Source organism: Borreliella afzelii, from assembly GCF_014202295.1.
Lineage (GTDB): Bacteria > Spirochaetota > Spirochaetia > Borreliales > Borreliaceae > Borreliella > Borreliella afzelii.
Window position 1 is genome coordinate 1 of record NZ_JACHGM010000002.1, and the last position, 222,940, is coordinate 222,940.

At 28.6% G+C, this 222,940-nt stretch carries 206 protein-coding genes, 4 tRNA genes, 1 rRNA gene and 1 pseudogene; 144 read left to right on the plus strand and 68 right to left on the minus strand.

Annotation, left to right across the window (positions count from 1 at the left end):
- Window positions 1-96 precede the first annotated feature (96 nt).
- The 3 genes from rrf to HNP63_RS02195 all read left to right on the plus strand — a co-directional run bounded on the left by rrf (window position 97) and on the right by HNP63_RS02195 (window position 5,712).
- Window positions 97-207 (plus strand): 5S ribosomal RNA (gene rrf, locus HNP63_RS02185).
- 97 nt (window positions 208-304) lie between these two features.
- Complete coding sequence (locus tag HNP63_RS02190) at window positions 305-4,786, plus strand: ATP-binding protein (protein WP_183227102.1); 4,482 nt, start codon at window positions 305-307, stop codon at window positions 4,784-4,786.
- Window positions 4,787-4,788: 2 nt separating this feature from the next.
- A complete protein-coding gene (locus HNP63_RS02195; RefSeq protein ID WP_011601014.1) occupies window positions 4,789-5,712 on the plus strand; it encodes a response regulator in 924 nt (307 codons plus the stop codon).
- Window positions 5,713-5,750: 38 nt separating this feature from the next.
- Here HNP63_RS02195 and HNP63_RS02200 read toward each other — a convergent pair whose 3' ends face one another.
- The 5 genes from HNP63_RS02200 to HNP63_RS02220 are packed head-to-tail and all read right to left on the minus strand — an operon-like array spanning window position 5,751 to window position 10,737.
- The gene (locus HNP63_RS02200; protein WP_183227292.1) at window positions 5,751-6,779 is read right to left on the minus strand and encodes a hypothetical protein; all 1,029 of its coding nucleotides are present in this window, start codon (window positions 6,777-6,779) and stop codon (window positions 5,751-5,753) included.
- A 24-nt stretch (window positions 6,780-6,803) separates the two neighbouring features.
- Complete coding sequence (locus HNP63_RS02205; protein ID WP_183227104.1) at window positions 6,804-7,439, minus strand: adenylate kinase; 636 nt, start codon at window positions 7,437-7,439, stop codon at window positions 6,804-6,806.
- 40 nt (window positions 7,440-7,479) lie between these two features.
- On the minus strand, window positions 7,480-8,694 hold the full coding sequence (locus tag HNP63_RS02210; protein ID WP_011601012.1) for a TraB family protein: 1,215 nt from the start codon (window positions 8,692-8,694) through the stop codon (window positions 7,480-7,482).
- Window positions 8,695-8,719: 25 nt separating this feature from the next.
- Window positions 8,720-9,847 carry a chemotaxis-specific protein-glutamate methyltransferase CheB gene (gene cheB, locus HNP63_RS02215; RefSeq protein ID WP_183227107.1) on the minus strand — a complete coding sequence of 376 codons (1,128 nt, stop codon included), beginning with the start codon at window positions 9,845-9,847 and terminating at the stop codon, window positions 8,720-8,722.
- Between the two features lie 32 nt (window positions 9,848-9,879).
- Window positions 9,880-10,737, minus strand: coding sequence for a protein-glutamate O-methyltransferase (locus tag HNP63_RS02220; protein ID WP_011601010.1), 858 nt, complete (start codon window positions 10,735-10,737; stop codon window positions 9,880-9,882).
- Between the two features lie 246 nt (window positions 10,738-10,983).
- On the opposite strand from HNP63_RS02220, the gene HNP63_RS02225 reads away from it, so the two are divergent.
- Complete coding sequence (locus tag HNP63_RS02225) at window positions 10,984-11,604, plus strand: diacylglycerol/polyprenol kinase family protein (protein WP_183227109.1); 621 nt, start codon at window positions 10,984-10,986, stop codon at window positions 11,602-11,604.
- On the opposite strand, the gene HNP63_RS02230 is transcribed toward HNP63_RS02225, so the two are convergent.
- From HNP63_RS02230 to HNP63_RS02240, 3 genes are read right to left on the minus strand one after another with little or no spacing between them, the layout of a single operon-like run.
- Window positions 11,592-12,371 (minus strand): hypothetical protein, encoded by a 780-nt coding sequence (locus HNP63_RS02230; RefSeq protein ID WP_004790414.1) that lies wholly within the window; start codon window positions 12,369-12,371, stop codon window positions 11,592-11,594. The two genes, HNP63_RS02225 and HNP63_RS02230, sit on opposite strands and share 13 nt — an antisense overlap.
- Window positions 12,368-13,249 (minus strand): DNA/RNA non-specific endonuclease, encoded by an 882-nt coding sequence (locus HNP63_RS02235; protein ID WP_183227111.1) that lies wholly within the window; start codon window positions 13,247-13,249, stop codon window positions 12,368-12,370. Before HNP63_RS02235 ends, HNP63_RS02230 begins: the two co-directional genes overlap by 4 nt.
- Complete coding sequence (locus HNP63_RS02240; protein ID WP_004790690.1) at window positions 13,246-13,875, minus strand: hypothetical protein; 630 nt, start codon at window positions 13,873-13,875, stop codon at window positions 13,246-13,248. Before HNP63_RS02240 ends, HNP63_RS02235 begins: the two co-directional genes overlap by 4 nt.
- 171 nt (window positions 13,876-14,046) lie before the next feature.
- Between HNP63_RS02240 and HNP63_RS02245 the strand changes: the two genes are divergently transcribed.
- Entirely contained in the window at window positions 14,047-15,924 is a 1,878-nt protein-coding gene (locus tag HNP63_RS02245) for a fructose-specific PTS transporter subunit EIIC (RefSeq protein WP_183227113.1), read from the plus strand.
- Complete coding sequence (manA, locus tag HNP63_RS02250; RefSeq protein WP_183227115.1) at window positions 15,925-17,040, plus strand: mannose-6-phosphate isomerase, class I; 1,116 nt, start codon at window positions 15,925-15,927, stop codon at window positions 17,038-17,040.
- A 52-nt stretch (window positions 17,041-17,092) separates the two neighbouring features.
- On the opposite strand, the gene HNP63_RS02255 is transcribed toward manA, so the two are convergent.
- The 3 genes from HNP63_RS02255 to HNP63_RS02265 are packed head-to-tail and all read right to left on the minus strand — an operon-like array spanning window position 17,093 to window position 18,733.
- On the minus strand, window positions 17,093-17,704 hold the full coding sequence (locus tag HNP63_RS02255; protein ID WP_004790418.1) for a DUF3996 domain-containing protein: 612 nt from the start codon (window positions 17,702-17,704) through the stop codon (window positions 17,093-17,095).
- Between the two features lie 10 nt (window positions 17,705-17,714).
- Window positions 17,715-18,320, minus strand: a complete 606-nt coding sequence (locus HNP63_RS02260) for a DUF3996 domain-containing protein (RefSeq protein ID WP_004790339.1) — start codon at window positions 18,318-18,320, stop codon at window positions 17,715-17,717.
- Entirely contained in the window at window positions 18,317-18,733 is a 417-nt protein-coding gene (locus HNP63_RS02265; protein WP_183227117.1) for a hypothetical protein, read from the minus strand. The genes HNP63_RS02260 and HNP63_RS02265 overlap by 4 nt, the downstream gene beginning before the upstream one ends.
- Before the next feature lie 163 nt (window positions 18,734-18,896).
- On the opposite strand from HNP63_RS02265, the gene HNP63_RS02270 reads away from it, so the two are divergent.
- Together HNP63_RS02270 and proS are read left to right on the plus strand one after the other, a co-directional pair.
- Window positions 18,897-19,574 carry a DUF2259 domain-containing protein gene (locus HNP63_RS02270; protein ID WP_011601004.1) on the plus strand — a complete coding sequence of 226 codons (678 nt, stop codon included), beginning with the start codon at window positions 18,897-18,899 and terminating at the stop codon, window positions 19,572-19,574.
- Window positions 19,575-19,626: 52 nt separating this feature from the next.
- Complete coding sequence (gene proS / locus HNP63_RS02275) at window positions 19,627-21,093, plus strand: proline--tRNA ligase (protein WP_011601003.1); 1,467 nt, start codon at window positions 19,627-19,629, stop codon at window positions 21,091-21,093.
- Window positions 21,094-21,104: 11 nt separating this feature from the next.
- Here the strand turns inward: proS and HNP63_RS02280 are convergent, their stop codons facing one another.
- Complete coding sequence (locus tag HNP63_RS02280) at window positions 21,105-22,307, minus strand: dicarboxylate/amino acid:cation symporter (protein WP_048830590.1); 1,203 nt, start codon at window positions 22,305-22,307, stop codon at window positions 21,105-21,107.
- A gap of 102 nt (window positions 22,308-22,409) precedes the next feature.
- Between HNP63_RS02280 and HNP63_RS02285 the strand changes: the two genes are divergently transcribed.
- Entirely contained in the window at window positions 22,410-23,963 is a 1,554-nt protein-coding gene (locus HNP63_RS02285) for a DUF8510 domain-containing protein (RefSeq protein WP_015055539.1), read from the plus strand.
- Between the two features lie 56 nt (window positions 23,964-24,019).
- On the opposite strand, the gene HNP63_RS02290 is transcribed toward HNP63_RS02285, so the two are convergent.
- The gene (locus HNP63_RS02290) at window positions 24,020-24,631 is read right to left on the minus strand and encodes an ankyrin repeat domain-containing protein (RefSeq protein ID WP_183227120.1); all 612 of its coding nucleotides are present in this window, start codon (window positions 24,629-24,631) and stop codon (window positions 24,020-24,022) included.
- Between the two features lie 337 nt (window positions 24,632-24,968).
- Between HNP63_RS02290 and HNP63_RS02295 the strand changes: the two genes are divergently transcribed.
- The 26 genes and pseudogenes from HNP63_RS02295 (at window position 24,969) to HNP63_RS02420 (ending at window position 49,285) form a co-directional block, all read left to right on the plus strand.
- Window positions 24,969-26,000: a hypothetical protein gene (locus HNP63_RS02295; protein ID WP_014486379.1), complete on the plus strand. Its 1,032-nt coding sequence runs from the start codon at window positions 24,969-24,971 to the stop codon at window positions 25,998-26,000.
- Window positions 26,001-26,013: 13 nt separating this feature from the next.
- On the plus strand, window positions 26,014-26,862 hold the full coding sequence (locus HNP63_RS02300) for a TP0624 family protein (protein WP_044052196.1): 849 nt from the start codon (window positions 26,014-26,016) through the stop codon (window positions 26,860-26,862).
- A gap of 73 nt (window positions 26,863-26,935) precedes the next feature.
- A tRNA-Thr gene (locus tag HNP63_RS02305) sits at window positions 26,936-27,008 on the plus strand.
- Window positions 27,009-27,035: 27 nt separating this feature from the next.
- Window positions 27,036-27,215: a 50S ribosomal protein L33 gene (gene rpmG / locus HNP63_RS02310; RefSeq protein WP_002556991.1), complete on the plus strand. Its 180-nt coding sequence runs from the start codon at window positions 27,036-27,038 to the stop codon at window positions 27,213-27,215.
- Window positions 27,216-27,223: 8 nt separating this feature from the next.
- Window positions 27,224-27,296: transfer RNA gene (locus HNP63_RS02315), tRNA-Trp, on the plus strand.
- Window positions 27,297-27,322: 26 nt separating this feature from the next.
- Window positions 27,323-27,493 (plus strand): preprotein translocase subunit SecE, encoded by a 171-nt coding sequence (gene secE / locus HNP63_RS02320; RefSeq protein ID WP_011600998.1) that lies wholly within the window; start codon window positions 27,323-27,325, stop codon window positions 27,491-27,493.
- Window positions 27,494-27,516: 23 nt separating this feature from the next.
- Window positions 27,517-28,071, plus strand: coding sequence for a transcription termination/antitermination protein NusG (nusG, locus tag HNP63_RS02325; RefSeq protein WP_048830586.1), 555 nt, complete (start codon window positions 27,517-27,519; stop codon window positions 28,069-28,071).
- 53 nt (window positions 28,072-28,124) lie between these two features.
- A complete protein-coding gene (gene rplK, locus HNP63_RS02330; protein WP_006433846.1) occupies window positions 28,125-28,556 on the plus strand; it encodes a 50S ribosomal protein L11 in 432 nt (143 codons plus the stop codon).
- Window positions 28,556-29,236: a 50S ribosomal protein L1 gene (gene rplA, locus HNP63_RS02335; RefSeq protein WP_004790164.1), complete on the plus strand. Its 681-nt coding sequence runs from the start codon at window positions 28,556-28,558 to the stop codon at window positions 29,234-29,236. The genes rplK and rplA overlap by 1 nt, the downstream gene beginning before the upstream one ends.
- A 4-nt stretch (window positions 29,237-29,240) precedes the next feature.
- Entirely contained in the window at window positions 29,241-29,729 is a 489-nt protein-coding gene (gene rplJ, locus HNP63_RS02340; protein WP_004790306.1) for a 50S ribosomal protein L10, read from the plus strand.
- Window positions 29,730-29,799: 70 nt separating this feature from the next.
- Complete coding sequence (gene rplL / locus HNP63_RS02345; protein ID WP_004790358.1) at window positions 29,800-30,174, plus strand: 50S ribosomal protein L7/L12; 375 nt, start codon at window positions 29,800-29,802, stop codon at window positions 30,172-30,174.
- 82 nt (window positions 30,175-30,256) lie between these two features.
- Entirely contained in the window at window positions 30,257-33,724 is a 3,468-nt protein-coding gene (gene rpoB, locus HNP63_RS02350) for a DNA-directed RNA polymerase subunit beta (RefSeq protein WP_015055533.1), read from the plus strand.
- A gap of 15 nt (window positions 33,725-33,739) precedes the next feature.
- Window positions 33,740-37,873, plus strand: a complete 4,134-nt coding sequence (gene rpoC, locus HNP63_RS02355; protein WP_183227121.1) for a DNA-directed RNA polymerase subunit beta' — start codon at window positions 33,740-33,742, stop codon at window positions 37,871-37,873.
- 67 nt (window positions 37,874-37,940) lie between these two features.
- Window positions 37,941-38,315 (plus strand): 30S ribosomal protein S12, encoded by a 375-nt coding sequence (rpsL, locus tag HNP63_RS02360; RefSeq protein WP_002656492.1) that lies wholly within the window; start codon window positions 37,941-37,943, stop codon window positions 38,313-38,315.
- Window positions 38,316-38,339: 24 nt separating this feature from the next.
- Window positions 38,340-38,813, plus strand: a complete 474-nt coding sequence (gene rpsG, locus HNP63_RS02365) for a 30S ribosomal protein S7 (RefSeq protein ID WP_011600995.1) — start codon at window positions 38,340-38,342, stop codon at window positions 38,811-38,813.
- Window positions 38,814-38,913: 100 nt separating this feature from the next.
- Entirely contained in the window at window positions 38,914-39,939 is a 1,026-nt protein-coding gene (gene bmpD / locus HNP63_RS02370) for a nucleoside ABC transporter substrate-binding protein BmpD (RefSeq protein WP_011600994.1), read from the plus strand.
- A 313-nt stretch (window positions 39,940-40,252) separates the two neighbouring features.
- Complete coding sequence (gene bmpC / locus HNP63_RS02375; protein WP_044051974.1) at window positions 40,253-41,314, plus strand: nucleoside ABC transporter substrate-binding protein BmpC; 1,062 nt, start codon at window positions 40,253-40,255, stop codon at window positions 41,312-41,314.
- A 43-nt stretch (window positions 41,315-41,357) separates the two neighbouring features.
- Window positions 41,358-42,377, plus strand: a complete 1,020-nt coding sequence (gene bmpA, locus HNP63_RS02380) for a nucleoside ABC transporter substrate-binding protein BmpA (RefSeq protein ID WP_004790178.1) — start codon at window positions 41,358-41,360, stop codon at window positions 42,375-42,377.
- A gap of 103 nt (window positions 42,378-42,480) precedes the next feature.
- Window positions 42,481-42,787 (plus strand): annotated as a pseudogene (locus HNP63_RS06775) (BMP family ABC transporter substrate-binding protein); the annotation flags it as partial.
- A 42-nt stretch (window positions 42,788-42,829) separates the two neighbouring features.
- Window positions 42,830-42,997, plus strand: a complete 168-nt coding sequence (locus HNP63_RS02390; RefSeq protein ID WP_373477042.1) for a BMP family ABC transporter substrate-binding protein — start codon at window positions 42,830-42,832, stop codon at window positions 42,995-42,997.
- Between the two features lie 43 nt (window positions 42,998-43,040).
- On the plus strand, window positions 43,041-44,060 hold the full coding sequence (gene bmpA, locus HNP63_RS02395) for a nucleoside ABC transporter substrate-binding protein BmpA (RefSeq protein ID WP_011600990.1): 1,020 nt from the start codon (window positions 43,041-43,043) through the stop codon (window positions 44,058-44,060).
- Window positions 44,061-44,146: 86 nt separating this feature from the next.
- Window positions 44,147-45,172, plus strand: coding sequence for a nucleoside ABC transporter substrate-binding protein BmpB (gene bmpB, locus HNP63_RS02400; protein WP_183227124.1), 1,026 nt, complete (start codon window positions 44,147-44,149; stop codon window positions 45,170-45,172).
- A 113-nt stretch (window positions 45,173-45,285) separates the two neighbouring features.
- A complete protein-coding gene (locus HNP63_RS02405) occupies window positions 45,286-46,710 on the plus strand; it encodes an MGH1-like glycoside hydrolase domain-containing protein (protein ID WP_004790337.1) in 1,425 nt (474 codons plus the stop codon).
- A gap of 53 nt (window positions 46,711-46,763) precedes the next feature.
- On the plus strand, window positions 46,764-48,128 hold the full coding sequence (gene mgtE / locus HNP63_RS02410; protein WP_004790652.1) for a magnesium transporter: 1,365 nt from the start codon (window positions 46,764-46,766) through the stop codon (window positions 48,126-48,128).
- A 48-nt stretch (window positions 48,129-48,176) separates the two neighbouring features.
- Window positions 48,177-48,596, plus strand: coding sequence for an HIT family protein (locus tag HNP63_RS02415; RefSeq protein WP_004790597.1), 420 nt, complete (start codon window positions 48,177-48,179; stop codon window positions 48,594-48,596).
- Between the two features lie 26 nt (window positions 48,597-48,622).
- Window positions 48,623-49,285, plus strand: a complete 663-nt coding sequence (locus tag HNP63_RS02420) for a hypothetical protein (RefSeq protein WP_004790403.1) — start codon at window positions 48,623-48,625, stop codon at window positions 49,283-49,285.
- A gap of 10 nt (window positions 49,286-49,295) precedes the next feature.
- On the opposite strand, the gene HNP63_RS02425 is transcribed toward HNP63_RS02420, so the two are convergent.
- Genes HNP63_RS02425 through pdeB form a run of 4 tightly spaced genes read right to left on the minus strand, consistent with a single transcriptional unit; the run spans window position 49,296 to window position 52,812 of the window.
- Window positions 49,296-49,769 (minus strand): S-ribosylhomocysteine lyase, encoded by a 474-nt coding sequence (locus HNP63_RS02425; protein WP_004790298.1) that lies wholly within the window; start codon window positions 49,767-49,769, stop codon window positions 49,296-49,298.
- Window positions 49,766-50,944 (minus strand): methionine adenosyltransferase, encoded by a 1,179-nt coding sequence (gene metK / locus HNP63_RS02430; protein ID WP_004790245.1) that lies wholly within the window; start codon window positions 50,942-50,944, stop codon window positions 49,766-49,768. Before metK ends, HNP63_RS02425 begins: the two co-directional genes overlap by 4 nt.
- Window positions 50,941-51,654 carry a 5'-methylthioadenosine/adenosylhomocysteine nucleosidase gene (locus HNP63_RS02435; RefSeq protein ID WP_004790250.1) on the minus strand — a complete coding sequence of 238 codons (714 nt, stop codon included), beginning with the start codon at window positions 51,652-51,654 and terminating at the stop codon, window positions 50,941-50,943. The genes metK and HNP63_RS02435 overlap by 4 nt, the downstream gene beginning before the upstream one ends.
- Window positions 51,655-51,675: 21 nt before the next feature.
- On the minus strand, window positions 51,676-52,812 hold the full coding sequence (gene pdeB / locus HNP63_RS02440; RefSeq protein ID WP_004790679.1) for a cyclic di-GMP phosphodiesterase PdeB: 1,137 nt from the start codon (window positions 52,810-52,812) through the stop codon (window positions 51,676-51,678).
- A gap of 129 nt (window positions 52,813-52,941) precedes the next feature.
- On the opposite strand from pdeB, the gene HNP63_RS02445 reads away from it, so the two are divergent.
- Genes HNP63_RS02445 through HNP63_RS02470 form a run of 6 tightly spaced genes read left to right on the plus strand, consistent with a single transcriptional unit; the run spans window position 52,942 to window position 61,147 of the window.
- Window positions 52,942-53,709: a hypothetical protein gene (locus tag HNP63_RS02445; protein ID WP_011600987.1), complete on the plus strand. Its 768-nt coding sequence runs from the start codon at window positions 52,942-52,944 to the stop codon at window positions 53,707-53,709.
- A gap of 12 nt (window positions 53,710-53,721) precedes the next feature.
- Window positions 53,722-55,194 carry a glutamate--tRNA ligase gene (gene gltX, locus HNP63_RS02450; RefSeq protein WP_183227127.1) on the plus strand — a complete coding sequence of 491 codons (1,473 nt, stop codon included), beginning with the start codon at window positions 53,722-53,724 and terminating at the stop codon, window positions 55,192-55,194.
- A 17-nt stretch (window positions 55,195-55,211) separates the two neighbouring features.
- Window positions 55,212-56,549, plus strand: a complete 1,338-nt coding sequence (locus HNP63_RS02455; protein ID WP_048830580.1) for a glycine--tRNA ligase — start codon at window positions 55,212-55,214, stop codon at window positions 56,547-56,549.
- Window positions 56,546-57,763, plus strand: a complete 1,218-nt coding sequence (gene tyrS / locus HNP63_RS02460) for a tyrosine--tRNA ligase (RefSeq protein ID WP_011600984.1) — start codon at window positions 56,546-56,548, stop codon at window positions 57,761-57,763. The genes HNP63_RS02455 and tyrS overlap by 4 nt, the downstream gene beginning before the upstream one ends.
- A 10-nt stretch (window positions 57,764-57,773) precedes the next feature.
- Window positions 57,774-60,071: an AAA family ATPase gene (locus tag HNP63_RS02465; RefSeq protein WP_011600983.1), complete on the plus strand. Its 2,298-nt coding sequence runs from the start codon at window positions 57,774-57,776 to the stop codon at window positions 60,069-60,071.
- A 17-nt stretch (window positions 60,072-60,088) separates the two neighbouring features.
- Complete coding sequence (locus tag HNP63_RS02470) at window positions 60,089-61,147, plus strand: NAD(P)H-dependent glycerol-3-phosphate dehydrogenase (protein ID WP_015055517.1); 1,059 nt, start codon at window positions 60,089-60,091, stop codon at window positions 61,145-61,147.
- Window positions 61,148-61,168: 21 nt separating this feature from the next.
- Here HNP63_RS02470 and HNP63_RS02475 read toward each other — a convergent pair whose 3' ends face one another.
- Together HNP63_RS02475 and HNP63_RS02480 are read right to left on the minus strand one after the other, a co-directional pair.
- Window positions 61,169-61,447, minus strand: coding sequence for a PTS sugar transporter subunit IIB (locus HNP63_RS02475; RefSeq protein WP_004790310.1), 279 nt, complete (start codon window positions 61,445-61,447; stop codon window positions 61,169-61,171).
- 7 nt (window positions 61,448-61,454) lie between these two features.
- A complete protein-coding gene (locus HNP63_RS02480; protein WP_073999135.1) occupies window positions 61,455-62,831 on the minus strand; it encodes an aminopeptidase in 1,377 nt (458 codons plus the stop codon).
- A 136-nt stretch (window positions 62,832-62,967) separates the two neighbouring features.
- On the opposite strand from HNP63_RS02480, the gene p22 reads away from it, so the two are divergent.
- Window positions 62,968-63,555, plus strand: a complete 588-nt coding sequence (gene p22 / locus HNP63_RS02485) for a lipoprotein P22 (RefSeq protein ID WP_004790579.1) — start codon at window positions 62,968-62,970, stop codon at window positions 63,553-63,555.
- A 42-nt stretch (window positions 63,556-63,597) separates the two neighbouring features.
- On the opposite strand, the gene mgsA is transcribed toward p22, so the two are convergent.
- The 5 genes from mgsA to HNP63_RS07015 all read right to left on the minus strand — a co-directional run bounded on the left by mgsA (window position 63,598) and on the right by HNP63_RS07015 (window position 68,672).
- Window positions 63,598-63,981, minus strand: coding sequence for a methylglyoxal synthase (gene mgsA / locus HNP63_RS02490; protein WP_183227129.1), 384 nt, complete (start codon window positions 63,979-63,981; stop codon window positions 63,598-63,600).
- A 95-nt stretch (window positions 63,982-64,076) separates the two neighbouring features.
- Window positions 64,077-66,089, minus strand: coding sequence for an EAL domain-containing protein (locus HNP63_RS02495; RefSeq protein ID WP_004790514.1), 2,013 nt, complete (start codon window positions 66,087-66,089; stop codon window positions 64,077-64,079).
- A 34-nt stretch (window positions 66,090-66,123) separates the two neighbouring features.
- Window positions 66,124-67,095: a prolipoprotein diacylglyceryl transferase gene (gene lgt / locus HNP63_RS02500; RefSeq protein ID WP_011600977.1), complete on the minus strand. Its 972-nt coding sequence runs from the start codon at window positions 67,093-67,095 to the stop codon at window positions 66,124-66,126.
- Window positions 67,095-68,237, minus strand: a complete 1,143-nt coding sequence (locus tag HNP63_RS02505; RefSeq protein WP_004790727.1) for a MinD/ParA family protein — start codon at window positions 68,235-68,237, stop codon at window positions 67,095-67,097. The genes lgt and HNP63_RS02505 overlap by 1 nt, the downstream gene beginning before the upstream one ends.
- Window positions 68,238-68,240: 3 nt before the next feature.
- Window positions 68,241-68,672 carry a hypothetical protein gene (locus HNP63_RS07015; protein ID WP_014486372.1) on the minus strand — a complete coding sequence of 144 codons (432 nt, stop codon included), beginning with the start codon at window positions 68,670-68,672 and terminating at the stop codon, window positions 68,241-68,243.
- A gap of 64 nt (window positions 68,673-68,736) precedes the next feature.
- Between HNP63_RS07015 and HNP63_RS02510 the strand changes: the two genes are divergently transcribed.
- Genes HNP63_RS02510 through HNP63_RS02535 form a run of 6 tightly spaced genes read left to right on the plus strand, consistent with a single transcriptional unit; the run spans window position 68,737 to window position 74,812 of the window.
- Window positions 68,737-70,167 carry a S41 family peptidase gene (locus HNP63_RS02510; RefSeq protein ID WP_183227131.1) on the plus strand — a complete coding sequence of 477 codons (1,431 nt, stop codon included), beginning with the start codon at window positions 68,737-68,739 and terminating at the stop codon, window positions 70,165-70,167.
- A 3-nt stretch (window positions 70,168-70,170) separates the two neighbouring features.
- The gene (locus HNP63_RS02515; RefSeq protein ID WP_183227133.1) at window positions 70,171-70,902 is read left to right on the plus strand and encodes a 16S rRNA (uracil(1498)-N(3))-methyltransferase; all 732 of its coding nucleotides are present in this window, start codon (window positions 70,171-70,173) and stop codon (window positions 70,900-70,902) included.
- Complete coding sequence (locus HNP63_RS02520) at window positions 70,895-71,488, plus strand: hypothetical protein (protein ID WP_011600973.1); 594 nt, start codon at window positions 70,895-70,897, stop codon at window positions 71,486-71,488. Before HNP63_RS02515 ends, HNP63_RS02520 begins: the two co-directional genes overlap by 8 nt.
- Before the next feature lie 39 nt (window positions 71,489-71,527).
- Window positions 71,528-72,016 (plus strand): CarD family transcriptional regulator, encoded by a 489-nt coding sequence (locus HNP63_RS02525; protein ID WP_183227135.1) that lies wholly within the window; start codon window positions 71,528-71,530, stop codon window positions 72,014-72,016.
- Window positions 72,017-72,049: 33 nt separating this feature from the next.
- Window positions 72,050-73,000, plus strand: a complete 951-nt coding sequence (locus HNP63_RS02530) for a hypothetical protein (RefSeq protein WP_038850816.1) — start codon at window positions 72,050-72,052, stop codon at window positions 72,998-73,000.
- Window positions 73,001-73,012: 12 nt separating this feature from the next.
- The gene (locus tag HNP63_RS02535; protein ID WP_183227137.1) at window positions 73,013-74,812 is read left to right on the plus strand and encodes a hypothetical protein; all 1,800 of its coding nucleotides are present in this window, start codon (window positions 73,013-73,015) and stop codon (window positions 74,810-74,812) included.
- On the opposite strand, the gene HNP63_RS02540 is transcribed toward HNP63_RS02535, so the two are convergent.
- Window positions 74,809-75,942 carry a hypothetical protein gene (locus HNP63_RS02540; protein ID WP_183227138.1) on the minus strand — a complete coding sequence of 378 codons (1,134 nt, stop codon included), beginning with the start codon at window positions 75,940-75,942 and terminating at the stop codon, window positions 74,809-74,811. The genes HNP63_RS02535 and HNP63_RS02540 overlap by 4 nt on opposite strands.
- 109 nt (window positions 75,943-76,051) lie before the next feature.
- On the opposite strand from HNP63_RS02540, the gene HNP63_RS02545 reads away from it, so the two are divergent.
- Window positions 76,052-77,614: a DUF5312 family protein gene (locus HNP63_RS02545; RefSeq protein WP_011600969.1), complete on the plus strand. Its 1,563-nt coding sequence runs from the start codon at window positions 76,052-76,054 to the stop codon at window positions 77,612-77,614.
- 21 nt (window positions 77,615-77,635) lie between these two features.
- Window positions 77,636-77,914, plus strand: coding sequence for a 50S ribosomal protein L28 (gene rpmB / locus HNP63_RS02550; RefSeq protein WP_004790710.1), 279 nt, complete (start codon window positions 77,636-77,638; stop codon window positions 77,912-77,914).
- Window positions 77,915-77,932: 18 nt separating this feature from the next.
- On the opposite strand, the gene amrB is transcribed toward rpmB, so the two are convergent.
- The 3 genes from amrB to HNP63_RS02565 all read right to left on the minus strand — a co-directional run bounded on the left by amrB (window position 77,933) and on the right by HNP63_RS02565 (window position 81,638).
- On the minus strand, window positions 77,933-78,673 hold the full coding sequence (amrB, locus tag HNP63_RS02555) for an AmmeMemoRadiSam system protein B (protein ID WP_183227141.1): 741 nt from the start codon (window positions 78,671-78,673) through the stop codon (window positions 77,933-77,935).
- Window positions 78,674-78,690: 17 nt separating this feature from the next.
- Window positions 78,691-80,124 carry a pyruvate kinase gene (gene pyk / locus HNP63_RS02560; RefSeq protein ID WP_183227143.1) on the minus strand — a complete coding sequence of 478 codons (1,434 nt, stop codon included), beginning with the start codon at window positions 80,122-80,124 and terminating at the stop codon, window positions 78,691-78,693.
- Window positions 80,125-80,219: 95 nt separating this feature from the next.
- The gene (locus HNP63_RS02565) at window positions 80,220-81,638 is read right to left on the minus strand and encodes an NFACT RNA binding domain-containing protein (RefSeq protein ID WP_011600967.1); all 1,419 of its coding nucleotides are present in this window, start codon (window positions 81,636-81,638) and stop codon (window positions 80,220-80,222) included.
- 191 nt (window positions 81,639-81,829) lie between these two features.
- On the opposite strand from HNP63_RS02565, the gene HNP63_RS02570 reads away from it, so the two are divergent.
- From HNP63_RS02570 to rpsI, 9 genes are read left to right on the plus strand one after another with little or no spacing between them, the layout of a single operon-like run.
- A complete protein-coding gene (locus HNP63_RS02570) occupies window positions 81,830-82,480 on the plus strand; it encodes a LolA family protein (RefSeq protein WP_004790402.1) in 651 nt (216 codons plus the stop codon).
- Window positions 82,481-82,490: 10 nt separating this feature from the next.
- A complete protein-coding gene (locus HNP63_RS02575; protein WP_183227145.1) occupies window positions 82,491-83,690 on the plus strand; it encodes a BB_0345 family helix-turn-helix protein in 1,200 nt (399 codons plus the stop codon).
- 2 nt (window positions 83,691-83,692) lie between these two features.
- Complete coding sequence (locus HNP63_RS02580; protein ID WP_183227147.1) at window positions 83,693-85,789, plus strand: ATP-dependent helicase; 2,097 nt, start codon at window positions 83,693-83,695, stop codon at window positions 85,787-85,789.
- Window positions 85,790-85,798: 9 nt separating this feature from the next.
- Window positions 85,799-86,074 (plus strand): Asp-tRNA(Asn)/Glu-tRNA(Gln) amidotransferase subunit GatC, encoded by a 276-nt coding sequence (gene gatC / locus HNP63_RS02585; RefSeq protein ID WP_048830568.1) that lies wholly within the window; start codon window positions 85,799-85,801, stop codon window positions 86,072-86,074.
- A 10-nt stretch (window positions 86,075-86,084) separates the two neighbouring features.
- On the plus strand, window positions 86,085-87,530 hold the full coding sequence (gene gatA, locus HNP63_RS02590) for an Asp-tRNA(Asn)/Glu-tRNA(Gln) amidotransferase subunit GatA (RefSeq protein ID WP_183227149.1): 1,446 nt from the start codon (window positions 86,085-86,087) through the stop codon (window positions 87,528-87,530).
- Window positions 87,520-88,977 (plus strand): Asp-tRNA(Asn)/Glu-tRNA(Gln) amidotransferase subunit GatB, encoded by a 1,458-nt coding sequence (gatB, locus tag HNP63_RS02595; RefSeq protein WP_183227151.1) that lies wholly within the window; start codon window positions 87,520-87,522, stop codon window positions 88,975-88,977. Before gatA ends, gatB begins: the two co-directional genes overlap by 11 nt.
- Complete coding sequence (locus HNP63_RS02600; RefSeq protein ID WP_073999152.1) at window positions 88,970-89,779, plus strand: hypothetical protein; 810 nt, start codon at window positions 88,970-88,972, stop codon at window positions 89,777-89,779. Before gatB ends, HNP63_RS02600 begins: the two co-directional genes overlap by 8 nt.
- Window positions 89,780-89,831: 52 nt before the next feature.
- The gene (gene rplM, locus HNP63_RS02605) at window positions 89,832-90,290 is read left to right on the plus strand and encodes a 50S ribosomal protein L13 (protein WP_004790698.1); all 459 of its coding nucleotides are present in this window, start codon (window positions 89,832-89,834) and stop codon (window positions 90,288-90,290) included.
- A gap of 1 nt (window position 90,291) precedes the next feature.
- Window positions 90,292-90,702, plus strand: a complete 411-nt coding sequence (rpsI, locus tag HNP63_RS02610) for a 30S ribosomal protein S9 (RefSeq protein ID WP_004790427.1) — start codon at window positions 90,292-90,294, stop codon at window positions 90,700-90,702.
- 64 nt (window positions 90,703-90,766) lie between these two features.
- Here the strand turns inward: rpsI and eno are convergent, their stop codons facing one another.
- The gene (gene eno, locus HNP63_RS02615) at window positions 90,767-92,068 is read right to left on the minus strand and encodes a phosphopyruvate hydratase (protein ID WP_011600962.1); all 1,302 of its coding nucleotides are present in this window, start codon (window positions 92,066-92,068) and stop codon (window positions 90,767-90,769) included.
- 133 nt (window positions 92,069-92,201) lie between these two features.
- Between eno and HNP63_RS02620 the strand changes: the two genes are divergently transcribed.
- Window positions 92,202-92,933, plus strand: a complete 732-nt coding sequence (locus HNP63_RS02620) for an early set domain-containing protein (RefSeq protein ID WP_011600961.1) — start codon at window positions 92,202-92,204, stop codon at window positions 92,931-92,933.
- 13 nt (window positions 92,934-92,946) lie between these two features.
- Here HNP63_RS02620 and HNP63_RS02625 read toward each other — a convergent pair whose 3' ends face one another.
- The 7 genes from HNP63_RS02625 to HNP63_RS02655 form a co-directional block, all read right to left on the minus strand.
- Window positions 92,947-93,918, minus strand: coding sequence for an ATP-binding cassette domain-containing protein (locus HNP63_RS02625; RefSeq protein WP_011600960.1), 972 nt, complete (start codon window positions 93,916-93,918; stop codon window positions 92,947-92,949).
- Window positions 93,919-94,794, minus strand: coding sequence for an ABC transporter ATP-binding protein (locus tag HNP63_RS02630; protein WP_011600959.1), 876 nt, complete (start codon window positions 94,792-94,794; stop codon window positions 93,919-93,921).
- An 11-nt stretch (window positions 94,795-94,805) separates the two neighbouring features.
- Window positions 94,806-95,855 carry an ABC transporter permease gene (locus HNP63_RS02635; protein WP_044052187.1) on the minus strand — a complete coding sequence of 350 codons (1,050 nt, stop codon included), beginning with the start codon at window positions 95,853-95,855 and terminating at the stop codon, window positions 94,806-94,808.
- A 12-nt stretch (window positions 95,856-95,867) separates the two neighbouring features.
- Window positions 95,868-96,788 carry an ABC transporter permease gene (locus HNP63_RS02640; RefSeq protein ID WP_073999153.1) on the minus strand — a complete coding sequence of 307 codons (921 nt, stop codon included), beginning with the start codon at window positions 96,786-96,788 and terminating at the stop codon, window positions 95,868-95,870.
- 295 nt (window positions 96,789-97,083) lie between these two features.
- Window positions 97,084-98,709 carry a peptide ABC transporter substrate-binding protein gene (locus HNP63_RS02645; RefSeq protein WP_015055489.1) on the minus strand — a complete coding sequence of 542 codons (1,626 nt, stop codon included), beginning with the start codon at window positions 98,707-98,709 and terminating at the stop codon, window positions 97,084-97,086.
- Window positions 98,710-98,853: 144 nt separating this feature from the next.
- Window positions 98,854-100,437: a peptide ABC transporter substrate-binding protein gene (locus HNP63_RS02650; protein ID WP_183227155.1), complete on the minus strand. Its 1,584-nt coding sequence runs from the start codon at window positions 100,435-100,437 to the stop codon at window positions 98,854-98,856.
- A gap of 98 nt (window positions 100,438-100,535) precedes the next feature.
- Window positions 100,536-102,107: a peptide ABC transporter substrate-binding protein gene (locus HNP63_RS02655; RefSeq protein ID WP_183227157.1), complete on the minus strand. Its 1,572-nt coding sequence runs from the start codon at window positions 102,105-102,107 to the stop codon at window positions 100,536-100,538.
- A 399-nt stretch (window positions 102,108-102,506) separates the two neighbouring features.
- Between HNP63_RS02655 and HNP63_RS02660 the strand changes: the two genes are divergently transcribed.
- From HNP63_RS02660 to HNP63_RS02670, 3 genes are read left to right on the plus strand one after another with little or no spacing between them, the layout of a single operon-like run.
- The gene (locus HNP63_RS02660; protein ID WP_048830560.1) at window positions 102,507-103,400 is read left to right on the plus strand and encodes a 1-acyl-sn-glycerol-3-phosphate acyltransferase; all 894 of its coding nucleotides are present in this window, start codon (window positions 102,507-102,509) and stop codon (window positions 103,398-103,400) included.
- A 23-nt stretch (window positions 103,401-103,423) separates the two neighbouring features.
- Window positions 103,424-106,228 (plus strand): periplasmic flagellar collar protein FlcA, encoded by a 2,805-nt coding sequence (flcA, locus tag HNP63_RS02665; protein ID WP_183227159.1) that lies wholly within the window; start codon window positions 103,424-103,426, stop codon window positions 106,226-106,228.
- Window positions 106,229-106,278: 50 nt separating this feature from the next.
- Window positions 106,279-107,388 (plus strand): VWA domain-containing protein, encoded by a 1,110-nt coding sequence (locus HNP63_RS02670; RefSeq protein ID WP_004790457.1) that lies wholly within the window; start codon window positions 106,279-106,281, stop codon window positions 107,386-107,388.
- A 6-nt stretch (window positions 107,389-107,394) separates the two neighbouring features.
- Here the strand turns inward: HNP63_RS02670 and bamD are convergent, their stop codons facing one another.
- On the minus strand, window positions 107,395-107,760 hold the full coding sequence (gene bamD, locus HNP63_RS02675) for an outer membrane protein assembly factor BamD (RefSeq protein WP_004790331.1): 366 nt from the start codon (window positions 107,758-107,760) through the stop codon (window positions 107,395-107,397).
- A 95-nt stretch (window positions 107,761-107,855) separates the two neighbouring features.
- The gene (locus HNP63_RS02680) at window positions 107,856-108,995 is read right to left on the minus strand and encodes a LysM peptidoglycan-binding domain-containing protein (protein WP_004790614.1); all 1,140 of its coding nucleotides are present in this window, start codon (window positions 108,993-108,995) and stop codon (window positions 107,856-107,858) included.
- A gap of 275 nt (window positions 108,996-109,270) precedes the next feature.
- On the opposite strand from HNP63_RS02680, the gene HNP63_RS02685 reads away from it, so the two are divergent.
- The 5 genes from HNP63_RS02685 to HNP63_RS02705 all read left to right on the plus strand — a co-directional run bounded on the left by HNP63_RS02685 (window position 109,271) and on the right by HNP63_RS02705 (window position 114,982).
- Window positions 109,271-110,329, plus strand: coding sequence for a hypothetical protein (locus tag HNP63_RS02685; protein WP_004790406.1), 1,059 nt, complete (start codon window positions 109,271-109,273; stop codon window positions 110,327-110,329).
- A 407-nt stretch (window positions 110,330-110,736) separates the two neighbouring features.
- Complete coding sequence (locus tag HNP63_RS02690; protein ID WP_004790489.1) at window positions 110,737-111,786, plus strand: BMP family ABC transporter substrate-binding protein; 1,050 nt, start codon at window positions 110,737-110,739, stop codon at window positions 111,784-111,786.
- The gene (locus tag HNP63_RS02695; protein ID WP_014486365.1) at window positions 111,786-113,246 is read left to right on the plus strand and encodes an ATP-binding cassette domain-containing protein; all 1,461 of its coding nucleotides are present in this window, start codon (window positions 111,786-111,788) and stop codon (window positions 113,244-113,246) included. Before HNP63_RS02690 ends, HNP63_RS02695 begins: the two co-directional genes overlap by 1 nt.
- Window positions 113,243-114,175 carry an ABC transporter permease gene (locus tag HNP63_RS02700; protein WP_004790412.1) on the plus strand — a complete coding sequence of 311 codons (933 nt, stop codon included), beginning with the start codon at window positions 113,243-113,245 and terminating at the stop codon, window positions 114,173-114,175. Before HNP63_RS02695 ends, HNP63_RS02700 begins: the two co-directional genes overlap by 4 nt.
- Window positions 114,176-114,982, plus strand: coding sequence for an ABC transporter permease (locus HNP63_RS02705; protein WP_004790340.1), 807 nt, complete (start codon window positions 114,176-114,178; stop codon window positions 114,980-114,982).
- Window position 114,983: 1 nt separating this feature from the next.
- On the opposite strand, the gene HNP63_RS02710 is transcribed toward HNP63_RS02705, so the two are convergent.
- Both HNP63_RS02710 and HNP63_RS02715 read right to left on the minus strand, forming a co-directional pair.
- Window positions 114,984-115,667, minus strand: a complete 684-nt coding sequence (locus tag HNP63_RS02710) for a tetratricopeptide repeat protein (protein WP_011600950.1) — start codon at window positions 115,665-115,667, stop codon at window positions 114,984-114,986.
- Complete coding sequence (locus HNP63_RS02715; RefSeq protein WP_004790345.1) at window positions 115,667-116,710, minus strand: polyprenyl synthetase family protein; 1,044 nt, start codon at window positions 116,708-116,710, stop codon at window positions 115,667-115,669. Before HNP63_RS02715 ends, HNP63_RS02710 begins: the two co-directional genes overlap by 1 nt.
- Before the next feature lie 50 nt (window positions 116,711-116,760).
- On the opposite strand from HNP63_RS02715, the gene HNP63_RS02720 reads away from it, so the two are divergent.
- The 49 genes from HNP63_RS02720 (at window position 116,761) to HNP63_RS02960 (ending at window position 159,965) form a co-directional block, all read left to right on the plus strand.
- Window positions 116,761-117,339, plus strand: coding sequence for an SAM-dependent methyltransferase (locus HNP63_RS02720; protein ID WP_183227161.1), 579 nt, complete (start codon window positions 116,761-116,763; stop codon window positions 117,337-117,339).
- Window positions 117,340-117,384: 45 nt separating this feature from the next.
- Complete coding sequence (locus tag HNP63_RS02725; protein ID WP_183227163.1) at window positions 117,385-117,915, plus strand: chemotaxis protein CheW; 531 nt, start codon at window positions 117,385-117,387, stop codon at window positions 117,913-117,915.
- Entirely contained in the window at window positions 117,905-118,744 is an 840-nt protein-coding gene (locus HNP63_RS02730; protein WP_004790496.1) for an NAD(+)/NADH kinase, read from the plus strand. The genes HNP63_RS02725 and HNP63_RS02730 overlap by 11 nt, the downstream gene beginning before the upstream one ends.
- 315 nt (window positions 118,745-119,059) lie before the next feature.
- Entirely contained in the window at window positions 119,060-119,818 is a 759-nt protein-coding gene (locus HNP63_RS02735) for a TP0443 family flagellar-associated protein (RefSeq protein ID WP_183227165.1), read from the plus strand.
- 29 nt (window positions 119,819-119,847) lie between these two features.
- The gene (locus HNP63_RS02740; RefSeq protein ID WP_011600948.1) at window positions 119,848-120,924 is read left to right on the plus strand and encodes a TP_0783 family beta-propeller protein; all 1,077 of its coding nucleotides are present in this window, start codon (window positions 119,848-119,850) and stop codon (window positions 120,922-120,924) included.
- Window positions 120,921-121,757, plus strand: a complete 837-nt coding sequence (locus HNP63_RS02745; RefSeq protein WP_011600947.1) for a hypothetical protein — start codon at window positions 120,921-120,923, stop codon at window positions 121,755-121,757. The genes HNP63_RS02740 and HNP63_RS02745 overlap by 4 nt, the downstream gene beginning before the upstream one ends.
- On the plus strand, window positions 121,750-122,640 hold the full coding sequence (gene rsmH, locus HNP63_RS02750) for a 16S rRNA (cytosine(1402)-N(4))-methyltransferase RsmH (RefSeq protein WP_004790398.1): 891 nt from the start codon (window positions 121,750-121,752) through the stop codon (window positions 122,638-122,640). Before HNP63_RS02745 ends, rsmH begins: the two co-directional genes overlap by 8 nt.
- Window positions 122,637-122,918 (plus strand): hypothetical protein, encoded by a 282-nt coding sequence (locus HNP63_RS02755; protein WP_004790263.1) that lies wholly within the window; start codon window positions 122,637-122,639, stop codon window positions 122,916-122,918. The genes rsmH and HNP63_RS02755 overlap by 4 nt, the downstream gene beginning before the upstream one ends.
- Before the next feature lie 22 nt (window positions 122,919-122,940).
- On the plus strand, window positions 122,941-124,332 hold the full coding sequence (locus HNP63_RS02760; protein WP_004790125.1) for a UDP-N-acetylmuramoyl-tripeptide--D-alanyl-D-alanine ligase: 1,392 nt from the start codon (window positions 122,941-122,943) through the stop codon (window positions 124,330-124,332).
- 17 nt (window positions 124,333-124,349) lie between these two features.
- The gene (gene mraY, locus HNP63_RS02765) at window positions 124,350-125,405 is read left to right on the plus strand and encodes a phospho-N-acetylmuramoyl-pentapeptide-transferase (RefSeq protein WP_044051967.1); all 1,056 of its coding nucleotides are present in this window, start codon (window positions 124,350-124,352) and stop codon (window positions 125,403-125,405) included.
- Window positions 125,406-125,411: 6 nt separating this feature from the next.
- Window positions 125,412-126,506 (plus strand): putative lipid II flippase FtsW, encoded by a 1,095-nt coding sequence (ftsW, locus tag HNP63_RS02770; RefSeq protein ID WP_004790745.1) that lies wholly within the window; start codon window positions 125,412-125,414, stop codon window positions 126,504-126,506.
- A gap of 35 nt (window positions 126,507-126,541) precedes the next feature.
- Window positions 126,542-127,285 (plus strand): cell division protein FtsQ/DivIB, encoded by a 744-nt coding sequence (locus HNP63_RS02775; protein ID WP_004790296.1) that lies wholly within the window; start codon window positions 126,542-126,544, stop codon window positions 127,283-127,285.
- Window positions 127,285-128,526, plus strand: coding sequence for a cell division protein FtsA (gene ftsA / locus HNP63_RS02780; RefSeq protein ID WP_004790360.1), 1,242 nt, complete (start codon window positions 127,285-127,287; stop codon window positions 128,524-128,526). The genes HNP63_RS02775 and ftsA overlap by 1 nt, the downstream gene beginning before the upstream one ends.
- A 21-nt stretch (window positions 128,527-128,547) precedes the next feature.
- Window positions 128,548-129,747: a cell division protein FtsZ gene (gene ftsZ, locus HNP63_RS02785; protein ID WP_004790736.1), complete on the plus strand. Its 1,200-nt coding sequence runs from the start codon at window positions 128,548-128,550 to the stop codon at window positions 129,745-129,747.
- The gene (locus HNP63_RS02790; protein ID WP_183227167.1) at window positions 129,748-130,440 is read left to right on the plus strand and encodes a tetratricopeptide repeat protein; all 693 of its coding nucleotides are present in this window, start codon (window positions 129,748-129,750) and stop codon (window positions 130,438-130,440) included. It begins immediately after the preceding gene.
- Window positions 130,441-130,449: 9 nt separating this feature from the next.
- Window positions 130,450-131,394: a DNA-processing protein DprA gene (dprA, locus tag HNP63_RS02795; protein ID WP_183227294.1), complete on the plus strand. Its 945-nt coding sequence runs from the start codon at window positions 130,450-130,452 to the stop codon at window positions 131,392-131,394.
- A gap of 8 nt (window positions 131,395-131,402) precedes the next feature.
- Window positions 131,403-131,951 carry an ATP-dependent protease subunit HslV gene (hslV, locus tag HNP63_RS02800; RefSeq protein ID WP_011600942.1) on the plus strand — a complete coding sequence of 183 codons (549 nt, stop codon included), beginning with the start codon at window positions 131,403-131,405 and terminating at the stop codon, window positions 131,949-131,951.
- Window positions 131,944-133,290: an ATP-dependent protease ATPase subunit HslU gene (gene hslU / locus HNP63_RS02805; RefSeq protein WP_004790419.1), complete on the plus strand. Its 1,347-nt coding sequence runs from the start codon at window positions 131,944-131,946 to the stop codon at window positions 133,288-133,290. Before hslV ends, hslU begins: the two co-directional genes overlap by 8 nt.
- A gap of 33 nt (window positions 133,291-133,323) precedes the next feature.
- Window positions 133,324-133,731: a flagellar basal body rod protein FlgB gene (flgB, locus tag HNP63_RS02810; protein WP_004790332.1), complete on the plus strand. Its 408-nt coding sequence runs from the start codon at window positions 133,324-133,326 to the stop codon at window positions 133,729-133,731.
- Between the two features lie 23 nt (window positions 133,732-133,754).
- A complete protein-coding gene (gene flgC / locus HNP63_RS02815; protein WP_011600941.1) occupies window positions 133,755-134,213 on the plus strand; it encodes a flagellar basal body rod protein FlgC in 459 nt (152 codons plus the stop codon).
- Window positions 134,214-134,224: 11 nt separating this feature from the next.
- Window positions 134,225-134,560: a flagellar hook-basal body complex protein FliE gene (fliE, locus tag HNP63_RS02820; RefSeq protein WP_004790129.1), complete on the plus strand. Its 336-nt coding sequence runs from the start codon at window positions 134,225-134,227 to the stop codon at window positions 134,558-134,560.
- Between the two features lie 14 nt (window positions 134,561-134,574).
- Entirely contained in the window at window positions 134,575-136,284 is a 1,710-nt protein-coding gene (fliF, locus tag HNP63_RS02825) for a flagellar basal-body MS-ring/collar protein FliF (protein WP_044052176.1), read from the plus strand.
- Between the two features lie 15 nt (window positions 136,285-136,299).
- A complete protein-coding gene (fliG, locus tag HNP63_RS02830; RefSeq protein ID WP_002556889.1) occupies window positions 136,300-137,334 on the plus strand; it encodes a flagellar motor switch protein FliG in 1,035 nt (344 codons plus the stop codon).
- A gap of 14 nt (window positions 137,335-137,348) precedes the next feature.
- Window positions 137,349-138,269 carry a flagellar assembly protein FliH gene (gene fliH, locus HNP63_RS02835; protein ID WP_011600939.1) on the plus strand — a complete coding sequence of 307 codons (921 nt, stop codon included), beginning with the start codon at window positions 137,349-137,351 and terminating at the stop codon, window positions 138,267-138,269.
- A gap of 18 nt (window positions 138,270-138,287) precedes the next feature.
- Window positions 138,288-139,598 (plus strand): flagellar protein export ATPase FliI, encoded by a 1,311-nt coding sequence (gene fliI, locus HNP63_RS02840; RefSeq protein WP_004790533.1) that lies wholly within the window; start codon window positions 138,288-138,290, stop codon window positions 139,596-139,598.
- Window positions 139,595-140,026 (plus strand): flagellar protein FlbA, encoded by a 432-nt coding sequence (locus tag HNP63_RS02845; protein ID WP_044052175.1) that lies wholly within the window; start codon window positions 139,595-139,597, stop codon window positions 140,024-140,026. Before fliI ends, HNP63_RS02845 begins: the two co-directional genes overlap by 4 nt.
- Window positions 140,019-140,636, plus strand: coding sequence for a periplasmic-type flagellar collar protein FlbB (locus HNP63_RS02850; RefSeq protein ID WP_183227169.1), 618 nt, complete (start codon window positions 140,019-140,021; stop codon window positions 140,634-140,636). Before HNP63_RS02845 ends, HNP63_RS02850 begins: the two co-directional genes overlap by 8 nt.
- Window positions 140,637-140,643: 7 nt before the next feature.
- Window positions 140,644-141,828 (plus strand): flagellar hook-length control protein FliK, encoded by a 1,185-nt coding sequence (locus tag HNP63_RS02855; RefSeq protein ID WP_073999165.1) that lies wholly within the window; start codon window positions 140,644-140,646, stop codon window positions 141,826-141,828.
- A gap of 13 nt (window positions 141,829-141,841) precedes the next feature.
- Window positions 141,842-142,285 (plus strand): flagellar hook assembly protein FlgD, encoded by a 444-nt coding sequence (gene flgD / locus HNP63_RS02860; protein ID WP_011600935.1) that lies wholly within the window; start codon window positions 141,842-141,844, stop codon window positions 142,283-142,285.
- Window positions 142,286-142,289: 4 nt separating this feature from the next.
- Entirely contained in the window at window positions 142,290-143,618 is a 1,329-nt protein-coding gene (gene flgE / locus HNP63_RS02865; protein WP_004790254.1) for a flagellar hook protein FlgE, read from the plus strand.
- A gap of 20 nt (window positions 143,619-143,638) precedes the next feature.
- A complete protein-coding gene (locus HNP63_RS02870) occupies window positions 143,639-143,863 on the plus strand; it encodes a flagellar FlbD family protein (RefSeq protein WP_004790133.1) in 225 nt (74 codons plus the stop codon).
- A complete protein-coding gene (locus HNP63_RS02875) occupies window positions 143,860-144,642 on the plus strand; it encodes a motility protein A (protein ID WP_004790641.1) in 783 nt (260 codons plus the stop codon). The genes HNP63_RS02870 and HNP63_RS02875 overlap by 4 nt, the downstream gene beginning before the upstream one ends.
- Window positions 144,642-145,424, plus strand: a complete 783-nt coding sequence (motB, locus tag HNP63_RS02880; RefSeq protein ID WP_004790238.1) for a flagellar motor protein MotB — start codon at window positions 144,642-144,644, stop codon at window positions 145,422-145,424. The genes HNP63_RS02875 and motB overlap by 1 nt, the downstream gene beginning before the upstream one ends.
- 47 nt (window positions 145,425-145,471) lie before the next feature.
- Complete coding sequence (gene fliL / locus HNP63_RS02885; protein WP_011600934.1) at window positions 145,472-146,008, plus strand: flagellar basal body-associated protein FliL; 537 nt, start codon at window positions 145,472-145,474, stop codon at window positions 146,006-146,008.
- A gap of 20 nt (window positions 146,009-146,028) precedes the next feature.
- Complete coding sequence (fliM, locus tag HNP63_RS02890; protein ID WP_002656446.1) at window positions 146,029-147,087, plus strand: flagellar motor switch protein FliM; 1,059 nt, start codon at window positions 146,029-146,031, stop codon at window positions 147,085-147,087.
- A gap of 44 nt (window positions 147,088-147,131) precedes the next feature.
- Entirely contained in the window at window positions 147,132-147,473 is a 342-nt protein-coding gene (gene fliN, locus HNP63_RS02895; protein ID WP_004790309.1) for a flagellar motor switch protein FliN, read from the plus strand.
- Window positions 147,466-148,092 (plus strand): flagella biosynthesis regulatory protein FliZ, encoded by a 627-nt coding sequence (locus HNP63_RS02900; RefSeq protein WP_004790226.1) that lies wholly within the window; start codon window positions 147,466-147,468, stop codon window positions 148,090-148,092. The genes fliN and HNP63_RS02900 overlap by 8 nt, the downstream gene beginning before the upstream one ends.
- A gap of 10 nt (window positions 148,093-148,102) precedes the next feature.
- Window positions 148,103-148,867 carry a flagellar type III secretion system pore protein FliP gene (fliP, locus tag HNP63_RS02905; protein ID WP_004790681.1) on the plus strand — a complete coding sequence of 255 codons (765 nt, stop codon included), beginning with the start codon at window positions 148,103-148,105 and terminating at the stop codon, window positions 148,865-148,867.
- A 7-nt stretch (window positions 148,868-148,874) separates the two neighbouring features.
- Window positions 148,875-149,138, plus strand: coding sequence for a flagellar biosynthesis protein FliQ (fliQ, locus tag HNP63_RS02910; RefSeq protein WP_004790668.1), 264 nt, complete (start codon window positions 148,875-148,877; stop codon window positions 149,136-149,138).
- 35 nt (window positions 149,139-149,173) lie between these two features.
- A complete protein-coding gene (gene fliR, locus HNP63_RS02915) occupies window positions 149,174-149,962 on the plus strand; it encodes a flagellar biosynthetic protein FliR (protein ID WP_004790303.1) in 789 nt (262 codons plus the stop codon).
- Window positions 149,962-151,080 (plus strand): flagellar biosynthesis protein FlhB, encoded by a 1,119-nt coding sequence (flhB, locus tag HNP63_RS02920; protein ID WP_004790417.1) that lies wholly within the window; start codon window positions 149,962-149,964, stop codon window positions 151,078-151,080. The genes fliR and flhB overlap by 1 nt, the downstream gene beginning before the upstream one ends.
- 8 nt (window positions 151,081-151,088) lie before the next feature.
- The gene (flhA, locus tag HNP63_RS02925; RefSeq protein ID WP_110482917.1) at window positions 151,089-153,182 is read left to right on the plus strand and encodes a flagellar biosynthesis protein FlhA; all 2,094 of its coding nucleotides are present in this window, start codon (window positions 151,089-151,091) and stop codon (window positions 153,180-153,182) included.
- A 4-nt stretch (window positions 153,183-153,186) separates the two neighbouring features.
- The gene (flhF, locus tag HNP63_RS02930) at window positions 153,187-154,353 is read left to right on the plus strand and encodes a flagellar biosynthesis GTPase FlhF (RefSeq protein WP_004790188.1); all 1,167 of its coding nucleotides are present in this window, start codon (window positions 153,187-153,189) and stop codon (window positions 154,351-154,353) included.
- Window positions 154,354-154,364: 11 nt separating this feature from the next.
- On the plus strand, window positions 154,365-155,252 hold the full coding sequence (locus tag HNP63_RS02935; RefSeq protein WP_004790342.1) for a MinD/ParA family protein: 888 nt from the start codon (window positions 154,365-154,367) through the stop codon (window positions 155,250-155,252).
- A 9-nt stretch (window positions 155,253-155,261) separates the two neighbouring features.
- Complete coding sequence (locus HNP63_RS02940) at window positions 155,262-155,741, plus strand: hypothetical protein (protein WP_004790212.1); 480 nt, start codon at window positions 155,262-155,264, stop codon at window positions 155,739-155,741.
- A 2-nt stretch (window positions 155,742-155,743) separates the two neighbouring features.
- Window positions 155,744-157,648: a FapA family protein gene (locus HNP63_RS02945; protein WP_183227171.1), complete on the plus strand. Its 1,905-nt coding sequence runs from the start codon at window positions 155,744-155,746 to the stop codon at window positions 157,646-157,648.
- A 26-nt stretch (window positions 157,649-157,674) separates the two neighbouring features.
- On the plus strand, window positions 157,675-157,977 hold the full coding sequence (locus HNP63_RS02950; protein ID WP_011600926.1) for a hypothetical protein: 303 nt from the start codon (window positions 157,675-157,677) through the stop codon (window positions 157,975-157,977).
- A gap of 19 nt (window positions 157,978-157,996) precedes the next feature.
- Window positions 157,997-158,518 carry a hypothetical protein gene (locus tag HNP63_RS02955; RefSeq protein WP_004790420.1) on the plus strand — a complete coding sequence of 174 codons (522 nt, stop codon included), beginning with the start codon at window positions 157,997-157,999 and terminating at the stop codon, window positions 158,516-158,518.
- Complete coding sequence (locus HNP63_RS02960) at window positions 158,496-159,965, plus strand: Hsp70 family protein (protein WP_183227173.1); 1,470 nt, start codon at window positions 158,496-158,498, stop codon at window positions 159,963-159,965. Before HNP63_RS02955 ends, HNP63_RS02960 begins: the two co-directional genes overlap by 23 nt.
- A gap of 23 nt (window positions 159,966-159,988) precedes the next feature.
- On the opposite strand, the gene lepB is transcribed toward HNP63_RS02960, so the two are convergent.
- A complete protein-coding gene (lepB, locus tag HNP63_RS02965) occupies window positions 159,989-160,495 on the minus strand; it encodes a signal peptidase I (RefSeq protein ID WP_014486358.1) in 507 nt (168 codons plus the stop codon).
- Window positions 160,496-160,556: 61 nt separating this feature from the next.
- Between lepB and HNP63_RS02970 the strand changes: the two genes are divergently transcribed.
- Window positions 160,557-161,810, plus strand: a complete 1,254-nt coding sequence (locus HNP63_RS02970) for a M23 family metallopeptidase (protein WP_004790451.1) — start codon at window positions 160,557-160,559, stop codon at window positions 161,808-161,810.
- A 6-nt stretch (window positions 161,811-161,816) separates the two neighbouring features.
- On the opposite strand, the gene HNP63_RS02975 is transcribed toward HNP63_RS02970, so the two are convergent.
- Entirely contained in the window at window positions 161,817-163,199 is a 1,383-nt protein-coding gene (locus tag HNP63_RS02975) for a tetratricopeptide repeat protein (RefSeq protein ID WP_004790352.1), read from the minus strand.
- Between the two features lie 199 nt (window positions 163,200-163,398).
- Here HNP63_RS02975 and HNP63_RS02980 point away from each other — a divergent pair, with 199 nt between their 5' ends.
- Genes HNP63_RS02980 through HNP63_RS02995 form a run of 4 tightly spaced genes read left to right on the plus strand, consistent with a single transcriptional unit; the run spans window position 163,399 to window position 169,719 of the window.
- Complete coding sequence (locus HNP63_RS02980; protein WP_183227175.1) at window positions 163,399-164,409, plus strand: hypothetical protein; 1,011 nt, start codon at window positions 163,399-163,401, stop codon at window positions 164,407-164,409.
- Window positions 164,402-166,555 carry a flagellar assembly lytic transglycosylase gene (locus tag HNP63_RS02985; RefSeq protein WP_073999255.1) on the plus strand — a complete coding sequence of 718 codons (2,154 nt, stop codon included), beginning with the start codon at window positions 164,402-164,404 and terminating at the stop codon, window positions 166,553-166,555. The genes HNP63_RS02980 and HNP63_RS02985 overlap by 8 nt, the downstream gene beginning before the upstream one ends.
- Window positions 166,556-166,569: 14 nt before the next feature.
- A complete protein-coding gene (locus tag HNP63_RS02990; RefSeq protein ID WP_004790240.1) occupies window positions 166,570-167,364 on the plus strand; it encodes an undecaprenyl-diphosphate phosphatase in 795 nt (264 codons plus the stop codon).
- A 3-nt stretch (window positions 167,365-167,367) separates the two neighbouring features.
- On the plus strand, window positions 167,368-169,719 hold the full coding sequence (locus tag HNP63_RS02995; RefSeq protein ID WP_073999171.1) for a DNA translocase FtsK: 2,352 nt from the start codon (window positions 167,368-167,370) through the stop codon (window positions 169,717-169,719).
- Window positions 169,720-169,757: 38 nt separating this feature from the next.
- Here the strand turns inward: HNP63_RS02995 and rpsU are convergent, their stop codons facing one another.
- The 3 genes from rpsU to recJ are packed head-to-tail and all read right to left on the minus strand — an operon-like array spanning window position 169,758 to window position 173,039.
- Window positions 169,758-169,967, minus strand: coding sequence for a 30S ribosomal protein S21 (rpsU, locus tag HNP63_RS03000; protein WP_002656880.1), 210 nt, complete (start codon window positions 169,965-169,967; stop codon window positions 169,758-169,760).
- Window positions 169,968-169,981: 14 nt separating this feature from the next.
- Window positions 169,982-170,926, minus strand: coding sequence for a M23 family metallopeptidase (locus tag HNP63_RS03005; RefSeq protein ID WP_004790526.1), 945 nt, complete (start codon window positions 170,924-170,926; stop codon window positions 169,982-169,984).
- Window positions 170,919-173,039: a single-stranded-DNA-specific exonuclease RecJ gene (gene recJ / locus HNP63_RS03010; protein WP_183227177.1), complete on the minus strand. Its 2,121-nt coding sequence runs from the start codon at window positions 173,037-173,039 to the stop codon at window positions 170,919-170,921. The genes HNP63_RS03005 and recJ overlap by 8 nt, the downstream gene beginning before the upstream one ends.
- 272 nt (window positions 173,040-173,311) lie before the next feature.
- Between recJ and lon the strand changes: the two genes are divergently transcribed.
- Window positions 173,312-175,732, plus strand: a complete 2,421-nt coding sequence (gene lon / locus HNP63_RS03015) for an endopeptidase La (protein WP_004790241.1) — start codon at window positions 173,312-173,314, stop codon at window positions 175,730-175,732.
- Here the strand turns inward: lon and HNP63_RS03020 are convergent.
- The 7 genes from HNP63_RS03020 to rdgB form a co-directional block, all read right to left on the minus strand.
- On the minus strand, window positions 175,721-178,024 hold the full coding sequence (locus tag HNP63_RS03020) for an efflux RND transporter permease subunit (protein ID WP_048830544.1): 2,304 nt from the start codon (window positions 178,022-178,024) through the stop codon (window positions 175,721-175,723). The genes lon and HNP63_RS03020 overlap by 12 nt on opposite strands.
- Before the next feature lie 14 nt (window positions 178,025-178,038).
- A complete protein-coding gene (gene leuS / locus HNP63_RS03025; protein ID WP_044052168.1) occupies window positions 178,039-180,561 on the minus strand; it encodes a leucine--tRNA ligase in 2,523 nt (840 codons plus the stop codon).
- 90 nt (window positions 180,562-180,651) lie between these two features.
- Window positions 180,652-180,736: transfer RNA gene (locus HNP63_RS03030), tRNA-Leu, on the minus strand.
- A gap of 20 nt (window positions 180,737-180,756) precedes the next feature.
- The gene (locus HNP63_RS03035; RefSeq protein ID WP_110482916.1) at window positions 180,757-181,371 is read right to left on the minus strand and encodes a DedA family protein; all 615 of its coding nucleotides are present in this window, start codon (window positions 181,369-181,371) and stop codon (window positions 180,757-180,759) included.
- Entirely contained in the window at window positions 181,368-182,072 is a 705-nt protein-coding gene (gene pcsA / locus HNP63_RS03040; RefSeq protein ID WP_073999174.1) for a phosphatidylcholine synthase, read from the minus strand. Before pcsA ends, HNP63_RS03035 begins: the two co-directional genes overlap by 4 nt.
- A gap of 13 nt (window positions 182,073-182,085) precedes the next feature.
- Entirely contained in the window at window positions 182,086-183,858 is a 1,773-nt protein-coding gene (gene pepF, locus HNP63_RS03045) for an oligoendopeptidase F (RefSeq protein WP_011600916.1), read from the minus strand.
- A gap of 119 nt (window positions 183,859-183,977) precedes the next feature.
- Window positions 183,978-184,583: an RdgB/HAM1 family non-canonical purine NTP pyrophosphatase gene (gene rdgB, locus HNP63_RS03050; protein WP_015055426.1), complete on the minus strand. Its 606-nt coding sequence runs from the start codon at window positions 184,581-184,583 to the stop codon at window positions 183,978-183,980.
- Between the two features lie 197 nt (window positions 184,584-184,780).
- Between rdgB and HNP63_RS03055 the strand changes: the two genes are divergently transcribed.
- Genes HNP63_RS03055 through HNP63_RS03065 form a run of 3 tightly spaced genes read left to right on the plus strand, consistent with a single transcriptional unit; the run spans window position 184,781 to window position 186,842 of the window.
- Window positions 184,781-185,806, plus strand: coding sequence for a M23 family metallopeptidase (locus HNP63_RS03055; protein ID WP_011600914.1), 1,026 nt, complete (start codon window positions 184,781-184,783; stop codon window positions 185,804-185,806).
- Entirely contained in the window at window positions 185,807-186,361 is a 555-nt protein-coding gene (locus tag HNP63_RS03060; protein ID WP_015055424.1) for a bactofilin family protein, read from the plus strand.
- The gene (locus HNP63_RS03065; protein ID WP_004790401.1) at window positions 186,348-186,842 is read left to right on the plus strand and encodes a DUF327 family protein; all 495 of its coding nucleotides are present in this window, start codon (window positions 186,348-186,350) and stop codon (window positions 186,840-186,842) included. The genes HNP63_RS03060 and HNP63_RS03065 overlap by 14 nt, the downstream gene beginning before the upstream one ends.
- Window positions 186,843-186,928: 86 nt before the next feature.
- On the opposite strand, the gene HNP63_RS03070 is transcribed toward HNP63_RS03065, so the two are convergent.
- From HNP63_RS03070 to HNP63_RS03085, 4 genes are all read right to left on the minus strand, one after another.
- The gene (locus HNP63_RS03070) at window positions 186,929-188,518 is read right to left on the minus strand and encodes a glycerol-3-phosphate dehydrogenase/oxidase (RefSeq protein WP_110482915.1); all 1,590 of its coding nucleotides are present in this window, start codon (window positions 188,516-188,518) and stop codon (window positions 186,929-186,931) included.
- 112 nt (window positions 188,519-188,630) lie between these two features.
- A complete protein-coding gene (locus HNP63_RS03075; protein WP_011600912.1) occupies window positions 188,631-188,870 on the minus strand; it encodes a hypothetical protein in 240 nt (79 codons plus the stop codon).
- Between the two features lie 54 nt (window positions 188,871-188,924).
- Complete coding sequence (gene glpK / locus HNP63_RS03080) at window positions 188,925-190,430, minus strand: glycerol kinase GlpK (protein WP_004790383.1); 1,506 nt, start codon at window positions 190,428-190,430, stop codon at window positions 188,925-188,927.
- A 37-nt stretch (window positions 190,431-190,467) separates the two neighbouring features.
- On the minus strand, window positions 190,468-191,232 hold the full coding sequence (locus HNP63_RS03085) for an MIP/aquaporin family protein (RefSeq protein WP_004790486.1): 765 nt from the start codon (window positions 191,230-191,232) through the stop codon (window positions 190,468-190,470).
- 408 nt (window positions 191,233-191,640) lie between these two features.
- On the opposite strand from HNP63_RS03085, the gene HNP63_RS03090 reads away from it, so the two are divergent.
- On the plus strand, window positions 191,641-192,243 hold the full coding sequence (locus HNP63_RS03090) for a deoxynucleoside kinase (RefSeq protein ID WP_011600911.1): 603 nt from the start codon (window positions 191,641-191,643) through the stop codon (window positions 192,241-192,243).
- 64 nt (window positions 192,244-192,307) lie between these two features.
- The gene (locus HNP63_RS03095) at window positions 192,308-193,081 is read left to right on the plus strand and encodes a hypothetical protein (protein WP_011600910.1); all 774 of its coding nucleotides are present in this window, start codon (window positions 192,308-192,310) and stop codon (window positions 193,079-193,081) included.
- Here HNP63_RS03095 and lnt read toward each other — a convergent pair.
- On the minus strand, window positions 193,018-194,586 hold the full coding sequence (gene lnt, locus HNP63_RS03100; RefSeq protein WP_004790541.1) for an apolipoprotein N-acyltransferase: 1,569 nt from the start codon (window positions 194,584-194,586) through the stop codon (window positions 193,018-193,020). The genes HNP63_RS03095 and lnt overlap by 64 nt on opposite strands.
- 160 nt (window positions 194,587-194,746) lie before the next feature.
- On the opposite strand from lnt, the gene HNP63_RS03105 reads away from it, so the two are divergent.
- The 8 genes from HNP63_RS03105 to HNP63_RS03140 all read left to right on the plus strand — a co-directional run bounded on the left by HNP63_RS03105 (window position 194,747) and on the right by HNP63_RS03140 (window position 201,740).
- On the plus strand, window positions 194,747-196,753 hold the full coding sequence (locus HNP63_RS03105) for a hypothetical protein (protein ID WP_004790596.1): 2,007 nt from the start codon (window positions 194,747-194,749) through the stop codon (window positions 196,751-196,753).
- Window positions 196,754-196,788: 35 nt separating this feature from the next.
- A complete protein-coding gene (gene ychF, locus HNP63_RS03110; protein ID WP_011600908.1) occupies window positions 196,789-197,895 on the plus strand; it encodes a redox-regulated ATPase YchF in 1,107 nt (368 codons plus the stop codon).
- Window positions 197,896-197,904: 9 nt separating this feature from the next.
- Complete coding sequence (locus HNP63_RS03115; protein WP_183227179.1) at window positions 197,905-198,732, plus strand: hypothetical protein; 828 nt, start codon at window positions 197,905-197,907, stop codon at window positions 198,730-198,732.
- Between the two features lie 70 nt (window positions 198,733-198,802).
- Window positions 198,803-199,060: a 30S ribosomal protein S20 gene (gene rpsT, locus HNP63_RS03120; RefSeq protein ID WP_002556832.1), complete on the plus strand. Its 258-nt coding sequence runs from the start codon at window positions 198,803-198,805 to the stop codon at window positions 199,058-199,060.
- A 12-nt stretch (window positions 199,061-199,072) separates the two neighbouring features.
- Window positions 199,073-199,399, plus strand: a complete 327-nt coding sequence (locus HNP63_RS03125) for an HU family DNA-binding protein (protein ID WP_004790234.1) — start codon at window positions 199,073-199,075, stop codon at window positions 199,397-199,399.
- Window positions 199,400-199,807 (plus strand): bactofilin family protein, encoded by a 408-nt coding sequence (locus HNP63_RS03130; RefSeq protein WP_004790334.1) that lies wholly within the window; start codon window positions 199,400-199,402, stop codon window positions 199,805-199,807.
- Window positions 199,808-199,886: 79 nt separating this feature from the next.
- Window positions 199,887-201,434 (plus strand): transcription termination factor Rho, encoded by a 1,548-nt coding sequence (rho, locus tag HNP63_RS03135; RefSeq protein WP_015055413.1) that lies wholly within the window; start codon window positions 199,887-199,889, stop codon window positions 201,432-201,434.
- Between the two features lie 60 nt (window positions 201,435-201,494).
- Entirely contained in the window at window positions 201,495-201,740 is a 246-nt protein-coding gene (locus tag HNP63_RS03140; RefSeq protein ID WP_004790450.1) for a type B 50S ribosomal protein L31, read from the plus strand.
- Window positions 201,741-201,776: 36 nt separating this feature from the next.
- On the opposite strand, the gene HNP63_RS03145 is transcribed toward HNP63_RS03140, so the two are convergent.
- Window positions 201,777-204,695, minus strand: coding sequence for an insulinase family protein (locus HNP63_RS03145; RefSeq protein WP_183227182.1), 2,919 nt, complete (start codon window positions 204,693-204,695; stop codon window positions 201,777-201,779).
- On the minus strand, window positions 204,696-205,412 hold the full coding sequence (locus tag HNP63_RS03150; protein WP_183227184.1) for a hypothetical protein: 717 nt from the start codon (window positions 205,410-205,412) through the stop codon (window positions 204,696-204,698).
- A 139-nt stretch (window positions 205,413-205,551) separates the two neighbouring features.
- Here HNP63_RS03150 and serS point away from each other — a divergent pair, with 139 nt between their 5' ends.
- The gene (gene serS / locus HNP63_RS03155; RefSeq protein ID WP_004790152.1) at window positions 205,552-206,829 is read left to right on the plus strand and encodes a serine--tRNA ligase; all 1,278 of its coding nucleotides are present in this window, start codon (window positions 205,552-205,554) and stop codon (window positions 206,827-206,829) included.
- On the opposite strand, the gene dusA is transcribed toward serS, so the two are convergent.
- Window positions 206,819-207,826 carry a tRNA dihydrouridine(20/20a) synthase DusA gene (gene dusA / locus HNP63_RS03160; RefSeq protein WP_004790354.1) on the minus strand — a complete coding sequence of 336 codons (1,008 nt, stop codon included), beginning with the start codon at window positions 207,824-207,826 and terminating at the stop codon, window positions 206,819-206,821. The two genes, serS and dusA, sit on opposite strands and share 11 nt — an antisense overlap.
- 258 nt (window positions 207,827-208,084) lie before the next feature.
- Here dusA and HNP63_RS06780 point away from each other — a divergent pair, with 258 nt between their 5' ends.
- The 5 genes from HNP63_RS06780 to HNP63_RS03185 all read left to right on the plus strand — a co-directional run bounded on the left by HNP63_RS06780 (window position 208,085) and on the right by HNP63_RS03185 (window position 212,884).
- On the plus strand, window positions 208,085-208,222 hold the full coding sequence (locus HNP63_RS06780; protein ID WP_015055406.1) for a hypothetical protein: 138 nt from the start codon (window positions 208,085-208,087) through the stop codon (window positions 208,220-208,222).
- Window positions 208,223-208,326: 104 nt separating this feature from the next.
- Window positions 208,327-209,034 (plus strand): 6-phosphogluconolactonase, encoded by a 708-nt coding sequence (locus HNP63_RS03170; protein ID WP_183227186.1) that lies wholly within the window; start codon window positions 208,327-208,329, stop codon window positions 209,032-209,034.
- Complete coding sequence (locus HNP63_RS03175) at window positions 209,021-210,238, plus strand: flagellar motor switch protein FliG (protein ID WP_183227188.1); 1,218 nt, start codon at window positions 209,021-209,023, stop codon at window positions 210,236-210,238. Before HNP63_RS03170 ends, HNP63_RS03175 begins: the two co-directional genes overlap by 14 nt.
- Complete coding sequence (locus HNP63_RS03180; protein WP_183227190.1) at window positions 210,238-212,022, plus strand: alanine--tRNA ligase; 1,785 nt, start codon at window positions 210,238-210,240, stop codon at window positions 212,020-212,022. The genes HNP63_RS03175 and HNP63_RS03180 overlap by 1 nt, the downstream gene beginning before the upstream one ends.
- A 40-nt stretch (window positions 212,023-212,062) precedes the next feature.
- Window positions 212,063-212,884: a ZIP family metal transporter gene (locus tag HNP63_RS03185; protein WP_004790349.1), complete on the plus strand. Its 822-nt coding sequence runs from the start codon at window positions 212,063-212,065 to the stop codon at window positions 212,882-212,884.
- Window positions 212,885-212,886: 2 nt separating this feature from the next.
- Here HNP63_RS03185 and pstB read toward each other — a convergent pair whose 3' ends face one another.
- The 4 genes from pstB to HNP63_RS03205 all read right to left on the minus strand — a co-directional run bounded on the left by pstB (window position 212,887) and on the right by HNP63_RS03205 (window position 217,048).
- On the minus strand, window positions 212,887-213,669 hold the full coding sequence (pstB, locus tag HNP63_RS03190) for a phosphate ABC transporter ATP-binding protein PstB (RefSeq protein WP_004790470.1): 783 nt from the start codon (window positions 213,667-213,669) through the stop codon (window positions 212,887-212,889).
- On the minus strand, window positions 213,670-215,106 hold the full coding sequence (gene pstA, locus HNP63_RS03195; RefSeq protein WP_150119849.1) for a phosphate ABC transporter permease PstA: 1,437 nt from the start codon (window positions 215,104-215,106) through the stop codon (window positions 213,670-213,672).
- Window positions 215,107-215,210: 104 nt separating this feature from the next.
- A complete protein-coding gene (gene pstC, locus HNP63_RS03200) occupies window positions 215,211-216,119 on the minus strand; it encodes a phosphate ABC transporter permease subunit PstC (protein WP_004790395.1) in 909 nt (302 codons plus the stop codon).
- 89 nt (window positions 216,120-216,208) lie between these two features.
- The gene (locus HNP63_RS03205; RefSeq protein WP_183227192.1) at window positions 216,209-217,048 is read right to left on the minus strand and encodes an extracellular solute-binding protein; all 840 of its coding nucleotides are present in this window, start codon (window positions 217,046-217,048) and stop codon (window positions 216,209-216,211) included.
- A 165-nt stretch (window positions 217,049-217,213) separates the two neighbouring features.
- Between HNP63_RS03205 and efp the strand changes: the two genes are divergently transcribed.
- Together efp and HNP63_RS03215 are read left to right on the plus strand one after the other, a co-directional pair.
- Window positions 217,214-217,792 carry an elongation factor P gene (gene efp, locus HNP63_RS03210; protein ID WP_048830532.1) on the plus strand — a complete coding sequence of 193 codons (579 nt, stop codon included), beginning with the start codon at window positions 217,214-217,216 and terminating at the stop codon, window positions 217,790-217,792.
- Window positions 217,770-218,423 (plus strand): hypothetical protein, encoded by a 654-nt coding sequence (locus HNP63_RS03215; protein WP_011600895.1) that lies wholly within the window; start codon window positions 217,770-217,772, stop codon window positions 218,421-218,423. The genes efp and HNP63_RS03215 overlap by 23 nt, the downstream gene beginning before the upstream one ends.
- A gap of 11 nt (window positions 218,424-218,434) precedes the next feature.
- On the opposite strand, the gene HNP63_RS03220 is transcribed toward HNP63_RS03215, so the two are convergent.
- The 4 genes from HNP63_RS03220 to HNP63_RS06785 all read right to left on the minus strand — a co-directional run.
- Window positions 218,435-218,508: transfer RNA gene (locus tag HNP63_RS03220), tRNA-Ile, on the minus strand.
- Between the two features lie 27 nt (window positions 218,509-218,535).
- On the minus strand, window positions 218,536-219,570 hold the full coding sequence (locus HNP63_RS03225) for a hypothetical protein (protein ID WP_004790132.1): 1,035 nt from the start codon (window positions 219,568-219,570) through the stop codon (window positions 218,536-218,538).
- Window positions 219,571-219,588: 18 nt separating this feature from the next.
- Window positions 219,589-221,424, minus strand: a complete 1,836-nt coding sequence (mutL, locus tag HNP63_RS03230) for a DNA mismatch repair endonuclease MutL (RefSeq protein ID WP_004790591.1) — start codon at window positions 221,422-221,424, stop codon at window positions 219,589-219,591.
- A 6-nt stretch (window positions 221,425-221,430) separates the two neighbouring features.
- Window positions 221,431-222,940: tetratricopeptide repeat protein (locus tag HNP63_RS06785; protein WP_235685144.1), on the minus strand; the 1,510-nt coding region annotated here is incomplete at its 5' end.

The following is a 222,940-nucleotide window of genomic DNA, read 5'->3' on the forward strand; positions in this document are numbered from 1 at the left end:
GGTTGATAGGTTAGAAGTGTAAGTATAGTAATATATTAAGCTGACTAATACTAATTACCCGTATCTTTGGCCATATTTTTATCTTCCTTATAAAACCCTGGTGGTTAAAGAAAAGAGGAAACACCTGTTATCATTCCGAACACAGAAGTTAAGCTCTTATTCGCTGATGGTACTGCGAGTTCGCGGGAGAGTAAGTTATTGCCAGGGTTTTTATTTTATACTTTAAACCTTGAATTTATTGTGTATACTTATTTTTACACATTAGTAAAACTATTGTATTTTAATAAGGAATTTTTAAAATAACATGAAAAAAGCAAACTTTTTAAGTACTAATTTTTTAATTTTGCTTTTGGTTTGCTTTGTCAATGGCAATTTATTTTCTAAGGATATTTTTAAGTTTAAACTTGTAGATCAATATTTTCCTTTTTACTATAAGAATAATAAAGGAGAATATGTAGGGCTTATTTTTTCTATTTTAGATAAATGGGCAAAAGATAATAATGTTGATATTATAGTTGAACCTATTGGTAATTTAAATGAAAGTAAAATTGAAGATGAAGCAATATATTTAGGGTTGACTTATAATTCAAAATTAAATGATTTATTTTATTTTAAAAGTGAGCTTGCTAGGAGTATTTCGATTTTATTTTCTAAAAGCTCTAATAGAAAATATAAAAATACCCATTCAACATTTTTATCAAACTTTAATATAGGGGTTGTTAAAAGTACAATATATGAAGATATCTTAAGACTAAGAGGTGCTAATGCAATTTTTTTGGCTGATAATGTTCAAGAGTTATTATTGGCTTTAAAAAATGATAAAGTTGATTATATATATGGTGATTGTAAGACTTTACATTATATTGCACAGCGGTTTTTAGGTGAAGATCTTGCTATCTTTAGCGGAGATTTTTTTTATAGTATCAAAAATAGGGTGGCTATTAGTAGAAATGCTCCTGAGATAATAAAGAATTTGAATTTAGATTTGTTTTCATATTTAATGAAAATGCCTGATGAATATGTTGTTTCTTTTTTAGATAGAACTTCTAAGGGAAATTTTATTGATGTTGGTTTATATAACGATTATCCCCCTTTGAGTTTTATTAATTCAAAGGGGGAGTTGTCTGGTATTTTAGTGGATTTATGGAATCTTCTCTCAAGACAGCATATTTTTAAACCTATTTTCAAGGGATTTCCTAAAGAGGATATTAAGAAGACATTGGATGGAAAGTCAGTTGGAATTTTTGGAGGAATTATTAGCAATGATAGCGTATTTGAAAATGTTAATTATGTAGTAAGTAAGCCAATATATCCTCTTAATTTTAAATTTTATTCTAAAGGTTTAAACAATAATGTTGGTCCAATAAATTCTCAGTTTATTGATTTTAATTTTAATAATATTCAATTAAATAAGAATCAAGATATTGTTAATAATTTTATAGATATTGTAAATAATTCATATGGGTTTATAGAAAATTCAATAACAGCAAAATATTTATTAAAATTAAATGGATATAACGGTAGATTAAAATCTTACGATTCGATTTTTAATAAAAATAGGTTTTTAGTATTAGCTATTGATAACAGGGTTTATAAGGTTATTAAATATATTCTTAATGCTATATTTGATGATATTTCAATTGAATCTTTACTTCAAATAGATAAAAATTGGTTAGATAAAGAAGAGATTAATAGCTCTCGAATAAATAGTTATAAAATTATGAATAAGGTTAAATTTAATATAGAAGAAAAAATTTGGTTATTAGAAAATAATAAATTAAATCTTGCTGTTAAAAATTGGTATCCAATAGATTATGTTGAAGCAAATAATTATAAAGGAATAAATCAATTTTTGCTTGATAAGATTAGAATGTTTTCGGGTTTAGAATTTAACATAATTGAAACATCTAGTAGTTTAGATCTAAAAAAATTAATTAAATCTGGAAAAATCGATATGCTCAATACTAATACGATCGATTCAAATTTAGATAATATTTTTAATATAAAATTGAATTCTAGAATTCCACTTTATATTTTTTCAAATAAAAAAAGGGTGCTTCCATCTAGATCTTTAGAGAGGTTTGCTATACTTGATTTTTTATATAGTAAAAATTTGGCTTCTAATATTAAATCAAAGCTTGTTCTGGTAAATAGCTTTAAAGAAGCCTTACTTCTTCTTTACAAGGGAAATATAGATGGAATTATTAGTGATGAGTATACAGCTGCAGCTGTTTTTGAAGAATTAAATGTTGTCGATGTTGAAAAACTTCCTATTTTTAGAGATTTGGCTTTTGATTTGAGTCTTGCTATTTATGATCAGGATTATATCTTGAAAGAAATTATTCAAAAAGTTGTTATGCGTTCAAATGTTGATAGTCAGAGATATTTGAATGATTGGAAATTTGATGTTTATTATAAGTCCAAAGACATTAGGTTTAAAAATTTTAAATTTTTAGTGTTAACAGTTATTATATTTTATTTTACTTTTTTAGGATTTGTAATAATTTTTATGTTCAAATTATCATTTGAGCAGAAAAGAAGATATTCTTTTGTAATGAATGAAAAAAAGATCGCAGAAGCTGCTAATGCTGCTAAAACCATTTTTATAGCGAATGTTAGTCATGATATTCGTACTCCCATTAATGGAATAATGGCGGCTACTGAGCTTTTGGATACAACTATTCTTACGGATGTCCAAAAAGACTATGTTAGGATGATAAATTATTCATCTGATTCTTTACTTTCTTTAATTGATGATATATTGTATTTGTCCCAAATAAATGTCAATGAATTACATGTTGAGAGTCAACAGATTGATTTAGAGCGTGAAATGGAAATGGTTTTAAAAACTTTTCAATCTCAATGTGCAAAGAAAAATATTGATTTATTTTCTTATTCTAAATCTGTTTTTAATAATTATATAAAAGGTGACATTGTAAAAATTAAACAAGTTTTAATTAATTTAATAGGAAATGCTTTTAAGTTTACAGATGATGGTGTTATTGTTTTAAACTATGAAGAAGTATACAGAACAAGAGTTAATGGTAATAGATTGGTTACAGTTGAATTCAAGGTAATAGATACAGGAAAAGGTATTAAAAGAGAAAATCTTTCTAAGATATTTGAAATATTCAAGCAAGAGGATGATTCTTCTTCAAGGGTTCATGAGGGTGTGGGATTAGGATTGTCAATATCTAGAGAACTTATAAGACTAATGGGTGGTCTTGGCATTGCTGTTGATAGTAAAGTGGGAGAGGGTACGACTTTTTCATTTATGTTGCCTTTTTTCTTGGGCAGTGAGCTTAAAAGTAAAAATTTATCAATCAATAGATTCCAATCAATAAATAGTAATAGTAAAGTATTAAATGTACTCTTGAGTAAAAAATCTATTAAAATTTTTGAGCACTGTTCGACTTTGTTAGGCCACTCTTCTAATGTGCACTATGTAGCGTCTTTTGAGGATGCTTATAAATTTTTTAAGAAATATTCTTTTTATAATTTTGTTTGTGTAAATGTAAATAACGATAATATTGAAGAGAGTATTCGATTTGCTAATAATATTGAAAGATTAAGTTCTGATGTACAAATTATTTTTTTATTTTATTGCTTAGATAATAAAGCTCTAAAAAATTTAAAATATGTGTATGTTAAAAAGCCTTTAACAGGGCTTGGTATATCTTCTATTCTTTCTAAAAAAGAGTTTGAAACAGAAGTAGATTTTGAAAATTTGGCTCCAATAGATAGTGCTTTTAAGGTAAAAGAACCCATTAGTGTGTTAATAGCTGAAGATAATCAAGTGAATCAAAAAGTGCTGAAAGACATTCTTATTGTAATAGGTATTAATGAAAATTTTATTGATATTGTAGATGATGGAGTAAAGGCTTTAAAAGCTTTAAAAGAAAAAAAATATGCTATCTCTTTTATTGATATAAGAATGCCAAGATATGATGGATTTTCAGTGGCTAAAGAAATTAGAAAATTTGAAAAGGCAAAGAATTTAAAGCCATGTGTTTTAGTTGCTGTAACAGCACATGCTTTGCAAGAGTATAAAGATGATTGTTTTAAAAGTGGTATGAATGATTATATCTCAAAACCAATACACATAAGTTCAATTAAAGGCATATTAAAAAAATATTTACAGTTTGAAGTTGATGATATTAGGAAGAATGAAGATTTAAGCCAACTTGTTAAGTTCCCCAATTTAGATGTTAATAGAGCTTTAAAAGAATTAAATCTTTCATATACATCATATTCTGAATTATGTAGAGGACTTGTTGATTTCATCTCTATCAATATTATTGATTTAGAAAAAGCTTTTGATGAGGAAAATTTGTCTTTAATTAGGGACATATCTCATTCAATATCTGGAGCTCTTTCTAATATGCGTAGTGCATTGTATAAAGATTTTAAAAAAATTGAAACAAGTAAAGATTCAATTTATGAGTTGAAAAAAATGTATTCTTTTATAAAAGATGATTTATTGCGACTAATAAGCGACATAAAGGAGAATGTTTTGTTTGAGTCTGAGATTGTTAGTGAGAATAAGCTTTACTTTAAAAACAATGATCAATTTTTAAACCTTCTCAATAAACTTTTAATTGGCATTAAGACTAGAAAGCCAAGAGAATACAAGGGAATTCTTAAGAGCATTGACAAATATGTTTTAGACGATAATATTCAAGTATTATTTAGTGATCTTCGCAAGAATTTAAGATTATATAGATTTGACGAGAGCTCCAAGATTCTTAAAGAGATTATTGAAAAGTTTAGCAATAAGAGATATTAGCAGTGGAAATGATAATTAAAGATAAAGCTTTTGAAGTGGAGAATCAGAAGCTTTTAATTGTGGATGATTCTCCTACCAATTTAGATTTATTGGTAAATATATTGCAAGATGCTTATGAGGTTGAAGTTGCAACAAATGGACTTGATGCTTTAAAGCAAGTTGAAAGAGATAGTCCTGATCTTGTGCTTCTTGACATAGGTCTTCCGGATATTAATGGTTATGAGGTATGTAGAAGGCTAAAAAGTGATCCTGATACTAAAGAGATTCCCGTAATTTTTATTAGTTCAAGAAGCTCTACAGATGCTCAGCTTGAGGGATTTAACGTTGGTGGAGTGGATTATATTTTAAAGCCTTTTAATAGTCGAATAATTGACGCTAGAGTTAAGACGCATCTTGAATTAAAGCGGTTAAGAGACTATTTTAAAAGCTTATCTAGAATCGATGGGCTTACTCAGATTCCAAACAGAAGATTTTTTATGGATAAATTTTCTAAGTCGTGGATGAAAGCTTTAGAAAGTAAAGAAATAGTAATTGTTGGGATGTTAGATATTGATAATTTTAAAAATTATAATGATAATTATGGCCACACTAATGGTGATGAGTGTCTTAAATTAATTGCTAAAGCTTTATATAAGGTGGCTTTAAAATATAAAATAGATGTTGCTCGATATGGAGGAGAGGAATTTATTTTTTTTTCTGTTAATAAGAGTCTAAGTGAAATGATTGGCATTATTAAAACAATGATTGATGATATAAAGTGCTTAAGAATAGTTCATGAGCATAGTAGTACTTCTAGTATTGTAACTGTTTCAATTGGTCTTGCTCAGGAAATTCCTATTGATAACAATTTTACTAATATCATAAAGCTTGCTGATAGCAAGCTTTATGAAGCTAAAGTTTCTGGAAGGAATCAGTTTAGATATTAAAATTTTATGTTTATTTATTAGGCCTTAGTATTTAGTATTTAGTATTTATGAGTTACAGAGATTCCAATAGAATCGTAATAAAAATAAGAATTGCCAGTTGCTATTCTTTTTGAAATATCAGCCAGTCCAGCTGTATTGCTTGTGTATGTGGGATTTGTGGATAATTTTAATTTAAGGCCAATTGTTAAAGGCTTGGCAATTTCAAAATTAGCAACAATAGAAATATTGTGATAAAAAATGTCACTTCCCCAACCTTTGTTTTTCCATGAGCTTATGTTTCTTTCTTTACCAATTTGTGTTTTTCCTTCATAAAGTAGGCCTATAGTATTAAGAGGTATTGGCATTTTGTAAGCTAAAAGGGCATAAGGTTTTATTAGCATACCATTTATATTTTTACCATCGTCTGCCTTATATTTCCAAAGTTGATTTTTGTTTGCGTGAAGATTAATTAAGTATGTAAAATCATTGCCGATAACTGTAATAATATGTGTCCAGTCTCCTTGAAAAATAGCGTTTAAGTCGAATTGAAATCGTCCCCCTATTGTTATTTCTGAATAAAATTCAGGAGTATTTGAATATTTTCCATTTTCAATGTGTACACCAATCCCCTTAAATCCAAAAGCTTCCCAACCCATACCAATTTCATTTGATACATATAAATTTAAAAAAGCAATAGGAGTAAAGCTTAGCATGCTTTTAAATGAGATGCTTACAGGAGATAGTCCGATATTTAAATCTACGTCTATACCATTGTTTTTAAAAAATATAGAATTGGGATTGTGTAAAGCTTTGAAATTTTTATAGTACCCCAAGTATGATATTAATTTTATTCCTCCCCAATAATTAGCTGGAATTTTTAAACTTGGTTCAATATTTTGGAAGTTGGGATGTTTAAAGCTTTGTGAAAAACTTTTTCCATTTGTTCCCATCTCGTGGGGAGGGTAATAAGCAGATTGAAAATTAAAGTAAAAATATTGATCATTGAAGTCTAAGTCTTGTTGATCTTGGGAAAGAACCATTTGTGCTTGCAAAAATAACAAGCAAAAGCAAATTTTTTTTATTAACATTTTTATTTTAAATACCTTTTCCATTTAATTTTTTTTTAACATTATTTTAATTATTTTTTTCCTCACTTCATCAATTGTAACAGACGCATCAATATTATTAATTCTAGAGCATTTTGAATAAAATTCTATTAGTGGTTTTGTTTGTAATTTATATTCTTTAAGCCTTGTTTTTAAGCATTCTTCTTTATCATCTTCTCGTTGATAAAGATCTCCTCCACAAACGTCGCAAATGCCAATGTTTTTTGTGGCTAGGGTATGTATATTGAAAATATTATTGCAAGATTTGCAAATTCTTCTTCCTGAGAGTCTTTTTATTACTGATTCTTCATCAATTAAAAAGTTTATTATTTTTACATTTGGCAAAAATTTGTCAAGAGCTTTAGCTTGACAAATATTGCGTGGAAATCCATCTAAAATGAAATTTTTATTCTTTTTAATAGATTTAATTTTATCTTCTACTATTTTTATTGTAATTAGGTCAGGGACTAGTTCTCCCTTCTCAACAATTTTTTTTATTTCTTTTCCAAGAGTTGTAGAATTTAAAATATTTTCTCTAAATAAATCTCCTGTTGAAATGTGATAGTATTGAAATTCGTTAGAAATAATTTTTGAAATAGTTCCCTTTCCAGAACCTGGAGGACCTAAAAATACAAGTTCCATAGTATTAACACTCCTGTATAGATATTTATTATTTAAGGTTTTATTTGAAAACATTTAATAAAAATTTAAGTCCCACAATTGTTCCAATTGTAGATCCAAGGTTTACAAAAAGTACTATTAATAGAATTCTTGTAACCTTGTTTGTGAAATATCCTTTTGTTGTTGATAATTCTTCTTGTAAATTTTCAAAATCTTTGACCTTTGGTTTGTTTATGTAAGCCTCAACAAGTCCTGCTACCATACCAGTTCCTATGAATGGTATTAAAGAGAATATTGGAGAACCTGTAATGGCTGTTAAAATTGTTAAAGGGTGAGATTTTAATAAGATGGATGCAACGCCTGAAAAAAGAGAGTTAGATATTATCCAAAGTTTTAAATTTTTGTAAGCAAAATCAAATCCTTTAAAGTAAAAAGAGCTTACTATTAGTAAAATGATTGAAATTGTAATCAAGTAAGATAGCGCTTTGCTAAATGAAAAAGGTTTTTTAGGTATTTTGTCGAGTTCTTTAGCGTTTATTATTTTTTTATTTTGGCTTACTTCTTTTAAAGTTCTCATTATTCCGTTTACATGACCTGCGCCTACAATAGCAAGAATAATGCCTTTTCCTTCAAGTATTTTATTTGTAATAAATTCATCTCTTTCATCAATTAAAGCTTTTTTTACTTTGGGTATTTCTTTTGAAAGTTCTTCCATTACTTTTGAAAGGGCGTCTTGTTCTTTGAGTTTTTCAATTTCATCTTTTGTAATTTTTGTATCTGTTAGGGAAAAAAGGCTTGAGATTATTTTTATTTTTTCAAATATTGGAATAGATATCCAAGCTCTTTTTAGAGTTGTTTCAATTTTTCTGTCAGCAAGAATTAATGGAATATTGTGCTTTTTAGCTTTTAAAATAGCTGTTTTCATTTCTTCACCAGGTTTTATTCCCTGTTCTTTTGCTAATTTTTTTTGAAAATTACTAAGAATTATATTTATTATAAGAAAGAAGGCTTTTCCTTGTCTTAATGCTTTATCTATATCTAAGTTTCTCCATTTTTCATTTTCATCGGTGTTTAAGATTGAATGATAGCGAGCTTCATCAAGTTCAACGGCAATATAGTCTGGTTTTAAGATTTCTATTAAATTTGCAGTGTCTTCTGAGCTTTTTTTTGACACGTGAGCAGTTCCAAGTATATATATTGTTTTATTATGTATATTAAATTTACTTACATGAGAAAAACAGTCTTCTGTTTTAGTGTTTTCTATTTTGTTGTCCAAAAAATATTCCTTGCTTTAAAAAAAATTAGCTATTAATTAGTATAGCTTTTAATAATTTTACCATATGGTTTAGTGGAACTATATAGTCTATATTGTTTTCTTTTATTGCTATTTTTGGCATTCCAAAAACCATTGAACTTTCTTTATCTTGTGCAATAGTCAGTCCCCCGGCTTTTTTTATATCGCCAATTTCTTTTGATCCATCATTTCCCATTCCAGTCATTATTAGGGCAATTGCTTTATCTTTTGCAATATCTGCAATAGATTGAAATAATACCCCAATAGATGGTTTGTGGCCATTTATATGTTTGCCATCGAAGGTTTGTACTTGATAGTTGCCATCGATTTTTTTGATTTTTGTATGATATCCGCCCGAGCTTATGTATGCATGTCCTTGTTTTAATGTTTCTTTATTGGTAGTTTCTTTTACTCTTATTTTACAAAGACTATTAAGATTTTTTGCAAATTCTTCTGTAAATCCTTTAGGCATATGTTGAACAATTATTATTGGTGGAAAGCTTTCAGGTATTTCTGGCAATATTGATTTTAAGGCCACAGGGCCTCCTGCTGATACTCCAATGGCTATTATGTCAAATTTTCTCAGTCTAAGTTTTTTTATTTCTTTTTCATTTAATATTTTTTCTTTTGCATGTTCTTCAAGTTGAGGTAATGAAAAAGTATCATTTTTATGATTTAAAAAAAAATCAGCTCTTTCATTGTTTTTTATTTTTATATCCTTGTTGCGGACAATTTTGTTTTTTATAGATATCGATCCATAGGCTAAAAGAGAATTGATAATTTGTTCTTTTTGGTTTTCATGTGATTTTTTATTTTTAGATACTAATATAAAATCATCAGCGCCCTTTAAAGCAGCAATATTTATTAGGTTTTGATTTGAAGATGTGACGACAATTGGTATTGTTTTGTTTATATTGTTTTTTTTCTCCAAAAAGAGAATATCTTTAATGTTGTTTTCTTCTAAATTCATTAATATTACTTCAGGGTTATGTTTTTTGAGTTTATTTGTTGCGAATTTACCATTAGAAGCGGTTGCAATGACTTGGAGCTTGGGAGATGAATTAATAAGGTCTGATATAAGCTTTCTCTTTACAGCAAAGTATTCTATGATAAGTACAGAAATTTTTGTTTCCATTGCTACTTTTTCCCTATTTAATTCTTGTTAAATTATAACTTATATTTATTTTTTAATTTAAATTTTTCTTTTTTACAGCCAGTATCTTTTTTTTCATATATTATTGCCCAGGGTGTTTTTAAAAATTTAAAAGGAAGGTTGAGTCCAAAAAGTGATTCTGAGTGACCTATAAATAAATAGCTGTTTTTAGACATGTTATTGTAAAATTTTTTAAGTACTTTAATTTTAGATTTTTCATCAAAGTATATTAATACATTTCTACAAAAAATAACATCAATTTGTGAAAAATTACTTTCAAAGTTTAGGTTATGATAATCAAATCTTATGTGATTTTTAATTTCATTTTTAATTTTATATCCGTTTGAATGAGAATATATATAGTGTCTATATTCTTTAGGAATATTTTCACATTTATTTGATGAATAATATCCTTCTTTTGCTATCATCAAAGATTTTAAACTTAAATCAGAGGCAATAATAATAAAATCTATTTCTTTTGGAAGTTTTGATTTGAGCACAAATGCTAATGAATAAGGTTCTTCTCCTGTTGAGCATCCTGCAGACCAGATGATAATCCTATTTTTTTCTTCTATATTTTTAATTTTAATTAAATTAGGAATTACAAATTTTTCAAAAGTTTGAAAATGTAGTGAATTTCTAAAAAATCTTGTTAAATTAGTTGTGACTAAATCCAAGAAATATTCTTTTTTTAATTTTTCGCTAATTATTAAATTATAAAGTTGTGATGGGTTTTCAAGATCAAGTTCTCGTACTGCGTCATTAATTCTGCTTTGAAGAACAAATTTATTTTTTTCGTCAAAACGAATTCCACTGTTGTTATATATAAAGTCGCAAAATTTTAAAAATAGTTGACCTTCAATTTCTAACATGTTTTAGAACCCGCTTAATTATTCTCTTTATAGATAAGTATTGCCTATTTATAATAAATCTCCAGGTAAGAATATTTTTTTTTAAAAAAAATTGTAAAATTATTATAAATAATTTTATTATAAGACTTGGGTTTATAAAAAGGTTTTTGTTTATTTTAATTTATTTGTAGTAATAAATGAGGAATTTAATGAGTGTTGGAAGAATATTTGCAAATGCCATTTAATATATTTTTAAAAGATTGATCGATGTTTAATAGGCTTAAGAAAGCAATTCTTAGAGAAGATGTTAAGTATGAAATTTTTAGAAAATTTTTTCATATTTTTAGCTTAATAATTTTAGTTTTTTATGGAATAAATTTTTGGATAGGACTTGTTTCTAATATGCTTTTTATGATTTTATACTTAACTTCTGAAGTTTTTAGAATTACTAAAAAAAAACTACTTTTCTTTAAAAATATTTCAGACATAATGTTAAAGTCAAGAAAAATATTGCCCAATAAAGTATCTTTTTCGCCTGTTTTTTTGTTTTTAGGAATATTGATATCATATTGCTTGGTTATGGGCCCTTTTAATTATATTGGAATATTCTCAGTATGTCTTGGTGATGGATTTGCAAGTCTTGCTGGAAAGTTAATTCCTTCTTTTAAGCTTGTAAACGATAAAACAATTTCTGGTAGTTTTGTTGTATTTTGTGCTACTTTTTTTTCATATTATTATTTTTTTCCTTATTTAACAGTAGCTTTAATTCTTGGAATTTTAGCAGTATTGGTAGAGCTTTTTGATGCTGCAAATTATGATAATTTATTTTTACCACTTATTGTTTCAACTTCGTCTTATTTTTTAACTTTCTTTTTTTATAGCCAGTAAAAGAAAATTTTTCCTGATTTTTTTAAATAAATTGGTACACCAATTAAGGTTGGGAGAAAGGCATAAGGTATTCTTAGTAAATTCAAGTAAATTCCACTTAATATTAAAAGCATTGAAACAAAAAGGAAAAAATAGTCAAAGCTTTTTTTTCTTAAAAAGGCTACTATAAAGTTTATTAAAATAAGCAATAAGAATGCATCTATGTAAAATTTTGTACTTTCGATTTTAAGAATGCTATAATTTTGGCTATTTTCGTACGAATTAATGGGTATTATATAGCTATATATGCAGGCAAAGGTCAAAATAATGTAAATTGTATAATGTATTGATTTTATTTTGAAATCGCATATATATAAACTTAGAAAAAATAAATTTAATAATGAAAAAGTATTTATAAAAAGGATAAATTTTGTAAATAAGTAATAACTAGAATTTAGGTTATTTTTTAAAAAAAAATCTTCAGAGATTAGAATAGGTTCTAATGTATATGAACTAATAAAGCAATAGAAAAATATAAATTGTATATTATTGGTTCTTTTGTAGTTGATATATGACCACAGTGAGCCTATGATTCCAGCAATAAAGATGGCAAATTTATTAACCAATATTATAAAATTATTATTGTAAATTTCTATAACATAATTTTGATAATTTTCATTATATTTTATTTTATAAGAGAAAATCAGTATAACTAATGTTGCTAGAATAAAAATTATAAATAGAAAAAGATTAATAGAAGCATTGAACTTTGTAAATATGAATTTCATTTAAACTTCCAAGAATGTATATTTTTTATTTTTTTTATATTTTTTTTAATTTTTGAATCAAGTTTTTCAAAAAAATCTATCTTTGTTTTTTTTTCAATTGAGTCGACGTTAACAACGTAATTTTTCAAATCCAAGTCTTTTGCTTTCTCATTTGGGATAATAAAAGAGATTATGTCAAAAGAATTGTTATTATTAATTGCTAGTACTATTTTATAAAAATTTTTAGGTACCAAAATTTTGTTTTTACCAATAAATCCTTTATTTTCCGTTAAAATTCCAGCACTAATTACATATATATATCCTTTTGAGATTGCCCATTCTCTTACTAATTTTTCAAGTTTTAGCCAAATTCCAGAATTAAATTCGCTTTTTTGAGGTGACATATTTGATAAAAAATATGTATCTTTCATTGCAGTTTCAGAAAAAGACATGTCTGCAGAATTTACTATGTGTCCTCTGTCATAACCGCTTTTAAAGTAATCTTCAAGTTTTGGAAAAGTTCCTTTAAGGTTGGTATCTTCAAAAAATTTAGTACTTCTTTTAATCTTTTTGGATTTTAACAAAGTTAATGCTAGTTCTACCATTTCTCTTTTAAGCGGATAAGCGGCCCATTCGGATTGTCTTGCGCTTTCAGCATATCCTAAAGTATAGTGTTTTTTCCTTATTATTTGGGTAGTAAGATATCCTTTTGGTATTAATTGGGATTCTTTTATTGGGATAGATTTTGTGATGTTAATGTATTTATTTTCTAATATTTCTAAATAGTCATAAATTCTATTTTTAATTTGTTTTAGGATTTTTGGATTTAAGGAAAAAAATAAAAATCCTGCTAGACATAAAATATAGCAGTAAAGAAAAAATTTTGATCTTTTTTTCATGTTTCTATCTCTTTTTCATCCTCAAAATTATATCTAATAGTGAAATTAAAAGAAATGTTAAATGTATCTAAAAATAAAAAATCAATTTTAAAGTCCAATCCCATTAAAGGTATTGCCTTTTTTGTAGAAATTTCAATAAACATATAAGGCTCTAGTACATAAGGCAATTTTTCGTAAAATTGAATGTCTCCTATAAAGTTTGTAGATAAGTAAAAACGACCACCTATGCCAATAGTAGAGGAAAAATATTTTGTTTTTTTAATTAAGTTTGCAATGTGCCAGTTTATTCCTCCTCCAATATAAGACTTAAAGTATTGCATTTTTTTAGGGATATTAAGGCTTTCGGTTGTTAATATCATAGCAACGATTAAAAAATCAAAATTATTATTAGAGAATGTGTAGTAAGGTCTAAAAATAAGATGTTTAATATTTGAATTTAGGAAAAATCCAATTCCAATTCCAATTCCTGTTGAATATGCGAATCCTCTTTCTGGGGTAAAAAAATTGTAGCTTTGTTCGGATTGATTATTTTTTTCATTAGCATTATCTTCTTCATTTGCAAGTGCATTTAATGTGGAAATGATAAGCAATGTTAAGGAAATACAAATGTTTGGATTTTTTTTCATAAACAGGTTATTTTAAATAATATAAAAATTGCTTTATCTTTTCAATATTATGATATGTACTTAGGGATAATTTTCCTATTTCGTGTAAAAATATTTTTTATATTAGGTGGCTGTAGTATGCAATTTTATTGTATATTATACAATATGTTTAATTGCTAGGAGACTGCATTTATGTTTTTTAATTTTTTAAAAAAAGATCTTGTATTTGTTTTGCCAGAAGTAAATTCAAAAGAAGATGTAATTAATTTTTTAGTTGAAAAAATCAATGATAAGGGATATATAGATAGTAAAAAAGAGTTTCTTCAAGGAATTCTTGATAGAGAGAAAATAGGCGATACTTCTTGGGAAAATGGGGTTGCAATTCCTCATTTTATAGGAGATGTTGTTAAAACCAGTTTTATTTCATTGCTTTACATTAAAGGTGATGGGGTTAAGTGGTCTGAAGAAAATCCCCCTGTTAATTTAATATTTTTGATTTGTATGTCAAAAAAGCAACAGGGCAATGAGCATCTTAAGGCGATTGCATTTATAGCTAAGCTGTTTGAAGATGATGCTTTTCAAAATGCTTTAAGTGGGATTGTTACTGCTGATGACATTTATTATTATATAGAAAATGTTCAGAGAAAAGCCAAAGAAGAGGATTTTAGAGCCACAAAGGCAGAAAAAATAGTAGCTGTAACTGCTTGTCCTGTTGGAGTTGCTCATACATATATTGCAGCAAAGAAAATTGAAAATGAAGCTAAAAAGCAGGGGTACGATATTAGGGTCGAAACCCAAGGATCTATTGGTATTGAAAATGCCTTAACAGAAGAAGAAATTAGGGATGCAGCTATTGTAATACTTGCTGTTGATAAGGATGTTGACGAAAAGAGATTTGAAGGTAAGAGAGTTTATAAAGTCTCAACTGTAAAAGCGATAAATAATACGGAAAATATTATTAAGGAAGCGTTTAATGCCCCAGTATTTTTTTTCAAAGATGCTGGGGCTAATGGTAGTTCTAAAGGCCCGATTGCAACAGGTAAAGGGAGCTTTTATAAATATTTAATGAGCGGAGTATCTCCAATGATTCCTGTTGTTGCAACTGGAGGAATTTTAATTGCTCTTAGCATTGCTTTTGTTGGGATAGGGCCGGATGGGCCTAATTTTTCTGAGCATCCATTTTATAAGCAGATTGCAGATATTGGTTCTGTGGCTTTTGGAATGATGCTACCCGTGCTTGCTGGTTTTATTTCAATGGCAATTGCTGATAAGCCTGGTCTTGCTCCCGGTCTTGTTGGTGGAGTAATATCTGGAAATGTAAAAGCAGGGTTTTTGGGCGCAATATTTGCAGGGTTTCTTGCAGGCTATGTTGCAAAGTTTTTAGCAAAGAGATCTGTTCCTGAGTGGTTAAGGCCTGTGATGCCTATATTTGTGATTCCACTAATAAGCACCATTATTGTTGGCTTTTTTATGTTGTATGTTGGTGTTTATATTGGAGAATTTATGGGGGTGCTTGAGAGTGGGCTTAAATCTTTACAGAGCAATTCAGAAACGTTTGGTGTGTTGGGTAAAATTTTCTTAGGTTTAGTGTTGGGGTCAATGATTACTGTTGATATGGGTGGGCCTTTTAATAAAGTGGCATTTCTATTTGGTGTAGGGTTAATTCCTCAAGTTCCAGAAATAATGGGAATGGTGGCAGCAGCAATTCCTGTTCCTCCTATGGCTATGGGGCTTGCAACTTTTTTAGCGCCTAAATTATTTGAAAATGAAGAGAAAGAATCTGGCAAAATAGCCTTTTTAATTTCATTTATTGGTATTAGTGAAGGGGCTATTCCTTTTGCTGCTAGTGATCCTGGAAGAGTAATTCCTTCGATAGTGGTAGGAGGCGCTGTATCAAGCATTATTGCTGCTTTTTTAGGCGTTGCAAATCATGCTCCACACGGAGGGCCAATAGTGCTTCCTGTTGTTGATAATAAATTTGAGTTTATTATTGCAATTGCTGTTGGAGTTGCAGTTGCAACGGCTTTGGTAATTTTTTTGAAATCTTTAAAATCAAAGGAATCTGAATGAATGAATGAAGATAATATTTTTTTAATGAAAAATAATATTAAAGAATATGATTGGGGAGGGATTAGTTTTATTCCCAATCTTTTAGGTAATAAGATTGATGGAAGGCCTAAAGCTGAAATGTGGCTTGGAGCACACAAGACATTTTCTAGTAAGATTTTATATAGAAATGAGTATGTGCTTTTAAGCGATTTTTTAGAAGACCATAAAGAGCTTTTAGGTTGTAATGACGAATTTCCTTTTTTATTTAAGGTATTGTCTGCAAATAAACCTTTATCTATTCAAATTCATCCTTCTAAAGATATTGCCTTAAAAGGGTATGAATCAGAGAATAATAAAGGGGTAGATATTGATGATCCTAAAAGGACATATAAAGACAAAAATCCCAAAATTGAACTTATTTATGCCCTGAGCGATTTTTATGCCCTTAAAGGCTTTTTGCCTTTGGATGAGATTAAAAAAATTTGTGAAATTCTGAAATTAAATTTCGACTTTCAATCACATAGAGATTTTGTAAAGACCGTTTTTGATTTACAAGAGTATGAACTTGAGAAGATTATTGAGAAAATTTTAAAAAATTTAAATCTTATTGATGATTTTAGGGGTTATTGGTTTAATGAGATTTACAATATTTATGGTGTAGATGTGGGTCTTTTAGTATTTTTAGGCATGAATATTTTAAAACTAAAATCAGGAGAAGTTGTTTATACAAATAGTCAAGAGGTGCATGCATATCTTAAGGGAGACTGCATTGAGCTTATGACTAATTCTGACAATGTTATTAGAGCTGGGCTTACTACCAAGTATATTAATAAAGAAGAGATGTTAAGAGTTGGTCAATTTGAGGAAGGAAAGTTGTCATTTTTAAATCCTGATTTTCAAAATGGTTTTAGTGTATTTAGACTTCCAAATACTAATTTGAAATTAATTCACAAAAAAATAAATGAGAGCATTTGTATCAATAGAAATAATGCAATGGTATTGTTAGTTTTAGATGGGTGTGTGAATATAAATAAATCTTTAGACCTTAACAAAGGTGAGAGTATTTTTATAGGCAGAAAAGCTGAAAACTTGTTTATTAATGGGAATGGTCAAGCTTTTATTGCTGGTTTTGATTAAAATCAAGCTCACACAAGTGAGCTTGATTTTAATTGCCAATTCAGTTATTTGTCTAATTAAATGCAAATTTTATGAATCCAAATCCAAAAAAATTGAATTTAATTCCTTCAAATAAAATGCTTGGCTTTGTCAGTAATATTGTTGGTCCTAGTGCGGGGTAAATTTTGAATCCTATATATAAATTTTTTGCAAAGTTGTATTCCATTACAAAAGGAATTCTAATAACAGCGCCTATTCTCTCATAATCAGTCTCTTCCTCTTCATCGGGAGGTATAAGAGATGTTTTTGACCAATCTGCACCTATTCCAATGCCGCCGCCGATTCTCATGTATTGTCCAATTTGTTTTTTAAAAATAATATCTATTCCGCCGTTTAGATAATTTTCAAAATTGTTTGATTTAAGGCCAATAAAACCTCCATATCCAAAATCAATATTTACATAAGGAATTGTAACTATAATGTTTGCAATAGGATTGCCTATTCCAATACCCATTGAAAATAAGTCATAACTTTTTTTTTCTTTTATGCCTTTAAGCTTTGCGATACAGGTTGTTGAATCTTCTTCTTTGCTGCATCTGACCATATAATTGTCAGATGCAAAAGAAAAGTGCATTACGCCTAATACTAATGTTAAAATATGTATTTTTTTAAAATTTTTTATCATTTATTCTCCATTATATATATATTTTTATAAAGCCTGTGCCCAAGAAATTAAATCTAGCTCCTTCAAATGACATTGGGTTTCCAAATAGCATAGTTGTTCCAATAGTAGCAACAGCTTTAAACCCAATTACAATATTTTTAAGAAAACTGTATTCTATTACCAAAGGTAGCCTTATTACAACCCCTATTCTATTTTCAAGAGATGTTTGTTGATCTTCATTTACGTCTCCTTCAAGGTTTTCATTCGATTTTTCAGGACTTCCTTTTGACCAATCTGCACCTATTCCAATGCCGCCGGAAATCATAGTGTTTTTATGTATTTCATCTTTAAATAAAAGGTCTATTCCCATTACAACATAGGGCATGAAATTGTTGGGTTTAAGCCCAACGAATCCTCCGTAGCCGAGGTCTATATCTACATACGGAACAGATATTGTAATGTTTGTAAGTGGGTATCCAATTCCAAAGCCTATGCCAAATAAACGGCGCACAGACTCTTCTTTTTCAAGAAGTTTCTCAAAGTCAAAATCATCTTCAACCATAGTTTTGCTTTTTGATTGGGCAGTTAATAAACCTGTTGTTAATATAAGTATTATTGTTGCTAATAGCATTCTCATTGAAATTCTCCTTTTTTATATTCAAATTCAAATATTATTTTTACAATATTTTTAATCAAGCATAAAAAATTAAAAATATTGATCTTTATTTGCTTATTTTGATAATAAAACTTTATTTTTAAATTTTTTATTATTTTGTTTATCAAAGTTTTGTTTATCAAAAAATTTTTAATCACAAATACAGGTATTATTATACTACTTGACTGTATATTGATGTTAATCTTGTTTGTTTGTATAAGATTTTTGGGAATATATTTTTGCTTTGATTTTTTAGCCTTTAAAAAAAGTGTAAATTGATGAACTTGTAATAAATAAGTTTTATTGTAGTGTTGTATTTTAAAACGCTTGCAAAAAAACTTTATTTGCTTTAAGGCTTTTGAAGCCAATTTTAGCTTATTAATCCTTTTGTTCAAAACTTTATCCCAAAAATTTGAATATTAAGTTTTCAATCTATAAACAAATAGTACATCAAAGTTTTGAATTTGAAATGCTGTTTGATATTATTTTAAGTAAGACTGAATTAATTAAAAATAAGTTTAGTATGTAATTTATTGTTATTAAACTTATACAAAGTGTATGATTAAACTGTATATTATTTTTTTTTATTTTTATTCTTTTTTATTAGGGTTTCCAGAAAATATTTTTTTTAAAAATTTAGGATTTTCTAATAATGATCAGTATTTTATGTTTGGCGAATATGGGTTTGAGAATGGATATTATTATTCTGCTGTATGCTTTGTTGATGTTATTAAAAATAATTTTACAAACTCTGGAGTGCATTCTAGGATTTTTAAGGAGCACGTTGAGTATTTAGACAGTTATGATAAAAGTCTTTACGAACTTTTAAAGATGATTAATTTTAAAGTTAAGGAATTTAAAATTAATCATTTAAGAAGAGGGCGAGAAATTTATTTTTATGTTAAGAGTGAGATACCAGAAACAGATTTTTTAAATTTTGTTGATTTTAAAACAGGAAATGAATATCAAGTTTTTGTAAATAAGGATATTAATTTTCAAAAACTTTCTTCTTCTTTTAATATTTTTTTATCTATCAGATATTGTAATTCAACTCTAGAAAAACATTTGACTGTTGGAAGAGGGAATTTCTATAGAAAGAATGTTATTGATTATAAAATAAGGGAGATTGTTTTATTTCCAGATGAAGATGGAATTGTTTTTGTTTTGGAAAAAATCATGTTGAATTCTTATGGAAATAAGTATAAGCGATTTATGGTTGAAGTTAAAAAATATTGAATATAATTATATAGTGTTTTAAAGAAGTGTAATGCTTTATTAAGGATAATGTATGAGTGATTTTATAGCATCAAAAGAAGATGATTATTCTAAGTGGTATTTAGATATAGTGCAAAAAGCAAAACTTGCTGATTACAGCCCTGTAAAAGGGTGCATGGTGATTATGCCTTATGGGTATTCTATTTGGAGTAAAATTCAGAGCATACTTGATAAAAAATTTAAAGAGACAGGACATGAGAATGCATATTTTCCTATGCTTATTCCTTATGGGTTTTTAGAAAAAGAAAAGGATCATATTGATGGATTTTCACCCGAGTTTGCTATTATTAAGGATGCTGGTGGAGAGAGTTTGGTGGAACCTTTGGTTTTAAGGCCTACTTCTGAGACAATTATTTGGAATATGTATAGTAAGTGGATTAAGTCTTACAGAGATCTCCCCCTTAAAATTAATCAATGGGCGAATGTTATTCGTTGGGAAAAGAGGACAAGACCTTTTTTGCGTACTACCGAATTTTTATGGCAAGAAGGGCATACTGCTCATGCTACTGAAGAGGAGGCATTAGAAGAAACTTTACTTATTTTAGATGTATATAAAAGATTTATGGAAGACTATTTAGCTATTCCAGTTTTTTGTGGTAAAAAATCTGAAAATGAAAAATTTGCGGGGGCTGTTTCTACTTATTCGGTTGAGGCATTAATGCAAGATAAAAAAGCGCTTCAAGCCGCCACATCTCATTATTTAGGTTTGAATTTTGCAAAGGCGTTTGATGTAAAATTTCAAGACAAAGATGGTAAGATGAAACATGTATTTGCTAGTAGCTGGGGTGTTTCTACCAGATTAATTGGTGCTTTGATTATGGTTCATTCTGATGAGAAAGGTTTGATTTTGCCACCTCGCATTGCTCCTGTAGAAATTATTGTTATTCCCATTTTTAAAAAAGAAGATGAGATTAATAAAAAAATTTTAGACTATTCTGATTGTGTTGTACACACTTTAAAAAAAGCAGAATTTAGAGTTGAAATTGATAAGGATGTTAGAAGTTCTCCAGGATTTAGATTTTCATCTGCTGAGTTTAAAGGAATTCCTATACGTATTGAAGTGGGGATAAATGATATTCTTTTAAATTCTGTTACTATTATAAGAAGGGATAAAGACAGAAAATTTAAGTATCAAATATCCCTTGATTCTCTTGTTAGTAAGGTTAGGGTAGAACTTGATTCTATGCAAAAAGATTTATTTAAAAAAGCATTGAATTTTAGGACCTTAAATACCAAGGAGATTTTTAGAAGCGGGAAAGATAGCTATGAGCTATTTAAAGCTTATGTGAATGATTATTCTGGTTTTGTGCTTTCTTGTTGGTGTGGTGGTTTGAATTGTGAAAATATTATTAAAAATGAGACTAAAGCCACAATAAGATGTATTCCTGATGATTTTAAAGCCCGGGATTTAACAGGTATGACTTGTATTTATTGCTCTTCTAAGGCCAAATATTATGTTTTATTTGCCAAATCTTATTAATTTGTTTGGCTTTAATTAATTTTTTCTTGATCTTTTAATTCTTTAAAGTTTGTTATATGAATGATTGCAATGTTAAAGGCAAAGTCAATAAGTAAAGCTAAAGAGATTAATATTGGCAGCATTGGTGTTATGTTAGAAACATTTAGCTCTATTCCTTTTGTATAGGTAGAACAAAGCATTGTAATTATGTAAATTAAGCTATTTGGTATATGAGGAAATGCAAAGACAAAAAAAAATGATAAAGTGCTCATATAGCTTATTTCATAGATAGAAATAGGCAAGCTAGAATACGATTTTAAAATTATAAAAAATGATATTACTGAAACAAAAATAGTTCCAAATTTAGAAACAAAATTTATTAGAGGTATGTTTATAATTATAGATTTTTTTATATTTATTCTTTCATTTTTAATATCTTCTATTAAGATCACATAAGGAGAATAAGAATCTTTTGTTAGTCCTGAAAATATTATGTTTTGAAATGATACAAAGATTCCTTTATATATCATTTTAAAATTTTTTGTCAATCTATAGCTAATTGTTGGTAATATTACAAACAAAATTATAATTGTCCATATTAAAAAGAATGTTATGCTATTTATGTAATTTTGATAATCTTTAAAGCTTTTTAGGCTTGTAGTGTAATCTGCTGCTATAAAAATGATTCCTATGTTTAATACCTTTACAATAAATCCATTTGCATGGTAAAAAAGATTGGATGCGCTTAGCATCAGTTCTCTAGCTATTCTCCCCTTTTGTTTTGCATAATAAAAGCTAGTGCCTATGATTATTGAAATCATGTAGATGCTGAGTAGATTTGGATTACTAGATGTAAATATTTTGAATATATTTTTTGGGAAAAATGTTTCTAATAAAACTTCTTTTTCAAAAAAATATGTATTTTGTATTGTTTTTTCTAGTATTGGAATTCTTTGTGGAAGATATATTATTGCAGCTATTATTGCTACAGCAACTCCAGATAGGTTAGTTAAAATTCCATAATAAATGGTTTTACCAAAAAGTTTTTTAAAGTTTTTATTTTCAATAATATTTTCAATTCCTAATGGAATTGAAAATATTAAGAAAGGAATAAGAGATAAGTATGATAATCTTATAAAAGCATGAGATAAAGAGCTATAAATCCCAAGAGGAAAAAATAATCCTAAAAAGATTCCAATAAGCAGAGTGAAAAAAAAATTGATTTTTACATTCATATGACTTTTCCTTTCAGAGATTTAGGTACACTTTGTATAATAAATAGTACTAAATTTTTTTGTAAATATAAACTTTGGAGTTACAATTGTACTTATGTTGTTATGTTGCTTGTGGGTGTTTTTGGGGGTTGTTTGTATAAATATCCTGATTCTGTAGATACAGATTTAAATTCAAGGTTGCCAAATATTTTAACTTTAGAGGAGCATGATAAGCAACTTTTTACTAAAGATTTTTATAAAAATCTTATTTCAAGTAGTAAAGAAATTGGTCTTAAGCTTCATAAAGTTTTAGTAGATTATTTAAATCCGCAGTCAGAAGAGGTTGATAGGGTTTTAAAATATAATCAAGTGATTAACATTTATTGGTCTTTTCTCAAATCAATTGCAAAAAACATTTCAAAATTGACTATAGAGCAGAAGATTTTATTTAGATTTGCTGCTCTTATTCCAAATGCACTTGGATCTGAAATTCAGCTGTTAATTTCAAAAACTATTTGGGATAATCATTACAATGAGTCTTTTATTTATTTTGATGAATGGCTTTATGGGGTTAATAGTTTCAAGCTTAGTAGATTAGCAACTGATTTGCCAATGGATAACTTTAAAGAAGAAGATTTGGAAAAAATTTTACTTAATAAGAAAGAAAAACTTTTGGCAAATATTGATTTTGCAAAGAGTAGTCTTAAAAGAACCGATAAGATTAGAGAAGAAGCTCTTTGTAGACTAAGGAGTATGTTTGGATTTTTATTTTCAAATAATGACCAAAACGATTTAGCTTATATGCCTGAATACGGAGTGCGAAGTCCTTATGCCAATTCGATTTTAAAGCCTTTAAATTTTGCCAGTGATTATGTTGATGATCTTATTAAATCAAATCGAGATGTCAATATTTTTATCAATAAAATTGAAGATGCTAACAGAGAGCTTTTTGAAATTCAAAATAAAATGAATAATATTGGAATGTCTGTTGAATCAACTATTGCACACGATGAGGTTGAGGCTATCAGAAGTGCCAATAAGCTTGCAATAGGGCCAAGAGGCAATCATTTCCCTATTCTTTTGAGAAATAATGTAGTTGCTAACCCTCAACTTTTTGGAAGCAGAGAAAGAATTATACAACTTGTTTGGGAAATAGAAGATATTCAGCCTAGACTTTTTCAAAAAGCGTATAGAGGGGATTTGCTCAGGGTAGTCCCGTATTTTATATTAATACCTTCTTATGGTGATAAAGGAATTTGCTGGGAGCCAATTGATGTTAAAAATAGAGCAAATGGCAGGGGTAAAATATTAATACCCATGTATGCTAAAAACTTAAGAAAAGCGGTTATTTTAGGGATTGGTGATTTTGTTTGGGAGCTTGCAAAAGAACAAGCTTCTTTTAGATGGATGGAAACAGGAATTACAGGTCAATATTATGATTATTATGTTAAATTTATTAAAAAAGGAAATGTTAAAAATTTTTTCCTAGAAGATTATTTTCTTTGGATAGATAAGGAAAGTAAAGGAATTCAAAAACTTGAGAAATTGGTGCGCGGCATAATGTGGAGAAATTTACCTTTTTCTAAAAATTTAAAAGAGACACTTGCTAAAAAATCTTTTATATACAAGGATCTTCTTGATAAAGATAAAAATATCCAAGCATCTGATGGGTATTAATTTATTTTCTATTTTGATAAAATTCTGATTATTTTTTTATTTTTTGTGCTTTTAAGCTAATTTTTATAATTATCATCAATGTAAACTTTTTTCTTTTCCAGAGATTTAATTAATTTTATATTTTCTGTTTCTATTGCGGCTTGCATTGGCGTTTTTCTGTTTTTTAGCGTGAAACTTAAATCAGCTCCGCTTTCTTTTAAAAATTCAAATACTTTTTCGTTATTAGCATATATTGCCCAAAATATTGGAGAATGCTCAGTATCATCTATCTGATTAAGGCTTATTCCATAATCTACTAATATTTTTATGATTTCAAATTCATTATTTATTATTGAAATTGAAATTGGAGATATTTTATGATTAAAGTTTATTTCTGCCCCCAGATTTAGTGCAATTAAAACGCCTTTTTTATTGCTAAAAAAAACAGATATTATAAAAAGATCATTTTTAATTTTTTCTAAATTTTGTAAGGTTTTTTTGTCGTTTATGTTTATTGAATTTATAACTTTATTTAAAGTGTCTTTATTATTTTGATATTCTGTGCTATTGAAAGCAAATAATTTTTTTTGCAATTCTTTTACTATTGAAGTACTTGTATCGGTGTTTGTTGAATTCAAATTCATTATTATTTGTAATAACAGTAAAAGTATAATGAATTCTTTTTTCATGTTTTGTGAGTTTTGTATTCCTTTAATAAAGTATTTAATTTTAGATGATTGCTTTTTTAATAAGTATTAAATTAACATTTATTATAGGCTATTATAAGATTGTTTTTCAATGCTTTTATGGTTGTAATTGTCAATTATTAAATGATTTTTGCCTATTTTTTAGATATTAAGTATTTTTATACTAAATTTATAATTTAGGCTTTAGTTTTGATGCTTTTTTGTATGTGGTATTAATATTAAATATGGTCATGTTAAGTTAGTATTTAAAAAAATTGATAATTTTTTTAAATTGAGTTGTACATTTTATTATGTGTAGTTTATATTGTAAAATACTCTTATGAGTTTATTGACTGAAATTGCTAAGTTTGTTTTGATTTTATTTTTATTTACTTCTTGCAAAGAAAAACAAAGCGAGATCCAAAATCTTACTCATCTTTTAAAAGCTTCTAATAAAAATAGATTAGATAAATTTCTTATTATTGATAGGGTTGTTAATATATATATTGCAAATAAAAATTATGAAAATGCTTTAGAAGTTGTAAATAATGGAATTATTGATGATGAATCTAGAGAATATTATCCTTTGTATCTTTATTTAATGGGCAATATTTATAATTCTATGGGAGAAGATTTCGTAGCTTTTAGTATTTACAAGCATGTTGTTGACAATTTTGATGATTATGTTTATGAAAACTGTTCAGTGAAAACAAGAGCGGCTAAAAAGATTGTTAATTTAAATATTGATTCAGCTGATAAGATCAATTATTACAAATTTATATTAAATACAGGAATTGATAATTTAAATAATGAAGAAAAGGGTAATTATTTTTATAATCTTGCATTAAGTTTGGAAGATATTCAAGATTATGATGAATCTTATTTTTACTATAAAAAATTTCTTTCAATTCCAAGGTCACATCTAAAAATAGATTCTAGAGACTATTTTAATGTCGTTACAAAAATTAATTACTTTAATAATCCAGAGTTTGTTGTTTATAGAAATTTAGGAGATTTAATCCAAGATGTCAAAAATTTTGTTCTTTCAGGGGATACTTCTAAATTACTTAACATAAGAGATAAGAATAATTTTTTTATTCAAAGTTGGGATCAAAAGGGTGGTAAAAGCAATTCTATTAATACTAACAGCTTTTTAACCACGATGATTAGGCTTGGAGGGAGAAGAAAAAATGGAATACAATTTGCAAAGTATCTTGAGGAGGATTCTAGTGATGATATATCTTATCTTGAATCAAGTGGATGGGATCATATTCGAGAATGGTATTTTGTTTTTAAAAGAATTGTTTATCCTAAAGATCCAGAAATTAATAATGGTTGGACTTGGATAGGTGTGTATTTAGGTAAAAAATAATAGGAAGGAGATAATGCATTTTCTTAAATTTCTTTTTAGTTATTTATTTCTACTTTATTCTAATGTTTCTATAATAAAAGATGAGGTTGCCGAGACAAGCGTGCATAGAATAATTGATTGGGATAGGAAGGTTATTTGTTTTGACATTGTTAAGGAAATTAATGAAAATGAATTTAGACCAGTAGGTTTAAATACGGCGTCTAAATTAATAGCAACCATTAATGATTTTAAAGACACTTTAATAAGAGAATCTCTTTTTAAAATAATTATGGACTCTGAAAATACTTTTAAGAATTATTTTGACCTGAATCCCAGCTTAATACTTAATTTTTCGGGTCCTAATAGTATTTTGAAAAGATCTTATATAAAATATTCAGAAGATTTAAGAAGTCTAACTGTTAGATATGAGCTTAGCCTTTTCCCCGATTTTATAAGTTTATTTTTTTCTCATGAAAAGCCATATAAAGCTTTTTATCCATTAGTAAATTCTGATGTTGATAAAACCGATTATACAGGAGTTGTGATTTATGTAGGTGATGTCTATAATAATACTTTTGGTTCTAAAAAATTAGAAGACTCTTTTTTTATCAAAATTTATGATGAAAACATTAGGCCATATTTTGATAAGAGAATGGTTTCTTCAGAGGCTTTGAAAAAATGGGGAATGCTTGAGTATAGCAATGATGTTCTTTATAGCAATAAAAATAGGGTTGGGTATCGTCCTTTAAAATTAGTTGCCAAAAGCAGTTATGGTAAAAATAATACAGATATTATACTTGATGAGTATTCTATTAACAAATTGTTTTCAAATAGTAATAATATTAAACTTTTGCAAGACGGAAAACTTGTTATAATAAAGTAAGAAAATTAAACTAGGTACTTGTTTTTTTCTAAACAATCAACTAAGATAATAAAGAGTTTTATAAGGAATTAATGCCCTTATAGCTCAGTTGGTAGAGCACCACCATGGTAAGGTGGGGGTCGTCGGTTCAAGTCCGATTGAGGGCTTTTATTGGTAGTTAGGAGTTTTGCTATATGGGTAAAAAGAAAGGGAAAGGAGCTGTTGAGCTTATATCTTTGATTTGTGAAGAGACAGGAATTAGGAATTATACCACTACTAAGAATAGACGTAATAAGCAAGAAAAGTTAGAATTGATGAAATATTGTCCAAAATTACGGAAACACACTCTTCATAAAGAAGGGAAAATAAAATAATAAATAATAGGTCAGTAGTTCCAACGGTAGAACGACAGTCTCCAAAACTGTATGCTGGGGGTTCGAATCCCTCCTGACCTGTTGTTAGAATTAAAGTGAGGCTTTAAGTGTTTAGGTTTATCAAAGATAGTATTTTGGAGCTTAAGAAGGTAACGTGGCCTAAGTATAATGAAGTGGTTGAAAATGGAAAACAAGTTTTTTGGTTGGTATTATTTGTTTCAATTTTCTTAGGCATAGTCGATTATCTCATGTTTCTTGTTGTAACTTATGTATTTTAGTTTTATTATAAGAAGGGTAAATTATGTCTAGAGCTTGGTATGTAGTTCAAACTTATTCTCAATATGAGAAAAAGATAGAGCAAGACATAAGACTTTTAATAAGTGAAGGTGTTTTTGGTAGTGTAGTGTTAGATGTTAAGGCTCCTATTGAAAAAGTAGAAGAGATAAAGAATGGCAAGAAAAGAATAAGGGAGAGAAAAATTTGGCCAGGCTATATTCTTATTGAGCTAGATCTTCCAGAGGTAGGTTGGAAAGACATTGTTGCTAATATTATTAAAGTTCAAGGTGTTATTAATTTTGTAGGTGTTGGCAAAGGTCAAAGGCCTATTCCTATTAATGATGAAGAAGTAAAAAGTGTTTTTATGCTTACTGGTGAGATTAAAGCAAATAAATCTATTTTTATGCTTTATGACTTTGAAGAAGGAGAAAGAGTTAGAATTAAGGGCGGACCTTTTGATTCCTTTGAGGGGCTTATTAGTTCTATTGATTACGAAAGAAAAAAATTAAAAGTTGCAGTTCAAATTTTTGGAAGATCAACGCCTGTTGAGGTTGATTTCCAGCATATAGAAAAGATTTAAAATTTATACTGCTAATGGGAGCTTTCAAGGCGTTATTACCATAAGGAGATGATATGGCAAAAAAAAAAGCAATTTCTTGGATTAAATTACAGGTTCCAGCTGCTCAAGCAGCTCCAGGAGCTAAAATAGGTCAAGCGCTTGGGCCGCATGGAGTTAGTGGGCCACAGTTTGTAAAAGAATTTAATGAAAGAACTGCAAAGATGGAGCCCGGCATTGTGGTTCCTGTTATCATTACTGTTTATAGCGATAAAAGTTTTTCTTTTATCGTAAAAACTCCCCCAGCTTCAATTTTAATTAAAAAAGCTATTGGGATAGAATCCGGATCTAAAAAATCCAATACAGATAAAGTTGGGACTATATCAAAAGAAAAGTTAATGGAGATAGTAAGAATTAAAATGCCTGATTTAAATGCAAAATCAGAATCAGCAGCATTTAAAATTATTTCAGGAAGTGCGCGTTCAATGGGTGTTGAGGTAGAGAAATAATGTCAAAAAAGGGTAAAAAATATATTGAAGCTTTTTCTAAAGTAGATAAAAGTAAATTTTATAGCATTGAAGATGCAATTTCATTGTTAAAAGAAATTAAATTTGTTAAATTTGATGAAACCATAGATATATCTGTTAACCTTAATTTAAAAAAGAATCATACCGTTAGAGACACTATAGTTTTGCCAAATCAGTTTATGAAGCCAAAAAGAATACTTGTTTTTGCAAAAGGGGATCGAGCTGATGAGGCTAGAGCTTTTGGTGCAACTTATGTTGGGGATGATGATCTTATAAATAAGATTAAAAGCGGTTGGGATGAATTTGACATTGTTGTTGCAACTCCTGATATGATGAAGGACGTTGGAAGACTTGGTCCTATTTTAGGGAAAAGGGGCCTAATGCCTAATCCAAAGACTCAAACAGTCACAAATAATCTTAAGGATGCAATCAATAGCCTTAAAAAAGGCCGAACAGAATTTAGAGCAAATAAAAATGGTGTAATAAGCTTTTCTTTTGGTAAATCTTCTATGGACAATGAAAAGATAAAAGAAAATTATGAGGAATTTATTAAGGAAGTTGTTAAAAAAAGACCGAGTGACTTAAAGGGAACTTTTATAGATAGTATTTATATTTCATCTACTATGGGGCCTTCTATAAGAGTTGAGTTTGTTTGGAGGTGACATTATGAGCACAAAGATAAATTCTAAAAAGTTGGAAATGTTTGATTTATTGAAAAAATTTATAGATAGTAAGCAAAATATTTTTTTCTTAGATTATAGAGGTTTGAGTGTGTCTCAGTTGACAGATCTTCGCAACAAAATAGAAGGAGAGCACGGAGCCTTAAAAGTTGTTAAAAATAATATAATGAAGATGGTTTTAAAAGAAAAGAATATTGATGTTGTTGATTCTTGTTTGGTTGGCCCTACAGTTGTTGTTACTGCATTAGAAGAGGCTAATGTAATAGCAAAAATTTTTTATGATTTTGTAAAAACTACTACTTTAAAAGTAAAGGGCGGCTTTGTTTTAGGGGAGTTTTATGATGAGGCTAAAGTTCAAGCTTATAGCAAGCTTCCTACCAAAAAAGAGTCTATTTCTTTATTTGCTAGTGTGTTAAAAGCGCCAGTTTCTAAGCTTGTAAGAACATTGAAAGCTTTGGCTGATGTTAAAAATTAACATAACAGTGTTAGTCTTAAATTTTGAGTGCATGCTATCACTGTAAAATTAAAATATATAAGGAGTTAATATGGCACTAAATAAAGAAGATATTTTAACCTGGCTTGAGGGTGCAAAAACTATGGAAGTTGTTGAGCTTGTAACAGCTATTGAGGAAAAGTTTGGAGTGACTGCTGCTGTTGCTACTAGTGTAGGGGGCGCTGCTTCAACAGGTTCAACTGATTCTGAAGAACAAACCGAATTTGATGTAATTCTTATGTCTTTTGGTGATAGTAAGATAAATGTTATAAAAGAGGTTAGGTCTATTACAGGACTTGGTCTTGGAGAAGCTAAAGCTTTAGTTGAATCTGCTCCTAAAGCTATTAAAGAAGGTCTTTCTAAGTCAGATGCTGAGGAATTGAAAAAGAAACTTGAGGCAGTTGGCGCAAAAGTTGAAGTTAAATAAAAAATTAAAAATATATCAAAGTTGTTATTCCGCATGTCTTCATGATGTGCGGCTTGTTATGTCTTAAAAAAGGAGTCTTTTAATGATAAAAAGAGTTCATCTGGGACAAGGAAGAGCTGATGAGATTTTAGACTTACCTAACCTGATAGAAATACAATTAAATTCTTATGAAAAATTTTTACAACTTGATAAATTAAAAAATAAAAAACCTTTACTTAATGAAGGCCTTGAGTCTGTTTTTAGAAATATATTTCCCATCAAAAGTGGAAATGGTGACGTTGCTCTTGAGTACGAAAGATACTATATAGAAAATGATACTCTTAATTTTACAGAAAAAGAATGTAAAAGAAAAGGTCAAAGTTATGAAGCTGTTTTAAAAGTAAGACTAAATTTGCAATTTTTGACTACTGGGGAAATAAGGCAAAAAGACGTGTACATGGGAACTATTCCTTTAATGACAGAAAGGGGCACTTTTATTATTAATGGGGCTGAGAGGGTTATTGTTTCTCAGATTCATAGATCCCCAGGAGTTGTTTTTTATAAAGAAAAAGATTTATATTCTGCTAGAATAATTCCCTATCGTGGTTCTTGGCTAGAATTTGAGATTGATTCTAAAAAAGATTACCTTTATGTAAAGATAGATAGAAAAAAAAGAATACTCATAACTCTTTTTTTAAGAGCTTTAGGGTTTGATACGAGAGAAAAAATAATAGAAACTTTTTATAACATTAAAAAAATTAAAGTTGAAGAGGGTACAAAAAGAGATCTTCCAGGTCAATATTTAGCTAAGAGTATTAACATAAGAGAGAATATGTATTATCGAGCAGGAGATAAGATTACTCTACAAGATGTTGAAGATTTTTTACAAAATGGAGTAAATGAAATAGAGCTTGTTGATTTTGATGGCTATAATGATGTTTCTGGAAAGTACTTTGTAAGTTCGAATGTTATTTTAAATTGCCTTGAAAAAGAGGATGCTTTTTTTGCTTTAAAGGATGGCTCTAAAGAGCTTCCAAAAGAATCAGTCATGCTTGCTGTTTATGGGGCTCTTTTCCCTGGCGAGCCAATATCGATTGATAATGCTGAAAACGATTTAAAAACCATATTCTTTTCTGAAAGAAGATATGATCTTGGACGTGTAGGGCGCTATAAACTTTCTAAAAAATTTGGATCTGACGATTTAAGTACATCAGTTTTAACTATGGATGATATTGTTAACACCATATCTCATCTTTTGAGAATATATGAAGGGCATGATATTCTTGATGATATTGACCATTTGGGAAATAGAAGAGTGCGTTCTGTTGGCGAGCTTCTTACCAATATATATAAAGGAGCGATGTCGAGAGTTGAAAAAATTGCTAAAGATAGAATGTCTAACAAAGAAGTTTTTAATCTAAAACCTCAAGAATTAATAAGCGTTAAACCCATTGTATCTGCTGTTAAAGAATTTTTTGCAACCAGCCAGCTTTCTCAGTTCATGGATCAGGTCAATCCTTTAGCCGAACTTACTCACAAAAGGCGTCTTAATGCTCTTGGTCCGGGGGGACTTTCAAGAGATAGAGCAGGATTTGAAGTAAGAGATGTACATTATACTCATTATGGTAGAATGTGTCCCATTGAAACTCCCGAAGGACCAAATATTGGACTTATTGTTTCTTTAGCTACTTATTCCAGAGTTAATGATTATGGGTTTTTAGAAACCCCCTATAGGAAAGTTGTTAATGGAGAAGTGACTAATGAATTAGAATATTTATCTGCTATTGACGAAGAGAAAAAGTGTATTGCTCAAGCCAATGCTGCTTTTAATTCTGATGGAAAGTATCTTGAAGATTTGGTTTCTGTTAGAATTTCTGGTGATTATACCACAACAAACCCTAAAAATATAGATTATATGGACGTTTCTCCTAGACAATTAATCTCAGTATCTTCGGCATTAATTCCTTTTCTTGAACACAATGATGCAAATAGAGCTCTTATGGGCTCTAATATGCAAAGACAAGCAGTGCCTCTGCTTTTCCCCAAACCTCCAATTGTTGGTACTGGCATGGAAAGTGTTGTTGCAAAGGATTCAGGAGTAGTAGTTAAGGCTAAAAGAAGTGGGGAAGTTATTCTTGCAACAAGTAATAAAATAGTTGTCAAACCTTTTGAATCAGAGAATGCTAAAGATTTAGATGAATATCATATTGTTAAGTATGAAAGGACAAATCAAGATACTTGTTTTAATCAATCTGTTTTAGTTAAAGAGGGGCAAAAGGTTGAAAGGGGTGAAATAATAGCTGACGGTCCTGCTACTAGATATGGGGAGCTTGCTCTTGGCAATAATTTATTACTGGGAGTTATTCCTTGGAATGGATTTAATTATGAGGATGCTATATTGATTTCTGATAGAATTGTAAAGGAAGATCTTTATACATCTATTCATATTAAAGAATTCAGTATAGAAGTAAGAGAAACTAAGCTTGGTCCTGAGAAAGTTACAGGAGACATACCTAATGTTAGCGAAAAGATACTAAATAAATTGGATGAAAATGGGATTATACGGATAGGAACTTATGTAAAGCCTGGGGATATTTTGGTTGGCAAGGTTACTCCAAAGTCAGAAGGAGACATTACTCCTGAATTTAGGCTTTTAACTTCTATTTTTGGAGAAAAAGCAAAAGATGTTAAAAATAATTCGTTAAAAGTTCCTCATGGTACTGAAGGTACAGTTATTGATGTTCAAAGAATTACTAAAGAGGATGTTGGCAATCTTTCTCCTGGAGTTGAGGAGATACTTAAAGTTTATGTTGCTAAAAAAAGGAAGCTTAAAGAGGGTGATAAAATGGCTGGACGACATGGTAATAAGGGTGTTGTTGCAAAAATTCTTCCTGTTGAAGATATGCCTTATCTTGCAGACGGAACCCCTCTTGACATATGCTTAAATCCTTTGGGAGTTCCGTCTAGAATGAATATTGGACAATTAATGGAATCGCAATTAGGTCTTGCTGGTAAATATCTTAGTGAATCTTATAATGTTCCTGTTTTTGAATCTGCTACAAATGAACAAATTCAGGAAAAATTAAAAAAAGCTGGGTTTAATCCAACTTCTAAAGAAATTTTATATGATGGTTATACAGGAGAGCCTTTCGAAAATGAAGTAATGGTTGGAGTGATTTACATGCTTAAGCTACATCACCTTGTTGATGATAAAATGCATGCAAGATCAACAGGGCCATATTCTCTTGTTTCTCAACAACCTCTTGGAGGAAAAGCTCAATTTGGTGGGCAAAGACTTGGAGAAATGGAGGTTTGGGCTCTTGAAGCTTATGGTGCGGCTCACACACTTCAAGAACTTTTAACAGTTAAATCCGATGATATGTCGGGCAGAGTCAAGATATATGAAAATATAGTAAAAGGTGTTCCTACTAATGTATCAGGGATTCCCGAGTCTTTTAATGTGCTAATGCAAGAGCTTAGGGGGCTTGGACTTGATTTGTCAATTTATGATGATAATGGGAATCAAGTTCCTTTGACAGAAAAAGAGGAAGAATTGATTAATAAAAGCTAGGTTTTTGGAGTTTTTATGAAAGAGATAAAAGATTTTGAAAAAATAAAAATTAAAATAGCATCTCCTGATCAAATTAGAAATTGGTCTTATGGAGAGGTTAAAAAGTCTGAAACTATTAATTATAGAACTTTGAGACCCGAGAAGGATGGGCTTTTTTGTGAGAGGATTTTTGGTACTACAAAGGAATGGGAATGTTATTGTGGTAAATTTAAATCAGTTAGATATAAAGGCATTATTTGCGATCGTTGTAATGTAGAGGTTACCCATTTTAAGGTGAGGCGTGAGAGAATGGGGCATATTGAGTTAGCAGCTCCAGTTGCTCATATTTGGTATTATAAATATATCCCCTCTAGAATTGGTCTTTTGCTTGACATTACGGCATCTAGTTTGAATTCTATTCTGTATTATGAAAAATATGTAGTAATTGAACCGGGTGATACTGATCTTAAAAAAATGCAGCTTTTAAATGAAGATGAGTACATAGAGGCTAGAGAGCGATATGGGATGTCTTTTAATGCTTCTATGGGAGCTGAAGCTATTAAAAGTCTTCTTGAAAATCTTGATCTTGATGAGCTTTCATCTAAGCTTAGAATTCAAATGATAGATAAAGATGATAAAACTGATAAGAAACTCTTAAGACGTCTTGAAATTATTGAAAATTTTAAAATTTCTGGAAATAAACCAGAATGGATGATTATGGAAGTTCTTCCTGTTATCCCCCCAGAGATTAGGCCAATGGTTCAGCTTGATGGAGGACGCTTTGCAACATCTGATCTTAATGATCTTTACAGAAGAGTTATAAATAGGAATAATCGCTTAAGGAAGTTGCTTCTTCTTAATGCGCCAGAGATTATTGTGAGAAATGAAAAAAGAATGCTTCAAGAATCGGTAGACTCTCTTTTTGACAATTCTCATAAAAGAAAGGTTGTTAAAGGCTCATCTAGTAGGCCTCTTAAGTCGCTTTCCGATGCGTTAAAAGGTAAGCAGGGAAGGTTTAGGCAAAATCTTCTTGGTAAAAGAGTAGATTATTCTGGTCGTTCTGTGATTGTTGTTGGACCTGAGTTAAAACTACATCAATGTGGATTGCCTGCAAAAATGGCTCTTGAGCTGTTTAAGCCTTTTGTGATAAGAAGGTTGATTGAGAGTGAAGCTGTTTTTAATATTAAAAGAGCAAAGAATTTGATTGAACAAGAAGTTGACGAGGTATGGCAAATTTTAGATCTTGTTATTAAAGAGCATCCTATTCTTTTAAATAGGGCACCCACCCTTCATAGACTTGGAATTCAAGCTTTTGAGCCTGTGTTAGTTGAGGGTAAGGCAATAAAATTACATCCTCTTGTTTGTCATGCATATAATGCTGATTTTGATGGTGATCAAATGGCAGTACATGTACCTCTTACTCCATCAGCACAAGCTGAAAGTTGGGCTTTAATGCTTTCAACAAATAATCTTTTAAATCCCGCTAATGGGCATCCTATTGTTTTTCCATCCCAAGATATTGTTTTAGGTCTATATTATTTAACAATGGAAAAAAAGAATACTGTTGGAGAAGGTAAAAAGTTTTTAAACTTTAATAATGTTATTCTTGCTATAAATAATAGGAGTCTAGATTACAATGCTTCTATTTATGTAAAAATTGATGGCAAATATAAAAAAACTACAGCTGGTAGGGTTATATTTAATGAGGCCTTGCCCAACGGAATTGAATTTGTAAATAAAACTCTTAGTGATTTGGAACTACAAATTTTAATATCAAAAGTTTATGTAGTTCATGGTTCTTCTACTGTAATTGAAATGCTTGACATTATCAAGGAGCTTGGCTTTAAATATGCTACCAAGTTTGGATGCACAATTAGTATGAGTGATATTATTGTTCCTGATGAAAAGAAAGCTTATATAGACAGGGCCAATAAAGAGATTGCTAAAATTCAAAATGATTATGCTAAAGGTGTTATTACCGGTGAAGAGCGTTATAATAACGTAGTTTCTGTTTGGTTAAAGACGAACGAGGAACTTACTAATAAGATGATGGAAATTTTAAAGAAAGACAGAGATGGGTTTAATGTTATATATATGATGGCAGATTCTGGTGCTAGGGGTAGTAGAAATCAAATAAGGCAACTTGCTGGCATGAGAGGATTGATGGCAAAAACTTCCGGGGATATTATTGAGCTTCCAATTATTTCTAACTTTAAAGAAGGTCTTTCTGTGATAGAGTTTTTCATCTCTACAAATGGAGCGAGAAAGGGGCTGGCAGATACTGCTCTTAAGACTGCTGATGCTGGATATTTAACTCGAAGATTAGTAGATATTGCTCAAGATGTTGTTGTTAGAATAGAAGATTGTGGGACTATAAACGGAATAAAAGTTGAAACTGTAAAAAATGGTGAAGAAATATTAGAATCTTTGAAAGAAAAAGCTGTTGGGAGCTATTCTATTGAAAGAATAAAAAATCCAATTACTGGTGAGATTGTTTTAGATGCAAATGAAGAAATCTCAGAAGCTAAAATAGAATTATTAGAAAAAATTGGTATTGAAAAACTTGTGATTAGATCTGTTTTAACATGTGAAGCTGAACACGGTGTTTGTCAAAAATGTTATGGTAGAGACTTTTCAAAGAATAAGCCTGTTAACATTGGCGAGGCTGTAGGAATAATTGCTGCTCAGTCTATAGGTCAGCCAGGCACTCAATTAACTATGAGAACTTTTCATATTGGTGGAGTTGCTCAGGCTGGTAGTGAGGATGATAAAATATCTTTAAAGAATACTTTTATACTTAATGGCATAGAGGGTTTTAATGTTAGGGTTGAGAATGGAATTCTTTTCACAAGAAAAGGAACTTTAAAAATAATCAATGTTTTTTATGAAGAAAAAATTAAGAACATAAAGGAAATTAAAGTTTCAGATTCTCAAAGAGTAATTAAAGGAATTCCTTTATTTGTTAATAATAAGGGAGTAGAAATTCTCTCTTCTTATATTGGTTATGTTAAATTAAGAGACGATAAATTTTTAATAGTGTCAGAAGAGCAAGAAGTTTCCTTGAAAGCTGGTACAAAGCTTGAAATAGAGGTTGGCGAATATGTTGAATCGGGCAAAGTTATTGGTACGTTTGATCCATTTGCAGAGCCTATTATTGCAGAGGTTAAAGGTAAAATTAAATTTAAGAATATTATTTTAGGAACTACTCTTAAAGAAGAGATAAATACTGAAACAGGTAATGTTGAGAAAAGAATTACAGATAATGTTTTTGAATCTCTTGATCCTAGAATTTTTATTATTGATAGTGGTGGTGTGGAGATCGCATCTTATGTATTACCAGGCGATGCTTATCTTCAGGTTGAAGATGGTCAGAATATTAATATAGGAGATATTATTGCGAAACTTTCTAAAGGTTCTGAAAAAACTCAAGATATTACAGGGGGATTGCCTCGTGTTAATGATCTTTTTGAAACAAGAATTCCTAAGAATTTAACTGAAATGGCTAAAGTAAGTGGAATTGTGCAATTTAAATCAATTCAAAAAGGAAAAAGACTTATTAATATTTTAGATGAATATGGGGTTGAGCATAAGCATTATATTCCAGCCGGCAAACATCTTTTAGTTAGAGATGGAGATATTGTTAAGGCAGGAGATATGCTTTGTGATGGTAGAATTAATCCTCATGATGTGCTTGAAATTTTGGGTGGGATTAGTTTACAAGAGTTTTTGTTGGCAGAAATTCAAGATGTTTATCGAAAACAGGGTGTTAGCATTAATGACAAACATATTGGTGTGATAATTAAGCAAATGATGAAAAAAGTTAAGATTGTAGCAGTTGGTGATACTAATTTTGTTTATGGGCAAAAGGTAGATAAGCACACTTTTTATGAGCAGAATAGAAAAGTTATCGAACAAGGTGGTGAGCCAGCAATAGCAAGTCCCATTCTTATAGGAGTAACCAAGACTTCTCTTAATATAGATTCTTTTATTTCTGCAGCTTCTTTTCAGGAGACAACAAAAGTATTAACAGATGCTTCTATTGCTGGGAAAATAGATGATCTTAGAGGATTGAAAGAAAATGTTGTAATTGGGCATTTGATTCCTACTGGAACTGGCATGGGACTTTATAAAAAAATCAAAGTTAGTGAAAATGTCAATTCTGAAGTTTAGCTTGAAAATAAGTGATATATTTGCTACCATTTTATTAATAATTTCAAGAAAAGGAGAGCGTTGATAAATGCCTACAATTAATCAGTTAATTAGAAAGCCTAGAAAAAGTCAAACGGAGAAGACCGCATCTCCTGCGCTTCAAAATTGTCCCCAAAGAAGAGGAATTTGTACACGTGTAATGACTGTAACTCCTAAAAAGCCTAATTCAGCTTTGAGAAAAGTAGCCCGTGTTAGACTTTCAAATGGATTTGAAGTAACTGCATATATTCCAGGAATTGGTCATAATTTACAAGAACATTCTGTAGTTTTGATTAGAGGTGGTCGAGTTAAGGATTTGCCTGGAGTAAGGTACCACATAGTTCGAGGAGCCAAAGATACTCTTGGTGTTAATAATAGGAAAAAGGGTAGATCTAAGTATGGAACAAAAAAACCTAAAGCTTAATTGAAAGGTGGGTTAATATTAAGTATGTCAAGAAAAAATAAAAAAATCAAAAAGAAAATTTTTGTTGATACCAGGTACAATTCTAGAATTGTTGCAAAATTTGCAAACAGAATGATGTATGATGGAAAAAAATCAATAAGCGAGAGTATACTTTACAGTTCAATTGATTTGCTTGCTGATAAGCTTGAAGATAGTGATAAGATGGCTGTTTTTTGTAAAGCTTTAGATAATATTAAGCCGTTGGTAGAAGTAAGAAGTAGACGGGTAGGTGGTGCTACATATCAAGTTCCTGTTGAAGTTAGAGAAGAGAGAAGAGAGGCTTTAGCTATGAAGTGGATTATTTTTGCTGCTAGAAAGGCTAGTGGTAGATCTATGAAGGAAAAGTTGTCAAACGAACTTTTAAATGCATACAATTCTACTGGAGCTGCTTTTAAGAAAAAAGAAGATACTCATAGAATGGCTGAAGCAAATAAAGCTTTTACTCATTATAGATGGTAAAAAGACACCTTTTTTAAAGGTGTCTTTTTTTGCTTATATGTTGTGGTATTATTAGGGCTATTTTTTGTATTTGTTTTATTAAAAGTAAGGAGGTATTTTTGTGTTAAAAAAAGTTTATTATTTTTTATTTTTTTTATTTATTATTGCTTGTTCTGGTTCTGATGATAATAAGTCAGAGTCAAAAACAGTTTCGCTTATAGTTGATGGTACTTTTGATGATAAAGGATTTAATGAAAGTTCTTCTAATGCGATAAGAAAATTGAAAACAGATTTTAATATAAATATAATTGAAAAAGCATCTACAGGGAATTCTTATTTAGGAGATATTTCAAATCTAGAGGATGGTAATTCAAATTTGATTTGGGGAGTCGGATTTAGATTGTCAGATATGCTTTTGCAAAGAGCTGGCGAGAATGTTTCTATTAATTATGCAATCATAGAAGGGGTTTATAATGAAATTCAAATACCCAAAAATCTTCTTAATATTAGTTTTAGATCCGAAGAGGTGGCTTTTTTAGCAGGATATTTTGCGGCAAAGGCTTCTAAAACAGGTAAGATTGGATTTATTGGGGGAGTGAAGGGGGAAGTTTTAGAATCTTTTATGTATGGATATGAAGCTGGTGCTAAGTATGCGAATTCTAATATTAAAGTGGTCTCTCAATATGTTGGCACATTTGGGGATTTTGGACTTGGTCGCTCGACAGCATCTAATATGTATCGAGATGGGGTTGATATTATATTTGCAGCTGCTGGACTTTCTGGTATAGGAGTAATTGAGGCCGCAAAAGAATTGGGCTCCGATCATTATATTATTGGAGTCGATCAAGATCAAGCATACCTTGCCCCTAATAATGTTCTTATTTCTGCTGTAAAGAAGGTTGATTCATTGATGTATAGTTTAACAAAAAAGTATTTAGAAACTGGAGTTTGGGATGGGGGTAAGACCATGTTATTTGGACTTAAAGAAGATGGACTTGGTTTGGTTTTAAATGAAAACTTAAAGTCAAATTATTCTGAGATTTATGATGAATCATTGAAAATTGGGCAAAGTATAATAAATGGTATAATAAAAGCGCCTTATGACAAGGCATCTTATGATAACTTTGTTTTACAAATAGCAAATTAACTTAATTTGTGTGGAGTTGATTTGTGAAAAATGATTTTGGCTCTTTAAAAAGATTTTAAATAAGTCTTTTAATTATTGCAAGATTAATCTAGATTAATCTTGCAAAAGGGTTTAAATTTGGGTATTATGGTGATGTAGGAAAAAATTTTCTTATCACCATGTTTTTATTAATATTAAAAGTATTATTTTTAGGGTTATTGAAGTTTTTATTTTATCAATGAAGAATATTACTTGTTAGTACAATAAAGTTTATGTTTTAATTTTTGAAAAATTCTAAATTTTTTAAATAAATTTTGTAAGGAGAGGATTGATTTTGTTTAAAAGGTTTATTTTTATTGCTTTATTTTTATTAGTGTTGGCTTGTTTTCAGTCTAATGGAAAGTCTGCTAAATCTGACAAAGTTGTTATAGGTGTTTTGGCCAATGGTAGCTTTTATGATAAAGGCTATAATCAAAGTGTTTATGATGGTGTTGTAAAACTTAGAGATGATTTTGGAGTAAAGCTTATAACTAAATCTTTAAGGCCTTACCCTATTGAGGGTAAAAGACTTCTTACTGTTAATGAGGCAATGACAGAGGATGCTTATGAGGTTCAAAAAAATCCTTTAAATCTTTTTTGGTTGATTGGATATCAATTTTCCAGTTTGTCGGTTAGGCTTTCGTATGAGCGTCCAGATATTTGTTATGGGATTATAGATGCTTTTGATTATGGTGATATTCAAGTTCCCAAGAATTCCTTGGCTATTAAGTTTAGAAATGAAGAGGCTGCATTTTTAGCTGGATATATTGCTGCTAAGATGAGTAGAAAAGAAAAGATTGGATTTTTAACAGGTCCTACAAGCGAATATTTGAATGATTTTAAGTTTGGTTTTAAGGCTGGAATTTTTTATGCTAATCCCAAATTAAGATTAGTATCAAAAAAAGCGCCCTCTCTTTTTGATAAAGAGAAAGGCAAAGAAATGGCTCGGTTCATGTATAAGGAGGATAAAGTAGGTGTTATTTTGCCAATAGCTGGTATAACTAGTCTTGGAGTTTATGACGCTGCTAAGGAACTTGGCCCCAAATATTATGTTATTGGTTTAAATCAAGATCAATCGTATATTGCGCCTCAAAATGTTATTACTTCAATACTTAAGGATATTGGCAAGGTTATTTATTCTGTTTCATCAGATTATATTAAAAATGGAGTTTTTAAAGGTGGAGTTGTTATTGATCGAGGGTTAAAAGAAGGAGTAATAGAAGTTGTTAAGGATCCTGATGTTTTAAATAATAGGCTAGTTGATGAAGTTATTAATCTAGAAAATAAAATAATAAATGGAGAAATTATTGTTCCTGATAGTGAATATGCATTTGATTTATTTAAATCAAAGTTATAAACTACTTGGGTATAGCTTTGATTTAAAAAGGGGGAAACGGTTTATGAGTAAATTATTGTTGTTGATTTTATTTGAAGGTATTATTTTTTTATCTTGTAGTGGCAAGGATGGTATTGAGAATAGAATTCCCAAAGTATCTTTAATAGTTGATGGAACTTTTGATGATAAATCTTTTAATGAAAGTGCTTTAAATGGCGTAAAAAAAATTAAAGAGGAATTTGAAATTGAGCTTGTTTTAAAAGAATCTTCAACAAATTCTTATTTATCTGATCTTGAGGGGCTTAAAGATGCGGGTTCAAATTTAATTTGGCTTATTGGATATAGATTTAGCGATGTGGCCAAGGCTGTTTCTTTACAAAATTCCGAGATGAAATATGCAATTATTGATCCTGTTTATTCTAATGAGCCTATTCCTGCAAATTTAGTGGGTATGACTTTTAGAGCTCAAGAAGGTGCATTTTTAACAGGTTATATTGCTGCAAAAGTTTCTAAAACAGGTAAAATTGGATTTTTAGGGGGAATAGAGGGTGACATAGTAGATGCTTTCAGGTATGGGTATGAGGCTGGTGCTAAGTATGCCAATAAAGATATTAAGATATTTTCTCAGTATATTGGTAGTTTTTCTGACATTGAGGCTGGCAGAAGTGTTGCAACTAAAATGTATTCTGATGGGATAGACATTATTCATCATGCTGCAAGTCTTGCAGGAATTGGCGCTATTGAGGTTGCAAAAGAATTTGGTTCTGGGCATTACATTATTGGAGTTGATGAGGATCAATCATATCTTGCTCCCAATAATGTTATCACATCCACAACCAAAGATGTTGGTAGATCTTTATATCTTTTTACATCTAACTATTTAAAAACTAATACTTTCGAAGGTGGAAAATCAATAAATTATGGCCTTAAAGAAGGAGTTGTAGGTTTTGTAAGAAATCCAAATATGATTCCTTTTGAAGTTGAAAAAGAAATTGATAGTCTTTCTAGCAAAATAATCAATAAAGAAGTTATTGTTCCATATAATAAAGAAAGTTATGAAAAATTTCTTGAAGAATTTATTTAAATAAATAATCAATTTATATTTTTTATTTTTAAGTATAAAAAACACATTATTTTTGTTTGAATAATGGAAATAGAGAAGCGTTCTGTATGAGGATTGATTTTTAATATTCTGCATTTTGTTGACTTCTTGTTTGAGTAGGAATGGAATAAGAGTCTGGTTCAAGTAAAATTAAGATATCTATGTTGGTAGATGGTGTTCTTGATGATAAATCTTTTAATTCTAGTGCTAATAAAGCTTTATTGCGTTTGAAAAAAGATTTTTCATAAAATATTGAAAAAGTTTTTTCTAGTGCTGTTTCTGGAGTTTATTCTAGCTATGTTTCAGATCTTAATAATTTAAAAATGAATGGTTCAGAATTGATTTGGCTTGTAGGGTATAATATGCTTACGGATGTTTCTTTATCGGTTTCATTAGATTATATCAAAAATGGAGTTTTTAAACGAAGGGTTGTTATTAATCAAATGTTAAAAGAAGAAGTAATAGAAGTTGTTAAGGATCCTGATGTTTTAAATAATAGGTTAGTTGATGAAGTTATTAATTTGGAAAATAAAATAATAAATAGGGAAATTATTGTTCCTGATAGTGAATATGCATTTGATTTATTTAAATCAAAGTTATAAACTACTTAGGTATAGCTTTGTTTAAAAAAAGGGGAAATGGTTTATGAATAAATTATTATTGTTGATTTTGTTTGAAGGTGTTATTTTTTTATCTTGTAGTGGTAAGAGTGGTCTTGAGAGTGGAATTCCCAAGGTTTCTTTAGTAATTGATGGAACTTTTGATGATAAATCTTTTAATGAGAGTGCTTTAAATGGCGTAAAAAAACTTAAAGAGGAATTTGAAATTGAACTTGTTTTAAAAGAATCTTCAACAAATTCTTATTTATCTGATCTTGAAGGACTTAAAGATGCGGGTTCAAATTTAATTTGGCTTATTGGATATAAATTTAGCGATGTGGCCAAGGCTGTTTCTTTACAAAATTCCGAGATGAAATATGCAATTATTGATCCTGTTTATTCTAACGAGCCTATTCCTGCAAATTTAGTAGGCATGACTTTTAGAGCTCAAGAAGGCGCGTTTTTAACAGGTTATATTGCTGCAAAAGTTTCTAAAACAGGTAAAATCGGATTTTTAGGGGGAATAGAGGGTGACATAGTAGATGCTTTCAGATATGGTTATGAGGCTGGTGCTAAGTATGCCAATAAAGATATCAAGATATTTTCTCAGTATATTGGTAGTTTTTCTGACCTTGAAGCTGGCAGAAGTGTTGCAACTAAAATGTATTCTGATGGGATAGACATTATTCATCATGCCGCAGGTCTTGGAGGAATTGGGGCTATTGAGGTTGCAAAAGAACTTGGTTCTGGGCATTACATTATTGGAGTTGATGAGGATCAATCGTATCTTGCTCCCAATAATGTAATCACATCTACAACCAAAGATGTTGGTAGATCTTTAAATCTTTTTACATCTAACTATTTAAAAACTAATACTTTCGAAGGTGGAAAATTAATAAATTATGGTCTTAAAGAAGGAGTTGTAGGTTTTGTAAGAAATCCAAAGATGATTCCTTTTGAAGTTGAAAAAGAAATTGATAGCCTTTCTAGCAAAATAATCAATAAAGAAGTTATTGTTCCATATAATAAAGAAAGTTATGAAAAATTTCTTAAAGAATTTATTTAAATAAATAATCAATTTATATTTTTTATTTTTAAGTATAAAAAACACATTGATTTTGTTTGAATGGTGGAAATGGAGAAGCGTTTTATATGAGGATTGCAATTTTTATATTTGGAATTTTGTTAACTTCTTGCTTTAGCAAGAATGGAATAGAGTCTGGTTCAAGTAAAATTAAGATATCTATGTTGGTAGATGGTGTTCTTGATGATAAATCTTTTAATTCTAGTGCTAATGAGGCTTTATTGCGTTTGAAAAAAGATTTTCCAGAAAATATTGAAAAAGTTTTTTCTAGTGCTGTTTCTGGAGTTTATTCTAGCTATGTTTCAGATCTTGATAATTTGAAAATGAATGGCTCAGGATTGATTTGGCTTGTAGGGTATATGCTTGCGGACGTTTCTTTATCGGTTTCATTGGAAAATCCAGAAATTAACTATGGGATAATAGATCCTATTTATGGCGACGATGTTCAGATTCCTAAAAATTTAATTGGTGTTGTTTTTAGAATAGAGCAAGGTGCTTTTTTAGCTGGCTATATTGCAGCTAAAAAAAGCGTTTCTAGTAAAATAGGTTTTATAGGTGGAGTAAAGGGCGATATAGTAGATGCATTTCGTTATGGTTATGAGGCTGGTGCAAAGTATGCTAATAAAGGTATAGAGATTGTAAGTGAATACTCTAATTCTTTTTCTGATATTGATATTGCTAGAGTTATGGCTAATAAAATGTATTCTAAAGGAATAGATATAATTCATTTTGCAGCTGGTTTGGCAGGAGTTGGTGTTATTGAGGCAGCAAAAGAACTTGGTGATGGTTACTATGTTATTGGAGCTGATCAAGATCAGTCTCATCTTGCTCCTAAAAATTTTATTACTTCTGTTATAAAAAACGTTGGTGATGCATTGTATTTGATTACTAGCGAATCTCTTAAAAATGATAATGTTTGGGAAGGTGGAAAAATTGTTCAAATGGGATTAAGAGATGGTGTTGTTGGTTTATCTAATGCAAATGAATTTGAATACATAAAAGATCTTGAAAGGAAAATAATTAATAAAGAGATTATTGTTCCTTGCAATCAGGAAGAATATGAAATTTTTATAAAACAAATATTAAAGTTGTAGACTTTTCAAAATAAAAAGATTTTAATTTTCTAGTTTTTAATTTTTTAATTATGTTATATTTATTGTGTTATAATAAATAGAAGTACATTTTTATTGTTTTAGAGGATTTAGCATTGAATAAAAAAATGTTTCCCAAAATTTACTATTATGATCAAGACTTTATTGATATTTATAATAAAAGTTTATCTTGGATTCAAGATAAGGTTATTTTACAAAAAGTTGCTGATAAGGGTAAAAAAGATAAAAATTATTATTCAGAGAATTGCAATTATATAGATCAGATGCAAGCTTGTATGTCAAGCTTTTTTCTTGTCTATAGTAATGGGGAATATTCATCTACATCTGCAATTGATAAATTTTACCAATTACAGGAAGAATCTGGTGCAATTAGAGCCAGATATGATAATAATAATGCTATTATTGATCTTGATGAGAATGAGGAGAATATTGGATTTCCTATTTTTGCATGGGCTGAATATAATTTATATCATAAAACGGGAAATAAAAAGAGAATTTCTGAAGTTTTGCCAATTCTTGATAAGTATTATAAGTGGATAGAGAGCAAATTTTTAAAGGAAAATGGTCTTTATTCAATTAATGTAAATAAAATTTTTTATAAAAATTCTCCAAGAGCAGATGCGTACTATCCTATAGATTTTAATTCATTGCAAGTTCATAGTGCATATTGTATTTCTAAATTAGCAGACATTTTAAATGATAAAAATTTATCACTTGAATACAAAAAACGGTTTTTTTCTCTTAAGGCTAAAATTAATTCTTTAATGTGGAGTGAAAAAGATGGGTTTTATTATGATCTTGATGAGAATGAAAATATTCTTGAAATAAAGACATTAGTAGGGTTTTTCCCGATGCTTTCAGAGATTCCTAGTGAGGATAGAATAGAAAGGATGATTTTTTATTTAAAAAGTACTAAGCATTTTGGGACTCCAAATCCTTTTCCAACGCTTTCTGTTAGTGAGCCGGGTTTTAGTGAGGATGGCAATGGATATTATGGTTCGGTTTATACTTATATGAATTTTTTTGTGATCAAAGGCCTTGAATATTGTGGTCGTGCAAATATTGCAAGAGAATTTACCATAAGACATTTATATTATATATTAGATACTTTAATGCCGTTTAATAAAATCAAAGGGCATATTTGGGAAGCTTATAAGCCTATGCAAGAAGGGCCTGCATATTTTGATTCTAATAAAAAAACTTATACGGAGAAAGATCTTATTTGTTATCTTGCTCTTTTTAGCATTAGCTTAATGATAGAGAATATTATAGGGCTTACAATTAGTTTGCCTGATAAAACTGTATATTGGAACATACCTACTCTTGAGATTATGGGGATAGAAAGCTTATCTCTTAAAAAGAATCAAACTACAATAATTTGTAACAAAGGGAAAAGAGGTTGGGAAATAAAAATGGAATCTGAAAAACTTTATTATTTTACAATAAATATATTGAATAAAAAAGAAAAAACCCTTCCTATCCCTTCAGGAAGATGTTCTATGTTGTTAGATAAGCTTTGATGAATTGGATTCATTAAATGTCTTGTAAAATTTAAATTTTTGGAGGCCTTTTAATGATAGATATTGATGAATTGAGAATTTTTCTTAAAGAGAAGAGTTATTCTAAAATCAAAGAAAAATTTTTAAAGCACGATTCCTTTGATATTGCTGAGGCTCTTAAAAGACTTAATGGATCTGAATTGATTTTACTCTACAGATTTTTGCCTAAAAAAATAGCAGTTGAGACTTTTTCTAATTTTGACCAATCTACAAAAAACAAATTAGCAAATTCTTTTACAAATAAAGAAATAAGTGAAATGATTGATGAGTTAAATCTTGATGACGTTATCGATCTTTTAGAAGAGGTTCCTGCAAATGTTGTTCAGAGATTTTTAGCAAGCTCTACAGAAGAGAATAGAGAAATTATTAATAAATTTTTGTCTTACAATGATGATTCTGCAGGTTCGATCGTAACAATTGAATATGTTGAACTTAAAGAAGATTTCACCGTTGGTCAAGCTCTTGACCATATTCGAAAGGTAGCTAAAACTAAAGAAGATATTTACACTTATTATATTACAGATTATGAAAAGCATTTAAAAGGAGTTATAAAAATTGAGGATTTAATATTAGCCAAAGATGATGTTATTCTGTCATCAATAATGAGAAGTAGTGGGTTTTATATTGTGGGGGTCAATGATGGGAAAGAGGATGTTGCACTTCTTTTTCAAAAATATGATATTACTAGTGTTCCTGTTGTTGATAATGAAGGGAGAATGATAGGGGTTATTATTATCGATGATATTTTAGAAGTTATTCAATCTGTAAATACTGAAGATTTTCAAATGATTGCGGCTGTTAAACCTCTAGATACATCTTATCTTGATACTTCTATTTTGGTTATGACAAAAAATAGGATAATTTGGCTTTTGGTTCTTATGATATCTTCTACTTTTACAGCAACAATCATTTCAAATTATCAAAATTTAATGGTGTCTTTAGTGGTTTTAGCTAGTTTTATTCCCCTTTTGATGGATACTTCAGGCAATGCTGGTTCTCAGGCATCTGCGTTAATAATTCGTGAGCTTGCTCTTGGTACTGTCAAGGTAAAAGATTTTTTTAAAGTTTTTTTAAAGGAAATATGTGTTAGTATTTTAGTGGGAGTAATTCTTGCTAGTGTTAATTTTTTAAGAATTGTATTTTTTGTAGCACCACAGCATGTTGATAAGCTGAAAATAGCGTTTGTAGTTTCAGCTTGTTTAATGGTAAGCTTGACTGTAGCAAAGATATTAGGGGGTCTTTTACCTATTGTTGCTAAAATTTTCAAGTTGGACCCAGCACTTATGGCAGGCCCTTTAATCACTACTATTGCAGATGCTATTACTTTGATAGCTTATTTTAATATAGCAAAATGGGTTTTAGTTAGTTATGCTGTTTGATTTTATTTAATATATTAATTGTTATTTTTTTATAATAGGACATTTTTAATGTATGATTGCATTTTTTGTAAAATAGTAAACAAAGAGCTTCCTAGTTATAAAGTTTATGAGGACGATTTAGTTTTAGCATTTTTGGATATTAATCCTTTAACTGTTGGGCATACTCTTGTTATCCCTAAAGAACATAGTGAGAATTTATTAAATATGGATGATAAATTTAATGATAGAGTTTTAGGAGTATGTAAAAAAATTTCGAATGCTTTAAAAAAAATAAATTCAAGCATTTGTGTAGGAGTAAATATTTATTCTTCTTTGGGAGCTGGTGCAGGGCAAGAAGTTTTTCATACCCATTTTCATGTGATTCCAAGATTTAAAAATGATGGTTTTGGTTTTAAGAGAGGCAATAAACTTAATCTTGAAGTTAATAAATTTAAAGAGTTGTCTATGCAAATAAGTATGAATATTTAATTTTATTTTGTCCAAAAGGATTCTTTATGAGAAGAAGCTTTTTTTTCTTTTTTGTTTTTATGTTTAATATATTAAGGATTTATTCAGGAATTCCCGGGTATCTTAATGTATACAATGGAGTTGGAGTTGGTGTTGACAACTTTACTCGAGATTTATTCTTCTATGAAAGACTTAAGTATCAATTTTTCAGCGGACTTGGCGTTAATGTTTCTCAAAATTTTGCACTTGGTGGAGAATTTAATTTAGATATTAAATTTTTGCCAAGTGATACTCCTTATGCTAAAGAGATTGTGTTTATGTTGGATGATCAGGCATATTTGAAACATTCTCTAAATTATTTCATATTAAAAGATGTTTCAGTATCAATAAGAATGTATGGCAATTATTTCTTTTTGCCCTATACCCCAATGTTTAGTTTAATCTTGTTTGCAGGTTTAAAATTTTCATATATTGATGCTAAAATTTATTTTGGAGATTCAAGTGATTGGGTAGCACTTAACAATGTTGTTTTGGGAGTAGACATTGGAGCTAGAATTAATATAGATTTTATTTTTTTGGAATATGCAATTTCTCCAATTTTTTATAACAAACTTTTACTTTTAAATCAAATGCATAAAATAACCTTAGGTTTTATTTTTCAGCTTGACGTAGCAACAACAAATGACAGTGAGATACTTTCTATTTTGTAAATTTTATGAGCTAGGGATATTTTAAATTTTCTTCTTTAATATTGTTTAATATTTGCAAGTATTTAGAAGATTCATATTTAGCCATATCAAGGTTATGTTCTTTGTAATTTCCGCATTCTTTATGGCTTGCGCCTGGAATAGGTTCTGAAAAATTTACAATTTCGGAAAAAAGCCAGGATATTAGATCAATAAGATCTTTGCTTTCATAGTTCCCAAAAATTATTAAGTAAAAACCAGTTCTGCATCCCATGGGACCAAAATATACTATTTTTTCAGCCCAAACTTCATTATTTCTAAGCAAAGTGGCTCCTATGTGCTCAATTGTATGTATTGCTGCGTTTTCAATTATTGGTTCGATGTTGGGAGCTTTGATTCTAATGTCTATTGTGGTAAATATTACATTTTCAAAGGTATCTTTTCTTGAGACATATATACCAGGGTTTAATTTTGTATGATCTATTGTAAAGCTTGTTATTTTTTTCATTTTTTTAGCACCGTTTGTATTTTTTTTACAAAATCTAATTTTTCCCATTCAAATTCATTTTTTCCAAAATGGCCATAAGTACAAGTTTTAAGATATATGGGTTGTTTTAGTTTTAATTTTTCAATTATACCGTTGGGAGTTAAATCAAAGTTATTGACAATGAAATTTAATATTTTGCTTGCATATTTAGGATCATTTATTCCTGCAGTTATTTGAATAGATATTGGGTTTTCAATTCCAATTGCATATGCAAGTTGTAGTTCAAATTCTTTAGAAATACCGGCTGCTACCATATTTTTTGCTATATATCTTGCCATGTAGGCAGCTGATCTATCTACTTTTGTAGCATCTTTTCCGCTGTATGCTCCTCCTCCGTGTCTTGCGAATCCTCCATAACTGTCAGCAATAATTTTTCTTCCTGTAAGACCCGTGTCTCCGGTAGGTCCTCCAATTACAAAATTTCCAGAAGGATTAATACAATAAGTAGTATTTTCATCAAGTATTGATTTGTCTTGAATGGTAGGCTTAATAATTTCTTCAATTATTGTTTGTCGCATTAGTTTTTGAGAGATATTTGGATGGTGTTGGTGAGAGACCACAATATTTTTTATTTTTATAGGTCTTCTGTTTTTATCGTATTCCATAGTAACTTGAGATTTTGAGTCGGGTCGCAACCATTCTATTGCTCCTGATTTTCTAAGATTGCTAGCTTTTTTTAGAATTGAATTAGCGAGCTCATAAGGAGCAGGTAAAAAATTTTTTGTGTCATCGCAAGCATATCCAAATATTATTCCTTGATCACCTGCCCCAAGGGTATTAGACCCTTCTTTTTCAATTGCGTTTATGATGTCACGCGATTGATTGCCAACGGCGTCTATTACCGTTATTGTTTTATAATCAAGCCCATAATCAATATTTGTATAGCCTATATCTTTAATGATGTTTTTAGCAATTTCTTTTATATCTATGTTTTTTTTTACGGGACTATTTATTTCCCCTGCTATTACTACTAAATTTTGTGCAATTATGACTTCGCAAGCCACTTTTGCATTTTTATCTACTTTTAACATTTCATCAAGGATGGCATCAGAGATTTGATCTGCAATTTTATCTGGATGTCCTTCAGATACAGCCTCAGAAGTTAAAGTTTGGTTAGCTGCTATTATTTTATTCATATTAGCCTAATAAGTTCCTTTGTCATTTTGCTTGAATTTATTGATGATGTTTTTAAAAATTTATTAAAGTCTATATGGTTATCTTTATTGTTTGGTAAATCAGAAATTGAACGAATTATTATAAATGGTATTTTAAACATGTGTGCTACTTGAGCTATTGCAGCTCCTTCCATATCTACAGCTAAAGCATCTTTGAAATTTTTTTTAATTGCTTCAAGATTTTTTTCATTGTCAACAAATTGATCTCCTGTTAGTATTAAGCCAATATGGATATCAATGTTTAAAAGTTTGTTGTCAATAATATTGACTACTTTTTTCAATAGCTCTTCATCTGCTTTAAACTTTTGTGGCAAATTAGGAACTTGTCCTATTTTGTGTCCAAACTTGGTTAAGTCAAAGTCATAGTATGCTGCTTGTGAGGATACTATGATATCTGATATTTTAAGGTTAGAGTTTTCTTTTATTCCGCCAGAACTTCCAGAGTTTATTATATGAGTGATTTTATATTTAGATATAATTTGATTACTCCAAGTTGCTGCGTTAACTTTTCCAATTCCTGTAGTTAAAGATATTACATCTTTTCCCAAAATTTTTCCTTTATAAAATTTTTTATTTTCTAAGTAGTCGTTTAATATAACTTCTTCTTTGTCATCAATCATTTTATTTATTTCTTCTGATTCTTCTTGCATAGCTGATATGATCAAAATCATGCTTTTCTCCTTTTAAAGTGTTTATATACTATCTGTTAAAAAATGTTTATTTTTAATTAGTTCTATTTCATCTTGATTGAGTATTTTTTTTATTCCTGTGTTTGTGTTTGGTATAGACTGAACGCTAGGTTCATTTTTATCTACAACTTTTCCATTTTTTATTATATAGTTTATGTATGGGAGATTTGGGCTAGAATCATCTATATCTACTATTTTGGCTATAGAATTGTCATTTAGCTCTACAATAAAGTCTAAAGGGCAAGAAGATATTGCATTGATTATTAACTTTAAAACCCTTTTGTCAAATTTTTTGTCAGCATCTTTAATCAATTCAATAATAGATGCCCCAGAATTAAAAGATTTTTTGTATGCCTTATCTAAAATGATAGCAGAATAAGCGCTGGCAGCGCCTATTATATTTGATTCTATGCTAATGTTTTCACTTGTTAGTCCTTTAGGATAACCTGTCCCGTCTAGATTTTCTTTATGTGTTAAAAGTGTTAAACATATTGATCGTGACAAATTACTTGTTGAAGCTACTTTATAGCTTATTATGGGATATTTTTTAATTATTTCTAGTTCTTCGTCAGTTAATGCCTCTTTTTTTTCGCTGATTTTTGATGGGATAAATAGAAATCCTATTTTATGTAAAAGAGCAATACTACAAAGTTCTACTGTTTTGTAGTTATTTAGTCCCATTTCATTACCAAGGGCTACTGTTAAGATAGCTGTGTTTACTGAATGAATAATGTGATAGTTTGCAGAAAGCTTAGGAATTCTAAAATATTTGATGAAAATTTTTTTCTGTTTTTTGTAGAATTCTATTACTTTTTTTACAGTAGGCATAATATCTTGGTAATATATTTTTTTATTTCTTTTGCAATTTTCATAAATTTCTTCTAAATTGCTTATTATTACATGATAACTAGAAATAGCCTCTTCGTTGAATTTTTTATGTATTTCTTCATATTCTCTTTTGACAGAATCATCGCTGAAAAAATTTGTTCTCTCTTTAAGGTATGATTTTAATTTCCATTTTTCAATAAGCTCAATGTTTTTCTCTCCAATAAATGCATTTTCAGGCCAAACTAAGAATTCCTTGTCTATTAAATATGATGAATTTTTTATATTTTTGATAATGCTTTCAAAATTTTGCATTTATTTCCTTGGAATTAAGCTCTATTAACCATGTATATCATATTATTTATTAATTGTCTATCTATTAGTATAATGTATCTATTATATATATATCAATTTTTGAATTAAGCTTTTTTTAAAGAGATTTTTATGGTAGAAAAAATACGTTTAGGCTTTAATATTATATTTCTTGGATTATTTATTTATTTTCTGACAATTTTAAGATTTCAAATGAAATTAAGCTTTATTTTATTTAATTACCAATTTATTGTAATTTATTTTTTACTAGTGGTTGTTTTTAATGTTATTTATTCCCAATATTTTTCTTCAAGATTGTATTTTATTTTAAATGGGATGGAAGATACATTTACTTTTTTAAAGCTTAAAATGGTTCGTAAAAAGCTTAAAAGTGTTTTTGAAATATCTATTCTTCTCAGGTTTATTTTAATAAAACAAGATAAAAAAAGTCTTGATGAGCTTTATCTTTATTTGAAAGACAATAGATTAAGGCATAAGACAATAATAGAACTTTATTCTGTTCTTATTAGCTTTAGAGAGAAAGAAAAGGCTTCTAGTTTAATTTTAAATTACAAGTGCAGTAGAAACAAATGGGTGAAATATTGTGAGGCTCTTAGTATGTTGTCATTTGAAGAGTATTTAAAGTTAAAGGAGTTGGTAAATTTTCTAGATAAGTTTTTTTTAAAAAATGATATTTTTACTCTTTATTTTTATTATTTATTGCGAAAATCGAAAACATCTTTTGATTTACTTGAAAGCAGAAAAACTGAGATTAGAAATCGATATTATAAATTTAAAAATAGAATAGATTCTAAGCATACAAGGCTACTTAGTTCGAATTTATTTTTTGTTGTTTTTTATTATATTTATGATTTTTCTAAAAAAGATGTTTTTTATTGAAGGAGTTGTGTTTTGGGTATAAGAGTTCGTTATGCGCCTTCTCCAACAGGTTTGCAACATATTGGGGGGATTAGAACAGCTTTGTTTAATTATTTTTTTGCAAAGTCTTGTGGGGGTAAATTTTTACTTAGAATTGAGGATACAGATCAGAGCAGATATTTTTCAGAAGCTGAAAATGATCTTTATTCAAGTCTTAAATGGCTTGGTATTTCTTTTGATGAGGGTCCTGTTGTAGGGGGTGATTATGCACCTTATGTTCAGTCTCAAAGAAGTGCAATATATAAGCGATATGCTGAGTATTTAATTGAATCTGGGCACGCTTATTATTGTTATTGTAGTCCTGAAAGGTTGGAAAGGATTAAGAAAATTCAAAATATTAATAAGATGCCACCCGGATATGATAGGCATTGTAGAAATTTAAGTGATGAGGAAATTGAGAATGTGCTAATTAAAAAAATTAAGCCTGTTGTCAGATTTAAAATTCCTTTAGAAGGAGATACTAGCTTTGATGATGTTTTGCTTGGAAAGATTACATGGTCTAATAAAGACATTAGTCCTGATCCTGTAATTCTCAAGTCAGATGGACTGCCGACTTATCATCTTGCGAATGTTGTTGATGATTATTTAATGAAAATTACCCATGTATTAAGGGCTCAAGAATGGGTTTCTTCAGGTCCATTGCACACACTTCTTTATAAGGCTTTTAAATGGAATCCGCCTATTTATTGCCATCTTCCAATGGTTATGGGAAATGATGGTCAAAAATTAAGCAAAAGACATGGATCAACAGCTTTAAGGCAGTTTATTGAAGATGGATATCTTCCAGAAGCTATTATTAATTATATTACTTTACTTGGTTGGTCTTATGATGATAAGAGAGAATTTTTTTCAAAAAGTGACCTTGAGAAATTTTTTTCAATTGAGAAGATTAATAAATCTCCTGCAATTTTTGATTATCATAAGTTGGATTTTTTCAATAGCTATTATATTAGAGAAAAAAAAGATGAAGATTTATTTAATCTTTTACTTCCTTTTTTCCAAAAAAAAGGGTATGTTTCTAAGCCTAATACTTTAGAAGAGAGTCAAAAATTAAAATTATTAGTTCCTCTTATAAAGAGTAGGATTAAAAAATTAAGTGATGCTTTAAGTATGACTAAATTTTTTTATGAGGACATTAAATCTTGGAATTTAGATGAGTTTTTAGGTAGAAAAAAAACAGCCAAAGAAGTTTGTTCTATTTTAGAATTAATAAAACCTATTTTAGAAGGATTTGAAAAAAGATCGTCAGAGGAGAATGATAAAATTTTTTATGATTTTGCTAAGAATAATGGTTTTAAATTGGGAGAAATTCTTCTTCCCATTAGAATTGCAGTGCTTGGCAGCAAAGTCTCTCCACCACTTTTTGATTCTTTAAAATTGATAGGTAAATCTAAAGTTTTTGAAAGAATAAAATTGGCACAGGAATTTTTAAGAATAAATGAATAGTTATTAAGGATGTTTTTATGGTTAGAATGGAAGATATTATTTCTCTTGCAAAAAGAAAAGGTTTTGTATTTCAGTCCTCAGAGGTTTACGGAGGTCTTTCTGGAGTATGGGATTATGGTCCTTTGGGAATTGAGCTTAAAGAAAATATAAAAAGAGAGTGGTGGAAGAGCATGGTATACTTGCATGAAAATATTGTGGGTTTAGACAGTGCTATTTTTATGCGGTCTGAAATTTGGAAAGCATCTGGACATATTGATGGTTTTTCAGATTCTATGGTTGATTGCAAAGATTGTAAGAGTAGATTTAGAGCTGATTTTGTTGATTTGTCAAAAAATTGTCCAAATTGTAAAGTTGGGAATAATTTTACTTCTCCGAGAAATTTTAATTTAATGTTTAAGACCCATATTGGAGTGGTAGAGGACAGTTCTAGTGAGATTTATTTGAGACCAGAGACAGCACAAGGAATTTTTGTTAATTTTAGAAATGTTTTGGATTCTTCAAGACTTAAGATTCCTTTTGGAATTGCTCAGGTAGGTAAAGCGTTTAGAAATGAGATAGTTGCTAAAAATTTTATATTTAGAACATGTGAGTTTGAGCAAATGGAGATGCAGTTTTTTGTTCATCCCAAGCAAATAGATGAATGGTTTTGTTATTGGCAGCAAAATAGAATGAATTTTTTTATAGAAACCCTTAAAATTAGGCCCGATAGATTAAGATTGAAAGCTCATAATTCAACAGAGCTTGCTCATTATGCAAAATCTGCATTTGATATTGAGTATGAATTTCCGTTTGGATTTCAGGAAGTAGAAGGTATTCACAACAGGGGTAATTATGATTTAACTCAGCATTCTAAATTTTCTAACAATTCTAAGGTATTTGAGTATCATGATTTGTTAACAAAAGAGAGATATGTTCCTTATGTTATTGAAACTTCTGCGGGGCTTACAAGGTCTGTTTTAATGACCCTTTGTGATGCTTATTCTGAGGAGGAACTTTCAGATGGAGATAAGCGTATTGTTTTGCGATTACACCCTAAGTTGGCTCCTTACAAGATTGCTATATTTCCTCTTGTTAAAAAAGTTGAGCTTGTTGAGGTTGCTAGAAGGATTTATGTGGAGCTTTGTGATGATTTTCATATATTTTACGATGATAGTGGAACAATAGGCAAAAGGTATAGACGTCAAGATGAAATAGGAACTCCTTATTGTGTAACAGTAGACTATAATACTATTGAGGACGAAACAGTTACTGTTAGAGAAAGAAATAATATGACTCAGAAGAGAATTTTTATTAATGATTTATATTCATACATTAAAACAGAGATTTTAAATTATAAAGAGGATGTTAATAAATGAATCTTGCGTTAAATCTTTTACATAAGCGCGGATTTTTAAAGCAATGTACATCTTTAAAAGTTTTAAGTGATCTAATGGATAGAGAAAAAATAGTTTTTTATGCAGGAGTTGATGCAACATCTAGTTCTCTTCATATTGGTCATTTGATTCCTTTTTTAGCGATGATGCATCTTAGACAACATGGTCACATACCAATTGTTTTGATTGGAGATTCTACAACAAAAATAGGCGATCCTTCTGGAAAAAGTGAGATGAGAAAGATTTTATCTTTAGAAGAGATTAGCAATAATGCTTTTTCGATAAAAAATCAACTTCAAAGAATAACGAAGTTTAGTTCAAAATGTTTTATTCATAATTCAAATTGGTTAGATAATCTCAATTATATTGAATTTTTAAGAGATATTGGTATCCATTTTTCTGTTAATCGTATGTTAAGTTTTGAAACTTATAAAAAAAGGCTAGATTTTGGACTTTCATTTATTGAATTTAACTATCAGCTTTTGCAGTCTTATGATTATTATATGCTTAATAAAATTAGAAATTGTCGACTTCAAATTGGTGGTGATGATCAATGGGGGAATATTATCTCAGGTATTGACTTGATTAGAAAAAAAGCCGGAGTAGAAACTTTTGGGCTTACATTTCCACTAATTACAAGAAGTGATGGAAAAAAGATGGGTAAATCAGAAAAAGGCGCTGTTTATCTTGATTCTAGTCTTTACAGTATTTATGATTTTTATCAATATTTTAGAAATACTTCAGATTCTGATGTGAAAACTTTTTTATACCTTTTTACTTTTTTAGAAGAAGATGAGATTGAATTAATTTCAAATTTTAAAGGCAATTCTTTAAATAAAGCCAAAGAGATTTTAGCTTTTGAGATAACTAAAATTGTTCATGGAGAAGCAGAGGCTTTGAAAGTTCAAGAGGCATCCTTTGCTGCATTTAGGGGGAGCGGAGATAGAAGTAATATTCCATTTTTTAAATTTAGCTTTTCTAACTTAGAAGAAGAGGTATTATTGATTAATTTAATGCTAGATTCAAAGATTGTGCCTAGCAAGTCAGAAGGCAGAAGATTGATTGATTCCGGAGGGGTGTATATCAATGGTAAAAGGGTGGAAAATCAGAACCATTGTCTTACTAGAAAGGATTTTAATAACAATGAAATTGAATTAAGAGTAGGTAAAAAAAAATTTTTACGAATTGTTTTATAGTTGATTTTGAATGTATGACAGAAGAGCTTTAAATTGTTTGTTTTTTAACACGTTTTTGTTTTTCATGGAGTCTAAGCATCTTGTTTTTACAGAAGAGCATATTTTTTATGGGTTGATTAAAAGTGATAAAGTTAAAGAACTGCTTGACTTGTGTACAATTGACTTTTATAAACTTAATAAACATCTAGAAGAATTTTTTGGCAAACTTCCCTTAAGAAACAATTATATCCCAGATTATGTTTCTAGCATAGATTATTTGTATGACGATATAATCAGTACTCTTTTTTTTTATAAAAAACCTTATAAAATACAAGAAAAGGATTTATTGTGGGTACTTGTCAAAAAAAGAAAAAATAGCATTTTAGATGCGTTGCTTAACTCAGGTTTTAATTTGACTATTTTTGACAAACTCATTGAAGTTCATGATTATTTGGCTGTAAATACTAAATCCGATTCAGGTTATGGCAGTGAATTAATTGGAGAATATATTCATAATAATTCGCCAAAAAGTAAAGGAGGCTTTCATATTTTTGATGATAATCGTGATAAGCCAGATCAAAATAATATTTTTTTAGAAAATAAAGACTCTATTGGTAATTTTTTAACAAACGTTATTGATGCTTTAGATTTAAAGCAAAATCCTTTAATTGGCAGGAAGCAAGAATTATCTCGTTTAATTCAGGTAATACTTAGAAAGCATAAAAGTAATCCTATTCTATTTGGAGAACCTGGTGTTGGAAAAACAGTATTAATCCAAGGTCTTGCATATAAAATAAAAACAGAGAATGTTCCAAAGGATTTAATAGGATATGAAATCTATTCTCTTGATATTGGTAGGCTTATTTCGGGTACTAAATATAGGGGAGATCTTGAGAGTAGAATGAACAGGGTTTTAGATTTTTTAAACTCAAGAAAAAAAGTTATGCTTTTTATTGATGAGATCCATATGATAGTAGGGGCAGGAGCTACTTCATTTGGCAGTATGGATATTTCTAATTTATTAAAGCCTATTCTTACTTTAGGAAAAATCAAATTTATTGGAGCTACTACAGAATATGAATATAGAAAATTTTTTGCAAAAGATAAGGCTTTAATGAGAAGGTTTCAGAGCATAGAGCTTAAAGAGCCCAATTTTGAGGATACCTATAATATTTTGCAGGAGATTAAAAAAGATTATGAGAGACATCATAATGTGGAATATACGGATGAGGCAATACAAGCTTGCATTGCCATGTCTCAAAAATATATTAAAGATAGATTTCTTCCAGACAAAGCTTTTGATATTTTAGATGAACTGGGTTCTAAGTTTAAGCTTGAAAACATAAAAAGGATCATAACAAAAGATGATGTTTGTGATCTGATTAAGTCTATTGTTGGCTCTAATATTTTTAATTTTGAAGAGTATAATAGCGAATTGTTAATTAATTTGGAAAATAGAATAAAAAAAGAATTCATTATACATGATAGTTTAGTATTTGATTTGATATTAAATATAAAATTATTAAAATTCAATTTACTTGCCAATAGAAGTACTATTGGCATATTTGCTTTTATTGGTGCTTCTGGAGCGGAAAAATGCAAATTGACGGATATTTTATCAGAAGAGTTTAAAATTCCGAAATTTAATCTTAATATGGGCGAGTATAGTGATTTTACTTCTCTTGATAGATTGATTGGCCCTGTTTTAAGTAATGATGGGTATTATGAATCTACTAGATTTTTCAAATTTTTAAACAAATCTTCTAATTCTATTATTTTCCTATCAGATTTTGATAAATGTAATAAAAGGGTTTTAGATTTTTTTTTAGAGGGGTTTAGAACTGGCAAGCTTTTTGATGGTCTTGGGAAAAAGGTGAGCTTGTCAGAAAGTTTAATAGTAATAAGTGTCAATGCTGAGAGTAATGAGCTTAATAGTATTGGCTTTAAAAATAAAATGGCAGGGGAAAATGATTTTGATCTTATCTTAGAGAAGAGATTCCCCAATGAATTTTTAGAGTTAATAGATTATGTGTTTGTATTTAAATCTATTGATGAGTTAGATTTTGAAAAAATCATTTTTAATGAGCTTAATCGTTTTGCTAGAATGTTAAGAGATAGAAAATTTGATGTTTTTTTTGAAAAAAGTGTTGTTGATTATATTCGGGAAAAGATTTCTGGAAAAGGTTATGGATTAAAAAGTGTTAAAAAGTTTATATTCAAAGAAGTGGGAAAGCTTTTAATAGATGAAATTCTTTTTAAGAAAATTGAAAATTCTGGTAAAATAAAAATCTATTTAGATAAAACAATAATAAAATATGAGTTTTTATAAGGTTATAGGGAGTATTTATGAAAATATCAGTAATAGGAGCGGGTGCTTGGGGAACAGCTATTGCAAAGTCTTTGGCAGATAAATTTGATTTTAATATTTTTTTATGGTCTTTTGAAGAAGATGTTAAGAATGGTATTAATAATGATAATGTTAATGCTAAATATTTAAAAGGAATTAAATTGCCAAAAAATTTGGTTGCAAGTTCAGATTTGTTTGAAGTTGTATCGATGTCTGATTATATTTTCATTGTAACGCCTTCTCTTTTTACTGTTGATATTTTGAAAAAATTGGATCAATTTTTTAATTCTTTAAAGATAAAGCCAAAATTAGCAATACTTACAAAAGGGTTTATTACTTTTAATGGAAAAACTCAGACAGTTATTGAAGCTGCTGAGAGAGTTATGAAAGGGTATAAAGACGAAATTACTTATATTGTTGGTCCAAGCCATGCTGAGGAAGTTGGACTTGGTGTTATAACAGGACTTGTTGCGGCTAGCAATAACAGAGAAAATGCATATTTGTTTATTAATTTATTTGCTCAAACCCCAATTTCTTTGTTTTATAGCAATGATGTTTTTGGGGTGCAAATAGCAGCAGCGTTAAAAAATGTGTTTGCAATTGCATTTGGAATTTTAGATGCATATAAATTGAATTATCCTAATTTAATAGGGAATAATACAGAATCATTTTTATTTTCAATATCTTTAAATGATATAAAGGATATTGCAATTGAGCTTGGGGGAAGAAATATTGAAACATTTTTATTTTTGTCTGGTTCTGGTGATTTAGATGTTACTTGTAGAAGCATATTTGGAAGAAATAGACGGTTTGGCAATGAAATTGTTAGCAAAAGCATTTTAGAAAGCTTTTTTAGTATAGATGATTTGATAAATAATATTGAAAAAATCGGATATTTGCCAGAAGGAGTTTTGGCTGCTAAATTGATTTTTTCCCTTTTAAAAGAATTAAATCGTGATCTCAATTCTAATAGTTTGTTAAGTGTTATATATAAAATTTTGAATAAAGAGTTGGGGGCTGAATCTGTTATTGAGTATATGAGGGGTATTAGAAAATAAAATAAAGCCTCTGCAGAGGCTTTATTGTTTTTGATCATTCATCATATATAAAATTTTATTATAAACATCTTCGATTATTTCAAAATTCATTACAATTTCTGTAAGTTCATTAGATTTAATAGTTCCTATTATGTTGTCATTTTTTGTTAAATCGTCTCTTTTGACTAAAGAATTACTATCTACTAAAATTTTTATTCTTGTAATGTCTTTTTTTATATTTTTAATATTTTTGATTCCTCCAAAGCATTCTACAATATGCTCTGCTACTTTGATTTTATTTGTTTTTTCTAAATCTATCATAGCAATTTTATTCTTTGTAGAAAGCTTTGTATGCCAAGTAAGCATTGTATAAATCAAATTTGGAAGTTATTTCCATTGGAGAATGCATGCTTATAACAGCTGGTCCCATATCTATTGTTCTTATTCCATAGCCAGCTAAGAATTTAGCAACAGTTCCTCCTCCCCCTTCTTCTACTTTTCCAAGTGTTGCTACTTGCCAGGCTATATTGTTTTTATTTAATAATTGCCTAATATAAGAAACAAGCTCAGCATCAGCATCGCTGGCCATGCTTTTTCCACCATGTCCTGTGTATTTCATTATGGGTATACCATAGCCAAGTTTGGGAGCATTTTGTTCGTCATGAACTGAGCTAAATAGTGGGTTTATTGCTGCACAAACATCAGCAGAAATGCTTTTTGAATTCCATAAAGCTTTTTGGACGTGAAGATTATTGTATTCTGATTTTTTAATTTTAAAGATCATATCAGAAACAAAATATTCAAGATATCTTGAGTCTAATCCAGTTGAACCTGTTGAACCAATTTCTTCTTTATCCACAAGAAAGCAAATAGCTGTTTTGTTTGGAATCTCTTCAAGATCAAATATGGATTCTAGTGAAGTGTAGACGCATATTTTGTCATCTTGTCCATAAGCACCAATTAAAGCTTTGTCAAATCCAACGTCTTTTGCTGTTCCTGCGGGTACTATTTCAATTTCTGATGATACAAAATCTTCTTCTTCTATTTTATATTTTTCTTTTATTAATTGTAGAGTTGCTAGTTTAACTTTATTTTTTTCTTTTGTTTCGATTGGAAGGCTTCCAATTAAAATTTTTAGATTTTCCCCTTCAATAATTTCATCTGATTTTTTATTCCTTTGTATTTTTCTATCAAGATGGGGCAAAATGTCAGGAATTACAAATACAGGATCGTTTTCATTATCACCAATATTAATTTCAACCTTTTCTCCATTTTTTAAGAATATCACACCTCTTATTGAAAGGGGCGTAGATAACCACTGATACTTTTTTATTCCCCCATAATAGTTAGTTTTAAGAAATACAAGTTCGTTTTCTTCAGAGATTGGCGAAGGTTTTGCATCAAGTCTTGGTGAATCTGTGTGAGAGACAATTAAGTTCATTCCATTTTCAATAGGATTTTTGCCAATAATAGCAAAAGCAACAGTTTTTTCTCTACAGGTATAAAAAATTTTATCGCCCGGCATTAAATTTTTTTTCTCTTCAGCGTTAAGAAATCCCTTTTTTTTTGCTTTATCTAGGGCATAGGATGCAACTTCTCTTTCTGTTTTAAATTTACTTATAAATTTTTTGTAATTTTCGGAAAAATTGAAAATTTGATTTTTTTCTTCTTCGCTTAAAGATATCCATGGATTTTGCTTTTTCATTTATAAGACCTCCTCTTTTATTTTAACATTTTAATTGTTTTTAAAGTGTGTACAAAATAAATTATTTATTGTAAACTTACCTTTAATTTTAATATTATGAATTTAATATTATGAATAAATCTAAGGGAGAATTTTTATGTATAAAATTGGTTTTTTAAAAAACTATTTAATAATAGGGTTTGTATTATTTTTAATAATTGCGTGTACCTCAAAAGATAGCTCAAATGAATATGTTGAGGAGCAAGAGAATAACTCTTCGAAAATCGATGATGCTTCTAAAATAGATGAACATACTATTGGGCATGTTTTTCATGCTATGGGAGTAGTTCATTCAAAAAATGATAGAAAAAGTTTAGGGGAAAATATAAAGGTTTTTTATTTTTCTGAAAAAGATGGATACTTTGAAACAATACCTTCAAAAGAGGGTGCAAAGTTGATAGTTTATCTTTATGACAATATTTATGCAGGAGAAGCTCCAATTAGTATCTCTGGAAAAGAAGCGTTTATTTTTGTTGGCATTACCTCTGATTTTAAAAAGATTATAAATAGTAATTTACATGGTGCTAAAAGCGATCTTATTGGCACTTTTAAAGATCTTAATATTAAAAATTCAAAATTAGAAATTACAGTTGATGAGAATAATTCAGATGCCAAGACTTATCTTGAATCTGTTAATTATATTATTGACGGTATTGAAAAAATTTCACCTATAATAATGAATTAATTTGTATTTTTGATTTTTTAGGCTTTAATTTTAAATTAAAGCCTATCTTAAAATCAAACTCTCAAGTCCTTTTATTAAAATTTCTGCTGTTTTTACGTTAGTTGCAAGCGGTATTTTATGTACATCACAAAGCCTAATAAGAGCTGATACATCTGGTTCGTGAGGCTGGCTTGTTAGTGGATCTCTAAAGAAGAATATGGCTAAGACATTTCCTTCAGCCACTTCAGCTCCAATTTGCTGATCTCCCCCCATAGGGCCCGATTTATATTTAACAACCGTAAGATTGGTAGCTTGTTGGATTCTGGATCCTGTTGTTCCTGTTGCAATAAGCTTGAATTTGGATAAGAAGAGATGGTTTTGTTTGACAAAATTTACCAAATCATCCTTTTTTTTATCATGCGCAATTAATGCTATTTTTTTTTCCATCAATTTTATTCCTTTTTCAATGTAGAATACTTTTTATTGAAATTTAATAAAATATACTAATGGCTAAATTTTTAGACTTTGATGTCTTTTAGAATTTATATTGGTTCTGGTTTGTGCCATAAAAATCCTTGTCCATAGTCTATTTCTAGTTCATTTATTTTTTTTAATATTTCTTCATTATATACAAATTCGGCAATAATTTTTATATTTTTTGTATCTGCTATTTTTTTAATAGATTTTATTATTACAAAATCTATTTCACTGGAGTTTATTGCTTTTATGAAAGACCCATCTATTTTAAGCAAGTCTATTGGCAGTGTTTTAATATATGAGAGTGATGTATGTCCGCTTCCAAAATCATCAAGTGCTAGTTTGATCCCAAAACTTTTTAATTCTTGAAAATATTTATTTATTATCTCAAAATTTTCAAGGATTCCAGTTTCTGTAATTTCTAAGCATATATTTTGAAGTGGGATTTGGCTTTTGAGTAAAGTATCTCTTAAAAAGATTCGAAAGTTTTGGGATTTTAGTGAATAAGGAGATATGTTGATTGAGAAAACGTGAATTCCATTTTTTGATACAAAGCTTTTATATTCTCTTAAAGCCTTTTTAACCACTAATTTATCAACCTCAACAGTTAAATTATATTTGTCTATTAAGCTAAAAATTTGATCGTTTGGAATTGGTTTACCCATGTGGTCAAAAAGTCTTGTCAAGATTTCTATTTTAGGCTTTAAGTTCTTTTTAAGAGGATTTATTTTTTGATAATAAAGAGTAAAAAAATCATTTTTTATTGCTTTGAGTATATATTGAAAGATTTTGTTTTGATTTTTTAAGATCACTGCTTCTGGTAGTTCTTCTTTGTATATAATGGGATTAGAGTCTTTATATTCCGATGATATTTTTGTAGCCATCATTAATTTAGGGATTTTGAATTCCAAATTTTCTCTTAAATTTACTTCTATTATTCCGATATTGAATTCAAATATAATAATACCTTCTTTTCTTAATGCTAGCACAATTGTTTTTTTGATTTTTTGGGCAATTGAGATTATTTGATTTTCATCACCACTTGTACATATAATTACTATTAAATTGTTATTTTTTAGCTTAAAAATATATTCAGAGTATAATGACATTATTTTTAAATACATTATTTTAAGTATTTTTACATTAAGCTTTTCTCTATCCTCTTTATATTCATATTCTGTTGTTAGGGATAGGTCTAAATTAAGTAAATATATTCTTTTTTTTTTGTAAATATCCATATGGTTTACTAGTAATTTTTCAATTTCTTTGGCATTTTGTATCTCGTCTTGTGAACCAATAATTTCTAGATATTTATAGTTTTCTATTTCATTAAAGTTTGGTATTTCTTTGATTGTTATTAATTTGTCAATATTATTTTGATCGATTGTGCTAATAAATACATCTACATATAGTTTTTTATTATTTTTCAAAGTTAAAAGACAATTGGTTATTAATATATTTTTAAATTCAGGAATAGAATTTGTATGGTAACTTAAATCTATTTTTTTTAACTTTTCCCAATCTCTAATATCTATGTCAGTTACTTTGATTGTATTTCCAGAGGTTTTCATTGGAAGATTAAGATTTTTACTACCTTTTTCATTGATATAAATAATTTCATTTTTGGTGTTTGTGATGATTACTATTTCTTTGATAAGTTCTGATAAATTTAAGAAGAAGTCCAAAGTTGTGTTTTGATTGTCACAAAAGAGTTTTTTTTGGTGTATTAAGTTTCGCTTATATTCTAATTCGCTTATATCTTTTATTATTTCTATGTGATTAAGTTTTAAATATTCCTTATCAAATTCTTCATTGCTAATTATAATGGAATGGATTTTGTTTGTATTTTTTAATTCATTTGCAACGTTTATTGAAAAATCTATTGGGTTTTCATAATTATAAATAATGGCAAATTTAATATTATTTTGCTTTACATATTCGCTGTATAAAGCTTTTTCAGATTTTACGATTTGAACTAAGTTAAAAATAGATTTAAGTTTTATAAGATCTCCAACATCAATTTCTTTTTTAGAGATTACAACAGAATTTATATTTTGAAAATTATTAACCCCTTTCATTTTATTGGTTTGCTCTTATTTTAATTTTTGTATGTCAAGTTAGTATTGATTTTGTTTTTTTATCTGATATTTTTTTGGTGACTATTATCCAAATCAAACCTGAGAGCATTAGTGCTAGTGAGAGAATTTGTCCCATTGATATGTTTAAAAAAGAAAAATCGGACAGACTTTTAATTGGCTTGTAGTTTATTATAAATCCAAGTTCTTTGTCTGGTTCTCTTAAATATTCAATAAAGAATCTGAAAAAAGCGTAAAGCATTATGTATACACCAAAAATAAATCCATCATATTTTTTGATTTTTCTAAACAAAAACCATAGTAACATGAAAGTTACAGGTCCTTCGAAAAATCCTTCAATAAGTTGAGAAGGTACTCTTGGAAGATTTATTAGCAGGTCATGAGGCAAAATTTCAATCCCTACGGATGATGCAAATTCTTTTACACCTGGTATATTTGTGTCAAATGGTTCTGCATTAGGGAATATTATTCCCCCTTTCATCACTCTTCCATAAAGCTCTGCATTTGCGAAATTAGCAAGTCTTCCAAGCATATAGCCAGAAGAAAAAGCTATTGATCCATAGTCTGTTAGTTTTAGAAAATATTTTTGAACATTCGTATTTTTAAGTTTTGTATTTATTGTGATTAGAGGTGCAATTATTGCGCCTAAAAAACCGCCATGAATGGCCATACCTCTAAAGCCTGTAAAATTCCAATCTTGGTCAAATGGTAAAAGGATTAACCAAGGATGAGAATAATAAATCCCTGATTTGTCGTAAACTAAGGTAGATGCCAATCTGCCTCCTAAAATTGCTCCAAGTACAAGTGAGAACATAAATGTTTCATAATCTTCTTTTTTGATATCAATTCTGTCTGATTGTATTTGATACCAAATAAATTTATAAGAGATTAGTATAATAAAAATGTAAGATAGGCTATACCATGTAATTGGTATACCTTGAATCACTTCAGGATGCAACCAACTTGGGTAATTTATATAATTTGGCATTAGACCTCCTTAGCCTTTTTAAGCTTTTCAAAAAGCTTTTTTTTAAATAACATATTTTGCTTTTTTAAGGTTTCGATTTCTCTTTTCTGAGATTTTATTATATCAATAATTTCGCTGCTGTCTATTGTTTTGTTTTTTATCAACGATTCAAGGTATTCAATTTTTCCAATATATTCTTCTTGAGCTTCTCTTAGTACAAAATCATAACTTTCATTTAAATCTTCTTCGTTTAAAAGCTCAGCATCATTTGTTAAATCTTCAATTTCGATCAATTTTTTTGCAATTTTTTTTATACTTTTAGAAGTTGAGCTTGTGGGCTTGTAGATAGTGATAGGGATTTTGCTGTTTAAAGCTTGATCAACCATTTCATCTTTATAGATTGCTCCAATACTTTGTAAATTTATGCTTAAATAGTTTTTCGCTGATTTTATTATTTTTTCGGTTTTTTCAATGTCATTGGGGGTTTTGAGCATATTAAATATTATAAAAGGACAAATTGTTTTAAACAATTTATTAAATTTAGAGTAATTTTCAGGATCTTCGTTTTCTAGCTTTAACAGCAAATTAGGTATATATACCCTTTGAAGATCAATTGAATTTTGTTTTATTGTGCTGAGAATTTCATTTCCTTTTGTTCCTTTTTTAAACACGCTTGATAACAGTCTAAATATTATATTTTTAAGAAATAAATATGCATTCATTGTAGCTGTTACTGTTGGTGTTGTTACTATTATTCCTCTTTTTGACATTAAAAAAAAGTCTATAATGTTAAAAGTTGTTCCTGCGCCAAGATCAATCACCAAGTAATCATATTTTAAAGATTTTAAATTTCTTATTATAGTTTTTTTTTGAGAAACAGCTATATTAGCAAGTTCTGGGATGTCAGAATCTCCTGCAATGAAGTTTAGATTTTTAATTCCAGAGTTAATAATAATATCTGAGAAATTAATGTTTGTTTTTAAAAATGTGCCGATACTTTTTTTGGGCGTAATGTTTAACATTGAATGCAAATTAGATGCTCCAAGGTCAAGATCAATAAGCAAGACACTTTTTCCTTCATTTGCCAGGCAAATTGCTATGTTTACCGATAAAAGAGATTTGCCAACTCCCCCCTTACCGCTGGCTACAGGAATAATAATCAAGCTTTACTCCGTTGTTTTTATTTTTGCTTTAATTAGTGATAAAATTGTTACATTAAATGCTAGATAAACCACTGTAATCCCTAAAAGTATAGCCAGAGAGGTTTGATAGACGTATATTTTCAAGGTAAATCCTAAGACAAATAATAGCAATGTTAATATTATTTGGAATAATTTAGTTATTACTATGATGCTGTGAAGAATTTTAAATTTTTCATAAATAAAATAATAGAGTGTTAAATTGGCCATGAAAAATTCAGGTGAGTATAAAATAAATGTTAGCATAAACTTTATGGAGTAATGATTAATAAAAATCAATCTATTGATGGCTTGGTATAATAAGACTAAAATTAAAAGGCTTTCGATTATTTGTAACATAACAAGGCTTACTCTTGTTTTTTGAAGGCTTTGTTTTTTTTTAGGATGTGAGTTTAACATAGTTTTAAAATATTATATTATGGAAATAAAATCAAGTTTTAATTTTTGCATTAGGAATGAATAAATGAAAAATAAATTTTTAATAGGCGTGTATTTTTTATTGACTTTAGGTATAAGCTCTCTAGTAATTGTTGAATCTATTTTTGCTTTTGATGAATCTAATAATAATAAGTTATCAAGATCTAGTTATGAGCAGATGATGATTCAGGCTTTTGAATTTGTAAAAGAAAATTATGTTGATCCTGTAAGCGATGAAGTGATTTTTGAAGGTGCTTTAAAAGGAATATTTCAAGCTTTGAATGATCCTTATTCTCAATATTTGACAAAAAAGGATTTAGAAGAGATTTCGAAAACAACAGTGGGAGATTATGTCGGTATTGGAATTTCTATAATAAAAAAAATGCATTCTCAAGATAAGCAAGACAAGGCAAAAGATCTTGATCCTAATAGCGCTTGCGTTTCTATTGTTACGCCTTTTGAAGGAGGTCCGGCTTATAAGGCTGGAATTAAATCTGGAGATTGTATTACCGCTGTTGATGGCAAGAGCGTTTCTTCTATGGAGGTAGATCAAGTTGTTGATCTTTTAAAGGGTAAAGAGGGTACAAAAGTTAAAGTGTCTATTCTTAGGGGCAAAAATTTAACATTGGATTTTGAACTTACAAGAGAGAAGATAGAAATACAAACAATCAAGTATGATGTTATTAATCCAGATATTGGTTATGTAAGAATAGTAAGCTTTAATCCGCACACTTCTGCAGATTTTAGTAAAGCTTTAGATAATCTCAAGAATAGGAATATTAAATCTTTGATTTTAGATTTAAGACTTAATACTGGGGGATATTTTCAGGCAGCTATAAAAATGGCGGATGATATTTTATCTAAAGGGACTATTGTTTCTACAAAGTCAAGAAATTCTAGCAAGCCTGTTGATTATAAAGCAAGCTCAAAACAAGTTTTACCCTCAGATATAAAAATTGTTGCTTTAATAGATAAATCATCAGCATCAGCCTCAGAGGTTTTTGTAGGGGCCTTAAAAGACAATAAAAGAGCCTATATTATAGGCGAAAAGTCTTATGGCAAGGGACTTATTCAGCATGTAGTTCCTTTTTATACTGGTGGCTTTAAAATTACAAGTTCAAAGTATTATACTCCATCTGGAAAGAGTATTCATAAAATTGGGATTGAGCCTGATTTGGAAATAAAATCCTCAGATTTTTCTGAAGAGGAGGCATTAATATATAAAGAAATTTTTGATAAAAAGCTAGTAGAAGGCTTTTTGAAGGGTAAAAAATCTATTACTGAACAAGAGATTGATTTTTTTGTTGAAAATCTTGTTAAAGAAAATCCAAAATATAAAATTGATAAAGAATTTTTAGGCAAGTATGTGTTTTTTAATTATTATCAAGATAATAATAAAGAACTGCCAATTTATAATCTACATTATGACAAGGCTTTAAAAGCGGCTTGTGAATATTTATCTAAATTAGGTAATTAAACTGTGAAGCAAATTGTTTTGGATGCTAATTGTTTAGCAGGTGATTTTGTTATTGTTAAAGATATGAGAATATATCATTATCTTATTAATGTAAGACGACTTAAAAAGGGTGATAAGCTGAACATTCTTTTAAAAGATAAGGAATTAAGGGCGTCAGAAATAGTAGAAATTGGTAGCAATTTTATTAAGTTTGCTACCAATAAAATAGATAAAATTGAAAAAAGTAATTTTGAGATAAGTATTTTTATTTCTAGTTTAAAGGGTAAAAAAATAGATTCGGTGTTAAGACAGGTTGTTGAAATTGGAGTTTCAGAAATTAATATTATTAATGCAGATCATTCTGTATCTAAAATAGATATAAGCAATACATCTGCCAAAACTTTAAGATTTTCAAAAATAATAGATGAGGCCTTGAAGCAAAGCGGTAATAAAATTGTTCCTAAAATTAATTTTTATAATAATTTTTTTTATTTACCTTATTCTTTTTGTACTACTAGATATTATGTTGCTCATCAAAGTGGAATGCTTTTAAGCAAGAATGAAAGTTTTGATAATTTTAGCAAAATTGGAATTATAATAGGTCCTGAAGGATGCTTTTCGAATTCAGAAATTACCTTTTTTAAGGAGAAAGACTTTACCTTTGTAAGGTTTAATACACCCGTTTTACGGGCGGATACGGCTATTATTTATTCACTTGCTTATTTTAAGGTATTGTTAGAGGATTGTAATGGCTAATTTAAAAGACATATATTCAAAACCAGACAGATTTTATTTTTTAGGTGTGCCTATAGATGTTTTTGACAGTCGCAGTAAGCTTATGAGTAGATTTGCTTATCTTTCAGGACATCCCTATCATTCAATAGTAATTTTTATTGGGTTTAAAGCTTTTCTAAAGGTTTTGATTTTTAAAAAGTTTAGAAATCGCATTAAAAATTCTTCTCTTGTTTTTTTAAATTCTAAGATTGTAAGATTTTTTTGTAGGATTTTTAAAAGAGTTAATATTGACTGTTATGATTCAAATGCAGTTCTTCTTATTTTAATGGGAATACTAGAAAATACCCATAAAACATGTTATATTATTGACAAGGATAAAGTAATTTCAAAGAAAAAATTTTTAAGATTGAAAGAATCTCATAAAGAAATTAGTTTTATTGGTTATTATGATTTAAAAGCTGTAAAGAGAAATAAAGAAATGTTTTTTGCAAATATTAATAAACTTACTCCTAGTGTAATAATAAGCTTTTGTAATGATAGATATCTCGAAAATTTATTTTATGAAAATAAATTTAGTATTAGGACCAATTTAAGCGTTTTTTTATGATCTTTTTAAATTTAACTATTTATAGTTTATGAGGTAAGTATGGCATTTCTGCTAAATCAATCAGTAGTTTATCCAATGCATGGAGTAGGTACTATTAAGGATATTAGAACCAGAGAGTTTAATGGCGAGATTATTGATTATTATGAAATACATTTCCCATTTAATGATATGATTTTTATGGTTCCTGTTGCTAAAGTTGACGATTTTGGAATTAGGGCTTTAGTTAGCAGAGAAAAGGTAGAAGAGGTTTTTGATGTTATTAAAAAGTTTGAAGGTCAAATAGATTCAAAAAAAATAAAAGATGGTGGTCATGAATTTTATAAAAAAAGTGATATTTTGGATACAGCAAAGTTATATAAATTTTTATATAAAAAATCTACTCAAAAAGAACTTCCTTTTTACGAAAAAAGGATTTTGAATGATTTTGAATTAATACTGGAGCACGAGATTAGCTTAGCTTTGCAGATTAGCTTTGAAGAAGCTAAGAAGAAGATTAAAAATATTTTAGTCGATAGTAAAAAGGCTTAAAATTTTTTCAATTTTTGAGGGTGAGGATTTGCTGTGTTTGATTCTTTAAGATTGATCTTTTTAATAATTTATAGGTTTATTTTAATATTTTGCCTTTTTTCTTTAATGTTTATTTGTACATTTTATTTAAAATATAAATTTTTGTATTTTAATTTTTCTATTTTTAGTTATAGTCTTTATTACAATGCTTATATTTATTCTTTTCCTTTGTCGCTTGTTGTTACTTTTATAAGGATGTCTTATCCTTATTATGGAATGGTTTTAAAGTCATCTAGAGAGTCTTTTTATTTTTATTGTATTATCTTTATTCTTATATTATTGTTTTCTTATTTAGGATTTTTGGTTAGCTACAGTTTTCATTCTTACTATATTGATAGCAATAGGAATAATAGTTTTATCCTTAAAGATGAAGTTGTGCATTTTTTAAATGGCAAAATAATATTTTCTAGCAATAGGCCTAGATTTTATGGTTTTAATGGAGTTTTAATCGTTTCAGAGAATGATAAAAATGATAAAAGTTTTTCTTATGAATCAAATCTTTCTAATTCTAGTAAGATCAATTTTATTGAGAATAATTTTTTAGAGCAAAAGATTTATAATAATTTTGTTGATTTTCTTTTCAGGGATTTAAAAATTTTGAATAATTTTTTATTCTCACTCAATTATTTAAATTTAATTTTTAATATATTGGGAATTTCTTTATTGTTATTTGCGTTTTCCTATGTTTTTAATCTTATTTTTTCAAATAGTTTTGCAATGTTTCTTTATCCCATTTTTATTATACTTTTTTTAAAAATTTATAATGTTTATTCAATTGAGTTTCCTAAGATTTACAATGTAATAATAGGAAAGAGCATGATTTCTGATTTTATTCCTTTTATTTTTTGTGTTTTAACTTTTTTTTCTACCTATTTATTTGGCTTTGTTTCAGAATATATTAAAATCAGCAAAGATTTGGATAATAATTTATATAAGGGTAGTTAATTCTTAAGGTTTATGAAAAGAGAAATATATGCATTTTTGAGCAACTTTATTGTTTTTTTATGTTTTTTTCTAAGTTTAATCTTTAGTTATTCTTATTTTTTTGGAGAAAATTTTTTAGAAAAGCATAGATTAATAGCGGCTTTTTTTGATTCTATTTTGGTTTTTTATAAGTATTTTTATGGGTTTTTTATTTTTATTGTTTGCATTTATTTTGCTTTTTTTGTTCAGCAAGAAATAAAGATTTATTTAAAATCGTATAATGGGTATTTATTTTCTAGACTTTATACATTTTTGCTAGTATTTTTTATTATAGGACTTTTTTTTACCTTTATATTTAATTTAATATTGCCTTATATAATTGCCCAGAGAAATGAGTATAAGTTTAGTTACGATAGATATAATCTTCTTGAAAGTGAAGCAAATAAAATATCTCTTAAAATTAAAAATATAGATATAAGTTTATCTTCAAATAGATTTTTTTTATCTTCTGATTTGTCAGATTCTATGAAGCAAAAGAGAAAACATCTTGAAAATTTGATTAGAATATATGATAAAATGCGAATTATTTATGTAAATAATGAAGAACTTTTAACAAACTATTATTTAGTAAAATCTGAATACAGTAAAATTCCAAGCTATGACGTTGATTTAGAAAAGGTTAAGAAAACTTTTTCACGATATCCTTTACAAAGCCTTAAAAAGCAAGATTTTTTTAATATTGTCAATGAATTTATTTCTCAAGCCGATTATTATACAGCTAATTATTTTGCTTATATTGCTTATGTTGCAACAAAAGATGATAGTTTTGTTTCGCTTTTAAATTTGACTTTAAAGTTTATTAATGAAAACAGGAATTTTGAAAAAGAAAAAATGCAGTTGATTTCCGAAGAAAAGCAAAAAAATTTTTTATATCTTAATACTGAAAAATTTAAATTAGCTTATTACGGTTTTTCAAAACTTCATAAACTATTGCCTAGTGATAATGAAATTTTGAATTATAAAAATAAATCGCTTGAAAAGCTGAGAAAAAGATATCTTTTTTTTGATGAGATTGAAAAATATTTTGAATATTTCGGAATAAACGATGTATGGTTATTGCAACCAGATTCTAAGAGAGGTTTTTATGATTATATTTATATGCAAAAAGTTGTCACCCTTAATAATTATTCTAAAATAATAAAAAATTTTGAACTTATTAGATTTAATAACACAGGAAATGTTATTTTGCATATTAAAATTCCGTTTGCTACCTTAAGAGGTAATTTTGTGTATCAAAATGTTTTAGACAAAGATAATGAGCAGAGCGAAATTACTCTTACCAAAGTCTTTGTGTCTAAGGATAGTTTTGATACAAACGTTTTAGAGGTTGTCAAGATTAATGAAAATGTAGAAAATTTAGCTTTATTTTCAAATTTTACTGAGGTTGGATTTTTTTTAAAAATTCAAAGTTTGTCAAGCGCTTTTCATAAGGTTACTATATTAAATTTGAAATTAATTAATATTTTTTCCTTAACTTTAGTTTTACTCATTTCTCCTATTTTGCTAGTTTTAATGGGAGCATTTTTTGTTTCTTTGTTTTCTAAAATAGAATTTAATTTCAATTCTAAGGTTATGATTGTTTTAGTCTCATTAATGATAGCTGTCTTCTCTGGGATTGCTTGTCTTTTTGTAAATTATTTTTTAATTATTTTTACCTCTCTTCTTATATATGTTTTTAATAGTGTGTACATATCTTTGGCTATCCTTTCTGTGTTATTAGGTTTTCTTATTTTCAAAATAATTATTTTAAATTATAAGGAAAGGCATATTTAATTTTTATTTTTTTTTAGATTCTTAATTCTAGAGAAAAACCATTCATTTATTAGTAAGTTTTCTTTTTCAATTGTTTTTTTGCTTAATACATGGGAATAGCTATTGATTTGAGTTTCGTCAATAATAAAAGGAGATATTCCATCAATTGAGTGTTTTATTTTTAAATTTAATTTTTTGTAGGGAGTAAAACCATTAGCAAATCCAAAACATATATTTGATTGAGATTGATTGTTTAATCCAATTAGGGTTTTTTGAATTTTTTTATCTAAAATCCAGTTGACAAATTTTTTAGTTAAAATAGATGTTTCTAAAATTCCAATAAAATTTGGGTTTGAGATAACAATTTCATTGTTATTGTTGATTAAGTATGAAAATTTTATTTGTGCTTTCTCTTGTTCGCTTAGGCTATTGTAGAAGGTTAGATCGCTCAATCCTGTTATTAAAGGAGATTTTTTATTAAGTAATATTTTGTTTAGTTTGAGGTAGCCATATTTATTAAAAAAATCTTTTTGCAAATCCATTTGTTTTTCATTTAAAAATGATGAAAAATATTCTAACATTTTTAAAATTTTATTTTCATTGTAATTTAATTTATTCTTTTCAAAAGAAAATCTCACATCATTTATTTCAGAGATCACATAAAATAAATTTTCAGAAATATAGGGTGATATAAAGAATTTTCCATCTTTAATGAAATTTTCGTATTCTTCTTTTAAATATTTAGTGTTTATGTATTTTTCAATCTGGTGTGTATTTTTATAGATTAAAATAGGAATGTCAAAACTTAATGGAATAATTTTGTAGTTAAATTGTTTGAAAATATGTTTTAAGATAGGATAATCTGGATTATAATTGATTTTTATAGATTTAAAATGGTTGGTAATATTTGTATTGCCAATGTTTTTAGAAATAATTATTTGCGCATTTTCTTTTTCTATTGTTTGTAGATCAATGTTATTCCTAAACTTAATTATAAAATTAAGTTTATTTTCGATGTTAAATTGATTTATATAAAATGGTATTGTTTTGTTATCAGTTAACACAATTATATTCTTATTTGTTGAACAGCTGGGGCTAATTATTAAAATTGCTGCTAGTATTAAATTTTTTATTCTCATAAAATTATTCAAGTTTTTTCTTTTATTTTATAATAAATTATGTATAATTTTTATAGTTAATATTGATTTCCATGTTTAATTGGAAAATAGAGCAAGGGAGTTGAAAAGTTTTTAGGGGGATATGAATTTGGGTTTCTTTGATTTTATACTTTCTATGTTTAGTATTAATAAAGAACTTACTTCTGAACAAATAAAGCAAAAAAGGCTAAAAGAAGTTAAAATTAATTTAAGCAGGGTAAGTAATTTTTTTAATGCTTCAAAAATCCAGGCTTTACCTCAATTTTCTAGATTTCTTTATAATTTTTATAAAATTTTTTCTCCCTTAAGGCCATTTGCCCAAAGATATAAAAATTCTAATAAAATTGTTCATTTTGTTGTTGAAAAATATTTAAATGAAAGTCAAAAGAAATCTTTAGATTATATTTATTCTTTTTCTGCAAGTGATAACATAAATTTTGCTTCAGATCTTCCTAAAAAATTGCATAATAATTTATCTTATTTGTTTAAAAACATAACACAAGAACAAATTAAATTAATAGATGAAACTTATGAAGCTTTGCATAATTTTTTTGATTTAGTCTTATATCAATACTATTTGGTTCTTAAAAATTTTGACAACTTACTTCCAGAAGATGATTTTGTATATAGGCCTAGATTCAGCTCTATAGGTTGTGGAGTTATTATAGATGATCTTAAAGATTTGTTAGAATGTATCTCTTGTGTTAAGAATATTTCTATTTGGAAAAATCTTTATGACATTATTTTAGAAATATATGGAAATAAGGAAGATTTTCCTATTAAATCAAATGTCTGGACTAAGATTATTTCTTCCATTTTAGATATAAATAAGAGTAAAGAAATTTTATATCTAATAAGATATGTTAGTGGAGATCCGGATTATTTTCCTATCTCTATTGGGCAAAAACCTAATCCAATAGCAAGAATATTTTTTAATGATCTTACTAAGCATGTTGCCACTGAAATTGAAAAAATTAAAGTTTTGCAAAAAAATAGCAAATCTAAAATATTAGCTGAACAGCTTTTTCCAGGAATATCTTTGTTAAATTTGGATAATTATAATGAAAAAATGAATGAAAAGATTATATCTAAAATTGTGAGTACCACAGGCTATATTTATTGTGAGCTTTTAGTTTATTTGAGAACATATACTATTCAATTTGTTAAAAAAGATCTTAATGATATTGTTAATTTACTTATTATTAAAGGACAATGGAAGCTTATAGAGCTTTCAAGGGAAATGTCTAATGATATGCATGCTTTGATTAATATTTATACAAGTCTTATTGATTTTGATTCTAATTTAGGAGAGCAAGGCGGCTATGGTAATAGAATAAATGCATTGCTACATAGAGCTTCTGTGGGAGATAAATCTTCAGAGAAATTATTGTTAAATATAATAGCAGATGTTAATAAAAAGGCTTTTACTATATCAAGTGAATATTATTCTAAAATTTATTCTATTGAGCAGCGTTTGCAAGATTGTCTTTCAGACTATTCAAAGGTATCTTTGGAAAGAGAGTTGATTTATAATTGGAAAGAGCTTGATATGGAACTTGCCAAAAGCTATGGAAACAATTTAAATTTTGGAGGTATAATGAAAAATATTTTAGGTAGTTTGGATTTATTTTTAAAGTTAGTGGATTTATATTTGGAGAAAAAATAAATAATTTTAAGGAGTGTCTAAATGGCTAGAAAGTGCGAGATAACAGGGAAAAAAACTATGTTTGGAAACAATGTTCCAAGAAAGGGTCTTGCCAAGAAGAAGGGTGGAGCTGGGCAACATATTGGAGTAAAAACCAAAAGAACCTTTAAGGTTAATTTAATAAATAAAAAATTTTTTATTCCAGATCTTGGAAGAAGTATTAACATTAAGGTTTCTGCTAATGCATTAAGAAGTATTTCAAAGATAGGACTTGATGCTTTTTTAAAGAAAAACTGCAAAAAAATAGAAAATTTTTTATAGATTTTAATTTTAGCAATTTTATGTTATTAAAATGCTACTTGATATCAAGTATTCTGGGGTATTAGTTGTTATTTTTGAGTCTGTAAATTCAAAATTTTTAAAAAGACTTAAAATAGTCATGATCGCATTTATGTTTTCTGGAAATATTTTTTTTGATTTATAGTTTTCTAGTATTAGATTAAGGCTGGGTGATTCTTCTTTAAGAAAAATATGCTTTAAATTTTCTTCAAGCTTTAGGGCTTTTTTTATATTTGTAGATTTTGAAGTAAAGTAAGATAGAAAAATAAATGAATTTTCTTCTTTGTTTGTAAAAGGTGCTAAAAACTCACAAAATTTTAGTAAATGTTTATTCCAAGTTTTCCCAAAAATTATTGGAATTATTTTTATATTTTTTTTTATATTGCTAATAAAATTCAATGTAATTTCAATTTTATGATCATTTTCGATTAGGGTATCGTCTATATTGATAAAATTTAAATTTTTTAATAATTTTAATATTTTTAGGTTTACTTTAATATTTTTATTAAAAATTCTCCAGACATGATGATCGGATATATTAATTAAAAAATTGCTTTTAGCTTCAGAGATTATAAATACATTATTAGTTTGATTTGATATTATTTTGTTAAACAAATATTCATTTTTAAAAAAAAACTCATAGCTTCCATAACCTGTTAAGATGGCTTTGTGAGTTTTTTTTTCTTTCAACTTAAATGATAATCTGTTTGTATTGTTTGAATAGAATATGTTTTCAACCAAGGGGTTTCTAACTTGTTTTATATATTTCGCCCCTTGATTGCATCTTCTACTGTGTTTATTTCCATAAATTCTGTTCCTTTGTCAATATCTCTATTTGGGTTGCCGGAAATAATTATTACAGTGTCTTTGTCAGTAACAATACCTTGTTCTTTTAATATTTTAAGAGAAGTTACTACAAATTCGGTAGTTCTTTTAAAATTATTGTCTACAAGATTAGAATAAACCCCGTAAGATAATGTTAATTCTCTTGCCAGTCTCTCGCTATTTGTTGTAATGAATAATGGAACACTTGCTCTGTAAGTTGCCATTATTCTTGCGGTTTTGCCTTTTAGAGAATCTACAATAATTGCTTTTACATCCATAATCTTTGTGGCATCGATTGCACATTTAATAATATAGTTTCTTGTAGTGCTTTTATCGTAGAAAAGTTCATCTTTATATAAGGTCCTTTTTCTGTGTTTTTCAACTTTTTTAGCAATGTTTGTCATCATTTTTACAGCTTCAATCGGATATTTCCCGTAAGCGGTTTCTCCAGATAGCATAATTGCGTCTGTTCCGTTTAAAATAGCGTTAGCAATATCAGATACTTCTGCTCTAGTAGGTCTTGGATTTTCAATCATTGTATGAAGCATTTGAGTTGCTGTAATCACAGGTATTCCATACTTTATGCAAGTTTGTGTGATTTTGAGTTGAGCAATGGGCACATCTTCTGCAGGAATTTCAACTCCCATATCTCCTCTTGCAACCATTATTCCATAAGATGCTTTTACAATTTCTTCAATATTGTCAATTCCTTCTTGATTTTCAATTTTGGATATAATTTTTACATCAGGATTTCCAATAGCATTTAAAATTTTTTGAACATCTTGAACGTCTTTAGAATGTCTTACAAACGAATGGGCAATAAAATCAACATTATATTTTGCTGCAAGTTCAATAAATCCTCTGTCTTTTTCAGTTACTGATTGCAGTTTAAGAGAAATACCAGGAGTATTTATTGATTTTTTATTTTTAATTTGACCATCATTTTTAATTTCACAAATTAATCGGTCGGGTAGTTTGGAAACAACAGTCATTTCAAGCTCACCGTCATCAATTAGTACTTTGGATCCTTGGGGTACTTCTTTTACAAATCCGTCATAATTAGTTTGAAGGCTGTTAGGCTCATTAATAGGCAAAGTTGAGATGATTACTTTATCTCCAGTTTTTACAATAATAGGATTTTCAATATTTGCTGTTCTAACTTCTGGTCCTTTTGTGTCGATCATTAGAGCTATTTTATTTGAAATTTTTCTAACATTTTCTATTACTTTTATTGTATCTTCGTGTGATTGATGGGCAGTATTTAGTCTTATGACGTTTACCCCCGCATCGTATAAATCTTTTATGTGTTCTGGCTCGCATCTAAGATCAGATATTGTTGCTACAATTTTTGTTAACTTTGAAATCATAAAGTTCTTCCTCCACTCTTATAAATTTTATGCTTTTTGTCTTTGAATAACAATATTTTGTTAAAAATTCAAAACTTTGCTTTGCTAAGTAGTATTTAGGTTTGATTTTTTATTTTTTTTATTAGATTTTCATCTAGCTTAATATGTAAATTTTTTTCTGCTTTTGGAATTACAAGACCTAGCTTTCCATTTTTAACTCTTCTTAAATTTTTAACTTGAGTGTAGTAAAGATCCGCTTTTCCTGATTTTTTTGCTAATTTTGTATAAAATACGCATAAATTACCAGCAGCTAAAAGTACATCAAGGCAAGGAGTTTTATTTTTTTGACTTTTAATAAAAACATAAGCTCCAGGATAATCTCTTGTATGAAGCCAATAGTCATTTCCTTTAACGCAATGTCTTAAAAGTTCATCGTTTTCTTTTGCGTTTCTTCCAATAATAATTTCAAATCCATAAGAGGTGAAATGCAATCCTATTTTTGACGTTTTTTCTTTTTTTTTAATGGCAGTTTCTTCTTGATTATATTCTTCTTTTGGAATGAAATTTTCGACCTTTAACATGGTTATTTTTGATTGAATAAGATTGAATTTATCCAGATTATCTTTCAATTGATTTTGTATGGTATTAAATGAACTTTTGCCTTTTTTATATGCTTTAAAATATTGTAAGGCATTTTCTTTTGGTGATAATGATTGATTTAACGATATTTTTATTTTTTCTTCTTTATAATTTAAGAGGTCTATTTCTTTAAGTCCTTTTTGTATTTTGTTAATATTTAATAAAATTAACTCACCTTTTTCCCGTTCATTTTCAATGTTTTCAATTAGTTTGATTTGTTGTTTTAAAGATTCTATTCTTTTTTCTAAAACAATTAACTCTTTTTTATATTTTTCAATAAGTAATTCTTTTATATTGGTTTCTTTAATTTGATTGCTGAGCGATTCGTAGTAATTTTCAAGAAATTCAGAATAAGATGTGTGACTGGCGTTATTGTATTCTTCTTTTAGGCCCATTATTTTTTTATCAGACATTTTATTGCTTTCATGTATTTCTTTAGCTTTTAAAAAGATTTCACCCGTTGTTTCTTTTATTTTTGGTCTTCTGTAATAAGCATCTAGTATTTTAAAGTTTTGGTTTGTAGCTATTATATTTGGAGAAGATGGCCACAATTTAATAAATAAGATAATTATGTCCTTTTTTAAAATCTCAAGAGAAATGATTCTTTCATTTTTCATTTGGAAAGCTTTTATAATTTTTCCATTTTGAATTTTTGATTTTAAGAATTCAGAAAACCTTAATTTTAAGGTATTCTTTTTGAATTTTTTTTTTGTTATATGGAATCTAGTAGTGCTTGGATTTAAAGAGATTAATATTTTTAATTTTTTATTTTCAATTTTATTGTAAATCTCTAAAATCAAACTTTTATAATCCGGTTGTATTATTTTTTTAATTAAAGAGTTTGTGAAAGGGATTTCTTTAATCAAAGTATTTATTTCAACGTAATTCAAAGACATTTTTACAAATCCTAATTCTTTAAAGGTGTTTATACCCAAACTTTAAATTTTTATTTTATGTATTAAACTATTACTATTAATAATAGTTTATTTGCATGATATGTAGTATTATAGAAATAAAGTTTATTGACAATAAATAGTTTAAATGTAGTTTTGTTAATAGCTTAAGCTTAATAATAAGAGTTCATAGAATGATAAAAACAATACTTTTGTTGGTTTTGTATCCTGTTGCTGTGTTTGCTCAAATATCTGCAAATCAATACTTTGAAGGGATTTATGCTAAATATCAAAATATAGAGGATATGCAAGCAACAATTAATTTCACTTTAAAGGGATTAAAGCAAACAGGTGTTTTGCTTTATAAGTTTCCAGACAAGTTTATTATTAATCTAAATTCAAATAATCAAGTTTTTGTAAGTGATGGCGAATTTTTGACAGTTTATGTTCCATCTCTTGGGACTTCGTTTAATCAACAATTAATAAAAGGTGGCAGTGGGGGAGGTCTTATGAAAGTTTTAAATAGTGAGTACAGCGTGTCTTATACTAATTCTCCAAATTTAGAAGCTCTTGATTCATCTGATTCTGGAAAATATATTAAATTAACCTTTTCTAGAAAGCTTTACAAGGGAGCTGCTACTATTAATTCTTTTATTATTGCTTTTACTCCGGATGGAATAATTAGAAGAATTACTGCTTATCCTACTAGTGGTGGGCGCGAAATAGTTATTGATTTAATTGCTGTAAAGTTTAATGTTGGAATTCTTGATAGTAAATTTAACTATGATCCTCCAAAATCTTCAAATAAGGTAGATAATTTTTTATATGATATTAAAAAAAATTAAGGTTTAATCTATGGAAGGAAATGATTTTATTAAATTTGGGAGTTATTTGAGAAAAGTTAGAAATGATAAAAATTTAACTCTTGAAATGGTAGCTGATGATATTAAAATTTCTGTTAAGTATCTTAAAGCTCTTGAAGATTCTAATATTGAAATTTTCCCAAATGAAGTTTTGGCTGTTGGATTTTTAAGGACTTATAGCGAATATTTAGATATTGATTCTAGATTAATATCGACACTTTTTAAAGATTATAAAAATAGACTTAATAGCAGTTATATCGGGATTAGATCTGAAAATAAAATTTCAAATTTAGGCTTTTCAAGTGATAAAAAAGTCCCAGATAAAAAAATATTTTTTTTTAGTTTAGAGTCTTTAAGTATGTTAAAAATCCTTTTAGGAATTGCTAGCGTTATTTTGCTATTATTTATGTTTATTGCTTTTAGAGAAGTGAAAGTTTATTTTAAAAAATTTTTTAAGCTTAGCCGGGATGAGAAGAAAATTTCTAATATTCATGAAGTGTCTTTTGATAAAAAGAATTTTTGGAATCTTTCTCTTAGCGAAGGAGATTTTTTATCTTTAACATATGGTAATAATATCGCAAAATATAGAACATCGTTTATTAGTGATGATTTGGTTATTGTTGATGAGTCTAAAAAAAATAAAAATATTTTTAATTTAGGAGAGTTTAAAGAGATAAATCTTGATGATAATTTGAGAGTCAAAATTATTTATGAGAATTATTATTATGATAAGTCGAAAATAGCCCATGTAAGTTTAGAGTCTTTTGCTTTAAATGTTAAATATGTGTCTGAAACTAATATTGACAATAGATTTAATATTTTAAATTGGCAGTTTGATGTTAAGGGAACTGAAAAATTGCCAAGTAGTGATTATCTTACCCTATATTCTTCTCAAAAACTTTCAAATGTTGATTTGAAAATTGATTTTTTAAATGATACATTTTTTAGATATGCTGATGAAAACAATCTTCATGGCAAGTCTTTTTTTGCATCCAAAGGAATTCCCATTAATTTAGCTTTTGAAAAATCTTTAATACTATTTTTTTCAAGACTTTCTGATGTTAATATTATTCTCAATGACAAAGACATTACTTCTTTTTTAAAAGAGCAGGGAAAAGAAATTTTTGCTGTCCAATTTTTTTGGGTAAAGACACCTTCAGGGTTTGATCTTAAGGTTTCTGAAGTTTATTAGTAATGGATAAAATAAAAAATTTTTTTTCTAGCTTAAATGCTTTTCAAGAAAAAATTGTTTTTAATAAAAGTAAAAATCCCATGCTTGTTTTAGCAGGGCCTGGAAGTGGTAAAACAAGGGTTATAATTGCAAAAATTGTGTATTTAATCAAACATATGAATATAAATCCTAATGAAATTTTAGCTTTAACTTTTACCAATAAAGCTGCAAATGAAATGAATGACAGGATAAACGATCTTTTAAAATTTGACAAGAAACTTCATATTCAAACTTTTCATTCTTTTGGGGCTTGGCTTTTAAGGTGTTACTATAAGGATTTTGACAAAAATTATGATTCAAATTTTACAATTTGGGATACTAATGATGTTGTTAGATTTGTCAAACAAATTAATCTTGCTTCAAATCTTGAAATGGCAAAACATATTGCGGGGTTGATTTTAAAAGACAAAGAAAATTTTTTCTTAGGAAAATTTATTGAATTTACAGAAAAGGAATATGAGTATATCAAAATTTATGAGGAAGAAAAAACCAAGAACAATGCTTTTGATTTCTCAGATCTTATTATTAAACCTATTTTAATGCTGAGGCAGTCTAAATCTCTAAAAGAATCTGTTCAATCTAAATTTAAAGTCATTTTTGTAGATGAGTATCAAGATACAAATTATTCACAATTTTTATTTTTAAAAGAACTTTATTTAGATGGTATGTATTTTATGGTTGTAGGAGATGAAGATCAGTCCATATATTCTTTTAGAGGAGCTAGAATTGAAAATATTCTTGAATTTGAAAAAACTTTTGCCAATGTTGCTAAATTTTATTTAGTGCAAAATTATCGTTCAAGTTCAAATATAGTGAGTATTGCAAATGGGGTTATTTCAAAAAATAAAAATAGATATGAGAAACAAATAATAACTCAAAATAGTTATGATAAAAGAATGAAATTTTTAGTTTTTCAAAGCACATCAGATGAAGCTGAATATTTTTCTAACTTACTTGTTGACAATGATGTTGAGACAGCAATACTTTATAGATTTAATTCCCAGTCTTTTCATTTTGAAACATCTTTTTTAAAGAAGAATATCTCATACAAGGTTTTAGGATCAATTAAATTTTATGATAGAGAGGAAATAAAAGATATTATTTGTTTGCTTAGGCTTTTTATAAACAGAAAAGATAAAATAGCTTTTTTGAGAATTGTAAACAAGCCTTCTAGAGGAATTGGAAAAACTACTCTAGACAAAATAATTAGTGTTTTAAACGATGATGATGTTAATTTTAATTTGTTTTGTGCGAGTAAAAAGGTTTTGAGTTCGCTTAAAAATAAAGCCAAAGAATCTCTTTTATTGTTTGTGAATGCTTATGATGAGCTGAGTAAAAAACTTTTTGAAGATAATTATATTAATTTATCTGCTTTTATTGAGGATGTTGTAATTAAGTTTGGTCTTTTAGATTATTATAAAAAATTTGATAAGGACGAAAAATTAAGAAATATTGATGAGCTTATTAATAGCGGAATTGAATATTCAGGTACATTTGAAGGTCTTGCTATTTTTTTAGAAAATTCTTCACTTTCCCCTTTAATTTCTGGAGATTTTAAGTCTAATATATTTTTGTCTTCAATTCACGGTGTCAAGGGACTTGAATTTGATAGAGTTGTGATTTCTGGACTTGAGAAAGGTCTTTTGCCAGCTGAAATTGAAGAATTAACAGAAGATAGACTTGAGGAGGAGAGAAGGCTTTTTTATGTTGCAATTACAAGAGCTAAATCAGAGCTTATTGTTACCTTAAATTTGAGGCGAGCTTTTAGAGGTTCTTTTAAAAGAACTGCGCTTTCCGTTTTTTTTCAAGATATTGACAAAAACTTTTATGACATTGTCTTTATTCCTGAGTATTTAAAAGAGTATTTTAATAATTTTTTTATTGATAATAAAAGGGATATTGGATTTAATATTGGAGATTATATAATTTATAATGAAGAAAGGGGAATGATTGTTGATATCTGGTATCAAGGTAGCTTGCAATTTGTTAAAATCAGCTTGAGAAATGGTAAGAAGGCTATTTTGAGTCCTGAGTATATTAAAAAAATTATCAAAGTTTAGAGGTTTATTTTGCAAGATATACATTTGGAAAATAGTTTAAAATTAAGCTTAGTAAGACTTGGCAAAGGGAGTGAAGATAAATTTATTTCAAAATTTGAGAAAGTTATTAAATTGGTTAATGAAATTTCAAATTTTGAGGTTCAAATTAATTTTGATGCTAATAAGAAAAAGATTTCTACATTGCGTGAGGATAAAGTAAGATTTTCTCTTTCTATTGAATCAATTAAGAAGCTTAGTAATTCGTTTTTAGATGGATATTTTTCATCTCCTAAAATATTCGAATAAGGATAATGTCTTGGACTTAAGCAATTTAACTTTAACTAAAATTCAAGAATTAGTTTTAACTAAAAAATGTCAAATTTATGATATTTTACTTGCTTATAAAAATAATTATGAATTAAATAAAGATATTAATGGATACATTGAATTTTTTGATGATTCTTTAGAGATTGCAAAAAGGTATGATGATTGTTTGAGAAATTGTGAATTAGAGGATTTGCCTTTAATTGGTATGCTTATTGCTGTCAAAGATAATATTTCAATTCAAGATAAATCTTTAACCTGTGCTTCTGAAATTTTAAAAGGCTATATTTCTCCTTATGATGCAACTGTGATCAAAAGACTTAAGAATAAAGGAGCAATTTTAATTGGCAGAACCAATATGGATGAATTTGCCATGGGTTCTACTTGTGAATTTTCTTATTATGGTGCAACTTTAAATCCTTTAAATAGAGAATATGTTATAGGTGGCAGTTCTGGAGGCTCTGCAGCTGTAGTTGCAGCTTTTCAAGCGCCTTTTTCGCTTGGCAGTGATACTGGAGGTTCTGTTAGACTTCCTGCATCTTTTTCAGGAATTTTAGGCTTCAAGCCTTCTTATGGTGGTCTTTCTCGCTATGGGCTTGCATCTTATGCTTCGTCTTTTGATCAAATAGGCTTTTTTGCTCATTCTATTGAAGATATTGCTTTGATCTTAAAGCATACTTGTGGAGCTGATAAAATGGATTCTACTAGTGTAGACATCTTTGATGATTTTTATCCTTTAAAAATTGAGTCGTTACAAGGTAAGAATTTAGCTGTAATTAAAGAACTTAGCGAAGATCTAATGGACAAAAATGTTGCAAGTAGTTTTGCTAAATTTAAATTTGATCTTTTGTCAAAAGGTGTTAATATAAAAGAAGTTTCAATAGAAGAGATTAATTTTATTTTATCAATTTATTATACAATTTCTCCTGTTGAAGCATCCTCAAATCTTGCTCGTTATACTGGGCTTTGTTATGGCAAGAGAATGTCAGAAAATTTAAGTCTTAATGATTTTTATTTTAAACATAGGAGTAATTTCTTGTCAGAAGAAGTTAAAAGACGTATTGTTCTTGGAAATTATTTATTGTCAGAAGGGTATGATTCTAAATATTATGCAAAAGCTTGTGAAATTCTTCAAAACTTGATTATTCCTAAATTTAACAAGCTTTTTGAAAGTTGTGATTTTATTATTACTCCGACAAGTTTTGTTAAACCTTTTAGGGTTGGTTTAGATTTTGATGATCCTGTTAAAATGTATTATTCAGATATTTGTACTGTGATTGCAAATCTTATTGGGGCTCCTGCTATTTCGCTTCCGTATTCTAAGGATAAGGAAGGATTATCGATCGGAATGCAAATTATTGGGCGCAGCAAGAAGGATTTTGAACTTTTAAGTTTTTCAAAAAATGTGATTAGGGAATTGGGGTTGAATGGAATATAAATTAGTTATTGGATTAGAAATTCATATTCAGCTAGGTTTAAAAACAAAGGCTTTTTGTGGATGTAAGAATGAGTTTGGAGGAGTTCCTAACTCTCGTATTTGTCCAATTTGTCTTGGGTTGCCAGGTTCATTGCCAAGTGTGAATGTAGAGCTTATTAATAGTGCAATTTTAGCAGGGCATGCCACAAACTCAAAGATTAGGCGCGTTGTTAAATTTGATAGAAAACATTATTATTATCCAGATTTGCCAAAAGGATATCAAATCTCGCAAAATGATAAACCGATTTGTGAGGGAGGAAGCTTATTGATTGAAACCTCTTCTGGGTTTAAAAAGATTAACATTATTAGAATTCACATGGAAGAAGATTCAGGCAAAAGCCTACATTTGCTAGATAGTGAAAATCAAAGTTATATTGATTTTAATCGTTCAGGTGCTCCTTTGCTTGAGATTGTTTCTGCTCCAGATATTGGTAATGGGGATGAAGCAGTTGCTTTTTTAAGTTCTTTAAGAGAAATTTTTAGGTATCTTGATTTGTCAGAATGCAATATGGAGAATGGTTCTTTTAGATGTGACGTAAATGTTAATTTAATTGTTAATGAGAGTGGTATTGAGTATAAAACTCCTATAGCCGAAATAAAGAATTTAAACTCTTTTAAATCTATTAAAGCTGCCATTGAATATGAAGAATTAAGGCAACAAGAGGAGTGGATTCAATTTAGGAAAACACTTGATAGTTGTGGTAAGCACACTAGAGGATTTGATGATAAGAGCGGGATAACAGTGATTCAAAGGAACAAAGAAACAGTATCTGATTATCGTTATTTCCAGGAACCTGATCTACCTTTAATAGAGATTGATGATTTTTATATTGATAATATTAAAAATTTAAAGTTAATTGAACTTCCATTTGATGCAAGAGTTAGGCTTAAAGCTCAATATGGGTTAAGTGATTTTGATGTTACTACTTTAACATCAGATAAGCACCTACTTAGATATTTTGAAGATGCTGTTATTAATTCAAGCGATCCTAAAAAAGTAGCCAATTGGATATTGTCTGAAGTTTTAAGCGTTCTTAATGACAAAGGAATTAGTGTTCTTGAGTTTAATTTGCTTCCAAGCCATATTACAGAGCTTGTTGAATTTATTGTTGCTGATAAAATAAGTGGTAAAATGGCAAAAAAAGTGTTTTCAGAGATGATGGCTAGAAAAGTTCCAGCTTCTGTTATTATAAGTGAAAATCAATTAGAGCAAATAAGTGATGAGTTTGTTATTAAACAGATTGTGCTTGAAGTTTTAAATGAAAATCCCAAGTCAATTGAACTTTACAAAAAGGGTAAAGATCATGCTATCAAATTTATGATGGGGCAAATAATGAAGAAATCTTCAGGTAAGATTAATCCTATACTTGCAAATGAAATTCTTTTACAAAGTTTAGCAAATGTATGATTTCTCCTTAATAGACAATTTGCCAGTTATTAAGAGGGCCAGATTTTTTTATCTTTATGATATTCACGGCAAGAGATATTTGGATTTATATTTAAATGGTGGAAAAAATTTTTTAGGTTATAGAATTCAAGGGTTAAATCGCCTTTTTAAGCAAACTATGTCAAGGGGCTTGATATCTCCTTATCCTTCTGTTTTTAAAAATCAGTTTATAAATTTGGTATTTACTTTTTTTAAAGAGGCCGGGTCTGTTTATATTTTTAAGCTAGAACAAGATGCAAAAGAATTTTTATTATCTTTAACTGGTAAAGATAAAGTTTTTATGCCTTGGGAAAAAGAAGAAGGAATATATGAGTTTAAAGTGGGATTTAAAAATATTAAATATCCTATGATTTTTAATATGCCTTTGCCTGATTGTATGTCTGTTAGTATTGTTATCATAGATAACCTTTCTAGAAAAATAGAATTTAAAGATAATTTTGATGCTATAACTTTATCTTTGGCTAGACATACATTAAGCAAACTTTTGTTTTATGAAAAAAATCTCAATATTGATTTTAATTCTTTTGCCACATCTTTGTTTAGAGTGACTAATAGGTATATGTTTCCTCTTTATGACGCTTATTATCATTCTGAAATTTTTAATGAATTTCTCAAGTATGGGTATTTAATTAGTCCAAATTTTAGTATTCCATCTATTGTTCCCTTGAAGTTTTCTAAAGGAGATCTGGATAATTTTAAAAAAATTTGTTTTGCTCTTAAAAACAAGTTTGTTGATGGACTTGACAGTGGTCTTTGCAAATAATACAATGAATAAGATTTATGCATAAAATTATATGTAAGGGTAATGTGCTATTATGAATAAGATAACCAATAATGTTACGATTTGGATCAAGCCAAAGACTGTTGAGAAAAAATGGTATGTAATTGATGCAGCAGACCGAGTTTTAGGTAAAGTTGCTGTGGATGTTGTTAGAATTTTAAGAGGTAAACATAAAGCTTATTATACTCCCCACCAAGATTTAGGTGACAATGTTATTGTTATTAATGCTTCTAAGGTTAGGTTGACAGGTAAAAAATATCAACAAAAACTTTATTATAGACACTCAAGATATCCAGGAGGTCTTTATTCTGATACTTTTAGAACGTTGTCAGAGAGAAAGCCTTGTGCTCCCCTTGAGATCGCTATTAAAGGTATGTTGCCAAAAGGTCCTTTAGGGCGTGGTCTTTTTAGAAATTTAAAAGTCTTTTCTGGTTCAGAGCATACTCTTAAAGCTCAAAATCCTGTAAAGCTGGAAGCTAATTTAGAGAGGTAAGATGAAAAAATCAAATTTTAGTAATGTTAATTTATCAATGGGAACTGGTAGGAGAAAATCTTCTGTTGCTAGAGTTTACATTAGAGAGGGTAGTGGCAATATTAAAGTAAATAATAGAGACTTTGACTCTTACATTCAACTTGAAAATTTAAGAACAATGGCGCTATCGCCTTTAGTTTTAACAAATACACTTGGGAAATATGATCTTTATATTAATGTTTATGGGGGAGGGATCTCAGGTCAATCAGGGGCAATAAGGCACGGTATTTCAAGGGCTCTTTTTGAACTTGATGAATCTAATAAGATGATTTTGAGATCTAATGGGTTTTTAACAAGAGATTCAAGGAAAGTTGAACGTAAAAAATTTGGGCAGAAAAAAGCACGAAAAAGTTTTCAATTTTCCAAAAGATAATTTTATTTTTTATACATTTTACATTTTTATTTAAGCAAAAAAATCCCTTCTAGAGGGATTTGATTTATTTTTGCTTAATGGAATAAAAGACGTTTTTACCGTGGTATTCAGCAGTTGTTTCCAATTCTTCTTCTATTCTTATGAGTTGATTGTATTTGGCTATTCTGTCTGTTCTTGAGAGTGAGCCAGTTTTGATTTGTCCTGTCCCAAGAGCTACGACAAGATCAGCTATTGTTGTATCTTCTGTTTCTCCTGATCTGTGGGAGACTATTGCTGTGTATCCTGCCTTTTTAGCCATTTCTACAGCTTCAAATGTTTCTGTTAGTGTTCCTATTTGATTTACCTTTATAAGAATTGAATTGGCAACTCCCATTTCAATTCCTTTTTTAAGAAATGAGGTATTTGTTACAAATAAATCATCCCCAACAAGTTGTATTTTGTGCCCAATTTTGTCTGTAAGTTTTTTCCAACCGTCCCAATCTTCTTCGGCCATGCCATCTTCAATTGAAATGATTGGATATTTTTCTACCCATTTTGACCAATATTCAACCATTTGTTCGGAAGTAAGTTCTTCTTTTGTTGACCATTTAAGTACATATTTTTTTGTTTTTGGGTCATAAAGCTCAGATGTTGCTGGATCAAGAGCTATTGCTATATCTTTTCCAGGCTCATATCCTGCTTTTTTTATTGCCTCTATAATCATTTCGCAAGCTTCTTCATTTGATTTTAAATTTGGGGCAAATCCCCCTTCATCTCCAACAGAAGTTGCATATCCTTTGCCATGTAGAATGCCTTTTAGTGTGTGAAAAACTTCTACTGACATTCTTATTGCTTCGCTGAAAGTTTTTGCTCCTATTGGCATTATCATGAACTCCTGAAAGTCAACAGAGTTGTCAGAATGTGCACCACCATTAATAATATTGCACATAGGTGTAGGCAAAATGTTAGCTTTGTACGCTCCAAGATATTGATAAACCTTAAGTCCAAGGTACTTTGCAGCAGCTTTAGCTGTAGCCATTGAAACTGCTAAGATTGCATTAGCACCAAGCTTTTCTTTTGTAGGGGTGCCATCAAGTTCAAGCATTTTTCTGTCGATTGCAACTTGATTTAAGGCGCTCATTCCTTCAAGTTCTGGGGCAATTATGTTTTTTATGTTTTCAATTGCTTTTAAAACTCCTTTTCCCATATATACAGATTTATCACCATCTCTAAGCTCAACAGCTTCGTTAATTCCTGTTGATGCACCTGATGGTACAGCAGATCTTCCGCAAGTTCCATCTTCTAAAATGACATCAGCCTCAACTGTTGGATTCCCCCTAGAATCAATAATTTGTCTTGCTTTGATTTCATAAATGTGAAAACCCATTTTTGTACTCCTCATATTATTTACTTTAATGTATGTTTTTAGTATAATGTTTAAAAGTCTAAATGTGTAGTATCTTGCCAAAAGAATTTTTGAACTTTGTATATGATCTATGAAAGATAGGTGTTTATATTTATTGATTTTCACATTTTTATGTGTTAACAATCTTTTTTCAGATAATTATGTAATGTATGATTTTGATTTGAGTTTAAATGAATTTTTAGAAGTTTCAACAAGAAAAGACAATCTTGAGCCCATGGTTGATTCTAAGCGTATATTATTGTTTTATCCTCCCAATAAGGGAATTAGAAAAATTTTTGCTGCTTTTGACTTTGATCAGTATTCTAAAAAGTATTTATTCAAAAAAAATGAGTATGGAGTTTTTTTTGTTAAAGTTAATATTCCTCATGGCACAAGCGATATAAAATATAGACTTATTGTAGATGGTGTTTGGACCAATGATGAGTATAATAAAAATGTGGTTTACAATGAGGATTTAGTCCCATTTTCTAAAATTGAGGTTACCAAAGAGAAGTCCAGTTATATTTCTTTGAGAAATCCAATACAATCATATGATAATAATGAGGTTGAAATTTTTTATATAGGTCGTCCTGGACAAATAGTTACAATAGCTGGTAGTTTTAATAATTTTAATCCTTTTTTAAATAGGCTTATTGAAAAAGAAGATAATAAGGGAATTTATACTATTAAGCTTAAAAATTTGCCCAAGGATAGAATTTATTATTATTTTATTGATTCTGGCAACAAAGTAATAGATAAAAATAATGTTAATAGAATTAATTTATACTTTGTTGAAGGGATTGATAATAAAATAGATTTTGAAGTTTCCTATTTTGACCATAAATAAGCTTTTCAATTGTTTATTTATTCATCTCATCAAAAAGGTATTTAGATACAAAGTGATCTTTTTCTATTTCTTCAAGTTTTGGGTGTACCTGAGTTGATAAGTGAATTTTTCTGATGCTTGCTAGGGTTTGTTCGTCCAATTTTATATTTTTGTTTTTTCTTTTTTCGGGGTTGATTTCAGGAATTGATGCTATTAGCATTTTAGTATATGGGTGAACTGGGTTTGAAAATAGTGTTTCTCTTGGTGCAAGCTCTAGGATAACCCCAAGGTACATTACAGCTATTTTATCACTCATATATTTTACTACAGCAAGGTCGTGAGAAATAAATAAATAAGACAAATTGAATTCTTTTTGCAGGGCTTTTAGCAGATTTAAAATTTGAGCTCTAGTTGATACATCAAGCGCAGAAACGGCTTCGTCTAAAAGTAAAAGTTTAGGATTTAAAGCTAGTGCTCTGGCAATTCCTATTCTCTGTCTTTGTCCCCCCGAAAATTCATGAGGATATCTGGATAACATACTTTTATGTAACCCAACAACATCTGTTAGTTCGTTTACTCTTTGTTCTATTTCTTGTTTTGTTTTTGGAAGAATTTTGTTTTCATTGTATATTTCTAATGGTTCTGCTATTATTTCTTTTATTGTCATTCTTGGATCAAGTGAAGTGTGAGGATCTTGGAATACCATTTGCATATCTTTTTTTGTTTTTAAGAGTTCTTTTTTTGAAAGTTTAGTTATGTTTTTTTCGTTAAAGTAAATATTTCCAGAGGTTGGTGTGTAAAGTTGCATTATTGAGCGAAGAGTAGTAGATTTGCCGCAGCCAGATTCTCCAACGAGTCCCAAAGTTTTATTTTTTTCAACTTCAAAGCTAACATTGTTTACAGCATTGACTTTTTGTTTGTTTTTCCAAAATATAAAATCTTCTCCTGTTGTGAATGTTTGCATTAAGTTTTCTACTTTAAGAATTATTTCTTTTTTACTGCTCATTTAAAATTCCTCCTCAATGCTGGTTTTTGTGATCTTAATAGGATTTTCTTTCATTGAATAAAGTTTTTTACTTGGATCGTGTTCTAGTGTAAGAATTGATTTTAAAAGTCCAATAGTGTAAGGGTGTTTAGGATTGTTAAATATTTCCTCTACTGTTCCTTCTTCTACAATTTCTCCTTGATACATGACAGAGACTGTATCACAAATTTCAGCAACAACTGCAAGATCATGAGTTATGAATATGGTAGAAGTATTGAATTTTTTAGATAGGTTTTTGATTAATAATAATATTTGCTCTTGGATTGTAACATCAAGGGCTGTTGTCGGTTCATCTGCTATTAGTAAGGATGGATGACAGCTGAGTGCCATGGCAATCATGACTCTTTGTCTCATTCCTCCTGAGAATTGATGGGGGAAATGTTTTATTCTCTCTTCTGCGTTTACAACACCAACAGTTTTTAACATTTCTATTGCTTTTTCTTTGGCTTCTTTTTTTCCTAATCTTTGGTGTAAGATTATTGTTTCTTCAAGTTGAGTTGATATCCTTAAAAATGGGTTTAATGAAGTCATTGGGTCTTGGAATATCATTGATATTTTATTACCTCTAATTTTTAAAAGTTCTTTTTCGCTAAGTTTTAGCAGATCTTGGTTTTCAAATAGTATTTCTCCACTTTTATATACTGTTGTAAGTTCTGGTAATAATTTTAAAATAGCCATGCTTGTTACGGACTTTCCACTTCCAGATTCTCCAACAATAGCTCTAATTTCTCCTCTTTTTACAGATAGGTTAATATTGTTTACAGGATGAATTGTTGTATGTTTTAATCTAAATTCAATCGCTAAATTTTTTATTTCTAATATGTTTTCTTTTTCCATTCAATTTCTCCTTAGATGCTATCTTTTGGATCAAATGCATCCCTTAACCCATCACCTAAAAAGTTCATAAATAATAGAAATATTGTCATAACTGTAGCCGGAATAAAAACTTTCCATGGATATTCAACAAATGTAGCAATTCCATTTTGCACTAATTCTCCCCAGCTTGTCATTGGAGCTGAAATTCCAAGTCCTAAAAAGGATAAAAATGCTTCAGCCATAATAAAGCTTGGAACTCTTATTGTTGTGAATATAACTATCATTCCAATGCTATTAGGGATTAAGTGTTTTAAGATTATTCTTTGATTCGTTGCACCAAAGGTTTTGGCTGCTTGTATAAATTCTGAACTTGATAATGATTGTACTTGGCCTCGTACAACTCGAGCTACTGTTAACCACGATACAAATGCAAGTGCTATGAATAATCCTATTATACTTCTTTCCATTATTGCCATTAATATTATTACAATAAGTAAATAGGGTAATACATAAAGAATCTCTATTATTTTAGTGATTATTTTGTCAGGTAATCCTCCAAAAAATCCTGCTATTGAGCCTAAAATAGTTCCTATTATCATAGACAAAAAAGCTCCAATAAATCCTACAGAAAGAGAGATTTGACTGCCTTGTATTAATCTTGCAAGTAAATCTCTTCCAAGATTGTCTGTACCAAGCAAATATACTCTTTTATGTATTTTTACTTCCTTTTTATCTATTATTTGAACTTCATTTTCTATTTTTCTTTTTATGTCTTCGAGTTTTTTTAGTTCGTCTTCACTTATTTCTCTTTTTTCTTTTTTTGCTAATTTTTCAATAAATTTTTTTTCTTTCTTGTACCATAGTTCTCCAGCAGCCTGGAAAGATGGTGGCAAATCGGAATGTTCTACTATTTGAGTGTGGTATTTATATATAGGTAATATTGGTTGTAGAATGGCAATTAAGATATAAAATCCAATTACAAAAAGACTACCAAATGCCAGTTTATTTTCTTTAAATCTTGACCATGCTCTTCTTTCGAGTTTAGAATTGGTTTTGTCATTTTCTTTTTCAAGGTTATTCATTTTGATTTCCTCTTATACTCTTGGATCTAACATTTTATATATAATGTCTGATATTAATATGGAAATAAGCAGTATTATTGAGTATACTAACAATCCCCCCATTAATACTGGGTAATCTCTGTTTAGTGCAGATTCTGTTATAAACATTCCCATTCCAGCAATTCTAAATATTTTTTCAATAACTACGCTTCCAGAGATTATAGCAGCAAATGCTGGACCCACATAACTTACTACAGGCAGCATTGCTCCTCTTAACATGTGCTTTATAACTATCTTTCTAAAGTCTAGTCCTTTTGCACGTGCAGTTCTTACAAAGTCACTCTGTATTATTTCTAACATTGAGCCTCTAATTATTCTTGCGAAAATAGCTATATTAGGCATACTAAGAGTTATTATGGGTAGAATTAAATTTGAAAATCCCCCCCTTTCTGTAATCCATCCGGAGGTGTAAAGTAGGCTCCATTTAATTGCAAAAAAGTATTGTAAAATTGGTCCTATTACGAATAATGGTATAGAAATCCCCAATATGGCTATTGATGTTATTATATAGTCTATATAAGTATTTTTATAAATAGCAGCCAATATTCCTATTGGTATTCCTATTGATAGTGATATGATGAGGGATATTACTCCGAGTGTAAGTGATTTTGGAAATCCTAATTTTATGTATTGATTAACTGTAAGGTCTTTCTTTTTTAAAGAAGGCCCCAGATCCCCTTTGAGAACATTTAAAATATAATAAAATGCTTGAATATAAAAAGGTTTGTCAAGATGATATTTTTCCATCAATCTTGCTTTTACTTGAGGATCAATAGGTTTTTCAGAATCAAATGGGCTTCCAGGGGCCATTCTCATTACAAAAAAGCATAAAAAAATTATTGCTAGTAAAGTTGGTATCATTCCTATTAATTTTTTTAAAGTAAACTTTAACATTTTTGCTCCTTTGTAAATAGATATTGGCAATATTATATATTAGTCAATTATATCATATAGTATTTATTGTTTTTCAAGCTATAGTTGATAATTTTTGATGAAATAGAAGGTTGTTTGCATTATAATTAATAATTTTTTTTTCAAAAAAATGTATTTTGTCTTTTTTAAATGGTTTTTAAAATTTTGTTATGTTGATTAGATAAGGATTTGTTTTTTTATTTAAGATTCTAAGTTAATTTTGCCTTAGAATCTTAAATATTATTTTTAAATTATGTTGAACACTTTTAGAAATTAATTAGTTGTGTTTTGCATTCTTAATTGATTTTAATTCAGAAAAATAATAAACCTCTGATACATTGGGACTCCATCCAGTCCATTTGTCGTTTCTGAAAAGATAGTGTCCAGAATATATGTATATTGGTGCGGCAGGAAAATCTTTTTCAATTATTATTGATTCTGCTTTTCTAAGTATTTTTTTTCTTTTTATAGGGTCTTTTTCAAAATCTGATTCTCTAATCAGTTTATCAAATTCTAGGTTTGAATATCTGTATGATGCAAGTTGCGAATTTTCGCTTGTGAATATAGTGAAGTATGTGTGTGGATCTAAATATTCCCCAATGCGTCCAATTCTTATTATTTCAAAATTGCCTGTATTTCTACTATTAGTAAGAACAGGCCAATTTTCATTGGTAAGCATAATATTTATATTTAAAATTTTTTTCCATTGGTTTTGAATAAATGCAGCAATTTTTTTATGAGTTTCATTCGTATTGTATTTTAGCGTTAGCATTGGAAATCCTTTTCCATTAGGATATCCAGCTTGTGTTAAAAGCTTTTTAGATTTTTCAGGATCAAATAAAGCTAATTTTTTACCATAATTGTAATTTTCAAGATCAGGAGTTATTTCTCTTGTAGGAACTGTACCGTCATTGAGTACCTTGTAAGTTAAAGTTTCTCTGTCAATAGCTAACGTTAAAGCTTCTCTAACTCTAGCATCATCAAGGGGTTTTATTTTTGTATTAAATGAGTATAAATAAATTGCATTACTTTTGTGTTGATAATAGTCATTTTGTAGTTTTATTTCATTTACAATGTCCGGCGGGATGCTGTTAAAAATAGCATCAATTTCGTTATTTTTGTACATATTGTATACAGTCAGATCATTGTCAGATGTAATGTAGACAAGCTCTTCAAGTTCTACTTCTTTTGCATTGTAATAGTGTTCATTTTTTTCAAATATAATTTTTTCATTAGGTAATCTTTTTTTTAATTTAAAAGGACCACTGGTAACCATGTTTTCAGGATTTGTCCAATTTCCTTTATATTTTTCAATAACATGAATAGGTACTGGCATGAATGCATGATGTAGGAGCAATTCAAGAAAATAGGGTTTTGGAGATGTAAGTGTTATTTCCAATGTTTTGCTATCAATTGCTTTAATTCCAAGCTCAGAATCAGATACTTTTCCATCAAAATACTCTTGCCCATTTTTTATTATTGATTTAAGCACGTCAACATGTGCAGATTCTGTTGTTTTATTTAAAATTCTTAAAAAAGATTTTCTTATCCCTTCAGCAGTGATTGAAACTCCGTCGCTCCAAACAAGGTTGTCTCTTAGGTAAAATTGATATGTTTTTTTATCTTTTGAGGCTTCCCAATTTTTAGCAAGTCCAGGCATTAGCTTTCCTGTTTTGGTATTTAATGATAAGAGCCCCGAGAATACTTGTTCTAAAATTCTTGCTCCAATTGTCTCATCTACCAAGTGTGGATCAAGTGATGAAGGTGCTCCCCCTATGTATACTTTAAATGTTAATTTTTCCTTTTCCGAATTGTTGTTACATGTAATTAAAGATATGGCAAGTATAATTAGTGTTGCCAGCTTAAGTTTTGTATTGATTTTTGTAGTTTTATTAAAATTCATTTTAACCTTTTCCCCGAATTTAAAATTATTTTATTGATTTATTTATAAGTTTTAAGCTATCTTCTTTTTAGGAAAAAGTCAATAAAAAAATCGCCTATGAAAAGAAATTAATAGACGATTTTTATTTAATTAAAAATTATTTATTTATTTTTTTAATTTTAGTTGAGATAAATCAAATCTTTCTGTAATATTGGTATTCCAGCCTGTCCACTTGTCATTTCTGAAAAGATAACTATTTCCATATATATATATTGGGGCTATTGGAAAATCTTTTTCAATAATTATCTCTTCTGCTTTTCTTAGGATATCTTGTCTTTTTATTGGATCAAGTTCAAGATCAGACTTTTTAATAAGTTCGTTGTATTCTGGGCTTGAGTAATTGTGAGATGAGAATTGTGTGTATCCTTGTGTGAATATACTTAAAAATGTTAAAGGATCAGCATAATCGCCTATCCACCCTGCTCTTGCTATTTCGTAATTTCCATTTGACTTAGTGTTTAAGTAAGTTGTCCATTCTTCGTTTTCAAGTTCCACATCAATGTTTAAAATTTTTTTCCATTGGTTTTGAATAAATTCACAAATTTTTTTATGAGCTTCACTTGTATTATATTTTAATTTTAAAATAGGAAATCCATTGCCATTAGGGTAACCAGCTTCAGCTAGAAGGGTTTTTGCAATTTCAGGATTAAATAATTCCAAATTTTTTGCATAAGAATATGAGCTGAAGTTAGGGGTTATTCTTCTTGTAGGAGTAGTCCCATTGTCAAGAACTTTATAGGTAAGCGTTTCTCTATCAATAGCAAGAGTCAAGGCTTTTCTAACTTTAACATTATCTAGTGGTTTAATGTGCGTGTTGAATGCGTAAAAATATAAAGCATTAACAGCTGATGAGTAATAATCACTTCTTAACTTTAGATCTTTAATTAAATCGGGAGGTATAGCGCTAAAGATTGCATCTAATTCCCCATTTTCATACATTTTATATGCTGTTGAGTTATCATTTGTTGTATAAAATGTAATTTCTTGTACTTCTACTTGGTTTGAGTTATAGTACTTATCATTTTTTTCGACCACATATTTTTCGTTAGGAATTCTTTCTTTTAACTTAAAAGGACCGCTGGTAACTATGTTCTCAGGGTTTGTCCAGCTTTGTCCATACTTTTCGGCAATATGAATCGGTATTGGAATAAATGATTGGTGTACTAACATATCGATAAAATAGGGTTTTGGTGATTCGAGTGTTATTTCTAATGTTTTTTCGTCAATTGCCCTAATTCCAAGTTCAGAGTCAGACACTTGTCCGTCAAAATATTTTTGACCATTCTTAATGGTTGATTTAACCATTTCAGAATAATTTGAGCCAGTTTCTTTATTTAAAATTCTAAGATAAGATTTTCTAATCCCTTCTGCAGTGATTGCAACTCCATCACTCCAGATGATTTTTTCTCTTAGGGTAAATGTGTAAACTGTTCCGTCAGGAGAAATATCCCAACTTTTTGCAAGTCCTGGTTTGTTTCCTCCTGTGTTAGGATCGCCTGTAATAAGCCCTTTAAACATTGTGTCTATCATTTTTGATCCGACATTGTCTTCTGCTAATTGGGGGTCAAGACTACTTGGTTCTGCTCCCAGGCTTATTTTAAATGATACTCCTTCTTTTTTTTCCTCTTTATTACAACAAAGAAAAGTTAGAAAAAATATTATTAAAAATAATAACTTTTGTAATTTCATAATTTTTTATGCCTCCGTTTTAAAGTTAACTTTAATTTTATAATTGCCCCTCCTTAGATATTAATTTTAAATCTTAATTTTAAAATTACTTAATTTTATTATTTTTTAGTTTTAATATCTTCATATAAATAGCTTTCTGAAATATTTGGCACCCATCCTGTCCATTTATCATTCCTGAAAAGGTAATGAGATTTGGGTATATATAAGGGCGCCACAGGAAAATCTTTTTCTACTATGATTGCTTCAGCTTCTCTTAGAATGTCTTGTCTTTTTATTGGATCAAATTCTAAATGAGATTTTTTTATTAAAGCATCATACTCTTTGTTTGAATATTGGTATGCTCCGAAAAAATGATTTTCTGTTGTAAATAAGCTTTCTAAGAATGTCAAAGGGTCAAAATAGTCTCCTATCCACCCCATGCTTGTAATTTGGTAATTTCCAGTTCTTCTGCTTCCTAAAAATGTTGTCCATTCTTCATTCTCGATTTCTATGTTAATGTTTAGGATTTTTTTAAATTGCTCTTGTAAGAATTCTGGTACTGTTTGGGTTCCTCCTGAGATTTTATATTTTAATGTGGGAAATCCTTTTCCATCCGGATATCCAGCTTCAGCTAAAAGTTTTTTTGCATTCTCAGGATCAAATAATGTTAACTGTTTTCCGTAAGAATAATTATCAAATTTTGGAGTTAAATTTCTTGTTGGTTCTGAACTTCCTTTTAAAACTATTTTAGATAAACTTTCTCTATCAATAGCAAGTGAGAGGGCCTGTCTAACTTTTAAATTGTCTAGTGGCTTTAGGGTTGTATTGAATACCATGTATGCCATTGCATTTTTTAATCCTGAATAATAATCATCTCTTATTTTAATTTCTTCTAAATTATTCTTTTCTGCTGCTTGTAGAAAATCGAGTTCACCGTTTATGTACATATTGTAAGCCACACTACCGGCTATTGGGTAAAATATCACCTCATCAATTTCTACATTTTTTACATTATAATATTTTTCATTTTTTTCTATTACGATTTTATCGTTAATAGATCTTTCTTTAAGTTTGTATGCACCACTAACAACTATATTTTCAGGATTTGTCCAATTTTCTCCATATTTTTCAACAATATGCATTGGAACTGGTATGTATGCTGAGTTTGTTAGCATATCGGGGAAATAAGGCTTTGGAGACGTTAATGTTATCTCTAGTGTTTTGCTATCAATAGCTTTTATTCCAAGCTCAGATTCAGGCACTCTCTCATCAAAATATTCTTGTGCGTTTTTTATTGTGGATTTTACTAAATTAGCGTATAATGCAGCTGTTTTTTTATTTAAAATTCTTAGATATGATTTTTTTATCTCCTCGGCAGTAATATCAATTCCATCGCTCCAAACTATATTTTCTCTTAGGTGGAATGTGTAAACAGTTCCATCCTCAGAAATATTCCAATTTTTTGCAAGTCCTGGTTTATATTTTCCGGTTTGTGAATCTTTTACTACTAAGCCTAAGAATAAATTTGCAATGATATTGCTACCGTAAAGGTCTGTTGAGATTTGAGGATCAAGCGATGATGGTTCGCTTAAGTTTGACACTCTAAAAACTATTTTTTCTTTTTTATTATTATTAATACAAGCTATTAAAGAAAAAATAGTTAACACTAAAGCTATTTTTATATATTTCATGGGATTTTCCTTTTTCAATATTTTACATATTTATTGTGTTGATTCTTTATTAAACTTTTTTAATAAAGAATATTTACTTTGTTTTGCTTTTAAATATTTGTGCCCCCTGGTACTTTATTTGTATTATGTTTAAATTTTACTTTAATTTTTACAATAAAAAAAGTCCAATAAATTGAATGGTTTTTTGGGGGTTATTTTTCTATTATTGTAAGCTAAAATTTTACTTTAATTTTGTGTAATAAATAAGGTATAATGGGTATAAAATGTTTTCAAAAATGTATGCTTGTTTAATATTAGTTATTTATTGTTAGTTTTTTGGAATTGCTTGTTCGTAATAAATAAAATGGTATAGCTAATGATTAAGTGGCAACATAGAATGCTTTAAAAGGTGCTAGTTTTATGTTTGTACAAAATGAAAGTTTTGATAAATATTTTAAAGACATGGAAAGCGACTTTGTAAGTCAATTCAAGTCTGTTGAAAATGTTAATTATTTGGATAAATCTTATCGTAATGCAGATTCTAACAGTAGAAGATTAGCAGATAGAATGATAGAGAGACTGCTTAGGAGTGGTTCTACCATTGTTGGCATGCAAAATATTTTAGAACTTTATCAAAAGGTCAAATCTGGTAAGTCTTCAATTATATTAATGGAGCATTATAGTAATTTTGATTTTCCCTGTTTCCAATTTTTACTTTACAAAATGGGTTATCGCGAGATTGCAGATCATATTATTCCAATAGCCGGAGTTAAGCTTTTCAGAGATAATTTATTTGTTAAAACTCTTTCTTTGGGATACAATGCAATATTAGTGTATCCACCGCATGCATTTGTTGGGGTTGGTATAGAGCATGCTAGGCAAAGACGTGTTTTTAATTCTAATTCCATGAAATATATTTATGAAAAGAAAAATAGTGGATATATTATACTTATTTTTCCTACGGCTACTAGATATAGAAAAGGAAGGCCTGAAACAAAGAAAATAATTTTAGAAATTGGCAATTATTTTAAAATTTTTGATTATTATTTGATGATTGGAGTTAATGGGAATGTTTTAGAAGTTTCTGAAGATGGAGATATGTCTCACGATGTTTTTAAAAGAGATTGCCTTATATATAATGCTGACAAAGTTATAAGTATTGTTGAATATAGGGATAAAATTTTAAATACTTTAAAAGATTGTCAGACAGAGATTACAAAGGAAGTTTTAGGGTTAAAAATTGCTGAAGATTTAGAAAATCGCTTTAATGTGCTTCATGCAGAAGGGCTTGAAGTGTATAAAAAGAGTCTTTGATGAGCTAGGAATTTGATTTCAATATGCCTGATATAGATAAAATAAAACAGTTTAAAAGAGAAATATTAGATGATCTTTCTAATGAAAGATCATCTAAAGAATCTTTTGGTGTGAGCATGGATGTTAAGCCTCCTGAGCCTGGGGAGAGTATTGTTCCCTGGATGAGTGAAGATCTTGCTTTAGAGGAAAATGATGATGAGCTTGATTTGAATTTCATGCTTGATGCTCTTGAGAATGAAGATAAATTGCCCTATTCTGACATTTCTAATGACAATTTACCTTTAAATAGTTCTGACTTGAGAGTTGATATGGATTCAGAGCTTTCAACTTTGAATAATGATTTTGACGTCTCTTATAATGATTCTTTTGAGAATAATATTGACAAAGTTCTTGATGATAATTCTATTGATTTAGAAATTGCTTCTAAACTGGATTTTGATAAGTTAATCAATTCTTCAGAATTTAATTCTGAAGAATTGATTAACACTCAAAGTGATAATAATTCTTTTGAAGCTGGCAACGATTCTTTTGTTTTAGAGGACGATGATTTTTTACAATCTAATAACTTTAATGAAGTTGATATTGATGATACGGTAAATGATAAAAGCCAGGCCGGTGAACAATCAGAGATGTTTACCGGAAGCGATTTAAATTTAAGCACAGATGACAATGTTTTTGAAAATGTTGCAGATGATTTTAAATTTTTAGAGTACAATCAAAATGCAAATTCTAAACGCTTTGAATTTAAGGTTAATTATCCATTATTTTTAAAGCATTTGAATTCCTATCCTAGAAATTTAAGAATTGCAATTGCTGAGGCTTTAACCAAAGAGAATGTTTCAAAGTATAAACTTGAAGCGTTAATTGATCTTGTTGAAAAAAATAAAAAAAGGTTAAAATTTATTGCTAAATTTGTAGGAGATATTGTTGGGCGATCTATTAAGTTGCCTGTAATTTATTTTAAGGCAGAAGAATTTAGCAAGCTTCAGCAGAAATTGAGCTATAGGGTCTCAAGGGCTTTGCTGCCTTTGATAAAAATAGCTTCTCTTTTTGTTGTTTTGGTTTTAGTTTCTTTGTACTTTATAGTAGATGTAGTATTTTTTTATGTTGCTTCTGAGAGTAAGTATAAAGAGGGGATAGAATCTATATACGCAAATAAAAGAGAGCTTGCAAAAGCTATCTTTAGAGACGCTTATTATATTAGGCCTGATGATAAATGGTTTGTTAATTATGCTAAAGCGTTTGAAGAAATCAGAGATTTTGATAGTGCTGAAGAGAAGTATGAGGAATTATTTACAATTGAGCCTTTTTCTAAAAATTCTGAAAGTAGAAGGCGAAAAAAGTTTAATAAGGAAGGATACATTGCGTATGCTTCTATGAAAATTGGTCTTGGAGAATACTCTCAGGCCAATTCAATACTTGATGAGGTTATATCTTATGATCTTTATGATTATGATGCTTTGGTATTAAAGGGAGATAATTATTTTAAATGGGCTAAAACAAATTCTAATTACTATAAAGATAGTATTAATAATTATACGGTTGTTCTTTCAAAGTATGGACAAAAAAAGGAAATTTTATTTAAACTTTTCAATGCTTATATTGAAGCTAATTTAGATACTGAGTCCGATAATATTAATAATTTTATTAAGTCAAATGAAATTATAGATGTTGATGAAGTTGTTTACACAAAATATGCTAAAAAGCTGGTAGATAAGTATGTTTCTTTCGTGTCTTACAATCAGAGGGCAAATAATCTTGCTATAAACTTAAATTACCTTAATGGACAAACAAATTTATTGAATAAGGAATTTTCCGATTTGAAAAGAAAAGACGGCAAAACTGTTTTCAAGCTTGATAATAATGTTAATATGAATTCAGAGATTGAATACATCCTTAGAAAAATCTTAAATAAAAATCCCAATTATGATAAGGCGCTTTTTGAAAGTGGAAGGTATTCGTATTATATAGGGGATTTTAAGAAAGCCGAAATTTATTTGCTTAAAGCATTAAATAGTTTTAGGCAGAAAAATTCTATTGAGGACGCTGAGGACAAAATATTGGCTTATAAAATTTTAGCAGATATTTATGAAAAATCCAGAGATTCTCTTAGAGCGAGCAATATTATTGGTTTTGCCTTAAATGATTATTCTTTTTATAAAAAATACAATCTTATAAAAGTATCTAAGGAGATTTCTTCAATTTATGAAAAGCAAGGCGATATTCTTAGATCTTTAAATGACTTTAAGTCTGCGATATCTTCTTATAAATTAGCGATAAATGAAGGTGTTGATTATCCAGATGTTTATTATAAAGCTGGATTACTTAGTTACAGGGAAAATAATTATGATGATGCATTAAAATATTTATTTAAAGTGGAGAGCATGGCGGGGTTTTCAAGTAGTAACGAAGTTTTAAATTCTATTGCCTTAACTCTTTATAGGATAGGCGATTTTTTAGCTTCTAGGAGTTATTATTTAAGGGTTATGCAAAATTTAGAACTAGAGAAGGCTAATGTTTTAAATTTTAATCCCAAAGAAAATGATTATCATAAAATTCTTTTACTAAAAGAAATTGAGACTTATAATAATCTTGGAGTTGTAGAAGTAATGGCCTCTTTTTCGTCCATAAGAGATACTAAACTTTTTAATTCTGGAGTTAGTAATTTAAGTGAATCAGCTAGGATTTTTGACATATTAAATAGAGATGAAGATATGGTAAAAAGCGTTAAAAAAGATCTTGCTAGTTTGAATCTCAGAAATATTTTTAAGAATAGTTTTTCTAAATCAAATGTTTTATTTTATGAAAATTTATCCGAAAAACTTTAATTATAGGTTTTATTCGTTGGTTTTCAGTTGTTTATGAGGTCAGTTTCCTTATGAAGAAAATTTTTTTATTTCTTTTTATTAACTTTTATTTGTTTGGATTTGAAGACAATTCTTTAAAAATTGGTATTGACGATGTTTATGTTGAGGCTCATGAAGAGGGATTTCATCTTTTTATTAGGAAAAAACCTTCAATCAAATCAGTAATATTGACAGAGTCTTTTGAAATACCCGATAAGAAAAAAGATGTGGCTACTTATTCATTCCGTACATTAAGTTACAATAAGGTTAATGGAGATGAAATTCGGATTTTAAATGGAAGGGTTATTAGAAATAAAGAGCTTTTGTCATTGACATCTTCCACGCCTGTTCCCAATAAGAAGTTTGGAGAAGCTTTTCATATATTGATTCCAAAAAAATTAAAATATGGATTTCCAAATTTTTCAACAAGAAGTGGTGAGATTGATTTAGAAGTATTAAAAAATAAAAAAGAGCCCTTTTGGTTTTCTATTAGATCTTTTGAGAAAAAATATAATGATTATTTAGGCAGGTATCAAGACAATGCCTATGAATTGTTTTTTAAGGATACTCAAAATCAAGGAAAAATTGAATTTAATGAATTAAGGGATACTTTTACAAAATTTTCGGATGAGGTTGTTATTGCTAATAATGGTATTGATATTGTTGATAAAATAAAAAAAATTTTAAAAAACTCAGAAGATTCAGTTTATGATTTAGATTTAGTGCTTGTTGTTGATGTTACTGACAGCATGAAAAGTAATATTGAGATTTTAAAAGAGCATTTATTTTCATTAATAGAACCTCAACTGCAAAAGTTTAAATCCTATAGAATAGGTCTTGTTTTTTATAAAGACTATCTTGAAGATTTTTTGACCAAAGCTTTTGATTTTAATACTATTCCATATTTAAATAATATTCTCAAATATGTTAATGTTGGTGGTGGTGGAGATTATCCAGAAGCTGTGTTTGAGGGGATTGATGCTGCGGTAACTCAGTTTGATTGGCGGGCAGAAAGAAGATTTATTATTGTTATAGGAGATGCGCCCCCTCATGAATATCCAAGAGGGTCTATTGTTTATAAAGATGTTATCAATTCTGCAAAGGAAAAAGATATTACAATTTATGGAATAATATTTCAGTAAAAATTTTTATTTTTTTAAATTATTATTTTCTATTTTATTTAATATTTTTTTAGCCAAAGGCTTAATCCATTTAGGCATTTCCATCTTATTTTCTATTAGCTCTTTAAATATTTTTTTTGCTTTTTCTGTTTTGTTTGTTGTGTAATATATAAATGCAATTTCATATTTGCCAGTAGCAACTATATTTGGATTGTGAGCGAAATTTTGAATCATTTTTTCGTATGCTTTTAATGCAGAGTTGTAATCATTAACATTGACAGCCTTTTGGGCTTCTCTAAGATAAACTCCATAAGGAGTTTCTTTTGTTAATTTGTCTAAATTAATTGTATAGCATGAAATAAGTAATAAGTTTAATAATATTAGTTTCTTCATTTTCTGTCTCTTATTAGAATGTTTTATTATTTAATTTTATTAGATGTAAAACAAGAAAGCAAGGCCTAAAGGCCTTGCTTTATGATTGTTTGTGCTTATTTAGCAGGAATTATTATTTTCCAGTTAGAATGAATCAGGTCTGGATTTTGTATTTTTTGTCTGTTAGCAAACCAAATTTTTGGCCATAAGTAAGGATCGTTGTATAATTTTTTAGAAATTCCCCACAAAGTATTACCTATTTTTATTACATAAAGCTCACTGCTTGCGTTGCTCTGATAAGCTTCTAGGTATCTTGCAGATTCTAAAAATAATTCATTGGCAAGTCTAAAGTTTTTGACATTTTTAGCCTCAACTCCTTTTTCCCACAATTTTCTAGATTGTTCAATAAGTTCTAGTGTTTTGAATTGTTCTTGAGGGTTAGAAGTTTTTGCTATTTCCATCTTTTCTTCATATGCGAGTACTATTGGAGTTGAAGTTTTTGTTTCTCCAAGGAAATAAGTATCTTCTGCATTAATATTTAAAAGGTTTAAGTGACCGTTTCTCTCTTTAATAAATGCTCTACCATTCCATGGTGATGGCTTGATAAGCTTATTATTACTATAAACTGGTAAATTGGAAGCAGCTTCAAGTGCTTTTAATTGTTTATACATTCTCTCATCAGTTTCTTTTAAGGCTTTAGCTTCTTTAGCATTTTTTGCTGCTTGTTGTGCTCTGTTGAATGCTTTGCTATACATGTCAAGGGCATTGTCAAGATCGTAATTTTTATATTTTCTTGTTGCCTCAAAATATAAGTTATTTACTTCGTCGATTTCCAGTGGAATCCATATATAAGCCTCATTTGCTTCTGCATCGTTTAGATACTTTTCAATATTTTCTTTAAGGTAATTTGTTTTTTCTTTTTTTTCTTTTGTTTCTTTTATTATTGTTTTGTATCTTTCAAGCACTTTTAGTGCAATTTCATTTCCTTCTTTTGCCTTTTTTTTAGAAAAATTTTGCTTCATTGCTTCTTCTAATCGTTCAGCTTCATTAAACTCTTTAGAATAAAAAAGATGCCCCCTTTCTCTTATTAGTTCATTTTTAATGTCTTTTAGATCTCTTAATTGAAAAATTTCATTATTTGGTTGTGCAATTTTAGCATTTTTGCTCTCTCTTGCTTCCGGAGGCGTTTTGCATGCGATAAGAGAGATTGTCACCACAATGCGCAGCATCAATATTAATTTATTCTTTATATTCATAAATACACCCTTCTAATAACTTGGCTTCTATTGTCTTTAAAGTAAGAACCTCTAAATATTAACGTTCTTTTTTTTTTAACTATTTTATTATTATAGCAATTATAACATGTTAATAAAAACTTAATATTTTTAATTCTTAAATTAAATTATAGTTCTTTTTCATCATTGTTCAAAGTGTAATAAATTTGTGTAAAACAAGGTATAATTAAGTTTATAAATTTTTCAAAGATCAGGAGAGCTATATTTTTAGAATATATCATTTTGTCCTTTTTATATTGCTTTCAAGTGAGGCGCTATTTTCTCAAGTAGCAGTTGTAAAAGAAATAGAAGGCAAAGTTGGTGTTATTAGGAATACATTTCCTGTTAAGTTGGATTTAGATGATGAAATTTTTGAGTATGATTTTATCGAGGTTGGAGAAAATTCAAAACTCAAAATAAATTTATATGAAATAAACGGTGTTTCTGTAGATTTAATTTTTTATTCCAATACAAATAGTTTTGTGGTTTATTCTTCTCTTAAAGATTTGCAAGATGCAAAAATATATTTGTTTAGAGGAAGTGTTGATGCTGTAATTCATAATATTGTTAAAGGATCTTCATTTTCTGTTATTATAAATAATAATCTGTTTAAAGTTGAAAATGCGGCAAAGTTTTATGCCAACAGTGATTATTTTAACAATTGTTTTATTAATGTTTACAAGGGTAGCGTCAGGCACATTAATAAAGCTGAATATTTAATTTGTCCCAATACTAGTCTTTTGCTTTTTAATGGAAATTCTTTTTTACACAAAGTTAATGAAGGCACTTTAAAGGGTGTTAATCAAAATTTTATAAGGATGGCTAAAGATAATTTTATGTCTTTAAATAAAGGGTTTTTATATTTTTTTATTTTAAAATATATTGAAGATAGTTTTAGATTTAACTTTATGTATAATTATTTAATGAAAGATTTTAAATTTAATTCTATATATTCAAAATGGAGTTTGGAAGATAAAAATTATAAACTTGGTAACAGGGTTGATATGATTAATAATCTTAATTATTTAAAGGGTAGAATTGGCGTACTTTTTAATAATTTTGTTGACTTGGCCAATAGGTTTTATTTTGTGGATGATATTTTTAAATATTTTTCTACTTTTTTCGATAAGTCAATAACCGTTAACAGTCCTATTTCAAAATTTTTAAAAGATTATAAAGCTAATAAAAACGTTTTAAAAGATAAATTCTTTAAAACAATCCATTCTTTAAAGATGTATTTAAGACGTTCAAATGATGATATTACTAGTAATTTAAATGTTAATGAACTGCATTTATTGCGCCCTAGAGAGTTTTGATTTTTATATATTTAGCTTTTTATGTTAAAGTTATTTGTTAGATAAAATGATATATTCTTTAAAAATTCAAATAGAAGAAATAAGCCCATTTATTTTTGTTAGTTATTTCAAACTATTAATATTGAGCATTTTTAAAAAAATTAAAAATTTTCAAATTTTATTATATTATTTAATGGAATTCAAAATTCATATTCAGAATTTGCTTAATATTTTATTAAATTTGGGTTCTGTAATTTTTTGCCAAAATCTTATAATAAGGAAAAAAATGTGTTCTTTAGATGTTTAGATAATTTTTCAATTAGTTTTGGCAGTGGTATTTTTATAGCTTGTTATCAATCTTTTTTTATTTGACTTTTTATGGCATTAAGGTGAATTTAATAATAATTAATAAAAGGATGTTTGTCTTTATGAGTAAGAACGTGTTTTTTAAAGGGTTTTGGATTTTATTCACGATATTTCATTTGTATTTATTTGTTTATTTGATTTTTTTTAAAAGGCAAAAGGTTGATATTTCTAATAAAACGAATATTGCTTTCTTTGTTCCAGGAGTTATTTCAGGATCTCCATCTTATAAAGAAATGTATGATTCTTTGTTTGAATTTAAAAAAAAGCATGACAATCTTGAAATTAAAGTTTTAGAGGCTGGATTTAATCAAAGTGAGTGGATAGAAATGCTTGAAAAATTATTAACTTCAAAAAAATATGATTTTTTAATAACCACAAATAATGCTATGCAAGATATTGTTGATAGTGTTTCGAATGATTATCCTTATACTAAGTTTCTAATTTTTGATTCTTTAGTCAAAAACGTCAACAATCAAGTTTATTCAGTTTCTTATAATGTTGCAGAGGAGGCATATATTTTAGGGTATTATGTGGGTCTTTTTTTAAAGGAATTTAATTCTGGCCTAGGGAATGTTGCCCTGATTGCGGGTCAAGAATATCCTGTTATGAGAGATTATATTTATTATTATTTCAAAAAAGGCATTCTTGATGTGGGTGTGAATTCTGAAGTTTATTATCGAGTTTTGGGCAATTGGCATGATAGTAATTTGGCTAAATTGTTGTCAGACTCTTTGATTCAAAATTCGGGTGTTTTTGTAATACTTCCTATTGTAGGTCCTGCTGTTGAAGGAGTACTTTCCTCTATTAGAGATAATAATATTTTTGCGGTTCTTTTTGATAGTGAAGATTATCTAGATAATAAAGAAAATATTATTGGTTCAGGAATTACAAATCAAAAATATTATGTTTCATATATTTTAGATAAGGCGCTTAACTCAGAGATTAGCTATGGGAATTCTGATATTTTTGGAATAAAACATAAGGGAGTTTTGTTTAATATTTCTAATGTTTTTTATTTAGAGCAAACCAGTCAAAAGTTGAAAGAAGATCTTTTTAAAAAAATAGAAGAGGTTAGTGCAAATGGTATAAAAATTAATTTGGAACAAAATTAATGGTAGAGTTTAAAAATATAGTTAAGTATTTTCCAGATATTGATAAGCCTATTTTGGACAGTATTAATTTAAAAATTGGAGAAGTTAAAATTTTTACAGTAGTTGGTAAAAATGGAGAAGGAAAGAGTACTCTAGCTAAGATTATTGCTGGACTTATTGAATTTGATAGTGGTGAAATATTGGTAAATGGCATTAAGCAGAAGAATTGGAATGTAGATAAAGCTAAAAAGAACGGTATTTATCTTGTTTCTCAAGTTCCTAATTTGAAAATGAATTTAAGAGTATGGGAATATTTGAGTATCTATTGGTTTGGTTATGCATTTTTCATGCCGATGAATAAATCTAAGACTTATAAATACTATAAATGGCTTATGCAATTTTATAAAATTTCTTTTGATCTAGATAAGAAAATTAAAGATTTAAATATTAAAGAAATTTATTTTCTACTTATTATTGCTTCTCTTAAAGAGAATGCAAAAATAATTATTTTTGATGAGAGTGCTGCTTATTTTTCTCAAAAAGAAGCGCAAGCTTTTATAAAATTGCTTGTATTGCTTAAGAAATCAGGAATCGCTTCTCTTTTTATTACTCACAGTGAGCTCACAGATGCTGTAAAATTTAGCGATGAGTTTATTGTTTTAAAAGATGGAAAGTGTTTTAGAACAATAAACAAAGAATCAATTTTGAGCAAACTTGAATCTTCTAGCGATAAAGTATTGTTTTCAAATATTAATTTTAATAAATTTGAAAAAGATTCTATTAAATTTAATCTGTTTTTTGAAGATTTTTGGAAGTATGATGTTAGTTTTTCTTTAAATAAAAGAGGTGTTTTAGGAATAATTGGTGAAGAAACTGCAATTAGAACTTGGGAAAAATTATTCTTAGGGGAGCTTATTTTTGTTGGATGCATAAAAATTGATGGCATCAGATATGAGCGAATAAATATTTTTGAGTGCAAAGCGGGGTTTTTACCTTTAGGCATTGGTAATTTGTTTCCTGATAATAGCAGCATATTAGATAATTTTTTAGCTAAATTTATGAATTTTGAAAATAAAATTTTTATTAAGCAATCTTATATCAATAAGATTAAGGATTTTTTTAAAAAAAAAATGGAATTTTGTAGCGAAGAGAGAATATATAGAATTCTTTATTCTAAATCTTTGGCATTTTCTGGAGGAACTTTAAAGAAGTTTGCTCTTTACAGAGAGATGTATATTGCAAAAAGTTTTTTAATTTGTTTTTCTCCTTTAAGCAATTTAGATCATAAAGCTTATAATGAAATGTCTGTTGCTATTCGTAATTATTCAAAGGAAAAGCCAGTTCTTTTGATTACTTCCAATTTAGATGAATTGCTTTTACTCTCTGATAACATTTTGGCAATGAAAATGGGAGAAGTTTTGTTAAACTCACCTAGAGAAAAGATTAGTAAAGAAAAATTAAAGGAATTGTTATTTTTATGACCTTATTTAGAAATAGCTTTATGGCATTAATTTTTTCTTTTTTGATATTAAGTATTAGCTATTTTTTTGGTGATTTTTTTCAATTTTCTTATATCAAGATGATATCTTGGCGCTTTATTTTATTTTTAATTATGGCTACTGGTATTGCCACCTGTGCCAAGAGTAATTCATTAAATCTTGGAAATGAGGGGCAAGTTTATTTTGGAGCATTTTTCGTTTATATATTTTCAAGTTTTTTTGGATTAACCTATTTTAATTTTATATATTTGATATTTTTGAGTTCTTTTTTTGTAGGACTTTTGGGGCTTATTCCCTTTTTTATTACCTTTTTCTTTGGATTAAATAGAGCTTTAACAGGTCTTTTAATATCTTATGGAAATCAAAGGTTGGTAGATGGATTTATTTTAAGTATGTTAAAAACAGGTAGTTTTTCTAATCAGACAAAGAGAATTAATAGCTTATTTGCCCTAGATTCATCACTTATTTACTTGTTTTTGCTTGGTATGTCAATTTGGCTTTTTTATGTTTTTATGCATAAAAAAACTATTTATGGACTTCAGCTTGAAATATTAAGCAATAAGAAAAAGATAGATATTTTTTTCAATATAAATGAATTTAAATATAAGTTTTTCGCTGTATTTGGCAGTGCTTTTTTAAATGGCCTTGCAGGTTCTATGTTTGTAGTGTTTTTTAAGCCCTATTTGGTTTTAGGACTAACCTCAGGACTTGGTTGGAATAGCTTAATTGTTGCTGTAATTTCAGGATTTAATTATATTTATGTGTTATTTTTTAGCCTATTGTTTTCAATATTAATAGAATTTAATAATTTTCTTAATATAAATTATGACTTCAAGTATGAATTTATTGGGCTTTGTCAATCAATTGCTATTTTTCTCTCTTTATTTTTGATTAAAGTTAGGAAAAAGTAGATGTTTGGTATTTTTGAGCAAGCTCTTGTATTTTCGTATTTAGCACTTGGAGTTCTTTATACAGAAAGAATAGGACTTTTAAATATATCTATTGAGGGTGTTTCGTATCTTTCAATATTTTTAACATCTTTTTTTATTTATTTTGGATATGGAATTTTTATTTCGACCATTCTCACTCTTTTTATCAGCTTTTTGTTTGGATTTTTTTTATCTTTTATAGTAAAGAAAAATTATGATATTTTTATAGCAGGAATAGGTATTAATATTTTTTGTTATTTTTTAGTTGATTATTTAATGAAGAGTAATTTTAATTTTATTCCTAGCTTTACTTTAAGTTTATCTGGAAATTTTGAGATTATTGTTTTTATTGTTATTTTTTTCATTTTTTTATTTATTACTGTTTATGTTATAAATTATTCAAGAATTAGAGCAGTTTTTGAATTTATTTCTTCGGGGAATTATGAAGACATTTTAGGTGAGAAAATAAGCAGTCGTTTTAAATCTTTTGCAATTTTTGTATCAATTTTTACAGCAAGTCTTGCCGGTTCATTTATTGCGATAAATCTTAATGCTTATTCTTATAATTTAGGATTAAACAATGGTTGGCTTGCTATTTGCATTCTTTATATTGCATTTTCAAATCCTTTATTAATTTTCCCGATTTCTTTTTTGATAGTTTTTTTTAAATATCAATTTTTTCACACTCAAGAGTATATAAATTCTTATTTTTCTCTTTCTTTTCCATTTTATGTAGCAATAATAATAAATATATTAGTTTCGTTGATTAAGAAAAAAGATAAACCTTAGTTTAAGTTCTACAACTTGTGTTTTGGATTGTTTTTAGGGTATTAATTTGCAGATACAATTCTTTAATTTTTTTTCTATTAAAATAATAAAAAGGTATTTGTTTTATTATTTCTAAATTATTTAAAAAAATTATAAATAAAGTGTCGTCATTAAGTGCTAATTGGAATGTTGAGGTTAATATTATATTAAATGCTACATCTTCATTGTTTATAAAATGATAAATACTTTTTTTAAAAAGAGCATCAATTGCTATAAATATATTTTCTTTGAACAATTCTTTACCGCTTTGGAAAAATTTAATTATGTAGTCCATTGAATTTTCAACTTCTCCTATTAAAAAATATGCCCAAGATATATCTAAAAAGTTTTTTTTATCTTTAAAGTCTATTATTTTTAAATAATCTTGAGATTTAATAATTGCTTTTTTCCAGTTTTTATTTAAATATTCTAATTCTGAGAGTAAAAGATGAGCATCAACTTGATTTTGATCCATGTTAATTATTTTTTTTAGATTTGCTATAGCTTTGTTGTATTTTTTTGATTTTTTTAGCATCATTGCTTTTTGATAAAGTTTTTCTATTGTATATTCGTTTGCTTGTTCATCTGGTTTTAATGTTGATGTTATTGTAGGGTAAATATTTGTGATCAACCCATATAAAAGCGCTATTATTATTGTTTTTTTCATTATATTCCTTCTTTTATTTGTTCGGCAATATCTATTAGCAGATTTTTATATCTATTTGTTAATGGGTATAAATTGAGTTCGGCTTTAAACTCGTTTAAATATTTTAAGGCAATAATAGTTGAGTTTTTTATTGATTTTGATGAATTTATCATCTTTGTTAGTTTCAATATTTCTTTTCTTGCTGTAGAGGTTTTGGCATTCTTTATTTGATTAAATTTTGAAATAATTTTTGGCTCATCTTTTTTTTCTTGTAAAAAATAAATTATTGGTAAGCTTTTTTTTCCTTCAAGTAAATCGTCTCCGAATTCTTTACCATTAATTTTATTTTTAATGTTTTTAATATCGTCTATTATTTGGAAATAAACACCAAGTTTTAAAAATGTACTGTAAATTTTTTTAGCTTTATCTTCATTATTTGTAAGTATTGCAGCTAGAAAGCTAGCCATTCCGAAAAGTGAAGCTGTTTTTAATTCCACTAAAGAAATGTATTCTTTAATGCTTGGAATGTATGACTCATTGTGAAATTTAATATCAATTCCTTGTCCTAGGTGGAGATTTGAAAGAGTTGTAAAGAAATTTTCATAAATAAGTAATTTTTGATTTTCTTTTAAATTTGATCTTTCTATTAATTTTGCAGGCAAAAAATAAATTAAATTACCAGCATTTATACTATTATCTATTCCATAGATTAAATGTATTGCTGATGCACCTCGCCTTTTTAGCGAATTATCTTCAATGTCATCAATAATTAAACTTCCAGAATGAGGAAGTTCAAGTAGCAAGCTTAATTTATATATTAACTTGTTGTTTTTTTCTTTTAAACCCAATGCATATGCTAAAAGAATCATTATCATTGGTCTTATTCGTTTTCCACCTCTATTAATAATTTCAATTGCTGGTGCTTTAATATAATCAAGGGTTTCTTTTTTTATTTTAAAAGTAAATTTTAAATCTTTATCTTTGAATAAATTTATTAAATTATTTGTTGAAAAGATGCTATTAATATTTTTTTCAATATTTTTTAAAAATAGTTTATTTTGCATAATAAGAATTATAATGAAAAAGTATAATAAAGTGTATTAAAGAGATTAATGTGTATCGTTTGAATGATGAGTATTCTCAAAAAGCTAAAAGAGAAGGGTATTTGGCAAGATCTGTGTACAAGTTGATAGAAATTAATGAAAAATTTTCTTTATTTTCTTATGGCAATGTTTTAGATATTGGTGCATCGCCTGGGAGCTTTTCTCAATATGCTTATAAAAAGCTTAAAAGAGGCATTCTTGTGGCTGTTGACATTAATGATATTGGTCTTAGGCATGTTGATAATTTTTATTTTGTAAAGGGAGATATATTTTCAGATGATACAGTTTTTAAAATTAATACGCTTGGGCCTTATAGCCTTGTAATTAGCGATGCGGCTCCTAGAACTACTGGAAATAGACTTATAGATACTAGTAATTCTTTTAATTTAAGTATGAGAATAATAGATTTATCGCTTGAAGTTTTACTCAAAAAAGGGAATTTGCTTGTTAAAGTTTTTCAGGGAGGAGATGAGATTCAAATTTTTAAAAAGTTTGAAAAATATTTTAAATTTGTAAAAAAAATTAGGCCCAAAGCTGTAAGGAAAAATTCTTTTGAAATTTATTTTTTGGGTAAAAGTTTTGGTAAGTAGCAATTTAATTAAATTGCTATAAGTATCAATTTAAAGGTATAAAATATGTTGAGAAAAGAAATATTTGAAGATAGAAAGTCTCAGCTTCAAGTTGCGGGTTTTAAAATAGGTAAAGAAAGCTATGGGGTGTCAATAGAGCATATTAGAGAAATTATTAAAGTTCCATCAGAAGGAGTTTATGCTATACCAAATGTTCCTGAATATATTATAGGTATTTATAATCTTAGAGGCAGTATTATTCCTTTAGTCAATTTAAATATTAAATTTGGAGTTTCTTCTATTTCAATAACAGAAGAAGATATGCTTTTAACAGGATATTTAATAGTTAAGATTAAAAATAAACTTTTAGGTATTTTTGTTGATAGGGTTCTTAAAGTTATTAGCTTTGATGATTCTAGAATTCAAGAGCCCCCTGCTACTTTGCAAACTTTAGATAGAAAATATATATCTGGAGTTGTGAAGCTTGAAGAGGCTGATAATCTTGAGAGCGAATATTTAGTATTAATTGATATTGCAAAAATTTTTGATAAATGCGAATTCGACAATATTCCCTATAAAGATCAGCATGAAGAATAAGGTTCTTCTTTGCATTAATACTTTAAAGTCAGGGGCTAGTATTTTAGGCTATGATATTAAAGTTTATTTAGAAACTAAGTATTTTGTTGAGGTGGTATTAATAGATGTTGGCAAGCCTTTATTATCTTTTCCAAGAGAAAATTTTCTTTTTTTGATAACTTTAGGAGGAGATGGTACAGTTCTTTTAGCTGTTAATTTACTTCTTGAAACTAAAAATATTGATATCCCAATTATTTCAATTAATATGGGCAAGGTAGGGTTTTTGGCAGATATTAAGATTGAAGATTTTAAAAAAGTCATAGATAGATTTTTTAACAATTCTTTGGCTGTTAATAAAAAATTTTTGCTTCACGTAACAGTTTGTCAGCACGGTAAAGATTTAATTTCTAAATATGCTTTAAACGATATTATTATTCGCTCAAGCATTCTTAATAAAATGATTTATGTGGATCTTAGGGTTAATTCTGAAAGTTTTTTATCATATAAAAGTGATGGAGTAATTGTGTCTACTCCAACAGGTTCAACAGGGTATTCTTTCTCAGCAGGGGGTCCTATTTTAGAAGCAGATCTTGAGGGATTTTTACTTACACCTATTTCTCCCCATTCTGTTTATAATCGTTCTTTTGTGTTTTCTAAATCAACTAAACTTTCTCTTTCTTTTTCAAAGGAATATTTTATAGCATCAGCATCAATTTTTTTAGATGGAATTAATTTTGGTTCTTTCGGAGTCGATGTTGTTTTTGAATTTGAAATTTCTTCTCAAAGCTTGAATTTTGTTTCATTTTGTACGGATACTTTTGTTAAAAGATTGAAAAATAAATTATTGTAAGTTTAATGCTTTTTAAAAAGTATTCTTTTTAAAAAATATTGTTATTAGTTGTTATTTAAATGTTTTTATTTAGTCTAATCTTGAATTAGACTAGAGAATTTTGTATGTTTTAAGATTTAGCACTTTTAAAAATTGGTTAAAATTTTACATAATTTATTATAAATATGTTAATGTTTTGTTCATTTGTAGAGTTAATGTTCCAAGGGTGTTTTTTATAAATTTATAACTTGTTAAAATATTTAATATGTTTGTTGCTAAAATCAATATATTGGATAACTGATAAATCACCTTTGTATGAGTTTTAGGCAGGTGTTTATGGATTTAATTGATAATGAAAATTATAAAAAAATAGTGTATATTAATAATCTTGTTTTAAGAACTTTGAATGACATAGCAGCTATAAAAGAGATTGGCGAATTTACATCAAATGCTAAACTTTCATTTGATCTTATTGATTTCAATTTAAATGTTTTAAGCTATATTTCGTCTTTAAATTATTTTTATACTAGGCCCAGATTGAAAGTAAATTATTCTATAAAAAAAATTTTATCTGGATTGATTTCTGATTTTAGCTTAGTTATTAGCCCTGTTCTTGGCATTACTCCAAGGGAGTTGATTGAAATGCCCCAGGCTCTTGATTTAAACCCAGAAGAGAGGTTTTTGATTGTTAAAAAATTGGGATATTTAATTGATTTAGCCAAAAATTTTAGCAAAAAAGATTCTAAAACGCTTGTTTTTCTTGAGGATATGTATCTTAAATTTATTGTTTTTTCTAAAAATATTATTGATTTTAGAGATTTTTCTAAAAATTTAAAACTTGAGAGCCCTTATTATAAATTTCAATTTGAACATCTTATTAAGGTGTTAGAGCTTTTAGAAGAAGGAGCGTTTATTTTAAGAGGTAAATATGAGCTTAGTGGCTCTCATGAATTTGGACTCCATTCTCTTGGTTATCTTGAAGCTGGAAGAGTTTTAGCTACTATAGCTTCTCAAAAAGAAGCCGCTGAAAAATTTTCAAGGTTTCATGGAGTTTGGTCTTTAAAGCTTAGTTCGGATTTAATTAAAGCAAAATAGATAGATTAAAGTGGGAGAAAGTAGTTATATTGAGTTTTAATGTAGAAGAGGGCACAATTAAATTCAGAAAATTAAAAAATTTTTTGAATTTAATTTTGTTGTTATTATTTATAATTTTGATTGATCTTTTTATAAGATCTACTATGAGTGCATCTAATTTTTATGATTTTAAGAATTTTGAAAATAAATCTGATTATAAAAATATAAATTTAAGTAAAAATGTTTTTGTAGCAAATAAGGTTTTAAGTCTTAATTTCAGGGAGTCTTGTTATTCTCTTTTAAGTAATAACCTAATAAGCTATTCAGACTATTATTATGTGCTTTTAAATTCTAGTGGGGATTATTCTGTTTTTTCTGTTAAAAACAATAAATTTTTATTTACACTTAAGTTTAAAGATTTCGTTTTTGTAATAAATAACTTGATTTTTACTTTAAACAATTTGTATAAAACTTTAGAGATTTATGATTCTGGTGGCACTAATTTACTAGTGCTCAATTTTTTGTCTTCAATTTTAAGTGTGGATTATAATAATGAAGTTTTGGTTTTGGGACTTTCTAATGGTGAGATTTATATATATAAACAAGGCAAGATAGTTTATGAGGAAAATTTTTTAGAGAGGAAATTTCCAACATGTTTTGTCAAATTAAGCTCTGATAATAAATATTTAGTTTCACTAAAAGGTAATTCCGAGTATTTTTTAGAAATAATTGATTTAGAGGGTAATTATAAAAAAATTCTAGAATTAAACAATTTAACTATTAATAATTTTGAGACTTTTATAAAAATAGATGATTATCATAATTTGTTTATTGAGGGTAAAAATTCACTTATGGTGATAAATATTAAAAGTGGTAGAATATTTAAAGTTGAAAATAGAAATTCTATTTTAAGAGTAGCATATGATTATTTTCAAAATGTTTACAGAGTATATTTTTATTTTGAGAGTGAGAAAATTATTAATATAAGAACTTATTCTGCAAATTCTTTTAGATTATTTGATAATGTTTTTATTAAAGATGAAATAAGCTCTTTTGTTGAATATGGAAAAGGGCTTTTATACTTTAATAGTAATAATGATTTAAAATATTTAGGATTGGGGCAGTGATTTTAATTATTTTTATATTTTTCTTTAATATTTTAGATTTATATTCATTTTTGGAATTTAGGAATGATGAAAAGTTTGCTTTAGTTAAAGATTTTGGTGTATTGGATAATAATAAATTGAATATTGGAGTAAGGTTAAGGCCCTTGGAAAAGACCATATCTGTTTTTTCTAATAATTATAAAATCTTATATTCAAAAAATAGGCCAGATGGAGATAGTAGTATTTTAATCATTTTTGACAATGATTTAAATTTGAATTTAGAGGTTTTAGGAGGGTTTTTTTATAAACTTGGAAAGATTTTTTTAAAGGATGAAAAGAGTGTTATTGATTTAGTAGTTAATGATCCTAGTGCTAAAAAGATTGTCAATCCTTTATTTGTTATTAAGAATAGAAACAATGTAGTTGCTGATACAATCTATGTTTTAGACAGGGTTTTTTTAAAAGGAAAAGGCGATGATGAAAGATTGGAATTATCAAAAAATATAAATTTAAATGTCGATTCTGGTCAATATAGCCTTTTATTATATTTTCATACTCAAAAAGTAGAATCTTTTGAAAATTCTCTTAAAGGAATTTATTATTTTGAGGCTATTTTGAATAATAAAAGTATTTTTCGTTCAGATTTTCAAAATATTTTCTTAATTAATAATACGTATGCCTTAGCTCAAGAGAAAAATTATGGATTAGATATTTTGAATATTAAAAAAGATGGCGGATGCCTTAAAATAAATGATCTTAATTTTATTAAAGGCAAGAATGAGCTTAAAATAAGATATGGTGATGTTTATGGAAATGAAAAAAAAATAATTTATAGGTTTAAATTAAATGAATAATAATGTTTTTCATTTTCCAGTACTTCTTGATGCAATTTGCAAGCTTATAGAAGATTTGCCTGTAAAAAGCGATTTAATATACATTGACTCTACTCTTGGAGAAGGTGCTCATGCAAAAGCGATTCTTGAGAAATATGACTTTTTAAGTTTGGTTGGAATTGAAAGAGATTCACAAATTTTAGAAAGAGCAAAGCAGTTTCTTCTTATTTTTAAAGATAGAATTACATATTTTAATGATTGGTTTGATAATTTTTTTGCTAATTATCCTTTAAATGTCAAAGCCAATTTTATTTTAGTTGATCTTGGTATTTCTATGTTTCATTACAAGGATAGTAAAAAAGGATTTTCTTTTCTTGAAGATGAGCCTTTGGATATGAGACTTTGTTCTTCTTCTTGTAGTATTAGTGCAGCTGAGATTGTAAACACTTTTAGTAAATATGACCTTGAAAGTTTAATTTACAATCTAAGTAATGAACATTATTCTAGAAGAATTTCTAAAGCTATTGTAGAATATCGGAAAATTAAAAAAATACAAACTACAAAAGAGTTGCAATCTATAATAAACAAAGTTTATCCTTTTTCAAAAGTTAAAATAAATCCAGCTACAAAAACTTTTCAAGCGTTAAGAATTTATGTGAATGATGAGCTTGCTAGGCTTAAAAGGAGCTTGCCTTTGTGGGTAGAAAATTTAGCCAAAGATGGAATTTTGGCTATTATTACGTTTCATTCAATAGAGGATCGCATTGTAAAAGATTTTTTTAGAAGTTTAAGCTGTGATTTGTATGTTAAGATTTCAAAAAAGCCTATTATTCCAAGTTCTGATGAGATTAAAAAAAACAAGCCTTCAAGGAGTGCAAAGCTTAGAGCTGTAAAAAAAATATGAATAGTATAAGTAAGATTGAGTTTGAAGTTTATTGTATTTTAATTTTAATACTAACAGTTATAGTATGTTTTAATATTTACTTAAATTTCAGATATGTTGTAAAGCTTAGAGAATTTAATCACTTAAACAATGAACAGGAAAATATTATTGACGATAATTTAAGATTGCTGACAGTAATATATGAACTTGAAGATATTAATAGAATAGAGAGTTTTTGTTTTGGAGAATTAAATTTAGAAAAAAAAGCCAATGAAGATATAAATATTTTTATTGAATAGAGGATTTTAGAATGAGGTTTGAGTGCGTATAAAGATTAAAGATATTTTAATCTCTTCTAAAGATGTGAAGTTTGTAGGGAATATAAAAAATATTGAAAAAGTAGTGTCATTTTACTCTCTAGATAGTCGCGAAATAAATGATAATAATATTAACGGTAGTCTTTATTTTGCATATAAGGGAAATAAAGTAGATGGATTTTCTTTTGTTAAATATTTAATTGATTTGGGTGTTAAATGTTTTATATGTTCAAGAGATCATGAATCTGAGTGTATTGAATATTTAAATGATAATGAAGGGTTGGTTTTTTTACTTACAAGCAATGTAATAAAACTTCTTCAAACTTTAGCATCGTTTTTAATTAAAAGGACAAGCTTTAAAAGAATTGCTATTACGGGCAGTAATGGCAAAACCACAACCAAAGAAATACTTTATAGTATACTTTCAAAGAAATATAAAACTTACAAAACTTGGGGTAATTTAAATTCTGACATTGGGCTTCCTCTTAGTATTTTAAGGGTAGAAGGTAATGAAGAATATGCTGTTTTTGAAGTTGGAATTAGTTATGTTGGAGAAATGGATCTTTTATCCCAAATTTTAAAACCCGAAATTGTTATTATTACGAATATAAGTTATGCACATATGCAAGCTTTCAGGGGGTTACAAGCTATTGCTTTTGAGAAAAGCAAAATAATTGGCAAAAATATTGAAATCTTTGTTGTAAATGAAATGAATGATTATTGTGTTTATCTTGAAAAAAGAGCGAAAATCGCAAATCCAAATGTTAAAATCGTTTATTTTGATTATGAAAATCTTAATATTAAATCATTTTCTTTTTCGGAAGGGAAATTTTCTTATGATTTTGTTTACAAAGGGTTTGAGTACTCTATTTTATTGTTAGGTCGGCATAATATTTTTAATGCAATAGGTTGTATTAATTTGGCCCTATTTTTGGGAATGAGAGAAAAAGAAATAAGAGAAGGGCTTATTGAAACCACTTTTCAAAAGGGTAGGGCAGAAATTTTGACAAAAAATGGATACTTAATTTTAAATGATTCTTATAATGGCAATATGGGTTCTTTTATGGCCTTAAAAAATATGATTTTGGACCTTAATATCCAAAATAAAAAATTTATAGTTCTTGGGTCTTTTAAGGAGCTTGGGGAATTTGCGTACAAAACTCACAAAGATTTAATCCAAGAGGCTGTTTCAATGAATTTTGATAAAATTTTTTTAATTGGCGAAGAATTTTTAGATGTTAGGGATTCTGAGAATTTAGTTGGAAAGTATTTATATTATTTTAGTGAGTTTGATAAATTTATTGATTTTTTTTTAAAAAGTTTGGAACCTTCAGTTTTTATTGTTATTAAGGGCTCAAGGTTCAACAGATTGGAGAGAATTTTAAATTATATTTAGATGATAATGAGGTTCTTATGTTTTACCTTTTAGGTTTGCGTTTGCTCAAATATATTACCTTTAGAATGGCTTATGCTACAATTTTTGCATTTTTGCTTTCTTTAATTGTAGGCCCTCATATTATTTTAAGGCTAAAAAAATTAAGGGCCGATCAGATTTTAAGAGAAGATGGTCCTAAAAGACATTTGAGTGAAAAAACAGGAATTCCTACTATGGGAGGCATTCTTATTTTTTTTTGTGTTTTCATCTCTTTGGTGTTTTGGAGCAATATTTTAAATGTTTATTTTTTGATTATAGTTTTTGTTATGTTTGGATTTGCTTTTTTGGGATTTATAGACGATTTTTTAAAAATTAAAAAGAAAACCTCAGATGGGCTTAAAGCTCGATTCAAGGTTTATGGGCAAATAATATTTTCTTTTATTTCTGTTAGCATTCTATATTATTTGGGGGGTGAGCATGTTAGTATAATCTATTTTCCTTTTATTAAGTCTTTTCAAATGGATTTGGGAGTGTTTTACATTCCTTTTGGCATGTTTATTTTAATTGCAGCTTCAAATTCTTTTAATTTAACAGATGGGCTTGATGGACTTGCAATTGGATTAAGTATAGTTATAACGGGAGCTTTAATAATAATTGCCTATATTACAAGCAGAGCTGATTTTGCAGCTTATTTGCATATTCCAAATATTAAAGGCTCTGAAGAGCTTGTAATATTTCTTGGAGCTTTGCTTGGAGGTAGTTTTGGATTTTTATGGTTTAATGCTTATCCTGCTAAAATTATGATGGGAGATACAGGTAGTCTGGCTCTGGGTGCTATTCTTGGAATGACAGCTTTGATTTTAAAAAGTGAAATACTTTTTTCAATCCTAGCAGGTGTTTTTATTATTGAAACTATGTCTGTAATTATTCAAGTCATAGTTTATAAAAAGACCAAAAAAAGAGTATTTAAAATGGCCCCACTTCATCATCATTTTGAAGAACTTGGATGGTCCGAGATGCAAGTTGTTATTAGATTTTGGATAATAGGGCTAATATTTGCTATAATTGCTTTAAGTACGATAAAAATCAGATAATTTATTATGTTTGTAGAGATTAATTCGCTTAGGATGTGTTATTTACTTGTTTTGCTACTATTGGTAGCATATGGGCTTGTAGTTTTTTATACTTCTTCCTTTTTCTTAAGCTTAGAACTAACAGGTAATCCAAATTTCTTATTTTTCACAAGACTTAATTATCTTTTTTTAAGTTTTATAGTTTTTCTTGTTTTTGAAAGAATTTCTTTGAATTTTTTAAAAAAAACAATATTTCCTGTGCTAATTATAACTCTTTTTTTAATTATGGCAACTTTTTTATCTCCAAGTATTTCTGGAGCAAAGAGATGGATATTCTTTCAAGGTATTAGTATTCAACCTTCTGAGATTTTTAAAATATCTTTTACTATTTATCTTTCAACTTATTTGAGTAAGTTTGATCTAGGAAAAAACAGTGGTATTTCATACTGGTTGAAGCCGATGTTGATTTTTGCAATTTTTTGGGTGTTAATAATTTTGCAAAACGATTATTCAACAGCCATTTATTTTGCTATTCTTTTTTTTATTGTTTTGTTTGTTTCTAATATGGCATTTAGTTATGTTTTTGCTATTGTGATTACTTTTTTGCCAGTTTCTGCTATATTTTTGATGCTTGAACCTTATAGGGTTTCTAGAATTTTTGCCTTTCTCAATCCTTACGACGATCCTTCTGGTAAAGGTTATCAAATAATAGCATCTCTTAATGCTTTAAAAAGCGGAGGAATTTTCGGTAAAGGTCTGGGAATGGGGGAAGTAAAACTTGGAAAACTACCAGAGGCTAATTCTGATTTTATTTTTTCAGTTCTTGGAGAAGAATTGGGATTTTTAGGTGTTTTATTTGCCATAAGCTTATTTTTTTTGTTTTTTTATTTTGGCTATTTTATAGCTATTCATTCTAATAGTAGGTTTAAATTTTTTATAGCATTTATTTCAAGTCTTGCAATTTTTCTTCAAAGTATAATGAATATTTTAATTGCAATTGGTCTTTTGCCCCCTACCGGGATAAATTTGCCGTTTTTTTCATCCGGAGGATCTTCTATTATTGTTACCATGGCACTTTCTGGTCTTATTTCAAATGTTGCAAAAAACTTAAGTAATAATTGATTAGATTTTTCTAGTAGTGTAAATCGGGTTAGTTTATGATTTTTGAGAGAAAATTTTTAATTAAGTATATATATTTTACAATGTCTTTAATTTTTTTTGAAATAATAGTTATTATTTTTGCGTCTCCTTATTTTTTGATTAGGTATATTAGCATTAATAATGATATTTCTCTTTCTAAAGAGGATATAATCAGGATTTCAGGAATCAAGCCCAATACATATTATCATAATGCTAATGTTAGAATCTATGAAGAGAATCTTAAAAGAGATTTAAGGATAAAGAATGTCAAAGTTGATCTTAAGTTTCCTAATAAAATCAATATTAAAATAGAGAAAAGAATACCCGTTGCTGTTGCTTTGGAAAACTTAAATGGCAATATTACTTATTATTTTATTGCATCAGATGGTGTAATTTTGGAAAAAAGTAAGTATTTAATTTATGATTTACCTATAATTAGCGGATTAGTTTTAAATGACAATAATGTAGGAGATTTTCTAGAGGATAGAATGCTTAATGTTGTAAGAGGCCTTGATTATCTTAAAATAAATCAAAAATATTTGTATAATTTAATATCAGAGGTGAATTTTTTAAAATTGAATTTCTATGATTATAATGTAATTTTGTATATTAAAAGTATATATAATAAAATATTGATAACAGTTGATATGGATTTAATGGATGTGATGCATAAAGTGTTTCTTGCAGTTGATTTGCTCAAAGAAAAGCCTGGCGTTATAGATTTAAGAAGTGGTGATATCATTTTGTTAGGAGAAAGTTAGTGTCTAGGAACTTGATAGTAGGTTTGGATGTTGGAACTTCAAAAATTTGTACTGTTGTTGCTGAGGTAAATTTAAATGATCAATTAGAAATAGTTGGAATAGGCACTAGTATATCAAGGGGAGTTAGAAAGGGAGTTTTAATAAATATTGAAGCGGCTCTTGATTCAATATCTAATTCTATTGAAGCGGCAGAGCTTATTTCAGGATGTGACATTACATCACTTTCAGTCTCTATGTCTGGAAGTAGTGTTGAGGGTACTAATTCACGGGGTGTTGTTGCAATAAATTCAAGAACAAGAGAGATTAACGAAGAAGATGTTGAGAGAGTAATTGAAGCAGCAAAGGCAATTGTCATCCCAATGGATAGAGAAATTCTTCATGTCATTCCTCAAGAATTTATTGTAGATGGAATACCTCATATAAAAAATCCAATAGACATGATGGGTATTCGTCTTGAGGGAGAGGTGCACATTATTACGGGTTCTAGCTCTTCTAGTCAGAATTTAGTCAGGTGCGTAAATAGAGCTGGCTTTGCCGTTGATGAGGTTGTTCTTGGAAGTTTAGCTTCATCTTATGCGACTCTTTCTAAAGAAGAGCGTGAGATGGGTGTTTTGTTTATTGATATGGGCAAAGGTACAACAGATATTATTCTTTATATTGACGGTTCTCCTTATTATACCGGCGTGATTCCTATTGGTGTTAATAGGGTAACTCTTGATATTGCACAAGTTTGGAAGGTTCCCGAGGATGTTGCTGAAAATATTAAAATAACAGCCGGAATTGCTCATCCATCTATTCTAGAAAGTCAAATGGAAACTGTAATTATTCCAAATCTTGGAACTCGACCTCCTCAAGAGAAAAGTAGAAAAGAGCTGGCTGTAATAATTAATTCAAGATTGAGAGAAATTTTTGAAATGATGAGAGCGGAAATATTTAAACGAGGACTTTATAATAAAATTAATGGTGGGATAGTTTTAACAGGTGGAGGAGCTTTATTTCCAGGTATTTCTAATTTAATAGAAGAAGTGTTTAATTACCCCGCAAGAATAGGTTTGCCAATGAGTATTAATGGGGTTGGGGAAGAGTATATAGATCCCAAGTTTTCTTCAGCTCTTGGTCTTGTTCTTTATAAGCATGAACAACAAAAATTCAATAAATTAAAGAAGGTAAGCAGCAAAGTTAAAAGAAAAAATAAAATATCTTCAAAGTTGAAAGGTTGGTTTTTGAAAGAATGGTTTTGACCAATCATGGAGGAAGCGTTAATGAAAGATTATAATATGATTGATAGCCATACAAGAAGATTCGATTCTACTACAAATCCTACAATCCTTAAGGTAATTGGTGCGGGAGGGGGAGGTAGTAATGCTGTTAATCGTATGATTGAATATGGAGTAAGAGATGTTGAATTTATTGTGGCTAATACTGATCTTCAAGCTCTCCAAACCTCTATTGCTCCTATAAAAATTGCTCTTGGAGCAAAAGTTACAGCGGGGCTTGGTGCTGGAGGAAAGCCCGAGATTGGGCAAGCTGCAGCAGAGGAAGATATAGATGTTATACGCAACCATCTTTCCGGTGCTGATATGGTGTTTATTACTGCTGGTATGGGGGGTGGGACAGGAACCGGAGCAGCTCCGGTTATTGCGCAAGTTGCAAAAGAACTTGGTATTTTAACAGTTGGAGTTGTAACAAAGCCTTTTAAGTTTGAAGGCCCTAAGAAATTGAGACTTGCTGAGCAAGGAATAAATAACTTAAGGAAATCCGTAGATACATTAATTATTATTCCAAATCAAAAGCTTTTAACCGTTGTTGACAAAAGAACTACTATTAAAGATGCTTTTAAGCGTGCAGATGATGTTTTAAGAATGGGTGTTCAAGGTATTGCGGGGCTTATTATTGAGCACGGAGAGGTTAATATTGATTTTGCTGATGTTAAAAGTATTATGCAAGGGCAAGGCGATGCTTTAATGGGAATCGGATATGGCAAGGGCGAGAACAGGGCTGTTGATGCTGCAACTTCTGCGATTAGCAATCCACTGCTTGAAGAAGTTCGTATTGAGGGGTCTAAGGGGCTTCTTGTTAATGTTACTGGCGGAGATGATTTTTCATTGCTTGAACTTGAAGAGATTATGGGGATAATTACTGTTAGTGTTGATGATGAGGCTACTGTAATATATGGCCATGCTATTAATTCAAATCTTGATGATGAGATTTATGTTACGGTTGTTGCTACAGGTTTTGCATCTAAAAAGCAAAAAGAAATATCAAATGTGCCAGAAAATAATACCTTAAGTTCTAAAGAGTTTGATACTTTAATGTCAGGCAATCAAAATATTCCTTCTGGATCTTATGAACATCAAGACTCTTCTTTTACAGCAAAGTCCAAAAATGTAAATTATTTTGATGACGACATTGATGTTCCAACATTTCTTAGAAATTTAAATAAAAAAAGTAGCGATGATTAAATGAAAATTTTGTTGTTAATAATACTTATTAATTTATTTTTATCTTGTGGTAGCGAATCTAAAGAAAAATTGAATCTTGGGCTTAGATTAAGAGAATTAGAAATTTCAGGCGGTGGATCTGAATCTAAGATTGAAGTTTATAAGGAATTTATCGAAAAAGAAGATAAAAATATTTTAAAGATAGTTAATTCTATTGATAAGAAAGCCAGATTTTTTAATTTGATTGGCCTTGAATTTTTTAAGCTTGGCCAGTATGGACCTGCTATTGAGTATTTTACTAAAAATTTAGAAATTAACTCCGATAATTATTTGTCCCATTTTTATGTAGGTGTTGCTTCTTATAATTTAGCTAAAAATTTAAGAGTAAAAGATGAAGTTGAAAAATACATAATTCTTGCTGAAAATTCTTTTTTAAAATCACTTTCAATTCGAGATGATTTTAAAGAATCTCTTTTTGCTATTTCTAATATGTATGTGTATGATCTTGACAAACAACTTGAAGCTAAAAATTATTTAAATAAACTTGAGGATATGGGTGAGGATTATTTTGAGTTTTTCATGTTAAGAGGTGCAAATTATTATTCGCTAGGTGATCTTGGTAATGCTATATTGTTTTATGATAAAGCTAGTAAAAATGCTTCAACTGAAGAGCAAAAAGAAGGTGTTTCTAGGATCATGAGTAATTTGAAGTAATTATTTATGATGAAATTGCTTTATATTGATAATTTGAAATTTTTAAAAAGCAAAGAAAAATTGAAACTTTTTAATAATTTTGACTTTAACGACATTATTAAATTGACTCAAAAGGACATTGAGTCTTATCTTTTAAGATCATTTAGAAAGGCATTTAAGTTGCCCGATTTAAAATTAGTAGAATTGCAAGAAAAAGTTATTCGAAGGACAAAGGCCAAAATTGCTATTCTGGGGTCTAAGCTTTATCCTAATAAGCTTAAAAGAATTTATGATCCCCCTTTTGCTATTTATTATAAAGGCAATTTGCCAAATTTTTCTTCATTGTCTTGGGCCGTTGTTGGTTCTAGAAGAATTAGCAAAACTCTTGCTGAGAGAACAAGAGAATTTTCTTCACATCTTGCAAAAAATGGTGTAGAGATTGTTTCTGGATTTGCAATTGGCGCTGATATTGAAGCTCATATAGCAGCAATTAATGAGAATAGTAGTACATTTGCTGTTATTCCAACAGATATTGATAATATTTATCCTAAGCAAAATCGAAAATATGTTCTTAAGCTTTTAGAACAAGGTGGAGGAATAATTACCGAAACTTTACCATTTGATAAAATTCAAAATTATTTTTTTGCCAAAAGAAATAGATTGATCTCAGGCTTGTCAGATGCTATTTTTATAACTTATGCACCCTTAAAATCAGGGGCTTTGATTACGGCTGAGCTTGGTCTTGATTTAGGGCTTGACATTTATGTTTATGATTTAGATTTTTCTGGTGATGGAGCTGTAAAATTGCACAGTTTTGGTGCTCAAGAGATAAAAACTGTTAAGGATCTTTATACTTTATTAAATATTAAATATGTAGATTCCAATAATATTGAAGATGATTCTAAAGAGTGTTGTGATTGTGAAGATGTATCTGATGTTCTTATTGGAGAACTTTTAAAAGAGGTATATAAATAGGGGGTAATATGGGCTTTAAAGGAACCACAGTTATTGCAATAAAAAAAAATGGGAAGACGGTGGTAGCAGCAGATGGACAAGTAACTTTTGGACATACTGTTTTAAAGAGTAATGCTATTAAAATACGAAAATTGCTTAATGGAAAAATTTTGGCAGGATTTGCAGGTTCAACATCCGATGCAATTACTCTTTTTGAAAAATTTGAAGAAAAAATTAAGGCAAAAGGCGATGGTTTGGTGGACATTAAAAGGGCGGCTGTCGATCTTGCAAAAGATTGGCGTTCTGACAAAATACTGCACAAGCTTGAGGCGATGATGCTTGTTGCTGATTCTAAGAATATTCTTTTAATTTCTGGCACTGGCGATGTTGTTGAACCTGAAGAGGATGTTGTTTCAATTGGCAGTGGTGGCAATTATGCATATTCAGCAGCTCTTGCTTACATGGAGAACAAAAAATTAAGTGCTTTTGAGGTTGCTCTTAGATCTTTAAAAATAGCAGCAAGAGTGTGTATATATACTAATTCTAACATTGTGCTTGAGGAGATTGAAAATGAATAAATTAGAAGAGCATTATATAGTTCCTAAAGATGTAGTTGCAGAACTTGATAAGTACATAATAGGTCAAGACGAAGCTAAAAAATTAGTATCGATTGCTCTTGTTAATAGATATATAAGGTCTAGGCTTCCAAAAGAAATAAAAGATGAAGTAATGCCTAAAAACATTATTATGATTGGGTCAACCGGCATTGGAAAGACTGAGATTGCAAGAAGACTTTCTAAGTTAATTAAAGCTCCTTTTATTAAAGTTGAGGCTACAAAATATACCGAGGTTGGTTATGTTGGTCGTGATGTTGAATCTATGGTTAGAGATTTGATGGGCATTGCAGTTAATATGGTAAAAGAAGAGATGTATAGTACTGTAAGAGAAGATGCTTTGATAAAAACAGAGGAGAGAATAGTTGAGAGTCTTTTTAAAGGATCTGGCAATTCTGAGAATATAGATCCAAATGAAATAAAGGCAGAAGAAAAGGTAAAAGAGAAGCTTAGAAAAAAACTTAGAGCAGGTGAGCTTGATGATACTACTATTGAAATACAAATTTCTAGTAAAATGCCATTTTCCACAATAGAAATATTTACAGGTGGTAATTTTGAAGAGATTGATATGGGAATTGGTGGTTTATTAGGCAATATATTTGATAGGAAAAAGAAAAGAGAATTGAAGATTAAAAAGGCTAAGGAAATAATTTTAGCAGAAGAACTTGAAAAATTAGTTGATCACGAAAATATTTCAGATATTGCAAAATCTAAAGTCGAAAATATGGGGATTATTTTTATTGATGAGATTGATAAAATAGCTGCTAAGAATAGGAGCGGTAATGATGTATCTAGAGAAGGCGTTCAAAGAGATATTTTGCCAATTATTGAAGGTTCCAAAGTTAATACAAAATATGGAATAGTTGATACTTCTCATATTTTGTTTATTGCAGCAGGAGCATTTAATTTAGCCAAACCCTCTGATTTAATACCCGAGCTTCAAGGAAGATTTCCAATTAAGGTTGAGCTTAAGAGTTTAAGCATAGACGATTTGAAAAAAATTTTAAAACAAACAAAAAATTCTTTAATAAAGCAATATGTTGCTATGTTTAAGGTTTATAATTTGGATTTAAAGTTTAGCGAAGAGGCTATAGATAGAATTGCAGAGCTTACTTTTAATATGAATCTTGAGAATGAAAATCTTGGCGCAAGAAGACTTCATGGCGTTATGGAAAGAGTGCTTGCAGATCTTTTTTTTGAGGTGCCTGGTAGTAAGTTGAAAAAATTTGAAATAAACTTGGACTATGTTAATAAAAAAATACAAATTAACGAACAAAAAGATTTAAATTATTATATAATTTAGTTAAAAGCAATTTTCAACAGAGGGGGTTTTGATTTGAATGATTTTGAAAGATCTGTAGATTTTTCACATAGGTATTTGGATGTTCTAAGCTTAAGACAAAGTGTTATTTCTGACAATATAGCAAATGTAGATACTCCAAATTTTAAAAGAAGCAAAATTTCTTTTGAATCAGAGCTTGAGAAGGCTTTTTTAAATAAAGATAAAAATGATTTAAACTTAATTAAGTCTAGTGATAAGCATTTGTCTGCGCTTAAAAATCCAGAGTATTCAGATATCAAGCCTCACAGAGTTCTTGACCATTTTTCAACTATGAATAATAATGGCAATAATGTTGACATTGATTCTGAGATCAAGGCACTTGTACAAAATCAAATGATGTATCATCTTATGACTAATGTTCAGGCGCATTATTTTAAAAGTATAAATATTGTATTAAAATAAATTAATATTTTAAGGAATGTAAAATGGGATTGTTTTCAAGTATTAATGTAGCTTCAACAGGGTTAACAGCACAAAGGTTGAGGATTGATGTTATTTCTAATAACATTGCAAATGTTTCTACTTCTAGAACTCCTGATGGTGGACCTTATAGAAGGCAAAGGATTATTTTTGCTCCAAGGGTTAATAATCCTTATTGGAAAGGGCCTTTTGTTCCAGATTATCTTGATAATGGCATTGGGCAAGGAGTTAGGGTAGCTAGCATTGAAAAAGATAAGTCTCCATTAAAGTTAAAATATGATCCAACTCATCCTGATTCAATAAGTTCTGGAGATAAAAAAGGTTATGTAGAGCTTCCTAATGTTAATTTAGTTGAAGAAATGGTAGATATGATTTCAGCTTCTCGTGCTTATGAGGCAAATTCTACTGTTATTAATAGTAGTAAGTCTATGTTTAGAAGTGCATTAGCTATACTTCAAAGCTAAAGGAGAGACCATTGGTAAGAATAGATGCTTTTTTTACAGAGAATAATATTAATTTGGTTAAAAAAAATCCTTTGCATTTTGATGTGAATCTTTTTAGTTCTAAAAACACTGCCAAAAACAATGATATTAAAACATTTAAGGATGTTTTAATAAATACGATTACTGATGTCAACAAAAGTCAATTAAATGTTCCTAGAGTTATGGAACAAGCTATTTTTCGACCTAGTAGCATTGATGTTCATGATTTTGTAATAGCTATGTCCAAGGCTAATATGAATTTAAGCATTTTAAAGGCTGTTGTTGAAAGAGGTGTGAAGGCTTATCAAGATATAATCAATATTCGTTAAGGAGCTATGAGATTTTGAGCAATTTTTTTACTAATTTCTTTGTTTCAGCAAAAGGAATCTTCAAAAAAGCTAGTACGGTTCAGAAAATAGCCTTAGGATTGATTATTTTTTTTGTGATTTTTGCTTTTGTTTTTTTGATAGGGTTTTCTACTAAAAGTCAAAGTATTGCTCTTTTTGGGGTTGAGATTAAAGACCAATATCTCTTAGATAGGATATCGCAAAGGCTTGATAGAGAAAATGTTAAGTATTTTTTGAGTTCCGATGGAAGAATTTATTTAGATGATGAAAAGCTTGCAAAAAAAATGAGAGCAATTCTTGTTAGAGAAGAGCTTGTGCCTGTTCATATGGATCCATGGGCTTTGTTTGATATTGATAGATGGACTATTACTGATTTTGAAAGAAGCATTAATCTTAGAAGGTCTATTACAAGAGCGGTTGAACAGCATATTGTAGCTTTAGATGATGTTGATGCTGTTAGTGTGAATCTTGTTATGCCAGAGAAAGCTCTTTTTAAAGAATCACAAGAGCCCGTTAAGGCATCTGTTAGGATTACCCCAAGGCCTGGTTCTGATATTATTACCAATAGAAAAAAAGTTGAAGGGCTTGTTAAGCTTATTCAGTATGCCATTGAAGGTCTTGAATCTGACAATATTGCTATTGTTGATAATAGTGGAACTATTTTAAATGATTTTTCTAATCTAGATGGAATAGATAGAATAGACTTAGCAGAAAAAGAACGTAAGTTGAAGCTTAAGTATGAAGCTATGCTTAGAGGAGAAATCGATTCCGCATTAGGGAAGGTTTTATCTGTTGATAGATTTATGATAGCAAGAGTAAATGTAAAACTTGATACTTCAAAAGAAACTACAGAGTCTAAAGAGTATGCTCCTATTGAGCTTCAATCTCAAGATCCAAAAGCTTCTTATAACACTAGAAAAGTGAGTGATTCAACTATTATATCTTCTCAGACTCAAAAAAAAGAATATCAGGGGCAAGGATATAGTCCATGGGGACCTCCTGGGCAAGAAGGTAATACTCCTCCTGAATATCAAGATTTAAGCGATATTACTGGCAAATATAATGAGTCTCAAGAGATCAAAAATGTTGCTTTAAATGAAAAAAAATCTACAAGTGAAAAAGAGCCCGCTAGGATTGTAGGTGTTTCTCTTGGTATTTTCGTAGATGGTATTTGGAATTTTGTGTATGATGAGAAGGGAAATTTTGTAATAGAAAACGGAATGAGAAAAAGAGAATATAAGCCTATGGCATTAGAGGAAATAAAAAATATTGAAGATGTTTTGCAAAGTTCTTTTGAATATAAGCCAGAAAGGGGTGATTCAATAACGGTTAGAAATATCTCTTTTGATCGTATGAATGAATTTAGAAAAATGGATGAAAATTATTTTGCAAGTGAAAGATTTAAATATTTTTTGTTTATTGCAAGTATAATATTTTCACTATTAATTTTAGTATTTACAATATTTTTTGCTATTTCTAGAGAACTTGAAAGACGAAGACGCCTTAGAGAAGAAGAATTGGCAAAGCAGGCACATTTAAGACGTCAGCAAGCTTTAATGGATGGTGGTGATGATATTGGTGTTGATGATGTTGTTGGTGGGATTAGAGAGGGCGATGAGCTTCAAAACAATGCTGAGCTTTTAGCTAGGGAAAAGCCAGAAGATGTTGCTAAGCTTATAAGAACATGGCTTTTGAAAAATGCGTAGAAGGTAGTAATTGATATGGAAGAAAAAAAAGAAAAGGAGATTCTTGATGTTTCTGCTTTAACAGGTAAGCAAAAGGCCGCTATTTTGCTGGTTTCAATAGGTTCTGAAATCTCTTCTAAAGTGTTTAAGTATCTTTCTCAAGAAGAGATAGAGTCTTTGACATTTGAGATAGCAAAGCTTGAGACAATTACTTCTGAGCTTAAGGATAATGTTCTTTTAGAGTTTAAAGAATTAATGATGGCTCAAGAATTTATTCAAAAGGGTGGAATTGATTATGCAAGAGAGCTTCTTGAAAAGTCTCTTGGGACTCAAAAAGCAGTTGACATTATTAATAATTTGGGATCTGCTTTACAGTCTAGGCCTTTTGAATTTGTCAGAAGAGCAGATCCTGCAAATATTTTAAACTTTATTCAACAAGAACATCCCCAAACAATTGCTTTAATACTTTCTTATCTTGATCCCCAAAAGGCTTCTTTTATTCTCTCTAGTTTGCCTACAGAGGTGCAAACCAATGTTGCAAGGAGAATTGCGTTAATGGATAGAACTTCTCCTGAAGTCGTAAGAGAGGTCGAGAGAGTTCTTGAGAAAAAACTAGCTTCTCTTTCTTCAGAAGATTACACATCAGCAGGAGGAGTTGACAATGTTGTTGAGATAATTAATATGGCTGATAGAAAGACAGAAAAGTTTATTATTGAATCTCTTGAAGAAGAAGATCCAGAGCTTGCAGAAGAGATTAAGAAGAAAATGTTTGTATTTGAGGATATAGTTTTGCTTGATGACAGATCTATACAAAGAGTCTTAAGAGAAATAGATGGTCAAGAGTTGGCAAAAGCTTTAAAATCTGTAGATATTCCTGTCCAAGAAAAAATTTTCAAAAACATGTCAAAAAGAGCAGCTTCAATGCTTAAGGAGGATATGGAATTTTTGGGGCCTACTAGGCGAAAAGATGTTGAAGAATCCCAGCAAAAAATTGTTTCTCTTATTAGAAAATTAGAAGAACAGGGAGAAATAGTTATTTCAAGAGGTGGCGAGGAAGATGTGCTTGTCTGATAAAGGAGTTTTGTTTGCCTAAGGTTTTATATAAATCATCAGAAGTTGATAATTCAGTAAAGTTTGAATTTGTTGAGATAGCAAAGCCTGTTTTTGAATCTTTGGAAATTAAGGAGAAGGAAGGTAAGGTTTACGACATAGAAAGTCAAATTGCTAATCTTAAAGAAGAGTTGCAATTTCTAAGAGATGAAAAATTACGGCTTGAGGAAGAGCTTGTTAAAAGACAAGAACTTGCCAAAGAAGAAGTCCAAATTGAATCTAAGAGGCTTATTGAAGAGGCTAAAGTAGAAGCCAATCAAGTATTAGAGGCAGCTAAGCAAGAAGCAGATCTTTTACAAAGAGAAGCTATTTATAAAAAAGAATCTATTGAGACTGAATCTAATGCTGAGATTGAAAGATTAGCAAGAGAGTATGAGGAAAAATTAAAAACAGATCTTGAGATAGCAACAGCTAAAGGTAGGGAAGAGGGGTATAGCAAAGGTTATGAAAGTGGTTTTGAAGATTTTGACAAACTTATGAGAAAGTTTCATAGCATAATAGCATCTTTGATCGCTGAAAGGAAGGGTATTCTTGAGTCCTCTAGTGGTCAGATAGTAAGTCTTGTTATGCAAATTGCAATTAAGGTTATTAAGAGGATTACAGATTCTCAAAAAGATATTGTCTTAGAAAATGTTAATGATGCGTTAAAAAGAGTAAAAGATAAAACACAAATTACCATTCGTGTAAATCTTGATGATTTAGATATTGTTAGACATAAAAAGAGTGATTTTATTTCTAGATTTGATGTTATAGAAAATTTAGAAATCATAGAAGATCCTAACATAGGCAAAGGTGGCTGTATAATTGAAACTAATTTTGGAGAGATTGATGCGCGTATTTCTTCTCAACTTGATAAAATAGAAGAAAAATTTAAAAATTTTTCGTTATTAAGTTAAGTATCTAAAGGAATTTTAGTGAGCAATTTTTTTGAAAATTATTTAAGACAAGTAGGTGATATTGAAACCGTTGCTTTTGTTGGCAGGGTGCAAAAAATAAAAGGTCTTTTAGTTGAAAGTTTGGGACCTCAGTGCGCTGTTGGAGATTTGTGTTTAATTGATCAAAGAAATAATAAAAAGGTATGTGCTGAGGTTTTAGGGTTTAATGGTCCTTATGTTAGTCTTATGGCGTATGAAGGATTTAGTGGGATTGAAGTTGGAAATAAAGTCTATTCTTTAAATAAAGGGCTAGAAATAAATCTTAGTGATGAGCTTTTAGGAAGAGTCATTGATTCTCTTGGTAGACCCATTGATAATAAAGGGTCATTTTTGAACAATAAATATAAAGAGTTAATTTTTGAAAAAATTAATCCAATCAGTAGAAGTATTTTTGAAGAGCAAATATTAACAGGGGTTAAAGTTCTTGATGGATTTTTACCAGTCGCAAAAGGGCAAAGAGTTGGTATTTTTTCTGGTGCTGGTGTTGGAAAATCTACTTTGCTTGGCATGATTGCAAAAAATTCAAATGCAGATGTAAATGTTATCGCTTTTATTGGGGAAAGAGGCCGAGAGCTTAATGAGTTTATTGAACATGAACTTGGTGAGGAGCGTTTAAAAAAAAGTGTTTTAGTTGTTTCAACTTCTGATGAATCACCCATATCAAGGTATAAGGGAGCTTATGTTGCTACCATGATAGCAGAATACTTTAGGGATCAGGGAAAAGATGTGGCTTTACTTTTTGATTCTATTACTAGGTTTGCAAATGCTAAAAGGGAGATGTCTCTTTCTTTAGGAGAACCTCCGGTAGCTAAAGGTTATCCGCCTTCTGTTTTTGTTGAAATTCCAATTTTACTTGAGAGATCAGGTTTTAATGGTAATGGAGGAAGTGTTACTGGGTTTTACACTGTTCTTGTTGAGGGGGATGATTTTGCAGAGCCTGTAGCCGATAATATTAAGGCTGTTTTAGATGGACATGTTATTTTAGACAGAGATTTGTTTGATAGAGGAATTTATCCTTCAATAAATATTCTTAGTTCAACTTCAAGATCTATTCATAGAATAATGAGTTTGGAAAAACAAAAATTAATAATGAAAGCTAGAAATTTATTGTCTGTTTATAAAGATTATGAAGATCTTATTAGAACAGGGATTTATCTTAAAGGATCTAATAAGGATGTTGATTTTGCAATTTCCAAGTATCCCAAGATTATTGATTTTATTTCTCAAGGAATAAATGAAACATTTGATTTTGAAAATTTAGAAGACGAAATAAGGAAAATATTATCTTGAATGATTTAAACTTTAGAAAACAAAAGCTTAATAGAATATTAACCATTAGAACCTATTATCGAAAGTTAAGTGAGAGAAATTTAATGAATATAAATAAGAAAATTTCAAAAATAAATCAGTTTTCAGATGAGATTCCTAATCTTTTAAAAAGCTTAAATAGTTTTGATGATCTTTCCATAAGAGGTTATATAGACTGTTTAAATTATAAAAAAAAACAAAATTTTAAAATTCTTGGAGAACTTAGAAAGCATTATAATGAGTGTTATGATATTTATGTAGATAAATATAGGGAAGAAAAAAAGATTAAAATATTAATAAAAACTTTAAATAATTCTATAATTAAAAATAGAGAAAAGAAGGAAAGCTTATTGCTAGATGAGTATGTAAATTATAAAGTTTGTCAAGATCTGAGGATTGAAAGTGAATAATTTTTTATCGTTCTTTTTTAGGGCATTTTTTTTGTTATTTTTAATTGTTATTTTATTTTTATTTATTTTGTTATTTGTTGATTTTCTTGGAATGTATAATACCAAAAGGTATTTCCCTGATTTTGTAAGAACTAAGTTTTTAGGAGAAACTTCTCTGGTTTCTAGTCATAATTCTAATATAATTCTTGATGAAGCTAGACTTGTGAAGGAAAGAGAGGCTATTGATATTAAAAATCAGCAGATTGAAAAGCTTAAAGAAGATCTAAAGCTAAAAGAAGACAGTTTGAATAAGCTTGAATTTGAGCTTAAGCAAAAGCAGAAAGATTTAGATTTAAAACAAAAGGTAATAGATGACATTATAAATAAGTATAATGACGAGGAAGCAAATATTTTACAAACAGCTGTATATTTAATGAATATGCCGCCAGAAGATGCTGTTAAGCGACTTGAAGATTTGAATCCTGAGCTTGCAATATCTTATATGCGAAAAATTGAAGAGCTTTCTAGAAGGGAAGGCCGTCTATCAATTGTTCCTTATTGGTTGTCTCTTATGGATTCTAAAAAAGCTGCTATATTGATTAGAAAAATGTCTGTTAGTTCATTGGAGTAGTTATTATATGAGTAATTTATTAAATTTAAGTAAAGCTTATAACAACAAATTTAATCTCTTAAATACAATTAAAGGATTAAATTTAAATGTTTCTAAAGCGGAATCTAGAGAGAATATGGGTTCTTTTTTAAAAATTATGTCTTTTGAATCTAAAAAGTTAGCCAAAGCAAAATTAATGGTATTTGATTTCTTAAATTTTTTTAAAGATAATGGGCTTATTGCTAAAAATTTAAAAAAATCGCCTTTAAATAAATCCTTTTTTTTAAAAAAACTTGAGAATGAGGCTTTTGTTTCTGATTTGAAATCTTTGATTGCTAGAATGAATATTTTTTTAGATTTTGAAGGTTTAAATATTAAAGAAAATTTATCATTTAATTTTGATAATTTTGATTTTCTAAGCAAAGAAAAATTTTTTGAAAAAATTGAAAGACTCTGTTTGGCTTTTAATGATTTAAGTTCTTTTTTAGGTTTTGATTTTTTAACTGCCTTGATTGATGATTATTATAATCAGATAAGCTTGAATAATGAAAAGGAAGAAAAAAATGTTATTAACATTGATGTTAAAAATTTCAAGAAGAATGATGGTGATCACAATGATTTAGGTTTTTCAAAATTTAACTTAAATGCAATTGATGGTCAAAATTTTGTTGGTAGGTATAAAGTTAAAGAAATATCAGACAACTCTTTAAAGGGCTTTGTTGAAGAATTTGTTGATTATAATGTGAAAAGCTCTAAAGAGTTTGATAGTTTTGATTTTGTCAGCAGCTTAAAGCCAGAGTGGAATCTTAAGATTAATAAAAATATTGTGGATAAAGCTAAAATTGTGTTAAAATCGAATAATACAGGAGAGATTAAGTTGGTTTTAAAGCCCAAAGAGCTTGGTAGTATACGAATTAATTTAAACCTTGATTCTAATAATAATTTATTGGGAAAGATTGTGGTAGACAATCAAAATGTTAAAATGCTTTTTGACCAAAATATGCATTCATTAAATAAAATGCTTGGTGAGAGTGGTTTTAATGCTAGCTTAGATCTTTTTCTTGCAGGTGAAAATTTGAATTCTTTTTCTAAAAATTTTAAAGATGACTTTAAGGATCAAAATTTCCAGTTTGGTTACAATAAATTTTTTAAAATTGAAGAAGAAGTTGAATTTTCTTACGATTTAGATAAAAATGTTAATTTAATTATTTAGAAGGTGGAGTTAAATGAGTAAAATAAATGGCATTGAAAATATTTCTAATTTAACCATTAGTAGTAAAATTAAAAAAGAATCAGATTTTAAGGTTGATAATGTATCTAATAAGGTTAATCTTGGTAAGGATGATTTTTTAAAGTTACTCATTACTCAACTTAGATATCAAGACCCTACAAATCCAATGAAAGATAAAGAATTTATTGCTCAAATGGCACAATTTTCGGCTCTTGAGCAAATGGCCAATATGAGCAAGTCATTTGAAAAACTTTCATCTTCTTTAGAAATAAGAAAAGATTTGGATTTATTAGGCAAAGTAATTAAATTTCAGCATGGTGATGGGGAGATTGTTGAAGGCCGTGTCACAAGCATTAAGACAGGCGCAATACCTCAAATTATGGTTAATGGTAATTATTATGTATATAAAAACATATTATCGGTAGGATTGGAGGAGTAATTATATGATGAGGTCTTTATATTCTGGTGTTTCTGGGCTTCAGAATCATCAAACAAGAATGGATGTTGTTGGTAATAACATTGCGAATGTAAATACAATTGGTTTTAAAAAAGGAAGAGTAAATTTTCAGGATATGATATCACAGTCTATTTCGGGAGCCTCTCGTCCTACCGATGTTCGTGGTGGTACTAATCCTAAGCAAGTTGGATTAGGAATGAATGTTGCTGCAATTGATACTATTCATACCCAAGGAGCTTTTCAAAGTACTCAAAAAGCATCTGATCTTGGAGTTAGTGGTAATGGGTTTTTTATTTTAAAAGAAGGTGGAAATTTGTTTTATACAAGAGCTGGTGCTTTTGATGTGGATTCTGATCGACATCTTGTAAATCCTGCAAATGGAATGCGAATTCAAGGCTGGATGGCAAGAGATTTAGAAGGGGAAAAAGTTATAAATACAGCTTCTGATATTGAGGATTTAATAATTCCAATCGGAGATAAAGAGGGAGCAAAATCTACTAAAAACGTTACTTTTGCTTGTAATCTTGATAAGAGATTGCCTGTAATTCAAGAAGGTGCAAGTTCGGCAGATATTGCACGTGGAACTTGGGTTGTAAATAAGTCATTGTATGACAGCTTTGGAAATGTTAGTGTTCTTGAGCTTAGGGTTGTAAAGGATCCAAATACTCCCAATTTATGGAATGCAACAGTGTTAATAAATGGTGAGCAAAATTCAAATTTCACACTTGGGTTTGACAATGAAGGAGCATTAGCGTCTTTAAATGGGCAGCCAAGTCAAAAAGGAGATGTTCTTCAAATCCCTATAACATTTAATGTTTTAGGTGCAAATGTAGGTGAAGTTGGTGAACAGCAAACTGTAAATTTGAAATTGGGAACAGTTGGAAGCTATACTGATTCAATCACTCAGTTTGCTGATGCTAGTAGCACAAAGGCTATTATTCAAGATGGATATGGCATGGGATATATGGAAAATTATGAAATTGATCAAAATGGTATCATAGTTGGCATTTATTCAAATGGCATAAGGCGAGATCTTGGCAAGATTGCTCTTGCTTCTTTTATGAATCCTGGAGGACTTGCAAAATCAGGCGATACTAATTTTGTAGAAACAAGTAATTCAGGTCAAGCGAGAATAGGTGAGACCGGACTTGCTGGACTTGGTGATATTAGATCTGGTGTTTTAGAAATGGCTAATGTTGATCTTGCAGAGCAGTTTACAGATATGATTGTGACTCAAAGAGGATTTCAGGCAAATGCTAAGACCATTACTACTTCTGATCAATTATTGCAAGAACTTGTAAGATTGAAAAATTAAGTTTAAATTGTTTTTAACATATGATTTTTGTAACAAAGCTTAATGGTGATGGATATTATTTAAATCCTTGTCATATTGAAAGTATTGAAGCTAATCCTGATACTACAATTCTTCTTATGAATGGCAAGAAGTTAATTGTAAAAGAAAAAGTTGAAGAGGTGATCAATAGGATTAAGTTGTATAGGAAAGAAGTTGCTTCTTTTGAAAAAATTGTAGGAGAAGGAAATGGGGGCATTGAATTATGAATTTAGCTAGTATAATTGGGTGGGGAGTTGGATTTGGAGCTATTTTAATTTCCATGGCATTTACTCCTACAGGACTTGGTGTTTTTTGGGATTTAAGTTCTGTTTTTATTACTGTTGTTGGATCTTTTTCTGCTCTTATGGCTTCTTCAGAAGTTATTGCTGTAAAAAAAATTCCAACATATTTAGGATTTTTCTTTAGGAGAAATTCTCACGCTAAGATTTCTATTATAAAAATATTAGTAGAGCTTTCAGAAAAGGCTAGAAAAGAAGGTCTTTTATCTCTTGATGATGAGCTTGAACAAATTAATGATCCATTTTTTAAGTCAGGAATGAGGCTTGTTGTTGATGGTGCAGATCCCGAAGTGATTAGAACGATGCTTTATTTGGAGCTTGATCAAATGCAAGAAAGGCATAAAGTTGGTTCAGATCTTTTTAAAACTTGGGCAAAACTTGCTCCGGCTTTTGGTATGACGGGTACTCTTATTGGACTTGTAGCTCTTCTTGGTAATCTAGAGGACAAGTCTGCGCTTGGTTCTTCTATGGCTGTTGCCCTTATTACAACTCTTTATGGAACTATAATGGCAAATTTAATGTTTATTCCTGTCCAACTTAAGCTGGAAAAAATTGATTCTGAGGAAGCTGCAGTAAAGACAATGATAATTGAGGGTGTTTTATCAATTCAGTCTGGAGATAATCCTAGAATTTTAGAGCAAAAATTGATGACGTTTTTAACCCCTAAAGATCGAAGTCATCTTAGTAGTAGTATTGGGGGTGAATAATGGCTTTGCGAACTAAAAAACCTTTAAAATGCGACGAAGGAGCTCCAGATTATATGTTGACTTATGGAGACATGGTTACTTTACTGCTTGTATTTTTTGTTACAATGTTTTCATTAAATGATATTATTTTTCAAGAAAATGTAATAAGGATAATGTCTGCTTCTTTCACGGGTGCAGGATTTTTTAAAGGTGGTAAAGCTTTAGATTTTAATAAATTATCTTATTTGAGTAATAGTTTTATGTCTTTGCCTTCTACTGTTCGCAATAAACAAGCATCTCAGACCGCTAAAAATAAATCTATGATTGAATTTATTGAGAAAATCCAGTCTAAAAATATTATAGTTAGACAGGAAGAGAGAGGTATTGTGATATCTCTTGCGGCAGATGCATTTTTTGATTCTGCTAGTGCAGATGTTAAGCTTGAAGACAATAGAGATTCTATTCAAAAAATAGCATCTTTTATTGGGGTTTTAAGTTCCAGAGGTTATAATTTTAAAATAGAAGGGCATACAGATAATATTGATACTGATGTAAACGGGCCTTGGAAAAACAATTGGGAGCTTTCAGTTGCAAGATCTGTTAATATGCTAGAACATATTTTAAACTATTTAGATCAATCTAATGTTAAGAGCATTGAAAATAAGTTTGAAGTATCTGGTTTTGGTGGAAGCAGACCGATTGCAACAGATGATACTCCTGAGGGCAGAGCTTATAATAGAAGAATTGATATATTAATTACTACGGATGCATCTTTAAGTTTTCCTAAGGAAATTAAGCAGTAATAATTCTTTGTAACTGTAAAGAAGAAATTAATAGGAGGAATTTTATTATGCCAAATAAGGACGATGAAAATTTAGATATGGGGGATTCCAATGTTGGTAGAAAAGGTGGTTTATTGCCTGATATTATAATAAAAATTTTACAGATACTTGCAATAGGAATATTTACTGTTGCGATAATGATAATTGTTTCTTATTTTGTATCTAAAATGGTAGTAAGCCAAAGTGGGGCTCCTAGTGATTTTCCAGTTTTTTCTAATGAATACTTAGGAAAGCCGCCTATGCTTATATGGTATGAAAGCATAGATGAGATTAGAGGCAATACTTTAGATGTTCCTCCAAAAACTTTTGTTGTAAAACTTGCTTTAGGGTATGCGGAGAATAATGTTAATATTCTTAATGAACTTGGAAGACAAAAAGTGCGATTAAAAGATATTATTAGAGAATATTTTAGCCAAAGAACTGGTCAAGAAATAAAGAATGAAAGTCAAATAAAAGCAGAAATCAAGGCAAGAATTAATAGTATTCTTAGAAATGGAGAAATAAAAGAAATAGCATTAACCCAAATTGATATTTTTGATATGTAATAAATTTAAAGGAATTTTAAATGGCAAACAATCCAGGAGCTTTATCTCAGGACGATATAGATAGTCTTTTAGAGTCTATCAACTCATCTGAAAGTTTATCTTTAGATGAATCTCTTTCTAATGTTATATCTAGTCCTACAGGCAAAAAGCAAAAAGTTAAGGTGTATGATTTTAAAAGGCCAGATAAATTTTCAAAAGAGCAGGTCAGAACAGTTTCAAGTTTTCATGAGGCATTTGCTAGGTATACTACAACCTCACTTTCTGCTCTTTTGAGAAAAATGGTTCATGTTCATGTGGCTTCAGTTGACCAATTAACCTATGAAGAGTTTATTAGGTCAATACCAAACCCTACAACTTTAGCAATAATTAACATGGATCCTCTTAAAGGATCTGCTATTTTTGAAGTTGATCCAACCATAGCATTTGCTATAGTAGATAGACTTTTTGGGGGAGATGGAGATACGATTAAAGATAAAAGTAGAGATTTGACAGAAATAGAGCAGTCTGTAATGGAAAGTGTTATTATTCGTATACTTGCTAATATGAGAGAGGCTTGGTCTCAAGTAGTTGATCTAAGGCCAAGATTTGGGCATATTGAGGTCAATCCACAGTTTGCTCAAATAGTTCCTCCTACAGAAATGATTATTTTAGTAACTCTTGAGGTTAAAATAGGAAAAGTAGAAGGGCTTATGAATTTTTGTTTACCTTATATTACTATAGAACCTATTGTTTCAAAATTATCAACAAGATATTGGCATTCTTTGATTGGAGTTGGAACCACTAGTGAGAATCTTGATGCTTTGCGTGAAAAGTTGGAAAATACAGCGATGCCTTTGGTGGCAGAAATAGGAGAAGTTAAGCTTAAAGTAAGGGAAATTTTATCACTTGACAAAGGTGATGTTTTAAATCTTGAATCTTCTCTAATAAATAAAGATTTAACTTTGAAGGTTGGCACTAAAGAAAAATTTAAATGTAGAATGGGTTTAATGGGGAATAAAGTTTCAGTACAAATTACAGAAAAAATTGGAGATATAAAAGGTTTTGATTTATTAAAAGAGCTTACAGAAGAGGTTGAGTGATAGTTATTTTTTTATTATAACTTAATTATTAAGAGGTTAAAATTATGAGTGTAGATGAAAAAAGTGATAATGCAGAAAAGCCAGAAATAAAAGGGGTTAAGCTTCCCGATTTAATTGATACTTTGCCAGAAGGAGTTGACCCTAGTAATTTTGGACTTTTAATGGATGTTTCTATGCAGCTTACTGTAGAACTTGGAAGAACAGAGCGCAAAATAAAAGATATACTTGGTATGTCTGAGGGCACGATTATTACTCTTGATAAACTTGCCGGTGAGCCTGTAGATATTTTAGTAAACGGTAAAATAGTTGCCAGGGGAGAAGTAGTTGTAATTGATGAAAATTTTGGAGTTAGAATTACTGAGATAATTAAAACTAAAAATGAATAATAAATTTTTATTTTTAGTTTTTTTAGCGTTTTCTAATTTTTTTACATATGCTAATTCACAAGAGCAAATAAATTCAGTATCTACTGATTTAGAAAATGAATCTAACTTGCCAATCTTTGAAGAGGATAAGGCAAATCTTGCTAACAATGCCAGTGCTCAACCGGTCTCTCTTTTTAATATTTCAGATTTGGTTAAGATAGTTTTATTTTTACTTATTGCTTTTTTTATCTTTTTCTTATTTAAGAAGTTGATTTTTTATTCAAAAAAAAGCAAATATGAACAAAATTCCAATTTGATTAAGGAGCTTGTTTTTTACGAGATAGATGTTAAAAATTCAATAAGAATTATAAATATATTAGACAATGTTTACATATTTTTAGTTTCCAGTAATTCTTCTATTTTGCTCAAAGAGGTTAAATCTGAGGAAGAATTAGAAGATTTAAAACTTAGGCTTAGCAAAATTAATAATTCTGCCAAGAAAGATTCTTTTAAATCTATCTTTAAGAAAATGTTGCTCAAAAAAGAAGAGATTCCTTTTTCTAGGAATGATTATGTTAAACTTGAGAAGAAAATTGAGACTTCACTTAAGGATAAACAAGATAGATTAAAAAAATTTTAGAGGGTTTATTTTGAGAAAGTGTTTTAATTTTTTTTTATTTTTTGGTGTAACAAGTGTATCTTTTGCTCAAACAAAATCTTTGCAAGCCACCAATGGTCTTAATTTTCCATTTTTAAATTTTGAAAATATTGGTGGTTCAGAAATAGCTTTTTCTTTGCAGCTTTTGATTCTATTAACCATTATTACTCTTTCTCCAGCATTTTTAGTTTTAATGACTTCATTTTTGCGAATATCCATAGTTTTGGATTTTATTAGGCGTGCTTTATCTCTTCAGCAATCTCCTCCTACTCAGATAGTAATGGGATTGGCTTTATTTTTAACTATTTTTACTATGTGGCCAACCTTTAATGTTATATATAAACAAGCTTATTTGCCTCTTAAAGAGTCAAAAATAAATTTTGATGAATTTTATAATAAAGGAATTGCTCCTCTTAGAATTTTTATGTATAAGCAGATGTCTGATGGGCGTCATGAAGAGATTAGATTATTTATGAGCATTAGTAGTTATGATCGACCAAAAAATTTTAGCGAAGTGCCAACACATGTTTTAATTGCAGCTTTTATTTTGCACGAGCTTAAAGTGGCTTTCAAGATGGGAATTTTAATATTTTTGCCTTTTATAGTTTTAGACATTATTGTTGCTTCTGTTTTAATGGCCATGGGTATGATAATGTTGCCCCCTGTAATGATATCTTTGCCTTTTAAGCTGATTCTTTTTGTAATGGTAGATGGTTGGACTTTAATTACTAGTGGTCTTATTAAAAGTTTTATGTAAGGTTAATATGACTGCAGGACACATTCTTTATTTAATTAGAATTTCTATTGAAAACATTATTATTTTATCAGCTCCAATGTTGATTATAGCTCTTATAGTTGGTCTTTTGATTTCAATTTTTCAAGCTATTACTTCAATTCAAGATCAAACTTTAAGTTTTATTCCAAAGATTATTGTTATACTTTTAACTGTTGTGATTTTTGGTCCTTGGATTTTGAATAAGCTTATGCAGTTTACCTATATGATTTTCAATCAATTGCAAAATGTTTAATTTATGACTTAAAATTTTATTATTTGGATGAAATTTTGAATTTGAATTTTTTAGTTTTAAAATCTTTTACAATTTTACCAGTGTTGGTCAGAATTTTTATGTTTTTAAAATTTTCTCCATTTTTTTCAACAATAAAAATCGGATATTTTAATTTTTTCTTTTCTTTGATTCTCTCTGTAATTATTGTTGAAAAGATTAAAATTATTTATCCTTTAGACAATATGTTTTCTTTTGTGTTAATTTTGTCAGGAGAAGCCATTTTAGGCCTTATTCAGGCATTTTTTGTTAGCATAATTTTTAATGTTTTTCATTTAGTCGGATTTTTCTTTTCTAATCAAATTGGGCTTGCTTATGCAAATATTTTTGATGTTTTTTCAGAAGAAGATAGTATGATTATTTCGCAAATTTTTGCTTATTTATTTTTGCTTTTATTCTTATCAAGCGATTTTTTACTTCGGTTTTTTGTGGTTGGCATACATGATTCTGTTTTGAACATTAGGGTTGAACATTTAGTCAATATGAGAAATTCAGAATTTGTCAAGCTTTTACTTATGTCTTTTGGATTTCTTTTTGAAAAAGCTTTATTAATTTCGTTTCCAATATTGGCTTTGCTCTTACTTTTTTATCTAGTATTAGGAATACTTTCAAAATCATCGCCTCAGATTAATTTATTAATAATTAGTTTTTCAACTTCGTTATTTTTAGGGTTGTTAATTTTGTATATTGGATTTCCAAGTTTAGCAATATCTTCAAAAAGAGTGATTGAACTTTCTTTAGATTCTCTTGGTAGTTTTATAAAATTGTTTTCTAGAGTTTTAAAATAATGATAAAAGATGAACTTTTGATTAAAAGTTGGTATATTCCCCTTGATTTTTTTTCTGCAGATGATGAGGGAAGAACCGAATTACCCACTGATCAGAAAAAGCAAAAAGCAAGAGAAGAAGGACGGGTATTAAAGTCTACTGAAATTAACACTGCTATTAGTCTTTTGTTGTTATTTGCATTGTTTTTTTTCATGCTTTCGTATTTTGCTTTAGATTTAGCAGCTGTTTTTAAAGAACAAGCTAGCAAACTTCCTGAAGTTATGAAGATGAGTGTTTATGCTATGGGTTTTGCATATATTAGATCTATTATGGGGTATGTCGTTTTATTTTTTTTTGCATCCTTAGCTGTTAATTTTTTTGTTAATATTATTCAAGTGGGCTTTTTTATTACTTTTAAATCTTTGGAGCCAAGGTGGGATAAAGTTAGTTTTAATTTTTCCAGGTGGGCAAAAAATTCTTTTTTTTCAGCAGGGGCTTTTTTCAATTTGTTTAAAAGTTTGTTAAAAGTTGTTATAATATGCTTGATATATTATTTTATTATAGAAAACAATATAGGCAAAATTTCTAAGCTTTCAGAGTACACACTTCAGTCTGGGATTTCTATTGTGTTGGTGCTTGCCTATAAGATATGTTTTTTCTCAGTAATGTTTTTGGCAATTGTTGGGGTGTTTGATTATTTGTTTCAAAGATCTCAGTACATTGAGAGTTTGAAAATGACAAAAGAAGAGGTGAAGCAAGAGAGAAAGGAAATGGAGGGTGATCCTTTGCTTCGATCTAGAATAAAAGAGAGAATGAGGGTTGTTTTAAGTACAAATTTAAGAGTAGCTGTTCCTCAAGCAGATGTAGTAATTACAAATCCAGAGCATTTTGCAGTTGCTATTAAGTGGGATAGCGAAACAATGATAGCTCCAAGGGTGCTTGCAAAAGGTCAGGATGAAATGGCTCTCACAATTAAAAAAATAGCAAGAGAAAATAATATTCCTTTAATGGAAAATAAGCTGCTTGCAAGAGCACTTTATGCTAATGTTAAGGTTAACGAAGAAATTCCAAGAGAATATTGGGAGGTTGTTTCAAAAATTCTTGTGAGAGTATATTCTATTACTAAAAAGTTTAATTAGAGGTTCTATTGTTGGATGCTACAAAAAATTCTATATTAGGATATTTAGGACTTAATAATAAGTCTGATTTAATAATTTCGGTTGGTTTAATATTTATTGTTGCTGGGTTTATATTACCCCTTCCTGCGGTTATTTTAGATGTTTTGATTACAATTAATTTAGTAATAAGTCTTTTAATTATTTTAATTGTTCTTTATTCTAAGAGGTCTCTAGATTTCTCTGTTTTTCCCACTTTATTACTTGTGATGACTATTTTTGGACTTGTTCTTAATATTTCTTCTACTAGATTAATTTTAACTAAAGGTATAAATTTTGATGGGCAAATGATAAGAACATTTGGTACATTTGTTGTAGGTAGTTCTGGAATTCAAGGACTTGTTATTGGATTTATAATATTTATAATAATCATTGCTGTTCAATTTATTGTAATTACTAAAGGAGCAACAAGGGTAGCTGAAGTTGCAGCTCGGTTTGCTCTTGATGCGCTTCCTGGTAAACAAATGGCCATTGATTCTGCATACAGTTCTGGAAATTTAACAGAAGAAGAGGCTACAAGGCAAAAAAATGATTTACAATCCGAAGTCAATTTTTATGGCGCAATGGATGGAGCTTCTAAATTTGTATCGGGAAATGTTAAGGTTGGATTTTTAATAACCCTTATAAATATTCTTGGCGGTTTGTTGGTAGGAATAACTTTGCAAGGTCTTAATTTTAACGAAGCTCTTAATAATTATGTGGCATTGACGGTTGGTGATGGGCTTGTGTCTCAATTGCCGGCCCTTTTAATTTCAACGGCTACAGGTTTGATTGTTACTAGGTCGATTTCAAAAAATAGTTTTGGCGGTGAGATTTTTGAGCAATTCACAAATCATTTGGGAATTTATTGGATTGTTTCTGGGTTTTTGTTTTTTTTAGCTTTTCTTCCTGGATTTCCAACCCTAATTCTTATTTTTTTAAGCTTGCTAATTGCATTTTTAGCTTATTCTCTTTCAGGAATAAAGCGTAAAGAAGAAATTGCTGAAAAAATGAAGCTGGAAGAAGAGCAAGCTTCAATTTATTCAGATAAAGATGTTGCGCCTGTTGTTCCTCTTGATCCACTAGCTCTTGAGATTGGATATAATCTTGTTCCAATAGTTGATGATACAAAAACGTCTGAACTGCTTGATCGTATTGTTAAGATAAGGCGCGAGATTGCATTTGAGTTTGGAATAGTTGTGCCTAAGATTAGAATAGTTGACAATATGCGGCTTCAGCCCAATGCTTATTCTTTTAAACTAAGAGGAGTTGAAGTTGGGCAAGGCGAGATTAAACTTGGTAAATTTTTAGTGGTAAATATTGGAATTGATTCTGGAATAGATGGAGATCTTGTTAAAGACCCTTCATTTGGACTTCCCTCTCTTTGGGTAGATGATGATGGGCGAGAAACTGCTGAAAAATTAGGATATACTGTTGTAGATCCCCCCTCAATTATTGCTACTCATATGACAGAACTTATTAAAAGACATTCTTACGAAATTTTGACTCGTCAAGATGTTCAAAATACTCTTGATGTTTTCAAGAAAGATTATGGGGCTATTGTTGAAGAGGTTCTTAAGAATTTTTCAGTTGGTGAGATTCAAAGGGTTTTACAAGGGCTTTTAAAAGAGCAAGTTTCAATTCGCAATTTGGTTACAATTTTTGAAACAATTGCAGATTTTACAAGTATTACTAAGGATATATTTTTCTTGATTGAAAAATGTAGACAATCAGTTGGAAGGCAAATAACTAGTGGGTATTTAGACTTAAATTCTGAGCTTAATGTAATAACTTTAAGTCCTGATTTTGAGCAAATAATAATTGATTCTCGTGTAGAATCCAATCACGATCTTATAAGTTCAATTGATCCTAATTTGAAAGCTAAATTTATTTATGAACTTTTCAAAATTGTAAACGAGGTTCAATCGGAGGGGTTTTATCCAGTTGTTCTCTCAAGCGAATCGTCAAGACCTATAATAAAAGTGATAACAAGCAGAGAGATTCCAGATCTTGTTGTTATGTCTGTTTTAGAGGTTCCCCAAAATATTAAAGTTAATGTTCTTAAAACAGTAGAGGTTGAAGAATAGTATTATGGTTCAGTATTTTACAGAAAAAGGTCCAACTTATAATGAAGTTATAGAAATAATTAAGAAAAAATATGGCAAGAATGCTAGGGTTATGACCTATAAAACCATTCCTCATGGGGGAATTTTAGGCTTGTTTAGCAAAGATTGGGTTGAAGTTTCAGGTTATGTTAGGTATGACATTGGGAATCAACAGATTAATGTTGAAGATGAAAAGCGAAAGATTCTTCAAAGCATTAAAAGAGAAGAAAATTCTTCAATCGAAGATGTGCTCAAAGAAGTTAAGTCTCTTAAAACAGAACTTGCTCACAAAAAAGAAAATATTAATCATCCAACAATTACAAAAATTGAAGATATTTTAAGAGAAAATGATTTTTCTGAAAACTATATTAAAGACATTAATGAGTTTATTAAGAGAGAATTCAGTTTGTCAGATCTTGATGATTATGAGAGAGTTAGAGAGGATGTTGTCTTGTATATTGCAAAGACAATTAAATGCTCAGGATCTATTATTGATGATCTTAAGAAAAGAGTTTTTATTTTAGTTGGTCCAACAGGTGTTGGAAAGACTACCACAATTGCAAAACTTGCAGCAATTTATGGTATTAATGGAGAATCGAAGAGTTTGAATATTAAGATTATTACTATTGATAATTACCGTATTGGAGCTAAAAAACAAATTCAAACTTATGGTGATATTATGGGGATTCCGGTTAGAGCAATTGAGTCTTTTAAAGATTTAAAAGATGAAATTACTGATTCAAAGGATTTCGATCTTATACTTGTTGATACAATTGGCAAAAGTCCTAAAGATTTTATGAAGCTTGCTGAGATGAAGGAGCTTCTTAATGCTTGTGGAAGAGATGCCGAATTTCATTTAGCTGTGAGTTCTACTACAAAAACATCAGATGTTAAAGAAATATTTCACCAATTCTCTCCTTTTAATTATAAAACTGTAATTTTTACCAAAGTGGATGAAACCACTTGCGTTGGAAATTTAATAAGTTTGATTTATGAAATGAAGAAAGTAGTTTCTTATGTTACGGATGGGCAAATTGTTCCTCATAATATTAGTGTTGCAGAACCACTTACTTTTATTAGAAGAATAAATGGCTACAGAATAAGCGATGATGCAGAGTTTATTAAGAAGATAAAAAGTAAATCTTATTATTAAGGAAAGTTATAATGGAAGATCAAGCTCAAAGTTTAAGAGATATGATGAGATTAAATGGTAAATTTAATTTTTCAATTGATGAGAAAGTTCAAAATAGTAAAACAAGATTTATTGCTGTTAGTAGTGGCAAAGGCGGTGTTGGTAAAAGCAATATTGCGATTGGGCTTGCTCTTAAATATTCTGAGCTTGGTAAAAAGGTATTAATACTTGATGCTGACATTGGAATGGCCAATGTTAATATTTTGCTTGGAGTTATTCCTAAGTATAGTATATATCATATGATTGCTCAAAGTCGTGATATTAGGGAGGTAATAACAAAGACAGAATACAATATTGATCTTTTAGCCGGTGCTTCTGGTACAATGGAGCTTTTAGATCTATCTGATGTTGATGTTAATAAATTTATAAAAGAATTATTAAAAATATATGAATATGATATAGTTGTAATAGATACTAGTGCCGGGATTTCAAGGCAAGTTATTTCGTTTTTGCTTTCCAGTGACGATGTTGTTATTGTTACTACTCCAGAGCCTACTTCGATTACCGATGCTTATGGAATAATAAAGGTTTTGTCTTATAAGATGGAGAATTTGAAAAATTTAAGACTTATTGTTAATAGAGTAGCTAATGTGAGTGAGGCTAAGGGGGTTGCCAAAAAGGTTATAGATATTTCAGGACAATTTTTAAATTTAAATATTGATTATTTGGGGTATATTTATGAGGATCAAAATATTAGAAATTCTGTTTTTAAGCAAAAGCCTTTTGTTTTGGTAAATCCAAATAGCAAAGCTAGTTATTGTCTTGATTCTATTGTTGCCACTCTTGAGGAGGTTTCTCTAGATAGCAGAAAAAGAAGAGGTGTTATAGGCTTCATATTAAGATTTTTTGGCGTAGAATAGTAGGTCATTATGTTTGTAGGTAGGGAATTAAAGTATATTTTATTAGCTAGTGTATCAGCATTGTTTATTTCAGCAGTTTTAGGTTTATTTTGTGGCTTACCATTTTTTACAATCTTATTAAGATCTTTTTTCCAGTTTGTATTTTTTTTTATTATTGGGCTTTTGATTGAATTTCTTTATAAGAAATATCTATCAAATCTTTTTTCGACAGAATTGTCTAGCGATGTGGAAAATAAACTTCAAGATGATAAGAAAGTTTATAAGGATTTAAACGAGAATTTTGATTTTCAAAATAAAAATTCTCTTTATGAGAATTCTCAAAATATCAGTAGTAGTGCTGATTTTCTAGAAGAGGTCAAAAAATATAAATTTGATACTGAGGACATGAGAGAGGGGAGTGGCAAAAATAAAAAAATGTCATTTATTGAAGATAATGATCCAAAAGTTGTTGCAGATGCTATTAAAACTTTAATGAGCAAGAAGGAATAAATATGGATGATAGGGCTATAAATTTTTCTGAACTTTGTGATAAAATGCGAGCTTACTTAGAAAAAGAAAGTTGTGTTGATTTGATGGAAATAGAGGCAGATACTCTTGAAGAAGCTTTAAATGATGCTTCTTTAGAACTTTCAGTGCCTTATAAAGAATTAGACTATGAGATTTTGTTAAAAGGTAGCAATGGTATATTGGGATATGGAAGAAAAAAATGGAAAATAGTTGCCTACAGGAATTCTTCTAGCAAGCCAAAAGTGTCTCTTGATTCAAAAAATGATTCAGGAGAAGAAAAAATTATCTCATTGGATGGTGAATTTTTTATCAGAAAATCTTCTAAAGGTGTATTCCTAAAAGTTATCTCATCAAAGGGGCAAGGAATGTCTATTAAGTATCAAGATGTTCTTTCCAAATTAGAATTACATAGCAATATTGAAAAGTTCGACAAAGATATTGTGAAAGGCATAGTTGAGAATGCTAGTGGATATTATGAAAAAATTGCTGATTTTGGGGCTGACCCTTCTGAAAATGTTACAATGATGGTTCAAATATCAGAAAATTCGATGTCAGTTACCATTGAATTCACTGCGCCTGGAATTAATGGAGCTGAAATTTTTTCACAAGATATTTTTAATATTCTTAGAAAATATGGGGTAATAGATATTGCAATACTTAAGGACAAAGTAGCAAAATTTGTGGATTATCCTGTTTATGGTGAGCCTATTGAACTTGCAAAGGGACTAGAGCCAGTAAAGGGTCAGGATTCTTACATTGATTTTATTGTTGATGAAAATAATAGGCTTGGTGAGTATGAGGTTTCAAGCATAGGATTTAGAAATGTTGTTGAAGGTGAAGAGTTGGCTAGAATTATTCCTTTTGGTAAAGGGGTAGATGGTTATACCGTTTTTGGCAAAGTGTTAAAATCAGAGAGTGGGCAGGATATTAATTTTGTTTTGGGGGAAAATACTTTTAGAGATGGTTATAAAATTCGTGCAAAATGTAATGGGTATATGTCTGTTTCAGATGGTGTAATATCTGTCTATAATATTTATTTAGTCAAAGGTGATGTTGGACCTGCTACTGGAGATATAGTAAATAACGGAATGGTTATTGTTCAAGGCAGTGTTTTAGATGGATACAATATTATGGCCAAAAGTGGAATAGAAGTGATGGGATTGGTGGGTCGGTGTAATTTAAAAACGGATGGGTCTATTATTTTTCATAGTGGTGTGAATGGTAAGGGTGATTCTAAGATTTATGCACGGGGTAATATTAGAGCTAAGTTTTTAGAAAATGTTACTTTAAATTGTGGTGGGGAAGTTGAAGTTTTAAGAGGCATTGTGAATTCTTCAGTTTCTTCTAAAAAGAGAGTTCTTTGCATCGGCAAAAAATCAAAAATAGTTGGTTCTAATGTTTATGCTAAAGAAGAGGTTAGAGCTTATTCTATAGGCTCTGATAGAAGTTGTGAAACTTGCATTGATGTTGGCTATGATCCTGAAATTAAAGATTTGCTAACTAGGTTTACCAATCATCTTGAAAAGATTGAAAAGCGATTAGAAGTTTTAACTAAAGATATTGTTGCTTTAAAAAAGAATATTGTACTCATTACAGATAAGGCAGAAAAATCCTTAAAGATTGACAGTTATAATGAATTTGTGAATGAGAGTAAAATTCTTAGAATGGAAATAAAAATGATAGAGGCTAAGCGAATTGATTTGCAAAATGAACTTGAAAGTACTAAGATAGAGGGGAAAGTTTCTGTTGAAAATATAGCTTGCTCAGGTGTTAAGCTTTATATCAAAAATGCTTTTTATGAGCTTTCAAAAGATTACAGCAATGTTACTTTTGTAGAGGATGATAATTATATTAAAGTTATGACCTATATTCCTTTTAAATCTGGGTGAATGATTTTTGATATAAGGATTAAGATATGGATACATTTGAAGTTTTTAAAATGTCTGTTGTTGGGTCTTATAAGGCTAGGCAGTTTTTAAGCGAAGAAGAAAAGCATAAAAGATTAAAAATTAATCAAAATGCTAGATTTAGATTTTTAAGAGATTCTCATACTGATTCTGAGGTTGCTAATGTATGTGCAGTTAGTAAAGTTGAAGATAATTTATTGCTTTCATTTCCAGTTAAAAAAAATAAGAATGAAGAGAAGGTAATGCTTAGTTTGTATTCTGGTAAATTTGAAGATCCTAAAATTGGTAAAAATGTTAATATTAAGAGATAAAATGTTTTAGGTCTTTTGTATGTTTATTGTTTTTTATCTTATTTTAATTATATTTATTTTTATATATTTTCATGTGTATGTTAATTTGAAAATAAAATCTAATAGCATACTTAAAAAGTTTAAGAGTGAGGTAGATAAAACAATTATTGAAATTAATCAGGCTACGGATAGAAATATAAATATTATTGAAATAAAAATTGAAAGTTTAAATAGAATCATTAAAGAGGTTGATGAGAGAATTGAAATTCTTGATCAGAGATTGTTGGGATTTAATGGCAGTACTATTCCTGGGAATAGTTCTTCTAATTTTGGATCTAAGAGTGATGGAATTTATAAAAGCAATTTGGATTATTCTATGCCTACTATTGAAAAAAATATAATAAAAGAAAGTTATAATGTTCGCAATCAGATTATTTTACTCCATGAACAAGGCATGTCTTTTGAAGCTATTGCTAAAAAGTTTAAGTTAGATCTAGGTGAGGTTGAGTTAATTGTTTCAATACATAGGGGAGGTATTCATGAAAAAATGGATAGGTATTGATCTTGGAACTACAAATACCGTAGCATCGTATTTTGATGTTAGTTCTAAGATAATATTAAATGAAAGGGGTGAGCGAATGACCCCTTCTATTGTTTCTTTCTCAGATAAGGATATTCTTGTTGGAAGTGCCGCCAAAAATCAAATATTAGTTAATCCCCAAAAAACATTTTATGATTTTAAGACCAATATAGGCTCTAATACCTTTTATAAGGTAGATGGTGAATTTTATAGGGCAGAATATATTTCAGCACATTTGCTCTCTAGTGTCAAAAGGAATGCTGAAAAATTTTTAGATGAAGAGATTGAAAATGCTGTAATAACAGTTCCTGCATATTTTTCTGAAATTCAAAGGAGAGGTGTTGTTGAAGCTGCAAATTTTGCTGGTTTGAATTGTAAGGCTATACTTAATGAACCAACCGCAGCTGCTATTGCTTATGCTTTTGAAAGACAAGTTGATGGAATTTTTCTTATTTATGATCTTGGGGGTGGAACTTTTGATGTAACTCTTATGGAAAAGCAAGGCGACACTTATACTGTTCTTTCGGTTAAAGGACAAAGCCGACTTGGAGGTAATGATTTTAATAAAATTATCGAAAAACATGTTTTAGATAGTTTTAAAAATGAATATCCCGATTTTAATTTAGAAGATATTTTTCTTCTTGAGCAGTTAAGAGAACGGATTGAAGAGGGTAAAAAAAATTTATCTGTCATGGAAGAGGTTGACATCACTTTACTTTTTCTTGATGGTAAGCATTTAAATTATAGACTTAAAAGGAATGAATTTAATTTAATGATAAGTGAATATGTTGACAAAACTATTCACTTATCTATGGAATGTATTGCTGATTCTGGAGTTGATATTAATAGTGTTTCTAAAATTATACTTTCTGGTGGTTCAACAAGAATTCCTTTGATTGAAAAAGTTTTAAAGGAAGCCTTTCCTTCTGTTTCAATTTTAGATGCTTTAAACCAAGATGAAGTTGTAGCTATTGGCGCAGGTATTCATGCTTTTAGTCTTTCTAGAAATGACTCTGTTATTAAGTTTAAAGATGTGACTCCTTATTCTCTTGGCATTGAGATAAGAGATAATGAATTTTTTACTTTAATAGAGAGAAATACTGCTTTGCCAATTTCTAGAAGCAAACTATTTACGACTACCAATGATTATCAAGATGAAATTGAGATTCATATACTCCAAGGTGAATATAAAAAAGCTTCTTTAAATTATTCTATAGGTAGGTTTTCCTTTGGTAATATTCAAAAAGCTTTAAAAGGAATTCCTAAAATAGAGGTGCTTTTTACTTTAAATGAAAGTGGAATTTTAAGTGTTAATGCTAAAGATTTGGAGACAAATTCTTCTAATTTTATTGAAATAAAAATTACAAGTTCATCTGACAATGTGGCAAAAGAAAGTCTTTCAAACACCTTTACAAGTATTATTGATTAAAGGCTTAAAGGAATAAGACTTCTTTAAAAGTAATAAATTATTTTTCCCAATATATTATCAATTTTTATGAATCCGTAATCTCTTGAGTCTAATGAGATTTGTTTATTTTCTCCTATGACTAAATAGTGATTATTAGGAATTTCTTTAGTATTTTTTGTTAAAATATTTTCATCTATTTTGAAGTTTAAGCCATGTATGCATATTTTATTTTTTTCTATTTGCTTAAATGTCTCTCCTGGAATTGCAAAGATTTTTTTAATGGCAATTTTGTTTGTTATAGGATCTTTAATAAGTACTATTTCATTTTTTTTGGGATTTTTCCATAATAAAAGATATTTTTGTTGTTTTTTAAGCCTAAGTCCATATGCAAATTTGTGGTTTACAATCCAATTTTTTTCAAATATTGTTGGGGTCATTGATTCGCCTTTTACTATGTAAAATGATAAGAACAACTTTATTAAGATTATTAAAAATAAGGAAGCGGCTAAAATTGATGCTAGTTCATATTTGTGGGCTTTAAATATTCTCATAACTTTTAAGCGATGCTTTCATTAAAATGCAATTTTCTATTGTATAATGAAAAAGCATGTTATGATTATACCAAAAAAAAAACAAAGGGTAGAAAAACGTAAAAAAAATTTTTTATTCAATAACAAAAAGAATGTTAATTTTGAATTAAAAGATTTTGCTAATATTAGGAATGCTAGCAAAAGAAGAAAAAAAGTTTTTAAGTTTAGAAACTTTTTTAAAAAAATTGATTTTTTTTTTAAAAAAGTTTCTTTATTTTTCTATAATTTTAAAATACAAAATATTAATCATTATGAATATAAATATTATTATAAGAGCTTGAGAGAGAAATTTTTCAACATTTTTAGCGTAAAATTCGATTATAAGTTTGTTTTTAAGCTTAATGCAATAATCTTTATTTTTATATTGATATTTCATATCAATATTTTTTCTTACTACGGTTCTTATATTTTTTTAAATAAGCTCACTTTGCCCAAAGATTATTTTATTGATACATTTTTATATTATAGCGACCAAGATGTAGCGCAAATTAGTAGTTATTTGCTTGAATCTAATGTTTCTACGAATGTTCCTGAATTTAAAAAAAATTTTGTATTAAAGGTATTTGATCATAAAATTAAGCCTGGAGAAACGCTTTCTCATGTTGCAGCTAGATATCAGATAACTAGTGAAACTTTAATTTCCTTTAATGAAATTAAAGATGTAAGAAATATTAAGCCAAATTCAGTTATTAAAGTTCCCAATATGAAAGGAATTGTTTATGTTGTTAAAAAAAATGACTCTATTTCATCTATAGCTAGTGCCTATAATATTCCCAAGGTGGATATTTTAGATTCTAATAATCTTGATAATGAAGTTTTATTTTTAGGGCAAAAATTGTTTATTCCGGGAGGAAGATTGCCTAAAGATTTTTTAAAAGAGGTATTAGGAGAGACTTTTATTTATCCTGTACAAGGCGTTATTACTTCAGGATATGGTTATCGACCAGATCCGTTTACAAGAGTTATTAGCTTTCATAATGGAATAGATATTGCAAATTTAGCCAATACCCCTATTAAAGCTGCAAGAGAGGGCATTGTTGTAACTGTGGGATTTAATGCGGGAGGGTATGGGAAATATATTGTTATTTCTCATAGTAATGGATTTCAAACTTTATATGCCCATTTAAATTCTTTTGCTGTTAAAGTTGGAAAAAAAGTTTCAAGGGGAGCGATAATAGGCTATATGGGAAGTACTGGGTATAGTACAGGCAATCATTTACATTTTACTATTTTTAAGAATGGCAAAACCGAAAATCCTATGAAATATTTAAGATAGTGTTTTTCATGTGTATTTGGATATGTTAATTTTTTTAAGTATTTGAGTTAGTTTTTTGCCTTCTACTAGATCAATAAGCCTTCCTTCAATCATTTGTTTAGCCTTTAAAGAGAATTTTGATGGAGCAATACAGAGCCCTTTTATTTTATTTTCTTTTATTTTTGAAATGAAATCTTTTAAGAATAATTCACCAAAAGTATCTTGTTCAGTTCTTACAAAGCGTACTATTAAATTTTCTTCCCATTGATTGTTAGCTAAGTGAAAGTTCATATCAATAAATTGTGATGTTATTTCGTTTATTTTAGAATCTCTTACTTGAAATTTATTTAAATATAGTTTTAAAATGATTTCATTTGCTATTTTTACAAAATTTTCTTTTGAACTGCGCAAATATATTCTTAGTGCTATATTTTCGTTTAATCTTTTGCTAAATTCTAATTTTTCTTTAATTTTTTTGTAATTTGGATCAATATCTTCAACTTTAGTAAAAGCTTCTGTAGCTTTTTGATAATTTTCAACAGAGATTTGGAGTTCTCCAAGATTATAAAATAATTCAAGGAAAATTTTTTTAGGCAAGTCAGGTTTTACTTTTATTATTTCTTTAATATTTTGTTCTAATTTTTCTAATTCTTTATTTTTTGAATAAATCTCAGTTGTAATTAATAAAGCCTCATAAATCATTCCGTCTTTTTGTTTTATTTTGTTGGCAATCTCTAGTGCTAGATGATCTTGATTCATTTTTGACAAAGACTTAGCATATGCTAAAAGCGCATCAATATCGCCTTGTATGTGTTTTTTTATATTATTAAATATTCCAGCAGCTTTTCTGTAGCTTTCTAGATTAAATAAAGTTATTCCTATGTGTTTTAGGATGTCCTTATTATTTTTATTAAACTTGTAGACTTTTGTAAGATAGTATAGAGCTTCTTTATACATTTCGTTTTTTAAGAATGCTATACCAAGATAATAATTTGCATCCTCATCTGTTTTTTTTATCAGGTAAGCTTTTTTTAAAAATTCTAAGGCTTCTCTGTTAAAATTTCTTTTAAGATTATAAAATCCATAGCTTAAAAAAGCTTTAAATGAGTTTATTTCTTGGCTTATTGGGTTGTCTTCTATTAATTGACATAATTTTTTTGCATATTTTATACCATTCTCATAGTCTTCATTTTTGTAGTAGTAATTATTTAAAATTTCAAGGGCACCTATTTCGTTTGGATTTGTTTTTAATAGAGAAATTGCTCTTTCGATTAATTTTCGTGTTCTCTCGTCATCTTTTTTGATTTTTCCTTTAGTTTTGTCTATTGTAAGTTTTAATGCTATTTTAAAAAATAAAAATACTAAAATAAATACTGTCAATGAAGAGATTACTATAAATAGCGATAACACTCGTATTGCTCCTAAATTAAAAATATCCCATTAATTTGCATCATCATATTTACTTTTAATAAAAGTTATTTACTTAAAATAAAAGTAATTTGTAAGTTGAACATCACATTATTTATATTATATTATAGTTATAATAATAATAACTATAATTAGTATATAAGTTTGGTTTCAATAAAATAAAGCAAAGAGGTTATAATTTTTGAAAGGGTTTTTAGCGATAAAATTATCTAATAATGAGTACTATTCGGTTTTAAATTTAGATGATAGTTCTGTTAAAAGAGTAATATTAGGCAAGATTGCAGGTGATACTAGTATTAGGTTGAATTTTTATGTTAGTGAATATGAAGATTTTTCAGATTCTTTTTTAGTTGGTTCTTTTTTCTTAGATAATTTAAAAAAGGAAAGCTTAAGTGTCAATGTTTATTTTAAGGTTATGGATGAGATACTTTATGTTTATAGTGAATCTGATGGAATTCAAGATAAAGCTAAGTTTGATTTAAGCCTTGTAGATTTTAATCAAACTTTTAAAGGATCTAATAAGGGCAGCCTTTTAAATGATTTTAAAGGTGGCATTGGCAATGATTTGTCTGTTGAAAATTTAGGTTCTGAATTTGATTTAAATTTTGAAGAAAAAGATGATTTTGTCAAAAAAGATGTTCCTGATTTAAGCGTGCCTACTATTAATTCTTTAGATTTAAAAATCGAAGAAGATCAAAAAATTGAGTTAAATGATTCAGATTTTGAAGGTTTTGATAATAATGACTATAGCTATGTTGATCCTAAAGAGTTTAATTTAGAAAGTAAAAAAGTTGATCATATTGATGAGGAGTCTTTAAATCTTAATAATTTTGACTCTCAAAAATTAGAAGAATTTTCTTCAGGACAAGAAGATTTACATGATTTAAGCGTTGAAGACATTATTGCAGATATCGACAAAGATTTAATAGATACTTTAGATGAAGATGTTGAACTAGATCTTAGAGAAGATTTTGAAAATGATGCGGTGAGAAACAATTTTAAATTAAATTCAAGTGATGGAGTAGTCCATTCTCCTATGCTGTATTTAAGTCTTATTTCTCTTTTTCTTTTAATATTTTTTTCTTTATTTTTAGTTTTTTCAAAAATTTTAAAACCTAGAGATTTTGTCTCACATTACTTTGAATGTGGCAAAAAGAGAATTGATATATATGAAAAAGATCAATATGTTTAATAGAAATTCTTGTGTATTGCAAAATTTTCTTTTTCTTTTTTTATTTTTAAGTTTATTCTCTTGCTTTGTGAAAAAAGAAATTTCAGGCAGTGATTTTATTAAGGTGCATTCAAGAGAGTTTGATTTAAATAATTTAAATTGGTTATGGAATTTTGATTATTCAAAAAAAAATTTTGATAAGCATTTCAATATAGATCCAAATTCTTATATATATGTTGCGTATTTGTTTAAAAAAGTAGGCTTTGAAGAGAAATTTGTAGAGTATATGAAAAAGGCTATAGCTAATGGGGATAATATTTCATCTCAGTTTGCTGGAATTAAACTTATTGAATATTTTAACTCAATAAAAGACTATTCTGAGTCTGAATTGATTGGGGAGAGGCTTTATAAAAAATACGAGAATAATAAATTCATTATTCTTGGATACTTTAAAAGTCTTTATTGGCAAAAGAAAAACGATAAGGCACTTAGTCTTTTAAATAAGCTTGATAAGATGAAATTTTCTGATTATCAGGAAAATGAAAATATTTTGTTAAAAGCAGCTCTTTATCTTAATCTTTCTAATGTAAGTGAGTCAAAAATTTATTTTAATGAACTTTTTGAGAATTTGCCTGCAAATTATTTACATGTAAGAGCTTATGATTACTTTATTATTGAAAATAAGTCTAAATACTTTGGTGTAAATTTTTTAAATCTTGTTAGGTTTAAGTATGAGGTGGCGAATGGCAATTTTAATAGTGCAATAAATATATTAAATAAAAACGGTTTAAATGACTATTACGACAATAATATTGTATTAAGCGATGTTTATAAGGCTTTTATTAGTTCTGGCAAAATTTCAAATGCTTTAAGATTTTTTAGTAAAATAAGGAGCAAATATAAGAATTATTATTTAGGCATTCTAAATCTTAGGGGGAAAAATAATTTAGGTCTTCTTATTTTAAAAGAGTATCTTGAAGGTTTGAACCTTAATAATGAAACTAATAGGATTGATTTGCTTAATACAGCTTTTAGTAATTTAATTTTTACTAAAAGTGCAAGAGATTATTTTGCCGAAAGCGTAGCCAAATTTTATACTGAGAGCGATAAAAAAAATTCTACTTTTATTAAGATTTTAGAAGAATATATTTTAGAATCAATTCAGCTTGAAGACTATAATAACCTTTATAAGCTTTATTCTAATGCTCAAAAAGTTATTTCTAATTCTATTTTGTCTAAGCTTGCCTTTATTAATGCAAGGCTTATATACCACAAATTAATTAAACCTAATGTAAGCGGAGAATATAAGAGTCTTTTAAATGCTGCTGTTAATTATGATAAATGGTCTTATTCTTCATTTATGAGCAGGTATTTATTAGATCAAAATATTGATGAATTTTTTACACGTGAGCTTGATGTTAAATATGAACAATCCGATTATGAGATTTTTTTGGAAGGGTTTTTAAAATTTAATCTTTGTCATTATGTTAGAGAGTTTATTTCTGAAGATTTTAGGAATGGATATAAATTTTCGCTCGATTTTTATCGAAAAGTATACGATGAACTTTTAAAGAGTGAAAATTATTACGATGCAACTCTTGTGATTAATTATCTTGTAAATCAAGATGAATCTGCTTTAATGGTGGATGACTATAAAAGGCTTTATCCTTATTTGTATGGATCTTTGATAGAATATTGGGCTAAAAGGCGTGGACTTGAAACTAGTATTGTATTTTCTTTAATAAAAGCTGAGAGCAGCTTTGAGAAAAATGCTGTTTCAAGACCAGGTGCTGTTGGACTTATGCAGGTTATGCCGTCAACAGCAAATGATATTTCTAAAGAACTTAAGTATTTTGATTATAATTTAAAGACCCCAAAAGATAATATAATAATTGGGACATATTATTTGAAAAAAAGAATATCTACAACTGGCAGCCTTTATAAGGCTCTTGCATCTTACAATGGGGGTATTGGTAATGTTAGGAAGTGGGAAAAAAGTTATGGACATTTGTCAAAAGAGCTTTTTATTGAGGCAATTCCTTTTAGTCAGACTAGAAATTATATTAAAAAAATATTAGTTTATTCGGTATTTTATGACGCTTTGTATGAAAAAAAGGGAATAGATTCGGTAATAGTTAAAATTATGGGCGAATTTCCCAAAAATTAGTATTGGAGCATTTAATGATAAATATTTTAAATGCAATTATTTTGGGTATTGTTCAAGGTATTACAGAGTTTTTACCGGTATCTAGTTCGGGGCACTTATTGCTTTTTAGACATTTTATACATTTAAAGCTTCCAATAATATTTGATATTTATTTACATTTTGCAACAGTTTTAGTGATTATTATTTACTATCGCCAAAGGATTTCAGAACTTTTTTCAACTTTTATTAGATTTTCTTTAAGAAAAACTAATAAATCTGATTTAACGAATTTAAAATTAATATCACTTATATTAATAATAACTATTGTGACCGGGGTTGTTGGAACTTTTATTTCAAAATACGAGAGAATGTTTACATTACCTTTTATTTTAATTAATTTTATTATAACAGGGATTTTAATATTGATGCTAGAATTTAAATTTTTTAAAATTGATTTTAAAGATAACATTTTGTTGGTAGGAATTTTTATGGGGCTTATGCAAGGTTTAGGCGCGTTTCCAGGAATTTCTCGTTCCGGAATTACAATTTTTTCTGCTACGGTTCTTGGATTTAATAGAAAAAGTGCATTTGAAATTTCATTTTTGTCTTTAATTCCAATAGTTTTTGGAGCAATTTTATTAAAACATAAAGAATTTTATGATATTTTTATGGTTTTAAATTTTTTTGAAATAAACTTAGGAGCGTTGGTTGCTTTTGTTGTTGGTATTTTCTCAATAAATTTATTTTTTAAAATGCTTAATAACAAAAAACTATATTATTTTTCAATATATTTATTTGCACTTTCAATTACAGTTTGTTATTTTGTTTAGAATATGAAAGATTTTTATCAATATTTTCAATTTTTGTTTTTTTTTATGCTTTCGGTTATTTCTTTTTCTCTTTTTGTAGCATTGACCCCTTTGAGCAATATATTTATATTTTTTGTTTTCAATCTAATAGGACAAATATTGCTTAATGTTTTTTCATTCTTGTCATTTTATTTAATAATTTATCCACTTGTTAATTGGTACGCTTATAAAAAACATATATTTACTAAACGATTTATATTTAATTGGAATTATACCGTAATATTGTTTTTTACTTTAATATTTTTAATAAAAATTAATTCTAATGTTGAAAAATCCTATCTTATTAATGTATTTCTTATTAATTTTGGTATAATATTGGGGAATTTTTTTATTTTTATTCTTTTAATTTTAGAATTTGTTGTTTGGATTTACTTGAATTATGTCTTTTTCAAAGATGTTAATTTCATTTTAGATGCTTTTAAATTTTTAGCGTTTAAGATTAAAATTTTGTTTGAAAATATATTAAGTTATTTTCCCTTTTCAAATTCATTAGATGTAAAAAAAGATATTAAAGTTTATGGAGATTCTGTAGAGGACGTAAAAGATTCTCAAGTTTTTGATGAGAAAAAGAATATTATTAATGATGAAGAATATCAAGCCTTATGGTCATTTAGTGCTTTTATAAGAAACAATAAAAAACCTTCCAATGTTAATTTAGCTAAAACTGTTTTTGAAGACTCAAGTTCTAGAGAAGAAAGCTCCTCAAATAAGGAGACCCCAAATGATAGTGTTTTAAATACAGATGAAATTGATGAGTCTTGTGAGTATAAATATTTGGACAATCTTGAAGATAATAAGCTAATTATTAGTGGAAAGGTTAAGGCAGGTGAGATAAGGACTAAAGGTATAATTAGTCAAGTTGCTATTTCTAATGTTTATAACGAAAATGTATTTTTGAATAAAAAAAGTGATTCTTACAGTATTAATATTTCAGTTTTTGACCAGAAAGAGGTTAAAAATGATGTAGAGGATGTTGAATATGAGAAAGAAATTCAAAAGCAATCAATTATTCTCCAGGAGACATTAAAAGAGTTTAATATTAATGCTAAATTAATTGATATTATTAAAGGGCCTGTTGTGACAATGTATGCTGTTCGTCCGGATAAGGGAATTAAGCTTTCTAAGATTACTTCCATTTCTGATAATATTGCTTTAAGGCTTGCAGCTATTAGGGTGAGGATTATTGCTCCAATTCCTGGCAGAGAAGCTGTAGGAATTGAAATTCCTAATAAAAAACGTGAGTTTATTTTAATTTCAGAGATAATAGATAGCAAGGAATTCAAAGGTGATTTTAGAATTCCTTTTGCTCTTGGAAAGGAGATTAGTGGGGAAAATATTGTTTTTGACCTTGTAAATTCTCCACATCTATTAATAGCTGGTGCAACTGGGGCGGGTAAATCGGTTTGTGTGAATTCTTTAATTGCTTCAATTATTTTTTCAAAATCTCCAGATGAAGTGAAATTAATTATGATAGACCCCAAAATAGTTGAGCTTAAACTTTTTAATGATATTCCTCATTTATTAACTCCAGTTATTACAGATGTAAAGAGAGCCTTAGAAGCTCTTAGATGGTGTCTTGATGAAATGGAGAGAAGGTACGTGCTTCTTGATAATTTACTGGTAAGAGATATTTCTTCTTATAATAAAAAAATAAAAGATGAGAATTTGAATCTAATGATTTTACCATATCTTGTAATAATTATTGATGAATTTGCAGATCTTATTCTTTCTGCAAGAAAAGATTTGGAAAATTTAATTTCTAGACTTGCTGCAATGGCTAGAGCTGTGGGGATTCATTTGGTTCTTGCGACTCAAAGACCTTCAGTTGACGTTATTACAGGAGTAATAAAAGCCAATTTTCCTTCAAGGATTTCTTTTATGGTAGCCAGCTCTATGGATTCGAGAATAATTCTTGGATCTTCTGGTGCTGAAAAGCTTTTAGGAAAAGGGGATATGCTTTATATTAGTTCTTTAAATCCTTTCCCTCAAAGAATTCAGGGAGGATTTTTAAAGGAAAGAGAAGTTTATAAACTTGTTGAAGAGGTTAAAAAATTTGGAGAACCAAATTATATTGATGATGAAATATTTATTGATAATGTAAAAGAACCAGATTTAGTTGCTCTCGGGCCTTCTGATGAGCCAATGTTTGATGAGGCTCTGGAGATTGTTAAAGCTACAAGAAAAGCATCAGCATCTTATCTGCAAAGAAGGTTAAAGATAGGTTACAATAGAGCAGCTCGAATTATTGAAATTATGGAAGATATGGGGTATGTAGGCCCTGTTAATGGATCAAAGCCAAGAGAGGTATTAATTTAAAATAAAGAGACATCCATTTGAACATCTCTTGCTATCTATTATCTATTAGTTTTTTGTTTGAGTTTTCTAACTTTTTTTGCTTGTTTTCGTTTAAAAGCTTTTTCCTTTTTCACGCGGATTGTGGATGGCTTTTCATAGTATTCTCTTCTCTTCCATTCGCGAATAATTGCTTCTTTTTCAATCATTCTTTTAAAACGTTTTAATGCTTTTTCAAGATTTTCATTTTTATCCACAGTGACTGTTACCAAAAAATCACCTCCTTTTACTCTATTCTTTTAATATTATTTATTATTTTATTTTTGTCAATAAGCATGCCATTTAAAAGGAAATCTGGGTTTATTGCTATACCATTAATTCTTGCTTCGAAGTGTAAATGGGGGCCTGTTGAGAGGCCTGTATTTCCGGTGTGTCCAATATATTCGCCAGCATTAACTACTTTATTTTCACTTGTTCCTAATTTTGAGAGGTGAAGGTAAATTGTAAATATGCCTGGCAAATGTTGTATTATAAGGGTATTGCCTGTTAGCTCTCTATTTTGTGCAAATACAACTTTTCCTTTGCCAGCAGCAAAAATTGGAGTCTTTTCTCTTTTAAATGGAGCATAATCAATTCCATTGTGCATTGTATAATTTGAAATTTTTTTGCTACCTTGCATGTAAAGCCTTAAATCTCCGTATTGGCTTGTTATAATGTATTGATCTTTTATCGGTTTAACTAAAGTATCGTAGTGGTATATTGTTGTGTCTCCAATATTGCCAATAATGTTCCATAAAACCAAAGCCTGTTCTTTTTGTTTTATAGATTTTTTTTGGGTAATAAGTTTGGCTTTTTCTTTATTAAAACTAATTTTTGTTTTTTTGAAGTTAAATTTTTTTATTTCTATTTCTTTGATATAACTTTTATTTTTGTATTCTATTTGAATTTTTCTTTTTCCCTCTTTTATCATTGGGGTAATTCCTATAAATGCTATGTAGTAAGTTTTACTTCCCACTGTAAATTTGAAAGGAGAAGAACTTATGATTGGATTTTTATTTATGCTTAAAAGCGATAACCTTTTAAAGTTTTTATTACTTGCAAAGTATATGTAATCCCCTTGAAATGCCTCTTTTTTATAAAGGACTTTAGGAATAGTATTTATTATTTCTGAATTTATATTTTCTATTCCTAGAATACACAATATAAGTAGGGTTTTTTGTATTTTATACATTGGTTTGAGCACTCTTTTTTATGTCGATAATTTTTAAAATTTTATCTCTCGGGCAGTAAAAATCTTCATTAACTGTAAAAATGATATCTAAATATTGATCTTCTTTTATATTTAATTCTTCTATTTTTTTTGTTCCGTTAAAAAAAATAGCTTTATAGTAATCGTTTTGTGATTTAATGCGCATATTTATGTGTTTTGAGCTATGATTTTTGTCAATTATTTTGAGTTCTTGAAGGTAAACATTTTCCATCATTAATATTGGCTCTTTAAATTCATAGCCATAAGGCTCAAATATTTCTATTGTTTTAAAAAGAGAATCTTTTGTTAAATCTTTTGGAATAATAGCATCTATTAATATTGATTCGTTTTCATTAGTAGTTTCATAGTCAACTTTTGTAGTTGCATATTCTAATTCTTTAATAAAGTCTTCGAGCAAATTTTCATGCAGTGTAAATCCAGCAGCAGCTTTATGTCCCCCCGAATTTATTACCAAATGAGAAGGTATTATCGATATTAGTGTTTTTGAATTGATTTTATTATTTGATCTAATTGATCCTTTAATAATATTACCTTGCTTTGTTAAAAAAATAGCAACTTTTTGGTAGTAAACAGAAAGTCTAGTTGCAATTCTAGAACTTATTCCTTTTGGGGTGTTTTTATCATAACAAACTATAAATTTATCATTTTTAAAAATAGTATTTTTATTATGCGAATTCCAAGCTTTTTCTTCTTTATATTTTCTCAGTTCGTTGATTTCTTTTATTTCTTTAAATTTATTTTCTATTTGATTAATGTCGTTAGTTAGTAAAAAATTTATTGCAATATCTGCTTTTTCAAGCCTTCCTGTTGAGTTTAGTATTGGTGCAATTTTATATGCGATATCTATTGAAGTTATATTTGGTTTTGTTAATATGCCTGCATCTTTTAATAGGTAATTTATAGACATTCTTTCTCTTAGTGCAATTTCTTTAAGCCCTATTTTTAGGATTATTCTGTTTTCATTAATAATGGGCATATTGTCTGCTATTGTTCCTATTGCAACAAAACCAAGTCTTTTTAGACATTTTTGGAATAAATTTTTGTTAGTTTCAAAAATTATGTTGTAAAATATGTAGTAAAGCTTTTCTTTAATCTCAACTTCTTTATATTTAAAATATTTAGTTGCTTGGATTAAGTCTTTTAATGTTTTTTTTCTAAAATTTGGGTATTTTTTTATAAAATTTTCACTAATATCAATTGTATTTATGTTTCTTGTGAAGTGTTTATTTAATAATTGATCTTGATCTTCTTTGTTAAAGATTATTATGTATTTATTTTGTACAAATTTTTCTAGTTTGTTTAAATTAATTAAAGGATCATTCTTATAATCTAATCTTAGATATTGTTTTAAAATATAGTTGTTTATTTCTATTGCATGAAGAATAATTTCATTTTTTGTTTTTTCTAAAAATAAAAATACAAGGTTTTTAGAGTAAAGATCTGTAAAGGACATGCTAAGAGCAAGACAAGTTTTAAAACTTACACAACATCCTGCTATTTCTTTGAATGGATATTTGTCATCTTTTAGATGAGGATTTATAACTATGCTTTCAGTTTTAAAATCTTCGCTTGGAAGATGGTGGTCTGTGATTATTATTTCTATTCCTTTTGAATTTGCGTAATTTATTTCTTCAATACTAGAGATGCCATTATCAACAGTTATTATTAAAGAGATTTTTTTTTCTAAAGCCATGTTGATTAATTCGTTTGAAAGTCCATAAAATTCTCCATTTGATGGTATTTTATAACTCACATTAAGTCCGAAATCTTTAAGAGTTTCATACATTATTATTGTTGCTGTGATTCCATCAGCATCTTTATCTCCAAAGATTAATATGTTTTCATTCTCTTTAATTGCTTTATTAATTCTTTTTATAAATTTATCTATATTTTTTAATAAAAACGGGTTGTGTAATAAATTTACGCTGTCTTCAAGGAAAAACATAAAATCTTCTTCTTTGATTTCTCGCTTTATAAGCAAAGTTGCTTCAAAAGGATTGATATTATATTGCTTAACAATGCGATTTAATTCTTGGGCTTGTATATTAATTTCTTTTTGTTTCCAAATTTTCATTTACTTCTCTAGAATTTATTTTTTAATCGATTTTTCAAGGACTCTACTTTACCAACTTCACCATAGATTAATTTTAAGCAGTAGTGAATGTGCTTATTATTAAATGGTATAGGTTTAGTGGATTGTAATTTTCACCATAATCTAAATTCATGACCATAGTTTTAACTGTGAAAATTCTCATTATATTATTTTATAATAAAAAAAAATATTATTAAATGAATTTCCATAAAATATTTGTTTTGTTATAATTAGCTTAGGAGATTTCAAATTTTATGGATGAATTTAAAAAAGCTAGATTGGTAGACAAAAAGAAAGAAAAAACCGTAGCTGGAATTTTGCCTCATTCTAATAAACCCGCAAGAGTGCCTTTAATAGCAGTTCCTTCCCATCCAGTTTTCCCGGGGATGTTTATTCCAATTGTTATAATCTCTGATTCTGACATGAAAGCAATCGATTATGCTATGAAAGGTAATGGAATCATTGCTTTGTTTGTTTTGAATGATAAATTTTTAGAAAAAAATAATAATAATGCTCAACAGAAGTTAATTGTTGATTATAGTAAAGATATTTATTCTGTTGGAGTTACTGGAAAAGTAATAAAAAAAATTAATCTTCCAGATGGTGGTTATAATATATTCGTTTCAACCTTTGATAGGATTAAATTTGTTAAAGTTGTTCTTAATGATAAGTTTCCCATAATTGAGATTGACTATTTAAAGCAAATTCCAGTTAGAAAAGATGATATTCAATCAAAGGCAGTTTACAGCAGTATTTTGCTTAGAACTAAAGAGATATTTTCACATAGAAAAATGCCGGAAGTTCAATTAAATATGGTTAATATTGAAGATAAGGGGAAATTATGTGATATTGTTGCTAGTACTATTTCATCTTCAAAAAATGATCATCAAATAGTTCTTGAAACTTTAAGTGTAAAAGATAGGCTCAAAAAAGTTTTAGAGCTAATTTATGAAGAGCTTAATTTAATTGAAATTCAAAATAAAATTGCTAAGGGCATTCAAGAGAGATTAGAAAAACAACAAAAAGAGTTTTTTTTAAAAGAACAGCTTAAAGCTATTAAAGCTGAACTTGGCATAGGGGATAAAAAAAATAGTGATTTAGAAAAGCTTAAAACCAAGCTAAAGGCTTTGGAGTTAAAAGGAGAGTCTTTAGAGGTAGTTGAAAAAGAGTTGGAAAAGTTTTCACTTCTTGAGACAAGTTCGGCTGAATATATTGTTATTAGAAATTATCTTGAGCTTATTACTGAGCTTCCTTGGCGAGATTTGAAAATTAATTTTGATAAATTAGATTTGCAAAAATCTAAGAAAATTTTAGATAAAACTCATTATGGAATGACAGAAGTTAAGAATAGAATTATTGAATATATTTCCGTTCTTAAATTAAGAAAGACTCAAAAGGGCGCTATTATTCTTTTGGTAGGACCTCCTGGTGTGGGAAAAACTTCTATTGGGGCAGCTATTGCCAAAGTTTTGCGCACTAAGTTTTTTAGATTTTCTGTTGGTGGAATGCGTGATGAATCAGAGCTTAAGGGACACAGAAGAACTTATGTTGGTGCTTTGCCTGGCAAAATTATTCAAGGCTTAAGAATTACTAAGACAAATTCTCCTGTTTTTTTAATTGATGAGGTGGATAAAATTTCTGCTTCAAATTATGGGGATCCTTTTTCAGTTCTTCTTGAAGTTTTAGATCCCGAACAGAATGTTAAATTTAGAGATCATTATCTTGACCTTCCTTTTGATATTTCGAATGTATTTTTTATTTTAACTGCTAATTCTGTTGAAACAATACCGAGACCTTTGTTAAATAGAATGGAGGTTATTGAAATTTCTGGATATGTTGATAATGAAAAAATAGAGATTGCAAGAAAGTATTTAATTCCTAAAGTTTTAAGTGAAAACGGAGTTGATAAAGATTCTTTAAAATTTCAAAGTTCAGCTCTTGTTCAAATTGCCCAAGAGTATGCAAGAGATAATGGAGTGAGAAATTTTGAAAAATATTTAAACAAAATTGTACGAAAGGTTGCTAGAAAGCTTATTGAGAATACTGAGGTTAAATCCTATCAAATTTCTAATGACAATCTAGAAGAATATGTTGGTGTACCTGTTTTTAGAAAGGAAAGTATGCTTAATGCTATGTATTCGGGGATGGTAATGGGCCTTGCTTGGACAAATTATGGAGGTTCAACTTTAATGATTGAAACTGTAAAGACTGAGTCTAAAGTAGGTGGAATTAAATTGACAGGTAGACTTGGGGATGTTATGAAGGAATCTGCTAATATTGCATATACTTATGTTAATAGTATTAAAGGGGATTTAAACATTAGCAAATCTTTTTTTGAAAAAAATATTATTCATTTGCATATTCCAGAAGGAGCTACCCCAAAAGATGGACCTTCTGCAGGAATTACAATAGCTAGTGCTTTTATCTCTCTTGCTCTTAATAAGGTTGTTAGGCCCCATTTGGCTATGACAGGGGAGCTTTCTCTTACTGGGAATGTAATGATGATAGGGGGTCTTAGGGAAAAAATAATTGCAGCAAAGCGTAGTGGGGTTGAGCATATTATTGTTCCTAGGGCAAATAAAGTTGATTTAGAAGAGATCCCTATTAACATTAAAAGCGGCATTAATTTTTATCTTGTAGATAATATGCGCGAGGTCATTAAATTATTGTTTTAATTTTTTAAAATTGTTATTTGATGCTAGTTTGACGCTAGGTCTAAATAAATAAATTAATAATGGAAGAAGAGTTAGCGATGCAAGAGATGTTGTTAGCATTGTAAAAGCAATTATTGCTCCAAGAGTGGATATTATTTGATAGGTTGAAAATGTTAAGGTTAAAAACCCTATTCCAACAGAAATAGAATTTGCGAATATTCCATTAAATACGCTGGGTATTGATTCAAGAAGTGCCTTTTTGTAGATTTGACTTTTTTGGTATTTTAAAATAAACGTATTGAAAAAATGAATTGAATAATCTACTCCGACTCCCATGCTTACAGATGCAATTGTTGCTGTTGCGGGGTTTAAGGTTATTCCAAATAATCTCATTACAGCAAAGTTCAAAAATACTGACCATGCCACTGGGATTGCAATAATTATTCCGGTTTTTATAGATTTAAAGAAAAACATAAGTAATAGCGTTATTGATCCAAGAGTTGTTATAATGTTTATAATTTGCTCTTTTACCATTGTTTTAGCTATTAAAACTTTGTCATATACTCCCGAGAAATGATATTTATTATTTTTCATATGTTCATTAATTGTTTTAATAGCATATTTTTCAAATTTTTTTATTCCTTCGGTTGAGTTATCTTCAATTCTTACTATAATAGATATTAATGACCAATCATCATTAATATACATTTTTTTGTTGTCTTTAGTCCACTCACTTTTATCTATCAAATTTATTAGTTTGTTTAGTATAATTTGGTTTTCGGGCAGTTTATACTCTAGCGGTGATTCTTTTTTAATTTTAAAATTTGTAAATTTTAAAATTCCATTAATAGAGCTTGATTGAGTTTTTGCAGAAAATGCATCAAGCTTATTTGTAATTAAATCTAAGATTCTCATTGCTTTAGCATTTTTAAATTCTCCGGGGGTGCCTTCAATTTCTATTTTGAAAATTGATATTCCCCCCATTTCTTTTTGCATTAGGTTTAATGTTTTTTTCACATCGGTGCTTTTTTTAAAGTAATCTTTTTCATCAAAATTGATTTCGATTCTTAAAAGACCCGCAATAGAAATTCCCAGTATAATGACGACTATTATAGAGGATGTATATTTTCTTTTTAGAATAGATTTTGTTATTTGTGTATTTAGCTTGGCAAGTCTTTCAAGGAAAAATATTTTATGTGATTTATTTTCTTTTTGTTTTTCAAGAGACTTTTTTTTTGTAAATGGGATTAATGTTATTATTCCGGGTAAAACGGTTAATGAGATTGTCATTGAGATAATTACTCCAATTGACATGAAAATACCCATTGTTTTGTAAGCATTAATTGAAGAGGTTGTAAGAGATAGGAATCCAAATGCAGTTGTAAGAGATGTTAGCAGGATGGGTTTTTTAAGTTTTTTAAGTGTTGTTTTTATTGATTCTGTTGATAGTTGTTCTTTTTTTATTAATTTAAATATTCCATTTATTATGTGTACAGCATTAGCGCATCCGATTGAAATAAGTAAAACAATCATTGAAGTTTCTGGTACTGTAATGGGAGATTGTACAAGTCCTTTAATTCCAAAAGTCCAAATTAATGATAATAATGCAATAAAAATAGGAATTAATGCACCAATTAGATTTTTTATAATAAGATAAAGTGAAATTATTACAACAAAAGTAGCAAGAGGTCCTAAGATCTTGAAGTCTTCAACCATGTAGTTTAAGATTTTTTCTCTTACTATTAGATCTCCTGTAAGATATAGCTTTAGATCTTCTGTCTCATATTTTTTAATTGTTTTTTCCATTGCATCAAGTTCGGTTTTTAAATTTCTACTGAAGTTGATTTTGTCACTTTCTGATGGGATTATTATAAAGTATATTAAATTTTCTGAGTTGCCTAAGAATGTATTTTTTACGAATGGAGTTGACTTTATTTTATTTTTTATTTCTTCTATGTCTTTATCTGTGTAGTTTTCTTTTTTAAATTGTGGAAAATAAGAAAATATGCTTGTAACGGCATTTGGAGATACTTTCAAAATTTTAGTTATTTCATTGATTACACTGTTTATTATTTCAAAATTTTTTTTATTGAAAATATTTTTTTTATCTTGAAATATTACTATTGTAGATAAAAGTGAATTACTTTTGTCAATGTCTATTAAGCTTTCAGTTTCTTTGGTCTTGGGGATAAGTTTTAAGATGTTCGCATCGAATTTAAGATTTTTTAAAAAAAATCCTAAAAAAATAGTAATTAATATAAATATTGTGAATATAATTCCTTTATATCTAATGGTTAGACTTTCAAAGTCCATATCATGCCTCTTTTTTACTTTATCACTATGTTTACAAGCTTGTTTTTAATTACAATTATTTTTACTATTTTTTTATTGAATAAGTTTGATTTTATTTTGCTATTTTCCATTGCTATTTCTTTTAGCTCTTCTTCATCTGTCTCTTTGTTTAGTAAAATTTTGTCTTTTATTTTTCCATTTATTTGCAAGACAATTTCTTTTGTCTCTTTAATAATAAGGGTTTCATCGAATTTTGGCCATTTTGAATTTTTGAATAAACTAGGAGTTTCTCCAATATACTCCCACAGTTCTTCTGCTAAATGGGGTGCATACGGGGATAAAATAATGATAAATGGTTTAAATATATTCAAATAATTTTTTTCATACTTTGAAAGTTCATTTATAAATATCATCATGGCAGAGATTGCTGTGTTGAAATTTAGTTTTTCTGTGTCTTCTGTGACTTTTTTTATTACTTTGTGTAGTTGAGACATTATTTCCTTTGGGGGATTGTCTTTTGATAGTTCTTTTTCTCTTAAGTTCCAAATTTTGTTTAAAAATCGAAAAACACCAATAATGCCTTTAGTGTTCCAAGGTTTAGAATCTGTTAATGGTCCCATAAACATTTCATAAATCCTTATTGAATCTGCTCCAAATTCCTTAATAATGTCGTCTGGGTTTATTACGTTTTTTAAAGACTTTGACATTTTGGCAATTACTTGGGTTACTTCTTTATTATCCTTTTTGTCAAAAAATTTATTGTCTTTTTCTATAACTTGGTCGTTAGGTATTAAAACCCCATTTTCTTTTTGATAAGAAAATGCCGTTATTATGCCTTGATTTATTAGCTTTTTAAAAGGTTCTTTGGTATTTACATGTCCTAGATCATAAAGAACTTTGTGCCAAAACCTTGAGTAAAGTAGGTGTAATACTGTATGTTCAGCTCCACCTATGTATAGGTCAACTGGCATCCAATATTCAATTTTTTTATGATTTGCAAACTCTTTTGAGTTTTTAGGGTCAAGGTATCTCAAATAATACCAACAAGAGCCTGCCCATTGAGGCATTGTGTTTGTTTCCCTTGTAAAATCTGTATCTTTTACGTTTACCCAATCTTTAATCCTTGATAAAGGAGATTCTCCTGTTCCGGAAGGTTTATAGTTTGCAGTTTCTGGAAGCTTTAAGGGAAGATCGTTTTTTTCTAAAGGTATTGCATTTCCAAGCTTATCAAATAAAATAGGTATAGGTTCTCCCCAATATCTTTGTCTTGAAAAAACCCAATCTCTAAGTTTGTAGGTAACCGTTTCTTTCCCCTTTTTGTTTTTAGTAAGCCATTTGATTACTTTATCTTTTACTTCAGAATTTTTAAGATTATTAAATTCATCAGGAGAATTTATTGAAATTCCATCATTAATAAATGCTTTTTCTAGTATTTCATTTTTTCCTGATTTTGATATCACAGGTAAAATTTTTAATTTATACTTTTTAGCAAATTGAAAGTCCCTCTCATCATGTGCTGGAACACCCATTACAGCTCCACTTCCATAAGTTCCTAGTACATAGCTTCCAACCCAAATTGGAATTTTTACATTTGTTATTGGGTGAAATGCATAAGAGCCTGTAAAAACCCCCGATTTATCTTTTTCAAGAGAGGTCCTTTTAAGATCGCTTTTGAGTTCTTCTTGCTTTATATATTTCAAGACATTGCTTTTAAAGTTATCTTTTGTTATTTTTTCTACTAGTTTATTTTCTGGTGCGATTACTAAATATGTGATACCAAAGATTGTGTCTGGCCTTGTTGTAAAAACTTTAATTTTATCATTGTACCCTTCAATTTCAAAGTCGATTTCAACACCAGTTGATTTGCCAATCCAATTTCGTTGCATTTCTTTTACAGATTCAGGCCATTCTAATTCTTCAAGATCGTTTAACAATCTTTCAGCATACTTTGTAATTTTTAAAACCCACTGTCTTAAATATTTTTTTTCGACGTTGTGAAATCCTCTCTCAGATTTTGGTCCGTTTGGAGTTTGAATAATTTCTTCATTTGCTAATACTGTTCCAAGTTCAGGACAGTACCATACGGGCATTTCTTTTGCATAAGCTAGTCCTTTTTTATATAATTGCAAGAAAATCCACTGTGTCCATTTATAGTAATTTTCGTCATGGGTTCTAATTTCCCTATCCCAATCATAGGCAAAGCCCAAAGCTTTTATTTGTTTTTTAAATTTATTAATATTTTCTTCAGTACTTTTTTTAGGATGAGTCCCTGTTTGTATTGCATAATTTTCAGCAGGAAGCCCAAAACTATCAAATCCTATTGGGTGAAGTACATGAAATCCATTTAAAATCTTGTATCTTGCAAATATATCAGTAGCTGTATATCCTTCTGGATGGCCAACATGGAGCCCGTTGGCAGAAGGATAGGGGAACATGTCAAGTATGTATAATCTTTTTTCTTTAGGAATGTTTGGATCTTCTATTACTTTATATGTTTTGTTATTATCCCAAAATTCTTGCCATTTTTTTTCAATTTTTATGAATTCGTATTTAGACATTTCTCCTCTTGAAAATTAATTTACAATTTATTCTTTAACAACCTTTTAGATCACACTTTTATTAATTTAATAAGCCATTAGCAATTTTAATGCTGTGAACTGGACTTGAACCAGCATGGGCTTATCGCCCACTAGCCCCTCAAGCTAGCGTGTCTACCACTTCCACCACCACAGCATTACTAACCATTATATTTTTTATTTTAAATTTTTGTCAACTTTTTTATTTTTTTTAATTACGTAGATTATTATTGTTGTTGCTATTACGGTAATAAATATTGCAAATATAATTATTTTTATTTTTGAAAATATTATTTCAAATGATTGTCCTAGTTTAAAACTTAGAGTAAAATAAACTATTATTGAGAGCAAAGTTGCAAAAAAGTCAGAAACAATAAATAGATTGGATTTCATGTTTCCCATTCCTGCTGATATAAATATTGCGTTTCTAACTCCAAAGGGGACGAACCTCCCTATAAATAAAGTTAATACTCCGTATTGACCATAATAGTAATTTATTTTATCAAGTAATGTGCTGTCTTTTTTATTTTTAAATAATTTATTCCCCATTAATTTTCCAATGTAAAAGGATATTATATCTCCAAGATAGGCTCCCCAAAAAATTCCCAAAAATATTAATAGAGTATATTCATTTTTTCGACTAGCCAAAATTCCACCCATTAGTACTATTGCATCTTCGGAAATAGGGACATTAAGTCCTGCTAAAATAAGCAAAGAAAAAAATACTATTGGGGAATAAGCTATGTTTGAATCGATGTATTCTATTATTGCGGTTATATTCATTGTTGTCATCTATTTCTTGTTTTATAGGTTAAATATATGCTTGCTAAAGTTAAATATGCAAAGTAAAGAATGAGAACGGTTTTTGCTATTTTTAATGCTTCTGCAGATAACTCTGAGAATATTGATATAACAAATATTAGGCAACTTATTATCGTTAATGGTATGGTGATTTTCCTTAATTCTTTAGTTTTTGATGGGTAAATAAATTTTATTGGGATAAAGCTTGTAATAATGCATATTGACATCATAATAAGATTTGTTGTTTGCTCTATTTTAAAGATTATGTTTAATATTACAAAGATATTCCATAGAGAAGGAAATCCTCTAAAGTAGTTATCATTTGTTTTTGCATCTGTTCTTGAGAATTGGTATGCTGATGAGAATAGAATTCCAATTGCAATGCCAACTTTATATCTTTCTTCAATGAATTCTCCTAAATAAAAAAATATAACGGGTATGAATGTATAGTTTATGTAGTCTGTAATGTTGTCAAGTAGAGTGCCATCAATTTCAGGTATTAATTCTTTTACCCTAAGCTTTCTTGCCATAGTTCCATCAATTCCGTCTATTATGAGTCCTATTACTATTAACTTTAAAAGAAGAGAATAATCACCATTTATAATTGAAATTATTGAGTAAAGTCCCACAATCAAGCCAGATGCTGTAAAAACATGTACAAGCCAAGCTAAAATCAAATTTATATTTTTCACAGTAAATCTCCTTTTATTGGAATATTTTCTTTATCTCTTCAAGTCTACATTTGAAAATGTTTATAGTGTTTTCTATTGTTGCTTTTTTTGTTAAATCTACCCCGGTAATATTTAAGGAATCTAATGGATATTTAGAACCACCTGTTTTTAAAAATTTTATATAATTTGCTACGGCATCTTTTTTATTTTCTTTAATGTCTTTGTATATTGATAGAGCGGCTGCAATGCCTGTAGCATACTGGTACACATAAAAGGGTGAATAAAAGTGAGGAATCCTAAGGCATTCAAGGGGACTTAATTCATCAAATTTTAGACTAGGGCCAAAGTATTTTTTTAGCAAATTCATATAAGTTTCTGTTAGTGTTTCTTTTACTATAGGTTCTTCTTTGCTAATCATTTCATGAATAATATACTCAAATTCAGCAAACATTGTTTGTCGGAAGAATGTTGAAATCATATCGTCAATTTGTGTTAGTTTTATATATTTAATTTTTTTAGTATCAGTTTCGTTTTTAAGTAAAAATTCTGCTAATATTTGCTCATTAATTATTGATGCTATTTCTGCTTCAAAAATAGAATAATTATAGTGCGGAAATGGATTGTTTTTTATGCTAAAGTAAGAGTGCATTGAATGTCCTGCTTCGTGTGCAAGCGTAAACATATCTCTTATTGATTCTTCTTTGTAATTAAGGAGTATATAAGGTTTTCCGTTGTATGATCCAGCGCTAAAGGCTCCGGATCTTTTTCCAGTATTCTCGTATTTATCAACCCATCTTTCTTTTAAAAGACCGTTTCTTAAGATTTCTGTATATTCATTTCCCAATATTTCTAAAGATTTTAATATTTTTTCACAAGCTTCTTCAAATGAATTTTTGAATGTTATTCCTTTTGTTAATGGTACGTAAACATCGTAGTGATATAGATATTCTTGGTTTAAAACTTTTTTTCTAAAGTCATAATAGTCATTAAGCGCAGATAAATTTTCATTGACAGTTTCGATTAAATTTGTATAGACTTTTTTATCAATGTTATTTGAGAAGAGTTGCATTGAAAAAGTATTTTTGAATTTTCTTGTCTTTGCAATGAAGTGATTTTTTTTAAAGTCTGAAATAATAAGATTGGCAAGTGTATTCTCATTGTTTTTGTATTTTTGATAAAATTTCAAAAAAGCTTCTTTTCGTATTTTTTGATCTTCGTTTTGTAAAAATAGCGTATAAGTGGAATTGGTTAAAGGGCGTCCATTAATTTCTCCGAATTCCATATCAGCATTTGTTAATGCTGAGAATATGCTTTGATAAGATGAGTAAAGAGGGGTGTAGTTTGCAAGTATTTCCTCTTCTTGTTCGCTTAAAATATGGTTTTTTTCTCTTAGTATTTTTTCAATTGCAATTTTTTTTTCCTTAAGCTCGGGTGCATTTATCCAAGCTTGAATTTTTTTTGCATCTGTTTTTAGTATTTTGGGCATTAAGAATGAGGTAGTATTAGATACCTTTGTAGCTATATTAACACATGTAGAATATATTTTATTTGAATCCTTGTTGGTTACATCTGTTTCTAATTGAAGCATTGCATAGTAGGAGACCTTTTCTAAATCTTCCATAATTTCATAATATTTGTTTAAAGTTTCTTTAAATAAATCAAAATTTAATTCCAACTTTTCATATTTTTTAAATTCTTTGGTTTTAATTTCAATAGCATTGATTGCTTTTGTATATTCTTCTACATTTGCGAATAGAAAGGATAAATCCCATTTATCATTCTCGTTGATTTCATTTCTATTTGTCACTAAAATCTCCTCTTCCTTTTTTTATTCTTTGGAAAGAAATAATACATTGAAATTTTATAAACATTGTGCTTTTTATTTTACAATAAAGTCTAAACTTTATACATAAAAAGCCTTTAAGTTTAACTGTTGAATAAAGATTCTAATAAAAATTTTTTAAATTTTGAAAATGCTATTCCTCGATGAGATATTTTGTTTTTTTCTTCAAGCGTTAGATCGCTAAGCTTTTTATTATTTTTAGTTAAAAATATTGAATCATAACCAAATCCATGGTTTTTATCAGCATTTAAACTTAAGGCAATTTTCCCCTTAATAATTCCTTCAAAATTTGATATTTGTCTATTTTTTGATATATAACTTATGTTGCATATAAAATATGCATGTCTATTTTTTTCATTTTTCATTAAGTCTAAGATAAGTTGATTTTTTTCATTAGTGCTTAATTTTTTACATAGCTTGTAGGTGTCATATCTTTTAGAGTAAATTCCAGGCTCCAAGTTTAGTGCCTCAATGCATAGTCCAGAATCTTCTCCAAAGACATTTTGATTTTTATTTAAGATTTCAAACAGTGCTTTTGCTTTAAGTAAAGAGTTTTCTTTAAATGTTTTTCCTGTTTCTTTTATGTTAAAATTTTGAGGGACTATTAAGTTTAAATTAGGTATATCTAATATATTTTTTACTTCATTTATTTTATTTTCATTTGTTGTTGCAAAAAATAGTGTTTTCATTTATATAATAATAAAGTATTTGTGAGTTTAATTATACAATCATATTAATTTTAAGTATTATTTTCTTTAATTGTGTGTGTGTTTATTAAATATTTTTATACCAGGTTTTTATCGAAAAATTTGGATTTTTGTCTAAAGTGTTAAAATAAATTTTTAATTTTTTTGTTTGAGCGTGGTAATTTTTAGTAAGGTTTGTTATGAAAAAAAGAATTAAATTTAAAATTATTTCAGGGTTTAAGGGAATTTTCAAGTTTTTTTTAATTATTTGTAATTCTTTATTTGTAGCTCTTAAAGCCATACATTCTTTTTTTAAGCAAAATATTAGCTTTATGATTATTCCCCATGTTAAAGGGAATGTAAAAAATATTAAAATTTCTTTTTTGACTTTATTTTTCTTTTCTACTTTTTTTTTAGGCGGGTTTATAGGGTTTGTTTTGCTTGCTGTTAACTATGTTACTCTCTCATCAATTGTAAAATCTACAGAGAAAAATTACTCTTTAGCAGAATCTGAGATTGAAGATTTTAGAAATACAGTTGTGGAAATTAATTCTGTTGCAAAAAATTTTTCCAAAATTTTAGATGAGCTTAAAACCTCTTTAAAAATTAATTCTAATAGTGTTGATTTAAATAAAAATAAACAAGATGGAGATCTTTCTGATTTTATTGATTTGCAAATTTTAGAAGCTAATTCAATAAAAGAGCTTAGTGATCTTAAAAACATTAAAAGTAAAATAGAAAGTTCAATTCCTCCTCTTAAAAGCATAGTTAAGGTTTTGCACGCTCAAAATAAGCTTTTAAATGATATTCCATCTCTTTGGCCTCTTGCGGGTGGATCTGGAATTATTACTTTGCATTTTGGCCCTGCTATTGAGCCTTTTACTAGGCAGTGGTATATTCACAAAGGCATAGATCTTGGAGGGGTTAGAATTGGAACTCCTATTGTTGCAACTGCTGATGGGGAGGTTGTTAGGGCAAGTTATCAATCAGCAGGCTATGGTAATTTTGTTCAAATTAAGCATAAGTATGGGCTTGCGACTCTTTATGCGCATATGTCGCGCCTTAATACCTCTAAAGGGTCTTATGTTAAAAAGGGGCAGGTAATTGGATTTATGGGACAAACAGGTTATGCAACAGGTCCTCATGTTCATTATGAGGTTCGTGTAGGTTCTCAAGTTATTAATCCTGATATGTATTTAAATTTGGCAACAGGAGCTTCAAAATAGATGTTAAATTTTTTGACTGTGAAAAAAGAAAAAAAAGCATCGCCTTTGTTTATTTTTGATGAAATAAAAACAATAGTGGGTGTTGGTGATTTTTTTAAAGGGGATTTGGTTTCAAATAATTTTATTCGACTTGATGGTGATTTTATTGGTACTATTAGTTCTACAAAAAGAGTAATTATTGGAGAGAGCGGGAGGATTAAATCTAGTATTGATGCTAATGAGCTTGTTATTTCTGGAATGGTTGTAGGCAATATTTATGCTAAAAGCAAGATTAAAATATTTGCATCAGGGTGTGTTATTGGAAATATTTCTTGCAAGTCGATTGAGGTTGAAGAGGGCGCTATTATTGATGGGTATATGGATATTGGTGCTGAGTATCTTAGAGCTCCTGAGAGAAATACATTTTTCTATACCGGTTCTTATAAGGTTAATGAAGATCTTTTAATTGAAGTTAATAAGGAATATCAAGAAGAAAAAAAATCTTTTCAACCTTTAGAAGGTGAAGATGATAAATATTTTTCAAGTGTTATGAGTAAAATAGATGAAAGTAAATAATTTGATTGCTGGGGCATTAAATCTTAATTCAAAAGATTATAAAAAAGGTGGTAAAAAAGTATTTTTTGATAAGAGTAATGTTTTTTCTTCAGTGTTTCAGACTGAAAGTGTTAAAGAAGATAAGCGTTTTATTTTGCTTGAAAATGGCGAATTTAATCTTGATTTGATTAAAAATATGTTAGATGGAATTAACGAGATTGGCGAGAGACTTTTGAGCGAGCCTTCAAGGCAAAATGTTATTTTTTACAAAAAAGTTATTTCAGAGTTTATATCTATTATAATATCATCTTCTGTTTGTTTGAAAGAGCAAAAAGGGGGGAGTTTGGGAGATCCCAAGCGTCCCAAATATAGAATTATTAAGATTATTAACGATAAGCTAGACAAACTTGCCTATTCTGTTTTGCAAAATCAAATGAGCCAGATTAAACTTTTAGATAGCATTGAAGAAATTCAAGGTTTACTTGTGAATTTACTAATGTAAATTAGGTTTGGGGCTTTTAAAATATTTTAAATTTTAAATTAAAAGGGATTGTTTAACAATCCCTTTGTTGAATAGTAAATATTAAATTAATTATTAATTAAGTATTTTTTACTTAATTCTAAAAAGTTTTTTATTTCTTCATTTTTCCACTCTTCAGATTTATTTAATTTTTTCATCATTATTTCAGCAACTCTTGGAGCAGCTTCAATTGCAGCTTGGGGATTTAAAGGTAACGATCTTGTTCTTCTTGCTAAAACATCATCAATAGTTTTGGCTTGCTCAAATTCAATTGAAAAAGCTATTTGAGCTTCATTTAAATCTAAGTTTTCGTGTATCTTTTTGTCAAACCCTTCCATATTTTTTAGAATTTCAAAGTCACTACCATAAGCTCTAAAAGGTTCAGGAATTTTTATTGCCTCTTCTTTTTTAAGATAGCCGTGTAACTTTAAATCTTCTGTAGTTGCTGGATAATTTGGTATTAAATTTTTTTCTATGGCCTTGAGCAAGGTTTTTTCTGCCATTTTTCTATATGTAGTATATTTCCCCCCTGCTATTGTAATAAGATTTGAATCTGATATAAATATTTTTTCATTTCTTGAAATTTTTGAAGTGTTGCCTTCAGCTTTTGGATCCATTATTAATGGTCTTATTCCAGTATATACGCTTTTTATATCTGATTTTTCTATTTTAATATTTAAATAGTTATTTAAATTATTAATTATAAAGTCAACCTCTTCATCAAATCTTTTGGGTTCTACTTCTATCTCTTTTATTGGAATGTCGGTGCTTCCACAAACAACACTATCATACCAAGGAATAGCAAATAAAATTCTATTATCGCTAGTTTTAGGTATTAATATTGCATGATTTTTAGGGAATTTGTCTTTTTTGATTATTAAATGACTACCTTGGGAAGGTTTGATAATGTTTAAAGCTTTTTCATCGTCTAATTTTCTTATTTCATCTGAAAATATTCCTGTTGCGTTTATTATACATTTGCTTTTTAATGAAATTTGCTCTTTTGACAATTTATTTTGTATGACAACCCCTGAAAGTTTTCCGTTTTCCTTGTTGAATTTTTTAAGCTCCGTGTAGTTGAGGGCAATACCCCCTTTTTCAGTAAAAGTTCTCAATAATGTTATTGCCATCCTAGCATCATCGAATGAATCATCGTAATATAGAACAGAGCATTTAAGACCCTCTGCTTTAATATTAGGAGCTTTTTCAATGGTAGATGTTTTGGATAGTAATTTAGTTTTGTATTTGGTAGCTTTTTCTTTACCCATAAGATTGTGGTAATAAGTTAGCCCAAAATAATAATAAGGTATTTCTAATATGTTATAAATAGGAGTAATAAATGCGCATTCATTAATTAAATGGGGTGCATTTTTTTCAAGAACGGCTTTTTCGTGTAAGGCTTCTTTAACCAAAGAAATATTCCATTGAGCTAAATATCTTACTCCACCGTGAATTAATTTGCTTGATCTAGAGGAAGTTCCTTTTGCGTAATCAAATTTTTCTATAAGTATTGCTTTATATCCCCTTGTGATTGCGTCTACTGCAATACCAAGACCTGTTGCGCCTCCTCCAATTATTATAAGATCAAATTCTTGATTTTCAAGATCTTTTAATTTTGCTTCTTTGTTATTATTCATGAAATTCAAATATTCCTCCATTTTGGTTAATTTCTTTTCTTTTTAATTAAATGCTAGATTTGAGAAATTCGCAAAGTTCATTTGTTTTAATTTTATTGGATAATGCAATAAACCAATTTCATTAGCAAATTTTTCAATTTTTTGTGATTTTTCTTTCGTTTACTATGTTATTAAACATTTTTATGTATTTCTCGAATGAATTATATCCTTTTTTGTAAGGTGTAGATAGTTTATTTCTTGAATCCATTTGTAATATTAATGGATATCGATGAAAAAATTTAATTAAGAGCTTTTTGTATAATTGATTTATTTGCTTGCCATGCATTTTTATTATATGCTGTTTTAATTTTAAAAAATCAAATAAATTGTGCATAATTTTGTTCCCTGTATATTTTTGTTATAATCTTTAAAGTTCCGTTTTGAACTTTTATAGACTATGAGAATTCTGTATCCAGGATTTTGATCTTTCAATTGCTCTGTTCCAATTCTCAAGAAGTTTTTCTTTTTGATTTTTTGGCATTGATGGTTCGAATATCTTATCTACTTGCCAAAGACTTACAATTTCTTCGGCGCTTTGCCAATAACCTGATGCAAGCCCTGCAAGATAAGCAGCTCCAAGAGCGGTTGTTTCTGTTATTTTTGGTCTTACAACTTTACATTCTAAAAGATCAGCTTGAAATTGCATTAATAGATTATTTTGACTTGCTCCCCCGTCTACTCTTAATTCTTTAATTTCAAAATTAGGAATGGATTTTTTCATGGTATTTAGTATATCAAAACTTTGAAATGCGATGCTCTCAAGAGCAGCTCTTGTAATGTGAGCTTTTGTTGATCCTCTTGTTATTCCGATGATTGTTCCTCTTGCATAAGAATCCCAATGAGGTGCACCAAGGCCAACAAATGCTGGCACAAAATAAACTCCCCCATTATCTGAAGCAGAGCTTGCTAATGATTCTGCATCTGAACTTTTTCTGAAAAATTCAAGACCGTCTCTTAGCCATTGGATTACGGCTCCACCAATAAAAACACTTCCTTCAAGAACATAAGTTACAGATTTTTTTCTTCCCCATGCAATTGAAGTTAAAAGCCTTTCATGGTTAATAATTGGTTCTTTTCCTATATTTACTGTTAAAAAGCAACCAGTTCCATATGTGTTTTTAGCCATACCTTTTTTAAGGCAAGCTTGTCCAAATGTTGCTGCAAATTGATCTCCTGCAATTCCTGCAATAGGAATTTCTGCTCCAAATAGCGATTTATCTGTTTTACCATATATTGTAGAACTTTCTTTAAGTTCGGGCAAAATTGCTTTTGGAATATTTAATATGTTTAAAAGTTCATCATCCCATTCTAATGTTTTAATGTTTAACAACAATGTTCTTGAAGCATTGGAGTAATCAGTTGCATGTACTTTTTTTTGAGTTAGATTCCATAATAGCCATGTATCTATTGTTCCAAAGCATAATTCACCATTTTCAGCTTTTTGTCTGGCGCCCTCTACATTATCCAAGATCCACAGTATTTTTGTTCCGCTAAAATAAGAATCTAACACTAAGCCTGTTTTTTCCAAAATAATTTTATCTTTTCCTTCTTTTGTTAATTGGTCACAAATTTTTGCAGTTCTTCTGTCTTGCCATACTATTGCATTGTAAATGGGTTTTCCTGTATTTTTTTCCCATATAACTGTAGTTTCTCTTTGATTAGTTATTCCAATAGCATCAACTTCATTTGGTAAAATTCTTGAATTTGCAAGAGCTTCTGTTATAACTCCAAGTTGTGATCCCCATATTTCGGTAGGATCGTGTTCCACCCAGCTTGGTTGTGGATAAATTTGAGTAAATTCTTTTTGAGCAATCCCTTTTATGTTTGCATTTTTGTCAAATACTATTGCTCTTGAGCTAGTAGTACCTTGATCAATAGATAAAATATATTTCATAATTTCTCCTTTTTATTTTAACAAAGATAAATATCTTTTAATCTTTGTTATTTTTTAGTGTAAATTCGTAAATTGTAGCGCCTAAAATTGCTCCAATTATTGGCCCAATTATTGGCACAATAAATACACTTAGGTTGTTAAAGCCATGATTTTTAAATCCAGCAAATAAGAGTAAAATTCTTGGTCCCAGATCCCTTGCAGGATTAATAGCATAACCGTTCATTCCTCCAAAACTTATTCCTATTGCCAAAACCACTGCTCCTATAATAAATGGAAGAAATGGATTGTCGTTGTGTTTTTTTACAAAATCCCCAACAACAGAAATTAAAAACATTAGCAAAAAAGTTCCAAAAACTTGATCAATAAATCCAGGTAAAAATCCAGGAATAGCAGGGAAAGTTGCCATTATGCCTTGAGTATTTTCTAGGCCAGGATCCATTTCTACCCATTTAGGATAAAATACGACAAGTGTCATTAATGCACCTGTGAATGCTCCTAATATTTGCGCTACAATGTAATGTAAAAGTTTTGAAACGGGAAATTTTCCAACACTTGCTAGTCCTATGCTAACAGCCGGGTTTAGGTGTGCTCCGCTAATTCTTGCTGATGTATAAATACCAAACGTTACACCCAGTCCCCATCCAAATACTATATTTGTATATCCCCCTTTTATTATTTCCCCTGCCACTTCAGGACTTGAGGGAAATAATACTGTCATTGCAACAGATCCAGTTCCTAGAGCTAATAGAATAAATGTTCCCAAAAATTCCGATATAAATTCTTGGAATTTTGTATAATTCATATTTTGTCTCCTTATTTTTATAACAATTTTATTTTTCTTAAAAAGTTTTAATTTTGAATTTTTGAATTTTGATATATTAAATTTTTTAATTAAATTTTATTGTGCTTTTAGCAAAATGGTTAGATTTTTTATATTATAGCCTCTTTCTTTCAAGAATAATTAATATTTTTAATTATAGCTTTATAATATTTATATTTAATATATTATTTTTAATTAAGATTAATGTCAATAATTTAAAATTTTTAATTTTTAAATTATTGATTTCTTTCCCAAAATTTGTTTAAGGATTTTTTATTTTATATTAAAATTTTTACATTGGACTTTTTGATTTATTAAGTTTTATGTTTTAGAAATTCTTTTTTTTTGTTTATATATGGATTATTTAAGTTATTTTTGGAGGTAGACTTGGTGATTGTAATAGAAGGTTTAATTGGGGTAGGAAAAACTACTCTTGGAAATATTTTATCAAAAGAGTTGAAAGTTCCTTTTTACAGTGAGCTGAATAATGATTTTACTTTGGCTGTATTAGATAAATTTTATAAGGATAAATCCAGATGGGCATTCCCAGTTCAAATTAATTTTCTTAATGAGAGGTTTAAGCTAATAAAAGGCGTATTTAGAACAAAAGGAGGCATACTTGACAGATCTATTTATGGTGATTGTGTGTTTGCTTCTCTTTTAAATTGCGATGGGCATATCTCTGATGAGGAGTATAAAATATATATTGATCTTCTTGATAATATGCTTGAACATTCTCAGCGACCAAGTTTGCTTATTTATCTTGATTGCAGTATTGATGAGGTTGAGCGCAGAATTAAAAATAGAAATAGAAGTTTTGAAATGAATATCCCTAGAGATTATCTTGAGGGCCTTAATAAGAAATATTTGAAGTGGTATAATGAATATAGCTTGTCTTCAAAGATAAAATTTTCTTACGATAATATAAATATTTTTGACGAAGAAGATAAGAATAAAGTGATTTCTTTAATTAGAGATAAACTTGTATTATAATTACTTATAGTAGATTGACATTCTTTTGTTTTATTTTAAAAGCTGAGCGTTAATGGAGGTTCTTATGAAGAGATTATTTCTTCTGTATTTTTTATGTTCTTTTGTTTTTTTGAATTTGTTTGCCCAAGGCAATTCTTCTTATGTTGATAAGCAAAAAGAGCTTGCTATTTTTTATTATGAGGTTGGTCAAAGGTATATAAATGTTGGTAAAATTAAAAAGGGGAAGCTTTTCCAAGCAAAAGCTTTAAAGATTTATCCAGATTTGAAAAAGGGAGTTGATATCAAGCTTGCAGTTAAGGAGCTGGATGCTAGGATTAAGGATGGCAATTCCAAGGTTGTTATGCTTGAGGATGTTAAGCTTGAGGAGATACCTGGAATAGTGCACGAAAAAATAGAAATCAATGATTTTACAAATGCTCCTAAAATAGAATATATTGCTCAAAGAGAGAGAAGTAAAAATCAAGATAAAATTATTAAATTTCAATTTGGAAAGTTTGCAAGAGCTTTAATTTCTCAGAACTTTGATTTATTTGACTCTGTTATTGCAAATAAGGTTAATGTTATGGGTCAATTTGAATCAAAAAATGATTTTATATCAGCTTTATCAAGAGCTTCATCTAAGGTTGATTCGGATGAGCTAGAGTATTTGTCAGTTGATGATTATTACGATTTAAAGTCTTTGAAAATTTCAAAATCTAACGATACTTCTTTTGCTGTTAATGTAAATGCCAAGAAAAACGATGTTACTAAAAATTTCTCATTTTGGAAAGAACATCAGACTTTGATTTTTACCAAAGAGGATGATAATGACAATTGGTTTTTGTCTTCTATAAAGTAAAATCTTAGTGTTGTAATTAAAAACATTATCATTAATATATGTATAAAAGAGTCTCCAATTTTTTCATAAATGGTTGTAAATGTTGGGGACAGTTTTACAGTTGATAATAAGTAACCTTTTGTAAAGGTTTCTAATTTTTTAATGCTTTCTCCATATTCGTTGATGATTGCAGTAATTCCTGAGTTTGTAGCTCTAATGGTTTTGATTCCATTTTCAATGCTTCTAAATTTAGCCACAACAAAGTGTTGCCATTCTGCTGAATTTGTTTTTGACCAAGAGTCGTTTGAAAAATTTAGCAATGTATTAGCGCCTTGGATTTTATAAAATCTTGAAAGTTCTGGAAATGCATCGTCATAGCATATTAAGGGAGCAAATTTAAATTTTTTCAATTTTAATATTTCAATTTTATTCCCCTCAATCTGTCCTAAGAGTCTAAAATTTTTTAAAAAAAAGTTTCTTACAAATTTATATTCGTAAAATGGAATTTTTTCTGCAAAAGGGACCAAGAATATTTTAGAGTATATGTTTGCAATGTTAAGGTTTGGCTCTATCATATAAATAGAATTTTGTTGAATTCCTATGGTTTCGTTGACATTTGAAGGAGCTCCAATGGCAAATGGAATTTTTCGTTCTTTTATAAAATTTTTTAGCTCATTATGTAAGGCATCGTTTTTAAAGTATTGGTCTTCTTGGCTAAAAGGGTAGGTTAGTACTCCTTCGCTCCAGATTACAAATTCTATTTTTGGGTTTTCTTTTAAGGCTTGTTCTGTAATTGCAATAGAATCCCTTATTCCTTTTTTGTCATTTCCAGGCAGCCATGGGTCAGTGTTAAGCTGAATAGCTGCAATATTTAGGCTATCTATTTCTTTTGCCAATAAGCTTTTTAGTTCTATTTTTTTAAGCATTCCGTAAGTAAAAGATGTTATTATTAACAGTATTGGAAACATTGTGTTTAGCAAATTTGTTTTGTTTTTATGGATTAAAAAGCCCGCTATTCCTGAGTTTACAAAGTAGACTACAAATGATACAAAAAATACACCGAAAATGTCTGCCACTTGAATTAAATTATTGAAGTTATTTACTGTGAAAGCTGCAAGCCCCCAAGGATATGCTAAAAATCCAATTGATCTTGAGTAATCATAAAATGTAAAAAGCATTGTTATTGTCATTGTTTTATTTTTAAAGGTTTTTAAAGAGTAATAGAGAAAATAACCCAAAGCTAATGAATATGGAATGTATCCGATTACCACTCCTATAAATGTAATCCATCCAAATGCATGAAAAAATCCAAGCCAAAAATTTTGCAAGCTGTTGGCTATTATGAAGTAGAATACTGTTAATCCTATTAATGTTTTTTTATCTTCTAGTTTGTTTAAAGCTATAAAAAGTGGTACATAAGCAACAAATCCCAGGATTGAATATCCAGTTTCTTTGATTTCATTTGGAATTGCAAGTGTTGTAAGAATTCCTGAAAATGTAGCTAGGCAAAAGTATCTAGTTTTCATTTTTCCTCTTTTTTACTATTATTACTATTATTAGTAGTAATATAATGATGTAATATATTTAACATTATCATTAATAATTTTATATGATAGCATTAATTTTTTTGTATTATTTTTGGAAAATTTATGCTTATAATATGTCTTTGAAAGAGTAAAGGGAATTATGTTGATTTTTGGTTTTGTTGGTTTGTTTTTTTTTAATTTTTTTAATTTACATGCTCAAGGAATAGTTACCAATAAAGATGCTCAAGAAGAGTTTAAATGGGCTCTTAATTCCTATAATAATGGAATTTATGATGATGCTCTTTTATCTTTTAAAAAAATTTTAAGCTTTGATCCTAATAACCTTGATTATCATTTTTGGGCTGGCAATGTTTATTATAGACTAGGTTATGTTGAAGAAGCTTTAATGGAATGGAGAAATTTAAAAGATCAGGGTTATAAGGTCCCTTATCTTAGGCATTTAATTTCTACTATTGAGCAAAGGAGAGGCATTTTTTCAAATTATGAGCTTAAGTTTAAAAAACTTGTAAAAGTTGCTTCTCTTGATAATTCTATTTATAAAAGGCCACATGGGTATCAGATTACATCTTTGAGGGCTGATAAGTATGGTGGATATTATGCTGCAAACTTTGTAGGTAATGAAATATTGTATTTTGATGTTAATAATAATGTTAATGCTTTAGTTAAAGATGGATTTAGTTATTTAAAATCACCTTATGATGTTATTGAAGCCAATGATTTGCTTTATGTGACTCTTTATTCCAGTGATGAAATTGGTGTTTACGATAAAGTTCTTGGAGTTAAAAGGAGATCTATTGGAAAAAAAGGCACAAAAGATGGTGAATTGCTTGCTCCTCAGTATATGGCTATTGATAAGAGAAATTATATTTATGTGAGTGAGTGGGGAAATAAAAGAGTTAGTAAATTTGGACTTGAGGGTGATTTTATTTTGCATTTTGGTTATAGAACTTCGGGCTACAAGGGCCTTTTAGGCCCCACAGGCGTTACTTATTTGAATGAAAACATTTATGTTGCAGATTCTCTGAGAAATACTATTGAAGTTTTTGACACTAGTGGCAATCATTTGTATTCAGTTTTTACTTCTATTGAAGGAATAGAGGGGCTTAGTAGTGATTCTGTTGGAAACAATGTTATAGTATCTTCAAAAGATGGTGTTTATAAGTACAATATTGCTAAAAAGACAATTACAAAAATTTTAAAAGCAGATAAATTGAATTCTAAAATTTCTTCATCTATTTTGGATGCCAATAATCAGATGATTGTCTCGGATTTTAATAATGCCAAGGTTTCAGTTTACAAGAGTGATTCAAGTCTTTATGACAGTTTAAATGTTGATGTTAGAAGAATAGTTAGACTTGGGGGGCCTAAAATTTATGTTGAGCTTAATGTTAGCAGTAAAAGCGGGTTACCGGTTGTTGGGCTTAAGAGTGAAAATTTTTCAATTGCAAATGAAAATTATTACATTGTTAATCCCAAGGTAGCGTACAATGTAAATGCTTCAAAAGATATTAATATAGCAGTTGTTTTTGATAAATCTTCTTATATGAAAAATTATGATTTAGATCAAATCATGGGTTTAAATACTTTAATAGAGTCGTCAAAAAATAAAAACTTTAGTTTTATAAATGCAACAAATGTGCCCATTATAGATAATATTGAAAGCTTGACAAATAGCATTAAAAACACAAGTTCTCTTGGTCCTTATAGTACAGATACTGTAAAAACAGATGTTAGTTTGAAGTTAGCAGGTTCTGGACTTATGTCAAAAAGCTCAAGAAGAGCAGTAGTTTATTTTAGTGGTGGTGTTTTAAATCGTAAAGCTTTTGAAAAGTACTCTTTAGATACAATAGTAAGCTATTATAAAAATAATGATATAAGATTTTACTTAATATTATTTGGCAACGGTCTTGTTGATAGTAAGCTTCAATATTTAGTTGATGAAACAGGCGGTGCTATAATTCCTTTTTCATCTTATGAAGGAGTGTCTAAAGTTTATGATTTAATTTTAGAACAAAAAACGGGTACTTATTTGTTAGAATATTATTATCCAGGCCCTCAAGAGCCCAATAAATATTTTAATTTATCTGTTGAAGTAAATATCAATCAACAGACTGGAAGAGGGGAGTTTGCATATTTTATTAATTAGATTGCTTTTTGATTTTATTAGGGAGGGGGTGAGTTATGAGACTTAATGCAGGGATTGTTGGACTTCCCAATGTAGGCAAATCTACTTTATTTTCCTCGTTGACATCGTCTAAGGTTGAGATTGCTAATTATCCTTTTTGTACTATCGAGCCAAATGTAGGAATAGTAGAGATTCCTGATGAAAGGCTTTTAAAAATTTCAGAGTGTATTGTTCCACAAAAAATTATTCCTGCTGTTATGGAATTTGTAGATATTGCAGGTCTTGTTAAAGGAGCATCAACAGGCGAAGGGCTTGGTAATAAATTTTTAGCTAATATTCGCGAAGTTTCTCTTATTGTTCATGTTGTAAGATGTTTTGAAGAAAAAGAGGTCATTCATGTTAATGATGATATTAATCCTGAGAAAGATATAACTACAATTAATGTTGAACTTTGTCTATCAGATCTTGAAACTGTTCAAAAAAGCCTTCAAAAACAAGAAAAAAATGTTAAAAGCGCTGATAAAAAAATTAGTGAATATTCTAAGGCAATTGTTTTAATGCTAAAAAGACTTGAAGACCATTTAAGCAATATGAATCCTGTTGTTGAGTTTGAATTTGATGATTTTGAATACAATTTTATTAAATCATTAAATCTTTTGACTTTTAAAAAAGTTTTGTATGTTTGTAATGTTGATGAAAATTCACTTGGTGGCAATAAATATACAGATATTGTAAAAAATATTGCCTTGAAAGAAGGGAATGATTTTTTAATCTTGTGTGCCAAAATTGAATCCGAACTTGCTGGAATAAAGGATGTATCTTATAAAAATGAAATGTTAGAATTATTTGGAATAAATGATAACGGTCTTAGTAATTTAATTAAAAAAGCTTATTATACTTTAGGACTTAGAACTTATTTTACAGCAGGTGTGCAAGAAGTTAGAGCTTGGACATTTAAACAGGGCATGAAAGCTCCCAAAGCTGCTGGAATAATACATAGTGATTTTGAGAAGGGGTTTATTAAGGCAGAAGTTTATTCTTGTGAAGATTTATTTAAATTTCAAAGTGTTCAAAAACTAAAAGAAAAAGGACTTGTTAGAATTGAAGGTAAGGAATATCTAGTAAGAGATGGAGATGTAATCTTTTTTAAATTTAATGTTTAGATTTATTTTATGATCAATTTATTTTTCAGTAATATAAAATTATTTAGTTTGTTTGTTTTTAATATTACGATTTGTTTGTTTTATTTGTTTTTGTATGACACAAGTTTTTTTTACTTTGTTTTAGCGATTCTTTTGATAAATTTTTTTGTAATTCTTTTTTATTTAAGATATTTTTGCTCTATTTCTTTTAAGGGGTCTGAGATTTATTATAAAGGCATTTTTTTAAGTTATAATTTTGATTTTAATGACATTGTTTCGCTTGAAAAAAGATTGTCAGACAATGTTTTGATTTTGAAATTAAAAAATAAAAAAAGGATTAAGGTTTGTTTTTGGATAGACAATGGTTCGAGTGAATTATTCAAAGAGCTTAAGATTAAAAGAAAAGATTTATTTATCCCAAAATTGGAAAATTTCCCGATAAGATATTATTTGTCTTTTGCTTATCTTTGCATGTTTTTAGCTCGCATTATGATTAGTTTATTTGTTTATTATATTTCATTAAGTAATATATTTATTTTTTTATTTATTTGTTTTATTGACATTAAAGTTTTGTTAGGTGATTTTTTAGTTATTAGTAATATAGTTTTGTTTTATGAATTTAGGAAAGATTCAATTTATGAAAGGAAAATTTTTAAAAGTGAAATTTATTTTTATGAATTTTTTGAAAAAATTTTTATTGCTAGGGAATTTGAATTTAACAATAAAAATTATTTATGTTTTTCTTATAAAGGAAATCATCCAACAAAAAAAGTATATATTTTAAATAAAAAAATTTCTTATTCTATGCAAAAGGTTTTTGAATATATTAATCAAAACTATTATACTAAATTAACTTAAGCTTTGATTGACTATATTTAAATTAGTTGATATATTAAAATTATTGTTTAATAATATTAAGGAGTATCACTTGAGAAAAAATGCATCTGCATTGAAGCGCTCTCGTCAAAATTTAAAAAGAAAGATTAGAAATGTAAGTGTAAAAAGTGAATTAAAAACAATAGAAAAGCGCTGTATCAATATGATTAAAGCGGGCAAGAAAGACGAAGCTATTGAATTTTTTAAGTTTGTTGCAAAAAAATTAGACACTGCTGCTAGAAAGCGAATAATTCATAAAAATAAGGCTGCTAGAAAAAAATCTCGTTTAAATGTTTTGCTATTAAAGTAAGGAAATTAGTTTATGTCTTTTCCAAGAAGACCAAAGGTTACTAAGTCAGATATTGTTGATCAAATATCTTTGAATATTAGAAATAATAATCTAAAACTAGAAAAAAAATATATAAGACTTGTAATAGATGCTTTTTTTGAAGAGCTTAAAAGTAATCTTTGTTCGAATAATGTTATTGAATTTAGATCTTTTGGTACATTCGAAGTTAGAAAAAGAAAGGGTCGTTTAAATGCGCGTAATCCCCAAACAGGGGAATATGTTAAGGTCCTAGATCATCATGTTGCGTATTTTCGTCCAGGCAAAGATTTGAAAGAGAGAGTGTGGGGTATTAAAGGTTAAATGCCGGTTAATATGGTAGATTCTTATAAATGGGATTGTAAGCTGGATTCTAGTTTAACTTTTAGAGGAAAATTAAAATTTGAAGGAACTTTGTATCTCGATTCTTCTTTTGAGGGTGAAATATCTTCAAAAGGGGGTGTGCTTTTTATTGGGAAGAACAGCAAGGTTATCACCAATGTAGTAATTTGTGATACATTAATAGTAGAAGGAATTTTGAAAGGCAATGTAAATGCCGCTAGTAAAGTTTATTTAAACAGTGGTTGTAAAATATATGGGGATGTAAAGACAAAAAAAATATTTATTAATGATAATATAATTTTTGATGGTAAGTGTGAGATGATAAAGTCTAATGAAATTGTAGATTTGTTTTCTTTCACCGTTTCACAAATAAAAGATACTTTGCAATAAGGTCGGTGTTTTTTATTAATTAATAATAAGTAGATTTTTATAAAATCCTTTCTCAAAAATTTAATTCATAGAGGAAAGTATGGACAAAAAAAATGTTGGATTTGATTTGGAAAATGAAATAAGGCGGTTGGATGTTTCTAAAGAGTTTAAGATTGAAGATAATTTGAAAAAAAAAGTGGTTAAAGTTGTTGCTAAAAAGGATTCTACATCTAACGTGACAAAATCTGCAGATTTAAGTGGTGCAAAAGATTCAAACGGTGTAGTATTTTCTGAATTTGATTATGATATTCCTGCTTCAGGTTTAGAAAATAGTATTAAAACTTTAGAGCAAAGTAATATTATTAAGTTTTTTAATGGTAAAGATTATGTAGAGATTGAAAAACTTTATGACAAGCCAATTACAGAGGTTAGGAAAATTGTTGAAGGTCTTGGGACCAATCATACTATTGCTGTAACAATGAAAAAAACCGAATTAATATTTTTATTGGTGAAAATATTAAGCGAGAATGATATTAATGTTTTATTTACAGGTGTACTTGATGTACTTAGTGATGGTTATGGGTTTTTGAGAACTGCATCAAATTCTTATCTTTCAGGAGGTAATGATGTTTACGTTTCTCCTTCTCAGATTAGACTTTTTAATTTAAGAACCGGGGATATTTTATATGGCCAAATTAGATCTCCTAGAGATGGTGAGAGATTTTTTGCCATGGTTAAAATTAAATCTATTAATAATCAAGATCCTACGTTTGCTCAAAACAGAATACCTTTTGATAATTTAACTCCTCTTTATCCCAATATTAAATTGAATCTTGAATATGAAAATTGCAATATTTCTACAAGGCTTATTAATCTTTTTTCACCTATAGGTAAAGGACAAAGGGCTTTAATAGTTTCTCCTCCAAAGGCGGGAAAGACCACCTTGCTTCAAAAAATAGCTAACGCAATAACCACCAATTATTCGGATGTTATTTTAATGATATTGCTTATTGATGAGAGGCCAGAAGAAGTAACAGATATGATTCGCAGTGTTAAAGGTGAAGTGATTGCATCTAATTTTGATGAGCAGGCTAGTAGGCATGTTCAGGTAGCAGAGATGGTTATTGAAAAGGCAAAAAGACTTGTTGAAAACAAAAAAGATGTTGTTATTTTGCTTGATTCTATTACAAGGCTTGCGAGGGCATATAATCAAACTATGCCAACTTCTGGTAAAATTTTATCGGGCGGAGTAGATTCTAATGCTCTTCATAAGCCAAAGAGGTTTTTTGGATCTGCTAGAAATATTGAGGAAGGGGGAAGTTTGACTATTATAGCTACTGCTTTGGTTGATACTGGCAGTAAAATGGATGAAGTTATTTTTGAAGAATTTAAAAGTACCGGTAATATGGAATTAATTCTTGATAGAAGTTTGGCGGACAGAAGACTTTTCCCTGCTATTAATATTAAAAAGTCAGGTACCAGAAAAGAAGAGCTACTACTTAGTGAAGAGGAACGTTCTAAGATTTTGCTTATTAGAAGAATACTCGGAGGTGTTGATGATTATGAGGGGGTTGAAGTTCTGATAGAAAAGATGAAAAAAAGCAAAAATAATGAGATCTTTTTAAAGACAATGAGTAATGGCAATTAAATAAATTGACATTATTTTTAATGTAAATTAAACTTTAGTGAAGGTTAAGAGGAGAGTTTTATGAGAAAAGGTGTGCATCCAAAAAATAATTTAGTGGTATTTAAAGACGGATCAAATGGAGCAATGTTTTTAACCAGGTCTACTTTGAATTCAAAGGAAACTATTAAATATATTGATGGAAAGGAATATCCATTGATTACTGTAGAGATTACAAGTAAATCACACCCCTTTTATACTGGTCAACAAAAGTTTGTTGATGCAGCAGGAAGAATTGATAAATTTAATAAAAGGTATAAAAAGTCCTAAAAAAATCAGTTTTTTGTATAAAATTTTGAGAAAATATTAATAGATTTTTTTTACGTTATATTCTTTTCCTATTAGTTTTTCCAGATTGTTTTTTTCTTCTTCATATGTTTTGTTATTTATTAAAGATGCAATGCTATTGCGGTGTCTTATTTGTGTTAGAATCTTTTCGGATATTTCTTTAATATCTTGAGGTGTAATTGTAAAGTAGGCATTTCGAATGGCTTGCCTTAAACTATCGCTAATATTTAACATTTTTCTTCTATAGCTTTGCAAAGCTTCTGTGGCTTTAGTTTTTACATAAATGTTGGTTCCTATTAAACCTATTAAATAGGTATAAATCTCTTCATTTGTTAGTTTATTATTAGCCAATTCTTCTAAAGAGTTTTCGAAAGCTTGGTAAGTTTTGATGAAATTAGGGTCTCTGTAGGATGCAAAAGAGAAAATTCCGTTAGCGATCGATGCACTTGCTCCATATGCACCGCCTATCACTCTTATTTTTTCCCAAAAAATTCCACTTCTTAATATATGCTCTAAAAAATTTGCTTTTGGATAATTTTCATCGTTGATTTTGTAACTAGGAAAACATATAGCATTGAAAGCTACTTTTGATTGAATAATTATTATTTCTTTTAATGTTTTGTTATTTGCCGTTTCAATATTGAGCAATCCATTGTAATAATTATGCTCTTTTAGGTTTTCTTTTAGATTGAACAATTCATTTTCTAAGTTTTTAAGAATATCGTCAGTGTTTCCCATTATTAGTGCAGATAGATTGTTTTTTAAAATTATTTTATTTTTTAAATTGTCTAATTTATTTGCTATGTCTTTTAAAGACTCTGTATCTGTTTTCACTTTTTGCCAAAATTCTCTACCCGTTATTCCATTTTGCAATTCTTTTAAATATTCATTTAATTTTAGCTTTGATTTGGACCTTAATATTGCCAAAAGATGTCCTTTGGGGATTAATAAGGATTTAAAATCGTTTTTCAAGCTTAGTGTTATTTCCTTTAATCTCTCATAATCATGGAAATTAATGTTAATTAAAATTTCTTTGATTAGCTCAAATGATTCTTTAACTTTATGGTTAAAAGATTTAAAGCTAATATTAAATGAATTTAAAATGTTTCCATTAATATCTTCGTCATAACTTTCAGATATATTTATTTGTCCCAAAGTATTTTGGATTTTATTGTTAATATCTATATAAGAATAGTTTTTTGTAGATAAATCTTGGAGAGCTCTTTTTAATAAAGATAAGTATATATAATCTTCTTTTTCTAAAAAATTTAGTTTAAAAAATAAGTTTACATTAAAAATGTTGTTATTCTTAAATTTAAAAGAATGTAGATTTAGTTCTTTTATTTCATTAAGATCCAAACTTTTTTCTATTTGTTTTGGTAAATCTTCTATTTTTAGTAAAGGAAGTTTTGCTATATCTGCTTTAGAGTCTTTTTTATTTTGGTATTTTTTAAACTGATTGTAGTCTTTTTTAAATTGTAAAAATTCTTCTGGATTTTGTTTAATTTCAATTTCCTTTGCCATTAATTTTTTTTCAATTTCTTCTTCCATTTCTTTTTCTGTATCATATGATGGAATAAAGCTTATTAATGTATAATGCTTGTTAAGTATTAGATATTTTTCGATTAAATTTTCAAAATAATAAATTCCTTTTTCCAATTTATTTGTAATTTCATTTATATAGTGGCTTGTTTGTAATGTTTTGATTGGATGCATGCCATTTAGCCATCCTTTGAAACTTTTTATCATTAAAGCGATGGGGAGATTTTGTCCTTTTTCTTCTTTTAGAGCGAATTCGTAGCCAAAAAGAATGCCTTTTATTAGCTCTTTTGGAATTTTATTTTTTACTAAATTTTTAAGCTCACTGAAAATTAAATTTTTAAATTCTTTTTCTTTTTTTTCAACAACATTTTGAAGTCCAAATGAAAAAATGGATTCTTTTAAATCTGTATTGATTCCGCTAATATGGGCTATATCTTCACCAATCCCGCTTTTTAAGACATTGATCGTGAATGGACAAGAATCATCTAAAAGTATTTCTGAGAGAATTTCAAGACCAATACTGTCTTCAATATTGTTAATTTCTGTACAAAGCCAATTTATTGTGTATACACCAAGAGTATTATCGTTTTCTTTAGGAATTTTGTATGTTAATTTTTTTCCTTTTTCCCATCTTTTAACTTTTTCTATTTCAATATTAACATTGCTTTTTTCTTTTTTATAAGGCCTTATTATGTATTTTTCAATGAAATTTAGATTTTTTTCAGTCTGAATGTTGCCGCATAAAAATATTTTACAGTTTTCAAGTGTATAATATTTTTTATAAAAATCTAAAAAACTTTCGTAGGTGAGATCAATAATATTTGTTGGGATTCCGCCTGAATCGTATTTATATGCTCCTTCTTCAAAAAGAGAACTACTTGCTATTTCGTTGATTAGAGAATTTTTATTTGAGTAGCTGCCTTTCATTTCGTTAAAGACAATTCCAGATACTTTAAAATCTTTTGGATTTACATTGTATCCTTCTTGCATAAATGCTTCTTTTTTAAGCAATGGGTTAAATATAGAATCGGCATAGATATTAAATAAATTAAAATAGTCTTTCTCAATTGTAGATGCTGCTAGGTAGATGGTTTTGTCTGGAAATGTCATTGCATTTAAAAATGTGTTTAGACTTCCCTTTAATAGATAAAGAAATGGATCTTTTATTTTATATTTATTAGAACCACAAAAAATTGTATGTTCTAAAACATGTGCAACCCCCGTATTGTTTGAAGGTATTGTCTTGAAGGCTATGCAAAATGCATTTTCTTTAAAAGAATCACTTTTTAAGTGAAATATTTCAAGACCGCTGTCATGTTTAAAATAAAGTCCTTCTGCATCATGTTCTTCTAAATAAGTTTTTGAAATTAGTTTGAAAATTTTTTTCTTTTTCATTTATGGCTTTAATCCTTGTTTTACAAATTGTGCTATTTCGTTTTCATTAAATTCAAATATGTTTTCGAGCTCTTCTGTATCGTCTAGTTTAAATGTATATTCAGGGAATTTAATGATAATTTTTTTGTTTTCAAAGTAAATTACTGCTTGCTGTAAATCAAATAATAATTCGTTAGGTAAAATTTTTTCTTTAATTTTTTTTATAAAAAATGGGAATGCTTCATCTGTTTTAATTATGTCGTCAATATTATGAATATAATTTCCTTTATCTTGAATGTAATAGCTTCTGTAATTTGTAATAGGACTATTATTGATCTCTTGAGTTGAAATAAGTATTATTGTATAAGTATTGTACCCATGGTGAATTTCATAGTCTATTTTTAAGCTAAATTTTTTATCCTCAGGCTTAAGCTCGTTACTAACAATATCAAGTCTTGCTACAATTTGGCTTACATATTCATTAAGCTCAGTATTCAATTCCTCAAGATTTCCTTTTTCTTTACCCTCAATTATTAATTTAGGTATTCTAATATTGTATTCATAAAATTTTGATTCTTCTTTTGAATTCATTGAAGTTATTATTAAAGAATTCATTTTGCTGCTGTTTGAGTTAATATCTTTAAAATCGATTTTAGTTAATTTTTTTGTACATCCGTTAAAAATCATTAATGTAGATATTAACATAAAAGTTGATTTTATTGTTCTTGGATTTAGCATACGATGATTTCTCCCTGCAATATTTATTCTAATCCTGCTATAAGATATTATATAATAACCTTGATATGAATTAATATTATTTGTAATTTTGTTTAAAAATTTTACTTAATTTTATTTAAGACATATCTTAGGAGATAAGATGCTTGATCTGAAATTTATTAGAGATAATCTTGATCTTGTTAAGAGAAGTATTAAAGCAAGGGGTCTTGTTTTAGATATTGATAAATTAATTTATCTTGATGATAAGAGGAAAAAAATAATTACCAAAATTGGCGAGCTTAATGCAAAAAGAAATGAAAATTCCTCTAAAATGCGAGAAAACCTTGATAAGGTTTTAAAAATCTCTTTAATAGAAACCGGAAAGATTTTAAAAAAACAACTTATCGATCTAGAAGAAGAGCTTGAGAGAGTATCTTTTGACTTTGACCTTGAAAATAAGCGAGTACCTAATATTTTGTCGCCTGATGTGCCTATTGGTAATAGTGAAGAAGACAATTTCGAGATAAAAAAAGTGGGAATTATTCCAAGGTTTGATTTTAAACCAAAAGATCATTTAGAACTTGGCAGAGATTTGGATCTTCTAGATTTTGACAGAGCACGTGAGGTTAGTGGTAGTAAATTTTATTATCTTAAAAATGAAGCAGTTTTTTTAGAAATTGCTCTAATTAATTTCTCTTTGAATAAATTAAGAGAAAAAGGTTTTAATGTTTTTATTACTCCTGATGTTGCAAGAGAGTTTATAGTTGATGGGATTGGTTTTAATCCTCGTGGCAACGAAAGCAATATTTATAAGATTGAAGATACAGATAAATATCTTGTAGGCACTTCTGAAATTACGCTTGGTGGTTACTATTATAATAAAATAATAGATCTCACTTTACCAATAAAAATGGCAGGATTTTCACATTGCTTTCGAAAAGAAGCTGGAGCATATGGGCAGCTTTCAAAAGGTCTTTATAGAGTTCATCAGTTTAGCAAGGTGGAGATGTTTTGTTTTTGTAAAGCAGAAGAATCTTCGATTATTCATGACGAATTTTTGAGTATTCAAGAGCAAATTTTTACTGAGCTTGAGATTCCTTATAGGGTTTTAAATATTTGTTCTTTTGATCTTGGTTCGCCAGCTTATAAAAAATATGATATTGAAGCATGGATGCCTGGAAGAGACGGTAAAGGTGGCTATGGGGAGATTACTTCAACGTCAAATTGTACAGATTATCAATCAAGAAGGCTTAAGATTAGATATAAAGATCAAGATGGGCAAAATAAATTTGCACACATGGTAAATGGAACAGCAATAGCTACAACTAGAGTTATTATTTCCATACTTGAAAACTTTCAAGATGAAAAGGGAGGAGTTAGAATTCCTAAAAGTTTGGTTAAGTATACAGGTTTTGATTACATTCCTTTTAAGAATTAGAATTTAGTATTTTTTCTGGCAGTGTTTCCATAGCTTTTAGTAATATTTCATGTTTTCTTAAGTTTTTTGGAAATGGTGCTGTTAAATTTTGTCTAAATTTTTTAGCTCCTTCTTTGGAGAATGTTATTCCCATAAGATGTTTGAATAATATATTTATTGACAAATAATTTTCGTATTCTTTAATATATTCTACCATTTGCATCAGTATATCTTTTCTTGTGAGAATTTTATCAGTTTCGTTTAGAAATTCTCTTGAGGCGTTTGCAATAAAGTATGGATTTTCAAATGCACTTCTTCCAATCATGACAGAATCTACAACAGACAAGTGTTTTTTAATTTGTTCTGAGTTGCTGATTCCTCCATTTGTTTCAATAAATAAATTTTTATTCTCTTTTTTGAGCTTATATACAAATTCATGTCTTAATTTCGGAATATTTCTATTGTTTTTAGGAGAAAATCCTTTTAGTATTGCAACCCTTGCATGTACAATAAAATTTTTGATACCAAAATCTGAAATTATTTTGACAAAGCTTTTTACCTCAGAGTAGCTTTCATTTTTGTAATCACTAGGTAAAAGTCTTATGCCCAATCTATGTTTAATAGAAATAGGCTTATTTGTAGTTTCTTTCATTGTTTTTAAAATTTCACCTACTTGATTGGCATTGCTCATCAGACAAGCCCCATAATTTGCATTTTGGATTTTTAGAGATGGACATCCAACATTAAGGTTGTATTCATCAAAATTAAAGTGTTTTTCAAGAATTTGAACGGCTTTAAGAGCATCATTTTTAGAGTTTGTTGCTATTTGAATTGCAATTGGAGATTCTAAGGGTGTTTGTTTTACAATTTTTTTTACATCACCCATAATTATTGACTTTGCAGAAATCATTGGGGTATATAATGTAACTTTTTTTGATAAAAGTCTTATTAAATATCTGAAATGCTCGTCTGTAATGTTTACCATTGGAGCTATTGATATTTTCCGATTCATTAACATTACATAATATGTTAGAATAAACGAGCTAATTTAACAATTATTTACTCTTGTTTTTAGGAGAAATTATTATATGTTTGTGAGAAAAGGTTTATTTTTTTTACTACTTTTCTTAGCATTGTTAATTATAATTTCTTGCAGAGTAAAAAACGTTAGCGCTAAGAATAGCAATTATATTGTAGTTAAGGGCATAAGCAAAAAAAATCCTCTTAACATCTTTGAGTTGGAATTTACAATATGATTTGAATGGTGATATGGCTGATGACAGTTAAGGTAAATAATTTAATCTTAGATAAGATTAAAAACTTTTTTATTAAATGTGAATTTGATGAAGATCCTATAAAAATAGGATCTATGAATTTTAATGAGCGAGTAGAGTTACAAAAACTCTCATTATAGGTACAGTATGTATGTTTGATAAAATCAATGTAATGTCTGAAAATATTAAAGATTATTGCAATCATTTCGTATTATTTAGATTAATATGTATTAAAGGAAATTAAATGGAGTTTTTATATTCTGATGAAGAGAATAATTTAAAAAATAGATTTTTTGATTTTTTTAATATGAATATAGATAAAGATAAATATACAAGTATTGGAATTTGTGGCGGTCGAAGCATAGCCACTTTTTTAAGTGTTTTTCTTAAACAAAATTTTTCTTTTAGAAGATCACATTTTTTTTTAGTTGATGAACGGTGTGTTCCATTGAATAATGAGGATAGTAATTATAATCTTTTAAATAAGAATTTTTTTTCCAAAATGGTTGATGAAAATTTAATAAGCATTTCTAAATTTCATGCTTTTGTTTATAACGAAATAGACGAAACTACAGCTATTCATGACTATAATATTGAATTTAATTCTAGGTTTAATATTTTTGATTTTATTTTAGTTTCTGTTGGTGAGGATGGTCATATCGCATCGCTTTTTCCTTCAAGAAAACTGCTGTTTTCAGATGTAGAAGGTTATCAGTATGAATACAATTCTCCCAAATTTCCTACTAAAAGAATAAGCTTGACGCCAAAATCTTTGTTTAATGCAAAAGCTGTTGTTTTGTTATTTATGGGCGTTGATAAAAAGCGTGCTTTAGAAAATTTTTTAAGTTTTAATAGTTCTATCAATGAATGTCCAGCTAGACTTCTCAAAGAGCATCCCAATTTATTGGTTCTTACAAATATTAAAAGAGATGAAGGTTATGCAGGATCCTAGGCTTTCTAAGTATAAAAATACTAAAAATTTAAGCAAAAAAACTGTTGAAGAAATTGATACTTTGAGCTTAAATAAAAATTTTTCCGATTCAGAGATTCAAGGTTCTATGCTTAGATCTTGGATAAATCTTATTAAGGGTAATAAAAATAAAACACCTATTAAGTTTAAATCCAATAATATTAATGATTTAAAGCCAGGGTTTATTCGCAAAGAGAGTAAGGTTACAAAGATTGCAAAATATTTTTTGGCTATTGGGCTTGAAAAATCTGCAAAGATTATGTCTGAGCTTGATGATTCGGATATAATCTTAATTACTAGAGAAATTTCAAAGATTAATTACATTGCTCCAGAAGAAAAAGATCGTATTATTAAAGAATTTGAAGAGTTGCTAAGAAATGAAAAAAGGTATGTTAAAGTTGATAATAACTTTGCTTATGATTTATTGAATAAAACGTTAGGAAAATCTAAAGCAAAATCAATTTATAAAAAAGTTACTGGCAATGATATTTTTATTCCTTTTGATTATTTATCTCAAATTGAGCATGAACAACTTTGGGCATTAATTAAAGATGAAAATATTAAAACGCTTGTCATATTATATAATTATTTAAATAAAGATCAAAAAAAGTATGTTTTTTCAATGCTAGGAGAAGAAAAGAGAAGAGAATTCGTAAAAGATCTTGCTAAAGCAAGGCAATTAAGCATGGAGACAATAGAGGCAATTTCAAATAAACTTAAGGATAGGTTTAAGATGCAAGGGAGACTTAAGACAGATAAACTTGACGGATCTAAAATACTTGTTGATATTTTAAGCTATATGGATTCTAATGAAGAGAAAAATCTGCTTAATAAAATTAATATGCAGGATTTAAATCCTGCTGTGGACAATGAAATTCGAGAAAAAATATTTGATATCAATGTAATATTGAGAATAATGGATAATGATTTGCATAATATTTTAAGAGAGTTTACAGACAAAGAGATTGCAATTATTATTAAAGATAAAACTGATGAGGTTAGAGATAAAATGCTTTCAAATGTTTCAAAAAGGCGCAAAGAAATTATTTTAGATGAGGAAGCTTTTTTAGGAAAAATAAGCAAAAAAGATTTAAAAACCATGACACTATTTTTTATTAATTATATTAAAAATTTAACTTTAAAAGGCGATTTGACAATATATAGAAAAAATGAGGAATTTATTTAATGACACTTGACAAGTTGCGTAAAAAATATATTGATTTTTTTAAATCAAAAAAACATTTTGAAATAATGGGTAAATCATTGGTTCCCGAAAATGATCCTACGGTTCTTTTTAATACAGCCGGCATGCAGCCTCTTATTCCTTATCTTCTTGGAGAAGTGCATCCATCAGGAGATATGCTTGTTAATGTTCAAAAATGCTTGAGAACAGGCGATATTGATGAGGTTGGAGATTTAAGCCATTTAACTTTTTTTGAAATGCTTGGAAATTGGTCTCTTGGAGCTTATTTTAAAGAGTATTCTGTAAAGTGTAGTTTTGAATTTTTAACGTCTTCTGAGTATTTAAATATTCCAAAAGACCGTCTTTATGTGAGTGTCTTTGAAGGTGATCAAGAGATTCCTCGTGATACAGAGACGGCTAAAGTTTGGGAAAGTTTAGGTATTCCCAAAGATAGAATATATTATCTTTCCAAGGATCATAATTTTTGGGGGCCTGTTGGATCTAAAGGACCTTGTGGACCAGATACTGAAATATATGTGGATACTGGAAAGATTAATTGTTCTATTAACTGCAATGTTACGTGTTCTTGTGGTAAATATTTTGAAATTTGGAATAATGTTTTTATGCAATACAATAAAGATGAAAATGGTAATTATATGGAATTGGATCGAAAATGTGTCGATACGGGAATGGGGCTTGAGAGGACAATTGCTTTCTTGCAGGGCAAGTCTTCAGTTTATGATACAGATGCATTTATGCCTATAATAAAGAGAATAGAATTTATTTCTGGTAAAATTTATGGGCAAAAAGAAGACGATGATAGATGTATTAGAATAATCTCTGACCATATTAAAGCGGCTTGCTTTATTCTTGCTGATAGTTCTGGTGTTTTCCCTTCCAATTTGGGTCAAGGATATGTTTTAAGAAGGCTAATAAGACGATCGATTAGATATGCAAAAAAGCTTGGAATAAAGTCCCATTTTTTAGCTGATCTTGTTGATTCTGTAGAGACTATTTATAGATCTTTTTATAATGAATTAACAGAAAAAAAAGATTTTATCAAAAAGGAATTGAGTACAGAAGAAGAGAAGTTTTTTAAAACTTTATTTCAGGGTGAGCAAGAATTTATTAAAATAACACGAAATTTGTCTTCTAAGACTATCCCTGGTGATATTGCTTTTAAACTTTATGATACTTATGGTTTTCCATATGAATTAACAGAAGAGCTTGCGTTTGAATATGGCTTTGATATTGATAAATCGGGCTTTAATGAGTATTTTAAAAAGCATCAAAAGACCTCGAAGAAAGGGGGTGACAAAGTCTTTAAAGGAGGCCTTGCTGATTATACTTATGAGACTACTAAGTTGCATACAGCGACTCATTTGCTTCATAAGGCGCTTCAATTAGTACTAGGTGATCATGTTAAGCAAAAAGGAAGCAATATTACTGCTGAGCGATTAAGGTTTGATTTTGTTCATTCTAAAAAGATGACAGATGATGAGATAAAAAAAGTTGAAGATATTGTTAATTTACAGATAAAAAATTCTTTATCTGTAAAAAAATCTATAATGGAATTAAGTGAAGCTCGAGAAAAAGGCGCTATGGCTCTTTTTGGAGAAAAATATGATAATTTGGTGAGCGTTTATGAGATAGATGGATTTTCACTTGAAGTTTGTGGAGGCCCTCATGTAGAGAATACCAATGAACTTGGTACTTTCAAGATACAAAAAGAACAATCCTCATCTTCGGGTATAAGAAGAATAAAAGCTATTTTGATTGATGAGTAAAAATTTTATTATTTGTTGATTTATTTTAATAGGAGGCTTTATGATAAAATCAATTTTGGATTATTTATTAACTTTGCATCCTGTATTATTAGGACTTTTGGGTTCTACTTTCACTTGGTTTACTACAGCTTTTGGTGCAGGAGCAGTTTTTTTCTTTAGAAAGGTAGATAATAAAATAATGGACGCTATGCTTGGTTTTTCGGCAGGTATTATGATAGCGGCCAGTTTTTTTTCTCTTATTCAGCCGGCTATAGAAAGAGCAGAAGAGCTTGGATACATTACTTGGATACCAGCTGTTTTTGGATTTCTTGTTGGAGCATTTTTTATATATATTGTAGATGTATTTGTTCCAGATCTTGATAAACTTACTTTTATTGATGAGGATTTAACTAAACATGGAAAAAAAGATTTTTTACTCTTTACTGCTGTTACTTTGCATAATTTTCCAGAAGGATTAGCTGTTGGAGTTGCTTTTGGAGCCTTGGCGTCTAATCCAGATATTCAGACTTTAGTTGGAGCTATGCTTCTTACACTTGGTATTGGAATTCAAAATATTCCCGAAGGAGCGGCTATTTCTCTCCCTTTAAGAAGAGGTAATGTTGCTTTGCTAAAGTGCTTTAATTATGGCCAAATGTCAGGATTAGTGGAAATTGTAGGGGGGCTTATGGGTGCTTATGCGGTTTATTCTTTTACTCGAATTTTACCTTTTGCTTTAGCTTTCTCAGCAGGAGCTATGATTTATGTGTCAATTGAACAATTAATACCTGAAGCTAAAAGAAAAGACATCGACAATAAAGTGCCAAGTATATTTGGTGTTATTGGTTTTACATTAATGATGTTTCTAGATGTTTCATTAGGTTAAAATTATCCAAATTTTCCGCTAATATATTCTTCAGTTTTAGTATTTTTAGGATTGAAGAATAGTTCATCAGTAGGACTTTCTTCTTCAATGCAGCCGTTAAGGAAAAATGCGGTTCTATCAGATATTCTTCCGGCCTGTTGCATGTTATGAGTTACAATGATTATTGTGTAACTTTCTTTTAAGTTTATTATTAGCTCTTCAATTTTACCTGTTGATATTGGATCAAGTGCAGAGGTAGGTTCATCCATTAGTATTACATTTGGCTCTATTGCAAGAGTTCTTGCAATGCAGAGTCTTTGTTGTTGACCCCCTGACAGGCTTAAAGCATTTGTATTAAGTTTATCTTTGACCTCGTCCCAGAGTGCAGATTTTTTTAGTGATTGTTCTACTATTTCATCTAATTTTTTTTTATCTTTTGTTCCATGAATTTTTGGTCCATAGCTTATATTGTCATAGATAGACATTAAAAATGGATTAGGAGTTTGGAATACCATTCCTATTTTTCTTCTAAGTTCTAGGATATCGAAATTATTTGAATAAATGTTTTTCCCCTCATATATTACATTGCCTTCTATTTTAATACCCTCAACAAGGTCATTCATTCTGTTGAGAGTTCTTAAGAATGTTGATTTGCCGCAGCCAGATGGGCCTATTAAAGCGGTAATACTATTTTTTAGTATTTTAATATTTATTTCGTTTAAAGCCTTAAAGTCTGTATAAAATAGATTTAGATTTTCTGTTTCTATTATAATTTCATTTTTTGGTTTATCTTTTTCTTTTACCACTTATTTAATCCTATATAATTTGTTTATTAAAAATTTTGATGTTAAATTTATTATGAGCACCATTATTACAAGTATTGAAGCTGTTCCAAATCCTTTGTCTAGGTGCCCTTCTTGAAATAACATCAGCAAGTGCACAGTTAATGTTCTTGATGGTTCATTTAAATTTGTTGCAAGCCCCAAGTTTGTTCCCATTGTAAAAAGCAATACAGCTGTTTCACCCAAAGCCCTTCCTATTGCAAGAACTATTCCTGTTAGTATTCCAGGAATAGCTGCTGGAACCATAATTAAAATTATGGTTTCTGTTTTGTTTGCTCCTAAGGCGAATGAAGCATACTTGTATGATTTTGGGATTGTTTTAAATGTTTCTTCGGTTGTTTTAACAATCATTGGCAATATCATTAGAGAGCTTGTTATTGCTCCCGAAAGTATTCCCATTCCAAAAATTGGCACAAAAAATATTAGTCCAAAAAGTCCAAAAATTATTGCAGGAATTGAAGAGAGAATATCAACACTCATAGATAGTATTTTGTAAAATATTTTGTTAGAAGTGTATTCGGCAAGCATTATGCCAGTTCCTATTCCAATACATATTGAAATAGCAGTTGTTAGTAATATTACATAAAAAGTATTTATAATTAAGTAAGAAATTCCACCATATGCACCAGAATCTCTTGGAATAGATAATATGAAATTTAAATTCAAAGGACTACTTTTATCAAGGTAATGCATTTTAATAAAGGGCGCTTTAATATCTTGAAAATAATGCCAAGGTACAATTGCTAGTGCGCCTTCTGTTTTTTCTATAGTTTCTATTATTTTTTCTTTTTGATCAAGATATTTTATTATTTTTAATTCAATATCCTTTGATATTAAATTAATCCATTTTTCTTTACCTTTAATAAGTTTTTCAACCTCATCAACACCTAGTGTATTGATTATTTCATTTTCATTTTTTGTTAAAGTTTTTTTACTTATTAGGACCGACATAGTTTTTATTTTTAAAGCTTTAATATTGGGATATAACTTAAAATCTAGGGATTCGAATTCTTCTTTTGTTAAGTAACTTATAGATCCTATTGTGCTGTTTATGGTTTGAAGTATTTTTTTTGTAGATGGTTCGATTTTTATGTATCTTTTATTAAATACATTGTTTTTGATTAGTGTTCTTAAAATGGCTTTGTTAGATATGCTGTCAAGTGAATTGGCAATAGGTATAATATCTATTCCTTGGTCTGAAATGCTTCCCCAGTGTGAAATTTTATTATTATATATGTTGTAAATGTCTTCTGTTGAAATTTTATCTATATTGATATTTTTATTAACAATAAAAGCAATTTGTATTTCTTTACCGTCTTCTGTTTTAAATGGCACAAAGCTTTGAGTTTTGTTTAAAAATAAAGTTTGTTTTTTTTTGAAATAAAACAAAGAGTTGTACAATATATAGGCTATTAGAAAAATTAATATCGCTGTTAAAAAATATGCAATAAAATTGATTATAAAGAAATAGAACTTGTTAATCAATTTGTTTATTTGAGTTTTGGTCACTTTTTCTTTAACCCTTTATTTGAAGATAGTATAAAATTTTTGAGTAAATTTGTAATTATTGAAAATAGTAATAACACTAGAGCTGTAGAAAAAAGAGCTTCTCTGTGGACGCCTGAAGCGTATCCCATGTCCATAGCAATATTTACAGTTAGAGTTCTAATGGGAGAAAATAGATTTTTTATAAAAAGAGGAGAACCCCCTCCAACCATTAATACTGCTACTGTTTCTCCAATAGCTCTTCCTATTGCTAATATTGTTCCTGCTAGAATGCCCCGACTAGCTGATGGTATTATTATTTTATATATTGTTTGCCAGTCTGTTGCTGCTAATGCAAGAGATGCAAATTTATATGACTTAGGAACGGCTTTAAGCGATGAGTAGCAAACGCTAATTATTGTGGGAACTATCATTATGCTTAATATGAGTGATGAGCTTATTAAATTATATCCCAAATTGTCTTCTCTTTGAAAAATGGTTTTTACCAAAGTGGCAATAAATGTGCTTCCAAAAAATCCGTAAACTACACTAGGGATTCCTGCTAAAAGCTCTATTACTGTTTGTAAAAATTGTCGATAAAATCCTTTTGCTTTTTCAAGTAAATATATTGCAAATCCCAATCCAATTGGCAAAGCGATTAAAATAGAAAAAAGTGTAGTTAAAAAGGAATTAATGATAAATGCTAAGATTCCATAAGATTTTTCTAGATTGCTAGTAGGATCCCAATTTGTGCTAAGTAAAAAGTTGAAAATTTTAATTTTGTTATTAATAAATGGTGTTATTCCAGTTTTTAATATAAACATACCTAAAAACATTATTGATAGGGAGCTTATTATTGCAGATATAAGAATAAAAGATTTAAAAATAATTCCAATTATCTTTCTTTTTGTCTTTAAGCTTAGATACATTTTTTAAAAGAATCCCTTAAAGCTCATATTAGTGTTAAATTGTATTACTTGATTTGATATTAAGTCAAGTTTTCTTTTCTTTAAGTTAATTATTTTTTTATCCCTAAAAAACCTTGTTCTTCAACAATATCTTGTCCGGTTGAGCTTGTCATAAAATCAATAAATTGAGTTGCGTTTTTATCCTCGTATTTGCTATTTGTAACTATTACCAAATTTCTTTTAATAGTGTATTTATCGCTATTAATTGTTTCTTTTGTAGGGTATGTGCTGTTGATAGAAAGTATATTTAAACCCTTTTCTATTGAATTTTTTGCGTATCCAAGACCTATATATCCTATTGAGTGTGGAGTAAGGCTTGTTTTTTCAATTACCTCTCCATTAGATTTTACTACTATTCCATCTTGTCTAAATTGAGATTCTTCGTGAGTTTTAAATATTTTATTAAGAAGTAGATCTTTTATAGACGAATAAGAGCCAGAGGAAGAATCTCGATTAATAAAGTTGATTTTAGCATCAGGCCCTCCCACTTGTTTCCAATTTTGAATTTTTCCATTTAGTATTTTAGCTAGATTTTCTTCTGTAATATTTGTAATTTTTATTTCAGGGCTTGTGATAAAAATTAAAGCATCATAAGCGAATACAGTTTCTTTTGCGCCTTGTTCGATTTCTTCTTTTGTTAAATCTCTTGATGATATGGCTATTTTATATATTTTATTAAATAGTCCGTTTATGCCAACACTACTTCCTTGTGCATCGTATGTTACTTTAGTATTATTGTTTATTTTATTATATTTTAGAATCATTTCGTCTAGTATTGGACTTACAGTTGTAGATCCTCCAATTGATACAATTTTTTCATTGTCTTGATTTTTACAGTTGTATAATAAACTTGTTGATAGCATAAAAATTAAGATAATAAATTTTTTCATCAAGTAAACTCCTTTGTTTAAGTATATAATAGCATTAATTTAAAATAAGTCAATTATAAATTAACTTTATTGATTAAGTTATAATTGGGGAATAATAGCAAATATTTCAATTTTTTGGTATAAATTACTACTAGATTTGTATGTTAAGTTTTGTGAGGTAGTTAAATGGCAGTAGTGAGATCTAGCGAGATTGAAAAAGGTTCTTTTTTACTTATTAAAGGGGCTCCCCATATTGTTCTTGAAAGAGAATTTTCAAAAACAGGTAGGGGAGGGGCAATAGTAAGGTTAAAGCTTAAGAACTTAAAAAACAAATTTGTCATTAGAGAAACTTTAAAAGGTGCAGATACTGCAGAAGCGATTGAAATTTATGAGGCTAGTGTTCAGTATTTATACAAAGATAAAGACGTTTTAGTTTTCATGGATTTAGAAACTTATGATCAAATTAGTTTGGATTTAAAAGAAAATGCTAATTTTCAAGATAAAGTGCTTTTTTTGCAGGAGTCAGAAATTTATTCTCTTATAATGTTTGACAATGTAGTTATTGATATTAAGTTGGCTCCAAAGATTGCTTTTGAAGTTGTAGAGGTTGAGGCAGCTGTTAAAGGTGACACTGTAACAAATGCAATGAAAAATATTACTCTTAATACAGGGCTTATAATAAAAGCACCGCTTTTTATTAACGTTGGAGATAAAGTTTTAGTTAATTCTGAAACTAAAGAGTATGCAGAGCGAATTAAAAATTAAATCAATACTGTTTTTTTGTTATGTTGTTTGTTCTTGCGAAATAAATTATCCAGAGATAAAAGAACTTGATTATAAGGTGAATTATTATTTTACTGAGGATCGTTTAGATTATTTTATGAGTTTTGATTTTGCAATTAAAGTTCTAAATCCAAAAGATGTTTTTAAATTATCAATAGAGAATAAGGATACCAGTGAGTTTATTCAAGTGATTGATAATAATCATAGCTCTTTTTTTATTGATTCTAGTCTTGGTAAGGATATTTTATATTGTAGGGATTTGAGGTTTAATTTTTTTGATAAAACTTTTGAAGATTTTACATCATGCGTGCGTATTTTTGATAAGGGTATGAGGGTGTACAATAGAGAACTTGTTATTTCTTTAGGTATGTCAAAATATGATTTAGATGATGTGCACAATTATGTATATAAGTCTAAAGATATGACAATGTTAAATAAATTAAGCAATTCTAAGGTATTTTTTGTTAAAACTTTTAAAGATAAGTTATATCCTGTTTCTTCAGTTGTTAAAATTGACTCAATAGATACCTTGGAGATTGATAAAACATTGGATAATTATATAAGCTTTTATTATGTAGAAAAAAATTCAAATCTTTTTTTTAAGGTCAATTAAAAAAATCAAATTGGGCCCACCAGGACTTGAACCTGGGACCTACCGATTATGAGTCGGGTGCTCTAACCAACTGAGCTATGGGCCCTTAGCTTTAATTTATTATATTTATTTTTTATTCATTGTCAAGTTCATTTTGAATAGCTTCTATTTTAGAAGTTAGTGCATCTAGTTTGTTGTTAATTTTATCTTTTTCTTTTATTAGAACTTGCATTTTTTTTTGAATGTTTTTTATTTCTTCTTGTTTTGTTATTTTTATTAAATCACTACTTAAGTTTAATATTTTTTGGTTTGTTTTTTCTATTTTTTGGGCTATTGAGCTGATTGCGTTGGGTTTAGCTGTGATTTTATCTTTTTTTGTAGTTTCAATAAATTCTTCAGCAATTTTTTTTAAAATATTTTCTTTGTTTTTTATAATGACATTGATTTCGTTTTTTATTTGATTCTTTTTGTATATTTTTTCTTTTTTGCTTGTATATATTATTTGCTTTATTTCTTCTTTTATGCTTTTTATATTTGTTTTGATTTCATTTATTATTTTAAACTCTTTAATAATTGCATTGTTTAATTTTTTATCTAATGAAAATTCATTTATTATGTTTTCAAAGTTTTCAGAAGGGTAATATTTTATTAATATTTGTTTTTCGAATTCTTTTGATATTTTACATACATTTACCATATTTATAATATTGTTTATTGCTGAGTTGACTTTAAGTATTATTCTTTGTAAAGAATTTTTTGTTTTATAATCACTTGCTAATTCTATTTTTTTATATTTTTCAATTTTCAATTTAGAAAAATTCATATTGTATTTCGATATTAATTCTAGATTTTGAGGATAAATTTTGATTATTGTTTTAGCAATTTCTTTAAGGTTTTTTTTATATAATTTACTAACAGATTTATATTCTGTTTTAAGAATATAAATTTTTTTGTTTAAATTTTTTAATATGTTTTCATTTTCTTCTGATTTGCTTAAATTGCTTTTCATTTGGTACAATTCTTTTTCTGCTAATTTTAAATTAGGATAGTGTTTTAAATTTTTTAATTCTACCACATTATTATTTTTCAATACTTTTCCAAGTTCAATTAAACTTTTTTCTTTTTCTAGTTTTAACAAGCTGATTTCGGATTTGATTTTTTTTATCATGGGAACTCTGGTTTTATTTTATGCTCTGTCAACTTTTTTTTCAAGCTCAAATTTAGATATTTTGTAATAAATTTTTCGTCCATGAGGGCAATGTTTAATTTCTAGTTTAAAAAATTCATTTATTAAATATTTGCTAAATTCAACGCTTAATATGTCATTTGTTTTAACGGCCTTTCTACAGGCAATAGTTGCATATAAATCAGATTCAAGAGAATTTATTGTTCTACTTCTTCTTGATTGAAAAAAGTTAATAAGAGTATTTTCATATTGATTGCAAATATTAGGAATAGATTCAAGTTGATATTTTTCAGAGCCTATTTTAGAGATTATAATGTCCATTTTTTTATATTCTTCGATTTCACTATCTATAATTTTTTCTATGTTTTTATCAACTATTGTGAATTCAATTGGTATTAGAAGCTTTTGAATAGTTTTTTTTGAATTTCTAAGTTTTTCATATATTATTTTTTCGTGAACTGCGTGTTGGTCTATGAAGTAAATTTCATTTGCTTTTTCAACGATTAAAAATTCAGAGAATATTTGTCCTATATAGTTAAATTTTATATCTTCTTCTTCATTTTTGTTTGGTGGTTCTTCAAATTCTAAAAAGCTGTCAGAGAAAATGTTTGTGATGTTTTCCTTAAGTGATGGTCTATTTTCTATAATTGAATTATATTTCCTAAGGCCAACATCCTTTTGTATCATGTTTTTGTTTGGTTCATTTGTATTATCTTCTGTTTCTAAATTTTTGTTTTGTGGTACATCATATGTGCTGGTTTTATTAAAGTTTTCTGATTGGTTTATCATTTCTATTAAATGATCATCATCTGTTAATTGTCTTTTGATTATTACGTCGTGGTAGTTATTTGTATCTTTATCGAAAAAATTATTAATATTGTCAGAGATTAGTTTAAATAAAAATGGAAGATTGAAAAATCTTACTTCTTTTTTTTGAGGGTGGACATTAAAGTCAATATATTCAGGGTTTATTTCTAAAAATAAATAACATATTGGGAAGTTGCCAGGGGAAAGTATTCTGCTGTGACCATTAGTTATTGCTTCTAAGAGATCTTTTTGATCGATAGGTCTTCTGTTAACAAATGTTTTAATATGTCTTTTACTTTTTTTAGAAAAATTAGCTGGTGCTAAAAATATTTCTATTTTTATATTTTCATGTTCTTTTTTTAAGACCTTAAATTTATTATTTTCTATTACATTCCCATATACATTTTGTACTCTATCAATTAACGATTCTTTAAAGTAAATTTTTCTTAGTTTTTGATTCAAATTAATTTCGAAATTGATTTCAGGATGGGTTATTATTTTTTCTTCTAAAACTTTTAGACACATTTTTGTTTCAATAGGTTCTTGCTTTAAGAATCTTTTTCTTGCTGGAAAGTTGTGAAATATTTTTGTAACATCTACTATTGTTCCGTTTATGGCAGGTTGTTTTTTAAAGCATTTTTCAATGCCATTTTCCACTTCTATTTGATAGCTTTCATTGCCAGTTGTTGAGCTTGTTATTGAAATGTTGGAGCAAATTGCAATGCTGGAGAGAGCCTCTCCTCTAAATCCTAGAGTTTCTATTTTTCTTAAATCTTCTTCTGAGGATATTTTTGAAGTAGTGTGTGGTAAATAGCAGATTTTTAAATCCTCTTGACTTATTCCGCTTCCATTATCTATTATTAAGATTTTTTGAATTCCCCCTTCTTCAAGAAAGACCTCAATTTTAGTAGCCCCAGAATCTATTGAATTGTCTAGCAATTCTCTTAATATTGAACATGGTCTGTCTATTGATTCTCCTGCTGCTATTTTTTGAACCAAGTATTTATCTAAGAATCTTATTTTGTTCATTGAAATTTATATTCCTATTATTTTTTTAATATTTCCATTTTTTTTATAATTTGGAAATTTTTTAATAAGTTCCCTTAATGTTTGATCATTATTGTTCTCATTATATTCTATTATTCCGAGTGCATATAAGGCTTCTGGATTGTTTGGTTTTAATTTTGTATATTCCTTTAGAAGGTCTTTAGCTCTTGTATTATCATTAATTTCAATTAGAGTGGTTGCAAGATTATATTTTGCTTCAATATCTGAATTGATTATTGCTTTTTCAAAAATTTCAATTGCTTTTTGATAATTTTTTTGGTTTTTGTAAAGTATTCCAAGATTGTTTAAGGCTAATTTATTGTTTTTGTTTATTATCTTTTCAAGAGTTGAGATTGCTTGAGTTTTATTTCCCGATTTTTCGTATGCTTTTGCTAGGTTTATGTAAGCTGAAATATTTTCAGGGTTTTTTTCAATTACCAAGTTGTAAAGTGGTATAGCATTTTGATAATTTTCGTTTTTAAGATTTATGGATGCTTTTAAATATAAATATTCACTTTTTTCTGGATTTAAATTGATGGCCTTGTTTATTATTTCAAGAGATTCTTCAAGTTTATTGTTTTCAAATTTTGCTATTGATAGATTATAAATAGCAATTTCGTTAGGTTTTTTTACATTATCATTAAAAAATCCCAAATACTCTTCACTTTTTTTGAAGTTGCCCAGGTTGTTTGATACTATTCCAGCTTTTAATGCGTAATTGAGTTTTTTGTTTAGATCGTAGGCATTTTTAAAACTTACAAATGCTTGTTGCATATCGCCAGTTTTTTCTTCCGCTATTCCTTTTTGGTAGTAGGCAGTGTCATAATTTTTATCAATTTGTATTGCTTTCTCAAAAGATTCTATTGCTTGTTTGTTTTTATTTAGCAGTATTAAAGCTATTCCTTTGTTATTATGTGCTTTTTTGTGTTTTGGATCGAGCCTTATTGTTTGATTAAATGCCTCTATTGAGTGTTCATACTTTTTAAGCTTAAATCTAATAATTCCAAGTTTATAGTAATCTTCTTTGGCATTTGTGAGTTTGGTAATTTTGTCATATACGCTTTCTGCTTTTAGTAAATCTCCATCGTTTTCATAAGCTTGAGCTAAAGTTTTAGAGGCATAGGCATCATTAGGGTTGGTTATCAAGAATTCATTTAAATCTTTAATGGCTTGTTGACGTGTTTTTGGGTTTTCAAGATCACCAGGTTTTATTGAATAAACTTTAGATTTAAGGTCTTCCAATTGCTGTATTTTATTAGCTTGAGCTAAAGTTTTAGAGGCATAGGCATCATTAGGATTGGTTATTAAGAATTCATTTAAATCTTTAATGGCTTGTTGACGTGTTTTTGGGTTTTCAAGATCACCAGGTTTTATTGAATAAACTTTAGATTTAAGGTCTTCCAATTGCTGTATTTTATTAGCTTGAGCTAAAGTTTTAGAGGCATAGGCATCATTAGGATTGGTTATTAAGAATTCATTTAAATCTTTAATGGCTTGT

Excerpts from the sequence above, each read along its gene's own strand:
- HNP63_RS02190 (WP_183227102.1), top strand. The coding sequence starts at position 305 with ATGAAAAAAGCAAACTTTTTAAGTACTAATTTTTTAATTTTGCTTTTG.
- HNP63_RS02200 (WP_183227292.1), bottom strand. The coding sequence starts at position 6,779 with ATGTTAATAAAAAAAATTTGCTTTTGCTTGTTATTTTTGCAAGCACAA.
- HNP63_RS02205 (WP_183227104.1), bottom strand. The coding sequence starts at position 7,439 with ATGGAACTTGTATTTTTAGGTCCTCCAGGTTCTGGAAAGGGAACTATT.
- cheB (WP_183227107.1), bottom strand. The coding sequence starts at position 9,847 with ATGGAAACAAAAATTTCTGTACTTATCATAGAATACTTTGCTGTAAAG.
- HNP63_RS02220 (WP_011601010.1), bottom strand. The coding sequence starts at position 10,737 with ATGTTAGAAATTGAAGGTCAACTATTTTTAAAATTTTGCGACTTTATA.
- HNP63_RS02225 (WP_183227109.1), top strand. The coding sequence starts at position 10,984 with ATGTTTAATAGGCTTAAGAAAGCAATTCTTAGAGAAGATGTTAAGTAT.
- HNP63_RS02230 (WP_004790414.1), bottom strand. The coding sequence starts at position 12,371 with ATGAAATTCATATTTACAAAGTTCAATGCTTCTATTAATCTTTTTCTA.
- HNP63_RS02235 (WP_183227111.1), bottom strand. The coding sequence starts at position 13,249 with ATGAAAAAAAGATCAAAATTTTTTCTTTACTGCTATATTTTATGTCTA.
- HNP63_RS02240 (WP_004790690.1), bottom strand. The coding sequence starts at position 13,875 with ATGAAAAAAAATCCAAACATTTGTATTTCCTTAACATTGCTTATCATT.
- HNP63_RS02245 (WP_183227113.1), top strand. The coding sequence starts at position 14,047 with ATGTTTTTTAATTTTTTAAAAAAAGATCTTGTATTTGTTTTGCCAGAA.
- manA (WP_183227115.1), top strand. The coding sequence starts at position 15,925 with ATGAATGAAGATAATATTTTTTTAATGAAAAATAATATTAAAGAATAT.
- HNP63_RS02255 (WP_004790418.1), bottom strand. The coding sequence starts at position 17,704 with ATGATAAAAAATTTTAAAAAAATACATATTTTAACATTAGTATTAGGC.
- HNP63_RS02260 (WP_004790339.1), bottom strand. The coding sequence starts at position 18,320 with ATGAGAATGCTATTAGCAACAATAATACTTATATTAACAACAGGTTTA.
- HNP63_RS02270 (WP_011601004.1), top strand. The coding sequence starts at position 18,897 with ATGATTAAACTGTATATTATTTTTTTTTATTTTTATTCTTTTTTATTA.
- proS (WP_011601003.1), top strand. The coding sequence starts at position 19,627 with ATGAGTGATTTTATAGCATCAAAAGAAGATGATTATTCTAAGTGGTAT.
- HNP63_RS02280 (WP_048830590.1), bottom strand. The coding sequence starts at position 22,307 with ATGAATGTAAAAATCAATTTTTTTTTCACTCTGCTTATTGGAATCTTT.
- HNP63_RS02285 (WP_015055539.1), top strand. The coding sequence starts at position 22,410 with ATGTTGCTTGTGGGTGTTTTTGGGGGTTGTTTGTATAAATATCCTGAT.
- HNP63_RS02290 (WP_183227120.1), bottom strand. The coding sequence starts at position 24,631 with ATGAAAAAAGAATTCATTATACTTTTACTGTTATTACAAATAATAATG.
- HNP63_RS02295 (WP_014486379.1), top strand. The coding sequence starts at position 24,969 with ATGAGTTTATTGACTGAAATTGCTAAGTTTGTTTTGATTTTATTTTTA.
- HNP63_RS02300 (WP_044052196.1), top strand. The coding sequence starts at position 26,014 with ATGCATTTTCTTAAATTTCTTTTTAGTTATTTATTTCTACTTTATTCT.
- rpmG (WP_002556991.1), top strand. The coding sequence starts at position 27,036 with ATGGGTAAAAAGAAAGGGAAAGGAGCTGTTGAGCTTATATCTTTGATT.
- nusG (WP_048830586.1), top strand. The coding sequence starts at position 27,517 with ATGTCTAGAGCTTGGTATGTAGTTCAAACTTATTCTCAATATGAGAAA.
- rplK (WP_006433846.1), top strand. The coding sequence starts at position 28,125 with ATGGCAAAAAAAAAAGCAATTTCTTGGATTAAATTACAGGTTCCAGCT.
- rplA (WP_004790164.1), top strand. The coding sequence starts at position 28,556 with ATGTCAAAAAAGGGTAAAAAATATATTGAAGCTTTTTCTAAAGTAGAT.
- rplJ (WP_004790306.1), top strand. The coding sequence starts at position 29,241 with ATGAGCACAAAGATAAATTCTAAAAAGTTGGAAATGTTTGATTTATTG.
- rplL (WP_004790358.1), top strand. The coding sequence starts at position 29,800 with ATGGCACTAAATAAAGAAGATATTTTAACCTGGCTTGAGGGTGCAAAA.
- rpoB (WP_015055533.1), top strand. The coding sequence starts at position 30,257 with ATGATAAAAAGAGTTCATCTGGGACAAGGAAGAGCTGATGAGATTTTA.
- rpoC (WP_183227121.1), top strand. The coding sequence starts at position 33,740 with ATGAAAGAGATAAAAGATTTTGAAAAAATAAAAATTAAAATAGCATCT.
- rpsL (WP_002656492.1), top strand. The coding sequence starts at position 37,941 with ATGCCTACAATTAATCAGTTAATTAGAAAGCCTAGAAAAAGTCAAACG.
- rpsG (WP_011600995.1), top strand. The coding sequence starts at position 38,340 with ATGTCAAGAAAAAATAAAAAAATCAAAAAGAAAATTTTTGTTGATACC.
- bmpA (WP_004790178.1), top strand. The coding sequence starts at position 41,358 with ATGAGTAAATTATTGTTGTTGATTTTATTTGAAGGTATTATTTTTTTA.
- bmpA (WP_011600990.1), top strand. The coding sequence starts at position 43,041 with ATGAATAAATTATTATTGTTGATTTTGTTTGAAGGTGTTATTTTTTTA.
- bmpB (WP_183227124.1), top strand. The coding sequence starts at position 44,147 with ATGAGGATTGCAATTTTTATATTTGGAATTTTGTTAACTTCTTGCTTT.
- mgtE (WP_004790652.1), top strand. The coding sequence starts at position 46,764 with ATGATAGATATTGATGAATTGAGAATTTTTCTTAAAGAGAAGAGTTAT.
- HNP63_RS02415 (WP_004790597.1), top strand. The coding sequence starts at position 48,177 with ATGTATGATTGCATTTTTTGTAAAATAGTAAACAAAGAGCTTCCTAGT.
- HNP63_RS02420 (WP_004790403.1), top strand. The coding sequence starts at position 48,623 with ATGAGAAGAAGCTTTTTTTTCTTTTTTGTTTTTATGTTTAATATATTA.
- HNP63_RS02425 (WP_004790298.1), bottom strand. The coding sequence starts at position 49,769 with ATGAAAAAAATAACAAGCTTTACAATAGATCATACAAAATTAAACCCT.
- metK (WP_004790245.1), bottom strand. The coding sequence starts at position 50,944 with ATGAATAAAATAATAGCAGCTAACCAAACTTTAACTTCTGAGGCTGTA.
- HNP63_RS02435 (WP_004790250.1), bottom strand. The coding sequence starts at position 51,654 with ATGATTTTGATCATATCAGCTATGCAAGAAGAATCAGAAGAAATAAAT.
- pdeB (WP_004790679.1), bottom strand. The coding sequence starts at position 52,812 with ATGCAAAATTTTGAAAGCATTATCAAAAATATAAAAAATTCATCATAT.
- HNP63_RS02445 (WP_011600987.1), top strand. The coding sequence starts at position 52,942 with ATGGTAGAAAAAATACGTTTAGGCTTTAATATTATATTTCTTGGATTA.
- HNP63_RS02455 (WP_048830580.1), top strand. The coding sequence starts at position 55,212 with ATGGTTAGAATGGAAGATATTATTTCTCTTGCAAAAAGAAAAGGTTTT.
- tyrS (WP_011600984.1), top strand. The coding sequence starts at position 56,546 with ATGAATCTTGCGTTAAATCTTTTACATAAGCGCGGATTTTTAAAGCAA.
- HNP63_RS02465 (WP_011600983.1), top strand. The coding sequence starts at position 57,774 with ATGTATGACAGAAGAGCTTTAAATTGTTTGTTTTTTAACACGTTTTTG.
- HNP63_RS02470 (WP_015055517.1), top strand. The coding sequence starts at position 60,089 with ATGAAAATATCAGTAATAGGAGCGGGTGCTTGGGGAACAGCTATTGCA.
- HNP63_RS02475 (WP_004790310.1), bottom strand. The coding sequence starts at position 61,447 with ATGATAGATTTAGAAAAAACAAATAAAATCAAAGTAGCAGAGCATATT.
- HNP63_RS02480 (WP_073999135.1), bottom strand. The coding sequence starts at position 62,831 with ATGAAAAAGCAAAATCCATGGATATCTTTAAGCGAAGAAGAAAAAAAT.
- p22 (WP_004790579.1), top strand. The coding sequence starts at position 62,968 with ATGTATAAAATTGGTTTTTTAAAAAACTATTTAATAATAGGGTTTGTA.
- mgsA (WP_183227129.1), bottom strand. The coding sequence starts at position 63,981 with ATGGAAAAAAAAATAGCATTAATTGCGCATGATAAAAAAAAGGATGAT.
- HNP63_RS02495 (WP_004790514.1), bottom strand. The coding sequence starts at position 66,089 with ATGAAAGGGGTTAATAATTTTCAAAATATAAATTCTGTTGTAATCTCT.
- lgt (WP_011600977.1), bottom strand. The coding sequence starts at position 67,095 with ATGCCAAATTATATAAATTACCCAAGTTGGTTGCATCCTGAAGTGATT.
- HNP63_RS07015 (WP_014486372.1), bottom strand. The coding sequence starts at position 68,672 with ATGTTAAACTCACATCCTAAAAAAAAACAAAGCCTTCAAAAAACAAGA.
- HNP63_RS02510 (WP_183227131.1), top strand. The coding sequence starts at position 68,737 with ATGAAAAATAAATTTTTAATAGGCGTGTATTTTTTATTGACTTTAGGT.
- HNP63_RS02520 (WP_011600973.1), top strand. The coding sequence starts at position 70,895 with ATGGCTAATTTAAAAGACATATATTCAAAACCAGACAGATTTTATTTT.
- HNP63_RS02525 (WP_183227135.1), top strand. The coding sequence starts at position 71,528 with ATGGCATTTCTGCTAAATCAATCAGTAGTTTATCCAATGCATGGAGTA.
- HNP63_RS02535 (WP_183227137.1), top strand. The coding sequence starts at position 73,013 with ATGAAAAGAGAAATATATGCATTTTTGAGCAACTTTATTGTTTTTTTA.
- HNP63_RS02545 (WP_011600969.1), top strand. The coding sequence starts at position 76,052 with ATGAATTTGGGTTTCTTTGATTTTATACTTTCTATGTTTAGTATTAAT.
- rpmB (WP_004790710.1), top strand. The coding sequence starts at position 77,636 with ATGGCTAGAAAGTGCGAGATAACAGGGAAAAAAACTATGTTTGGAAAC.
- pyk (WP_183227143.1), bottom strand. The coding sequence starts at position 80,124 with ATGATTTCAAAGTTAACAAAAATTGTAGCAACAATATCTGATCTTAGA.
- HNP63_RS02565 (WP_011600967.1), bottom strand. The coding sequence starts at position 81,638 with ATGTCTTTGAATTACGTTGAAATAAATACTTTGATTAAAGAAATCCCT.
- HNP63_RS02570 (WP_004790402.1), top strand. The coding sequence starts at position 81,830 with ATGATAAAAACAATACTTTTGTTGGTTTTGTATCCTGTTGCTGTGTTT.
- HNP63_RS02575 (WP_183227145.1), top strand. The coding sequence starts at position 82,491 with ATGGAAGGAAATGATTTTATTAAATTTGGGAGTTATTTGAGAAAAGTT.
- HNP63_RS02580 (WP_183227147.1), top strand. The coding sequence starts at position 83,693 with ATGGATAAAATAAAAAATTTTTTTTCTAGCTTAAATGCTTTTCAAGAA.
- gatB (WP_183227151.1), top strand. The coding sequence starts at position 87,520 with ATGGAATATAAATTAGTTATTGGATTAGAAATTCATATTCAGCTAGGT.
- HNP63_RS02600 (WP_073999152.1), top strand. The coding sequence starts at position 88,970 with ATGTATGATTTCTCCTTAATAGACAATTTGCCAGTTATTAAGAGGGCC.
- rplM (WP_004790698.1), top strand. The coding sequence starts at position 89,832 with ATGAATAAGATAACCAATAATGTTACGATTTGGATCAAGCCAAAGACT.
- rpsI (WP_004790427.1), top strand. The coding sequence starts at position 90,292 with ATGAAAAAATCAAATTTTAGTAATGTTAATTTATCAATGGGAACTGGT.
- eno (WP_011600962.1), bottom strand. The coding sequence starts at position 92,068 with ATGGGTTTTCACATTTATGAAATCAAAGCAAGACAAATTATTGATTCT.
- HNP63_RS02625 (WP_011600960.1), bottom strand. The coding sequence starts at position 93,918 with ATGAGCAGTAAAAAAGAAATAATTCTTAAAGTAGAAAACTTAATGCAA.
- HNP63_RS02630 (WP_011600959.1), bottom strand. The coding sequence starts at position 94,794 with ATGGAAAAAGAAAACATATTAGAAATAAAAAATTTAGCGATTGAATTT.
- HNP63_RS02635 (WP_044052187.1), bottom strand. The coding sequence starts at position 95,855 with ATGAATAACCTTGAAAAAGAAAATGACAAAACCAATTCTAAACTCGAA.
- HNP63_RS02640 (WP_073999153.1), bottom strand. The coding sequence starts at position 96,788 with ATGTTAAAGTTTACTTTAAAAAAATTAATAGGAATGATACCAACTTTA.
- HNP63_RS02645 (WP_015055489.1), bottom strand. The coding sequence starts at position 98,709 with ATGAATTTTAATAAAACTACAAAAATCAATACAAAACTTAAGCTGGCA.
- HNP63_RS02650 (WP_183227155.1), bottom strand. The coding sequence starts at position 100,437 with ATGAAATTACAAAAGTTATTATTTTTAATAATATTTTTTCTAACTTTT.
- HNP63_RS02655 (WP_183227157.1), bottom strand. The coding sequence starts at position 102,107 with ATGAAATATATAAAAATAGCTTTAGTGTTAACTATTTTTTCTTTAATA.
- HNP63_RS02660 (WP_048830560.1), top strand. The coding sequence starts at position 102,507 with ATGTTTGTACAAAATGAAAGTTTTGATAAATATTTTAAAGACATGGAA.
- flcA (WP_183227159.1), top strand. The coding sequence starts at position 103,424 with ATGCCTGATATAGATAAAATAAAACAGTTTAAAAGAGAAATATTAGAT.
- HNP63_RS02670 (WP_004790457.1), top strand. The coding sequence starts at position 106,279 with ATGAAGAAAATTTTTTTATTTCTTTTTATTAACTTTTATTTGTTTGGA.
- bamD (WP_004790331.1), bottom strand. The coding sequence starts at position 107,760 with ATGAAGAAACTAATATTATTAAACTTATTACTTATTTCATGCTATACA.
- HNP63_RS02680 (WP_004790614.1), bottom strand. The coding sequence starts at position 108,995 with ATGAATATAAAGAATAAATTAATATTGATGCTGCGCATTGTGGTGACA.
- HNP63_RS02690 (WP_004790489.1), top strand. The coding sequence starts at position 110,737 with ATGAGTAAGAACGTGTTTTTTAAAGGGTTTTGGATTTTATTCACGATA.
- HNP63_RS02695 (WP_014486365.1), top strand. The coding sequence starts at position 111,786 with ATGGTAGAGTTTAAAAATATAGTTAAGTATTTTCCAGATATTGATAAG.
- HNP63_RS02700 (WP_004790412.1), top strand. The coding sequence starts at position 113,243 with ATGACCTTATTTAGAAATAGCTTTATGGCATTAATTTTTTCTTTTTTG.
- HNP63_RS02705 (WP_004790340.1), top strand. The coding sequence starts at position 114,176 with ATGTTTGGTATTTTTGAGCAAGCTCTTGTATTTTCGTATTTAGCACTT.
- HNP63_RS02710 (WP_011600950.1), bottom strand. The coding sequence starts at position 115,667 with ATGAAAAAAACAATAATAATAGCGCTTTTATATGGGTTGATCACAAAT.
- HNP63_RS02715 (WP_004790345.1), bottom strand. The coding sequence starts at position 116,710 with ATGCAAAATAAACTATTTTTAAAAAATATTGAAAAAAATATTAATAGC.
- HNP63_RS02725 (WP_183227163.1), top strand. The coding sequence starts at position 117,385 with ATGTTGAGAAAAGAAATATTTGAAGATAGAAAGTCTCAGCTTCAAGTT.
- HNP63_RS02730 (WP_004790496.1), top strand. The coding sequence starts at position 117,905 with ATGAAGAATAAGGTTCTTCTTTGCATTAATACTTTAAAGTCAGGGGCT.
- HNP63_RS02735 (WP_183227165.1), top strand. The coding sequence starts at position 119,060 with ATGGATTTAATTGATAATGAAAATTATAAAAAAATAGTGTATATTAAT.
- rsmH (WP_004790398.1), top strand. The coding sequence starts at position 121,750 with ATGAATAATAATGTTTTTCATTTTCCAGTACTTCTTGATGCAATTTGC.
- HNP63_RS02755 (WP_004790263.1), top strand. The coding sequence starts at position 122,637 with ATGAATAGTATAAGTAAGATTGAGTTTGAAGTTTATTGTATTTTAATT.
- mraY (WP_044051967.1), top strand. The coding sequence starts at position 124,350 with ATGTTTTACCTTTTAGGTTTGCGTTTGCTCAAATATATTACCTTTAGA.
- ftsW (WP_004790745.1), top strand. The coding sequence starts at position 125,412 with ATGTTTGTAGAGATTAATTCGCTTAGGATGTGTTATTTACTTGTTTTG.
- HNP63_RS02775 (WP_004790296.1), top strand. The coding sequence starts at position 126,542 with ATGATTTTTGAGAGAAAATTTTTAATTAAGTATATATATTTTACAATG.
- ftsZ (WP_004790736.1), top strand. The coding sequence starts at position 128,548 with ATGAAAGATTATAATATGATTGATAGCCATACAAGAAGATTCGATTCT.
- HNP63_RS02790 (WP_183227167.1), top strand. The coding sequence starts at position 129,748 with ATGAAAATTTTGTTGTTAATAATACTTATTAATTTATTTTTATCTTGT.
- dprA (WP_183227294.1), top strand. The coding sequence starts at position 130,450 with ATGAAATTGCTTTATATTGATAATTTGAAATTTTTAAAAAGCAAAGAA.
- hslV (WP_011600942.1), top strand. The coding sequence starts at position 131,403 with ATGGGCTTTAAAGGAACCACAGTTATTGCAATAAAAAAAAATGGGAAG.
- hslU (WP_004790419.1), top strand. The coding sequence starts at position 131,944 with ATGAATAAATTAGAAGAGCATTATATAGTTCCTAAAGATGTAGTTGCA.
- flgC (WP_011600941.1), top strand. The coding sequence starts at position 133,755 with ATGGGATTGTTTTCAAGTATTAATGTAGCTTCAACAGGGTTAACAGCA.
- fliG (WP_002556889.1), top strand. The coding sequence starts at position 136,300 with ATGGAAGAAAAAAAAGAAAAGGAGATTCTTGATGTTTCTGCTTTAACA.
- HNP63_RS02855 (WP_073999165.1), top strand. The coding sequence starts at position 140,644 with ATGAGTAATTTATTAAATTTAAGTAAAGCTTATAACAACAAATTTAAT.
- flgD (WP_011600935.1), top strand. The coding sequence starts at position 141,842 with ATGAGTAAAATAAATGGCATTGAAAATATTTCTAATTTAACCATTAGT.
- flgE (WP_004790254.1), top strand. The coding sequence starts at position 142,290 with ATGATGAGGTCTTTATATTCTGGTGTTTCTGGGCTTCAGAATCATCAA.
- HNP63_RS02870 (WP_004790133.1), top strand. The coding sequence starts at position 143,639 with ATGATTTTTGTAACAAAGCTTAATGGTGATGGATATTATTTAAATCCT.
- HNP63_RS02875 (WP_004790641.1), top strand. The coding sequence starts at position 143,860 with ATGAATTTAGCTAGTATAATTGGGTGGGGAGTTGGATTTGGAGCTATT.
- motB (WP_004790238.1), top strand. The coding sequence starts at position 144,642 with ATGGCTTTGCGAACTAAAAAACCTTTAAAATGCGACGAAGGAGCTCCA.
- fliL (WP_011600934.1), top strand. The coding sequence starts at position 145,472 with ATGCCAAATAAGGACGATGAAAATTTAGATATGGGGGATTCCAATGTT.
- fliM (WP_002656446.1), top strand. The coding sequence starts at position 146,029 with ATGGCAAACAATCCAGGAGCTTTATCTCAGGACGATATAGATAGTCTT.
- fliN (WP_004790309.1), top strand. The coding sequence starts at position 147,132 with ATGAGTGTAGATGAAAAAAGTGATAATGCAGAAAAGCCAGAAATAAAA.
- HNP63_RS02900 (WP_004790226.1), top strand. The coding sequence starts at position 147,466 with ATGAATAATAAATTTTTATTTTTAGTTTTTTTAGCGTTTTCTAATTTT.
- fliQ (WP_004790668.1), top strand. The coding sequence starts at position 148,875 with ATGACTGCAGGACACATTCTTTATTTAATTAGAATTTCTATTGAAAAC.
- flhB (WP_004790417.1), top strand. The coding sequence starts at position 149,962 with ATGATAAAAGATGAACTTTTGATTAAAAGTTGGTATATTCCCCTTGAT.
- flhF (WP_004790188.1), top strand. The coding sequence starts at position 153,187 with ATGGTTCAGTATTTTACAGAAAAAGGTCCAACTTATAATGAAGTTATA.
- HNP63_RS02935 (WP_004790342.1), top strand. The coding sequence starts at position 154,365 with ATGGAAGATCAAGCTCAAAGTTTAAGAGATATGATGAGATTAAATGGT.
- HNP63_RS02940 (WP_004790212.1), top strand. The coding sequence starts at position 155,262 with ATGTTTGTAGGTAGGGAATTAAAGTATATTTTATTAGCTAGTGTATCA.
- HNP63_RS02945 (WP_183227171.1), top strand. The coding sequence starts at position 155,744 with ATGGATGATAGGGCTATAAATTTTTCTGAACTTTGTGATAAAATGCGA.
- HNP63_RS02950 (WP_011600926.1), top strand. The coding sequence starts at position 157,675 with ATGGATACATTTGAAGTTTTTAAAATGTCTGTTGTTGGGTCTTATAAG.
- HNP63_RS02955 (WP_004790420.1), top strand. The coding sequence starts at position 157,997 with ATGTTTATTGTTTTTTATCTTATTTTAATTATATTTATTTTTATATAT.
- HNP63_RS02960 (WP_183227173.1), top strand. The coding sequence starts at position 158,496 with ATGAAAAAATGGATAGGTATTGATCTTGGAACTACAAATACCGTAGCA.
- lepB (WP_014486358.1), bottom strand. The coding sequence starts at position 160,495 with ATGAGAATATTTAAAGCCCACAAATATGAACTAGCATCAATTTTAGCC.
- HNP63_RS02970 (WP_004790451.1), top strand. The coding sequence starts at position 160,557 with ATGATTATACCAAAAAAAAAACAAAGGGTAGAAAAACGTAAAAAAAAT.
- HNP63_RS02985 (WP_073999255.1), top strand. The coding sequence starts at position 164,402 with ATGTTTAATAGAAATTCTTGTGTATTGCAAAATTTTCTTTTTCTTTTT.
- HNP63_RS02990 (WP_004790240.1), top strand. The coding sequence starts at position 166,570 with ATGATAAATATTTTAAATGCAATTATTTTGGGTATTGTTCAAGGTATT.
- HNP63_RS02995 (WP_073999171.1), top strand. The coding sequence starts at position 167,368 with ATGAAAGATTTTTATCAATATTTTCAATTTTTGTTTTTTTTTATGCTT.
- HNP63_RS03005 (WP_004790526.1), bottom strand. The coding sequence starts at position 170,926 with ATGTATAAAATACAAAAAACCCTACTTATATTGTGTATTCTAGGAATA.
- recJ (WP_183227177.1), bottom strand. The coding sequence starts at position 173,039 with ATGAAAATTTGGAAACAAAAAGAAATTAATATACAAGCCCAAGAATTA.
- lon (WP_004790241.1), top strand. The coding sequence starts at position 173,312 with ATGGATGAATTTAAAAAAGCTAGATTGGTAGACAAAAAGAAAGAAAAA.
- HNP63_RS03020 (WP_048830544.1), bottom strand. The coding sequence starts at position 178,024 with ATGGACTTTGAAAGTCTAACCATTAGATATAAAGGAATTATATTCACA.
- leuS (WP_044052168.1), bottom strand. The coding sequence starts at position 180,561 with ATGTCTAAATACGAATTCATAAAAATTGAAAAAAAATGGCAAGAATTT.
- HNP63_RS03035 (WP_110482916.1), bottom strand. The coding sequence starts at position 181,371 with ATGACAACAATGAATATAACCGCAATAATAGAATACATCGATTCAAAC.
- rdgB (WP_015055426.1), bottom strand. The coding sequence starts at position 184,583 with ATGAAAACACTATTTTTTGCAACAACAAATGAAAATAAAATAAATGAA.
- HNP63_RS03055 (WP_011600914.1), top strand. The coding sequence starts at position 184,781 with ATGAAAAAAAGAATTAAATTTAAAATTATTTCAGGGTTTAAGGGAATT.
- HNP63_RS03060 (WP_015055424.1), top strand. The coding sequence starts at position 185,807 with ATGTTAAATTTTTTGACTGTGAAAAAAGAAAAAAAAGCATCGCCTTTG.
- HNP63_RS03065 (WP_004790401.1), top strand. The coding sequence starts at position 186,348 with ATGAAAGTAAATAATTTGATTGCTGGGGCATTAAATCTTAATTCAAAA.
- HNP63_RS03070 (WP_110482915.1), bottom strand. The coding sequence starts at position 188,518 with ATGGAGGAATATTTGAATTTCATGAATAATAACAAAGAAGCAAAATTA.
- HNP63_RS03075 (WP_011600912.1), bottom strand. The coding sequence starts at position 188,870 with ATGCACAATTTATTTGATTTTTTAAAATTAAAACAGCATATAATAAAA.
- glpK (WP_004790383.1), bottom strand. The coding sequence starts at position 190,430 with ATGAAATATATTTTATCTATTGATCAAGGTACTACTAGCTCAAGAGCA.
- HNP63_RS03085 (WP_004790486.1), bottom strand. The coding sequence starts at position 191,232 with ATGAATTATACAAAATTCCAAGAATTTATATCGGAATTTTTGGGAACA.
- HNP63_RS03095 (WP_011600910.1), top strand. The coding sequence starts at position 192,308 with ATGAAGAGATTATTTCTTCTGTATTTTTTATGTTCTTTTGTTTTTTTG.
- lnt (WP_004790541.1), bottom strand. The coding sequence starts at position 194,586 with ATGAAAACTAGATACTTTTGCCTAGCTACATTTTCAGGAATTCTTACA.
- HNP63_RS03105 (WP_004790596.1), top strand. The coding sequence starts at position 194,747 with ATGTTGATTTTTGGTTTTGTTGGTTTGTTTTTTTTTAATTTTTTTAAT.
- ychF (WP_011600908.1), top strand. The coding sequence starts at position 196,789 with ATGAGACTTAATGCAGGGATTGTTGGACTTCCCAATGTAGGCAAATCT.
- HNP63_RS03115 (WP_183227179.1), top strand. The coding sequence starts at position 197,905 with ATGATCAATTTATTTTTCAGTAATATAAAATTATTTAGTTTGTTTGTT.
- HNP63_RS03125 (WP_004790234.1), top strand. The coding sequence starts at position 199,073 with ATGTCTTTTCCAAGAAGACCAAAGGTTACTAAGTCAGATATTGTTGAT.
- HNP63_RS03130 (WP_004790334.1), top strand. The coding sequence starts at position 199,400 with ATGCCGGTTAATATGGTAGATTCTTATAAATGGGATTGTAAGCTGGAT.
- rho (WP_015055413.1), top strand. The coding sequence starts at position 199,887 with ATGGACAAAAAAAATGTTGGATTTGATTTGGAAAATGAAATAAGGCGG.
- HNP63_RS03140 (WP_004790450.1), top strand. The coding sequence starts at position 201,495 with ATGAGAAAAGGTGTGCATCCAAAAAATAATTTAGTGGTATTTAAAGAC.
- HNP63_RS03145 (WP_183227182.1), bottom strand. The coding sequence starts at position 204,695 with ATGAAAAAGAAAAAAATTTTCAAACTAATTTCAAAAACTTATTTAGAA.
- HNP63_RS03150 (WP_183227184.1), bottom strand. The coding sequence starts at position 205,412 with ATGCTAAATCCAAGAACAATAAAATCAACTTTTATGTTAATATCTACA.
- serS (WP_004790152.1), top strand. The coding sequence starts at position 205,552 with ATGCTTGATCTGAAATTTATTAGAGATAATCTTGATCTTGTTAAGAGA.
- dusA (WP_004790354.1), bottom strand. The coding sequence starts at position 207,826 with ATGTTAATGAATCGGAAAATATCAATAGCTCCAATGGTAAACATTACA.
- HNP63_RS06780 (WP_015055406.1), top strand. The coding sequence starts at position 208,085 with ATGACAGTTAAGGTAAATAATTTAATCTTAGATAAGATTAAAAACTTT.
- HNP63_RS03170 (WP_183227186.1), top strand. The coding sequence starts at position 208,327 with ATGGAGTTTTTATATTCTGATGAAGAGAATAATTTAAAAAATAGATTT.
- HNP63_RS03175 (WP_183227188.1), top strand. The coding sequence starts at position 209,021 with ATGCAGGATCCTAGGCTTTCTAAGTATAAAAATACTAAAAATTTAAGC.
- HNP63_RS03180 (WP_183227190.1), top strand. The coding sequence starts at position 210,238 with ATGACACTTGACAAGTTGCGTAAAAAATATATTGATTTTTTTAAATCA.
- HNP63_RS03185 (WP_004790349.1), top strand. The coding sequence starts at position 212,063 with ATGATAAAATCAATTTTGGATTATTTATTAACTTTGCATCCTGTATTA.
- pstC (WP_004790395.1), bottom strand. The coding sequence starts at position 216,119 with ATGTATCTAAGCTTAAAGACAAAAAGAAAGATAATTGGAATTATTTTT.
- HNP63_RS03205 (WP_183227192.1), bottom strand. The coding sequence starts at position 217,048 with ATGAAAAAATTTATTATCTTAATTTTTATGCTATCAACAAGTTTATTA.
- efp (WP_048830532.1), top strand. The coding sequence starts at position 217,214 with ATGGCAGTAGTGAGATCTAGCGAGATTGAAAAAGGTTCTTTTTTACTT.
- HNP63_RS03215 (WP_011600895.1), top strand. The coding sequence starts at position 217,770 with ATGCAGAGCGAATTAAAAATTAAATCAATACTGTTTTTTTGTTATGTT.
- HNP63_RS03225 (WP_004790132.1), bottom strand. The coding sequence starts at position 219,570 with ATGATAAAAAAAATCAAATCCGAAATCAGCTTGTTAAAACTAGAAAAA.
- mutL (WP_004790591.1), bottom strand. The coding sequence starts at position 221,424 with ATGAACAAAATAAGATTCTTAGATAAATACTTGGTTCAAAAAATAGCA.